The sequence below is a fragment of the Paraburkholderia sp. genome (genome assembly GCF_028283785.1).
GTDB lineage: Bacteria > Pseudomonadota > Gammaproteobacteria > Burkholderiales > Burkholderiaceae > Paraburkholderia.
Genome location: NZ_JAPWKB010000018.1, coordinates 57,504 through 288,189, shown reverse-complemented (window position 1 = coordinate 288,189; position 230,686 = coordinate 57,504). Strand labels below are relative to the sequence as shown.

Annotated in this window: 189 protein-coding genes, 1 tRNA gene, 1 other RNA gene, 9 pseudogenes and 1 riboswitch (2 of these 201 only partly in view); of the genes and pseudogenes, 99 read left to right on the top strand and 101 right to left on the bottom strand. The window is 63.9% G+C overall.

The window, feature by feature from the left end:
- The 5 genes and pseudogenes from PW947_RS21125 to cobA form a co-directional block, all read left to right on the top strand.
- Positions 1 to 174 carry the end of a DUF934 domain-containing protein gene (locus tag PW947_RS21125; protein WP_299634330.1) on the top strand. The gene continues 369 nt to the left of window position 1, outside the view, so 174 of the gene's 543 nt are visible here — the last part of the coding sequence; its start codon lies beyond the left edge, outside the window; its stop codon occupies positions 172 to 174.
- Positions 171 to 914, top strand: a complete 744-nt coding sequence (locus tag PW947_RS21120; RefSeq protein WP_299634329.1) for a phosphoadenylyl-sulfate reductase — start codon at positions 171 to 173, stop codon at positions 912 to 914. Before PW947_RS21125 ends, PW947_RS21120 begins: the two co-directional genes overlap by 4 nt.
- A gap of 158 nt (positions 915 to 1,072) precedes the next feature.
- Positions 1,073 to 2,035 carry a sulfate adenylyltransferase subunit CysD gene (gene cysD / locus PW947_RS21115; protein ID WP_299634328.1) on the top strand — a complete coding sequence of 321 codons (963 nt, stop codon included), beginning with the start codon at positions 1,073 to 1,075 and terminating at the stop codon, positions 2,033 to 2,035.
- A gap of 55 nt (positions 2,036 to 2,090) precedes the next feature.
- A pseudogene (locus PW947_RS21110) lies at positions 2,091 to 3,408 on the top strand (GTP-binding protein).
- Positions 3,409 to 3,482: 74 nt separating this feature from the next.
- Entirely contained in the window at positions 3,483 to 4,226 is a 744-nt protein-coding gene (gene cobA, locus PW947_RS21105; RefSeq protein WP_299634595.1) for a uroporphyrinogen-III C-methyltransferase, read from the top strand.
- Between the two features lie 919 nt (positions 4,227 to 5,145).
- On the opposite strand, the gene PW947_RS21100 is transcribed toward cobA, so the two are convergent.
- The 4 genes from PW947_RS21100 to lptF form a co-directional block, all read right to left on the bottom strand.
- The gene (locus PW947_RS21100) at positions 5,146 to 6,285 is read right to left on the bottom strand and encodes an IS481 family transposase (protein WP_299634326.1); all 1,140 of its coding nucleotides are present in this window, start codon (positions 6,283 to 6,285) and stop codon (positions 5,146 to 5,148) included.
- 234 nt (positions 6,286 to 6,519) lie between these two features.
- A complete protein-coding gene (locus PW947_RS21095; protein ID WP_299634325.1) occupies positions 6,520 to 6,894 on the bottom strand; it encodes a CbiX/SirB N-terminal domain-containing protein in 375 nt (124 codons plus the stop codon).
- Positions 6,895 to 6,963: 69 nt separating this feature from the next.
- Positions 6,964 to 8,109: an LPS export ABC transporter permease LptG gene (gene lptG, locus PW947_RS21090; RefSeq protein ID WP_299634324.1), complete on the bottom strand. Its 1,146-nt coding sequence runs from the start codon at positions 8,107 to 8,109 to the stop codon at positions 6,964 to 6,966.
- 3 nt (positions 8,110 to 8,112) lie between these two features.
- Positions 8,113 to 9,213 carry an LPS export ABC transporter permease LptF gene (gene lptF / locus PW947_RS21085; protein WP_299634323.1) on the bottom strand — a complete coding sequence of 367 codons (1,101 nt, stop codon included), beginning with the start codon at positions 9,211 to 9,213 and terminating at the stop codon, positions 8,113 to 8,115.
- A gap of 136 nt (positions 9,214 to 9,349) precedes the next feature.
- On the opposite strand from lptF, the gene PW947_RS21080 reads away from it, so the two are divergent.
- From PW947_RS21080 to PW947_RS21070, 3 genes are read left to right on the top strand one after another with little or no spacing between them, the layout of a single operon-like run.
- Positions 9,350 to 10,861, top strand: a complete 1,512-nt coding sequence (locus tag PW947_RS21080; protein ID WP_299634322.1) for a leucyl aminopeptidase — start codon at positions 9,350 to 9,352, stop codon at positions 10,859 to 10,861.
- A 55-nt stretch (positions 10,862 to 10,916) separates the two neighbouring features.
- Positions 10,917 to 11,333: a DNA polymerase III subunit chi gene (locus tag PW947_RS21075; RefSeq protein WP_299634321.1), complete on the top strand. Its 417-nt coding sequence runs from the start codon at positions 10,917 to 10,919 to the stop codon at positions 11,331 to 11,333.
- Positions 11,334 to 11,383: 50 nt separating this feature from the next.
- Positions 11,384 to 13,477 carry a DUF2486 family protein gene (locus PW947_RS21070; RefSeq protein WP_299634320.1) on the top strand — a complete coding sequence of 698 codons (2,094 nt, stop codon included), beginning with the start codon at positions 11,384 to 11,386 and terminating at the stop codon, positions 13,475 to 13,477.
- Positions 13,478 to 13,606: 129 nt separating this feature from the next.
- Here the strand turns inward: PW947_RS21070 and PW947_RS21065 are convergent, their stop codons facing one another.
- Complete coding sequence (locus tag PW947_RS21065) at positions 13,607 to 13,942, bottom strand: c-type cytochrome (RefSeq protein ID WP_299634319.1); 336 nt, start codon at positions 13,940 to 13,942, stop codon at positions 13,607 to 13,609.
- 171 nt (positions 13,943 to 14,113) lie between these two features.
- Complete coding sequence (gene ilvD / locus PW947_RS21060) at positions 14,114 to 15,787, bottom strand: dihydroxy-acid dehydratase (protein WP_299634318.1); 1,674 nt, start codon at positions 15,785 to 15,787, stop codon at positions 14,114 to 14,116.
- 196 nt (positions 15,788 to 15,983) lie between these two features.
- Here ilvD and PW947_RS21055 point away from each other — a divergent pair, with 196 nt between their 5' ends.
- On the top strand, positions 15,984 to 16,973 hold the full coding sequence (locus PW947_RS21055) for a LysR family transcriptional regulator (RefSeq protein WP_299634317.1): 990 nt from the start codon (positions 15,984 to 15,986) through the stop codon (positions 16,971 to 16,973).
- A 35-nt stretch (positions 16,974 to 17,008) separates the two neighbouring features.
- Positions 17,009 to 17,914 carry a prolipoprotein diacylglyceryl transferase gene (gene lgt, locus PW947_RS21050; RefSeq protein ID WP_299634316.1) on the top strand — a complete coding sequence of 302 codons (906 nt, stop codon included), beginning with the start codon at positions 17,009 to 17,011 and terminating at the stop codon, positions 17,912 to 17,914.
- Between the two features lie 143 nt (positions 17,915 to 18,057).
- Here lgt and PW947_RS21045 read toward each other — a convergent pair whose 3' ends face one another.
- From PW947_RS21045 to PW947_RS21025, 5 genes are all read right to left on the bottom strand, one after another.
- On the bottom strand, positions 18,058 to 18,786 hold the full coding sequence (locus PW947_RS21045) for an SIMPL domain-containing protein (RefSeq protein WP_299634315.1): 729 nt from the start codon (positions 18,784 to 18,786) through the stop codon (positions 18,058 to 18,060).
- 239 nt (positions 18,787 to 19,025) lie between these two features.
- Entirely contained in the window at positions 19,026 to 19,484 is a 459-nt protein-coding gene (locus PW947_RS21040) for an EVE domain-containing protein (RefSeq protein WP_299634314.1), read from the bottom strand.
- Positions 19,485 to 19,627: 143 nt separating this feature from the next.
- A non-coding RNA gene (ssrS, locus tag PW947_RS21035) (6S RNA) lies at positions 19,628 to 19,810 on the bottom strand.
- 91 nt (positions 19,811 to 19,901) lie between these two features.
- Entirely contained in the window at positions 19,902 to 20,216 is a 315-nt protein-coding gene (locus PW947_RS21030; protein ID WP_299634313.1) for a cell division protein ZapA, read from the bottom strand.
- Positions 20,213 to 20,566, bottom strand: coding sequence for an ATPase (locus PW947_RS21025; protein ID WP_299634312.1), 354 nt, complete (start codon positions 20,564 to 20,566; stop codon positions 20,213 to 20,215). The genes PW947_RS21030 and PW947_RS21025 overlap by 4 nt, the downstream gene beginning before the upstream one ends.
- A 217-nt stretch (positions 20,567 to 20,783) precedes the next feature.
- Positions 20,784 to 21,037: riboswitch (cobalamin riboswitch) on the top strand.
- A gap of 98 nt (positions 21,038 to 21,135) precedes the next feature.
- On the opposite strand from PW947_RS21025, the gene PW947_RS21020 reads away from it, so the two are divergent.
- The 6 genes from PW947_RS21020 (at position 21,136) to cobC (ending at position 27,528) form a co-directional block, all read left to right on the top strand.
- Positions 21,136 to 23,016 (top strand): TonB-dependent receptor, encoded by a 1,881-nt coding sequence (locus tag PW947_RS21020; RefSeq protein ID WP_299634311.1) that lies wholly within the window; start codon positions 21,136 to 21,138, stop codon positions 23,014 to 23,016.
- Between the two features lie 57 nt (positions 23,017 to 23,073).
- Entirely contained in the window at positions 23,074 to 24,126 is a 1,053-nt protein-coding gene (locus tag PW947_RS21015; protein WP_299634310.1) for an iron ABC transporter permease, read from the top strand.
- Positions 24,127 to 24,128: 2 nt separating this feature from the next.
- Positions 24,129 to 24,944 carry an ABC transporter ATP-binding protein gene (locus tag PW947_RS21010; RefSeq protein ID WP_299634309.1) on the top strand — a complete coding sequence of 272 codons (816 nt, stop codon included), beginning with the start codon at positions 24,129 to 24,131 and terminating at the stop codon, positions 24,942 to 24,944.
- A gap of 47 nt (positions 24,945 to 24,991) precedes the next feature.
- The gene (cobT, locus tag PW947_RS21005; RefSeq protein ID WP_299634308.1) at positions 24,992 to 26,050 is read left to right on the top strand and encodes a nicotinate-nucleotide--dimethylbenzimidazole phosphoribosyltransferase; all 1,059 of its coding nucleotides are present in this window, start codon (positions 24,992 to 24,994) and stop codon (positions 26,048 to 26,050) included.
- 87 nt (positions 26,051 to 26,137) lie between these two features.
- A complete protein-coding gene (locus PW947_RS21000) occupies positions 26,138 to 26,953 on the top strand; it encodes an adenosylcobinamide-GDP ribazoletransferase (protein WP_299634307.1) in 816 nt (271 codons plus the stop codon).
- Entirely contained in the window at positions 26,938 to 27,528 is a 591-nt protein-coding gene (gene cobC / locus PW947_RS20995; protein WP_299634306.1) for an alpha-ribazole phosphatase, read from the top strand. Before PW947_RS21000 ends, cobC begins: the two co-directional genes overlap by 16 nt.
- Before the next feature lie 1,163 nt (positions 27,529 to 28,691).
- Here cobC and PW947_RS20990 read toward each other — a convergent pair.
- From PW947_RS20990 to cobU, 4 genes and pseudogenes are all read right to left on the bottom strand, one after another.
- Positions 28,692 to 29,582 (bottom strand): cobalamin-binding protein, encoded by an 891-nt coding sequence (locus tag PW947_RS20990; RefSeq protein WP_299634594.1) that lies wholly within the window; start codon positions 29,580 to 29,582, stop codon positions 28,692 to 28,694.
- Between the two features lie 14 nt (positions 29,583 to 29,596).
- The gene (locus tag PW947_RS20985) at positions 29,597 to 30,703 is read right to left on the bottom strand and encodes a threonine-phosphate decarboxylase (protein ID WP_299634305.1); all 1,107 of its coding nucleotides are present in this window, start codon (positions 30,701 to 30,703) and stop codon (positions 29,597 to 29,599) included.
- Positions 30,704 to 30,712: 9 nt separating this feature from the next.
- Positions 30,713 to 31,646 (bottom strand): annotated as a pseudogene (gene cbiB, locus PW947_RS20980) (adenosylcobinamide-phosphate synthase CbiB).
- The gene (gene cobU / locus PW947_RS20975; RefSeq protein WP_299634304.1) at positions 31,646 to 32,218 is read right to left on the bottom strand and encodes a bifunctional adenosylcobinamide kinase/adenosylcobinamide-phosphate guanylyltransferase; all 573 of its coding nucleotides are present in this window, start codon (positions 32,216 to 32,218) and stop codon (positions 31,646 to 31,648) included. Before cobU ends, cbiB begins: the two are co-directional and overlap by 1 nt.
- A gap of 204 nt (positions 32,219 to 32,422) precedes the next feature.
- Between cobU and PW947_RS20970 the strand changes: the two genes are divergently transcribed.
- Positions 32,423 to 33,961 carry a cobyric acid synthase gene (locus tag PW947_RS20970; protein ID WP_299634593.1) on the top strand — a complete coding sequence of 513 codons (1,539 nt, stop codon included), beginning with the start codon at positions 32,423 to 32,425 and terminating at the stop codon, positions 33,959 to 33,961.
- 43 nt (positions 33,962 to 34,004) lie between these two features.
- Here PW947_RS20970 and PW947_RS20965 read toward each other — a convergent pair whose 3' ends face one another.
- Positions 34,005 to 34,424 (bottom strand): PaaI family thioesterase, encoded by a 420-nt coding sequence (locus PW947_RS20965; RefSeq protein ID WP_299634303.1) that lies wholly within the window; start codon positions 34,422 to 34,424, stop codon positions 34,005 to 34,007.
- A gap of 222 nt (positions 34,425 to 34,646) precedes the next feature.
- Here PW947_RS20965 and PW947_RS20960 point away from each other — a divergent pair, with 222 nt between their 5' ends.
- Positions 34,647 to 35,276, top strand: coding sequence for a ParA family protein (locus PW947_RS20960; RefSeq protein WP_299634302.1), 630 nt, complete (start codon positions 34,647 to 34,649; stop codon positions 35,274 to 35,276).
- Positions 35,277 to 35,339: 63 nt separating this feature from the next.
- On the opposite strand, the gene panD is transcribed toward PW947_RS20960, so the two are convergent.
- The 4 genes from panD to PW947_RS20940 form a co-directional block, all read right to left on the bottom strand.
- On the bottom strand, positions 35,340 to 35,726 hold the full coding sequence (panD, locus tag PW947_RS20955; RefSeq protein WP_299634301.1) for an aspartate 1-decarboxylase: 387 nt from the start codon (positions 35,724 to 35,726) through the stop codon (positions 35,340 to 35,342).
- A 60-nt stretch (positions 35,727 to 35,786) separates the two neighbouring features.
- Positions 35,787 to 36,620 carry a pantoate--beta-alanine ligase gene (gene panC / locus PW947_RS20950; protein ID WP_299634300.1) on the bottom strand — a complete coding sequence of 278 codons (834 nt, stop codon included), beginning with the start codon at positions 36,618 to 36,620 and terminating at the stop codon, positions 35,787 to 35,789.
- Positions 36,621 to 36,815: 195 nt separating this feature from the next.
- On the bottom strand, positions 36,816 to 37,703 hold the full coding sequence (locus PW947_RS20945; protein ID WP_299634299.1) for a ScpA family protein: 888 nt from the start codon (positions 37,701 to 37,703) through the stop codon (positions 36,816 to 36,818).
- A 2-nt stretch (positions 37,704 to 37,705) separates the two neighbouring features.
- Complete coding sequence (locus PW947_RS20940) at positions 37,706 to 37,891, bottom strand: DUF3460 family protein (protein ID WP_299634298.1); 186 nt, start codon at positions 37,889 to 37,891, stop codon at positions 37,706 to 37,708.
- 685 nt (positions 37,892 to 38,576) lie between these two features.
- Here PW947_RS20940 and PW947_RS20935 point away from each other — a divergent pair.
- Positions 38,577 to 40,316, top strand: coding sequence for an autotransporter assembly complex family protein (locus PW947_RS20935; RefSeq protein WP_299634591.1), 1,740 nt, complete (start codon positions 38,577 to 38,579; stop codon positions 40,314 to 40,316).
- Between the two features lie 88 nt (positions 40,317 to 40,404).
- Positions 40,405 to 44,910, top strand: coding sequence for a translocation/assembly module TamB domain-containing protein (locus PW947_RS20930; protein WP_299634297.1), 4,506 nt, complete (start codon positions 40,405 to 40,407; stop codon positions 44,908 to 44,910).
- A gap of 104 nt (positions 44,911 to 45,014) precedes the next feature.
- Here PW947_RS20930 and metG read toward each other — a convergent pair whose 3' ends face one another.
- Both metG and PW947_RS20920 read right to left on the bottom strand, forming a co-directional pair.
- The gene (gene metG / locus PW947_RS20925; protein WP_299634296.1) at positions 45,015 to 47,168 is read right to left on the bottom strand and encodes a methionine--tRNA ligase; all 2,154 of its coding nucleotides are present in this window, start codon (positions 47,166 to 47,168) and stop codon (positions 45,015 to 45,017) included.
- Positions 47,169 to 47,669: 501 nt separating this feature from the next.
- Entirely contained in the window at positions 47,670 to 48,320 is a 651-nt protein-coding gene (locus PW947_RS20920; RefSeq protein ID WP_299634295.1) for an OmpA family protein, read from the bottom strand.
- A gap of 288 nt (positions 48,321 to 48,608) precedes the next feature.
- Between PW947_RS20920 and apbC the strand changes: the two genes are divergently transcribed.
- The 7 genes and pseudogenes from apbC to PW947_RS20885 all read left to right on the top strand — a co-directional run bounded on the left by apbC (position 48,609) and on the right by PW947_RS20885 (position 57,109).
- On the top strand, positions 48,609 to 49,697 hold the full coding sequence (gene apbC / locus PW947_RS20915; protein WP_299634294.1) for an iron-sulfur cluster carrier protein ApbC: 1,089 nt from the start codon (positions 48,609 to 48,611) through the stop codon (positions 49,695 to 49,697).
- A 204-nt stretch (positions 49,698 to 49,901) separates the two neighbouring features.
- Positions 49,902 to 50,435: a superoxide dismutase family protein gene (locus PW947_RS20910; protein ID WP_299634293.1), complete on the top strand. Its 534-nt coding sequence runs from the start codon at positions 49,902 to 49,904 to the stop codon at positions 50,433 to 50,435.
- A gap of 207 nt (positions 50,436 to 50,642) precedes the next feature.
- The gene (dcd, locus tag PW947_RS20905) at positions 50,643 to 51,212 is read left to right on the top strand and encodes a dCTP deaminase (protein WP_299634292.1); all 570 of its coding nucleotides are present in this window, start codon (positions 50,643 to 50,645) and stop codon (positions 51,210 to 51,212) included.
- Between the two features lie 76 nt (positions 51,213 to 51,288).
- Positions 51,289 to 53,576, top strand: a pseudogene (locus tag PW947_RS20900) (arginine/lysine/ornithine decarboxylase).
- A gap of 83 nt (positions 53,577 to 53,659) precedes the next feature.
- The gene (locus PW947_RS20895; protein ID WP_299634590.1) at positions 53,660 to 54,322 is read left to right on the top strand and encodes a lysozyme inhibitor LprI family protein; all 663 of its coding nucleotides are present in this window, start codon (positions 53,660 to 53,662) and stop codon (positions 54,320 to 54,322) included.
- Between the two features lie 196 nt (positions 54,323 to 54,518).
- Positions 54,519 to 55,677, top strand: a pseudogene (locus tag PW947_RS20890) (IS30 family transposase).
- A 205-nt stretch (positions 55,678 to 55,882) separates the two neighbouring features.
- The gene (locus PW947_RS20885; protein WP_299634291.1) at positions 55,883 to 57,109 is read left to right on the top strand and encodes an IS256 family transposase; all 1,227 of its coding nucleotides are present in this window, start codon (positions 55,883 to 55,885) and stop codon (positions 57,107 to 57,109) included.
- Between the two features lie 918 nt (positions 57,110 to 58,027).
- On the opposite strand, the gene PW947_RS20880 is transcribed toward PW947_RS20885, so the two are convergent.
- From PW947_RS20880 to ppc, 4 genes are all read right to left on the bottom strand, one after another.
- Entirely contained in the window at positions 58,028 to 58,954 is a 927-nt protein-coding gene (locus PW947_RS20880) for a bestrophin family ion channel (protein ID WP_299634290.1), read from the bottom strand.
- A 185-nt stretch (positions 58,955 to 59,139) separates the two neighbouring features.
- Complete coding sequence (gene argH, locus PW947_RS20875) at positions 59,140 to 60,546, bottom strand: argininosuccinate lyase (protein WP_299634289.1); 1,407 nt, start codon at positions 60,544 to 60,546, stop codon at positions 59,140 to 59,142.
- 155 nt (positions 60,547 to 60,701) lie between these two features.
- Complete coding sequence (locus PW947_RS20870; RefSeq protein ID WP_299634288.1) at positions 60,702 to 61,514, bottom strand: helix-turn-helix transcriptional regulator; 813 nt, start codon at positions 61,512 to 61,514, stop codon at positions 60,702 to 60,704.
- Positions 61,515 to 61,724: 210 nt separating this feature from the next.
- Positions 61,725 to 64,919, bottom strand: coding sequence for a phosphoenolpyruvate carboxylase (ppc, locus tag PW947_RS20865; protein WP_299634287.1), 3,195 nt, complete (start codon positions 64,917 to 64,919; stop codon positions 61,725 to 61,727).
- A 311-nt stretch (positions 64,920 to 65,230) separates the two neighbouring features.
- Between ppc and hemC the strand changes: the two genes are divergently transcribed.
- From hemC to PW947_RS20850, 3 genes are read left to right on the top strand one after another with little or no spacing between them, the layout of a single operon-like run.
- Positions 65,231 to 66,211: a hydroxymethylbilane synthase gene (gene hemC, locus PW947_RS20860; RefSeq protein ID WP_299634286.1), complete on the top strand. Its 981-nt coding sequence runs from the start codon at positions 65,231 to 65,233 to the stop codon at positions 66,209 to 66,211.
- Positions 66,211 to 68,292, top strand: coding sequence for a fused uroporphyrinogen-III synthase HemD/membrane protein HemX (hemDX, locus tag PW947_RS20855; RefSeq protein ID WP_299634285.1), 2,082 nt, complete (start codon positions 66,211 to 66,213; stop codon positions 68,290 to 68,292). Before hemC ends, hemDX begins: the two co-directional genes overlap by 1 nt.
- A 2-nt stretch (positions 68,293 to 68,294) precedes the next feature.
- On the top strand, positions 68,295 to 69,485 hold the full coding sequence (locus tag PW947_RS20850; protein WP_299634284.1) for a heme biosynthesis protein HemY: 1,191 nt from the start codon (positions 68,295 to 68,297) through the stop codon (positions 69,483 to 69,485).
- Between the two features lie 118 nt (positions 69,486 to 69,603).
- On the opposite strand, the gene PW947_RS20845 is transcribed toward PW947_RS20850, so the two are convergent.
- From PW947_RS20845 to PW947_RS20835, 3 genes are all read right to left on the bottom strand, one after another.
- Positions 69,604 to 70,923 carry an MFS transporter gene (locus PW947_RS20845; protein ID WP_299634283.1) on the bottom strand — a complete coding sequence of 440 codons (1,320 nt, stop codon included), beginning with the start codon at positions 70,921 to 70,923 and terminating at the stop codon, positions 69,604 to 69,606.
- A gap of 180 nt (positions 70,924 to 71,103) precedes the next feature.
- A complete protein-coding gene (locus PW947_RS20840) occupies positions 71,104 to 71,862 on the bottom strand; it encodes an SDR family oxidoreductase (protein ID WP_299634282.1) in 759 nt (252 codons plus the stop codon).
- A 67-nt stretch (positions 71,863 to 71,929) separates the two neighbouring features.
- Complete coding sequence (locus tag PW947_RS20835) at positions 71,930 to 73,369, bottom strand: aldehyde dehydrogenase family protein (protein ID WP_299634281.1); 1,440 nt, start codon at positions 73,367 to 73,369, stop codon at positions 71,930 to 71,932.
- Between the two features lie 375 nt (positions 73,370 to 73,744).
- On the opposite strand from PW947_RS20835, the gene ppa reads away from it, so the two are divergent.
- Complete coding sequence (gene ppa, locus PW947_RS20830; protein WP_299634279.1) at positions 73,745 to 74,272, top strand: inorganic diphosphatase; 528 nt, start codon at positions 73,745 to 73,747, stop codon at positions 74,270 to 74,272.
- Between the two features lie 210 nt (positions 74,273 to 74,482).
- Here ppa and PW947_RS20825 read toward each other — a convergent pair.
- Both PW947_RS20825 and PW947_RS20820 read right to left on the bottom strand, forming a co-directional pair.
- Positions 74,483 to 74,749 (bottom strand): annotated as a pseudogene (locus tag PW947_RS20825) (GIY-YIG nuclease family protein); the annotation flags it as partial.
- Between the two features lie 6 nt (positions 74,750 to 74,755).
- On the bottom strand, positions 74,756 to 75,925 hold the full coding sequence (locus tag PW947_RS20820) for a GNAT family N-acetyltransferase (protein WP_299634277.1): 1,170 nt from the start codon (positions 75,923 to 75,925) through the stop codon (positions 74,756 to 74,758).
- 299 nt (positions 75,926 to 76,224) lie between these two features.
- Here PW947_RS20820 and glnK point away from each other — a divergent pair, with 299 nt between their 5' ends.
- Positions 76,225 to 76,563, top strand: a complete 339-nt coding sequence (glnK, locus tag PW947_RS20815; protein WP_299634276.1) for a P-II family nitrogen regulator — start codon at positions 76,225 to 76,227, stop codon at positions 76,561 to 76,563.
- A gap of 340 nt (positions 76,564 to 76,903) precedes the next feature.
- Here glnK and PW947_RS20810 read toward each other — a convergent pair whose 3' ends face one another.
- The 4 genes from PW947_RS20810 to hisQ all read right to left on the bottom strand — a co-directional run bounded on the left by PW947_RS20810 (position 76,904) and on the right by hisQ (position 80,853).
- Entirely contained in the window at positions 76,904 to 78,007 is a 1,104-nt protein-coding gene (locus tag PW947_RS20810) for a porin (RefSeq protein ID WP_299634275.1), read from the bottom strand.
- 622 nt (positions 78,008 to 78,629) lie between these two features.
- Positions 78,630 to 79,409 carry an ABC transporter ATP-binding protein gene (locus PW947_RS20805; RefSeq protein ID WP_299634274.1) on the bottom strand — a complete coding sequence of 260 codons (780 nt, stop codon included), beginning with the start codon at positions 79,407 to 79,409 and terminating at the stop codon, positions 78,630 to 78,632.
- Between the two features lie 44 nt (positions 79,410 to 79,453).
- Positions 79,454 to 80,167 carry an ABC transporter permease gene (locus tag PW947_RS20800; RefSeq protein WP_299634273.1) on the bottom strand — a complete coding sequence of 238 codons (714 nt, stop codon included), beginning with the start codon at positions 80,165 to 80,167 and terminating at the stop codon, positions 79,454 to 79,456.
- Positions 80,164 to 80,853, bottom strand: a complete 690-nt coding sequence (gene hisQ / locus PW947_RS20795) for a histidine ABC transporter permease HisQ (RefSeq protein ID WP_299634272.1) — start codon at positions 80,851 to 80,853, stop codon at positions 80,164 to 80,166. Before hisQ ends, PW947_RS20800 begins: the two co-directional genes overlap by 4 nt.
- A 684-nt stretch (positions 80,854 to 81,537) precedes the next feature.
- Here hisQ and PW947_RS20790 point away from each other — a divergent pair.
- Positions 81,538 to 82,245, top strand: a complete 708-nt coding sequence (locus PW947_RS20790) for a pirin family protein (RefSeq protein ID WP_299634271.1) — start codon at positions 81,538 to 81,540, stop codon at positions 82,243 to 82,245.
- 93 nt (positions 82,246 to 82,338) lie between these two features.
- Here the strand turns inward: PW947_RS20790 and PW947_RS20785 are convergent, their stop codons facing one another.
- Complete coding sequence (locus tag PW947_RS20785; protein WP_299634588.1) at positions 82,339 to 82,884, bottom strand: periplasmic heavy metal sensor; 546 nt, start codon at positions 82,882 to 82,884, stop codon at positions 82,339 to 82,341.
- 220 nt (positions 82,885 to 83,104) lie between these two features.
- Here PW947_RS20785 and PW947_RS20780 point away from each other — a divergent pair, with 220 nt between their 5' ends.
- Together PW947_RS20780 and PW947_RS20775 are read left to right on the top strand one after the other, a co-directional pair.
- Positions 83,105 to 83,830: a response regulator gene (locus tag PW947_RS20780; protein WP_299634270.1), complete on the top strand. Its 726-nt coding sequence runs from the start codon at positions 83,105 to 83,107 to the stop codon at positions 83,828 to 83,830.
- Positions 83,814 to 85,133, top strand: coding sequence for an ATP-binding protein (locus PW947_RS20775; protein ID WP_299634269.1), 1,320 nt, complete (start codon positions 83,814 to 83,816; stop codon positions 85,131 to 85,133). Before PW947_RS20780 ends, PW947_RS20775 begins: the two co-directional genes overlap by 17 nt.
- 258 nt (positions 85,134 to 85,391) lie before the next feature.
- Here the strand turns inward: PW947_RS20775 and PW947_RS20770 are convergent, their stop codons facing one another.
- Positions 85,392 to 85,658 (bottom strand): hypothetical protein, encoded by a 267-nt coding sequence (locus tag PW947_RS20770; RefSeq protein WP_299634268.1) that lies wholly within the window; start codon positions 85,656 to 85,658, stop codon positions 85,392 to 85,394.
- 209 nt (positions 85,659 to 85,867) lie between these two features.
- Positions 85,868 to 87,547, bottom strand: coding sequence for a sensor domain-containing diguanylate cyclase (locus tag PW947_RS20765; RefSeq protein WP_299634267.1), 1,680 nt, complete (start codon positions 87,545 to 87,547; stop codon positions 85,868 to 85,870).
- A 664-nt stretch (positions 87,548 to 88,211) separates the two neighbouring features.
- On the opposite strand from PW947_RS20765, the gene PW947_RS20760 reads away from it, so the two are divergent.
- Together PW947_RS20760 and PW947_RS20755 are read left to right on the top strand one after the other, a co-directional pair.
- Positions 88,212 to 89,963: an ABC transporter permease subunit gene (locus PW947_RS20760; RefSeq protein WP_299634266.1), complete on the top strand. Its 1,752-nt coding sequence runs from the start codon at positions 88,212 to 88,214 to the stop codon at positions 89,961 to 89,963.
- Positions 89,964 to 89,984: 21 nt separating this feature from the next.
- Complete coding sequence (locus PW947_RS20755; protein WP_299634265.1) at positions 89,985 to 91,331, top strand: nitrate/sulfonate/bicarbonate ABC transporter ATP-binding protein; 1,347 nt, start codon at positions 89,985 to 89,987, stop codon at positions 91,329 to 91,331.
- A gap of 98 nt (positions 91,332 to 91,429) precedes the next feature.
- Here PW947_RS20755 and PW947_RS20750 read toward each other — a convergent pair whose 3' ends face one another.
- The 3 genes from PW947_RS20750 to PW947_RS20740 form a co-directional block, all read right to left on the bottom strand.
- Positions 91,430 to 91,894: a hypothetical protein gene (locus PW947_RS20750; RefSeq protein WP_299634587.1), complete on the bottom strand. Its 465-nt coding sequence runs from the start codon at positions 91,892 to 91,894 to the stop codon at positions 91,430 to 91,432.
- A gap of 143 nt (positions 91,895 to 92,037) precedes the next feature.
- Positions 92,038 to 92,676 (bottom strand): hypothetical protein, encoded by a 639-nt coding sequence (locus PW947_RS20745; RefSeq protein WP_299634264.1) that lies wholly within the window; start codon positions 92,674 to 92,676, stop codon positions 92,038 to 92,040.
- 365 nt (positions 92,677 to 93,041) lie between these two features.
- Positions 93,042 to 94,112, bottom strand: coding sequence for a sigma-54 dependent transcriptional regulator (locus PW947_RS20740; RefSeq protein ID WP_299634263.1), 1,071 nt, complete (start codon positions 94,110 to 94,112; stop codon positions 93,042 to 93,044).
- Between the two features lie 463 nt (positions 94,113 to 94,575).
- Here PW947_RS20740 and PW947_RS20735 point away from each other — a divergent pair, with 463 nt between their 5' ends.
- The 6 genes from PW947_RS20735 (at position 94,576) to otsA (ending at position 99,721) form a co-directional block, all read left to right on the top strand.
- Complete coding sequence (locus tag PW947_RS20735; RefSeq protein WP_299634262.1) at positions 94,576 to 94,893, top strand: DUF883 family protein; 318 nt, start codon at positions 94,576 to 94,578, stop codon at positions 94,891 to 94,893.
- Between the two features lie 80 nt (positions 94,894 to 94,973).
- A complete protein-coding gene (locus PW947_RS20730; protein ID WP_299634260.1) occupies positions 94,974 to 95,225 on the top strand; it encodes a hypothetical protein in 252 nt (83 codons plus the stop codon).
- A 408-nt stretch (positions 95,226 to 95,633) separates the two neighbouring features.
- A complete protein-coding gene (locus tag PW947_RS20725; RefSeq protein ID WP_299634258.1) occupies positions 95,634 to 97,034 on the top strand; it encodes a sigma-54 dependent transcriptional regulator in 1,401 nt (466 codons plus the stop codon).
- A 129-nt stretch (positions 97,035 to 97,163) separates the two neighbouring features.
- Positions 97,164 to 97,478, top strand: a complete 315-nt coding sequence (locus PW947_RS20720; RefSeq protein WP_366146136.1) for a hypothetical protein — start codon at positions 97,164 to 97,166, stop codon at positions 97,476 to 97,478.
- Positions 97,479 to 97,685: 207 nt separating this feature from the next.
- A complete protein-coding gene (locus tag PW947_RS20715) occupies positions 97,686 to 97,898 on the top strand; it encodes a hypothetical protein (protein WP_299634256.1) in 213 nt (70 codons plus the stop codon).
- Positions 97,899 to 98,299: 401 nt separating this feature from the next.
- Positions 98,300 to 99,721: an alpha,alpha-trehalose-phosphate synthase (UDP-forming) gene (otsA, locus tag PW947_RS20710; protein WP_299634254.1), complete on the top strand. Its 1,422-nt coding sequence runs from the start codon at positions 98,300 to 98,302 to the stop codon at positions 99,719 to 99,721.
- A gap of 894 nt (positions 99,722 to 100,615) precedes the next feature.
- Here otsA and PW947_RS20705 read toward each other — a convergent pair.
- The 5 genes and pseudogenes from PW947_RS20705 to PW947_RS20685 form a co-directional block, all read right to left on the bottom strand.
- Positions 100,616 to 102,131 (bottom strand): annotated as a pseudogene (locus PW947_RS20705) (MFS transporter).
- Positions 102,132 to 102,288: 157 nt separating this feature from the next.
- Positions 102,289 to 102,792, bottom strand: a complete 504-nt coding sequence (locus tag PW947_RS20700) for a YbhB/YbcL family Raf kinase inhibitor-like protein (RefSeq protein WP_299634252.1) — start codon at positions 102,790 to 102,792, stop codon at positions 102,289 to 102,291.
- 153 nt (positions 102,793 to 102,945) lie between these two features.
- Entirely contained in the window at positions 102,946 to 103,464 is a 519-nt protein-coding gene (locus PW947_RS20695) for a very short patch repair endonuclease (RefSeq protein ID WP_299634251.1), read from the bottom strand.
- Positions 103,465 to 103,473: 9 nt separating this feature from the next.
- On the bottom strand, positions 103,474 to 104,811 hold the full coding sequence (gene dcm, locus PW947_RS20690; RefSeq protein ID WP_299634249.1) for a DNA (cytosine-5-)-methyltransferase: 1,338 nt from the start codon (positions 104,809 to 104,811) through the stop codon (positions 103,474 to 103,476).
- A gap of 223 nt (positions 104,812 to 105,034) precedes the next feature.
- Positions 105,035 to 105,364 (bottom strand): hypothetical protein, encoded by a 330-nt coding sequence (locus tag PW947_RS20685; protein WP_299634247.1) that lies wholly within the window; start codon positions 105,362 to 105,364, stop codon positions 105,035 to 105,037.
- 159 nt (positions 105,365 to 105,523) lie between these two features.
- On the opposite strand from PW947_RS20685, the gene PW947_RS20680 reads away from it, so the two are divergent.
- The 3 genes from PW947_RS20680 to PW947_RS20670 all read left to right on the top strand — a co-directional run bounded on the left by PW947_RS20680 (position 105,524) and on the right by PW947_RS20670 (position 107,100).
- Positions 105,524 to 105,712 (top strand): CsbD family protein, encoded by a 189-nt coding sequence (locus PW947_RS20680; protein ID WP_299634246.1) that lies wholly within the window; start codon positions 105,524 to 105,526, stop codon positions 105,710 to 105,712.
- A gap of 297 nt (positions 105,713 to 106,009) precedes the next feature.
- Positions 106,010 to 106,231 carry a hypothetical protein gene (locus PW947_RS20675; RefSeq protein WP_299634244.1) on the top strand — a complete coding sequence of 74 codons (222 nt, stop codon included), beginning with the start codon at positions 106,010 to 106,012 and terminating at the stop codon, positions 106,229 to 106,231.
- A gap of 164 nt (positions 106,232 to 106,395) precedes the next feature.
- Positions 106,396 to 107,100, top strand: coding sequence for a glutathione S-transferase N-terminal domain-containing protein (locus tag PW947_RS20670; protein ID WP_299634242.1), 705 nt, complete (start codon positions 106,396 to 106,398; stop codon positions 107,098 to 107,100).
- Positions 107,101 to 107,174: 74 nt separating this feature from the next.
- On the opposite strand, the gene PW947_RS20665 is transcribed toward PW947_RS20670, so the two are convergent.
- Positions 107,175 to 107,564, bottom strand: a complete 390-nt coding sequence (locus tag PW947_RS20665; protein ID WP_299634241.1) for a hypothetical protein — start codon at positions 107,562 to 107,564, stop codon at positions 107,175 to 107,177.
- A gap of 131 nt (positions 107,565 to 107,695) precedes the next feature.
- Here PW947_RS20665 and PW947_RS20660 point away from each other — a divergent pair, with 131 nt between their 5' ends.
- Positions 107,696 to 108,034, top strand: a complete 339-nt coding sequence (locus PW947_RS20660; protein ID WP_299634239.1) for an ecotin precursor — start codon at positions 107,696 to 107,698, stop codon at positions 108,032 to 108,034.
- A gap of 146 nt (positions 108,035 to 108,180) precedes the next feature.
- Here PW947_RS20660 and PW947_RS20655 read toward each other — a convergent pair.
- Both PW947_RS20655 and PW947_RS20650 read right to left on the bottom strand, forming a co-directional pair.
- Positions 108,181 to 108,255: transfer RNA gene (locus PW947_RS20655), tRNA-Arg, on the bottom strand.
- 327 nt (positions 108,256 to 108,582) lie between these two features.
- Positions 108,583 to 108,768: a rubredoxin gene (locus tag PW947_RS20650; RefSeq protein WP_299634238.1), complete on the bottom strand. Its 186-nt coding sequence runs from the start codon at positions 108,766 to 108,768 to the stop codon at positions 108,583 to 108,585.
- Positions 108,769 to 109,047: 279 nt separating this feature from the next.
- Between PW947_RS20650 and PW947_RS20645 the strand changes: the two genes are divergently transcribed.
- The 5 genes from PW947_RS20645 (at position 109,048) to PW947_RS20625 (ending at position 117,319) form a co-directional block, all read left to right on the top strand.
- Positions 109,048 to 109,461 carry a DUF4399 domain-containing protein gene (locus PW947_RS20645; protein ID WP_299634237.1) on the top strand — a complete coding sequence of 138 codons (414 nt, stop codon included), beginning with the start codon at positions 109,048 to 109,050 and terminating at the stop codon, positions 109,459 to 109,461.
- A gap of 210 nt (positions 109,462 to 109,671) precedes the next feature.
- Positions 109,672 to 111,606 carry an ATP-binding cassette domain-containing protein gene (locus PW947_RS20640; RefSeq protein WP_299634236.1) on the top strand — a complete coding sequence of 645 codons (1,935 nt, stop codon included), beginning with the start codon at positions 109,672 to 109,674 and terminating at the stop codon, positions 111,604 to 111,606.
- Positions 111,607 to 112,189: 583 nt separating this feature from the next.
- On the top strand, positions 112,190 to 114,175 hold the full coding sequence (locus tag PW947_RS20635) for a DNA topoisomerase IV subunit B (protein ID WP_299634234.1): 1,986 nt from the start codon (positions 112,190 to 112,192) through the stop codon (positions 114,173 to 114,175).
- Between the two features lie 67 nt (positions 114,176 to 114,242).
- Positions 114,243 to 116,564, top strand: coding sequence for a DNA topoisomerase IV subunit A (parC, locus tag PW947_RS20630; RefSeq protein WP_299634233.1), 2,322 nt, complete (start codon positions 114,243 to 114,245; stop codon positions 116,562 to 116,564).
- Positions 116,565 to 116,860: 296 nt separating this feature from the next.
- Positions 116,861 to 117,319: a CopD family protein gene (locus tag PW947_RS20625; RefSeq protein ID WP_299634232.1), complete on the top strand. Its 459-nt coding sequence runs from the start codon at positions 116,861 to 116,863 to the stop codon at positions 117,317 to 117,319.
- A gap of 106 nt (positions 117,320 to 117,425) precedes the next feature.
- Here PW947_RS20625 and PW947_RS20620 read toward each other — a convergent pair whose 3' ends face one another.
- The 5 genes from PW947_RS20620 to PW947_RS20600 all read right to left on the bottom strand — a co-directional run bounded on the left by PW947_RS20620 (position 117,426) and on the right by PW947_RS20600 (position 124,371).
- Complete coding sequence (locus PW947_RS20620) at positions 117,426 to 118,634, bottom strand: chromate transporter (RefSeq protein ID WP_299634231.1); 1,209 nt, start codon at positions 118,632 to 118,634, stop codon at positions 117,426 to 117,428.
- A gap of 317 nt (positions 118,635 to 118,951) precedes the next feature.
- Positions 118,952 to 121,312 (bottom strand): EAL domain-containing protein, encoded by a 2,361-nt coding sequence (locus PW947_RS20615; RefSeq protein ID WP_299634230.1) that lies wholly within the window; start codon positions 121,310 to 121,312, stop codon positions 118,952 to 118,954.
- 531 nt (positions 121,313 to 121,843) lie between these two features.
- On the bottom strand, positions 121,844 to 122,308 hold the full coding sequence (locus tag PW947_RS20610; RefSeq protein WP_299634229.1) for a RidA family protein: 465 nt from the start codon (positions 122,306 to 122,308) through the stop codon (positions 121,844 to 121,846).
- A 58-nt stretch (positions 122,309 to 122,366) separates the two neighbouring features.
- Positions 122,367 to 123,548 carry a PLP-dependent aminotransferase family protein gene (locus PW947_RS20605; RefSeq protein ID WP_299634228.1) on the bottom strand — a complete coding sequence of 394 codons (1,182 nt, stop codon included), beginning with the start codon at positions 123,546 to 123,548 and terminating at the stop codon, positions 122,367 to 122,369.
- Between the two features lie 133 nt (positions 123,549 to 123,681).
- Positions 123,682 to 124,371 carry a VOC family protein gene (locus tag PW947_RS20600; RefSeq protein ID WP_299634227.1) on the bottom strand — a complete coding sequence of 230 codons (690 nt, stop codon included), beginning with the start codon at positions 124,369 to 124,371 and terminating at the stop codon, positions 123,682 to 123,684.
- Between the two features lie 249 nt (positions 124,372 to 124,620).
- Here PW947_RS20600 and PW947_RS20595 point away from each other — a divergent pair, with 249 nt between their 5' ends.
- Both PW947_RS20595 and htpG read left to right on the top strand, forming a co-directional pair.
- On the top strand, positions 124,621 to 126,084 hold the full coding sequence (locus tag PW947_RS20595; RefSeq protein ID WP_299634226.1) for a PLP-dependent aminotransferase family protein: 1,464 nt from the start codon (positions 124,621 to 124,623) through the stop codon (positions 126,082 to 126,084).
- A gap of 166 nt (positions 126,085 to 126,250) precedes the next feature.
- Complete coding sequence (htpG, locus tag PW947_RS20590) at positions 126,251 to 128,146, top strand: molecular chaperone HtpG (RefSeq protein ID WP_299634225.1); 1,896 nt, start codon at positions 126,251 to 126,253, stop codon at positions 128,144 to 128,146.
- A 149-nt stretch (positions 128,147 to 128,295) separates the two neighbouring features.
- Here htpG and PW947_RS20585 read toward each other — a convergent pair whose 3' ends face one another.
- Positions 128,296 to 128,550, bottom strand: coding sequence for a hypothetical protein (locus tag PW947_RS20585; RefSeq protein ID WP_299634224.1), 255 nt, complete (start codon positions 128,548 to 128,550; stop codon positions 128,296 to 128,298).
- A 215-nt stretch (positions 128,551 to 128,765) separates the two neighbouring features.
- On the opposite strand from PW947_RS20585, the gene PW947_RS20580 reads away from it, so the two are divergent.
- From PW947_RS20580 to PW947_RS20550, 7 genes are all read left to right on the top strand, one after another.
- Positions 128,766 to 130,607, top strand: coding sequence for a hypothetical protein (locus PW947_RS20580; protein ID WP_299634223.1), 1,842 nt, complete (start codon positions 128,766 to 128,768; stop codon positions 130,605 to 130,607).
- A 7-nt stretch (positions 130,608 to 130,614) separates the two neighbouring features.
- On the top strand, positions 130,615 to 131,337 hold the full coding sequence (locus tag PW947_RS20575; RefSeq protein ID WP_299634222.1) for a chorismate lyase: 723 nt from the start codon (positions 130,615 to 130,617) through the stop codon (positions 131,335 to 131,337).
- Positions 131,337 to 131,810: a DNA-deoxyinosine glycosylase gene (locus PW947_RS20570; protein ID WP_299634221.1), complete on the top strand. Its 474-nt coding sequence runs from the start codon at positions 131,337 to 131,339 to the stop codon at positions 131,808 to 131,810. The genes PW947_RS20575 and PW947_RS20570 overlap by 1 nt, the downstream gene beginning before the upstream one ends.
- Positions 131,807 to 132,751 (top strand): spermidine synthase, encoded by a 945-nt coding sequence (locus PW947_RS20565; RefSeq protein WP_299634220.1) that lies wholly within the window; start codon positions 131,807 to 131,809, stop codon positions 132,749 to 132,751. The genes PW947_RS20570 and PW947_RS20565 overlap by 4 nt, the downstream gene beginning before the upstream one ends.
- Before the next feature lie 333 nt (positions 132,752 to 133,084).
- A complete protein-coding gene (locus PW947_RS20560) occupies positions 133,085 to 133,315 on the top strand; it encodes a DUF3311 domain-containing protein (protein ID WP_299634219.1) in 231 nt (76 codons plus the stop codon).
- The gene (mctP, locus tag PW947_RS20555) at positions 133,312 to 134,862 is read left to right on the top strand and encodes a monocarboxylate uptake permease MctP (RefSeq protein ID WP_299634217.1); all 1,551 of its coding nucleotides are present in this window, start codon (positions 133,312 to 133,314) and stop codon (positions 134,860 to 134,862) included. The genes PW947_RS20560 and mctP overlap by 4 nt, the downstream gene beginning before the upstream one ends.
- A gap of 125 nt (positions 134,863 to 134,987) precedes the next feature.
- Entirely contained in the window at positions 134,988 to 136,124 is a 1,137-nt protein-coding gene (locus tag PW947_RS20550) for an FUSC family protein (protein WP_299634215.1), read from the top strand.
- A gap of 79 nt (positions 136,125 to 136,203) precedes the next feature.
- On the opposite strand, the gene PW947_RS20545 is transcribed toward PW947_RS20550, so the two are convergent.
- The 5 genes from PW947_RS20545 to PW947_RS20525 form a co-directional block, all read right to left on the bottom strand.
- On the bottom strand, positions 136,204 to 136,629 hold the full coding sequence (locus PW947_RS20545; protein ID WP_299634214.1) for a VOC family protein: 426 nt from the start codon (positions 136,627 to 136,629) through the stop codon (positions 136,204 to 136,206).
- Between the two features lie 199 nt (positions 136,630 to 136,828).
- The gene (tal, locus tag PW947_RS20540) at positions 136,829 to 137,782 is read right to left on the bottom strand and encodes a transaldolase (RefSeq protein WP_299634213.1); all 954 of its coding nucleotides are present in this window, start codon (positions 137,780 to 137,782) and stop codon (positions 136,829 to 136,831) included.
- A 227-nt stretch (positions 137,783 to 138,009) separates the two neighbouring features.
- Positions 138,010 to 139,230: a benzoate/H(+) symporter BenE family transporter gene (locus tag PW947_RS20535; protein WP_299634212.1), complete on the bottom strand. Its 1,221-nt coding sequence runs from the start codon at positions 139,228 to 139,230 to the stop codon at positions 138,010 to 138,012.
- 126 nt (positions 139,231 to 139,356) lie between these two features.
- Entirely contained in the window at positions 139,357 to 140,532 is a 1,176-nt protein-coding gene (locus PW947_RS20530) for a VWA domain-containing protein (protein ID WP_299634210.1), read from the bottom strand.
- Between the two features lie 40 nt (positions 140,533 to 140,572).
- Positions 140,573 to 141,415: a MoxR family ATPase gene (locus tag PW947_RS20525; protein WP_299634208.1), complete on the bottom strand. Its 843-nt coding sequence runs from the start codon at positions 141,413 to 141,415 to the stop codon at positions 140,573 to 140,575.
- A gap of 282 nt (positions 141,416 to 141,697) precedes the next feature.
- Between PW947_RS20525 and PW947_RS20520 the strand changes: the two genes are divergently transcribed.
- The gene (locus PW947_RS20520) at positions 141,698 to 142,066 is read left to right on the top strand and encodes a c-type cytochrome (RefSeq protein ID WP_299634207.1); all 369 of its coding nucleotides are present in this window, start codon (positions 141,698 to 141,700) and stop codon (positions 142,064 to 142,066) included.
- A gap of 83 nt (positions 142,067 to 142,149) precedes the next feature.
- Positions 142,150 to 142,533 carry a c-type cytochrome gene (locus PW947_RS20515; protein ID WP_299634206.1) on the top strand — a complete coding sequence of 128 codons (384 nt, stop codon included), beginning with the start codon at positions 142,150 to 142,152 and terminating at the stop codon, positions 142,531 to 142,533.
- Between the two features lie 102 nt (positions 142,534 to 142,635).
- Here the strand turns inward: PW947_RS20515 and PW947_RS20510 are convergent, their stop codons facing one another.
- The 3 genes from PW947_RS20510 to rsxB all read right to left on the bottom strand — a co-directional run bounded on the left by PW947_RS20510 (position 142,636) and on the right by rsxB (position 144,715).
- Entirely contained in the window at positions 142,636 to 143,070 is a 435-nt protein-coding gene (locus PW947_RS20510) for a DUF1841 family protein (protein ID WP_299634205.1), read from the bottom strand.
- Between the two features lie 83 nt (positions 143,071 to 143,153).
- Positions 143,154 to 143,798: an endonuclease III gene (nth, locus tag PW947_RS20505; RefSeq protein WP_299634203.1), complete on the bottom strand. Its 645-nt coding sequence runs from the start codon at positions 143,796 to 143,798 to the stop codon at positions 143,154 to 143,156.
- 8 nt (positions 143,799 to 143,806) lie between these two features.
- The gene (gene rsxB / locus PW947_RS20500; protein ID WP_299634202.1) at positions 143,807 to 144,715 is read right to left on the bottom strand and encodes an electron transport complex subunit RsxB; all 909 of its coding nucleotides are present in this window, start codon (positions 144,713 to 144,715) and stop codon (positions 143,807 to 143,809) included.
- Positions 144,716 to 144,995: 280 nt separating this feature from the next.
- Here rsxB and PW947_RS20495 point away from each other — a divergent pair, with 280 nt between their 5' ends.
- A complete protein-coding gene (locus PW947_RS20495) occupies positions 144,996 to 145,628 on the top strand; it encodes a TetR/AcrR family transcriptional regulator (protein ID WP_299634201.1) in 633 nt (210 codons plus the stop codon).
- A gap of 153 nt (positions 145,629 to 145,781) precedes the next feature.
- Here the strand turns inward: PW947_RS20495 and phaZ are convergent, their stop codons facing one another.
- Together phaZ and PW947_RS20485 are read right to left on the bottom strand one after the other, a co-directional pair.
- Entirely contained in the window at positions 145,782 to 147,059 is a 1,278-nt protein-coding gene (gene phaZ / locus PW947_RS20490; protein WP_299634200.1) for a polyhydroxyalkanoate depolymerase, read from the bottom strand.
- Positions 147,060 to 147,291: 232 nt separating this feature from the next.
- Positions 147,292 to 149,130: a glycoside hydrolase family 15 protein gene (locus PW947_RS20485; RefSeq protein ID WP_299634199.1), complete on the bottom strand. Its 1,839-nt coding sequence runs from the start codon at positions 149,128 to 149,130 to the stop codon at positions 147,292 to 147,294.
- Between the two features lie 314 nt (positions 149,131 to 149,444).
- On the opposite strand from PW947_RS20485, the gene PW947_RS20480 reads away from it, so the two are divergent.
- Positions 149,445 to 149,690, top strand: a complete 246-nt coding sequence (locus tag PW947_RS20480) for a hypothetical protein (protein ID WP_299634198.1) — start codon at positions 149,445 to 149,447, stop codon at positions 149,688 to 149,690.
- Positions 149,691 to 149,805: 115 nt separating this feature from the next.
- Here PW947_RS20480 and PW947_RS20475 read toward each other — a convergent pair whose 3' ends face one another.
- A complete protein-coding gene (locus PW947_RS20475) occupies positions 149,806 to 149,958 on the bottom strand; it encodes a DUF3096 domain-containing protein (RefSeq protein WP_299634197.1) in 153 nt (50 codons plus the stop codon).
- Positions 149,959 to 150,252: 294 nt separating this feature from the next.
- On the opposite strand from PW947_RS20475, the gene PW947_RS20470 reads away from it, so the two are divergent.
- A complete protein-coding gene (locus tag PW947_RS20470) occupies positions 150,253 to 151,491 on the top strand; it encodes a lactonase family protein (protein WP_299634196.1) in 1,239 nt (412 codons plus the stop codon).
- A 137-nt stretch (positions 151,492 to 151,628) separates the two neighbouring features.
- Here the strand turns inward: PW947_RS20470 and PW947_RS20465 are convergent, their stop codons facing one another.
- Together PW947_RS20465 and PW947_RS20460 are read right to left on the bottom strand one after the other, a co-directional pair.
- A complete protein-coding gene (locus PW947_RS20465) occupies positions 151,629 to 156,680 on the bottom strand; it encodes a DNA translocase FtsK (RefSeq protein ID WP_299634195.1) in 5,052 nt (1,683 codons plus the stop codon).
- 290 nt (positions 156,681 to 156,970) lie between these two features.
- On the bottom strand, positions 156,971 to 157,483 hold the full coding sequence (locus tag PW947_RS20460) for an META domain-containing protein (protein WP_299634194.1): 513 nt from the start codon (positions 157,481 to 157,483) through the stop codon (positions 156,971 to 156,973).
- A 245-nt stretch (positions 157,484 to 157,728) separates the two neighbouring features.
- On the opposite strand from PW947_RS20460, the gene purT reads away from it, so the two are divergent.
- The 6 genes from purT to PW947_RS20430 all read left to right on the top strand — a co-directional run bounded on the left by purT (position 157,729) and on the right by PW947_RS20430 (position 165,223).
- The gene (purT, locus tag PW947_RS20455) at positions 157,729 to 158,943 is read left to right on the top strand and encodes a formate-dependent phosphoribosylglycinamide formyltransferase (RefSeq protein WP_299634193.1); all 1,215 of its coding nucleotides are present in this window, start codon (positions 157,729 to 157,731) and stop codon (positions 158,941 to 158,943) included.
- 428 nt (positions 158,944 to 159,371) lie between these two features.
- On the top strand, positions 159,372 to 159,554 hold the full coding sequence (locus PW947_RS20450; RefSeq protein WP_299634585.1) for a DUF6726 family protein: 183 nt from the start codon (positions 159,372 to 159,374) through the stop codon (positions 159,552 to 159,554).
- 85 nt (positions 159,555 to 159,639) lie between these two features.
- Positions 159,640 to 160,020 (top strand): MliC family protein, encoded by a 381-nt coding sequence (locus PW947_RS20445; protein ID WP_299634192.1) that lies wholly within the window; start codon positions 159,640 to 159,642, stop codon positions 160,018 to 160,020.
- A 221-nt stretch (positions 160,021 to 160,241) separates the two neighbouring features.
- Positions 160,242 to 161,894, top strand: coding sequence for an acetolactate synthase large subunit (locus PW947_RS20440; protein ID WP_299634191.1), 1,653 nt, complete (start codon positions 160,242 to 160,244; stop codon positions 161,892 to 161,894).
- 25 nt (positions 161,895 to 161,919) lie between these two features.
- Entirely contained in the window at positions 161,920 to 163,356 is a 1,437-nt protein-coding gene (locus PW947_RS20435; RefSeq protein ID WP_299634190.1) for an aldehyde dehydrogenase family protein, read from the top strand.
- A gap of 376 nt (positions 163,357 to 163,732) precedes the next feature.
- On the top strand, positions 163,733 to 165,223 hold the full coding sequence (locus PW947_RS20430) for a DEAD/DEAH box helicase (RefSeq protein WP_299634189.1): 1,491 nt from the start codon (positions 163,733 to 163,735) through the stop codon (positions 165,221 to 165,223).
- Between the two features lie 93 nt (positions 165,224 to 165,316).
- Here the strand turns inward: PW947_RS20430 and gluQRS are convergent, their stop codons facing one another.
- Both gluQRS and PW947_RS20420 read right to left on the bottom strand, forming a co-directional pair.
- Positions 165,317 to 166,204, bottom strand: coding sequence for a tRNA glutamyl-Q(34) synthetase GluQRS (gene gluQRS, locus PW947_RS20425; protein ID WP_299634188.1), 888 nt, complete (start codon positions 166,202 to 166,204; stop codon positions 165,317 to 165,319).
- A gap of 124 nt (positions 166,205 to 166,328) precedes the next feature.
- The gene (locus tag PW947_RS20420; RefSeq protein ID WP_299634187.1) at positions 166,329 to 167,219 is read right to left on the bottom strand and encodes a sulfurtransferase; all 891 of its coding nucleotides are present in this window, start codon (positions 167,217 to 167,219) and stop codon (positions 166,329 to 166,331) included.
- Between the two features lie 293 nt (positions 167,220 to 167,512).
- Here PW947_RS20420 and dnaE point away from each other — a divergent pair, with 293 nt between their 5' ends.
- Positions 167,513 to 171,085: a DNA polymerase III subunit alpha gene (dnaE, locus tag PW947_RS20415; protein ID WP_299634185.1), complete on the top strand. Its 3,573-nt coding sequence runs from the start codon at positions 167,513 to 167,515 to the stop codon at positions 171,083 to 171,085.
- A gap of 79 nt (positions 171,086 to 171,164) precedes the next feature.
- Here dnaE and PW947_RS20410 read toward each other — a convergent pair whose 3' ends face one another.
- Positions 171,165 to 171,929 carry a glycosyltransferase family 2 protein gene (locus PW947_RS20410; protein WP_299634184.1) on the bottom strand — a complete coding sequence of 255 codons (765 nt, stop codon included), beginning with the start codon at positions 171,927 to 171,929 and terminating at the stop codon, positions 171,165 to 171,167.
- Positions 171,930 to 172,257: 328 nt separating this feature from the next.
- Between PW947_RS20410 and msbA the strand changes: the two genes are divergently transcribed.
- The gene (msbA, locus tag PW947_RS20405) at positions 172,258 to 174,051 is read left to right on the top strand and encodes a lipid A export permease/ATP-binding protein MsbA (protein WP_299634183.1); all 1,794 of its coding nucleotides are present in this window, start codon (positions 172,258 to 172,260) and stop codon (positions 174,049 to 174,051) included.
- A gap of 122 nt (positions 174,052 to 174,173) precedes the next feature.
- Here the strand turns inward: msbA and PW947_RS20400 are convergent, their stop codons facing one another.
- Positions 174,174 to 175,373, bottom strand: a complete 1,200-nt coding sequence (locus tag PW947_RS20400) for a glycosyltransferase family 9 protein (protein ID WP_299634182.1) — start codon at positions 175,371 to 175,373, stop codon at positions 174,174 to 174,176.
- Between the two features lie 205 nt (positions 175,374 to 175,578).
- On the opposite strand from PW947_RS20400, the gene PW947_RS20395 reads away from it, so the two are divergent.
- The 3 genes from PW947_RS20395 (at position 175,579) to PW947_RS20385 (ending at position 178,730) form a co-directional block, all read left to right on the top strand.
- Positions 175,579 to 176,874: an O-antigen ligase gene (locus tag PW947_RS20395; protein ID WP_299634181.1), complete on the top strand. Its 1,296-nt coding sequence runs from the start codon at positions 175,579 to 175,581 to the stop codon at positions 176,872 to 176,874.
- Between the two features lie 16 nt (positions 176,875 to 176,890).
- On the top strand, positions 176,891 to 177,811 hold the full coding sequence (locus PW947_RS20390) for a glycosyltransferase (RefSeq protein WP_299634179.1): 921 nt from the start codon (positions 176,891 to 176,893) through the stop codon (positions 177,809 to 177,811).
- A 73-nt stretch (positions 177,812 to 177,884) separates the two neighbouring features.
- On the top strand, positions 177,885 to 178,730 hold the full coding sequence (locus PW947_RS20385; RefSeq protein ID WP_299634177.1) for a glycosyltransferase: 846 nt from the start codon (positions 177,885 to 177,887) through the stop codon (positions 178,728 to 178,730).
- Between the two features lie 63 nt (positions 178,731 to 178,793).
- On the opposite strand, the gene PW947_RS20380 is transcribed toward PW947_RS20385, so the two are convergent.
- From PW947_RS20380 to PW947_RS20370, 3 genes are all read right to left on the bottom strand, one after another.
- Entirely contained in the window at positions 178,794 to 179,114 is a 321-nt protein-coding gene (locus tag PW947_RS20380) for a hypothetical protein (RefSeq protein ID WP_299634176.1), read from the bottom strand.
- Positions 179,115 to 179,170: 56 nt separating this feature from the next.
- Positions 179,171 to 179,329, bottom strand: a complete 159-nt coding sequence (locus PW947_RS20375) for a hypothetical protein (protein WP_299634174.1) — start codon at positions 179,327 to 179,329, stop codon at positions 179,171 to 179,173.
- A gap of 94 nt (positions 179,330 to 179,423) precedes the next feature.
- Positions 179,424 to 180,020, bottom strand: coding sequence for an ester cyclase (locus PW947_RS20370; protein ID WP_299634173.1), 597 nt, complete (start codon positions 180,018 to 180,020; stop codon positions 179,424 to 179,426).
- A 251-nt stretch (positions 180,021 to 180,271) separates the two neighbouring features.
- Between PW947_RS20370 and PW947_RS20365 the strand changes: the two genes are divergently transcribed.
- The 3 genes from PW947_RS20365 to PW947_RS20355 all read left to right on the top strand — a co-directional run bounded on the left by PW947_RS20365 (position 180,272) and on the right by PW947_RS20355 (position 183,402).
- Complete coding sequence (locus PW947_RS20365) at positions 180,272 to 181,204, top strand: recombination-associated protein RdgC (protein ID WP_299634172.1); 933 nt, start codon at positions 180,272 to 180,274, stop codon at positions 181,202 to 181,204.
- Positions 181,205 to 181,338: 134 nt separating this feature from the next.
- Complete coding sequence (locus PW947_RS20360; RefSeq protein WP_299634171.1) at positions 181,339 to 182,811, top strand: DUF308 domain-containing protein; 1,473 nt, start codon at positions 181,339 to 181,341, stop codon at positions 182,809 to 182,811.
- Between the two features lie 264 nt (positions 182,812 to 183,075).
- Entirely contained in the window at positions 183,076 to 183,402 is a 327-nt protein-coding gene (locus PW947_RS20355) for a hypothetical protein (protein ID WP_299634170.1), read from the top strand.
- A 55-nt stretch (positions 183,403 to 183,457) separates the two neighbouring features.
- Here the strand turns inward: PW947_RS20355 and PW947_RS20350 are convergent, their stop codons facing one another.
- The 6 genes from PW947_RS20350 to PW947_RS20325 all read right to left on the bottom strand — a co-directional run bounded on the left by PW947_RS20350 (position 183,458) and on the right by PW947_RS20325 (position 189,897).
- The gene (locus PW947_RS20350; protein WP_299634169.1) at positions 183,458 to 184,429 is read right to left on the bottom strand and encodes a spore coat U domain-containing protein; all 972 of its coding nucleotides are present in this window, start codon (positions 184,427 to 184,429) and stop codon (positions 183,458 to 183,460) included.
- A gap of 11 nt (positions 184,430 to 184,440) precedes the next feature.
- A complete protein-coding gene (locus PW947_RS20345) occupies positions 184,441 to 186,960 on the bottom strand; it encodes a fimbria/pilus outer membrane usher protein (RefSeq protein ID WP_299634168.1) in 2,520 nt (839 codons plus the stop codon).
- Positions 186,961 to 187,119: 159 nt separating this feature from the next.
- Complete coding sequence (locus PW947_RS20340) at positions 187,120 to 187,842, bottom strand: molecular chaperone (protein WP_299634584.1); 723 nt, start codon at positions 187,840 to 187,842, stop codon at positions 187,120 to 187,122.
- A gap of 16 nt (positions 187,843 to 187,858) precedes the next feature.
- Positions 187,859 to 188,383 carry a spore coat U domain-containing protein gene (locus PW947_RS20335; protein ID WP_299634167.1) on the bottom strand — a complete coding sequence of 175 codons (525 nt, stop codon included), beginning with the start codon at positions 188,381 to 188,383 and terminating at the stop codon, positions 187,859 to 187,861.
- A gap of 505 nt (positions 188,384 to 188,888) precedes the next feature.
- Complete coding sequence (locus tag PW947_RS20330) at positions 188,889 to 189,362, bottom strand: VOC family protein (protein ID WP_299634166.1); 474 nt, start codon at positions 189,360 to 189,362, stop codon at positions 188,889 to 188,891.
- Positions 189,363 to 189,429: 67 nt separating this feature from the next.
- A complete protein-coding gene (locus tag PW947_RS20325) occupies positions 189,430 to 189,897 on the bottom strand; it encodes a VOC family protein (RefSeq protein WP_299634165.1) in 468 nt (155 codons plus the stop codon).
- Here PW947_RS20325 and PW947_RS20320 point away from each other — a divergent pair.
- The 3 genes from PW947_RS20320 (at position 189,896) to PW947_RS20310 (ending at position 193,067) form a co-directional block, all read left to right on the top strand.
- The gene (locus PW947_RS20320; protein WP_299634164.1) at positions 189,896 to 190,033 is read left to right on the top strand and encodes a hypothetical protein; all 138 of its coding nucleotides are present in this window, start codon (positions 189,896 to 189,898) and stop codon (positions 190,031 to 190,033) included. The genes PW947_RS20325 and PW947_RS20320 overlap by 2 nt on opposite strands.
- 151 nt (positions 190,034 to 190,184) lie before the next feature.
- Positions 190,185 to 191,105 carry a LysR family transcriptional regulator gene (locus PW947_RS20315; protein WP_299634163.1) on the top strand — a complete coding sequence of 307 codons (921 nt, stop codon included), beginning with the start codon at positions 190,185 to 190,187 and terminating at the stop codon, positions 191,103 to 191,105.
- 240 nt (positions 191,106 to 191,345) lie between these two features.
- Positions 191,346 to 193,067, top strand: coding sequence for a GGDEF domain-containing phosphodiesterase (locus tag PW947_RS20310; RefSeq protein WP_299634161.1), 1,722 nt, complete (start codon positions 191,346 to 191,348; stop codon positions 193,065 to 193,067).
- A 43-nt stretch (positions 193,068 to 193,110) separates the two neighbouring features.
- On the opposite strand, the gene rng is transcribed toward PW947_RS20310, so the two are convergent.
- The 10 genes and pseudogenes from rng to upp form a co-directional block, all read right to left on the bottom strand.
- Entirely contained in the window at positions 193,111 to 194,580 is a 1,470-nt protein-coding gene (gene rng, locus PW947_RS20305; protein ID WP_299634160.1) for a ribonuclease G, read from the bottom strand.
- Between the two features lie 9 nt (positions 194,581 to 194,589).
- Positions 194,590 to 195,216, bottom strand: a complete 627-nt coding sequence (locus tag PW947_RS20300; RefSeq protein WP_299634159.1) for a Maf family protein — start codon at positions 195,214 to 195,216, stop codon at positions 194,590 to 194,592.
- Between the two features lie 190 nt (positions 195,217 to 195,406).
- A complete protein-coding gene (rlmH, locus tag PW947_RS20295) occupies positions 195,407 to 195,877 on the bottom strand; it encodes a 23S rRNA (pseudouridine(1915)-N(3))-methyltransferase RlmH (protein ID WP_299634158.1) in 471 nt (156 codons plus the stop codon).
- 24 nt (positions 195,878 to 195,901) lie between these two features.
- A complete protein-coding gene (gene rsfS, locus PW947_RS20290) occupies positions 195,902 to 196,357 on the bottom strand; it encodes a ribosome silencing factor (protein WP_299634157.1) in 456 nt (151 codons plus the stop codon).
- Between the two features lie 4 nt (positions 196,358 to 196,361).
- Positions 196,362 to 197,093: a nicotinate-nucleotide adenylyltransferase gene (locus PW947_RS20285; RefSeq protein WP_299634156.1), complete on the bottom strand. Its 732-nt coding sequence runs from the start codon at positions 197,091 to 197,093 to the stop codon at positions 196,362 to 196,364.
- A 1-nt stretch (position 197,094) separates the two neighbouring features.
- A pseudogene (hemF, locus tag PW947_RS20280) lies at positions 197,095 to 198,019 on the bottom strand (oxygen-dependent coproporphyrinogen oxidase).
- Between the two features lie 329 nt (positions 198,020 to 198,348).
- Complete coding sequence (purD, locus tag PW947_RS20275; RefSeq protein WP_299634155.1) at positions 198,349 to 199,626, bottom strand: phosphoribosylamine--glycine ligase; 1,278 nt, start codon at positions 199,624 to 199,626, stop codon at positions 198,349 to 198,351.
- Positions 199,627 to 199,790: 164 nt separating this feature from the next.
- On the bottom strand, positions 199,791 to 200,519 hold the full coding sequence (locus PW947_RS20270; RefSeq protein ID WP_299634154.1) for a YebC/PmpR family DNA-binding transcriptional regulator: 729 nt from the start codon (positions 200,517 to 200,519) through the stop codon (positions 199,791 to 199,793).
- 475 nt (positions 200,520 to 200,994) lie between these two features.
- Positions 200,995 to 202,162 (bottom strand): annotated as a pseudogene (locus tag PW947_RS20265) (IS30 family transposase).
- 709 nt (positions 202,163 to 202,871) lie between these two features.
- Positions 202,872 to 203,522: a uracil phosphoribosyltransferase gene (gene upp / locus PW947_RS20260; protein WP_299634153.1), complete on the bottom strand. Its 651-nt coding sequence runs from the start codon at positions 203,520 to 203,522 to the stop codon at positions 202,872 to 202,874.
- 289 nt (positions 203,523 to 203,811) lie between these two features.
- On the opposite strand from upp, the gene PW947_RS20255 reads away from it, so the two are divergent.
- The 14 genes from PW947_RS20255 (at position 203,812) to PW947_RS20190 (ending at position 220,085) form a co-directional block, all read left to right on the top strand.
- Positions 203,812 to 204,591, top strand: a complete 780-nt coding sequence (locus PW947_RS20255; protein ID WP_299634152.1) for an SDR family oxidoreductase — start codon at positions 203,812 to 203,814, stop codon at positions 204,589 to 204,591.
- A 152-nt stretch (positions 204,592 to 204,743) separates the two neighbouring features.
- Positions 204,744 to 205,130: a methylglyoxal synthase gene (locus PW947_RS20250; protein WP_299634151.1), complete on the top strand. Its 387-nt coding sequence runs from the start codon at positions 204,744 to 204,746 to the stop codon at positions 205,128 to 205,130.
- 32 nt (positions 205,131 to 205,162) lie between these two features.
- A complete protein-coding gene (locus tag PW947_RS20245; RefSeq protein ID WP_299634150.1) occupies positions 205,163 to 206,140 on the top strand; it encodes a quinone oxidoreductase in 978 nt (325 codons plus the stop codon).
- 1,069 nt (positions 206,141 to 207,209) lie between these two features.
- Positions 207,210 to 207,323: a potassium ABC transporter ATPase gene (locus tag PW947_RS20240; RefSeq protein WP_299634149.1), complete on the top strand. Its 114-nt coding sequence runs from the start codon at positions 207,210 to 207,212 to the stop codon at positions 207,321 to 207,323.
- Positions 207,320 to 207,412, top strand: coding sequence for a K(+)-transporting ATPase subunit F (gene kdpF, locus PW947_RS20235; RefSeq protein ID WP_201641446.1), 93 nt, complete (start codon positions 207,320 to 207,322; stop codon positions 207,410 to 207,412). Before PW947_RS20240 ends, kdpF begins: the two co-directional genes overlap by 4 nt.
- Positions 207,409 to 209,214: a potassium-transporting ATPase subunit KdpA gene (gene kdpA / locus PW947_RS20230; RefSeq protein WP_299634148.1), complete on the top strand. Its 1,806-nt coding sequence runs from the start codon at positions 207,409 to 207,411 to the stop codon at positions 209,212 to 209,214. Before kdpF ends, kdpA begins: the two co-directional genes overlap by 4 nt.
- 47 nt (positions 209,215 to 209,261) lie before the next feature.
- Positions 209,262 to 211,385 carry a potassium-transporting ATPase subunit KdpB gene (kdpB, locus tag PW947_RS20225; RefSeq protein WP_299634147.1) on the top strand — a complete coding sequence of 708 codons (2,124 nt, stop codon included), beginning with the start codon at positions 209,262 to 209,264 and terminating at the stop codon, positions 211,383 to 211,385.
- A 42-nt stretch (positions 211,386 to 211,427) separates the two neighbouring features.
- Complete coding sequence (gene kdpC, locus PW947_RS20220) at positions 211,428 to 212,006, top strand: potassium-transporting ATPase subunit KdpC (protein ID WP_299634583.1); 579 nt, start codon at positions 211,428 to 211,430, stop codon at positions 212,004 to 212,006.
- A gap of 10 nt (positions 212,007 to 212,016) precedes the next feature.
- Complete coding sequence (locus PW947_RS20215; protein WP_299634146.1) at positions 212,017 to 214,890, top strand: DUF4118 domain-containing protein; 2,874 nt, start codon at positions 212,017 to 212,019, stop codon at positions 214,888 to 214,890.
- On the top strand, positions 214,883 to 215,581 hold the full coding sequence (kdpE, locus tag PW947_RS20210) for a two-component system response regulator KdpE (protein ID WP_299634145.1): 699 nt from the start codon (positions 214,883 to 214,885) through the stop codon (positions 215,579 to 215,581). Before PW947_RS20215 ends, kdpE begins: the two co-directional genes overlap by 8 nt.
- A gap of 178 nt (positions 215,582 to 215,759) precedes the next feature.
- On the top strand, positions 215,760 to 216,080 hold the full coding sequence (gene sugE / locus PW947_RS20205; protein WP_299634144.1) for a quaternary ammonium compound efflux SMR transporter SugE: 321 nt from the start codon (positions 215,760 to 215,762) through the stop codon (positions 216,078 to 216,080).
- Between the two features lie 363 nt (positions 216,081 to 216,443).
- Positions 216,444 to 217,055, top strand: coding sequence for a DUF4126 domain-containing protein (locus PW947_RS20200; protein ID WP_299634143.1), 612 nt, complete (start codon positions 216,444 to 216,446; stop codon positions 217,053 to 217,055).
- A 77-nt stretch (positions 217,056 to 217,132) separates the two neighbouring features.
- Positions 217,133 to 219,628, top strand: coding sequence for an FtsX-like permease family protein (locus tag PW947_RS20195; protein ID WP_299634582.1), 2,496 nt, complete (start codon positions 217,133 to 217,135; stop codon positions 219,626 to 219,628).
- A gap of 37 nt (positions 219,629 to 219,665) precedes the next feature.
- Positions 219,666 to 220,085 carry a group II truncated hemoglobin gene (locus tag PW947_RS20190; RefSeq protein ID WP_299634142.1) on the top strand — a complete coding sequence of 140 codons (420 nt, stop codon included), beginning with the start codon at positions 219,666 to 219,668 and terminating at the stop codon, positions 220,083 to 220,085.
- A 76-nt stretch (positions 220,086 to 220,161) separates the two neighbouring features.
- Here PW947_RS20190 and PW947_RS20185 read toward each other — a convergent pair whose 3' ends face one another.
- The 10 genes from PW947_RS20185 to PW947_RS20140 all read right to left on the bottom strand — a co-directional run bounded on the left by PW947_RS20185 (position 220,162) and on the right by PW947_RS20140 (position 227,991).
- The gene (locus PW947_RS20185; protein WP_299634141.1) at positions 220,162 to 220,908 is read right to left on the bottom strand and encodes an SDR family oxidoreductase; all 747 of its coding nucleotides are present in this window, start codon (positions 220,906 to 220,908) and stop codon (positions 220,162 to 220,164) included.
- Positions 220,909 to 220,936: 28 nt separating this feature from the next.
- The gene (locus PW947_RS20180) at positions 220,937 to 221,521 is read right to left on the bottom strand and encodes a TIGR00730 family Rossman fold protein (RefSeq protein WP_299634140.1); all 585 of its coding nucleotides are present in this window, start codon (positions 221,519 to 221,521) and stop codon (positions 220,937 to 220,939) included.
- Positions 221,522 to 221,523: 2 nt separating this feature from the next.
- Complete coding sequence (locus tag PW947_RS20175) at positions 221,524 to 222,249, bottom strand: TetR/AcrR family transcriptional regulator (RefSeq protein ID WP_299634139.1); 726 nt, start codon at positions 222,247 to 222,249, stop codon at positions 221,524 to 221,526.
- 251 nt (positions 222,250 to 222,500) lie between these two features.
- The gene (locus PW947_RS20170) at positions 222,501 to 223,160 is read right to left on the bottom strand and encodes a diacylglycerol kinase (RefSeq protein WP_299634138.1); all 660 of its coding nucleotides are present in this window, start codon (positions 223,158 to 223,160) and stop codon (positions 222,501 to 222,503) included.
- Positions 223,160 to 224,191, bottom strand: a complete 1,032-nt coding sequence (locus tag PW947_RS20165) for a glycosyltransferase family 1 protein (RefSeq protein ID WP_299634137.1) — start codon at positions 224,189 to 224,191, stop codon at positions 223,160 to 223,162. Before PW947_RS20165 ends, PW947_RS20170 begins: the two co-directional genes overlap by 1 nt.
- A gap of 58 nt (positions 224,192 to 224,249) precedes the next feature.
- On the bottom strand, positions 224,250 to 225,194 hold the full coding sequence (locus tag PW947_RS20160; protein WP_299634136.1) for a UDP-2,3-diacylglucosamine diphosphatase: 945 nt from the start codon (positions 225,192 to 225,194) through the stop codon (positions 224,250 to 224,252).
- A gap of 282 nt (positions 225,195 to 225,476) precedes the next feature.
- The gene (locus tag PW947_RS20155) at positions 225,477 to 225,974 is read right to left on the bottom strand and encodes an RDD family protein (protein WP_299634581.1); all 498 of its coding nucleotides are present in this window, start codon (positions 225,972 to 225,974) and stop codon (positions 225,477 to 225,479) included.
- A 262-nt stretch (positions 225,975 to 226,236) separates the two neighbouring features.
- The gene (locus PW947_RS20150; RefSeq protein ID WP_299634135.1) at positions 226,237 to 226,983 is read right to left on the bottom strand and encodes a DUF3106 domain-containing protein; all 747 of its coding nucleotides are present in this window, start codon (positions 226,981 to 226,983) and stop codon (positions 226,237 to 226,239) included.
- A 16-nt stretch (positions 226,984 to 226,999) separates the two neighbouring features.
- Entirely contained in the window at positions 227,000 to 227,431 is a 432-nt protein-coding gene (locus PW947_RS20145) for a DUF3619 family protein (RefSeq protein ID WP_299634134.1), read from the bottom strand.
- Positions 227,428 to 227,991 carry an RNA polymerase sigma factor gene (locus PW947_RS20140; RefSeq protein WP_299634133.1) on the bottom strand — a complete coding sequence of 188 codons (564 nt, stop codon included), beginning with the start codon at positions 227,989 to 227,991 and terminating at the stop codon, positions 227,428 to 227,430. Before PW947_RS20140 ends, PW947_RS20145 begins: the two co-directional genes overlap by 4 nt.
- A gap of 351 nt (positions 227,992 to 228,342) precedes the next feature.
- On the opposite strand from PW947_RS20140, the pseudogene PW947_RS20135 reads away from it, so the two are divergent.
- Both PW947_RS20135 and ilvN read left to right on the top strand, forming a co-directional pair.
- Positions 228,343 to 230,107, top strand: a pseudogene (locus PW947_RS20135) (acetolactate synthase 3 catalytic subunit).
- Positions 230,108 to 230,212: 105 nt separating this feature from the next.
- A protein-coding gene (ilvN, locus tag PW947_RS20130; protein WP_299634131.1) for an acetolactate synthase small subunit crosses the window boundary here: on the top strand, positions 230,213 to 230,686 show its 5' portion. It continues 18 nt past the right edge of the window; 474 of the gene's 492 nt are visible here — the first part of the coding sequence; the start codon lies at positions 230,213 to 230,215; its stop codon lies beyond the right edge, outside the window.

The following is a 230,686-nucleotide window of genomic DNA, read 5'->3' as shown; positions in this document are numbered from 1 at the left end:
ACGTTCATGTTCCGTTGCGGCTTCGACGCCTATGCAGTGCGCGCCGACCGCGACATCAACGACGCGCTGAAAGCGTTCGACGACTTCACGGTGCAGTATCAAGGCGCGGTCGATCAGCCGTCGCCGCTGTTCCGCCGTCGTGGCGCGGCCGCGACCGACAAGGCGTCGGCATGAGCACCGCCACCTCCGACATCACGCCGGCACTCGCCGCGAAGATCGAGCGCCTCGATGCGCTGCTCGATTCGATCGCCGCGCGTCACCAGAACGTGAAGCTCGCGAGCAGCCTGGCCGCCGAAGACATGCTGCTCACGCACGCCATTCTGTCGCGCGGCGTGAAGATCGGCATCTTCTCGCTGAACACTGGCCGTCTGCATGCCGAAACGCTGGGCATGCTCGACCGCGTTCAGGAACGCTACGGCTACGCGATCGAACAGCTTCACCCGCAAACCGGCGCGGTCGACGAATACATCGCCCAGCATGGTCTCAACGCGTTTTACGAGAGCGTCGATCTGCGCAAGCGTTGCTGCGAAATCCGCAAGGTCGAGCCGTTGAACCGCGCGCTGTCGGACGTGAGCGCATGGGTCACCGGCCAGCGCCGTGAGCAGTCGGTCACACGTGCCGAGTTGCACGAAGAAGAGCGCGACGCCGCACGCGATATCGCCAAGTTCAATCCGCTGACGGACTGGACCGAAGCCGACGTGTGGGCGTATCTGAAAGCGTTCGACGTGCCGGTCAATCCGCTGCATGCGCGCGGCTATCCGAGTATCGGTTGCGAGCCTTGCACCCGCGCAATCCGTCCCGGCGAAGACAGCCGGGCAGGACGCTGGTGGTGGGAGTCGCGCGATACGAAGGAATGCGGGCTGCACATCACGACGATTCCGGTCGTCGTCAGCAACGAAAGCGCGCGGGCCTGATCGCGGATCGCGGCGCATCGACCTTTCGTGCTCTTGCGAATCGTCGCGATGCCCCGCAGATAGCATCAGGATTGACGCAACCTCGCGACACCCATACCGATTCAAATTCCGGCGTTACGGGCAACCGCCCGCGACGCGAACCAGATGAAGGACCGAACATGAGCACCACGCTCGATTCCGCTGTCAACGCTCCGCTCGCCAACACGGCAAACCGGATGGATCACCTGGACTGGCTCGAAGCCGAGTCGATTCACATCCTGCGCGAACTCGTCGCCGAGTGCAGCAAGCCTGCACTGCTGTTTTCCGGCGGCAAGGATTCGGTCGTGGTGTTGCATCTCGCGCTGAAGGCGTTCGGCCTCGGTGCAAACCGCAAGACCTCGCTGCCGTTCCCGCTGGTTCATATCGACACCGGTCACAACTACGACGAAGTGATCGATTTCCGCGACCGTCGCGCGCAGGAAATCGGCGCGGAACTGGTGGTCGGCCATGTCGAGGATTCGATCCGTAAAGGCACCGTGCGTCTGCGTCGCGAGACGGATTCGCGCAATGCCGCGCAAGCGGTCACGCTGCTCGAAACCATCGAGCAATACGGTTATACGGCGATGATTGGCGGCGCGCGCCGCGACGAAGAAAAGGCCCGTGCGAAAGAGCGCATTTTCTCGTTCCGCGACGAATTCGGTCAGTGGGATCCGAAGGCGCAACGCCCGGAACTGTGGAGCATCTACAACGCGCGTCTGCATAACGGCGAACATCTGCGCGTGTTCCCGATCTCGAACTGGACCGAACTCGACGTGTGGCAATACATCGCTCGCGAAAACCTCGAACTGCCGTCGATCTACTACGCGCACGAACGCGAGATCGTGCGTCGCAACGGCTTGCTGGTGCCGGTGACGCCGCTCACGCCGATGCGTGAAGGCGAAGTCAGCGAGAACGCGCAGGTGCGTTTCCGCACCGTCGGCGACATCAGCTGCACGTGCCCGGTGGAAAGCGACGCGGACAATGTCGAGAAGATCATCGCCGAAACCGCCGTGACCGAAATCACGGAGCGCGGCGCGACGCGGATGGACGACCAGACCTCCGAAGCCGCGATGGAACAGCGCAAGAAGCAAGGTTATTTCTAAGCATGGGATTGGCATCGGCGCTCAGACGTCGGTGCCGGTCGACACAAGGAAGATCATGAGTATTCATCAACCGGAAGACCTCGGCGTGCTGCGCTTCATCACCGCGGGTAGCGTCGACGACGGCAAGAGCACGTTGATCGGCCGCCTGCTGTACGACAGCAAGGCCGTGTTGTCGGATCAGTTGTCGGCGTTGTCGCGCGCGAAGAACAAGCGCACCGTCGGCGACGAAATCGATCTGTCGCTGCTGACCGACGGTCTCGAAGCCGAGCGCGAACAAGGCATCACGATCGACGTCGCGTATCGCTATTTCGCTACTGCGAAGCGCAAGTTCATCATCGCCGACACGCCGGGTCACGAGCAGTACACGCGCAACATGGTGACGGGCGCATCGACGGCGCACGCCGCGATCATTCTGGTCGACGCCACCCGCGTCACTTACGACGCGAACGGCGTGGCGCAATTGCTGCCGCAAACCAAGCGTCACAGCGCGATCGTCAAGCTGCTCGGCTTGCAGCATGCGATCGTCGCGATCAACAAGATGGATCTGGTCGAGTACAGCGAAGCGCGTTTCAATGAAATCCGCGATGCCTACGTCGAACTGGCACGCCAGCTCGGTTTGTCCGATGTGCGTTTCATACCGGTTTCGGCATTGAAGGGCGACAACATCGTCACGTTGAGCGAAAGCATGCCGTGGTATCAGGGCGAACCGCTGCTGACGCTGCTCGAAGCATTGCCGGTCGCTCAGCCGACGGCCGCCGCGCTGCGTTTCCCGGTGCAATGGGTTGCGCGTCAGGACGGCAGCCAGGCGGACGATTTCCGTGGCTACATGGGCCGTGTCGAAGCGGGCGAAGTGAAGCTCGGCGACACGATCGTCGTGTTGCCGGCGAACCGTGAAGCGACCGTCGCGGAAATCATCGCGCCGGTGCCGGGCGGCACCGCGCAGGTCGATCGCGCGTTTGCCGGTCAGACCGTCACGCTGCGTCTCGCGGAAGACGTGGACGTTTCGCGCGGCGACACGTTCGTGCTGCGCGAAGCCGCGCCGCAACCGGCGAAGAAGCTCGAAGCCGATCTGTGCTGGTTCGACGAAACGCCGCTGTCGACGCAGCGCAAGTATCTGCTGAAGCAGTCGACGAATACCGTGTTCGCGCGTATCGGCGGCATCCAGGCAGGTGCTGGACGTGCATACGCTGTCGCACGCCACCGACCGTCACGATCTGACGATGAACGACATCGGCCGGGTTTCGCTGACGTTGCAAAAGCCGCTGGTCTGCGATGCTTACGACGCCAATCAGGCGACGGGCGCGTTCGTGCTGATCGACGAAGCGACGCATCACACGGTTGCGGCCGGCATGATTCGTGCATTTTCTGCGTAAGTGACGGACAGGGCGCGCGCGATTGCGTGGCGCGCCCGGTGTGTCGGTGACGTGGACGAATGGGGTTGAGGCAAATGGGTAAGGTGTATCTGATCGGTGCAGGGCCGGGCGCGGCGGATCTCATCACGGTGCGCGGCGCACGTTTGCTGGGCGACGCCGACGTGGTGTTGCACGACGCGCTGGTCGAACCGGCGATGCTCGATTACGCACCCGACGCGCGCAAGATCGCGGTGGGCAAGCGGTGCGGTCAGCGTTCGACCGCGCAGCAGTTCATCAACAAACAGATCGTCGATGCTGCGCGGGTGCACGATGTCGTGGTGCGTCTGAAGGGTGGCGATCCGATGCTGTTCGGTCGCGCGGACGAGGAAATGCGCGCGCTGGAGGCTGCCGGGATCGAGTATGAGGTCGTACCCGGCATTACGGCCGCGCTGGCGTCTGCAGCGTCTCTGAAGCGTTCCCTGACGCTGCGTGGGGTGTCGCGCAGTGTCGCGTTGGCCACGTATTCGCGGGCGCCGGATTCGGCGGAGATTCGCGAGCAGGTGAATGCGGATTCGTTGGTGTTTTACATGGGGCGTGACAGCGCGCCGGAGATCGCTTCGGGTTTGATCGAAGCGGGGCGGGGTGGGGATACGCCGGTGGCGATTGTCGAGGCTTGCAGTACTGCGCGTGAGCGGATGTTGACGTTGACGTTGCAGGGGTTGGCGGATGGGGAGGCTCAGTTGTGGCTGGATCCGGCGCAGCCTAGTCTGCTGATGATTGGGGAGGGGTTCGCCGAGCGGCGGGTGGGGGTTGTGGAGGGGTTGTTGGTGGCGGCGTGATTTTGGTTTTTGGTTTTGGTTTTGGTTTTGGTTTTGGTTTGGTTTGATTGCTGGTTTGGTTGTCCCGGTTTCACGTCGGTTTGCCTGGATCGTCCCTGTGCGGGACCGCACCTACTTTTCTTTGCTCGCGCAAAGAAAAGTAGGCAAAAGAAAGCGCGTTTACACCGACACTTCGTAGCGAGTGGCGTCTAGTATTTTTCGGGTAGTGGTCCGCGCACGATTTGAGTTGCCGCACCACATTTCTTGGTGACAAGGCAGTCATTCGTTCCGGCTGTTCGCTGCGCGACAGCCGTTGGGCACAGCCCCGTCTTTATCTCTTGGCGCCATTCGCGCGCTGCACTCCGTCCGTCACAAAACCATTTTCCTGGCATGGGCCGGTCTGTTCTCGCGCGCAAAATTCCACGCCACTCAGAACGTCGAAACCGTTGTGACGCCCCGTGATGCCATGGCGCAAACCGGGCCTTGAGCGGGAAGCAGGAACGGTCGTGAGGGCGTGCAAATCGAGAGGCGAAACCGGGTTTCGAGTCGGGGCGGGAATCGTCGTGGGGGTTGGCAATTCGAGAGGCGAAACCGGGTTTTGATCCGACGCCCGAACCGTCTTAAGGACGGGCGGATGCTCTGGAAACCGGGCTTCTTGCCGACGCGGGAACCGTCGAAAAAGCGGGCGAATGACGTGGCGAAAATGGATTTTTGAAGCAGGCTACCGCCGCGAAGCGGGCGGGATGTGCGGGCGCGGACCACCGGGAAAAACGGACCGCCGAGTCAAAACGTGCGCGGTCCACTACCCGAAAGTCAGTAGACGCCACTTGCTACGAAGCGCGAGGTAAACGCGCTTTCTTTTGCCTACTTTTCTTTGCGCGAGTGTACAGACTGGAGACATGGTTGACACATGTACGGGGACATCGTTGACACCTGATGGTTACGGTTTTGTGGTCTTCAGGTCAAGTCTGGCGACGCGGTGATGGGCATACCAGAACTCATACACGCCGTCCGTATCGGGTTTCGGGCGCACTGCCACGCGCAGTCCCTTGAGCGCAACCGACAGGCGCAGCACCCGATCCCGGAAGCGCACCACGCCGCTTGCATTGACCCGTAACACTTCATCGTCGGGGCTGTACTCAGGCTCCAGCAGCTGCTCGGGCATGGCTCGCTCGCTGGGCCTGTAACGCGTGAGCGGGGTGGCCATATCGAGCGCCTCGTGCGGACGCTCGGTGTTGTACACCTGGCGCCAGCGCTCGAGCTCCCGTTGCACATGGGCGTGCGTGGTGAACGCATGACGCTCGAGCACTTCGGCCTTCAGCGTGCGATGAAACCGCTCATCCTTGCCATTGGTCTGCGGGTGATACGGCCGGCTGTAGCTCACGCGGATTCCCAGCCTGATCAGCCATACGGCCAGCTCGGTGAGCTGCCGTGGGGCGCTGGGCGCCCCCCAGGGCGCGCCATTGTCCGTATTGATACGCACGGGCAGACCGTAGCAGCGGAACGCCCGCTCCAGCTCCGTGCGCACGACCTCGGTGGTGGTTCGCGAGCAGGCCGCCAGCACGATGTTGAACCGCGAGTGATCGTCCAGCACCGTGAGCGGGGAGCAGCGCCCCGTCTCCAGCGTCGCGAAATCGCCCTTGAAATCCATCTGCCAGAGCGAATTCGGATACGCATGTTCGAAGCGCTGCCAGTGCTGGCGCTGCGCGGACGCGTGTGGATGGATCATCCCGTGACGGCGAAGGATTTCGGTGATCGTGGCCGCCGCAGGAACGCCGGTCATGCACAGATCAAGCAGGCGTCGCGCGATCTTGCGTCCGCCCCAGCCGTGCTCACGGCGCAATGCCAGCACGGCCTGAACCGCCTGATCGGGCGAAGCGCAGGGACTGTGATGCGGGCGTCGGGAGCGATCGGCAAGACCGTCGGCACCTTCAGCCCGATGGCGCTCCAGCCACTTGTAGCCGGTCTGGCGGCTGATGTTGAAGCGCCGGCATAACTCGCTGAACGGCAACGAATGCTGGATAGCGAGGCAAACGAATTCCTGTCGGAGACTCATGGTGTCTTTTACGTTCCAGGGCATGGTTGGATCCGGGCGTTCGAGTGCCCGAAAGTGTCAACCATGTCCCTGTACACCTGTCAGCTATGTCTCCAGTCTGTACACGCGAGCAAAGAAAAGTAGGTGCGGTCCCGCACAGGGACGATCCAGGCAGACCACCGCGAAACCGGGACAACCAAATACAAACCAGGCGAACCAAGCACAAGCAAACGTACCCAGCCAACCCAAACAAATCCAGAAAAACCAAAAAAACCTTTTTCAAACCTGCCGAAGGCAATACCCCACAACCGCCTCAAGGACACCCTCATCCTCCCCCACCGCGGTAGCGCACAAAATCGACACCCCGGGATTCGCCGCCCGACAAACCTCAATCACATCGGGCAGATCGCGCCGCACATGCCCACCTTGGCCAAAAAACACCGGCACCACCGTCACCTCGGAACACCCCAACGCGACCTGCTCACGCACCGCCGAAGGCAAATCCGGCGACATCAACTCGAGAAACGCGAGCGAAACCGGCCCGGCATCGACGCCACGCGCCCGCCGCAACTTCTCCGCGAGTCGCTGAAAGGGCTCGGCCCAACGCGGATCTCGCGCGCCATGACCGAACAGAACGATGCCATGCGTGCTCATCGACAAACCCCTTGATCCGGAACGATGCCGTCAGCCGATACAGAAAACCGGACGCCGACGGCGACACCGCTAATGACGGTCCACCCACTTCAACCCGACTAAGCCCAGCACCAGATACACGAGACCAGGCGTTGCCGCGGTCAACGGCGCGGGCCACGTGTTCAACGTGCCGATGTGCGAGAACAACGTGTTGAAGAGCTGGAAACTCATCCCCAGCATGATCCCGCCGAACACCTTCATGCCGACCACGCCCGCGCGCGTATGCAGGTACGCGAACGGCAGCGACAGCACCAGCATCACCAGCACCGCGAACGGATACAGAATCTTGCGCCACAACGCGATCTCGTAACGCTGCGTGTCCTGATGGTTTTCGTTCAGATGCTGGATATAGCGGAACAGATTGAACATCGACATCCGGTCCGGCGCGACCAGCAGCACCGACAGAATCTGCGGCGTCAGTTCGGAACGCAACGAATACTCGGGCACGGTCACCTGCTGCGCGCGATACACCGGATTCAACGCGTCCGGCTTGCCGCTGCCCGCCGCCACGTCGATCAATTGCGTGTCCGTCACGCCCGTCAGCAGCCAGTGACCCGGCGGCTGATACGTGCCGCTCTTCGCGATCCGGACGTTCGACAGCCGGAACTGCGAATCGAATTCGTAGATGCGCACGTTGCTGATGGTCGCGTCCGGCTTCAATTCGCCGACGTTGACGAAACGTGTCACCTGCTCGCCGTCCGCGCGCGCCGTCAGCGTGTCTTTAACCCACACGCCCGACTCGAAATTGCCCGATACCGACGAACCCAGCGCTTCCAGCCGCACCCGTTCCGACAGTTGATCCGTGTAAGGACCGACCACTTCGCCGATCAGATACGTCAGGATCACGAGCGGCACACCGATCTTCAGCAGCGAGCGCAACGCCTGATTGGTCGCGAGACCCGACACGCGGAAAATCGTGAATTCGGAGCTGGCCGCCATCTGCGCGAACACGTAGATCGCGCTGATCAGCGCGGCCACAGGAATGATCTCGTAAAAGCGCGACGGGGTTTGCAGCGCTACGCGCAATACCGCGAAGCCGAACCCATAGTTGCCGTGCCCGACCGAGTTCATTTCGTTGATCAGGTCGAAGAAGAAAAACAGACCCGAAAACGCGAACAGGATAAAGATGAAAGTCAGGTAGATCTGACGTGCGAAATAACGTTCGTAGATACGCATCGGTCAGGCTCCCCGCGAAATGCGGCGGAACATCGCGCGCGTGAAGAGCGGCCGGTTACGCACCCGCAGCCAGAAGATAAACACGACGATCGCCGCCACCACGATGTGCAGCGACACCAGCCCCACGACGAACGACATCTTTCCCTGTTCGATCCAGGACTGCACCACGTTCAGCAAATTCGAGTACGTCAGATAAATCAGCACGGCCATCACGAGATTGATCGTGCGGCTGCGCCGCGGATTCTGGTGAGCCAGCGGAATCGCGAGCAGCATCAGGTTGATTGCGATCAGCGGCAAGCCCGCGCGCCATGCAAGCTCGGCGAGATTCTGGCGAGTCGGGTTGCGCAACAGATCGAGGGTGGGCGTGCCGGTCGGCGTGGGCGTGTTGACCACCGGCTGGCTCTGGATCTTCACGCCGTAGCGTTCGAATTCCATGATGCGAAAGTCCGGATGACCCGGCTCGCCGTCGTAGCGACGGCCGTTTTCGAGCACCACGAAACGGTCGCCGTTCTTGTGGGTTTCGGTGTGGCCGTTCTTCGAGACCACCACGTTGACCTTGCCGTTTTCGGTGCTGGTGACGAAGACGTTTTCGACGTGACCCTGATCAGGCGACATCTTCTCGATGAAGAACACCCGATGACTCGTAGTGGATTCGCGGAACTGGCCCGGCGCGAGCAGCGAGACTTCGTCGCGCTGCTGGAAGCGCGCGCGGATCAGCTTGCTCTGCTGGTTGGACCACGGCCAGCCGACGAACACGAAGAACATGATCAGGATGATGATCGGCGTGGCGAAAATGCCGATGGGCTTGATGAAACGCGTAAGACTGACACCCGACGCGAGCCACACCACCATTTCCGAATCTTTGTACCAGCGGGTCAGCACGAAGAGGATCGACACGAACAGCGTGGCGACCAGCATGATCGCGATATAGCCGATGACGGTCAGGCCGATCAGCACCAGTACGTCGCGTGGATCGATTTCGCCCTGTGCGGCGAAGCCGACGATGCGGATCATCATCGTCGTCAGCACGAGCGTGAGAAGAACCATGAACACGGCACCAGCCGTATACGCGAGTTCGCGCTGGAGGGAGCGTTCGAAGATCATTATTGATGAAGAGAGGGGGTACGCCGGACGGCGCCCGGATGACTGCCGTCACGCCTGCCGTGCAGCCGCCATGGGAAAAATAGCGGATAATTGCGGCTTTCATCCTAAGCCCAGATTTTATCCGAGGACAAGCGCGATGGACTTTAGCATAAAAGCCTGTGATTGGAGCAAAGGCTCGTCAAACGGGTTCCTGACCGGAAAATCCGATTGCATCGTGATCGGTGTTTTCGAGTCGCAGACGCTGTCCGGTGCCGGTCTCGAGATCGACGCGGCCACCAAAGGCCTGCTCACCCGCATCATCAAGGCGGGCGATATGGAAGGTAAGGCAGGGACCACGCTGTTCCTGCATGAAGTATCGGGTATCGGTGCATCGCGGGTGCTGCTGGTCGGTCTCGGCAAGCAGGACGCGTTCACGCAAAAAGCTTACGGCGACGCGGTGCGTGCTGCATGGCGCGCGCTCCTCGGCACGAAGATCGCCCAGGTGACGTTCACGCTGGCGCAGTCGCCGGTGATCGAACGCTCGGCAGACTGGGCCGTGCGTGCGGCGATTCTCGCGCTGCGGGAACTGACGTACAAATACACGGAAATGAAGAGCAAGCCGGACACGACGCCGCGCGCATTGAAGCGCATCGTGTTCAGCGTCGACACCGTCGACGAAAAGCTCGCCAAGCTGGCCGCGAAGCAGGGCGCCGCGCTCGCGAACGGCATGGACCTGACGCGCGACCTCGGCAATATGCCGGCCAACTTCTGCACGCCGACCTACCTCGGCACGACGGCCCGAAAGCTCGCGAAAGACTGGGACATGAAGGTCGAGGTGCTGGGCGCCAAACAGGCCGAAGCGCTGAAGATGGGTTCGTTCCTGTCGGTCACGCGCGCGTCGGTCGAGCCGCCCGCGTTCATCGTGCTGCAGTATCGCGGCGGTGCGGCGAAGGCTGCGCCCGTCGTGCTGGTCGGCAAGGGCGTCACGTTCGACACCGGCGGCATCTCGCTGAAGCCGGGCGAGGGCATGGACGAGATGAAGTACGACATGTGCGGCGCGGCGTCGGTGCTCGGCACGTTGCGCGCGGTCGCCGAAATGGGCCTGAAGATCAACGTGGTCGGCATCATCCCGGCCTGTGAAAACATGCCGGCCGGCAACGCCACGAAACCCGGCGACGTCGTCACCAGCATGAAGGGTTTGACGATCGAAATCCTGAACACGGACGCCGAAGGCCGCCTGATCCTGTGCGACGCGCTGACGTATGCGGAGCGTTTCAAGCCGGCTGCCGTGATCGATATCGCGACGCTGACGGGTGCGTGCATCATCGCGCTCGGCCATCACAACAGCGGTCTGTTCTCGAAAGACGACGCGCTCGCGGGCGAATTGCTCGACGCATCGCGCGAGGCATCGGACCCGGCGTGGCGCATGCCGCTCGACGACGAGTATCAGGACCAGCTGAAGTCGAACTTCGCCGACATCGCCAATATCGGCGGCCGTCCGGCGGGTAGCGTGACGGCGGCGTGCTTCCTGTCGCGCTTCACCGAAGCGTATCCGTGGGCGCACCTGGATATCGCCGGCACCGCGTGGAAGAGCGGCGCGGCGAAGGGCGCAACCGGCCGTCCGGTGCCCTTGCTCGCGCAATTCCTGATCGACCGCGCGTCGCAATGATCGAAAGCGGTCTGGAAGGGAAGCACAGCATGCGTACGGCGAAGCGGAGCGGGACGTGACGAGAATCGATTTTCACTCGAACGTCGGCGATTCGCTGCTGTACGCGTGCCGCCTGGTACGCAAGGCGTACCAGGCGAACCAGCCCACCATCGTGCTGGCCGAGCCCGCGCGGCTGCGGGCTTTCGACGAGCAGTTGTGGACCTTCTCGCCGCTCGACTTCGTGCCGCACTGCATGGCCGGCACGGCGCTGGCGGCGCAAACCCCGATCGTGCTGGCCTCGTCGCTCGACGAGGTCCCGCATCATCAGGTCCTGCTCAATCTGGGCGCCACGGTTCCCGCGCAGTTCGCGCGTTTCGAACGCCTGCTCGAAGTGGTCGGCAATGCGCCCGACGAACTGACGGCTGGGCGCGAACGCTATCGCTTTTATCGCGATAGGGGCTATGCTCTGAACAACTATAAGCAAAGCGCGTAGCGCCTGCTTTGAGCCATCGGCTCGTCCGATCCATCGACGGAGTCTATTTCGTGCCCGATTTGTCTCATTCGTCTGAAGTTATTGATGACGCGATCCCGGTTTTGCACGACGTGCTGGTGCCGGGCAATCCGGCCCGTGCGCGCGCGGCGGATGTCGCCGTGCGTTTCGTTCCCGATGAACGCGACGGCTCGACGCCGGTTCGCGGCCGCGAGCCGGTGCGCACGCTCGACTGGTCCGACGAGGCGGCGCTCGCCGCTGGCGCGGGCGGTTTGCAGGGCGCGAGTCTGCCCGAGCCGCAGCTGAAGTTCGGCACGCAGCGAACCGGACCGGCTGCGCCGATGACACCGGCTGCGCCAATGGTGCCGGTCGTGGGCGAGGATCCGGACACGTCCGATACGCTGGTGGCGCCGGTCGCGAGATCGCTGGACGCCGGGCATCCGCAGGAAAGCGACGCGCCGTTTATTCCGGTTGAGCCGTCGGTCGACGAATCGTTTGCCGAACGCTTCGTCGAGCCGTCCATCGGACACACGCACGATCCGTTGGACGAACGCATCGAACCGACGTCGATCGAGCCGAATCTGCCGCGTCCTGACGCGGATCGCGAAGAGGACGCACGAGAGCCGTCGTTCGGGATGACGGAGCCGGTCGAAGATCACGCGCATCAGGTCGCGTTCGAGGCCGAACCGGCACCGGCGTCGGAGCACGTCGCCGAAACGCTGGTGGAGCCGGTCGAAGATCACGCACATCAGGTCGCGTTCGAGGCGGAACTGGCACCGGCGTCGGAGCATGTTGCCGAACCGCTGGTGGAACCGGTCGAAGATCACGCGCATCCGGTTGAGGCCGAGCCGGAACCGGCGTCGGAGCATGTCGGCGAACCGTTCGTCGAACCGGTTGAAGAACACGCGCATCAGGCCGCGTTCGAGCACGCGCCGGAACCGGCAGCGGAGCACGTCGGCGAACCGTTCGTGGAACCGGTCGAGGATCACGCACATCAGGCCGCGTTCGAGCATGCGCCGGAACCGGCAGCGGAGCACGTCGGCGAACCGTTCGTCGAACCGGTTGAAGAACACGCGCATCAAGTTGCGGCTGAACACGCGCCCGAACCGGCGTCGGAACACGTCGGCGAACCGTTTACACAGGCCGCCGAAGAACCCGCGCATCAAGCCGCGTTCGAACACGCGCCGGAACCGGCATCGGAACGCGTCGCCGAACCGTTTGCCCAGGCTGCCCAAGAACACGCGCATCAAGCCGCGTTCGGGCACGCGCCTGAACCGGCTTCGGAACACGTCGCCGAACCGTTTGCCCATCCGGCCGACGATCACACGCATCGAGCCGCATTCGAACACGCGCCGGAACCGGCATCCGGACACACCTTCGAGCCGGTCGCGCATTCGTTCGACGCTCACCCGTACGAAGCGTCGCTGGAGCCGGTCGGGCAACACGCGTTCGAACCCGTCGCGCACCATCAAAACCCGTGGGACAACCGCGCTCACCCAGGTTCCGAGCCCGCGTTCGTCGAACAGCATCTGCAAGCGTTCGGCGAACCTGCGCCGCAGCCGCTCGTCGAAGAACCGCCGTATCAGCCGTTCGGCGAGCCGGTGATCGCACCCGTCAGCGAGCAGTTCGCGGAAGCGGACACCCACGAAGCCGCAACGATGTTCGAGCGGTCCGAACAGGCGATTCCCGCCGAACTCGGTCAGTTCGCCAACTTCGTCGAACCCGCGCCGTTCGCTGATGCCGGGTCACAGCAACACGCATCGCAGCAACACGCATCGCCGCACGCACCGATCGACGACGCCGCGCCGACCATGTTCGAGCGCAACGAGCCGGCCATTCCCGCCGAACTCGCGCATCAGGTCGAAGCATCGCCGGAAGAGATCGCGTTCCATCACGCGCCGTCGCCGGCACCCGTGCCCGTCGATGGCGATCTGCTGGCCGAGCGCTTGCGTGGTCGCGTCGCGGCGTATCTGTCCGGGGAAGGGCGCACGTTGATCGAAGCGCGTTGCCGCGAAGCCTTGCAGGAACACACCACCTGGATGCTCAGCCGCATCACGCTCGAAGTCACGCTCGCGCTGGGATCGGAAATGACGAACTGGGTAAAAGCCGCCGTCGAAGAAGAAGTCGCGCGCCGCACCGGCAGCTAGGCGCGGGCAATACGCGCGCAGGCAACAGCAACAGCGCCTGGCGTCACGAAAAAAGGCCGCACAGTCATCGACTGTGCGGCCTTTTTCATGGCTGGAACCGACCGCGCCGGATCGCGACCCGGCCGGCGTTCACTTCAGCGTCAAGATCCAGTTTGCCAGCGACGCCGCCTGATCCGGCGTCAATTGGGTATTCGCGGGCATCGGCACCGGTCCCCAGGTGCCCACGCTGCCGTCCATGATCTTGTGCGCGAGATACGTGGCCGCGCCGTTATTCGTCGCATATCTGGCGGCGACATCGTGCAGGGCCGGACCCATGAACGGACGACTCACCGAGTGACAGCTCAGACAATTCTGCTGCTGCGCGAGCGCGAGGCCCGCCGGCCCCGTCACGGTTTCTGCGTGAGCCGGGCCGCCCAGCGCGACGGCACCCGCGAGCGCCACTGCTGCAAACGACATTGATTTCATTCTGGTCTCCGCCGGTGCAGACGCCCGACTTTTGGTGTGCGCATTATAAAAGGAAAGGGGCGCACGTTTTCCCGTGCGCCCCTTTCATCTTCCCAGCGTCTTCCCGGCCCCAGCGTGATCTAGCGCACCTGCGTGCGTACCGGCATGCCGCGGACCGTGCGCCAGCGCGCGTTAACCGGTCACCGCGCCCTTGTTGGCCGGCAGTGCGAGTGCTGAGTACTTCGCGAGAATGCCGCGGGTGTAGCGCGGTTTGGGCGCTTGCCATGCCGCCCGGCGACGCGCGATTTCCGCGTCGTCGACGTTCAGTTGCAGCAGCAACGCATGCGCGTCGATGGTGATCGAATCGCCTTCCTCGACGAACGCGATCGTGCCGCCGACGAACGCTTCCGGCGCGACGTGACCGACCACCATGCCCCACGTGCCGCCGGAGAAGCGGCCGTCGGTGATCAGCCCGACGCTCTCGCCCAGACCCTTGCCGATGATCGCCGACGTCGGCGCGAGCATTTCCGGCATGCCGGGGCCGCCCTTCGGGCCGAGATAACGCAGCACGACCACGTCGCCGGCCACGATCCGGTCGTCGAGAATCGCGGTCATCGCGCTTTGCTCGTCGTCGAACACGCGGGCCGGGCCTGTGATCACCGGGTTTTTCAGGCCGGTGATCTTCGCAACCGCGCCATCGACCGCCAGGTTGCCCTTGAGGATCGCGAGGTGGCCTTCGTCGTAGAGCGCCTTGTCGATCGGGTAGATCACCTTTTGATCCGCGCGCGGCACGCCCGGCACATCCTTGAGTTCTTCGGCAATGGTCTTGCCGGTGATCGTCATGCAGTCGCCGTGCAGCATGCCGGCGTCCAGCAGGATCTTCATCACTTGCGGGATGCCGCCCGCCTTATGCAGATCCGTCGCGACGAACTGACCGGACGGCTTCAGGTCGCAGATCACCGGCACTTTCTTGCGCATCCGTTCGAAATCTTCGATGGTCCATTCGACTTCCGCGGCATGAGCGATTGCGAGGTAATGCAGCACCGCGTTGGTCGAGCCGCCCGTCGCCATCAGCACCGCCACCGCGTTTTCGATCGACTGCTTCGTGATGATGTCGCGCGGCTTCAGATCCTTCTTCACGGCTTCGACCAGCACGCGCGCGGATTCCGCGGCCGAATCGACCTTTTCCTGATCCGGATTGGCCATCGTCGACGAGTAGAACAGCGACATGCCCAGCGCTTCGAACGACGAGCTCATCGTATTGGCGGTGTACATGCCGCCGCACGAACCCGTCGACGGACACGCGTTCTTTTCGACGCCCTCGAAATCTTCCTGCGACATGCGCCCGGCCGTGAATTCCCCGACGGCTTCGAACGACGAAACGATCGTCAGATCCTTGCCCTTCCAGTTGCCCGGACGGATCGTGCCGCCGTACACGTAGATGCCCGGCACGTTCATCCGCGCGAGGCCGATCATGCCGCCCGGCATGTTCTTGTCGCAGCCGCCGATCACCACGACGCCGTCCATCCACTGGCCCTGCACGCAGGTCTCGATACAGTCGGCGATCACCTCGCGCGACACCAGCGAGTACTTCATGCCTTCGGTGCCCATCGACATGCCGTCGGAGATGGTCGGCGTACCGAAAATCTGCGGATTCGCATCCGCGCCCTTGACGGCGGCGACTGCGGCGTCGGCGAGCCTTTGCAGGCCGGCGTTGCAGGGCGTGATGGTCGAATGACCGTTGGCGATACCGATCATCGGCTTGTCGAAGTCTTCCTTTTGATAGCCGAGCGCGTAATACATCGAACGGTTCGGCGAGCGCGCGACGCCCTGCGTGATGTTTCTGGAACGACGGTTGTACGGCATGGGGATCTCCGTTTTTTTTGACGAGTGCGCCTGAACGATCGGCGTGGCCGCGTGACGGGCCGATACGCGGCCCAGCGGCTGGCTGACTTCAGTGTAGTTTCTGGCGCGAACTGCAAGAATGCAGTTTCTCGAAGTTCGGGTCCAATATATTATTCAGGCTCTATTGAGTCGTAAAAAGTCTTACAGAACCGTTTCGATGCTACCTGCCGTGCCCGATCTGCGCCTGTTGCGCTACTTCGTCACCGTCGCCGAGGAAAAACATTTCGGTCGGGCAGCGGTGCGTCTGTCGATGACGCAGCCGCCGCTGTCGCAGGCGATCCGCGCGCTCGAAGACACGCTGGGCGTCGAACTGTTTGCGCGGACGCGGCGTTCGGTCGAGCTGACGCGTGTGGGCGCGGATCTGCTGCCGGAAGTACGTCGTCTGCTGGCCAGCGCGGAAGGGCTGCGGCCGCTCGCGCAGTCGCTGGCGCGCGGCGAGGCGGGCGTGCTGTCGCTCGCCTTCGTGTCCACGGCGGATTACGGGCTGTTGCCGCCGCTGCTGCGCGACTTCGGCGCGCGTCATCCGCGGGTGCGGCTGGAATTGACGGAAGCCACCAGCGACGTGCAAGTGGATGAACTGGTGGCGGGCCGGATCGATGCCGGTCTCGTGATCGCGCCGGTGGCGCCGCGTCACGACGCGCAGTTGTCGTGGCTGCCGATCGCCCGCGAGCCGCTGGTGATCGCGATGTCGTCGGAGATGGCGGCGCGCATCGCGGCGGACGCTGCGGCGAACCCTCCGGCGAACCCGGATGCGCAGCCGGAATGGCTGGATGGGCCGGTCAGCCTGCGCGAGTTCGCCGATGCGCCGCTCGTCATCTTCCCGAGACGTTTGGCGCCTGGCTTTTATGACATCATTATGGATTGCTACGGCGTGGCGGGACTCTCGCCGCGCATCGGCCAGCAAGCCATCCAGATGCAAACGATCGTAAGCCTGGTGTCAGCCGGCATGGGCGTCGCACTGGTGCCGCAATCGTTGCGTAACCTGCGTCGCACCGGCGTCGTGTACCGGCCGCTGCGTGAATCGGTGCCCGCAATCGAAACCGGCCTCGTATGGCGCACGGACGAAGTCAGTCCGGTGCTCGCCGGTTTTATCGACATCGTGCGCGCGCATGCGGCAACGGTGCTCGCGCAGCCCTCTGCTTTTTAACGCTTCAGACTCCCCTTAACCCCATTCCATATCCGATGCATATTCACCCGAATTTCGACCCCATCGCCATTCATCTGGGGCCGCTGGCCGTCCGCTGGTACGGCCTGATGTATCTGGTCGCGTTTATCCTCGCGATCGTCGTCGGGCGGCTGCGTCTGCGGCTGCCGTACGTGGCCGCGCAAGGCTGGACCGCCAAGGATATCGACGACATGCTGTTTTACGGCGTGCTCGGCACTATTTTCGGCGGCCGTCTCGGCTATGTGCTGTTCTATAAGGCGAGCTGGTACTTCGCGCATCCGCTCGATATCTTCAAGGTGTGGGAAGGCGGCATGTCGTTCCACGGCGGCTTTCTCGGCGTCACGCTGGCGATGGTGCTGTTCGCGTACCAGCGCAAGCGCTCGTGGCTCCAGGTGACTGATTTCGTCGCGCCGATGGTCCCGACCGGTCTGGCTGCCGGGCGCCTCGGCAACTTTATCAACGGCGAGTTGTGGGGCCGCGTGACCGATCCGGCCGCGCCGTGGGCGATGCTGTTTCCGGGCGCGTCGAACGAAGATGCGCAGTGGCTCAGCACGCATCCGGAGCTTGCCGCGAAGTGGCATCTGGCCGACGTATTCGCGCAATATCACATGCTGCCGCGTCATCCGTCGGAGTTGTACGAGATCGCGCTCGAAGGTGTCGCGCTGTTCCTCGTGCTGTGGTTCTACTCGCGCAAGCAGCGTCCGCTCGGTGCGATCTCGGCGGTGTTTCTGATCGGCTACGGCCTCGCGCGTTTCACGGTGGAGTTCGCGCGTGAGCCGGACGACTTCCTCGGTTTGCTGGCGCTCGGCATGTCGATGGGCCAGTGGCTGTCGCTGCCGATGATCATCGTCGGCATCGCGGTTCTGGTGTGGGCGTACAAGCGCCATGGCCGTCAGGCGACGCAAGCGGTCGGCGCGAACTGATTGCGTGCGACGCGTGACGGTTTCGCTTCGGTTTTAGCGACCGGCTGACGCTGACCGGAACCGCAAACAAAAACGCCACGGCTTGCCGTGGCGTTTTTTTTGCAGCGTAGCGTGACGTGAAGTAACGCGGATGCCGACGCGCGTTACTTCATCTGCACCGAACCCGACACGTTGACCGTGACCGTGGATGTGCCCGCTTCGAGCGGCATCGACGCGACTTTGGCGTCGGCGGCCATGCCGCGCGCGCTCATCATCATCATCGGACGCGGCATCACGGCGCCGTTGTGCCCGACGTTGACTTCGCGAATCGAGTAGCCGCTATAGCCGAAAGCCTGCGCCGACGACGCGGCCTGCTGGCGGAACGATGCGATCGCCTCGCCGGTCAGCTTCTGCTCGGCGGCGCGTTGCGATTCAGGCGACAACGAAAACTGCACGTTACCCACCTGCATGATCGATGCCATCTGACCTGCGAGCTTCGAGGCCGCCGCGAAATCGTGCGATTCGAGCACCACTTCCGTGCGGCCGCGCCATGCGGAGATGCGGCCGTCGCGATCGGTCGAAGGCTGGATCGAGAACGAACCGGTGCGCGCCGTCACACCGCTGACGCCCTTGGCTTTTTGCAGCGCGGATTCCGCGCGTTGGTTCAGCGTGTTCGTCAGCGACGACGGGTCGCTCGCTTCCTGCTCGTAAAACAGCGTGATATTGACGACGTCTTGCGGCACTTCCGCGCTCGCCTGTGCGTTCAGCGACAGCACGCCGGCCGGCTGGTACGGCGCGTTTTGCGCGCGGGCGACAGCCGGTGCGACGGACAGCGCGAGCGGTGTCGCGCAGGCCATCGCGAAGGCGAGCACGCGTGCGGTTTTTCGGGTCATTGCGGAACTCCTTGCTGAAGCGTTGGAACGGTTACGCGCGACGGCGAGCGCGCCGGTGAATGAAATGGCACGACGTTTGCGGGCCATTTTCCGGAGCCAGTTAGGCGCCCGTAAGCTCCGCTTGGTTCCCCAATTCATCGCAACGTTCGACGTAGGCTGCGCACGCTCAAACCGGCACGGAATACAACGCATCCAGCATGCGTTTTAGCGCACGCGCGTGCGCACAATCCGCTGCGATCTCAAACCAGATGGCCGGTGATGAAACGCCATTCGGCGTCGGTGACGGGGGTGATCGAAAGACGGTTGCCTTTGGCCAGCACACGCATTTCCGCGAGTTCCGGATGCGCTCGCAATGTGGCGAGCGCAATCAAAGGCACCTTCTTGTTGAACACGACATCGACCAGCAACCAGCGCGGTTCCTCACGCGACGATTTCGGATCGTAGTACGGGCTCTCTGGATCGAATTGCGTGGGATCGGGATACGCCGTGGACGATACTTCGGCGAGGCCCGCAATACCCGGCTCGGGACAACTGGAGTGATAGAACAGCACGCCGTCGCCGGGTTGCATCGCGTCGCGCATGAAATTGCGCGCCTGATAGTTGCGCACGCCGGTCCACGGCAAGGTGCGATGCGGGGCGCTCGCGAGATGGTCGATGCCTGCTTCGTCCGGTTCGGACTTCATTAGCCAGTAGCGCATGAATCGAAGAGAACGTGACGACGTTGAAGGGCGGCGTACCAGCGTGTGCAGCATCGATGACACGGCGATGACCGTGCGGCAATGCAAAACACGCGCCACCAAAGAAAAACGGCATCGAGCTTTCGTTCGATGCCGTTTTGAATAAGGTCCCCACCTTGGCCGCTAGGCCGGCATCCTGAACCGGAGGATTCAGAATTGGTCGCAGTTAGTAGCTCATCGGGTACATCAGACAGAGTGACGCGCACACCAGAGTTACAAATTTCCACAACCGTGCACATGGCATTGGTTCAAGGAATATATGACCTTGGCGAACCAGGCAGGGAAGCTAAAACGTTTGAATCTGAACGGCAGTATCAGCTACACACTGCACTTCGTTCACACTCGTGGCGGACTATAACACCGGCACAAAAAACTTTTCTACTGCACCGCGTACTGCTGAATCACAGTACCCAGTTGTTCGTTCATTTGACGCATTGTACGCCGGATTTCTTCGGCGGGGAAAGCTTCTCCGTGACGAACGCTCGCTTGCAACTTAAGCAGTTCCGATGCCAGCGACAACGCAGCCATGACCGCAATGCGATCGGTGCCGCGCACGTTGCTGTGCGCACGAATCTTGTTCATTTCGGCGTCGACGCGCGCGACCGCTTCGAGCAGCGCCGCTTCGGTTTCCGGCGAGCAGGCGAGACGATACGGCTGTCCGAGAATAGCGACATCGATCTGCTTGGTGGTCATGCGTTTTCTCCGTGACGGGCGCCGGCGTTCTGTGCCTCACCTTCCTGTTGCGCGGCGAGCAGATCGAGCTGATTGTCGGGCTCGGCATGTCCGCGAGCGCGCGGCAATTTTTCGAGGATGGCGTTCAGGCGCACTTGCGCGTCGTCGATTTTTGCCGACAGCGCGTCGCGTTCCAGTTGCAGCGCATTGCGCTCTTCGCGCATCAGCTCGAGTTCGGCGCGCGAGGCTTCTGCCTCTGCACGCAATTGCGCAAGCTGCTCTTCGAGCGCGTGACGCGCCTCGTTGTGGCGTTGGCTGATCGAGATCAGCTTGCCGATATTCTGTGAGAGTGTTTCGAGTTCGTTGAGCATGTGCTGCGTCCTCTAAAGACACCGCATTTTAGCGCGGAATGTCGCAGTTTCCGATAAATGTCTCGTTTCGAGACGTAACAACATCGCTTTGTGCATCGTTCTTTGGCAAACGGTCGTACGAGATGTCGCGCGATTCGGAAAAATCCCACGCTAACGTTCGATGTCATGCGTGTCGATGCGCTGGATAGCCCTTTCTTGACGACGTTTTTACCCGCTCCTACACTTGCCGCACTTTGGTGCCCGCGCGCGAATTCACATCGTGCGCAGTTAAACGGGAAACAGGGCGCGCGCCTCGCGGCGTGCCAACCTGTGCTGCCCCCGCAACGGTAAGCGACCGCATGACCTGTCATGCAAGTCGATCTGATCGCGCGTTCGAAGCTGAACCCGCGAGTGTGCCACTGCGCGAGATGCGTGGGAAGGTGGATCGATGTGTCGCCAGCCCGGATACCGGCCAGAGCGAGAGGGCGCGTCAGTGCGTCGCGCCGTTCGTGCGCGGTGACGATGACACGTCCGTGACGCGGCGGTCTGCGGGGAAGCAGACTGCGCACGCTATCCACAGGATGTATCCCATGTCGTTTTCATTTGCCCGCGTCGCACGGCTGGCGGCTGCCGGCTTGCCGCTCGCGGGCGGCGCACTATCCGCGCACGCGCAGACCCGCACCGCCGCCGACGATCCACCCACCGCGGCAACCACGCTCACACCCGTCGTCGTGACCGCCGATCGCGCGCCGCAATCGCTCGCGGACACGATTGCGCAAACCACGCTGTTCGACGCACAGGACATCGCCGACACCAGCGCCACCGATCTCCCCGGCCTGCTGCAATTCGCGCCCGGCGCGCAGATCACCCGCACGGGCGGCCCCGGTTCGACCGCGAGCCTGCTGCTGCGCGGCGCATCGTCGACGCAATCGTTGCTGCTGATCGACGGCGTGCGGGTCGATTCGGTGAGTCTGGGCAACGCGCAACTCGCGCAACTGCCGCTCGATCAGATCGATCGTGTCGAAGTGGTCAACGGCAATGTGTCGGCGTTGTACGGATCGGGCGCGATCGGCGGCGTCGTTCAGGTGTTCACGAAAGACGGCGGCGCGCATCCGCCGCGATTCAATTTCTCGGTCAGCGCGGGCAGTTATCACACGCAGACGCAGCAGATGGGCGTCGACGGCGCGCTCGATCGAGACGGCAAGACGACCTTCAGCGTGTCGCTCGCGCGCTCGAAAGACGATGGCTTTTCCGCGCAGAATCCGGCGCAGGCGCCGGGCGCGAATCCGAACGCGAACGGCTATCTGAACGAGAGCGTGTCGGCGTCGTTGCGTCACCGATTCGGTGACGGATGGGACGCGGGCGTGTCGTATCTGCAATCGAACGGCGTTGCGGGTTACGACAACGCGTACGGCGCGCCGACCGATCTGAACGATTTGTATAGCAAGGTGCGTCAGGCGTCGGTGTTCGCGAACGGCAAGCTGACCGACTGGTGGACCACGCACGTGACGCTCGCCGAAGGCGACGACCGCAGCGTCGCGAAAACGAACGGCGCGTACAACAACCGCTTCGACACGGACAACCGTCAATACACGTGGCAAAACGATTTCACGATCGCGCCGCAGCAGCGCATCCAGGCGGGCTACGAACATCTCGACCAGAGCCTCGACTCCGACCAGTTCGCCGCACCGAAGCGTCACGTGGATTCGGTGTTCGCCGGTTATACGGGACGGGTCGGACGCAACCAGTTTCAGGCGAACGTGCGGCGCGACCAGTACTCGGACTTCGGCGGAGCGAACAGTTACTATCTCGGCTACGGCTTCGAGCTGACCGATGCATGGAAGATCACCGCGAGCTATTCCGACGCATTCCGCGCGCCGAGCTTCGACGATCTGTATTACCCCGGCAGTGGTAACACCGCGATCCAACCGGAGCGCAGTCATTCGATCGAAGCCGCATTGCAGCACTCGACGTCCGCGTCCGGCGTGATGCGGGTGAGCGTGTTCCAGACGCGTTATTCGAATCTGATCGACTACGCGGAAACCTCGCCGGGCATCTACGTCGCGCAGAACGTCGGGCGCGCGAAAGTGCAGGGTGTCGAAGGATCGTGGCGCGGTCGTCTGGGGCAGACGGACGTGCGCGCGTCGGTGACCGTGCAAAACCCGGTCGATGAAGACACGCACACCGACCTCGTGCGTCGCGCGCGGCACTTCGCGTCGTTGTCCGCGAATCGCAATATCGCAGCGTGGCGAGTCGGCGGCGAGTGGATCGTCAGCGGCGCGCGCAACGACACCAGCGCGCGGCTCGGCGGCTACGGCATCGTGAATCTGTCCGCGCGCTACGCGATCACGAAAGCGTGGTACGTGGCGGCGCAACTCCAGAATCTCTTCGACAAGGACTATGAAACGGTCTACACGTACAACTCGCCGCGTCGCGCCGCGTATCTCACGCTCGGCTGGCAGCAGCAATGACGATGCACGCGTTGTCGCGCGCGCGACCGGCGCTGCGCCGCGCATGATCTCGCGCCGATGAACCGCGCCGGCCTGCACGCCACGCGCGCGTCGCGCCGCGTCCCCGTGATGAACGCGACACGTGCCGCGACCATCTGGCTCGCGCTCGGCGCGCTGTCGGTCGTCGTGCTGGTCGCGTCGCTGGCGGCGGGCAGCGTGGCGGTCACGCCGTCGGGCGTGCTGGCCGCGCTACTGCCGTCGCATTCCGCGTCGCCCGATCTCAGCGTCGAAATCGTGCGCTCGCTGCGTTTGCCGCGCGCGCTCGCCGGTTTCGCGTGCGGCGCGTTGCTCGGCATCGCGGGCGCGCTGCTTCAGGTGCTGTTGCGCAATCCGCTCGCGGAGCCGTACGTGCTTGGCGTGTCGGGCGGCGCGGCCAGCTTCGCGTTGCTCGCGATGTCGACCGGGTGTGCGTGGTGGCTGGTCGATACCAGCGCCTTCGCGGGCGCGTTCGTGTCGATCCTGCTGGTGCTCGGCCTCGCGCGACGCGAGTTATGGCGCGGCGAACCGCAGGACAGCTCGCCGCGTTTGCTGCTGACGGGCGCGGTGCTCGCCGCCGGTTGGGGCGCGTCGATCACGCTGATGCTGACGATCGCCCCCGACAACCGCTTGCGCGGCATGCTGTTCTGGCTGACCGGCGACCTGAACGGCGGCGGCATGCCGTGGCTCGCGCTGGTGGCGCTGGCCGTCGTACTGATCGCGATCGTGCCGGTCGCGCCGCAACTGAACGTGCTGTTGCGCGGCGACACTGCCGCACAAGCGCTCGGCGTGCCGGTGATGCGCCTGCGTTTGCGCGTGTATCTGGTCGCGTCGCTGGCGGCCGCTGCGGCAGTGACGACCGGCGGCACGATCGGTTTTGTCGGTCTGGTCGTGCCGCATATGGTGCGGCTCGCGTTCGGCAACGATCAACGGATGCTGCTGCCTGCGGCCGCGCTCGCCGGTGGCGCGGCGGTCGCGGGAGCGGATCTGCTGGCGCGCACGATCGTCGCGCCGTCGCAATTGCCGGTCGGCGTGATTACCGCGTTGCTCGGCGTTCCGGTGTTTTTGTGGATGCTGCTACGGCGCGCGCGTTGACGATGACATCCCATCCCAACGCGCTCACGCACGCGCACACCGCGACCTTGAGCGTCCAGCATCTGACGCTGCGAGCGGGCGCGCGCACGTTGCTCGACGACTTCACGCACACGTTTTATGCAGGCGAAATCTGGTGTGTTGCCGGGCCGAACGGCGCCGGCAAAACCACTTTGCTGTCGACGCTCGCCGGCTTGCAGCAACCGGCAAGCGGGCACGTCGAAATCGACGGCGTGCGGCTGCGCGACTGGCCTTCGCTCGCGCTGGCGCAGCGTCGCGCGGTGATGCCGCAGAGCGCGCACGACGCGTTTAGCGCGAGCGTGCTCGATATCGTGATGCTGAACCGCTTCCCGCATCTGACCGGCTGGGGCTGGGGCTGGGAGCGCGATGCCGATCGCGACGCCGCGCTGGCCGCGCTCGATGCGTTGGGCCTGACCGGTCTCGCGTCGCGCGATGTGCTGTCGTTGTCGGGCGGCGAGCGGCAACGCGTCGCGCTGGCGGCGGTGTTGAGTCAGGACGCGCCGCTGTTGCTGCTCGACGAGCCTTTATCGCATCTCGATCTGCATCATCAGATCGACTGTCTCGACGTCTTGCGCGACTGGACGCAGAGCGCCCGGCGATGCGTCGTGCTGTCGTGTCACGATCTGAATCTCGCGCGCCGTTTCGCGACGCATGCGTTGCTGCTCGACGGGCAGGGCCACGCGTATGCCGGTCCGGCGCGCGACGTGTTGAGTCCGGAACTCGCGGGCCGCGCGTTCGGTTATTCATTGATCCTGCTGAAGGACGGCGAGCACGAAGCGTTGATTCCCGCGACGCGTTGATCGATCCCAGCGTTTACCCAGCATTTTTTCGAAGCCAGACTATTTATATGACCTCATCCGCTCCGTTGCCCGTCGTCGAACCGCTCGATCAATCCTTGCGCGCCGAGTTGCAACGCGTCATCGATACCCGGACGAAACCGCCCGGCAGCCTTGGCCGCCTCGAATCGATCGCGTTGCAGATGGGGCTGATCCAGCGCAGCACGCGTCCCACGATCCAGCGTCCGGCGATGATCGTATTCGCCGGCGATCACGGCATCGCGCACGAAGGCGTGAGCCCGTATCCGCAAGCGGTGACGGTGCAGATGGTCGCGAACTTTCTGGCGGGCGGCGCGGCGATCAACGCGTTGAGCGGTGTCGCTGGACTCGAACTGGAGGTCGTCAACGCGGGCGTGGCGACGCCGCTGGACGACGCGCCCGGCCTCGTCAACACGCCGGTCGCTGCCGGCACGCGCAACTTCGCGCACGAACCCGCGATGACCCGCGAAGAAGCGCTGGCCGCGTTGCAGGCGGGCGCGGCGCGGGTGCGGCATCATGCATCGCTGGGGACCAACGTGATCGGTTTCGGCGAAATGGGCATTGCGAATACGTCGTCGGCCGCGTGTCTGATGAGCCGGCTGTGCGGCGTGCCGATCGACGATTGCGTCGGGCGCGGCACGGGTCTCGACAACGCCGGACTCGCGAGAAAGCGCGAGATTCTCGCGGCCGCGCTGGCGTTCCATGCGACCGACGACGCACGCACGCCACTCGACGTGCTCGCGACGTTCGGCGGTTTCGAGATCGCGATGATGACGGGCGCGTATCTGGCCGCCGCCGAAGCACGGATGACCATCGTGGTAGACGGCTTTATCGCGACCTCGGCGTTGCTGGTCGCCGATGCGATGTCGCCTGCGGTGCGCGAGTACTGCGTGTTCGCGCATGCGTCGAACGAAGCGGGGCATCGGCGGATGCTCGCGCATTTTGGCGCGACGCCGCTGCTCGAACTCGATCTGCGTCTGGGTGAAGGCACGGGCGCGGCGCTGGCGGTGCCGCTGCTGCGCGCGGCGGTTGCATTCGTCGAGCGGATGGCGAGTTTCGAATCGGCGGGCGTCGATGATCGCGATGCGTGACCGGAACGCCGATTCCGGGCGCGACCGTGACCTTGCTGAAGCGTTGTTCGTGGTCTGTATGTTCAACCGGCATTTGCCATTGCGCCGATGAATCCACTTGCTGAACTGCGTTATTTTTTCACCGCGCTCGGCTATTTCACGCGGGTGCCGGTGCCGCGCTGGGTCGGTTACGAACCGCACTATCTGAACGCGGCGGCGCGCTATTTTCCGCTGGTCGGCGTGCTGGTGGGCGCACTGGGCGCGTTGATTTATCTGGGCGCGTTGCGGGCGTTGCCACCGGGCGTCGCGGTCTTGCTGTCGATGGCCGCGACCTTGCTCGTCACCGGCGCGTTTCACGAAGACGGTCTCGCCGATTGCGTCGATGCGTTCGGCGGCGCCTATACGCGCGACGATGTGTTGCGAATCATGCACGATTCGCGGATTGGCGCGTTCGGCGCGATTGCGCTGATGATTTCGCTCGCGTTGAAGTGGCAGACGCTCGCGTCGTTGCCGCCGATGCGTGCCGCGAGTCTGATGATTGCCGCGCACGCGGCGAGCCGCGCGTTCGCGATCAGTTATCTCGCGACGCGCGATTATGTTCGCGCGGAAGGCAAGGCAAAGCCGGTTGCGCAGCGGCTGGGCGGGATTGCGCTGATCGTGGCGGGAATATTCGGTTTGCCGTGGCTGTTCGTCGCGAACGGGGCGGCGTGTGGCGACGCGCTGACGTCGTGGTGGTGTGTCTGGTCTGCAAGCGGATGGCGTTTTGGCTGTGTCGTGCTGGCGATTCTGCTTATCATGCGATGGTCGCTCGGACGATATTTCGTCCGGCGCATTGGCGGTTATACGGGCGATTGCCTCGGCTTCGCACAACAGGTTTTTGAACTGACGATCTACCTGACAGGGCTCGCATGGATCTCGTTCTGATGCGTCATCCGGCTGTGGCGGTCGATGCCGGCGTATGTTACGGCCACAGCGACGTGCCGCTGGCCGACGCGCCATCGGCGTCGGCAACGGCGCTGGCACTGCGTCTCGCGGCGTTGCAGGCGCCACCGCCGCGGGTTTTGCTGTCGAGTCCGTTGACGCGATGTTCGACGGTGGCCTCGGCGCTCGCGGCGAACTTTGGTTGTGCGCAGAGTTTCGACGACCGGTTGAAGGAGATGGATTTCGGCGCATGGGAGCAGCAGCGCTGGGACGCGATCGACCGTGCCGCGCTCGATGACTGGGCCGCGAATTTCGATCATGCGCGTTCGCATGGTGGGGAGAGCGTGGCGCAGTTCGTGGAGCGGGTGCAGGCGTGGCTGGATGCGTTTGCGGTGACGCGGGAGTTGTCGCCGGCGTATGTGGTCACGCATGCGGGGGTGATACGGGTGATTGCGTCGTTGTTGCTGGGGGTAGGGGTGAGGCAGTGCTTGCAGTGGGCGCTGGAGGTGGGGGGCGTGGTGTGGTTGAGGCGGGATGAGGGGACGCAGGTGTGGGGGGTGGTTAGGTGGAATGCTTGAAGGTTGGGTTTGGTTGCGGCGGCGCTGGTTGTTGAGGTGGTTGTCCCGGTTTCACGGTGGTTTGCCTGGATTGTTCCTGTGCGGGACCGGTGCGTTTTGCGGTGCGCTCGGTGTTGGTTTGGTTGCTCCTGGCGTGGGGTGCGCGTCCTGTATTCACGCTGGTTTGCCTGGATCGTCCCTGTGCGGGACCGCACCTACTTTTCTTTGCTCGCGCAAAGAAAAGTAGGCAAAAGAAAGCGCGTTTACACTGACACTTCGTAGCGAGTGGCGTCTAGTATTTTTCGGGTAGTGGTCCGCGCACGATTTGAGTTGCCGCACCGCTTTACTTGGTGACAAGGCAGTCATTAGTTCCGGCTGTTCGCTCCGCGACAGCCGACGGGCACAGCCCCGTCTTTATCTCTTAGCGCCATTCGCGCGCTGTACTTCGTCCGTCACAACACCCGTTTTCCTGGCATGCGCCGGTCTGGTCTTGCGCGCAAATCCCAAGCCAATCAGGACGTCGAAACCATCGCGAAGGGCGAATGCCGTGGCGAAAATCGGGCCTTGAGCCGGGACGCTGGAACGGTCGTGAAAGCGTGCAAATCGAGAGGCGCAAACCGGCCTTCGAGCCGACGCGGGAACCGTTATAAGGGCTGGCAATTCGAGAGGCGAAACCGGGCTTTGATCCGACGCCGGAACCGTGTGAGGGCTGGCAATTCGAGAGGCGAAACGGAGCTATGATCCGACGCCGGAACCGACGTGAGGGCGAGCAAATCGAGAGGCGCAAGCCGGGTTTTGAGCCGAGGCCGGAACCGTCGAAAAAGCGGGCGAATGCCGTGGCGCAGATGGGTTTTTGAAGTAGGCTACCGCCGCGAAGCGGGCGGGATGTGCGGGCGCGGACCACCGGGAAAAACGGACCGCCAACTCCAAACGTGCGCGGACCACTACCCGAAAAATACTAGACGCCACTCGCTACGGAGTGGCGGTGTAAACGCGCTTTCTTTTGCCTACTTTTCTTTGCGCGAGCAAAGAAAAGTAGGTGCGGTCCCGCACAGGGACGATCCAGGCAGACCACCGCGAAACCGGGACAACCAAAACCCAAACCACGCAGACCAACGCGAACCCGGGACAACCGAACAACACCAGGCAAAGCCACCCCAACCCCAAACCCCAGCCCGGACGGGCTAAAACCCCCTCCCTCTCACTCCCTCCAGATCCTCACACAAAACCTTAGCCCCTTCGACAATCCGGGGCGAAGCCCGATCAATCAAATCCCCATCGATCGCAAACAGATTCCCCCTGGCCACCGCCGTCAGCGACGGCCACGCCCGCCACCTCTCAAGCCCCGGCAACGGCGCATCCGGCTTCGTCGCGCCCACCGACGCCGTCACGATCGCCTGCGGATTCGCGGCCAGCACCGCCTCCGTCGAAACCGTGGGCGCCAGCGGCGTCAACTGCGCAAACACATTTCGCCCACCGCACAACGCAATCACATCGCTAACAATATGCGCACCGTTCAACGTCATCAACGGCTGATCCCACACCTGATAAAACACGCTGACAGGTGGCCGCGCCGCATAACGCGCGCGTAATCCGGCGATCCGCGCCCGATAGTCCGCCGCCGCGTTGTCGGCAACGCCCGACGTACCCATCAACGCGCCCAGCTTCGTCAACGACACGGCAACATCGTCGAGACGATGCGGTTCGCTGAAAAACAGCGGCACATGCAATTCACGCAGCCGGTCGAGTTGACGCTGCGCATTCCCATGCCGCCACACGACAATCAGATCCGGCTTCAACGCGACGATCCGTTCGAGATCGAGCGCCTTGTTGTCGCCCACTCGCGGAACCTGCTTCGCCTCGGGCGGATAGTCGCTGTACGAGACCGCGCCCACCAGCTTCGATCCGCCACCTGCCGCATACACCAGCTCGGTCACGTGCGGCGCAAGACTGATCACACGCTGCGCAGGCGCGGCTAGCGTGACGGTAGCGCCGGTATCGTCGGTGACGGTGATCGCGGCATGCGCGTGCGATACCGAAACGACCGTCAGCACCGTTAGCGCTCCACGCAACATCCATCCATATCGGCTCACGCGTCGCGCTCCTCGATGCCGCTCGCGGTGCGCAACTCGCGGACGCTCTCGCTGAGACCGGTCTCTAAACGGCGCCACTCGTCGTCATTCGACGGCAAGCCAAACCGCACGCTTGCCGATGCCGCGAACAGCCGTGTCCAGATGCCACGACGGGCGAGCGCTTCGTGCAAGGCCGCCGCGCGCCGGTCCGCTGTCCACGCAAACAACGGCGTGCTGCGCGTGGCAAAACCCAGTACGTTCAGCAATGCGTTCAGCCGTTTCGATTCCGACGCGAGTTGCGCGCGCATCGACGTCTGCCATTCGACATCGGCGAAAGCGGCCTTCACCGCGTGACGCGCCGGACCGCTGACGGTCCACGCGCCGAGGCTTTCGCGCAACCCGGCCAGCAACGCGGGCGCGCCGAGCACGAAGCCCGCGCGCACACCGGCCAGTCCGAAAAATTTGCCCGGCGAGCGCAACACGACGAGTCCGGGACGATCGACCTCCGACGCCACCGACGCCACCGACGCCACCGACGCCACCGACGCCACCGACGCCACCGACGCCATCGACGCCATCGACACATCCGGCATCGCATCCGCGAACGCCTCGTCGACGATCAGCGTGCCGCCGCGTTCGACGAGTTGCGCGTGCCACGCGTGAAGCCGCGCGACGCCGACATGATCGGCGCTCGGGTTGTTCGGATTTACGACGACGACATGCGTGAACGCGGGCGGCAACGTGTCGGACGCGATGTCCAGCGTCGCCACCCGATGCCCCGCGCGCTCGAACGACGGCGCGTATTCGCTATACGTCAGCGGCGCAATGCCGACGGTGCCGCGCGCCAACAGCGTCGGCAACGTGCGGATCGCGGCCTGACTGCCCGCCACCGGCAACACATGACGGGCATCGGGCGCGCCGTAATACGCGGCGGCCACGTCGGCAAAGCCGTCGCCTTCGTCCGGCAGGCGACGCCACGCGTCGGCCGGTACGGGCGGCACCGGATAGCCGTGCGGATTGATGCCCGTGGACAGATCGAGCCACTGTGCATACGGGATGCCGTAACGCGTGGCCGCTTCATGCAGATTGCCGCCGTGAACGATGCCTTCAGCCTTGATTGCCATGGTCGCCTGTCATTGAAACGGAACGCTCGACAGCGCGAGCACGATCAGCACTGCCAGCCACAACGCCAGCGAGCGCTCGACCAGCCGCAACGCGGCGGTGACGTGCGCGGGCGTGGCGTCCTGCCCGACGCCGAGCAACGGACGCGTCTCCACGACGCCGTGATACGTTGCCGCGCCGCCGATCACCACGTTCAGGCTGCCCGCGCCCGAGGCCATCACCGGGCCGGCGTTCGGGCTGTCCCAGCGCGGCGCCTGCTGACGCCAGCAATCCCACGCGGCGCGCGTGTCGCCGAGCAGCGCGTAACTCGCGGCCGTCAGCCGGGCGGGGATCCAGTTCAGCACGTCGTCGATGCGGGCGGCGGCCCAGCCGAAACGCAGATAACGCGTGTTCTTGTAGCCCCACATCGCGTCGAGCGTGTTGGCGAGCCGAAACGCGAGCGCGCCCGGACCGCCCGCAATCACGAACCAGAACAGCGTGCCGAAGATCGCGTCGTTGCCGTTTTTCCAGCGCGGATTCGACGGCGGCGCGCGATAACGCGGGCGCATCGGCATTGATGGTGTCGCGCGACACGATCCGCGAGGTCAGGCGTCGCGCTTCGTCGAGATCGCGATTCATCAACGCACGGCCGATCGGCGCAATATGCTCGCGCAAGCTGCGCGCACCGAGCGCGAACCACAACAGCCCGACGTGCAGCACGCACGCAGCGCCGAACGGCAGCATCACGGCGAGCCACGCGCTCACCAGAACCGGCGGAAACACGGCGAGGCACCATGCCAGCAAGCCTTTCATCCGGCCGCGCCGGCCGGTGTTGTAGTGCAGTTCGAGCTGCATCGCGAGCTTGCCGAATCCGACCAGCGGATGACGGTTGCGCGGCTCGCCGATCAGCCGGTCTACGGCGACGCCGGCCACGGCCAGCGTGGCGATCAACGGCAAACTGAGCATCATGGACGGCCCGCCTGCGAAGTGGATGGCGCGGACGGCTTCAACACCAGCGGCAAGCCCGCAACCATCATCGTCACGTGCGTGCACATGGCGGCCACGCGCTGGTTCAAACGGCCGAGTTCGTCGACATACAGACGAGTGGCCGCGCCGAGCGGCACGACGCCCAGACCGATCTCGTTGCTGACCACGACGATCTTGCCGCGCGCGTCGTTCAGCGCGGCTTCGAACGCGGCGAAATACGTCAGGTGATTGCCCTCGAACGGTGCGTCGTCAGGGGGACACAGCAGGTTCGCGAGCCATAGCGTCAGGCAGTCGATCAGGATGCATTGGCCGGGTGCGTCGGCCGCGCGGACGGCGCCGGCCAGGTCGAGCGGCGCTTCGCTCAGCGCCCAGTGATCCGGACGGCGCGCGCGATGATGCGCGATGCGCGCGGCGAACTCGTCGTCGTTCGAGACGCGAGCGGTCGCGATGTACGTGACAGGGCGCGCGCTGTCGCTCGCAAGCTGTTCGGCATGCGCGCTTTTGCCCGAGCGGGCGCCGCCGAGGACGAAGGTGAGGTCGCGTGAAATCATCGTGCGATTGTACCGGCGCGTCGGCGCGGATTGCGCGAACACGGCCTTGTCCAGAAGTCATAGGCGGACAATTTATCGGGTTCGCGATGGGATAATGCGTGCATCCGAATCCGATACTTTTGCCATCACGTGACCACTTCCTTCGAGTCTCTGTCCGTTTCGCCCGACGTCACGTCGGCAGCGCACCCGCTGCGCGGCACGCTGATGATCCAGGGCACCACGTCCGACGCCGGCAAGAGCACGCTGGTCGCGGGCCTGTGCCGTCTCGTGCGGCGCGCGGGGGTGAAGGTCGCGCCGTTCAAGCCGCAGAACATGGCGCTGAACAGCGCGGTCACGGTCGATGGCGGAGAAATTGGCCGTGCACAGGCGTTGCAGGCGATCGCTGCGGGCATCGCGGCGCATACGGATCTGAACCCGGTGCTGCTTAAGCCGACCAGCGACCGTGGCGCGCAGGTCATCATCCACGGCCGCGCCCGCATGAATCTCGATGCACGCGCGTATCACGACTACAAACCGGTCGCGTTCGAAGCGGTGCTGGCGTCGTATGCGCGCTTGCAGTCGAACTACGACGCGATCTTCGTCGAAGGCGCGGGCAGCCCGGCCGAAATCAATCTGCGCGATCGCGACATCGCCAATATGGGCTTCGCGGAAGCGGTGGACTGCCCGGTCGTGCTGGTCGCGGATATCGACCGTGGCGGCGTGTTCGCGCATCTGACGGGCACGCTCGCCTGTCTGTCGGAAACCGAGCAGGCGCGCGTGGTGGGTTTCATCATCAACCGGTTTCGCGGCGACGTGAGCCTGCTGAAGCCGGGGCTCGACTGGCTGGAAGCGAAGACCGGCAAACCGGTGCTCGGTGTCGTGCCATATCTGCACGGTCTCACGCTCGACGCCGAAGACATGTTGCCGCGCGAGTTACGCGCGGCGGACGCGGGCGGCAAGCCGCGCTTGCGGGTGGTCGTGCCCGCGCTGCCGCACATCAGCAACCATACGGATTTCGATCCGTTGCGCGCGCATCCGCAGGTCGATTTCGAGTACGTGCGCAGTGGCACGACGCCGCCGCCGGCGGATCTGATCATTCTGCCGGGATCGAAGAACGTGCAGGGCGACCTCGCATTTCTGCGCGCACAAGGCTGGGACGCGGTGTTGCAGCGGCATTTGCGATATGGCGGCAAGGTGATCGGAATTTGCGGCGGCATGCAGATGCTGGGCCGCGAAGTGGCCGACCCGCACGGCGTCGAAGGCGCGCCGGGCAGTGTCGCGGGTCTCGGCTGGCTCGACTATGCGACCACGCTCACGCGCGACAAGACGCTGAAAAACGTCAGCGGTACGCTGGCGTTGCCGGGCGCGCCGCAGGTGATCGGCTACGAGATTCATATGGGCGAAACCGGTGGCCCGGCGCTCGATGCGCCCGCGTTGCGATTGGCCGAACAGCTCGGCGACGGCAACGGCAATGCGGAAGGCAAGAACGGCGAGAACGACGACGGCGCGGACCGCGTGAACGCAGCTGCAGCGCAACACACGCGCCCCGACGGCGCGTTGTCCGCCGACGGACAGATTCTCGCCACCTACGTGCACGGCCTGTTCGACACGCCCGCCGCATGTTCGGCGCTGCTCGCGTGGTCCGGTCTCGCGGACGCCGACGCGATCGATTACCCGGCCATGCGCGAAGCCTCGCTCGACCGGCTGGCCGACACGCTCGCCGAACACGTCGATCTAGCCCGGCTTTTCGCGACGATCCGCTGACGCTGGCAGCGGTGGGTCCGGGGCCGGTGGCTTGCGGTCAGTGTCAGTACAACACCATCTGCGTGCAGCGGAATAGCGCGATCGCCTTGCCGTTTTCGTCGCTGACGGTGGCGTCCCACACTTGCGTTGTGCGCCCCAGATGCGCGGCTTTTGCAACGGCGCGGATCACGCCGTCGCGCGCGGTGCCGAGGAAGTTGCTCTTGAGTTCGACCGTCGTGAAATTGCGGGCGGTCTCCGGCAGGTGTGCGAAGCATCCGTAGCCGCATGCGGTATCCGCGAGTCCGATCACGGTCGCGGCATGCAGAAAGCCGTTCGGCGCGAGCAATTCGCTGCGCACCGTCAGCTCCGCCGACAGCATGCCGTGTTCGAGCGCGGTCACGCGAAACCCCAGCAGATCCGGCAGTTTGCCGCTCTGACGTTCGTGCAACGCATCGATCGTGAATTCCGGGCGCAATGTGCTCATGGTGAGTCGTCCTGTGAGAGAAAAAGCGAAAAAGCCGGTACGGGTGCAGTGGCGAATTCCCTTAGGAAACGGTCGCCGGACTTCGGCCCGGTTGCATTTGCCGATATTATCAACGGCTGCAACCGGTGAGCGCCGAGCAACGCAGACGCTCGCCGGCGCAATCGCAGATCGCATCAAGCGGCAAACCGGCTGGCCGGACCAGCCTTCTTTCCGGGAGAATTCATGACGGTGATCGTAGTAGCGAATCCTAAAGGCGGCGTGGGAAAAAGCACGCTGTCGACCAATCTGGCCGGATATTTTGCGGCTGCCGGGGAGTGGGTCGCGCTGGCGGACCTCGACCGGCAGCAGTCGGCTCGGGCGTGGCTCGAATTGCGTCCCGACACCTTGCCGAAGATCGAAGCGTGGGCGGTCGATCCCGACTCGCCCGCGAAGCCGCCCAAAGGCCTGGAGCGCGCGGTCATCGACACGCCCGCGGGCCTGCACGGCAACCGGCTCAATCTCGCGCTGGGTTTGGCCGACAAGGTGATCGTGCCGCTTCAGCCGTCGATGTTCGATATTCTGGCCACGCAGGAATTTCTCGAACGTCTCGCCAAAGAGAAGGCGGTCCGCAAGGGCGCGATTCAGGTCGGGGTGGTGGGGATGCGGGTCGATGCGCGCACGCGCTCGGCGGAACAGTTGCACCGCTTCGTCGAAGGTCTGAACCTGCCGGTGCTCGGCTTTCTGCGCGACACGCAGAACTATGTGCAGCTTGCCGCGCACGGCCTGACGCTGTGGGATGTCGCGAAAAGCCGCGTCGATAAAGATCTGGAACAGTGGCAGCCGATCGTCGATTGGGTTGACGCGAAGGCATGACGGGCGGGCCGGTCGGCCCGCCGCGAGAGGGTTGTCAGGCGGTCGCGCTCACGCCTTGGGCAATCAGGTCCAGCTTTGGGTCGGCACGTGATCGCGGCTGCCCTTGATCCGGTTGTTGTCGTCAACGAACACCAGATCCGGCTTCCAGCCCGCCTTCAGTTCGGCGTCATCGACGGCCGCGAAAGCGGCGATGATCACCAGATCGCCGAGCTGCGCACGCCGTGCCGCAGATCCATTCAGCGAAATCATCCCGCTGCCGCGCTCGCCCTTGATCGCGTAGGTCGTGAAGCGCTCGCCGTTATTGATGTTCCAGATGTCGATCCGCTCGTTTTCGACGATATTCGCTGCTTCGAGCAGGTCTTCGTCGATCGCGCACGAGCCTTCGTAGTGCAGCTCGCAATGCGTAACGGCGACGCGGTGAATCTTCGACTTCAGCATGTGACGTTGCATGGCAATTTCCGTGATGTTGCGTGACTGCTTGGATGACGGCGTTCGGAACTTCCGGCTGCGTCAGATTTCGAGGTTGTCGATCAGTCGCGTCGCGCCGATCTTCGCCGCAGCCAGCACCACCAGCGGCGCTTCGGCGTCCTGCGCGCCCGGCGGCAGCAGGTTCGAGCGCTTGCGCACCGCGATGTAGTCCGGTTGCCAGCCGCGCGCGGCGAGTTCCGCCATTGCCGTGCGTTCGAGCTTCGCGAAGTCCCGCTCGCCCGCCAGCGCCGCGTCGCGCACGCGGTTCAGCGCGGCGGCCAGTTGCGGCGCTTCGGCGCGTTCGGCGGTCTGCAGATAACGGTTGCGCGAACTGAGCGCGAGGCCGTCCGCGTCGCGCACGGTTTCGGCGGCGATGATGTCGGTGGGCAGCGCGAACTGGTTGCACATCTGACGCACGATCATCAGCTGCTGATAATCCTTCTTGCCGAACACCGCGACGCGCGGCTGCACGCACGACATCAGCTTCATCACGACCGTGCAGACGCCCTGGAAGAAGCCGGGACGGAATTCGCCTTCCAGAATGTCGCCCAGGTCGTGCGGCGGATGCACGCGATATTCCTGCGGTTCCGGATACAGATCGCGCTCGGTCGGCGCGAACAGCACGTAGACGCCTTCCTTTTGCAGCTTGTCGATGTCGGCTTCGAGCGTGCGCGGGTATTTGTCGAAATCTTCGTTCGGCCCGAATTGCAGACGGTTGACGAAAATGCTCGCGACCACCGGGTCGCCGTGCTGGCGCGCGAGGCGCATCAACGACAGATGGCCTTCGTGCAGATTGCCCATCGTCGGGACGAAGGCGGTGCGATTCTGGCCGCGCAACTGGTCGCGCAATTCGTGGATCGAGCTGATGACTTTCATAATCGGACGGTGTTTTCCTCGCGCGTCACGCGCCTCTTCCGGCTACCCGGGTTTGAGCGCGGGATTGTAGTGGATTTGCGGCACTGTCGCACCGGAAAGAGGCGTGCGTAGGGGGATGTCCCGACTCTGCACCGAAATGGATCAGCAGATGCCGTGCCGCGGCCGTGGTGACGGCCATGACGCCGGCCGGAAAACTCAGGCCGGCAGGTAGGCGAGGCGCACGTAGATCGGGGCGAACGGTTCGGCCTGGGTAATTTCGACCAGCGATTCACGCGACAACTCCAGCATTGCGATGAAGTTGACCACCACCACCGGCACGCCGCGGGTGACGTCGAACAGTTCGGTGAATTCCATGAAGCGCGACGACTGCAGTCGCCGCAGGATCACGCTCATATGCTCGCGCACCGACAGTTCCTCGCGCGAGATCTTGTGATGCTGGACCAGTTTCGCCCGCTTGATCACGTCGGCCCACGCGGCGCGCAGGTCGTCGCTGTTCACGTCGGGAAAGCGCGGCGTGCTGCTTTGCTCGATATAGACGTCGGCGCGCAGGAAGTCGCGGCCCAGTTGCGGAATCTGGTCGATGCGCTGTGCGGCCAGCTTCATCTGCTCGTATTCGAGCAGACGGCGCACCAGTTCCGCACGCGGATCTTCGGCTTCATCGCCGGTGTCGGCTTTCTTGACCGGCAGCAGCATCCGCGACTTGATTTCGATCAGCATCGCCGCCATCAACAGATATTCGGATGCGAGTTCGAGATTGGTCTCGCGCAACTGCTCGACGTAACCGAGATATTGCACGGTGACATCCGCCATCGGGATGTCGAGCACGTTGAAGTTCTGCTTGCGGATCAGGTACAGCAACAGATCCAGCGGCCCTTCGAAGGTCTCGAGAAACACTTCGAGCGCGTCGGGCGGAATGTAGAGGTCGTGCGGAAGCTTGAAGAGCGGCTCGCCGTACAGGCGCGCGAACGCAATGCCGTCGATGACATTGGGCGTCGAGTCGGTAGCGGGCGCGGCCAGCGCAGCGTCCGGCTGAACCGGACCGTGCTGGTTGGCCTTGTGGCGCGCCTCGTCGGCGGCGGACACGTTTAGAAGTTCTGGTAGTAGACGTAAGGCGTCTGCTGAACGCGCGAAGCCTTCTGCTCGGCACGCTCGTCGAGATCGACCGGCTGCTTGTCCCACAGCAACGAACGGCCGCGACGCTGCTCGGCTTCCAGCGAGGGCTTTTGCTCTTTCAGCTGATTCAGAAACTGGGTGATGTCCGACTGATACATGGCTCGACGTCCAATTGAGAGAGAGGGCTACCGTCTCTTTAAAATCTTTTGAGACAGGAACCGTGGTCGGGCGTAATTTTACCGCAAGCGTCGGCGCGAACCCAATCCGGCCGACAATTCTTCGATAAAAGTGCTGGAACGATGCGGCGCGTGTCGCGTCCAAGCCGGGCTGCCGATGCGCGGCCGGCTCGTCGAAAACGGCCGCGCGCCGCGCCGGATGGGCGTTTGAACGGATTGCGCCGGATTTGCGCCCCATTTTAGTCGCGGTCTGTGGCAAGCTTGCATCGGCGGTTCTCGATCCCGCGCACGCAGCCGCCAATATCCAGATCAATACGCCACAATCCAGTGTTTGCAGGGCTGTCCGGTCTTTTTTCAAGATCGCGTCGGGCCGTGCCCTTGTGTTCAAATAGCGTGCTTCGGTGCGTGGCGGTCACAGCGTCCATGGCGTTGCATGACGGTCTCCGGCGGTCCTTGTCGCGCGCGGTTTCGCTCTACGGCACGACGATTTTTCAACAGATTGACTGACAACGGCTGGAGGTCCTGTTTGACGGGGTGTGCGATCAGAACGCCGCACGGGCGGAGCAGGCAGGCGGCAGCGGCGCGATCCTTCGGGCGCACGCATCTGGCCGCGTTGATCTCGTTCCTGCCGCTGACGCTGCGCGGGTGCGTCGCGTGCGCGGTCGTGATGCTGGGCTTCACCGCGCCGTTTGCGTCGCGCGAGGCGCAGGCCGCGTGGTTCTCGCGCCATCATGCGGCGTACACCGTCGACATCGAGGCCACGCCGCGCGATCTGCGCAAACTGCTCGAAGCGCACCTGGATATTTCCCGCTTCGCAAAGCGCGACGACATCAGCGAAGACCAGTTCGAATTTCTCGTCACCGCGACGCCGCAACAGGTGCGCGATCTCGCTTCCACCAGCGGTTATTTCACGCCGGTCGTGCGCACCGACGTGCGAACCGTCGACGGTCGCAAGCACGTGACGGTCAGCGTCGATCCCGGGCCGCTCACCACCATTTCGTCGATCTCGCTGTCGTTTCGCGGGCCGATCCTGACCGAAGCGCCGGAGCAGGAAAACGCCACGCGCTTTGCGTTTTCGCTGCACGAAGGCGACCCGTTTTCGCAGGCAGGCTGGAACGACGCGAAGAACGACGCGCTGAAGGCCTTGCAGTCGAAGCGTTATCTGGGCGCGAAAATCGCGCGCTCGGTCGCGCGGATCGATCCGCGCACGCACGACGCAAAGCTCACCGTGTCGTTCGACAGCGGTCCGACCTTCACGATGGGGCCGCTGGACGTGTCCGGCACGCGGCGTTATCCGGAGCACATCGTCACGAACGTGAACCCGATTGCGGTTGGCGATGTGTACGACGTGCAGCGCGTGACCGAGCTTCAGCGGCAGTTGCAGAACACGCCGTACTACGCGAGCGTCGCGATCGACGTAGACAACGACACGGCCAAACCCGCCGAAACGCCGGTTCACGTGAAGGTCAGCGAATATCCGTATAACAGCGTGCGCGGCGGTATCGGTTATTCGACCGATAACGGTCCGCAGGTGCAGGGCGCGTATTCGTACCTCGACACCTTCGGCAAAGCGTGGCCTTTCTCGATCGAAGGACGCATCGACGAAGTCCAGCAGTACGGTCAGATCCAGCTGGCAATGCCGCCGGGCGCGCGTGGCTGGACCAACAGTGTGTTGGGTTCCTATACGACCACGGATGTGTCCGACACCCGCATCTACAGTATTCGTGCGGGCGTGCAGCGAACCCGCACCTCGCAGTACATCGATTACTCGTATTCGATCCTCTACTACCAGGACCGGCTGGACCAGAACGCCATCGCGCCGACCACGAGCCGCGCGCTGGTGCCCGCGTGGTCATGGACCCGCCGCAATACCGACGACCCGTTGTTCCCGCGTTCGGGCAACCTGATTCACGTCGAGGCGGGCTTCGCGGTCAAGCATATGCTGACCGACCAGAGCTTCGTGCGCGGTTACGCGCGCGGCCAGCAGTACGTCCCGATCGGCAAGGCCGACATCATCGTGTTTCGTGCGGAAATGGGCGGCGTGTTCACGAGCGGGCCGTCGAGCGGCGTGCCGGCGTCGCTGCTGTTTCGCGCGGGCGGGTCGAATTCGGTGCGCGGCTATGGCTTCCAGAGCATCGGTAACAACGTCGACGGCTCGATTCTGCCCACCAAATATCTGCTGACCGGCAGCGGCGAGTATCAGCACTGGTTCAACCACGATTGGGGCGCGGCCGCGTTTTTCGATATCGGCACCGCGACCGATACCTGGGGCGAAAAAGTGTTCTATCCGGGCGTCGGTGTCGGCGCTCGGTGGCGCAGCCCGGTCGGTCCGGTCAACGTCGATATCGCCTACGGCATTCGCAACAAGAGCGTGCGTCCGTATCTGACATTGGGGATCGCGTTCTGATGCGACATGCGATTTCTCCGACGGAATTTTTCCTGACATCCTATTCAGCCGTGCCGACTGTCTTGCACTTCATTCGCCACTTTTCCGTATGACGACGGACGCTTCCGCCAACCCGCCTCCGCACTCCACCGGCGACGCCACGCCCGGTGGGACCGGCGACGCCGGTACGCCGCCGCAGCCGCCCGCTCCCGCGCCGCGCCGTCGGCGTCGCGGGTGGCGTGTGCTGGTGTGGGTGCTGGCCGTGCTGGTGTTGCTGGTCGCGCTGGGCGTGGGCTTGCTGTACGGCGCGCTGACGACCGAGCGCGGCACCGCGTACGCGTGGCGCGCGGCGGTGAAACTGCTCGATGGACGACTCACTGGCACGCTCGAAGGCGGCGCGCTGTCGCGTGGCGTGCGGCTCGATCACGTGGCCTGGCACAGTCTGGACAGTCGCGGCACCGATATCCGGATCGACCGGATCAGCGGGCGTTGGGCGCTGACGCGCGCGCCGTGGCGTTTCGCGATCGACTACTTACACGTCGGCACGATCGACGCGCGGATCGGTTCGTCGTCGTCGTCGAGCAGCGGTCCGGTCAGCTTGCCGAAAGACCTGCTATTGCCGATGCAGATCGAGATTCGCGATATCAGCGTCGAGCGGCTGCTGCTGCATCAAGGTTCGTCGACCACCGAGTTTTCGCGTTTCCAGTTCCACGGGCGCAGCGACGGCCGGCATCACGAGGCCGCCGTCGATCGGCTCGATACGCCGTTCGGCGCGGTCACGGCTTCGGCGAAACTCGATGGCGTGCAGCCGTTTCCGCTGACCGGCGACCTCGGCTATTCGGGCAAGGTCAACAACGAAGCGGTGCAGGTCGGCGGTCATCTGTCCGGCTCGCTGGAGAACCTGCTCGCCGAACTCGATGCGAGCGGGATGAAGCTGAGCGGTCACGCGCGCGTCGAAGCCACGCCGTTCAGCGACGTGCCGTTGCGCCGCGCCACGCTGACCTTCGATCACGTGAATCCGCAAGCATTCGCGCCGGGCGCGCCCGCGGCCGATCTCGCGGTGCGTGCGGATCTGTCGCCGGTTGGTGCGGGTGCGGGCGGGGGCGTAGGTGCGAGCGCGAGCGCGGGCACAACGCCGAAAGCTGCGGCGAGCGCGGTCGGCGCGTCGGGCTTGCCTCGCGTCGCCAGCATGGCGAGCGCGGTTAGCGCCGCCAGCGCAGCCACGGCCTCTTCGCCACAAACCCGTCCCACGGACGAAAACCCCACCGCCGGCGAACGTGCGGCGGGCTTCGCGGTGGCCGGATCGGTATCGATCGTCAACGCGACACCGGGCGCGATCGATCAACACCTGTTGCCGCTGATCGACGCACACGCCGACATCCGGCTCGACGCGCAGGCGCAGCGCATTTCGAACCTGAACGTGCGCCTCGTCAAAAGCGCCACGCTCAAGGGCGGCGGCGCGCTGACCGGCAAGCGCGGCCAGTTCGATTTCCAGGTCGCCGGTCTCGACCTGAACGCACTGGAAGCCACGGTCCGTCCGACCCAACTCGCCGGACCGGTCGCGATCCGCCTGAACGACGACATCCAGAGCGTCACGCTCGATCTCGCCGACCCGAAGGCCGGTCTGCGCGCGCAAGGCAAGGTCACGCTCGATCCGGCGCGCACCAGCTTCAGCGACGTGCGCGTGACCTCGGGCAAGGGCCGCATCGATCTGTCGGGCGCGATCAAGCACGACACGAATTCGACGTACAACCTGAAGGCGCAACTGACCGATTTCGATCCATTGTCGCTGACCTCGCAAATGCCGTCGCGCACGCCGGTGGACTTGCCGAAACCTTCGACGTCATCGAAAGCGGGCAGCCAGTCCACGTCCGGTTCTACACCGAAGCCCGAAAACCGGGCTGAAACCCGGCCCGCGCCGAAACCCGCCGGGAAGGCTGCGGGTAAAGCCACACAATCCGCGCAAGGCGCGAACGAAGGTCCGGTCGCGGACGCGGCGAAAGCGGTCGCCCAGGCATCGGTCGACGCCACCGCGAATGCGGTCAAAACCGCCGCCGCGAAGCCGCCGCGCAAGGACGCGCCGGTCAGAGGCAAAGCCAAAGGCCGCGCGACCGCCACGCCCGCGCACCGGATCGACGCGCGCGTGAGCGGCACGCTGAGCGCAGCGGGCGTGCTCGGCCCGACCTTCACCACCAAGGCCGATTTCAAGCTCACTCAAAGTGTCTACGACGGTTTGCCGCTGACGGGCGCAGGCACGATCCAGCTTGCCGGTTCGCGCATCCTGCCGAGCCGCGCGGAATTGTCGGTGGCAGGCAATCAGGTCAATCTGCAAGGCAGCTTCGGCGCGCCCGGCGACCGCTTGCGCTTCCGCGTCGACGCGCCTGCGCTCGACCGGCTCGGCTTCGGTCTCGCGGGCGTGGTCGCGGCGGACGGCGATCTGACCGGCTCGTTCGCGCATCCGAACGTCGTGCTGAACTACAAGGCGGACAGCGTCGTGTTCGGCGCCAACCAGGTCGGTCACGCGGAAGGTCATGCCGAGTTGCGGGACGGCGCGAACGGCGCGCTGGTGTTCTCGACCGATGCACGCAACCTGCGCACCGAAGGCGTCGAACTTGCCACGCTGACTGCGCATCTGCGCGGCACGCGCGCGAGCCACACGCTCGACGTCGCGACGACCGGCAAATTGCAGGGGCAGCCGCTCGATCTGACGTTGAACGCGAACGGCCGTCTGACCGACGCGCGCGACGGCACGCATTGGGACGGCACGCTGTCGCATCTGCAAAATCGCGGCACGCCGGCATTGAATCTGGAAATGCCGCTGACGATCGGCGCCAGCGCGAACCGGATCACGCTCGGTTCGACGCGGCTCACGCTCGAAGGCGCGGTGCTCGATCTGAAGGCGTTCGCTTTCGATCGCGGGCGCATCCAGTCGGCGGGATCGTTGACGTCGGTGTCGCTGACGCGGCTGATGGAACTGAAGCAGCAGATCACGGGCACGCCGTCCACGTTGAAATCGGATCTCGTCTTCGACGGCGACTGGGATTTCGCGCTCGGCGACACGGCCACCGGCCATATCCAGATCAAGCGGCGCACCGGCGACGTGACGGTCGAAGTGGGGCGCGGGCTGGCATCGCTGGGTATTACGGATCTGTCGGCGCGCGCCGACTTCAGCGCGGGCAACCGGATGAACGCGACGGTGCACGCGCAGGCCAGCCGCCTCGGCGTGATCGACGCCGACGCCCACACGAATCTGGCGATGCGCGATGGCCGTCTGACGGTCAACGAGGAAGCGCCGCTCAGCGGCAGCGTCAACGCGAACGTGCCGTCGCTGAAAACCACCGGCGGTCTGTTTGGCCCGAGCTATCTGCTCGACGGGCATCTCGCGTTGAAGCTGGCGATCGGCGGCACGGTCGCGAAGCCGAATCTGTCGGGCTCGCTGATCGGCGACGAACTGTCGGCCACGATGGTCGATCAGGGCGTGCAGTTGAAAGACGGCGTGATCCGGATCGCGCTGTCGCAGAACCTCGTCGACTTCCAGCAGGTCGAGTTTCACGGCGCGAGCGGAACGCTGCGCGCCTCCGGCCGCGTGCGCCTGGACGGCGCGGAGCCGGACATGAATGCGAGCATCGTCGCGGACAAGCTGGAACTGTTCGCGTCGCCCGACCGGCAATTGTCGCTGTCGGGCAGCGCGAGCGTTGCGAATGCGGGCGCGCAGGGCGGCATGGCGATCAACGGCAAATTCACCGTCGATCACGCGCTGTTCGATTTGCCGGAGTCGTCGGCGCCGTCGCTGGGCGACGACGTGGTGGTGGTTCGGCCGGACGGCACGGTGATCGGCGAGAAGCAGCCTGAGGTGCCCGGCAGCGAAAAGCCGGTTGGCCGGTTCGCGCCGCGCGCCAATATCGATATCGACCTCGGCAAGGATTTCCGTTTCCGCGGTCAGGGCGCCGATCTCGGGCTGCGCGGCACGATCACCGCGATGAGCGCGCCGAACCTGCCGCTGCGCGCAGTCGGCAATGTCCGCGTGACCGAAGGCTCGACGTACACGGCGTTTGGCCGCAAGCTCGGCATCGAGAACGGCTTCTTCACGTTCAACGGTCCGGTCGCGAATCCGGGCATCAATATTCTGGCGATGCGCCGCAACCAGCAGGTCGAGGCGGGCGTGCAGGTGACGGGGACGGTGCAGTCGCCGAACGCCAAACTGGTGTCCGAGCCCAACGTGCCGGATAACGAGAAGCTGTCGTGGCTGCTGTTCGGCCACGGCACGGATCAGGGTAACAACCTCGGTCAGCAAAGCACGATGACGACCGCGCTCGCGTTGCTCGGCAGCGCGAGCGGCAAACGTATCGCGCAGACCTTCGGTCTCGACGAGTTTTCGGTTGGACGGAGCGAGGTGGGCTTGACGGACCCGCAGGTGGTGATGGTGTCGAAGGCGATCAACGAGTGGCTCGTGATCGGCTACGAACAGGGCTTGCAGTCGGCGAGTAACGCGATCAAGGCGACCGTCAACCTGACGCGTTACTGGTCGGTGGCGGCGTATAGCGGCACCTTCGACGGCGTCGATCTGCTGTACACACGGCGTTTCGACCGCTGGCAATGGGGCGGCGGCCAGTAGCGATGTTCGTGATGGCAAGCCGGGCGACCGGGCATAAAAAAAAGGCACGTCGAAAGACGTGCCTTTTTTGTTTCGCCGCGTATTTTCGCGACGTGAGTATTGCCTTACTTCACGCGCATACCCGGCTTCGCGCCGCTGTGCGGTTCGAGGATGTAGAGACCCGGCTCGGCCTTCTCGTCAGTCGCCGACGCCGCCAGCACCATCCCTTCGGACAGACCGAACTTCATCTTGCGCGGCGCGAGATTCGCGACCATTACCGTCAGCTTGCCGATCAGTTGCTCCGGCTGATAAGCCGACTTGATACCCGAGAACACGTTGCGGGTTTTCTCTTCGCCGACGTCGAGCGTCAGTTGCAGCAGCTTGTCCGATCCTTCGACGGCCTTGCAATCCACGATCTTCGCAATCCGCAGATCGATTTTCGCGAAATCGTCGATCGAGATGATGCCGTCTTCGGCCGGGGCGGCGGCGCCGGTCTTCGCCTTTGCCTTCGCAGCGGCTTTCGCCTTCGCGGCTGCATCGGCGTCGGCGGCGGCAGGCGCGGTGCCCGTCGGCTGCAACGAATCGCGGTTCGCGGCCAGCAACGCCTCGACCTGCTTCGGATCGACCCGCGTCATCAGATGCTTGTACGCGTTGATCGGGCTGGCCGAGCTGAGCGGCACGTTAGCGTGCGCCCACGTCAGCGGCTCGATGCCGAGGAACGCCTCGACCGATTCCACGACCTTCGGCAGCACCGGCTTCAGCGCCAGCGACAGCAGGCGGAATGCCTCGACGCTGACCGAGCAGGTCTCGTGCAGCGCGACCGAGTTGGCCGGATCTTTGGCCTGATCCCACGGTTTCGCGCTGTCCACGTACGCGTTGACGGTGTCGGCGAGGTCCATGGTCTGACGCAGCGCACGGTTGTACTCGCGCGCCTCGTAGCTTGCCGAGATTTGCGGAATCGCCGCGCGCAGGTTGCCGAGCAGCGGGTGTTGCATCGCGCTGTCCTGGATCTTGCCGTCGAAACGCTTGATCAGGAAACCGGCCGTGCGGCTCGCGATATTCACGAACTTGCCGACCAGATCGCTGTTCACGCGCGCCTGGAAGTCGTCGAGGTTCAGGTCGAGGTCTTCCATCGTGCTGTTCAGTTTGGCCGCGAAGTAGTAGCGCAGCCATTCCGGATTCAGGCCGGTGTCGATCACGCTTTTCGCGGTGATGAAGGTGCCGCGCGACTTCGACATCTTCGCGCCGTCAACCGTCAGAAAGCCGTGCGCGAACACGTTGGTCGGCGTGCGATGACCCGAGAATTCGAGCATGGCCGGCCAGAACAGCGTGTGGAAATACAGGATGTCCTTGCCGATGAAGTGATATTGCTCGGTGGTCGAGTCGCGACGAACCCACGCGTCGAAGTCGAGACCGCGCTTTTCCGCGAGGTTCTTGAAGCTCGCGTAATAACCGACCGGCGCGTCGAGCCACACGTAGAAATACTTGCCGGGCGCGCCCGGAATCTCGAAGCCGAAATACGGCGCGTCGCGCGAGATATCCCAGTCGGCCAGCTTCGCTTCGCCGCTGTCGCCGAGCCATTCGCGCATCTTGTTGGTCGCTTCCGGCTGCGCCAGACCGCCCACCCACTTGCGCAGGAAATTCTCACAGCGCGGGTCGGACAGACGGAAGAAGTAATGCGTCGACGTCTTACGAACCGGCGTAGCACCCGATACGACCGAGTAAGGATTGATGAGGTCGGTAGGCAGATACGTGGAACCGCAGACTTCGCAACTGTCGCCGTACTGGTCTTTCGCGCCGCATTTCGGGCACTCGCCCTTGATGAAACGGTCCGGCAGGAACATTTCCTTGACCGGGTCGTACGCCTGTTCGATGTCGCGCGCTTCGATCAGACCGGCTTCCTTCAACGCCAGATAGACGGACTCGCTGAGCACGCGGTTTTCGTCGGAATCGGTCGAGTAGTAGTTGTCGAACGAAATGCCGAAGCTGTCGAAGTCGCGCTTGTGTTCTTGCCAGACGCGGTCGATCAGCTGCTTCGGCGTGATGCCTTCCGACTCGGCGCGCAGCATGATCGGCGTGCCGTGGGTGTCGTCGGCGCCGACGTAATAGACCTCGTGCCCATGCATTCGCAGCGACCGGACCCAGATATCCGTCTGGATATATTCGACCAGATGGCCGATATGGATTTGCCCATTCGCATAGGGAAGGGCGGACGTGACGAGAATCTGGCGGCGGCCCGACGGCGCGCCTGCGGTGAGATCGGTTGCGGGTGCTGACATAGGGTGGTGAGGTCTTGCGAGGGACGAAACTTCGATTCTAGCAGGGGGGCCGCGCCGCGCGGCGGGGAGAGAACGCACGGCTGTCGTGCGGTTGCGCGTGCAAAACGGGCCGCGGCGCGCGGAATTGCAGGCAAAAAAAACCGGGGCGATTGGGCCCCGGAGCAACAACGACAAGAGGAGAATGGTGACGCAGCCGCTTTCAAACAGCCACGTACCGTAAAGACAGACAGCCGGATTTCGACAGAGTTCGAAATTTTTTTCGATCTTTGCACCGCGCGTGGTCCGGCAGTTCTTACATCCGGGAGCGGCGTCTGGGACTTTTTCCGGCGTCGCATGCGCGAGCCGGTTGCGCGGCGTCCTTCAAGATGAAACGGGCCTCGCGGTCGGAGACGGCGAGGCCCGTGTTTTCTCAGGTCAGCGTGTGCCTGAGTGCGGCGCCGGCGAGTGCCGGCCCGCTGTCACGCCAGATTGCGCGTATCGCGGCTATCGCGCCTGTGGCGCTTATTGCGCGTGTTGCGCCGTAGCGCGCAGATACACTTCCACGCGACGGTTTTGCGCGCGGCCGGCTTCGGTGTTGTTGTCGGCGATCGGCTGCGATGCGCCCATGCCTTGTGCCGACAGACGTTGACCGGCAACGCCGTGCGACGCCAGATAGTTGACCACGCTTTGCGCGCGGTTCACCGACAGCGTCTGGTTGTACGCAGCCTGGCCGGTGCTATCCGTATGGCCGACCACTTGTGCGTTCACTTCCGGATTCTGGTTCAGCGTCTGACCGACCTGATCCAGCACCGGTGCGAACGACGGCTTGATCGCGTAGCTGTTGGTGTCGAACGTGACCGAGCTCGGGATGTTCAGCTTCAGCGAGCCGTCCGGCTGCTCGGTGATCTGCGTGCCGGTGCCCTTCGTTGCGCCCGACAGCTTGTTGCGAATGTTCTGCCAGTTGTAGCCGGTGATGCCGCCTGCCGCCGCGCCCACACCCGCACCGATCGCCGCGCCCTTGCCGCCGCCGATCAACGCGCCGAGACCTGCGCCCACGCCCGCACCGACGCCGGTGCCGACCGCGGTATTGGTGCCTTGCTGCGTTGCACAACCCGCCAGCAACGAACCGGCGACTGCGAACACGGCAACACGACTCATCATTTTTGCATTCATATTTGGTTCCTCTTGGGTTAAAGCGGTCCTACCTGAGTGTTCACGCCACGCGCGGCGGGCCCGGATATCGCTGAAGGGTCTTCCGGCAGCGCATGGCGTCAACCACTACAATAATGGTCGATGTCCACAACAGTGTTGCGATTTGATGCGACCCTTACGATTGGCTGCTGCGGAAGGTTGCCCCCCACGGATCGTTTGCGCAATGCTGCATAACAATTTCTTTCAAATTCCAGCCAGCGGTCGAGATTTCGATTCGATCGCGCTGCAAGTGTTCCCCACGGAGTCTCAATGAGTATCGATCGGGCATTGGTCGATGCCGCTCTCGCGGCTGTCGCTGACCCCAACACCGGCCGTTCTTTCGCGGCCGCGAAAAACTTGAAAAACGTTTCCGTCGACGGCGATACGGTCAGCGTCGAGGTGGTGCTCGGCTATCCGGCCCAGCGTCAGTTCGACGCGATCCGCGCGCTGTTCGACGCGGCGTTGCGCGCGGTCCCGGGCGTCGCCGATGCGCGCGTACAGGTGTCGCAGCAGATCGCCGCGCACGCGGTGCAACGCGGCGTCAAACTGCTGCCGGGCGTGAAGAATATCGTCGCGGTCGCGTCGGGCAAGGGCGGCGTCGGCAAGAGCACGACCGCGGTGAATCTGGCGCTGGCGCTAGCGGGCGAAGGCGCATCGGTGGGGATTCTCGACGCCGATATCTACGGTCCGTCGCTGCCGATGATGCTCGGCATCGAAGGCCGTCCGGAATCGCCGGACAACCAGTCGATGAACCCGATGACCGGTCACGGCGTGCAGGCCAATTCGATCGGCTTTCTGGTCGATCAGGACAACCCGATGGTATGGCGCGGCCCGATGGCGACCTCCGCGCTCGAACAGTTGCTGCGCCAGACCAACTGGCACGATCTCGATTACCTGATCGTCGATATGCCGCCGGGCACGGGCGACATCCAGTTGACGCTGTCGCAGCGCGTGCCGGTCACCGGCGCGGTGATCGTCACCACGCCGCAGGACATCGCGCTGCTCGACGCCAAAAAAGGGCTGAAGATGTTCGAGAAGGTCGGCATTCCGATCCTCGGTATCGTCGAAAACATGGCCATGCATATTTGCTCGAATTGCGGCCATGAAGAGCATATTTTCGGCACGGGCGGCGGCGCGCGGATGGCGCAGGAGTACGGCGTCGACGCGCTGGGCAGCTTGCCGCTCGACATCGGCATTCGCGAACAGGCCGACTCCGGCCGCCCGACCGTGATCGCCGATCCCGATGGCCGGATCGCGGAGATCTATCGTTCGATCGCGCGTAAGGTCGCGATTCATATCGCCGAGCGCGCCCGCGACATGACCTCGAAATTCCCGAGCATCGTGCTGCAAAATACCTGACGGCGCGAAGGGCTGGCCGACATCGGTCGGGCTGGCCCTTACAGTCGCCGTCCTGCGACCCTTCAACGCGCTGAACGCCTTATGCCGTGAGGCAAAGCGCACTGCCGACCGGTTAAATCCGGGCGGCTCTCGCTGTATCATGTGGGCTTCATCAGGTTCGGTGCGACGACCGCAGGGGCGGTCGTCAACCGGCAAGAGGATCGCATGGGAAAACGAATCGACGGACAGGCGGTGCATGCGTTCATCGTCCTGGCTGCCAGCAGTCTGCTGCTTTGCGGCTGCACGAGCTTCCTGAGGCCGCAGGAAAAACGCGCCGACACACAACTACTGCCTACGATCGGCAATCAGGCGCATGGCACGGTGACGTTCATCGAACGCTCGGACGGCGTGCAGGTCACGTATAACCTCGCGGGTCTGCCGCCGAATTCCGAACACGCGCTTCAAGTGCATGAGCGCGGCGACTGCAATGCATCGGACGGTTCGAGTGCGGGCGCGGTGTTCTCGCCGGCGGCGGAACGCCTGAAGGCCGGCGCGCGCGTCGAGGGCGACCTCGGCAATATCCGCGCAGACGCGAACGGCGTCGCGAGCGGCTTTATCGTGGCGCCGGACGTATCGCTCGACGGCATTCGCTCGGTGCTGAACCGCTCGGTGCTGCTTCATCACGAAGCCAGCGATCCCTACGCGTCGCCGCAAGACGGCGGCGGCGTCGCGATTGCGTGCGGCGTGATCCGCCAGTGACCGGCCCGGCGCGACCGTCCCGCTGTCTCGCGGCCGCCGGATAGCCCGGCTTGCAGCGGCGCGCGCCCGATCGCGTAAAATAAGCGCCTTTCGTTGAGCCGCGCCGGTCGGCCCGCCCGGATCGCCCGCGCGATCCTTACGCGGCCCGCTTTCGCCCGGCATTCACCCGGTTTTTATTCGTAATCATTCGTCAGGCAGCGCTCATATATGACCATCAAATCCGACAAGTGGATTCGGCGCATGGCCGAAAGTCACAACATGATCGAGCCGTTCGCGCCCGATCAGGTGCGCGTCTCCGAAGACGGTCGGAAGATCGTCAGCTACGGCACGTCGAGCTACGGCTACGACATTCGTTGCGCGGACGAATTCAAGATCTTCACGAACATCAATTCGACCATCGTCGATCCGAAGAACTTCGACGAGAAATCGTTTGTCGACTTCAAGGGCGATGTTTGCATCATCCCGCCTAACTCGTTCGCGCTCGCGCGCACGGTCGAGTATTTCCGCATTCCGCGCAGCGTGCTGACGGTATGTCTGGGCAAATCCACGTATGCGCGTTGCGGGATCATCGTCAACGTGACGCCGTTCGAGCCGGAGTGGGAAGGTCACGTCACGCTCGAATTCTCGAATACGACACCTTTGCCTGCCAAAATCTACGCGAACGAAGGCGTTGCTCAGGTGCTGTTTTTCGAGAGCGACGAAATTTGTGAAACGTCGTACGCGGATCGCGGCGGCAAATATCAAGGCCAGCACGGGGTCACGTTGCCGCGGACCTGACGTTCGCGACGCTGTAACTCACCAGTATTTCGGGTGACCGCTGCGTGCAGCGGTCGTTCTTTTTGGAGAATCGCCCATGAAGTTTCGTTTTCCCGTCGTCATCATCGACGAAGATTTTCGCTCCGAGAACATCTCGGGTTCCGGCATCCGGGCATTGGCCGAAGCCATCGAGAAAGAAGGCGCGGAAGTGCTCGGGCTGACGAGCTACGGCGACCTGACTTCGTTTGCGCAACAATCGAGCCGTGCGTCGTGCTTCATCCTGTCGATCGACGACGATGAACTGCTGCCGTACACCGATAACGTGGTGGTCGAGGGCGAGACGCCGGAACTGGCTGCGGCGATCGTCGCACTGCGCGCGTTCGTGACCGAAGTGCGCCGCCGCAACGCCGACATTCCGATCTTCCTGTACGGCGAAACGCGCACGTCGCGTCACTTGCCGAACGACATCCTGCGCGAACTGCATGGTTTCATCCATATGTTCGAGGACACGCCGGAATTCGTCGCGCGCCACATCATTCGTGAAACCAAGGTGTATCTGGATTCGCTCGCGCCGCCGTTCTTCAAGGAGCTGGTGCAGTACGCGGAAGAAGGATCGTATTCGTGGCATTGCCCCGGCCACTCGGGCGGCGTCGCGTTCCTGAAGAGCCCGCTCGGCCAGATGTTCCACCAGTTCTTCGGCGAGAACATGCTGCGCGCGGACGTCTGCAATGCCGTCGACGAACTCGGCCAGCTGCTCGATCACACCGGCCCGGTGGCGGCATCGGAGCGCAACGCGGCGCGTATTTTCAGCGCGGATCACGTGTTCTTCGTGACCAACGGCACGTCCACGTCGAACAAGATCGTCTGGCACGGCACGGTTGCGCCCGGCGACATCGTGCTGGTGGACCGTAACTGCCACAAGTCGATCCTGCACGCGATCACGATGACCGGCGCGATCCCGGTGTTCCTGACGCCGACGCGCAATAACTTCGGCATCATCGGCCCGATTCCGCGTTCGGAATTCGAGCCGGAAAATATCCGCAAGAAGATCGAGGCGAACCCGTTCGCACGCGAAGCGCTGGCGAAGAATCCGGGCATGAAGCCGCGCATTCTGACGATCACGCAAAGCACGTACGACGGCGTGATCTACAACGTCGAAATGATCAAGGGCATGTTGGGCGAATGGCTCGACACGCTGCATTTCGACGAAGCGTGGTTGCCGCACGCGGAATTCCACGAGTTCTATCAGGACATGCACGCGATCGGCGCGGGTCGTCCGCGCATCGGCGCGCTGGTGTTCGCGACGCACTCGACGCACAAGCTGCTGGCCGGCATTTCGCAGGCATCGCAGATCGTCGTTCAGGACTCGAAGAACAGCCGCTTCGACAAGCACCGTTTCAACGAAGCGTATCTGATGCACACGTCCACCAGCCCGCAGTACGCGATCATCGCGTCGTGCGACGTGGCGGCGGCGATGATGGAAGCGCCGGGCGGCACCGCGCTGGTCGAGGAGTCGCATCGCCGAGGCGCTGGACTTCCGTCGTGCGATGCGCAAGGTCGATGCCGAATACGGCGACGAATGGTTCTTCAAGGTGTGGGGTCCGGACGAATTCGCGGAAGAAGGCATCGGTTCGCGCGAAGACTGGATGCTGCGTCCGAACGACGCGTGGCACGGTTTCGGCCCGCTCGCCGAAGGCTTCAACATGCTCGACCCGATCAAGGCGACCATCGTCACGCCGGGTCTGGATATGGACGGCGGCTTCGGCGAATCGGGCATTCCGGCCGCGATCGTCACGAAGTATCTGGCCGAGCACGGCATCATCGTCGAGAAGACCGGGCTGTATTCGTTCTTCATCATGTTCACGATCGGCATCACGAAGGGTCGCTGGAACTCGATGGTGACCGAGCTGCAACAGTTCAAGGACGACTACGACAACAACCAGCCGTTGTGGCGCGTGTTGCCCGAGTTCGTCGCGCATCATCCGATGTACGAGCGGGTCGGTTTGCGCGATCTGTGTCGAGCAGATTCACAGCGTGTACCGCGCGAACGACATCGCGCGTCTGACGACGGAGATGTATCTGTCGAGCATGGAACCGGCGATGAAGCCGTCGGATGCATTCGCGAAGCTGGCGCATCGCGAGATCGACCGCGTGCCTATCGACGAACTCGAAGGCCGCGTCGCGTCGATCCTGTTGACGCCTTACCCGCCGGGCATTCCGTTGCTGATTCCGGGCGAGCGTTTCAACAAGACGATCGTCAACTATCTGCGGTTCGCACGCGAGTTCAACGAGCGTTTCCCCGGCTTCCACACGGACGTCCACGGTCTGGTGGGCGAGATGATCAACGGGCGCATCGAGTATTTCGTCGATTGCGTGCGCAGCTGAGCATGACGGGAAGCGTGTCCCGGCGAGGGTTTGGGCGCGCCATGACGACGACGGCACGCGTGCGGTTGCACGCGACCGCGGTGATGGCGGCGATGGCGATGTGGTTGACGCCGGGTTTGGCGCACGCCGAAGTCGCCGCCGCCGATCCGATCGACGCGGCGATGCGAGCGTGCCTGGCGCGCAGCGACATGTCGTCGACAGTCGGGCAGATTCAGTGCATGGATACAGCGCGGATCGGCTGGCATGCCGCGCTCGATACCGCGTGGCAGCAGTTGCAGAGCAAGTTGCCGCCGGCGCAGCGCACGAAGTGGCAGAAGAGTCAGACGGCGTGGCTCGCGTGGCGGGACGCGGAGGAGCCGTTGCTTGGCGCGGTGATCGCGACGACGCAGGGCACGATGTACCGGTTAGCGGCTGCGGATATGCAGTTGCAGCCGGTGCGGGATCGGGCGTTGGCGCTGCGGAGTGCGGCTGCGGCCGCACAGAGCGGGGCGACGACGCCGAGATTGCGGGCGTGTTCTGCGGATGCGCAGTGCGAACATGCGATGTTCGATCTGAATCGGTATTACCGGCGGTTGGTGGGGAAAATGCCGGTGAAGTCGCGTGCGTTGTTGACGAAGGCGCAGCGGGCGTGGACGCGGTATCGGGATGCTACTTCGGCTGTTGTGGATGAGAGGGGGCGGATTGATATTATTGGCGGGCGGGTGGCGACGGTTAAGAGGTTGTCGGAGACGGTGGGGAATGATTAGTTGAGGTTGGGGTTGGTTGCTGTTGGGTTGCCTCGGTTGTCCCGTATTCACGCCGGTCTGCCTGGATCGTCCCTGTGCGGGACCGCACCTACTTTTCTTTGCTCGCGCAAAGAAAAGTAGGTAAAAGAAAGCGCGGCGGATTCAACCGGTCGTTGCAACATATCTGTTCCAATGCGGAATTGGAGAGTGGAACACTATGGAACGGCAGAGGAAACACTGGCTAAGCGCACAGCAGAAGACCGACATCTGGAAGATGTGGCGCCAGGGCGAGTCGCTGAGCGAGATCGGGCGCGCACTTGGACGTCATCCAAGTGGGCCTTTCCGGGTGATCTCTAAAGGGGGTGGAATATCCCCGGTCACTCGCACCCGTTCTGGGCGGGCGCTGACACTGGCCGAACGCGAGGATATCTCACGCTCGCTGGCGGCGGGCATATCGATGCGTCAGATTGCCGTGCAACTGGGGCGCCCGACCTCGACCGTTACACGGGAAGTCGCGCGCAATGGCGGCAGCCAAAGGTATCGGGCCCATGAGGCCGACGCCAGCACCTGGGAGCGGGCACTGCGACCCAAGGCGTGTGCACTGTCGAACAATGCCCGGCTGCGTCGCCTGGTGGCCGCCCGGCTCAAACTACAATGGGCGCCTGTACAGATAGCCGGGTGGCTGCGGCGCGAGTTCCCGGGCAACAAGGACATGCAGATATCTCACGAAACCATTTATCGCAGCCTGTTCATCCAGACACGTGGCGTGCTTAAAAAGGAACTGGTCGCCCATCTGCGAACAAACCGGACGATGCGTCAGGCGAAGAGCGCTTCGGAGCGCGGCCAGGGCAGAGGCCGGATATGCGGGGCGGTGTCGATCAGCGAGCGGCCCGCCGAGGCGGACGACCGGGCGGTACCGGGGCACTGGGAAGGGGACCTGCTGGCAGGCGCGGACAATACCTACATTGCCACACTGGTGGAGCGGCACTCGCGCTATGTCATGCTGGTCAAGGTGGCGGGCAAGGACGCGCAAAGCGTGGCGTCCGCACTGATCAGGCAGGTGAACAAACTGCCGAGCGCAACTACGCCGGTCACTGACATGGGACCGCGGCACGGAGATGGCGAGCCACAGGGCCTTCACGGTGGCCACGCAGGTGCAGGTGTATTTTTGCGACCCGCAGAGTCCGTGGCAGCGAGGCAGCAACGAGAACACGAATGGACTTCTGCGCCAGTACTTTCCGAAAGGAACGCGGCTCGATGGCTATACACAGGCTGAGCTGAACAAGGTTGCCGCGCGCCTGAACGGTCGCCCCCGCCTGACCCTTCAGTTTATGAATCCTGCTGAAAAACTGGCGGAAACGTTGGCGTTGCATTGACCGGTTGAATCCGCCGCGTTTACCCCGCCGCTTCGTAGCGAGTGGCGTCTAGTAACTTTCCGGTAGTGGACCGCGCACGATTTGAGTTGCCGCACCGCTTAAGCGAGTGACAAGGCAGTCATTAGTTCCGGCTGTTCGCTGAGCCTGTAAGCGATTTTGTGTCTGCGAGTCATATGATTGCCCGTAACAGGCCAAGGAGAGTCATATGGCAACGCGCAAGACGAGGAGCCGGTTCGATCCGGCGGTGCTGGACGAACTGCTCAAGGGGCAGGATCCGCAGACGGTCCTGCGTTCGCAGGGCCTGCTCGGCGAACTCAAGAAGGCGCTGGCCGAGCGCATGCTCAACGCCGAGATGGACGTGCATCTGGACCAGCCGCTCGAGCACGACGCGGGCAACCACCGCAACGGATCGAGCGCGAAGACCGTGCTCAGCGAGGACGGCCCGCTGGAGCTGGCGATTCCCCGCGATCGCCACGGCCGCTTTGATCCGGCGCTCATCGGCAAATACCAGCGCCGCTTTCCCGGCTTCGACCAGAAGATCATCGCGCTGTACGCGCGCGGCATGAGTACGCGCGATATCCAGGCCCACGTGGCCGAACTCTACGGCCTGGAGATCTCGCCCGAGTTGGTGTCGGCGGTCACCGACGCGGTGCTCGACGAGGTCCGGGCACGGCAGGAGCGCCCGCTCGATCCGGTGTATGCGCTGGTCTATTTCGATGCGCTGCGCGTGAAGATCCGCGATGAGGGGCTGGTGCGCAACAAGGCCGTGTATCTGGCCATCGGCGTGAACTGTGAGGGCTACCGCGACGTGCTGGGCATCTGGATCGAGCACACCGAGGGCGCCCGGTTCTGGCTCAGGGTGATGAGCGAGCTGAAGGCGCGCGGCACGCGCGACATCCTGATCGCGGTGGTCGACGGGCTCAAGGGGTTTCCGGAGGCGATCGTGTCGGTGTTCCCGCAGACGGTGGTCCAGACCTGCATCGTGCACCTGCTGCGCAACTCGATGCAGTTCGCCACCTGGAAGGAGCGCGCCGCGCTGGCCGCCGCGCTCAGGCCGGTCTACACCGCGACGGGCGCCGAGGCGGCCGAACAGGAACTGGCGCGCTTCGAGGCCGGCGAGTGGGGCCAGCGCTACCGGGCGATCGTGCCGATGTGGCGACGGCAGTGGGAAGAGGTCGTGCCGTTCTTTGCGTTCACCGCGCCGGTGCGCACGCTGATCTACACGACCAACGCGATCGAGAGCCTGCACAGCCAGGTGCGCAAATCGATCCGCAACAAGGGCCACTTTCCATCCGACGAAGCCGCGCTCAAACTCATCTGGCTGAGCCTGCGCTACATCGTCGGCAAGTGGACCAACCGGCCCCTGTGCTGGAGCGCGGCGCGAACGGAGTTCGCCATCCAGTTTGAAGACCGCTTTACTGTCGGGCCATGAGTACCATGACTCGCACACAAAATTTCTGACAGGCTCTGTTCGCTCCGCGACAGCCGACGGGCACAACCCCGTCTTTATCTCTTGGCGCCATCCGCGCGCTGCACTTCGTCCGTTACAAAACCCGTTTCTCTGGCATGCGCCGGCCGGTTCGCGCGCGCAAAATTCCAGGCAACCCGGAACTTCGAAACCGTCGAGAAGAGGCGTGAATGCCGTGGCACAAACCGGGCGTTGAGCCGGAGGCTGCAACGGTCGTGGGGGCGTGCAAATCGAGAGGCGCAAACCGGGCTTCGAGCCGACGCCGGAACCGTCGTGGGCTGGCAATTCGAGAGGCGCGAATCGGGCTGTGCGCCGAGGCCAGAACCGTCGTGAAAGCAGGCCAGTGACGAGGCGCAAATGGGTTTTTGAAGTGGGCTACCGCCGCGAAGCGGGCGGGATGTGGGGGCGCGGACCACCGGGAAAAACGGACCGGCAACTCCAAACGTGCGCGGTCCACTACCCGAAAAATACTAGACGCCACTCGCTACGAAGCGCGAGGTAAACGCGCTTTCTTTTGCCTACTTTTCTTTGCGCGAGCAAAGAAAAGTAGGTGCGGTCCCGCACAGGGACGATCCAGGCAGACCAGCGTGAAAACGGGACAACCGAACGAAACCACGCAAAGCCGGCGCGCAACCGGGACAACCGAACGAAACCACGCAAAGCCGGCGCGCAACCGGGACAACCGAACGAAACCACGCAAAGCCGACGCGAACCGGGACGACCGAACGAAACCACGCAAAGCCGGCGCGCAACCGGGACAACCGAACGAAACCACGCAAAGCCGACGCGAACCGGGACGACCGAACGAAACCACGCAAAGCCGACGCGAAAACAGGACAACCGAACAGAACCAAACCAAACAAAACCAAACAAAACCAACTCTCACCTAAACACCACCCCCTCCCGACACCCATCCACCCCCGGCGCCACCGGCAACCCCGCCAGATCCCCCACCGCATCTTCAATCGTCACCGACATCATCTCCAGCGCCAGATCGTTATCTTCGGTGCCGAACGGCTCCTCGATCTGCCCGGCGATCGCCTCATGCGCCATAAACGCATAAGCGACAAACACCGAAAACAACGGCGTAAACAACCCAATGCTATCCACCAACCCAAACGGCAACGACGCACAAAAGAAATACACGGTCCGGTGAATCATCACCGAATACGCAAACGGCAACGGCGTCGACGCAATCCGCTCGCAACCGCCAATCACATCCGACAAGCCATTCAGATTCCGGTCGAACGCCACCACCGCCATCGGATCGATCGCACCGTCGCGAGCATGACGATGGACCCATTCGCCCAGACACATCAACAGCGTCGCCGGTCGATATCGCGATTGCATCACCCGCGTCAACATCGCCGGCGGCAATCGCTCGGCCAGATCCGCCGACGGGTCGGTCTTGCGCAACTGATGCCGCAACGCATGCGGCATCGCGCCCAGCATCACCAGAAACGCACGACGCTCGGCGGCGTCCAGCGTGGCTTGCGGCAAGGTCAGCGCCTGACGCGTCAGCGAGCGCGACTCGTTCAGCAATTGCCCCCACAATTTGCGCGCTTCCCAATACCGGTCGTAACTCGCGTTATTGCGAAAACCGAGAAACACCGCCAGCGCAATCCCGATCAGCGAAAACGGTGCGGTGCTGTTCAGATTCACGGTGACGCGCAACAAATGATCGTGCGACGCCACGGCCACCAGCGATATCAGAAAAATCAGCGTGAGACGCGGCAGCAGTTGCGGCAACACCGAGCCGCGCCATGCGAGCAACATCCGGAACCAGTTGAGATGCGGACGAATAATCATCGGAAATCCTGAATCAAACGCAGCAGACAAACACGAAACAGACGACGCAAACGCGCAGCGAACACGAAGTACACGCGCAACCTCGGCAATGCCCACGCGACGCATCAGCCGAAAACGCCGGCACCAACAAAAAGGGCGAGCCCAAACAGGCTCGCCCACTATAACGTCTGCCCAGTGGGCAAAAATTACTTCAGATTGTCGCGAGCGGCTTTGACGGCGGCCAATACCTGTTCGGGCGCGGTGCCGCCCGGATGGTTCCGGCTATTGACCGAGCCTTCCAGCGTCAGGAACGAGAACACGTCTTCACCGATCAGATGCGCGACGTTCGGCAGGTCGGCCCGCATTTCGTCGAGCGTCAGATCGGCCAGATCGCAGCCGCGATCGACGCACACGCGTACGGCCAACGCAACCGCTTCGTGCGCATCGCGGAACGGCAGGCCGCGCTTCACGAGGTAGTCGGCGAGGTCGGTGGCGGTCGAGAAGCCTTGCAGCGCGGCGGCGCGCATCGCGTCCGGCTTCACGGTGATGCCAGCCACCATTTCCGCGAAAATCCGCAGCGTGTCGGCGACCGTATCGACGGTGTCGAACAACGGTTCCTTGTCTTCCTGATTGTCCTTGTTGTACGCGAGCGGCTGGCCCTTCATCAGCGTCAGCAACGCCATCAGGTGACCGTTCACGCGACCGGTCTTGCCGCGCGCCAGTTCGGGCACGTCCGGGTTTTTCTTCTGCGGCATGATCGACGAACCGGTGCAGAAACGGTCGGCCAGATCGATAAAGCCGACGCGCGGGCTCATCCACAGCACCAGCTCTTCCGAGAAGCGCGACACGTGCGTCATCACCAGCGCGGACGCGGCCGTGAATTCGATCGCGAAATCACGATCCGACACGGCATCGAGCGAATTCGCGCAGATGCCGTCGAAGCCCAACGTTTTCGCAACCGCGTGACGGTCGATCGGGTAGCTCGTGCCGGCGAGTGCGGCGGCGCCCAGCGGCAGACGGTTCACGCGCTTGCGGCAATCGATCATCCGCTCGGCGTCGCGCGTGAACATTTCGACGTACGCCAGCAGGTGATGACCGAAGGTCACCGGTTGCGCGACCTGCAGGTGCGTGAAACCCGGCATGATCGTGCTGGCGTTTTTGTCCGCGAGGTCGAGCAACGCGCTGCGCAGATCCTTCAACAGATCGCCGATCCGGTCGATCTCGCCGCGCAGCCACAAACGGATATCCGTCGCGACCTGATCGTTGCGCGAGCGGCCCGTGTGCAGGCGCTTGCCGGCGTCGCCGATCAACGCGGTCAGGCGCGCTTCGATATTCAGGTGCACGTCTTCGAGATCGAGTTGCCACTCGAATTCGCCACGCTCGATCTCACCCTTGATCTGCGCCATGCCGCGCTGGATGGCGGCGAGGTCGTCGGCGGCGATGATCTTCTGCGCAGCCAGCATCGACGCGTGCGCGAGCGATCCTTCGATGTCGACCAGTCCGAGACGCTTGTCGAAGAAAACCGACGACGTGTAGCGTTTGACGAGCTCCGACATCGGTTCCGAGAAGCGAGCCGACCAGGCTTCGCCTTTTTTGTGCAGTTGGGACGTCATGGTGTTGAGCAGTGAACGAGCGGTGAGTAAAAGCCGGCAGGCGAGGGCGCACGCGTTGCGCACCGTCGCCGGTAAGCCTGTGATTTTAACATCGCGGACGCGCGCGGCCTGCGCGAATCCGGCCGTGGCTCAACGCGGCGCGCGTCGAAAGCCCGTCATTGGCGCACCAGCACGACCAGTTTCAGGTCTTCGCGATGCGCGGGCTTGAAGGTGATCTGGTCGTAGACGATCCGGCCGTCGCGCGGATGATTGAACTCGCGGCGGCCGCCTTCGCGCTCGCCGACGTCTTGCGACGCCCAGAACCGCGCGAACGCTTCGTTGCCGCCGGTCAGCGCGTCGATCAGGCTGCGGGTCGGCGGGTCGCCCAGATGGCGGATCGAATCGGCGCGAAATTCGGCGGCGAGGCGGCGCGCACGCGTCTCCCAGTCGACGATCAACTCGCGCGCGGCGGGTTTGTTGAAGGTGAAACGCAGCAGGTTGCGGTCGTTCGCGCCGTCCAGCCAGCCGACGAACAGGTCGGCCGCGCGGGCGTTCCACGCGAGCGCGTTCCATTGGCGATCGAGCACGTACGCGGGCGCGTCCACCAGCTGAACGGTTTCGAGCAGCGTCGCCGGGGCGTCGGTGGCGGCGGGATCGGGTTCGGCGGGATCGCGCTGCGCGGCGAGTTCGAACAGATAGGCGCGTTCGGCCCGCGACAACTGCAACGCAACCGCAATCCGCGCCAATGCGTCCGCCGATGCCGACACCGGCCGCCCTTGCTCGATCCACGTGTACCAGGTCGGGCTGACGCCGCACAACTGCGCGACTTCCTCGCGACGCAAACCGGGCGTGCGCCGACGCGGACCCGGCGGCAATCCGACGGCTTGCGGCGACAGCCGTTCGCGATGGGCGCGAATGAAATCGCCCAGCGCGTGCGCGGGCGTGGCATCGAGCGGGGGCGGCGAAGCGTCGGCGGGGAACTGCGTCATCGATGTGTGTGGTGAGGGCGATACCAGAATAATCACTGGCTTGTACCAGTGTAAGCGGGCTCTATTGTAGCGGCTGGATGCGGCGGCGCGTGCGGGATGTGGGTGGCCGTTGCGACCGTTTTGCACGCTCCAAAAGAAAAAGCCGGTTTGCAGATCGTTCCGCAAACCGGCCCTGGTCAACGCATGCGCGTGTGGCGCGCAAGCGCGCGCTTAGCCCGTATTACGCAAGCCCGCGGCAATCCCGTTGATCGTCAGATGAATCCCGCGTCGCACGCGCACGTTGTCGTCGCCGGCGCGATGGCGTTTCAGCAATTCGACCTGCAAGTGATTCAGCGGATCGAGATACGGGAATCGGTTCTTGATCGACCGCGCGAGCAGCGGATTCTCGGCGAGGCGCTCCTGCCGGCCGGTGATTTCCGACAGCACCTTCGACGTGCGTTCCCATTCCGCGACGATCCGCTCGAACACATGCTTGCGGATTTTCTTGTCGCTGACGAGCGCGGCATAACGCGACGCCACGGCCAGATCGGTCTTCGCGAGCACCATGTCCATGTTCGACAGCAGGTTGGCGAAGAACGGCCAGGTCTTGTTCATCTTCTTGAGCAGCGTCAGACGGCGTGCGCGTTCCGCTTCGTCCGGCGCGCTGTCCAGATGCGCGGCTACCGCGCTGCCGAAGCCGTACCAGCCCGTCAGCAGCAAGCGGCATTGGCCCCACGAAAAGCCCCACGGAATCGCGCGCAGATCTTCGATTTTCCGCTGCTTCGGGTCTTGCAGTTTGCGCGACGCCGGACGGCTGCCGATGTTCAGTTCCGCGATCTCCGAGATCGGCGTGGACTCGAAGAAATATTCCTTGAAGCCCGGCGTCTCGTAGACGAGCGCGCGATACGACGCCATCGCGGTATCGGACAAGGTTTGCATGGTCGCTTCGAACGCGGGCAGTTGCGCGGGCGCGTTGTCGTGCGGCAGCAGCGACGCTTCGAGCGTGGCCGCGACCACGGTTTCCAGATTGCGCCGGCCGATTTCCGGATTGCCGAACTTGCTGGCGATCACCTCGCCCTGTTCGGTCAAACGGATCTGACCGTCGACGGTGCCCGGCGGCTGCGACAGGATCGCCGAATAGGTCGGGCCGCCGCCACGACCGACCGTGCCGCCCCGGCCGTGGAACAGCCGCAAGGTCACCTTGTGCGCATTGAACAGGCCGACCAGCGCGAGTTCCGCGCGATACAGCTCCCAGTTCGACGTCAGGAAACCGCCGTCCTTGTTGCTGTCCGAGTAGCCGAGCATCACTTCCTGCTCGTTGCCGTTGTGTTCGATCACCTGACCGACGCCCGGCAACGCCATGAATTCGCCCATGATGACCGGCGCGTTGCGCAAGTCGGGGATCGTCTCGAACAGCGGAATCACCATCAGCCCGGCCTTGGCCGGTTGGTCCGCGTCGCCGAGCAGGCCTTGCAGCAGCCCGGTTTCCTTTTGCAGCAGCATCACTTCGACCAGATCGCTGACGGTTTCCGTGTGCGAGATGATGTAGTTGCGCACCGCGCGCGCGCCGAACTTCTCGCGGGTCTTGCGCGCTTCCTCGAGCACGCCGAGCTCGCTTTTGACGAGGTCGGAATACTCGAAATACGGCGAGCGCAACAGCCGCGGTTGCGCGAGTTCGGCGAGCAGCAGCTTGAGCTTGCCGGCCTCCGGCAGCGCGGCGTAATCCGCTTCGACGCCGGCGTGCTTCAGCAGTTCGGCGATCACGGCTTCGTGGATGTCGGAGCTTTGTCGCAAGTCGATGCTGGCCAGATGGAAGCCGAAGACTTCGGCTGCGCGCGCCAGCGGCGACAGACGCGGCGCCGCCAGCGACGCGCCGTGATGCTCCGCCAGCGATGCCATCAGCACATGCAGATCGCGGACGAATTCGGACGCGTCGGCGTAAGGCGTCGCGCGGATCGGCGGCACGCCGCGACCGGCGCTGCGCACGGCGATCGCGCCTTCGCCCAGACGCACGCGCGCGCTCGCCGCGAGTCGCGTGTACATGCCGATCAGCGCGCGCCGGTACGGTTCGTCGGTGCGGTGCGGCGACTGATCCGGCGAAATGCCGGCGAGTTCCTTCAGCGCGTCGCTCGCGCCGGCCAGCAGGTTCGACACCGACAGTTCCGCGCCGAGCTTGTGGACCTGCTCCATGTAGTGCTCGAACAGCACGGCGGCCTGGCGCGTGATCGCGGTTTCGAGCGTTTCGGCGGTGACGTTCGGATTGCCGTCGCGATCGCCGCCGATCCAGCTTCCCATTTGCAGAAACGGCGGCATCCGCGCATCGACGCCGTGTTCGGCGAGCGCGGCTTCGATGTCCGCATAGAGCGCCGGGATTTCTTCGAGGAACGTGGCGCGGTAATACGACAGCGCGTTTTCGATTTCGTCGGCGACGGTCAGGCGCGCGTCGCGCAGCATCCGCGTCTGCCACAGCGACGTGACGCGCGCGCGCAGCATCGATTCGTTGTGCGCGCGCTCGCGATCGGTCAGCGGCTGGTCGCGTTCGGCGAGCAGACGCGCGATGTCGTGCTGCGCGTCGAGAATGCTCTTGCGCTGCACTTCGGTCGGATGCGCGGTCAGCACGGGGACGATCAGCGCGTCGTTGAAGAACTTCTGCAGCACCGGCGTGGCGGCCGCATTCGATGCGATCAGCTTGTCGAGCGAATGCGCGATCGTGCCGATTTGCGAAGTAGACCCGGCCAGCGCGTGAATGCGGTGACGGCGGTTGCGATGGCGGTCTTCGGCGATATTTGCCAGATGCGAGAAGTAGCTGAACGCACGCACCACGCTGACGGTCTGCTCCGGGCTCAGCGCGCGCAATTGCTTGTCGAGCGTTTGCGACGCGACGCTGTCGTCCTCACGACGGAAACGCACCGCCGTCTGACGGATCGTCTCGACCACGTCGAACACGGCGTCGCCTTCCTGCTCGCGCACCACGTCGCCGAGCAGACGTCCGAGATAACGGATGTCCTCGAACAGCGGCTGATCCTTGTCGTCGCGATTTCGCGTGGCGGTTTTCGTGGCGACGGCGGTTTTGGCGTTCGCCTTGGCGTCGGGCTTCGACGCGAGCTTGCCTTGTGCTTTGGTATCGGTCTTGGCCTTGATCTTGGCCTTCGCGTCACCCCTGGCAGCGGCTTTGGCCTCTGCCTTCGATGCGGCCTTGGCCTGCGCCTTGCTATCCGCTTTCGATACGGCCTTCGTCTCTGCCTTGGCTGTGCGCAACGGCGCGGCGGGTTTCGCGCTGCCGTTGGCCTTGAGCCCGGATACTTTGCGCTTCGTGGGTGTGCTGACGGGTTGCGTGGCAGCGCCGGCTTGGGCGTCGGGCTTGGCGGTCACAGCGGCGTCGGCCTTAACGGCGGTTTTCGAAGCCGCTTTGGCGGAAGTCTTCACGATGGGTTTCCTCAGGGAAGCCGGGTCTATTGAATGATGGACGTGCTACTACGTGAACTGCGCATGCAATAAGGATGAAGCAGGCTGAAGCGCGCAGGAACTGCGCATGGACTACCGGAGCGGAGGAGGGGAGAGACGACGACGGGCAGGCGAAGCGCTCGCGACAATGCGCGCGGCACGGCAATGGGCGCCCGGAGGCCCTGTCTCTTCCATCGATTCCGCGTCAGCGTGGGCTCACCGGCCGATAAAAGGTCGGGAAAGCGCGTGCTAACATTGTTTGTTATTACCTCCCGCCATCCAAAGCTTCCGCAATGAATCCCGAGACGTTCGACACATCGCCCCACACGCTTGTAATTGCTTCGCGAGAAAGCCGCCTGGCCATGTGGCAGGCTGAGCATGTGCGGTGTGCGCTGCACAAATTATATCCATCTTGTGACGTAAAAATTCTCGGAATGACGACGCGCGGCGATCAGATTCTCGATCGCACGCTGTCGAAGGTCGGCGGCAAGGGTCTGTTCGTGAAGGAACTCGAGGCTGCGCTGGCCGATGGCCGCGCCGATCTCGCGGTGCATTCGCTGAAAGACGTACCGATGGAACTGCCCGAAGGCTTCGCGCTGTCCACCATCATGGAACGCGAAGATCCGCGCGACGCGTTCGTGTCGAACGACTTCGCTTCGCTGGCGGCGTTGCCGCCGGGCAGCGTGGTCGGCACGTCGAGTCTGCGGCGCGAATCGATGCTGCGCGCGCGTTTTCCGCATCTGGTCGTGCAACCGTTGCGCGGCAATCTCGATACGCGGCTCGCGAAGCTCGACCGCGGCGAATACGCCGGGATCATCCTCGCGGCGGCGGGTTTGAAGCGCCTCGGTCTCGACGCGCGGATTCGCGCGCTGATCGATCCGGAGGACAGCTTGCCGGCCGCAGGGCAGGGCGCGCTAGGCATCGAGATCCGCGCCGACCGCGCCGATCTGGCCAGGTGGCTCGCGCCTTTGCATCACGAACATACGGCCGCAGCCGTCGAAGCGGAGCGGATGGTGTCGCGCGCGCTCGGCGGCAGTTGCGAAGTGCCGCTCGCGGCGCACGCCACGTGGCACGACGGCGCGCTGCATCTGCGCGGTATCGTCGCGACGCCCGACGGCCAGCGCGTGCTGCACGCGCACGGTTCGGCGCCCGCGCCGACGGTCGAGCGTGCGATCGAGTTGGGCCGTGAAGTCGCCACCGCGCTCGAAGCTCAGGGCGCGCTCGAAATCGTCCGTTCGCTGAATACCGCGAGCGGTCCGGCCGCCGGCGCGTGATGACGGCCGGCGCCACGCCTCGCGACACAGTCGGCCGCTCCGGCCCGGCGAGCTTCACCGTCGTCGTCACGCGACCGGCCGGTCAGTCGGACGCGCTGATGGCCGAGCTGGCTGCGGCCGGTGTCGCTTCGCTCGAATTCCCGCTGATCGATATCGCGCCCGCGCTCGACGTCGCGCCGTTGCGCGCCGCGCTGGCCGCGCTGTCGGACTACGCGCTGGTGGTGTTCGTGTCGCCGAACGCGGTCGATTACGCATTCGGCCACTACGACGCGATCTGGCCGCATGCGCTGCCGGTCGGCGTGGTCGGACCGGGCAGCGTTGCGGCGCTCGCGCGGCACGGCGTCGAAGCGCCTGCGTACACGGTGATCAGCCCGTCGTCGGGTGTCGACGACGACGGCGCGCGTTTCGATTCCGAAGCGCTGTTCGCCGCGATCGACGCGCGCTCGGGCGAAGCATCGCTCGACGGCAAGCGCGTGCTGATCGTGCGCGGCGACGGCGGCCGCGAATGGCTCGCCGATCGTCTGCGCGAAGCGGGCGCGGAAGTCGAAACCGTGGCCGCTTACCGGCGTCTCGTGCCGGAACCGGCTGTCGGCGCATGGACGCAGGTTCACGCGCTGCTGACGGGCAAGCCGCACGCATGGCTCATCACCAGTTCCGAAGGCGTGCGCAATCTGAACGAGCTCGCGCACGAGCATCTGAATGTCGCGGAGATCGCGCAACTCAAACGCGCGGCCGTCGTCGCACCGCATCCGCGCATCGCCGAGACCGCGCGGGGATTGGGTTTTGATAGCATTACGGTGTCCGGCGCCGGCGATCAACGCATTGCCCGCGCGCTGCTGTCCGCCGCCGCTTCGGCGTCATCGGCCGCGACAGCGGTTTCAGAAGACCCGGCTGCCTCAGATATATCCGCCGCTTCCGTTGTTAAACCGGTTCCGTCCAACCCGGCTCACTCACGCATGACTGAAACGAACGCATCCACGAACGCTTCCTCCCAGCCGTCCCCGGCCGCTACGTCGCCGTTGCCGCCGAATTCCCCGTTCACGCCTTACGAAGCACAGACGCCGCGCCGCAGCGCCAGCGGTCCGGTGCTGTGGTTCGTGGTGGTGGTGATCGCGTGCGCGGCGGGTGTGGGCGGCTATGCGCTGAACCGCAAGGTCGAGCGCACCGAGCAGCAACTCGCGCAGCGCCAGCAGGCCAACGACGCGCAAACCGCCGAACTGCGGGTCAAGACCGATCAGGCGCTCGCCACGGTCCATCAGATCGATTCGCAGACGTCGCAACTCGAAGGCAAGCTCGCCGACGCGCAGACCGCGCAAAGCGCGCTGCAACAGCAATACGCCGATCTCGCGCGCAATCGCGACGACTGGACGCTCGCCGAAGTCGCGCAGATGCTGTCGAGCGCGAGCCAGCAGTTGCAACTGACCGGCAACACGCAACTCGCGCTGTTCGCGCTGCAAAGCGCCGACACGCGCCTGGCCGCGTCCGACGGTGCGCAGGTGATCGCGGTCCGCAAGGCGATCGCGCAGGACATCGACAAGCTGAAGGCCGCACCGTCCACCGACCTGACCGGACTGGCGATCAAGCTCGACAACGCGATCGCCCAGATCGACTCGCTGCCGCTCGCGGGCGAAGCACCGATCGCGCACGCCACGCCGAAGGCCGACACGCCCGCCGACGTCGCCAAGGTCGCCGCCGCGACCGGCGAGCCGAAGTGGAAAGTGTGGTGGAACACCATCTCGAACGGCATCGGTCAGCAGTTGACGAGCCTCGTGCAGGTGCGTCGCATCGATCACGCCGATGCGATGCTGACGTCGCCGGATCAAGGGTATTTCGTCCGTGAGAATCTGAAGCTGCGGCTGTTGTCCGCGCGGCTTGCGCTGCTGTCGCGTAACCAGAGCACGCTGAAGTCCGACCTGCACGCCGCCGACGATGCGCTCGCAACCTATTTCGATGCGTCGTCGAAGCGCACGGAGACGGTCCGTGATCTGGTCAAGCAGGTGGACGGCGCTTCGGCCGCAGTCGACGTGCCGACGATCGACTCCAGTCTGCAAGCGGTCAATCAATACCGGAGCCGAGGTTAATCATGGCGATCCGGGGTCTTCTTTGGCTGGCGTTCCTGTTTGCCATCGCCGTCGTGCTCGCCACGGTCGGGCGTTTCGATGCCGGGCAGGTGTTGCTGGTGTATCCGCCGTACCGCATCGACGTGTCGCTGAATCTGTTTATCGTCGCGATCGTCGTGCTGTTCATCCTGATCTACGCGCTGTTGCGCATCGTCCGCAATATCTGGCGCATGCCGCAGCGGGTCGCCGCGTATCGCGCCCGTTCGCGGGTCGCGAAGGCGCACGCGGCGTTGCGCGACGCGGTCGGCAATCTGTACGCGGGACGGTTTTCGCGTGCTGAAAAGGCCGCGCGCGACGCGCTCGCCAATGGCGACAACAAGGGCGCGGCCGGTCTGATCGGCGCAAGCGCGGCGCACCGGATGCACGAATACGCGCGTCGCGACGAGTGGCTCGCGCAGATCGACGAGGCCGACTGGCAGGACGCGCGTCTGATGGCGACAGCCGACATGCGCGCCGATGGCCGCGACGCCGACGGTGCGCTGGCCGCGCTGACCGAAATGCAGTCGCAAGGCGCGCGTCGTCTGCATGCGCAACAGATCACGCTGCGTGCGCAGCAGCAGTTGAAGAACTGGGGCGAAGTGCTGAAGCTGGTCAAGACGCTGGAAAAGCGCGAGGCGATTCATCCGGCCGTGGCGGTGCGTTTGCGTCAATTGGCGGCTGAAAATCTGTTGCGCGATCGTCGTCATAACGCGGACGCATTGCTCGAACTGTGGCATTCGCTGTCGGCTGTCGAGCGTCATTCGCCGCGCCTGGCCGATCTCGCCGCCGAATTGCTGGTCGCGCTGAACAAGCCGCAAGAGGCGCGCAGGATCGTCGAAGAGGCGCTGGCGCAGAACTGGGACGCGCGTTTGCTGCGTCGTTATCCCGATACGGCGGGCGGCGATGCATTGCCGCTGATCCAGAAGGCCGAAGGCTGGAAGAAGGATCGTCCGGACGATGCCGACCTGCTGTTCGCGTTGGGCCGCCTGTGCCTGCATCAGCAACTGTGGGGCAAGGCGCAATCGTTCCTCGAAATGGCGCTGAAACTGGCCGACAACGAGACGTTGAAGATTCGCTCGCATCGCGCGCTGGCACGCTTGCATGAGCAGCTCGGCGACTCGACCCGCGCGAGCGAGCATTATCGCGAAAGCGCGCTGGCGATGAATATCGTCTGAGGTCGCATTGAGCGGCAGTAATAAAAAGCCCCGGCGCGGTGAACGCGCCGGGGCTTTTTCGTTGCGGGCGGGATGTCGGTAGCGAACCCGCTGCGCGGGCAGCGCGTCGCGTCCCTGGCTAGCGGTTCACCAGTTTCCCCGGCACGCTGAGCGCCAGCAATCCGCCGAGCACCATGAATGCCGCCAGCATATACATGCCGGAATCGTTCGCGCCCGTCACCTGTTTGAGCCAGCCCATTGCATACGGGCTCAGAAAGCCCGCCAGATTGCCGATCGAGTTGATCATCGCGATGCCTGCGGCCGCGCCGGTTCCGGCGAGGAACGCCGTGGGCAGACTCCAGAACAGCGGTAACGTGGTCAGGATGCCGATGGTCGCGAGCGTCAGCGCGGTCATGGCGAGCAGCGTGTCGTGCGCCCATACGACGGACAGCACCAGCCCGATCGCGCCGGCCAGCGCCGGCAACGCGATATGCCAGCGGCGCTCGCGCGAGTGGTCGGCGCTGCGCGACACCAGCACCATCACGACCACCGCCGCCGCGAACGGAATCGCCGACAGCAATCCGATGATCCAGGGGTCGGTGACACCGGTGGCCTTGATGATGGTCGGCAGCCAGAAGCTCACGCCGTAAAGACCCATCACGAACGACAGATAGATCGCGCTCATCAACCACACGCGGCCGCTCGACAGCACCTGACGGATCGGCATGTCGTGCTTGGTCGCGTCTTCCGCCGCGATATTGCGTTCGAGCAACTGGCGTTCTTCGGGCGTCAGCCATTTGGCCGTCGCGATCCGGTCGTCGAGCACGAAGAACACCAGCACGCCGACGATCACCGACGGGATGCCTTCGAGCAGAAACAGCCATTGCCAGCCGTGCCAGCCGTTCGCGCCGTTGAAGTTCTTCAGGATATAGCCGGACACCGGCCCGCCGATCACGCCGGACAGCGCGATCGCCGTCATGAACCACGTCGTCATCCGCCCGCGCCGATGCGCCGGATACCAGTAGGTCAGATACAGGATGATGCCGGGGAAAAATCCCGCTTCGGCGAGCCCGAGCAGAAAGCGCATCACGTAGAACATGGTCGGCGTCGTGACGAACATCGTCGCCATCGACACGATGCCCCACGACACCATGATCCGCGCAATCCAGACCCGCGCGCCGACCTTGTGCAGAATCACGTTGCTCGGAATCTCGAAGATGAAGTAGCCGATAAAGAAGATGCCCGCGCCGAAGCCGTACACGGCGTCGCTCAGGTTCAGGTCGGCGCTCATCTGCAATTTCGCGAAGCCGACGTTCACGCGATCCAGATACGCGACCACGTAACACAGCATCAGCAGCGGCGTCAGACGCCACGCGACCTTGCGATACGTCGCTTCTTCGAAGGTGGAAGGCGGCGCGCCCGCGCCGGGATGGTGGAGCGGGTTGGCAGGGCTGGCCATCGGGTGTCTCCTTGCTTTTTTGTAAAAAGAAGTACCGCCGTGTCCCGATTCTAGTCGCGCGAACAGGCTTTTGAAGCGCTTGCGAACCGGGGGAAAACACTAGGGCGTGACGGCGGTCTTCGGGCCGCCTTCGAACGTTCTATGGCTACGCAGGATGTCTTTTTTTCATCCGCCGGCACGCTATACGCAGCGGCCGCCGTCCACTTCGAGGCAGGTGCCGGTGATGAACTCCGCTTCGTCCGATGCGAGATACAGGCACGCGTTGGCGATGTCTTGCGGCGTCGAAAAACGGCCGAGCGGAATGGTCGACAGGAAGCGCTGGCGATTCTCCGGCGTATCTTCGACGCCCATGAACTCGGTCATCAACGCGGTTTCGCCCATCACCGGATTTACACAGTTCACGCGAATCCGGTCCGGACCGAGTTCCACCGCGAGCGCCTTGCTGGCGACGATCATCGCGCCCTTGCTGCCGTTGTACCAGACCAGACCCGGGCGCGGCCGGACCCCGGCGGTGGACGCGATATTGATGAATACGCCGCCGCCCTGACTGCGAAAATACGGGACGAATTGCTGGACGCTCCAGTAGAGGCCTTTGACGTTCACCGCATACACGCGATCGAACTCGGCTTCGGTCACTTCCATCACCGGTTTGTTGCGATGCGTGGTGCCCGCATTGTTGACGACGATCTGCACGCTGCCGAAGTCGTCGAGCGCGGCTTCGCGCAGGCGTTGCCAGTCTTCGCTGCGTGTGATGTCGCCGGCGACCGCGATCGCCTTGCCGCCCGACAGCGCGATCTCGCTCGCGACGCGTTCGGCGGCTGCGCCGTTCAGGTCGTTGACGACGACGTTCGCGCCTTCGCGCGCGTAGGTTTTCGCAATGCCTTCACCGAATCCCGAGCCGCCACCCGTGACGATGGCCGTCTTTCCAGTCAAACGCATGTTGTCTCCAATGTTGTGATGTTCGACGCGGCGCGCGCCTGAGGTGCCTGGTCGTGCGTAACCGTGTCTAGCCGTGCCTGATCGCGACCGTCTTCAGTGCGGTGAAGCCGTAAAGCGCTTCGAAGCCTTTCTCGCGGCCGTGTCCCGAGTGGCCGTTGCCGCCGAACGGCAATTCGACGCCGCCGCCCGCACCGTAGTTGTTGATGAACACCTGGCCCGCGCGGACGCGTCGCGCAAGACGCAATTGGCGTGCGCCGTCGCGGGTCCAGATGCCGGCGACGAGTCCGTACAGCGTGCCGTTCGCGAGCGAGACCGCTTCGTCTTCGTCCGCGAACGACATTGCGGCGAGCACCGGTCCGAATACTTCTTCCTGTGCGAGCCGGTGCGTGGGTGGCACGTCGCGCAGCAGCGTCGGCGCCTGGTAAAAACCGGTTTCCGGCGCTTCGGCGATCACCTCGCCGTGCGCGGCCATCGCGATGCCGTCGTGTTGTGCGTCGGACAGAAAATCCCACACGCGACGTTGCTGCTTCGCGTTGATCAGCGGTCCGCAATCGAGATCCGCGTGCGACGGCCCGACCCGCAGACGATTGAACGCATTCGACAGCCGGTCGAGCAGCGGCTCGTAAATGGCGCGCTCGATCAGCACGCGGCTGCCCGCCGAGCAGGTTTGCCCGGCGTTCTGGACGATCGCGGACACGAGCACGGGCAGCGCTGTGTCGAGATCGGCGTCGGCGAAGACGATTTGCGGCGACTTGCCGCCGAGTTCGAGCGTGACCGGCACGTGGTTTTCTGCGGCCATCTGCGCGACCAGCTTGCCGGTTTGCGGCGATCCGGTGAACGAAATATGGTCGATCCCCGGATGCTGCGCGAGTGCCGCGCCGGCTTCGTGTCCGTAGCCGCTGACGATGTTCAGCGCGCCCGGCGGCAAACCGGCTTCGGTCGCGAGTTCCGCGACGCGCAACACCGACAGGCACGCGTCTTCGGCGGGTTTGACGACGCATGCGTTGCCCGCCGCCAGCGCCGCGCCGACACTGCGGCCGAAAATCTGCATCGGGTAATTCCACGGCACGATATGGCCGGTCACGCCGTGCGGCTCGCGCACGGTAAACACCGTGTAGCCGTGTTGATAGGGCAGCGTTTCGCCGTGAAGTTTGTCGGCGGCGCCCGCGTAGAACTCGAAATAGCGCGCGAGCGCGGCGGCGTCGGCGCGCGCCTGGCGCAGCGGTTTGCCGGTGTCGCGCGCTTCGAGTTGGGCCAGTTCTTCGTGGCACTCGGCGACCCGCATCGACAGCCGGAATAGCAGGCGGCCGCGATCGGCGGCGCTGGCCGCGCCCCACGGGCCTTCGAACGCGTGACGCGCCGATTTCACCGCGATGTCGATGTCGGCGGCGTTGCCGCGTGCGAGTTGCGCGAACGGCTGGCCGTCCGACGGATCGAGCACGGCGATCGTTTCGCCGCCGCGTGCGGCGGTCCATTCGCCCCCGATGAAGTGTTTCGCCTCTTCCATGCAGGTTGCTCCTTTGTAAAAAGATGAGCACCACGATGCGTGCGCGCACACGGACGACACACGTATGCCGCACGCACGCCGCACACTGGCTGTCGCATCCCGACGCGAGCTGCGGCGGGATCCGCGGGATTCGCGTCGAACCGCCGGTCCGGCGGCCGCACAGCGTGCGATCCGGAGGCGACCGTGTTCGAACGATTATCGCGCCGATTCCGCGGCGGTCGCCATTGGCCGTTTGGCTATAATGTCGTATTCCGTATGGTGCGATATGCTGCGGTTTTACCGCTGCTTTGGTCACTGAGGTCTTACCCGGACCTCGCGTGAATCATCGCGGCGCAGCCATCCACCGTTTTCCGTTTTTTCGATCAGAGAGCGCTCATGAGCTTCAATAACGTACCCGCAGGCAAAGACCTTCCGCAAGATTTCAACGTCATCATCGAAATCCCCGCGCAAAGCGATCCGGTGAAGTACGAAGCCGACAAGGAAACGGGCTTGCTGTTCGTTGACAGGTTCATCGGTACGGGCATGCGCTATCCGGCGAACTACGGCTACATTCCGCAAACGCTGGCAGGTGACGGCGACCCGGTCGACGTGCTGGTGCTGACGCCGTTCCCGCTGCTGGCCGGTTCGGTCGTGCGCGCGCGCGCACTCGGCATGCTGAAGATGACGGACGAATCGGGCGAAGACGCGAAGCTGGTCGCCGTGCCGCACGACAAGGTCTGCCCGATGACCGCCTCGATGAAGTCGATCGACGACGTGCCGGCGTATCTGAAGGATCAGATCAAGCACTTCTTCGAGCAATACAAGGCGCTGGAGAAGGGCAAGTGGGTGAAGGTCGAAGGTTGGGCCGACATGGACGCCGCCCACAAGGAAATCACCGACGGCATCGCGAACTTCAACAAGTAAGCTGCCGCGTCGATCCCGGATCGAAAAAAAACCGCGCGAACCCGCAAGGGTCGCGCGGTTTTTTTATGCCGCCGCGGTTTGGGCGGCGCGCTTGCGTCGCGTGGCGGGTTTGGTTTTTTTAGCCTGAGGCGAGGGCGCTGCGTTGGCTTCGGCTTCAGTATCCGTTGCAACGTCTTCCGCCTCGCACGCCTGCGTGTCGATTTCGACGGGCGGCATCACCGAGTCCAGCGTACGTTCGCCGGCGACGAGCGCGCGTTTGGCAACCGGCGTCAAACGCTTGACCCAGTACTCGGCGCGCGATGCGCTGGAGCGCCCGTCGAGTTCGAACGATGCGAGCAGGCGCACGGGTTTGCGCGAGCGCGTATAACGTGCGCCCAGGCCGCTCAGATGCTTGTCGAAACGCGCCTGCACGTCGGTCGCGATGCCGGTGTAGATGCTGCCGTCCGCGCATTCGATCAGATACAGAAACCACGGCATCGTGCGTCAGTCCTTGAACGGATTGTGTTCGCGCAGTTCGTCGACGTAGGCATGAATGCCGCTGGTTTCGCTGTCGAGAAAGCGTCCGACCGCATCGGAAAACGCCGGATGCGCGAGCCAGTGCGCGGAACGCGTCACGGTAGGCAGGAAGCCGCGCGCCATCTTGTGTTCGCCTTGCGCGCCGCCTTCGAAAACGCCGAGCTTTTCCTCGATGCAGAATTCGAGCGGCTGATAGTAGGCGGTTTCGAAATGCAGGCACGGCACGTGTTCGAGCGCGCCCCAGTAGCGGCCGTAGAGCGTGCCGCCGGTCGCGGCATCGCGCTGGTAGACGACCAGCGAACTCGCGATGGGTTTGCCTTCGGCTTCGGCGATCACCAGCAACAGGTTGTCCGGCATCGTCGCGCCGATCGTGCGGAAAAAATCGAGGTTCAGATACGGACTCGAAAAGTGCTCGCGGTAGGTCTGCTTATAGCACTTGTTGAAGAAGCGCCAGTCGGCATCGGTGATGTCCGCGCCGCGTACGCGACGGAACGTGACGCCCGCATCGCGCACCTTGCGTCGCTCGGCCTTGATGTTCTTGCGCTTTTTCTGTTCGAGCGTGGACAGGAAGTCGTCGAAGTGGCGATAGCCGTCGTTGATCCAGTGAAACTGCACGCCTTCGCGCTGCATCATGCCCATCTCGGTGAGCACGGCGCTTTCTGTTTCGGTCGGAAACAGCACGTGCAACGACGATACGTCCGCCTGCTCCGCGAACGCCATCAAGGTGGCGGCGAGGTGGCGCAATGCGTGTGGGTTCGCGGCGAGCAGCCGGTTGCCTTGCACCGGCGTGAACGGCACCGCGCACAGCAGCTTCGGATAGTACGGCAGGCCGTTGCGCTTGTAGGCGTCGGCCCATGCCCAGTCGAACACGTATTCGCCGTAAGAGTGGCCCTTCAGGTAAACCGGCGCGGCCGCGGCGAGCTTGCCGGTGACGGGTTCCGTCAGCGTGACGAACTGCGTGGCCCAACCGGTTTCGGCGACGGCGCACTGCGCCGTGTGCAACGCGCTCAGGAATTCGTGCCGCAGAAACGGCGTGGCTTGTCCCTGCTGCGCGAGCAGCGCATTCCATTCGGCGGCATCGACCTCGAGCGGTGAGGCCAGAATGCCCGTGCGATAATCAAAGCGTTCCTGATTCAACTTGTGGACTGTTCCGATCGGAACGGCGAACCGTGATTCCCGTCGGCAGCAATGCATGGAGCGAGGGGCAGGCGCGTCGTCAGGTTGTTCGAAGTGGACGTATCAGCGTCGGTCGTGACGTCCGGTCATGTTAAAGCAAACCCGCTGATCAGGCGCTGCAACGCAACGCGCGATGCAGCGCGCCACGCGCTTGCCCGAATCCCGCAACGCATCGACGCGGCGTAGAATCGGTTTACCCATTCCTGTCGAATGTCCCGCTTATTTCCCGGTATTTCCCGCTTACGAAGAAGAGGCACACCATGAAACGCATCACTGCAATCATCAAACCGTTCAAACTCGACGAAGTGCGCGAAGCGCTGGCCGAAGCCGGTCTCACCGGCCTGACGGTGACCGAGGTCAAGGGTTTCGGGCGTCAGAAAGGTCACACCGAGCTCTATCGTGGTGCAGAGTACGTGGTCGATTTTCTGCCGAAGGTGAAGATCGAAGTGGTGGTGGCGGATAGCCAGTGCGATCAGGTGATCGATGCGATCGTCGGCGCGGCGCGTACGGGCAAGATCGGCGACGGCAAGATTTTCGTCGCGGAAGTCGAGCGCGTGATTCGCATCCGTACCGGCGAAGAAAACGAAGCCGCTGTCTGAGCGGTGTTTGTCGATGGCGTCAGGCCGTCGGCGGAAAGCTGCACGACAAACCGGCGTTGCGTGAGATCGAGGCAACGTCGGTATTGCACTATGCCGGTGCGTTTCGCGCGGTTCACGCAATGTGAATCACCGCAGCACGAAAGCACAAGGTACCCAATCCGGAACGCTCGACGCGATTCCGTCTTCAGCCGGCAAATCCCATCCGATCGCCCATCAAGATAGCGAATCCGCGCGCCCAATAAAAAACGGTGCGATACCCTTTCGGACATCGCACCGATACGCGCCTCTCGCAGCAGCGTGAAAAAGACTCTCTAACTATTCTGACTACAGCATCGTTCGATTAGAACGAGTGCTGGATACCTGCGTACACGCCCGACTGGTTGTGACCCGGCAGCGGGTTGTCGTTGGTCGCACCGCCGTCGCCAGCGCCTGCGCTGTTCGCTTCGAGACCGAAGTTCGCGGCGTTGCTGTTACGCACTTGCGCGATCTGGATGTCGAGCAGCGTGCGCTTGGACAGGTTGTACGAACCACCGATCGTGTAGATCGTTGCGTTGCCGCCGTTCTTGTTCGCATTCACGTGATAGACCGCCGCGATCAGCGCTGCTGCCGGCGTTGCCTGCCACGTCACACCACCCCATTCGTGATCGAGCGAGGTCGGCGATGCGCCGGCGGCGCTTGCTGCGCTCGACGTGCGGATAGCCTGGTATGCGCCCTGAATCTTGAACGGACCGAGGAACACGTTGACCGCGCCCGTGTATTCACGCGATGCCGTGAACGGGTCGGTGAAGTTGCCGTTTGCCGCGCTGCGGATTTCGTCGTACATACCGCGAACCTGGAACAGCGAGTTCGTGTACGTCAGTTGCAGACCGCCTTCGCGACCTTGCGCCGTCGTGCCGTTACCGTTGAAGTTCGTCGCGTTCGACAGCGCGAACTGACCGTAGACGTCAAAGCCTGCGAACTTCGGCGACTGGTACGAAATGTTGTTGCTCGATTGCGGCCAGTTGCGGCCACGAACCAGCGATGCCGACGACCAGTTCGACTGACCGAACGGATCGAAGTCCCACACGCCGTTCGAGATGAACAGTTCGCGACCCAACAGCAGCGTACCGAACTGGTCGTTCGACATACCGACCGTTGCCCAACGATTGAAGAGACCGCCACCGCCCGGGCCTGCACCCGTCATCGTGTTGAACGAGCCTTCCAACTGGAACAGAACCTTGTTGCCGCCACCGATGTCTTCGACACCTTTCATGCCCCACAGGCTCGTGCCCCAGTCGCCGCTTTCTGCGCGGAACCGATGCGAGGAGCTGCCGGTCGCGCCGTTGCCCAGGCCGCTCATATATTCAAGGCCAGCATCCAGGCGGCCGTACAACGTGACGCTGCTCTGTGCGTGGGCTGCCACGCCAAACGCCAGCAGCGAAGCCGCGAGCAAAGCTTTTTTCATCTTCTCCTCCATACCCTGTCAAAAGAAAAACCCAGTACTGCGAATGGTGCCCGGTCGCACGGAGCGCCGAGCAGAAATCCTGTACCAGGGAGACCAACGGATGGGCAGCATGTGTCTGGACGCGCGGCCTTATTGGAGCCGTCGGTGCGTCTTGCCGATCCCTTGCCGACCGGTATCTCCTGTGTGTTTTGAAGTGAAACTACTTTTTAACAACTTTGTTTTGGTACTTTGGTTACTAATTTAGCAAAAATACCTTTTAGGTGGGAGAAGAAAATCGCTCGCTTCAGACCAGTGTCTCCAAATTGCAATACCGTTGTGCTCAACAATCTATGTCCGCTTCACCCAAAGGCGCAAAAAGCCTTGTGCGACAAGGGAATCACGTTTCCACCGACTTAATGTTAAGGATTGCCACTATTGACGTTGCCAGGCGCTAGAGGTAAAGCGCATCACGCATCGTTTTGATGCTAAAACGTGCACTCCAACGTCCCAAATATGCGTGATTCGCGCGTTGGACGCGCGGCAAACGGATTTCGTCGCGTTCTTCGGAAAATAAAAAAGGCGCCCGGAGGCGCCTTTTTTAATCAATACGGCAACTACAAAAACTACATCGTGCCGGTGGCCGTTATTTCAGGCTGCCCGACAGAAACTGCTTGAGTCGCTCGCTTTTCGTATTTTTAAAGACTTCGTCCGGATGGCCTTCTTCTTCGACGCGGCCCTGATGCAGGAACATCACGTGATTCGACACGTTCCGGGCAAACGCCATTTCGTGCGTGACGACGATCATCGTGCGGCCTTCTTCGGCGAGCGTCTGCATGACTTTCAGCACTTCGCCGACCAGTTCCGGGTCGAGCGCCGACGTCGGCTCGTCGAACAGCATCACGTCGGGGTGCATCGCCAGCGCGCGCGCGATCGCGACGCGTTGCTGCTGGCCGCCCGACAGATGCGACGGATACTGCTTTTCGACGCGCGGCGCGAGCCCGACTTTCTCCAGATACGCGCGCCCCCGTTCTTCGGCTTCGCGGCGCGACAATCCCAGCACGTGAACCGGCGCCTCGATGATGTTTTCGAGCACCGTCATGTGCGCCCACAAGTTGAAGTGCTGGAACACCATCGACAGCTTGGTGCGCACGCGCTGCAACTGCTTCGGGTCGGCCACGTGCAACGCGCCGTGTTTGTCCTGCTTGGTGCGGACTTCTTCGCCGTCGACGAAAATCCGCCCGGAGTTCGGCTGTTCGAGGAAGTTGATACAGCGGAGCATCGTGCTCTTGCCCGAACCGGACGATCCGATCACGCTGATCACGTCGCCGGCATTCGCTTTCAGCGACACGCCTTTGAGAACTTCGTTATCGCCGTACTGTTTGTGAAGCTCGTCGACGAAGAGCTTTTGCTTCATTGTGTTCATCAGGGTCCTTGACGCAAGCGGGCCGGATTACGCGGCGTGCGATGTTATTTGCCTTGCGGTCGCAAATACGCGAGCCAGCGACGCTCGGCGCGGCGGAACAGCCACACCAGCGTGAACGATACAAACAGATAGAGCAGGGCGGCGATGCCGAACGCGTTGAACGACTGATAGGTCGCCGAGTTCACGTCGCGCGCGATCTTCAGGATGTCCGGCACGGTCGCGGTGAACGCGACGGTGGTGGCGTGCAGCATCAGGATCACTTCGTTGCTGTAGTACGGCAGTGCGCGGCGCAGCGCCGACGGCAGGATCACGCGCCGGTACAGCGTGAACGGCGACATGCCGTACGCACGCGCCGCTTCGATCTCGCCGTACGGCGTGGCCTTGATCGCGCCCGCGAAAATTTCCGTGGTGTACGCGCAGGTGTTCAGCGTGAACGCGAGCAGCGTGCAGTGCATGCCGTCGCGGAAGAACGCGTTGGTCAGCTCGTTGTTGCGGATGATTTCGAGGCTGTACAAACCGGTGTAGCAAAGCAGCAGCTGCACGTAGAGCGGCGTGCCGCGAAAGATATACGTGTACAGCCACACGAGCCGCGACAGCCATTTCTTCTTCGACACGCGCGCCACCGCGAGCGGCACCGACAGACAGAACCCGAGCCCGATCGACACCACCAGCAGCCACGCGGTGATCGCGAGACCGGTAACGCGGTAGCCGTCGGTGAAAAGGTAGTTGCGCCAGTATTGCTGGATCAGCTCGATCATAGGTCCGCCTTACGCACGCCGGTCGAGTAGCGCTTTTCGAGGTAAATCAACACGAAGTTCGACACCGTGGTGATCGCGAGATAGATCGCGCCCGCCAGCAGCGTGAAGAAGAAGAACCGCAACGTGCCCTTGCCCGCATCCTGCGACGCCTTGACGACGTCGGCGAGGCCGATGATCGACACCAGCGCGGTCGCCTTGACCATCACCTGCCAGTTGTTGCCGATGCCCGGCAGCGCGAAACGCATCATCTGCGGGAACATGATCCGCGTGAACACCTGCCAGCCGGTCATCCCGTAAGCCGCGCCCGCTTCGAGCTGGCCGCGCGGCACCGCGAGGAATGCGCCGCGGAAGGTCTCGGTGAAATACGCGCCGTAGATGAAGCCGAGCACCGCGACGCCGGCCACGAACGGATCGATGTCGATCTGATCCCAGCCGAGCAGGTCGGTCAGGTTGTTCAGCCAGATCTGGATGCTGTAGAACAGCAGCAGCATCAGCACCAGATCGGGCACGCCGCGCACGACGGTCGTGTAGATCGTGCCGAGTCCGTTCGATACCCGGTTTTTCGACAGTTTCGCCGCCGCGCCGATCAGGCCGAGCAGGAAGGCGAACGCCAGCGACAACACCGCCAGCTTGACGGTTTGCCAGGTGCCGCTGAGGATCAGCGGGCCGTAGCCTTGAAGGAGCATAAGGGGTCCCCGACGATACGCGCTGGGCGCACCGCGAAAGACGCGGTGCGCGACGCACCGCTTGTGCAATTCATGATTGCCTGGCCGTTGCCGGCCGGGCAGCGCGTTTTATAACTCTGTGCAACGTCCGACGTTGCGGTTGGCTCTGCGTCCGGCTCCGTCCGACTCTATTACGAAGCCTGGCGTCCGCCCATGCGGGCGAGCCCGGGTGCGAGACGCAGTGCCGCCTGAATCGCACGGATCACATGGGCACGCCGGTATGGGTCAACGGTTCGTTCCGTGGAGGACGGCGCCGCGTTGCGGTCCGGACCTCGCGGTATCTGCGGCCTGCGCCGGGCACAATGCGAACTGCTTCATGGTTCTCCTGGATCGGACTGGTCGTCTTCGGTGACGCGTCGACCGGTACCGGCGGGTAGTCGGTAGCGGGCAACCGGCCGTCGCTATTCTAGGCGGCCAAAATTGTCTCGCCGCGCCCGGCGTAGCCGGGGTCCCGGGCATCGCGGCGTGGCCGCACGCCCGAAAAGCGCGGTATTTTACCCGAACACGCGGCCGACGCCAGTGCGATGGCGGGTTCCGTCGATTGACCGGATTGCTGGAACGGTCCGGTGCATTCGCGCGGATTGTGTACGCGGTCCGCCGCCCCTACATTCCCGTATCGACACTGCATCCGACTGGGAGAATTCCATGATCGACATTCGCCGCTCCGAAGACCGGGGTCACGCCAATCACGGCTGGCTCGATTCGTATCACAGCTTTTCGTTCGCCGATTACCGCGATCCGCAACACGTGCACTTCGGCCCGCTGCGCGTCATCAACGAAGACCGGATCGCGCCGGGGCAGGGCTTCGGCACACACGGCCATCGCGATATGGAGATCGTCACGTACGTGCTCGAAGGCGCGCTGTCGCATCGCGACAGCATGGGCACCGGCTCGACGATCCGTCCCGGCGACGTGCAACGGATGAGCGCGGGCACCGGCGTGCAGCACAGCGAATTCAACGCGTCGCAGGAAGATTCGCTGCATCTGCTGCAGATCTGGGTGATTCCGAAGCGCGCGGGCGACCAGCCCGGCTACGAGGAAAAGCGCTTCGACGCCGCCGACAAACGCGGTCGCCTGCGCGTGGTGGCATCGCCGGACGGACGCGACGGCTCGGTGACGATCCACGCGGACTCGACTCTCTACGCCGGGCTGTTCGACGGTGACGAACGCGCCGAACTCACGCTCGACGCGGGCCGTCAGGCGTATGTGCACGTGGCGCGCGGCACGGTGACGGTCAACGGCGAGGCGCTGGTGGCCGGCGACGCCGCGAAGATCACCGATGCACAACGGGTGACGCTCGAAAAGGGCACCGGCGCCGAAGTGCTGGTGTTCGATCTCGGCGAGCTACGCTAGCCCGCAGGCGGCGCGGATGCGCCGCGCTTCGACGCACTGCAACAAAAAACGCCACGGAAGCGACTTCCGTGGCGTTTTGCCATGCGGCGAGACTTACTGCGCGACAGGTGCCGAAGCCGGACCCTTGCCGTGATGTTCCCAACGGTCGCGCATCTTCATGTGACGCGCTTCCATCTTCGCCCAGTGCTGCTTCAGCGACGTGCTGACGGTGGTTTTCTGCTTGTCGTTCAGGCTGTTGTAGAAATTCAGCCAGGCGGCGGTGGTCTGCTCGCGCAACTGCTGGTCTTGCGCCTCGATCTTCTGATGCGCGGCGTTCATCGCGTTCAGGTCGAGAATGGGTTGTTGTTGCACGGCCTTGAACTGATCCTTCATCTGTTCATGGGTGGCGTGCTCGGCCTGACGGTTCTGCTTCATCGTGTCGAGCGCGGATTGCCACAGCTTTTCCTGATCCGCCGTCAGATTCAGCTGGTTGTGAAGCTGCTGGATATCTTTCATGAAGTGGCCGTGCATGCCGCCGGGGCCACCGTGACCGCCGGGGCCGCCAGGGCCGTCGGTCGGTGCGGCGTGAGCGGCGCCGATGCTGACGGCGAGGGAGGCGACGGCAACGGCGAGAAAGCGCGATATTTTCTTGGACATCAGATTGCTCCTTGGAACGGAATGGCCGAGGATGCAGACACGACAGCAAAGGACGGCGTGCATTCGGTAAGGCACAGCGTAGAGAGCCGCGAGCCGCCTTGTGTTACGTGGAATGGAACGGCTATTACGCGACATTACGTACGCCTTTCGTCGTAACACCCAGTAACCCTTTGCGGAATTGTCGTCACGGAAACCCTTACCAGCGCGCGTTAAACTTCATCTCATGGCTACTCAAATACTTGTCGTCGATGACGACGTCGAACTGCGCGACCTGCTGCGCGACTATCTGGCCCGCCAGGGCATCGAAGTTTCGGTGCTGCATGACGCGGGATCGCTGGAGCGTCGGCTGGAACGCGAACGTCCCGATCTGATCGTGCTCGATCTGATGATGCCGGGCGTCGATGGTCTGACTGCGCTGCGCAAGCTGCGCGCGTCGGGCGACGACATCCCCGTCATCATGCTGACCGCGCGTGCCGATGACGTAGACCGCATCGTCGGTCTCGAACTCGGCGCGGACGATTACCTCGGCAAGCCGTTCAATCCGCGCGAACTGCTGGCGCGCGTGCAGGCGGTGCTGCGGCGGCGTCGCACGTTGCCGTCGGCGGCGGCGCCTGAACAGCGCGAGCCGTTTGGATTCGGCCGCTTCACGCTGGATTTCCAGTCGCGCACGCTGAGCCTCGAAGACAAGCCGCTGACGCTGTCGGGCAGTGAATTCGCGCTGCTGAAAATTTTCGTCAATCACCCGATGCGCACGCTCACGCGTGAGCGTCTGCTCGAATTGCTGCATGGTCCCGAGTACGACGGCACCGACCGCGGCATCGACGTTCAGGTGTGGCGCCTGCGCCGCATTCTGGAAACCGACCCGGCCACACCGCGTTTCATTCAGACGGTGCGTGGGCGCGGTTATGTGTTCGTGCCCGATGGCGAGCAGCATGCGCCGGCCCATTGACTCTCTGTTCGGGCGGCTGGCGGTGCTGGTCGTCGCCGTGCTGCTGTTCTCGCATTTCGCGTGGTACGCGATGATCCGTCTGAACCGCGACCAGTTGCAGACCCGCTACGCGGTCGAGGAAGCCGTGTTCCTCGTCGACGCGGTGCGTCAGCACATCGTCAATTCGCCGGATCAGCCGTTGCCGTCGCGGGTGCAGGTGGTCGATCCCGCCAGCAAGGACGTGCCGCCGGAGAACGCCGGCCTCGACGCGCCGCTGTCGCGTTTCCTCGACGACGTGCGCGACCGGATGCCGTCCGGCAGTCTCGCGCGGATCGGCCCGCCGGGCCGCCCGCCCACGTTGTGGGTGCGTGCGCCGGGCGATCCGAACTGGATCGTGGTGCCGGTGCAGCCGCTGCGTCCGCCGCGTCCGCTCGACCGGCAGGTGTACTGGCTCGTGATGATCTTCGCGTCGGCGGTTGGGGCGGCGCTGTTTGCCGCGTGGCAGTTGCAGCAACCGTTGCGCTCGCTTGCGCATGCGGTCGCGCGGTTCGGGCGGGGCCAGCCGGTGCCGCCGGTGCCGGAGCGCGGTCCGCGTGAATTGCGGCAACTGACGCACGGTTTCAACCAGATGGTGCAGGAAGTCGCGCGTACCGAAAACGATCGCGCGGTGATGCTGGCCGGCGTCGCGCACGACCTGAAAACGCCGCTGGCGCGACTGCGTCTGCGTGCCGAAATGATGGACGACGTGAAGACGCGCGACGGCGTGGTGCGCGACGTCGATTCGATGACGCATATCGTCGAGCAGTTCCTCGTGTTCGCGCACGACGGCGCCGACCGCAGCGAAGGCGTCGATGTCGACGGGCAGTGCGAGCGGGTGGTGCGCAGCTATCGGGCGGTCGCTTCGGGCGTGTCCACGGTGCAAACGGATCTGCGCGCGGGGCCCGGCTTTATATTGCCGGCCGCCACGCTCGACCGCATCCTGTCGAACCTGCTCGACAACGCCCATGCGTACGGCGCGCCGCCCATCGTCGTATCGACCGCGCGCACGTCGGCGGGCTATGTGCTGTCGGTGCAGGACAACGGCAGCGGCATTGCCGCGCAGGACCTGATCAACGCCAGCCGTCCGTTCGTCCGGCTCGATCCGGCGCGCGGCGGCAACGGCCACAGCGGGCTGGGTCTGGCAATCGTCGAACGTCTGGTGCGGCGAACCGGCGGCGAATGGGAAATCGGCAATCACGGCGGCAAGGGTTTGCGCGTGAAGATGACGTTCCCGCTTCAGGTCGTGGCGCGTGTTCCGGCGATGTCGGAAAGTGCGTGGTCGTGAAAGCGCGGACACGACGGCGCTAACGCACACAATGGCGGGTGGTGCTGGACGTGCTGAAGATGCTGGAGAGCCGGGACATGCTGAAGATGGCTGTCTCGGCGAACAGCCGGCGCGCCCGTCGGTGCGCGCCGATTTCGCCGATGCGATCGTTCACTAGTGCAATAGTGCAGTGGCTATAGTGCGATCAGGTGCGGTCTTGATGCCGCTTGCGTGGCAACGTGTGACGTGTGATGCAGCCCGGTTGCGGGCGTGGTGAGACTAGTCGGAGAACAGCGTGTTCAGCGCTGCGGCGGCTTCGCTGTCCACCGTATTCCATGTCACGGTTTCAGCCTCGAAGATGTAATGCGTGGTGTACTTGCCGAGCCGCGCCAGGATCTCTTCCTGAATCACTTCCGGTGCCACTTCCAGTTTCAGATACCACGCGGTCGAAGACAGGCGCGTCTGAAACGCCCCGTATTCGGCCAGCAGATGGTCGAACGCGTCTGCATCGTGATCGCGGCAAACGATGACCAGATTCCCCTTCATGCGAACCTCCCGGTAGAGCAGCGGTAACGTCGAACTTCATAGGAAAGTCGATGATACCTGCTTCGTCGCGTGAATCCCGGCGAGTTCCGATGCGGTAGCCGCCATTGTGCAGTGCGGATGAGCGGCGTCGAACAAAAGTGAAAAAACCTGACGCACGATCGCAAGTCGCGATGCGAGGGCGCGGGTGCGTCCGCTGGCGTCAGCGGATGTCAGTAAATGTCGGCGGTGGCGCGGGTCGGCGGCGCGGTGTCGTCGGGCGGCAGCGCTTCGGTGCGGTCGCGTCCGCCTGTCTTCGCCGCATACAGCGCGAGGTCGGCGCGGCTCATGATCCGCTCGGGCAGGTCGTCGGCCGACAGTTCGGTGATGCCGATGCTCACGCTCAGTTCCACGGCGGCGGGCAGCTTCGGCGAAGGCTGCGTCTTCAGACGGTTGCGCAGACGCTCGACGACATCGAGCCCGGTTTCGAGCGACGTCGCCGGCAACAGGATGCCGAATTCCTCGCCGCCCAGCCGGCCGATCGCATCGCTGCCGCGCAACTCCGCGCGGCAGGTATCCACGAAATGTTCGAGCGCGCGATCGCCGGCCGCATGGCCGAAGCGATCGTTGATCTGCTTGAAGTGGTCGAGGTCGGCGATCGCCATGCACAGCCGTTCGCCTTTCGGCCGCGCCCGTTCGATCTCACGACGCAGCAGGTCGAGGAAGTAGCGGCGCGACAGCGCGCCCGTCAACGCATCGTGCCGTGCTTCCGCCGACAGCAACGTGTTCGCCGATTGCAACTGGTCGGCCAGATCCCGCGCTTCGCGATGCAGCCGCCGTTCGCGCACGTACGACACCGTGATCACCCACGCGAGCGACACGATCCCGGCCATCGTCAGAAACACCAGCAGATGATCGCGCGTGTGATTGCGCAGCAGTTCGGGCCACGCGCTCAGCGGGTCGACCAGATGCGCCGACAGTCCGGAGTTGAGGCCGCCTCGCGTGTCGTACAGCGCCGGGACCGGTTTGGCGGCCATCGTGAACAGGTCGATGGCGATGCTGTGCGGCACCCACGGCGCCTGGCTTTGCAGATGTTTGTTGTCAGCGGCGATCTGCACGTCGGGGAAACTCTGCCGGTGATAGGTATTGAGCCGCTCGGCGTCGCTCATCTGCACGACGCGCGAATTGGGCAGCGCGTTGCCTTCGATCGCGCTGTCGTGCGCCATGATGATCACGCCGTTGTCGTCCGCGACGAACGTGCCCGCGTGCGCCACCCAGTGTCGCAGCCGCGCGATCCCGACCTTCGCGACTACCGCGCCGATCAGGATGCCGTCGTCGTAGACCGGCGCGGCGATGAAGATGCCCGGCTCGCCGCTCTTGCGGCCGACGCCGTAGGCCTCGGTGAACGCGCCGAGCAGCGACTGCGTCAGATACGCCCGCGAGCGCATGTCGATGCCGATAAACGAATGGCCGCCCGGCGCGTTGCCCGCCGCCACGCAAGTGCCGTGAGCGTTGACCAGCCAGATCGAATCGAGCCCGGAGAAACCTTGTGCTTCGTGCAGGAAACTGCTGACGGCCGTGAGCGCGGGGATTTTTAGCAGCGCGTCGCGCTGCGCGGGTTCCGCGACTTCGCTGTTCGCGGCATAATTCTGAGATTGCGCCAGCGCGCGCTGGACGACGTCCATTTTCGCCATGGTCGCGGGAATGGCGCGGGCGAGCGACAGGTCGCTGGCGATCACCTCGGCCATGTTGTCGACGATCGATACCGACATCTGCCGTTGCGCGCGCATCGCGGCATCGAGCTCTTGCTGTACCATCCGGTCCGCGACCATGCCCGCCACGAACCAGCAAACGAGCACGATCAGCGCGAAGCTGATCGGTCCGGTTGCCTGGCGCAAGCTTGTCCTGTTCATCGACTCTGATCCGTCTGACTGTATATGCAACAAGGTCTCACGTTGCCGCGCGCCGCTGCTGCGCCGCGCCCCTGGAAAACGGCAGGCGACCCGCCGTAGTGATCGTTCGAGGCGGCGCCCGTGTTGCGCTTCCCGATTTTAACTGCCGTGGGACGCGCTTCGCGGGTTTTGTGCAAGCGATCAGCCACCGATCCTTAACGGCACGTCGCCGGGTTTCTTGATAGACGTGCGGGTTTTCATCGACGCGCGCGTCGCGTGTAAGCGCTTCGGTAGCGGATCGGAAGCCTTCCGACGGCCTGCCCGCGCGGTTTCGCCCGTTTTACCGCTAAAGATGCCCTTGAGGTTGTGCCTGAAACACAGGTTGTAGTAGTGTCGTGCCGTCCAAAACGAGGAAAGCTCGCCGGCCCTGACGGGACGGCGCTTACGGCGACAGCGGAGGACCGGCAGGATCGTGGCGCGTCGTACCGGAGCGCCGCGATTCCGACTGGCTCACGTATCTCCAACGCTAACGAATTACCGCGCACATGCGTTTTGCCATGCCCGATTTCCGCTTTCCGGACCCTTCGTTCCCGCGCCGCGATGCAGCGCCGGAGTTTGCCGTCGCGATGAATGCCGTGCGCGTTCGCCGCGTTGTCGCCGCCCGTCTAAGCCCGGAGGGCGCCTGATGCAGTTCAACTTCGATCTGAAACGCACCGCTAATGCATCTGCATGGCGCGTGCTGCCGAACCGTTGGGATTTCGTCGCGTTCCCGCTGATCATCTGCCTGATCGCGATGGCGGCGATCGGTTTCCATGAGACCTTGCTGCCGATCTCGACGCTGAAAACCCAGGCGATCTCGCTCGATCCGTCGAATCTGCCCGAATACGCGATGCGCACCACGCTGCGCATGCTGCTCGCGATGGTCGCGTCGCTGCTGTTCACGCTGGTCTACGGCACGCTGGCCGCGAAGAGCCGCCGGGCGGGGCAGGTGCTGGTGCCGATTCTCGATATCCTGCAGTCGGTGCCGGTGCTCGGTTATATCTCGTTTACGGTCACATTCTTCCTCGCGCTGTTCCCGGGCCGCGTGCTCGGCGCCGAACTCGCGGCGATCTTCGCGATCTTCACGAGCCAGGCGTGGAACATGACCTTCAGCTTCTACCAGTCGTTGCGCACGGTGCCGCGCGATCTGGACGAAGTGTCGCGCGGCTTCCATCTGACCGCATGGCAGCGCTTCTGGAAACTCGAAGTGCCGTTCTCGATGCCGGGCCTGATCTGGAACATGATGATGTCGATGTCGGGCGGCTGGTTCTTCGTCGTCGCGTCGGAAGCCATCACGGTCGGCAATAACACGATCACGCTGCCGGGCATCGGCGCTTATCTCGCGCAGGCGATCGCCGACAAGAACCTGCATGCGATCGGCTGGGTGATTCTCGCGATGACCGTCGTGATTCTCGCCTACGACCAGTTGCTGTTCCGTCCGCTCGTGGCATGGGCCGACAAGTTCCGGATGGAAAACACCAGTTCCGGCGACGCGCCCGAATCCTGGCTGCTCGACCTGATCCGCCGCACGCGTCTGATTCACCGTCTGCTGGTGCCGCTGGGCTGGCTGTTCGCGAAGGCCGCGCGGATTCCGTTGCGGATTCCCGCATTCGACGCCGTGCGCTTCCAGATACCGCAGCGCGAGAAGTCGTCGCGGGTGGGCGATATCGTGTGGGCGGTGTTCGTGCTGGTCGCGACGGTGTTCGTGGTGTACCGCGTGTTCATGTATGTGCGCACCGGCGTGTCGCTCGACGAAGTCGGTCACGTGTTCGGTCTCGGTCTGCTGACGCTGCTGCGCGTGGTCGTGCTGATCGCGCTGGCGTCGGTGATCTGGTTGCCGCTCGGCGTGCTGATCGGGCTGCGTCCCGCACTCGCCGAAAAGATCCAGCCGCTCGCGCAGTTCCTCGCCGCGTTCCCGGCGAACCTGCTGTTCCCGGTGTTCGTGATCGCGATCGTGCGCTTCCATCTGAACCCGGACATCTGGCTGTCGCCGCTGATCGTGCTCGGCACCCAGTGGTATATCCTGTTCAACGTCGTCGCGGGCGCAAGTTCCTACCCGAACGACTATCGCGAAGCGGCGAAAAACTTCCGTATTCGCGGCTGGCAATGGTGGCGTCAGGTGATGCTGCCGGGCGTGTTCCCTTACTACGTGACGGGCGCGATCACCGCGTCGGGCGGCGCGTGGAATGCCAGCATCGTCGCGGAATTCGTCCAGTGGGGCGATACGAAAGTCGCCGCGCATGGCCTCGGCGCGTACATCGCGCAAAATACCGCCGCCGGCGATTATCCGAAGATCATCATGGGCATTGCCGTGATGTCCCTGTTCGTGACCCTGTTCAACCGCCTGCTGTGGCGTCCGATGTACGCCTACGCCGAAGCGAAGCTCCGGCTCGATTGAGCTCAAGAAAGGCAAAACGCGATGCAAAATCCAAAAGCTGCCACCACCGCCGCGCCGATCCAGACGCCGCCCAAGCCGCCGCGTCTGGGTGAGGAAATCTTGCGCGTCAAGGACGTGTGCCGCGGTTTCAACAAGACGCAGGGCGAATTGCTGGTGCTCGACGATGCGAACCTGTCGCTGCGCGAAGGGGAGATCGTCGGCCTGCTGGGCCGTTCGGGCTCGGGCAAATCCACGTTGCTGCGGATCATCGCCGGTCTGATCGAACCGACCGACGGCGAAGTCACGTACATGGGCAAACCGCTCGACGGTCCCGCCGAAGGCGTCGCGATGGTGTTCCAGACCTTCGCGCTGTTCCCGTGGCTGACCGTGCTGCAAAACGTCGAAGCCGGTCTCGAAGCGCAAGGCGTCGCCGCGCGCCAGCGGCGCGAACGCGCGCTGGCCGCAATCGATCTGATCGGTCTCGACGGTTTCGAGAATGCGTATCCGCGCGAACTGTCGGGCGGGATGCGTCAGCGCGTGGGCTTTGCGCGCGCGCTGGTCGTCGATCCGACGCTGCTGCTGATGGACGAGCCGTTCTCCGCGCTCGACGTGCTGACCGCCGAAACGCTGCGCACCGACTTGCTCGACTTGTGGACGCAAGGCCGGATGCCGATCAAATCGGTGCTGATCGTCACGCACAACATCGAGGAAGCGGTGTTTATGTGCGACCGGATTCTGGTGCTGTCGTCGAATCCGGGTCGGGTGATCGCCGAGATCAAGGTGCCGTTCAAGCATCCGCGTAACCGTCTCGATCCGGCGTTCCGTCGTCTGGTCGACGAGATCTACGCGAAGATGACCGCGCGTCAGACCGACGAAAAGACCAAGAAGGGCCTGGAGCTGCATAGCTGGTTGCCGCATGTGTCGACCAACCTGATGGCCGGTCTGATCGAGACGCTGGCCGCCGCGCCGTATCACGGCCGCGCGGACATGCCGGAGATCGCGCGTTCGCTGCATCTCGAAGTGGACGATCTGTTCCCGGTCGCGGAAGTGCTGCAACATCTGGGTTTCGCCGATGTCCGCGAAGGCGATATTTTCCTGACGCCGCCCGCGCGCGTGTTCGCCGAGTTCGGCACGCAGGAGCGCAAGATGATGTTCGCCGAACATCTGTTGCGTCACGTGCCGCTCGCCGCCCGAATCAAGAAAGTGCTGAACGAACGGCCGGGGCACCGCGCGCCGCGCGTGCGCTTCGAGCAGGAGCTGGAAGATTTTCTGTCCGATAGCGCCGCCGAAGAGACGCTGGACGCAGTGATCAACTGGGGCCGTTATGGCGAGATTTTTTCGTACAACGACCAGACCGAAATCTTCAGTCTCGAAGACGTCGAGTCCTAAGCGGCGTTAGCGTCGACGCGATAAAAAACGGCTGGAATACGTGAGTATTCCAGCCGTTTTTTCATCTGCTGCGTGTGCTTCGCGATGTGCGCCGCGACTTATTGCAGGTTGCCCCAGCGATCCACCGCCGGTTCCGCCGACGCCCATTTCCAGCCCTTGTCCTGCAGACAGGCCGACGCGGTGTACCAGTCTTCGTGCGCGCCGGGCTTGTCGCCGTCCTGGATCGAGAACGCGAATTCCTTGCAGATTGCGATGGCCGACGCGAATGCGCGCGTCACGCGCACCTGGCCGTGACCGTTTTCGACCGGCAGCGTGTGCTTGACCTGCCACGGCTTCGGCGCGTCGCCGACCGCCATGCCCCCCGCGAGGCGCGCGATCGCGTCCTGCTGGTCGGTGTGCATCACGCGCATATAGTGGGCGACGGCTTCGTCGGTGGCGGCTTGCACCGCGATCCCGACGCCGATCCCGATCGCCGGATTCGACGTCACGAGGCCGGTCGCGACACCGGCTGCCGCGCCGCTCGCCGCGCCGACCGACGAGCAGCCGCTCATCGTGATGCTCATGCTCGCGCACAGTGCGGCTGCGGTGAGCACGCGCAACAGCGCACGCGATGGCGTGCGGCCGGGTTCGCGTCGATCGTCGCGCCGGACCCGGCCGGGCGACGCCGGGCGATGCTCGCCGCGTCCTGAAGCCAGATGCACGGCGCTCATTGCAGCGCGCCCCAACGTTCGGTGGCGGGTTCCGCCGACGCCCATTTCCACGCGGCGCCGTCACGGCAGATCGACGCGACATAGAACGCGCTGGACGCGGGCTTGTCCTTCTTCGCGGCGTAATCGACCGAGAAGACGATTTCCTTGCAGTCGAGTTCGCCGGTGCTGATGGTCCGGCTGACTGTCACGCGACCGTGTTCGTCCTCTTCGAGCGGCACCGAATGCGTGACGCTCCACGGCGCCACGCCGCCGACGTCGAGCGGGCCGGCGATCTTCGCGATGCCGTCCTGCGTATTGCGGTGAACCACACGTTCGGAATACTGGACGCCGGCTTTCGCCGCCGCGAGCGCGCCGAGCCCGATACCGGTCGCGACCGCTGCGTTGTTGGTCACTTTCGCCGCCAGCGCCGCGCCGGCCACGCCCGCGCCGGCGGTCGCCGTCTCCGAGTACAGCGAGCCGCAACCGCTCAGGCTGGTGGCGACCAGCACTGCGGCCGCAAGTGATGAAACCGTCGCGAGTGAAACGATCGACGTGCGTTTGGCGCGCGGTGCGGCGATGCTGGAAAGCGTTGGAATCGTCGAGCTTGCCGACGCTCGCGCTGCGGCCCGTGCGGCCGTGTGAATCGTGTTGTGCATTTTCCCTGTCCCTGCTGCTGCGCCCGATGCCGCGATCCGCTCAATGAGCAAGCGGCTGGCCCGGGACGCCTTTTCGATGCAGCCGCATTGTGCAGGATAGGATTTGAAACGGGCAGTGGGAAAGTGCAAGCAAATGCAAAAGTTCGTGCGGTGAACAAACGATTGCGCTTGGCAAATCCCCGCAACACGACGGCTAAAGCGCGTGTGAATGGACGTTGAAAGCGGCGCTGAAAGCTGTGTGTCGGAAGGTGAACTGACGGTTCGGTGTGCGGCAGGCGCGGCACATTGAAAAAAGCGGCATCGGCTCTGCAAAAGATCCGATGCCGCCCGGTGATGGCGCTTTGAAAGGAACCGCGACGCTAACGTTACGCGTCGTCCGCTTCGGCGGGTTCGCTGCCGCCGTCTTCGGTGCCGTATGTGCTGAGCCGGTTGTACAGCGTCTTCAGGCTGACGCCGAGCGCCTTCGCGGCGCGACGCTTATCGCCGCCGCAATGCTTCAGCGTGCCGAGGATGATCTGCTTTTGCGCGTCGGCGAGCGGCGTGCCGATCCATACGCTCATCGAATCACCTTGCGTGACCGGCTTCTTCACGCGCGAGGCCAGATGCGGATGCGGGAGCTCGACGGTTTTTTCAGCGAGGATAAACGCGCGATACACCGCGTTCTTCAGCTCGCGCACATTGCCCGGCCACGACCACGTCCGCAGCGTTTCCATCGACCGCTTGCTGAAGCTCTTGCTGGCGCTTTCCTGCACGTTCAGCGACGCGAGGAAATGCTGGGCGAGCAGTTCGCGATCGCCTTCGCGTTCGCGCAGCGGCGGCGCGCGCAGCGGAAACACCGCCAGCCGGTACATCAGGTCTTCGCGCAGGCCGTTTTCCTTGACCGCGACTGCAGGGTCGCGATTGGTCGCGGCGATCACGCGTACATCGCTGGAGATCAGGTCGTTGCCGCCGACCCGATAGAACGTGCCGGTTTCCAGCGCGCGCAGCAGCTTGACCTGACGGACGGGCGCCATTTCGGTGATTTCGTCGAGGAACAGCGTGCCGCCGTTCGCGTGTTCGAAGTAACCGATGCGGCCCTGGACCGCGCCCGTGAAGCTGCCTTTTTCGTGGCCGAACAGTTCGGCTTCGATCAGTTCGTCGGGAATCGCGCCGCAATTCACGGCGATGAACGGCGCGTCCTTACGGGCGCTTTGATCGTGGATCGTGCGGGCGACCAGTTCCTTACCCGTGCCCGATTCGCCGATGATCAGCGCCGTGGCGTCGGTGGCGGCGACCCGTTCGATCTGCTCGTACAGATCCAGCATCACCGGTGACGAGCCGTACAGCAAGCCGTACGACTTCAGTCCCGCGACGCCTTCCGCGACACGGTGCTTCGCCTGTGCGGCGGCGTGGCTGCCGCCGGCAACGGGGGGCGAATCCAGATCGGTTGACGCCATAAACAGGGTGTCCTGTGCAGTGTGGTTCGATGAAGCGGCGCATGCGCCATTGCAAACGCGCGCTTCGTGAGCGCGGACGCGGCAGGCTGCCGTTCACTATCTCGCAAAGGTCGATTTAACCATCTGAAAGCGGTTGGCTGCAATGCGCGTCGGTAGCGGACGTGCGGGTCGTCACGCGGTCCGGCAAGTGTGACCGGAAGACCCGCACGGAACGTGCCTGATCGGCATAATTTTCTGCGCCTGTTGAACGCGACACGCCGGTCCGTGGCGCGGAATGAACGCTTTATCGCCGATCGGATCGATGCTAATCGGGACTGCGGCGCGGGCATCGGCGGCGGCCAGGAACGGCGCTTGCGACTTCACTCCGACACGTGCGCTTTGCCGCACCAGCTAAACGAAGGCGATCGGACCGCACCGTCCGGGTCGCCAACCGAATGACGCTGCATGAACACAGGAGCGGGTAATGACCGAAACCACGCAACAGCTTGCACTGGGCAAGCAGAAGATCGTCGAAGACCTGCGGGTGCTGCTGACCGACTCGGAAGAAATGCTGCGACTTGCGGCCAATGTGCCGGGCGAAGGCGTCAACGCGTTGCGCGACCGGCTCGGCACGCATGTCGAAACCCTGCAAGCCGCGCTGGGCGACGCGCAGGACGCCGCCCATCATCGCTATCGGGTCGCGGCCGTCAGCGCGGAACGCTATATCCGCCGCAATCCGTGGCAGTCGATCGGCATTGCGGCCGGCACGGCGTTTCTGCTCGGCGTGCTGGCCGCGCGCTGACACGGGCGCGCACGGTTTTCACGTATCGGGCGATGCGCGTCGCGCAGCCTGAACCGTTTGACGAGAATGAGGAGATCGACATGGCACGTCCGAGAATCGGTGTTTTTGGCATTCTGATGGTGGTCGGCGGCATGCTCGCGTTGCGCTGGGCGCAGAAGCACGGCGGCGCGCAGTTGCCGCTCGGCCGCGAGCTGAACCGCTGGGAGAACGAAGGCGGCAACGTCGTCACGCCGAGCGCGGTGGTGCCGAAAACCGGCGTGGCGCCGCGGGGTGTCGCCAATGGCGCCGATCACGCGAACGGCGCTGGGCCGTGGCCGTTTCCGCATAGTTGACACTAGCTGCAAGATTGAATATCGAGCGGAGCGGACGCGCGGCAAACCCGCGTGTCCGTTTCTGCGCTTGCCTCACGTGCGCTTTGTGGTTGCACTGCGGTTGCACGGCGCGCAGCAGGTGCGCGCGGACCCGCACATCGGCCGGTCGAGTTTATTGCGATATGTCCGTATAATCAGCGAATACACAACAATCGGTGCCGTTAGCGGTGTTTTCGCCGCGCGTTGACTGGCGATTGTTGCGAGATCGCGTCGAGTTGCTGGTTTGGCCGGTCGTCGAACGTAGCGGTTTCGCGCGTTCGGGACCGCCTTCCGGGCGCTCCGACCTCGGTGGCATACTGTGGTCCGGTTGTATCTTCATGCATTCACGCATGCCGTCCACCATCAACACTTTCAGGCTCTCGAGACACGATGCCACACGTATTGATCGTCGATGACGATGCCGAAACCCGCGAGGCGCTGGCCGCCATCATCGGGGAAGACGGGCTCACGACCGCCACGGCGGGCGACCTGCGCGAAGCGCGTATCCAGTTGGTCCGGCAGATGCCGGATGTCGTGTTCACCGACCTCAAGCTGCCCGATGGCAGCGGCGTCGATCTGTTCGAAGATCTCGACCCGCGTTCGGGCGTCGAGGTGATTGTGATTACCGGTCACGCGACCGTGGAATCGGCGGTGAACGCGCTGAAAATGGGCGCCACCGACTACCTGGTCAAGCCGATCAACATGCAGCGCGTGAAGGCGATCCTGTCGCGGCTGCCGCGCGCGGGCGACCTGAAGGCGGAAATCGGCACATTGCGCGGCGAGTTGCGCCGGATGGGCCGCTTCGGCCTGATGCTCGGCAATTCCCCGGCAATGCAGGAGGTCTACGACCAGATCGGCCGGGTTGCGCCGACGGCGGCCTCGGTGATGCTGGTCGGCGAGTCGGGCACCGGCAAGGAAGTCGCCGCGCAGACGCTCCACCAGTTGAGCTTGCGGCGCAAACACGCGTTTCTCGCGGTGAACTGCGGCGCCATTTCGCCGAACCTGATCGAGTCGGAAATGTTCGGTCACGAGCGCGGCTCTTTCACGGGCGCGGATCGTCAGCACAAGGGCTATTTCGAGCGCGCGAACGGCGGCACGCTGTTCCTCGACGAAATCACCGAAATGCCGATCGAGCTTCAGGTGAAGCTGCTGCGCGTGCTGGAAACCGGCATGTTCATGCGCGTGGGTACGACCAAGGAAATCGAAACCGACGTTCGGCTGATCGCCGCGACCAACCGCGATCCTGAACAGGCGGTGCTCGAAGGCAAGATGCGGCTCGATCTGTATCACCGGCTCAACGTCTTCCCGATCAGCCTGCCGCCGCTGCGTGAGCGCGGCAAGGACGTCGAGCTGCTCGCGCAGGCGTTCCTCGACGACCTGAACGAGCGGCACAGCACGCGCAAGCATTTCCCGCAGGCCATGAAGGACATGCTGATGTCGTATCCGTGGCCGGGTAACGTGCGCGAACTGAAGAACTACGTACAGCGCGCGCACATCATGTCGGGCACGGATTCCGACGTGACGGCCACCGTGCCGTTGCAGATCACGCTGTCGAAGCCGGCCGCCGGCACGGCCATCACGATCCCGTTCGGCACGTCGCTCGCGGAAGCCGACCGTCAGCTGATTCTGGCCACCCTCGAGCAATGCGGCGGCGTGAAGACGCGCGCGGCGGAAATCCTCGGGATCAGCCTGAAGACGCTGTACAACCGTCTGGTCGAATACGGCAACGACGCGCGTGACGACGGCGACGCCGCCGACGAATCGCGCGCGCTGGGCGGCGCCGACGCCTGACGCGCGACGCCTTGGCATGCCGGGGCGAGATGGTTTTGCCTGCTGACACAGTCTGCATGCCATCGTGACGGCACACCCCTTGCTGCGTTTATCCGTCAAACGGATAAACGCAGAGAACAGGGAGCCGATATGACTCACGACACCGCTTCGCCTACACCTGCTTCGCCGCACACGACGTCGGCGACATCAGCGACTTTTGCGCTCGGTACGTGCGCAGTGGTTGCGCTGCACGCGCATGCTCCCGAACCCGTCGATCCGCCGACGCCGACGCCAACGCCCGGACCCGCTCCGCAACCTGCGCCGCAGCCGGACACGATTCCCGACCCGACTCGCGAGCCGACCGATCCCGACACGCCGTCCATTGGCGATCCGCCGGTCCAGCCGGGCGAGACCCCGCATTCCGCGACACTTTCCGCGTTGATCCGTCCACGTTATTTGCACTGAGCGTGGCCGCGCGCGATCGCGCCCACCATTGCCACGGTGAACGTGGACAAATTTGCTCACAGTTTGTGCCTGCCCGGCGTCTTCGCGGCGTTTTGCTGTATTTGTTACAAAGCGGACGCATGATTTACCGGCAAAGGGCGGGTCCGCGCCCTAGACTGTGATGATGTCATCCGTCGGGATGATGGCCTTCTTTGGAGGCATACCAAGATGAGACACCCTGCCTTGCGGCGCTCCGCGCGCCACAACAAACGCGATGCGCGCCCCGCAGGATCGACCGGCGGCCCGCCGCTCGCGCCTGACCCTGCCGCACAGAATCGCGTCGCGCCCGATGCGCCGCCCGACGGCGACCACAATCAGGGCGGCGCGCGCAAGGAAGGCATCGACTACCAGCGCGATCTCGGTTCGGAACAGGATTCGTGAGCGCGTGACGGCGCGCGTGAGTCGGCGAGCACGCGCGGTCTGGAGATCGATCGGACGCACCGCGATTCGCTGAAGTTTGTCCGGCGCGCACCAGCGTTCGTCGGTTGAAATGATTCGAGAACGACACGCCGACACGGCGACCGATGCGGTTCTTCGATCGCACCACGGCGGTTTTTTCGACGCTTCAAAAATTCGATTCGCAATCGCAAAACCGTTTCTCGATCGATGCGATGCGCGCAGAAAGCTTTTCTGTTTTCCGCGATACCGAGGGCGGCTTTTACTCGCCTGTCACATTTACACACATTTTCGTTCTCGCAAAGCCGTTAAAACGGCATGGGACTTGCGTGCATTAAGGGCAAGTATTCCCCCATGCACGACAAAACCGAATGAGGAGGAGCCGAATGAGCCGATTGATCGTGGTATCGAACCGGGTTGCGCCGACGCAGGAAGGACGCCCCGCCGCAGGCGGCCTGGCGATTGGCGTACTGGACGCATTGAAAGAGACCGGCGGCGTGTGGTTCGGCTGGAGCGGCGAGACGGTGGCCGAGCCATCGGCGCCGGTGATCGAGAAGCAGGGCAATGTCACGTATGCGACGGTCGGGCTGACCAAGCGCGATTACGACCAGTATTACCGTGGTTTTTCGAACGCGACGCTATGGCCGACCTTCCACTACCGGAATGATCTGTCGCGCTATGACCGTCAGGAATATGCGGGTTATCTGCGCGTCAACCTGACGCTGGCAAAGCAGCTCAAGGAGTTGCTGAAGCCCGACGACATCATCTGGGTTCACGACTATCACCTGCTGCCGTTTGCGCGGTGTTTGCGTGAACTTGGCGTGAAGAATCCTATGGGGTTCTTCCTGCACATTCCGTTTCCGGTTCCGGAAGTCTTACGCACGGTACCGCCGCACGAGGAGTTGGTGAAGGCGATGTGCTCGTATGACGTCGTCGGTTTTCAGACCGAGGCCGACCGGCAATCGTTCGTCGATTACATTGAGCGCGGCGCGCACGGTACGTCGAGCGAGGACGGGATGGTGCACGCGTACAACCGTTTCCTGAAGGTTGCTGCGTATCCGATCGGCATTTATCCGGACGCGATCGCGAAGGCCGCGGCGCAGTTCACGGATCGCAAGCCGGTGAAGAGTTTGCGTGACGGGATGCGTGGGCGGAAGTTGATCATGAGCGTGGACCGGCTCGATTATTCGAAGGGGCTGGTGGAGCGGTTTCAGGCGTTCGAGCGCTTGTTGCTGAATGCGCCGGGGTGGCATGGACGTGTGTCGCTGGTGCAGATCGCGCCACCGACGCGCTCGGACGTGCAGACCTATCAGCGGATTCGTCAGAATCTGGAAGGCGAAGCCGGGCGGATCAATGGACGGTTCGCGCAGCTCGACTGGACGCCGATTCAGTATCTGAACCGGAAGTACGACCGGAATCTGTTGATGGCGCTGTTCCGTCAATCGCAGGTTGGGTATGTGACGCCGTTGCGCGACGGGATGAATCTGGTCGCGAAGGAGTATGTGGCGTCCCAGGACCCGGCCGATCCGGGGGTGCTGGTGCTGTCGCAGTTTGCGGGTGCCGCGGAGCAGTTACCGGGGGCGCTGGTCGTGAATCCGTTCGATCTGTCGCAGATGGCCGAGGCGTTGGAGCGGGCGTTGTCGATGCCGCTGGCGGAGCGGCAGGCGCGGCATTCGGACATGATGGCACCGATGAGGGAGAATAATCTGTCGGTTTGGCGGGATACTTTCCTGGGGGATTTGAGGAGTGTGGCGAGGGCTTCGTCTGTCGCCGAGAAGGTGGTGAAGGTTGCTGACGTGACGATTTGATTTTTTGGTTTTTGGTTTTGTTGTGGTTTTGGTTGTTGTGGTTGTCCCGGTTTCGCGGTGGTTTGCCTGGATCGTCCCTGTGCGGGACCGCACCTACTTTTCTTTGCTCGCGCAAAGAAAAGTAGGCAAAAGAAAGCGCGTTTACACCGCCACTCCGTAGCGAGTGGCGTCTACTGACTAACGGGTAGTGGACCGCGCACGATTTGAGTTGTCGCACCGCTTAACCTGGTGACAAGGCAGTCATTCGTTCCGGCTGTTCGCTCCGCGACAGCCGTTGGGCACAGCCCCGTCTTTTTCTCTCGGCGCTCTTCGCGCGCTGCACTCCGTCGGTCACAAAACCCATTTTCCTGGCATGCGCCGGTCGGGTCGCGCGCGCAAAAGTCCTGGCAACTCGGAACGTCGAAACCATCGTGAAGGCGGGTGAACGCCGTGGCGCAAACCGGGCCTTGAGCGGGAAGCAGGAACGGTCGTGACGGCTGGCAAATCGCGTGGTGAAAACCGGGCTTTGAGCCGACGCCGGAATCGTCCAGACGAAGGCAAAACCGCGCTTCGGGGCGGACGCCGGAGCAGTCGAAAAGACCGAAACATAGCGTGGCGAAAATGGGTTTTTGAAGTGGGCTACCGCCGCGAAGCGGGCGGGATGTGCGGGCGCGGACCACCACGCCAAACGGACCGCCGAGTCAAAACGTGCGCGGTCCACTACCCGAAAAATACTAGACGCCACTCGCTACGAAGCGCGAGGTAAACGCGCTTTCTTTTGCCTACTTTTCTTTGCGCGAGCAAAGAAAAGTAGGTGCGGTCCCGCACAGGGACGAACCAGGCAAACCGACGTGAAAACGGGACACCCGAACCGAGCCAGGCCAAACCAAAAACCAAACCAAATCAAAAACCAAATCAAACCCTTACCCGTATTCTCCCCAAACTAACCCCCATCGCCACCACCGCAAACCCCGCCGCCACATAAAGCACAATCACCGGCCCGCGCGCAGGCGCAACCTCAAACACCAACGCCACTAACGCCGCCCCCACCGTCTGGCCGGTCAACCGCGCTGTCCCCAACATCCCGCTCGCACCGCCACTCCGCGACTTCGGCGCGGCCGACAGCATCGCCCGATTATTCGGCGATTGAAAAATCCCGAACCCAGCGCCACACACCGCCATCCGCCAAGCAATATCGAATGGCGCCGGATGCGCGCCCACCGTCGCCAGCAACAACAAGCCAACTGCGAAAATCGCCAGGCCCACGCCGCCCAGCAAACCCGCCGACACCCGATCCGACAACACCCCCGCGAGCGGTGCCACCACCACGATCACGAGCGGCCACGGCGTCATCAGCAAGCCCGTCTGAACCTGCGACAACCCCAACATGTCCTGCAACATGAACGGCAACGAGACGAACGCCAGCATCTGCGCGGCAAACGAACAGATCGACGTCCCCACCGACAACGCGAATATCGGAATGCGCAGCAGATCGACGGGCAACCAACGGCGCGGGTTGCGATAACTGTCGACGGACAAAGAAGTAGCCGATCGCTACCGCCGCAATCAACTCGCCGATCACGAAAACGGCCCGCTCGCCGTGGCTGATGCCATCGACGGCAAAGATCAGCAGACCGAACACGAACGCGTTCATCACCGCGCTCAGATAGTCGTACGGTGCGTCGTTGCGATTGTTGCGCGGCAGAGCCTTTAGCCCGACGCAAACCGCCGCGACGCCGATCGGTACGTTGATCGCGAACAGCCACGGCCACGATGTCACCGCCAGCACGCCCGACGCCACGGTCGGCCCAACCGCCGACGCCACCGCAACCACCATCGCGTTGATCGCCACGCCGAGTCCGAGCTGCTTGCGCGGATAAATCATCCGCACCAGCGCGGTGTTCACGCTCATGATCCCGGCTGCGCCGAAACCTTGGATCACCCGCGCGGCGGCGAGCGTCGTCAGCGAGTCCGATAATGCGCATCCGAACGATGCGACCGTGAACAACGCCAGCCCCGATAGATAAATCCGTCGATAGCCGATCCGGTCGCCCAGCGATGCAAGCGGCAACAGCGAGATCGTGATCGCCAGCTGATACGCGTTCACCACCCAGATCGATCCGGCCGCGCTCGCCTTGAGATCGCGCGCGATCGTCGGCAACGCGACGTTCGCGATCGCGCCGTCGAGCACGGCCAGCGTAATCCCGAGCGCCACCACCAGAATCGCCCAATAGCGCTGCGGAATGGCCAGGCCGGGTTCGTCCTGATCGGCAGACGTGTTGGGCGTTGAGGTGAGCTCGGCGGTCACGGCGTCGTCGGCGGTGCGGGTGGCCTCGGCGGCGGCTTGGGGTTCAGCGGACTGATCGGCGCGATCCGACGGATCGTCGCGAGAGGAGGGCGAGCGGGCGTCGCCGGAAGATGATGCGTGCATCGTGCGGTGGTGTGGTCGTCGTGGTTGTTGTCGTTGTGAACGGTCACGCGGCGCAATGCCGGCGCGGCATCGGAGGATGTCGTGCGGCATTGCGCCGTCATCGGGCGACGATCGATTCAGCGGTCCGGCGATGCGCGACCGCCGCCGCCGTCGAAGGTCACTTCAACTGGTACATGCCGGTGTAAGCGGTCGAATCGACTTCGTTCAGATGCGTCATGAAACGCGCGATTGCATTCGTGACGTCGGCGTTGAGCGGCAGATGCGGCACCTTCAGCGCATGCAAGCGGAAGATATAGCGATGCGCCTTGTCGCCACGCGGCGGCGCGGCGCCACCGAAGCCGACGGTGCCGTAATCGTTGCGCAGTTGCAGCGCGCCCGGCGGCAGCAGCGTGCCGTCGGCCTTGCCTGCGTTGCGCGGCAGCGAGCGCACGTCGGGCGGAATGTTGACGAGTACCCAGTGCCAGAAGCCGCTGCCCGTGGGCGCGTCGGGATCGTAGACGGTCAGCGCGAAACTTTGCGCGTCGGACGGTGCGCCTTCCCATTGCAAGGCCGGCGAAATGTTCTCGCCATCGACGCCGAACGATTTGTCGTCGAATTCCTGCGCTTTCGGCATGAAGCCGTTCAGCGGAAACTCGTCGGACCAAAGACGGAAGTCAGCCATCGGATGCCTCCTTCAAGAATATTGTGTGATCGGGAGCAGGCGTCTGAAAACGCCCGGCATAGTCAATCGAGTGTAGCACCCGTGCGTTGCACGATCCGTACCGCGAAGACCGCGCGCGAACCGTTTGACGCGCCTCGACGGGCACGTCGCCGTTCAGACGTCGTCGGTCTTTGAGGTCTGCGCGGCGTTTGCGGCGTCCGGCGGATCCGCGCTATGCGCGACCACGTCGCCGCGTTCCTCGAACTGCGGCGCATCGCCGTGCAACCATTCGACCAGGCGTTGCAGCACGCCGTCGAGGTCGCGTCCCGCGCCGCGCAGCGCGCATTCCCACACCGTGCCGACCCGCCAGCCGCTCGCGAGCAACGCGTCGCGCGCCTTGACGTCGTTACAGCGATTGCGGCCGATCTTGTCGCGCCAGAATTCGGGGCGTGTTTGCGGCCATTTGAACAGACGGCAATCGTGACCGTGCCAGAAACAGCCATGCACGAAGATCACCGCCTTATAGCGCGGCAGCACGATATCGGGCCGTCCGGCGAGATCGCGCGCGTCGAGCCGGAAACGAAAGCCGCGTCGATGCAGCAGGCTTCGAATCAGAAGCTCCGGCTTGGTATTGCGGCCGCGGATGCCGGACATCATCCGGCTGCGCGTCGCCTGATCGACGATGTCTACCATCGCGCCAGTCTAGGCGAACAGCGCCGGACCCTGTCTGCTTTTGCGGCGCGTGGCCGGCTTCGCCGCGGCATTCTCGACGGCGGCCGCGTCGTCTTTACCGTTTCCGTCACCGAGCAGCGCATGGACATGCGGCATCATGATTCGCCCGACTTCGCGCATCACCGGCATCACCACGCTATTGCCGAACTGGCGATACGCCTGCGTGTCGCTGACGGGAATCCGGAACGTATCGGGGAAGCCCATCAGGCGCGCGCATTCACGCGGCGTCAGCCGCCGCGGTCGCATGCTGTCGCCCTGATAGACCAGGATTTCGGAGCCGTCCTTGTGGTAACGCGCCGACAGCGTACGCGTCACGCTGTCCGGATAGGCCATCCCGAAGCCGAAACCGTTGCCGGCTTCGCGATGCTTTTGCGCATACGCCTGCAAATAAGCCCATAGCTTCGGCGTCAACGTGTAGCGCGGCTGCACGCTGCGCGTCGCGTGATCGAAGAAACGGTCGTTGTCCCACGGCAGCTTGGGCTCGGTGCCGTCGGTCTTGTGCAGGATCGACTTGAGACGCGGACTATGCGTCGGCAGTCTGAGGTCGTCCCATGAGAAAGCGGTCTTGCCGCGAAATCCGACGATGATGATCCGCTCGCGATGCTGCGGCGTGAAATGCTGTCCGTCGATCACGCGGTAATGCACTTCGTAGCCGAGTTCGTCGCGCAAGGTTTGCAGGATCACGTCGAAGGTGCGGCCTTTGTCATGCGACAGCAGGTTCTTCACGTTCTCCAGCAGGAACGCGGCAGGGCGCTTCGCGGCGATGATCCGCGCGACGTCGAAAAAGAGCGTGCCTTGGGTCGTGCATTCGAAGCCGTGCGGACGGCCGAGCGCGTTTTTCTTGCTGACGCCCGCAATCGAAAACGGCTGACACGGAAAGCCGCCGAGCAGCACGTCGTGCGACGGCACGTCCTCGGCGGGAAACGACACGATATCGCCGACGAACGCGTGATCCGCGCCGTAGTTGTCGAGATAGGTTTTCTTCGAGAAGTCGTTCCACTCGCTGGTGAATACGCACTGGCCGCCGTTCGCCTCGAATCCCATGCGGATGCCGCCGATTCCCGCGAAGAGGTCGATAAAGCGCACCTGCGCGGCGTCCGGCGCGCTGGCTTCTGCAGAGTGGCTCGCGCCGGCGGCGCCTTTCAGCATTGCATGGAGCGCCGGGCCGAGCATCGCCGGGCAGGGCGTGTCGCCCTTTTCCCATCGACGCACCGTCTTGATGTTCTTGCCGACGTGATCGGCGATTTCGCGCTGGGTGAAGCGCGTGCGCGCCTGTTTCAGCAGTTCAAGCAGCGGGGCTTGGGTCACTCGCAGTCCTTGCTGGGGATTTTTGCGGACATTATGACCTATAGCTGTCCCTTTTCAGAGCGTCCGTGCGCGGAAAATCACGCGCAATCGACGGCGGGCGCACCTTTCCTCGCTAAAGCCGATTGAAATTTCGCCACGCGACAGTCGGAAAAGCACAGTGAAACGCGTAAAACTGACAATGCGCGATGCAAATTGACACGCTTCGACGCGAAGCGCCAATGGCTCAGCGTGAGATTCGGCGGGGCGAAGGTGACGTGCGCCGGCGCGGTGGTGGTGCGCTGAACGGCGGCGGCGCGTGCCATTCGGCGGAGCTGTCGGTGTCGAATCGGTCGAGCTGGAGCAGCAGGCTGTCGACCGTGCAAAGCTGCGCTTTCGACAGGTGCCGTGCGTCGAGCAATCCGTGCAGGCGCCTTCGCCAGTACGCGGTGGGCAGGATCGCGCCGCCAAGATCGCCGACGAGCGCGGCGCGCATCACACGGGCGATATGCGTGAGGTCCTGATCGATGAGCGTGGCCTGAAAGGAGCACGCCAAAACGGGGTGTTGTCGGTCCATGCCCCGATATCGGCGGTATTCGTCTGAACTTTAGGGTGCGTTCTGAAATATTTTTCGTCGCTGTTTTGGGGTGCGGTTTTGGGTCGTGGGCACACCCGTTGCTGAACAAAGGCACTGGCGTAAATTCGCGCCGGCATTCCTGAAAGATTGGAGCCGAACATGAACAAGGACCAGGTGAAGGGTGTAGGCGAACAGATCAAGGGTAAGGTCAACGAAGCCGTAGGTAAGGCGACCGACAACCCGGCCCGCGAACTGAAGGGCGATCTGCAACAGGGCGCCGGCAAGGTTCAGAAGGCATACGGCGATGCGAAGGAAGACGCCAAGGACAACGCAAAGCGCTCGCACTAAGGGCGGCGTGATGGGTTGACGATGCACGGCGTGTCGGCCTGCGGATCATGCAGGGCGGTACGCGGTCATCGACGTGTCGGCCGCATGCGTTGCGGGGTTTCGCGCGGTAAGTTTGCGCAATGAAATCCGGGACAATGCGGGTCGGCAGGAGAAAGGCGCTTCGGCGCCTTTCTTTTTGTCTGCGACGCGTCGGCGGGGAAGATCGCGCAGGCGCGGTTCGATCCGTCACCACGTAAACGAGAATCGCCGGGTCGTAATGCTTGCGTAAAACTCACTGCATCGCAAAGGAGGTGCGGCATGACACCGGAGAAGATGCTGGCGTTGTTCGAACGGCAATATCTGGCGGGCAAGACGCCCGTGGAGCTGGAGACGACCTGTGCGGCTTACGCGGTCTGGCTGGCGTCGGCGTGGGAGATGCTCAATGCGGACGAGCGCGTGTTGCTGACGTCGATCGGCGCGGCGCTGTGGCGTGACGGTTACGACCTCACGGCAGGAAGCGAGACCAACGATCCGTGGTGAGCGCGGCCGTGGCCGATGCCGCATGAGATGGCGTCGAAATCGTCCCGGCCGGGACCCGAAGCATCGCCGACAGAGTTTTACCGCATGCGCTAGCATGGCGGCGGTTCTCAATTGCACGCGAAGTTGTCGCCGTGTCGTCTCTGTCCCGCCAGGAAGGATTTTCAATGGCCGATCTATCCGCTTTCCCGATTACCCAGAAATGGCCCGCGCAGCATCCGGACCGCATCCAGCTCTATTCGTTGCCGACGCCGAATGGCGTGAAGGTGTCGATCATGCTGGAAGAAACCGGATTGCCGTACGAGGCGCACAAGGTCGGTTTCGATACCAACGACCAGATGTCGCCGGCGTTTCTGTCGTTGAATCCGAATAACAAGATTCCCGCGATCCTCGATCCGGACGGTCCGGACGGCAAGCCGTTGCCGCTGTTCGAATCGGGCGCGATCCTGATTTATCTGGCCGAGAAAAGCGGCATGTTCATGCCGAAGGATGCCGCGGGTCGTTACGAAGCGATCCAGTGGGTGATGTTCCAGATGGGCGGCGTCGGACCGATGTTCGGTCAGGTCGGGTTCTTCCACAAATTCGCGGGCAAGGATTTCGAGGACAAGCGTCCGCGCGACCGTTATGTTGCCGAGTCGAAGCGTTTGTTGGGCGTGTTGAACGAACGTCTGGCAGGGCGCGTGTGGATTCTCGGCGACGAGTATTCGATCGCGGATATCGCGACGTTTCCGTGGATCCGGAATCTGGTCGGGTTTTACGAAGCGGGCGACCTGGTCGGCATCGCCGATTTTCCGCATGTGCAGCGGGCGCTCGATGCATTCGTGCGTCGGCCGGCGGTCGAGAAAGGTTTGAATATTCCGCCGCGAGGCTAGAACGGGCGCGGCTGGCGTGCTGAGCGTGCTGGATGTGGCTGATGGCGTGTTCCGCAACGCCTGGCCGCGCGGAATTACGTTTTGACCGGCACGACCTTCAACGCCAGTCCGAGGTGCGCCAGCGCTTCGATGAACTGCGCCAACCCCTGCGTACCGAAGGGCGCGAGATCCGGATACGGCACGGTCGAATCCGCATGCGGATCGAGGGCCGTTTTCGGCGCGCCGGTATCGCGCACCTGATCGAACACGATGCCCGCCGCGATCCGTGCATCGCCGGCGGCGAGCGCGTAGTTGATCTGCGTCGCCCGGCCTTCGACGGTGTCCGGCGTGTGGCCGAAGGCGTTCATCAGCGCGGTCAGGAGTTCGACGTCGGTGGGATCGGTGTGCATTCTTCCGTTATCGGCCCGCGCGGGCACCAGCTTTAGCGCCGGACCGCAATCCGCGAAGCGATCTTCCTTACCCATCTTCGATCTGTTGCAGAAACACTCGCCGCGTGCGGGTTTCGTAATGGGCCGTTACCACTTGCAGCATCTATTTCAGACGGCGCAATGGACAATGGCATCAGATCACTAAACCACGTCAGTGGGAGAACAAAATGCGAAAGTTTGCGATTGGTTTGTTGGCGGCGGGTAGCCTGGCAGTTGCTGCCGCGCCTGCTTCGGCACATGGCAACGGCGGCGATGTCGTCGGTGCGTTGATCGGCGGGGCGGTGCTCGGCGCGGTCGTCAGCTCGGCGCTGGCCCCGGCTCCGGTGGTGGCGTACCAGCAGCCGGTCTATGCGCAGCCCGTGTACGCGCAGCCGGTGTATCAGTCGTCGGCGCCGCCGGGATACTGTTTCGATCAGTATCACCGCACGTATGTTCCGTGTGCGCCGGCGCCCGGCCCGGCCGGTTATGGCTACGGCTACGCGCCGCCCCCGCCGCCCGGATATTGATCCGCGCAGATGAAAAAAGCCCCGCATGGCTGGCCATGCGGGGCTTTTTGTTTGATGCGTGCGGTTCGATCCGGCGAGCTTCGCGGCGACACATAACCGCGACAGCGTGACTGCGTGACAATTGCGACGATCGCGTCGCGCCCAACTGGTCCCCCCGACAGGAATCGAACCTGTATCTAGCGCTTAGGAGGCACTTGTTCTATCCATTGAACTACGGGGAGGATAGGCTGAACTGGACCGGCGACACGGTGAAATCCGCGGCCGCTCCGCTCTGTCAGACATCTGCGGCGATTCTGCTTCGTCCTACACGAAGCGCCGTTTCCGGCGACGAATCCAGTCTTCAACCCAACTGAATTCGCTGACGAGGCAGAAGTATATCAAAGAGCTTTGACTATTCAGCCTGCGCCGGATGCCAAAACAAAACGGCCCGGCAGATCGTCTCTGGCGGACCGTTGCCGGTTGCGCGTCGGGGACACTGCACCTGACGCGAAACCGTTTCGCGCACACCGTCCGGGTTGGCCGGAACGTGCGCCGACGTCTGACGCCGCTTAAAACTCGACGACGACGAATTCCGCCTTGGCGACGTCGCACAGCGGGCAGCGCCAGTCTTCGGGGATATCGCCGAAGCACGTGCCCGGTGCAATGCCTTCTTCCGGCACGCCTTCTTCCTCGTTATAAATCCAGCCGCAAATCAGGCAGACCCAGCTCTTGTATTCAATGACAACTTCACTCACGACGCACTCTTTATTCGGTTTATTGCAACAATCCGCGAAATCTGCCCCTTTTTGAGGCGGTTTGCGGCCACCCGTAATGGTACCGGAATTCAGCAAACGCCCCACGGGCGACAAAGTCGCAGGGTTGTCGGCCGTGCCTGGCGGCGTTTGCGCGGTCCGGTTCCGGTATGTCTCGTGGATTGCTTCGCACGGCGAGACTGTCACGGTCGCGGTGTATCCTTTCAACGCGGCTACGTCCTGCCGCTCGCCGCGTGGCTGCTCAACTCAAGGAGAACAACGATGCTCACGAGACAACGGTTGGTTGGCGGATTTGCCGGCGCGCTGTGCGCGGGATTGATCGCGGTGTCGGGCGTGGCGCACGCGGAAGGCGTGTCGTTCGTGCAGCCGAAAGACGGCGCGACGGTCAGCAATCCGGTTCACGTCGTGTTCGGCCTCGACGGCATGAAAATCGCGCCCGTCGGCACGATGACGGCGGGCACGGGGCACCATCATCTGCTGATCGACGGCGCGCCGTTGAAGCAGGGCGAAGTGATTCCGGTCAGCGACACATCCTTGCATTTCGGCAAAGGTCAAACCGAAACCGATCTGACCTTGCCGCCCGGCGACCACACGTTGACGCTGCAATTCGGCGACGGCGCGCATCGATCGTACGGGCCGAAAATGAGCAAAACCATCACCGTTCACGTGAAGTAACCGCGCGCGGCGAGCGGCTCGCGCCAGTGCCGGGCGAGCGGGCCCGCGCGAAAAACGGCCCGGATCGGCGCAAAACCGTGTGCACCGGACTGCGCGGCCACATCACGAAATACGTTGGGAATCGTCCTATCCCATCCGGCCGAAGGGCGCGCATCGATGCGCCCGGTACAATGGCCGCTTCCGGCTCATCGCTGTCTCTTATATTCCTCCATGTCGCTCTATACCATTACCGGAGCGCAACTGGCGTTCGGCCACGTTGCCTTGCTCGATCACGCGGATTTCTCCCTCGAAGCGGGCGAGCGCGTAGGCCTGATCGGCCGCAACGGCGCAGGCAAGTCGTCGCTGCTGACCATCGTTGCCGATCTCAGCAAGCCTGACGACGGTCTCGTCACGCGTCAGCAAAACCTGACTACGGTCTACGTGCCGCAGGAACCCGAGTTCGATGTGGATCACACGGTATTCGAAGCCGTCGCCGCCGGTCTGACGCAGGCGCGCGCCGCGCTCGACGAATTCGATCAGGTCGCGCACGAACTCGCCGACGCGCCCGAAGGTCCGGCGCACGATGCGTTGATGTCGCGGCTGACCGCGTTGCAGTCGTCGCTCGACACGACCGACGCGTGGAACTGGCGCAATCGCGTCGAGACCACGCTCGCGCAGATCGGGCTCGACGGCAGCTTGCGGGTCGGCGCGTTGTCGGGCGGGATGCAGAAGCGCGTCGCGCTGGCGCGTGCGCTGGTCGTGCAGCCGGACGTGTTGCTGCTCGACGAACCGACCAACCACCTCGATTTCGACGGTATCCGCTGGCTCGAAGAACTGCTGATCTCGCAGCGCTCGGGCCTGCTGTTCATCACCCACGACCGCGCGTTTCTCGATCGCGTCGCAACCCGCATCGTCGAACTCGATCGTGGCCGTCTGCTGTCGTATCCGGGCAATTTCTCCGAATACCAGACGCGCAAGGCGCAGCAACTCGAAGTCGAGCGTATCGAGAACGACAAGTTCGACAAACTGCTCGCGCAGGAAGAAGTGTGGATTCGCAAGGGCGTCGAAGCGCGGCGCACGCGCAGCGTCGGGCGGATTGCGCGGCTCGTGGAAATGCGCGGTGAGCGCGCGGACCGCCGGAACGTGCAGGGCAATGTGAAGCTCGACGTCGGACAAGGCGAGAAGTCCGGCAAGATCGTCGCGGAACTGACGGACGTGTCGAAGCACTACGGCGGCCGCACGATCGTCGATACGTTCTCGGCCACGGTGATGCGCGGCGACAAGATCGGTTTCGTCGGTCCGAACGGCGCAGGCAAGACCACGCTGCTGAAGATCATTCTCGGCGAGTTGAAGCCGGACGAAGGCACGGTGCGCGTCGGCACGAACCTGCAAGTCGCGTACTTCGATCAGATGCGCGCGCAGCTCGACCTCGAAAAGAGCCTCGCCGACACGATCAGTCCCGGTAGCGACTGGGTCGAAGTGAACGGCACGAAGAAGCACGTGATGAGCTATCTCGGCGACTTCCTGTTCGCACCGGAACGCGCGCGTTCGCCGGTGAAGTCGCTGTCGGGCGGCGAGCGTAACCGTCTGCTGCTGGCGCGTCTGTTCGCGCGCCCGGCGAACGTGCTGGTGCTCGACGAACCCACCAACGACCTCGATATTCCCACGCTCGAACTGCTCGAAGAACTGCTGACGGATTACGACGGCACGGTGCTGCTGGTCAGCCACGACCGCGCGTTCCTCGACAACGTCGCGACGTCGGTGATTGCGTCGGAAGGCGAAGGCAAGTGGCGCGAATACGTCGGTGGCTTTACCGACTGGACCATCCAGCGCGAGCGGTCGGCGCAGATGGCGCTGGAAGCGTCGAAAGAAGTATCGAAAGAAGCGGCCAAAGACACTGCGGCGAAAGACGGCGGTGCCGGCCGCAACGCGCAACGCGCGGCGAAGATGTCGTTCAAGGAACAGCGCGAGCTCGAAGCGCTGCCGGTGACGATCGCCGCGCTGGAAGCGGAGCAGAAAGAGATCAACGGCAAGCTCGCAGATGGCTCGATCTTCGCGAAGGACGCGGCCGAAGGCGCGCGCCTGACCGCGCGATACGGCGTGATCGACGAGGAATTGCTGGTCGCGATGGAACGTTGGGACGAACTGGAAAGCAAGCGCAAGTGATGACCGGCGCCGGCGAGCCCTGGGTTCAGGTTTCGTCGGTGCCGAGACGGGGGGGGTGGCGTGGCGACGGCGGCGAGGGGTGTGAGTGGTGTGGGCCGGGCGCGCAGCGCGGGAAGATCGGACGGCCTTGCTGAACGCATCGTCGTCCTGGCGGGTAAGCGACGAGTTAAGCACGCACACGCCCGCAAGGTGTGCCGTAACCAATCCCGCGTCCGACGCGGCGGGCGTAAAGCATGTCGGGTGGTTGCATACTGATAGTCCGTATTCGAGAGCACCGGGCGCCGGCCAGCCAGCCCAATCCCCACCAGACCGGCCGCGCCGCCTGCGGCCCAACCCGCCCAAATCGTCCACCGCGCCCACGCGCAAATTGCCCCTTGTATCGAAATCAGTAAAATACCCCGCGAACAGGCCCCCTCAAGCGGTATGCGCTCAGGAGGCCGGCGACAGAACAACTTGCCCGCGCGGCGGGCATCACAATCAAGCCCGTTGTTTCGTTTCGCTTTTTTTGAAAACTCAACGCATTGTCCACGCAGATGTCCACAGGATCTGTGGACATCGATGAACCGACGGACCCCAGTAAGCCATGTCTACGAAAAAGCCAAGCGCCGCGTATAGCGAAGCGTCGATCAAGGTGTTGAAGGGCCTCGAGCCGGTCAAGCAACGGCCCGGCATGTATACGCGCACCGAAAATCCGCTGCACATCATCCAGGAAGTGATCGACAACGCGTCGGACGAGGCGCTCGGCGGCCACGGCCGTCAGATCACGGTCACGCTGCATGCCGACCAGTCCGTGTCGGTCGAAGACGACGGGCGCGGCATCCCGTTCGGCATGCATCCCGAAGAGGGCGTGCCGGTCGTCGAAATCGTCTTCACGCGTCTGCATGCAGGCGGCAAATTCGATAAAGCCGCCGGCGGCGCCTACACGTTCTCGGGCGGCCTGCACGGCGTCGGCGTGTCGGTCACCAACGCACTGTCCACCCGCCTCGACGTCACCGTGTGGCGCGACGGCAAAGTCGCGGAACTCGGTTTCGCACACGGCGACGTCGCGAGGACGCTGCAGGTGCGTGCGGCCGCGCGCGGTGAAAAGAAGTCGGGCACGCGCGTCACCGCATGGGCCGATCCGAAATACTTCGATTCCCCCAATCTGCCGCTCGGCGAACTGCAACGCCTGCTGCGCTCGAAAGCCGTGCTGCTGCCGGGCGTCGAAGTCACGCTGATCAACGAGAAGAGCGGCGAGCGCCAAACCTGGAAATACGACGACGGTCTGCGCGGCTATCTGCTCGAAGGGATGAACGGCAGCGATCTGCTGATTCCGCTGTTCGAAGGCGAGCGTTACGCGGAAAACTCGCGCTCCAACGAAGAAACCTTCGCCGAAGGCGAGGGCGCGGCGTGGGTCGTCGCGTGGAGCGAAGAAGGCACGCTGATGCGCGAGTCGTACGTGAACCTGATTCCCACGCCGGCCGGCGGCACGCACGAATCCGGCTTGCGCGAAGGGCTGTTCCAGGCGGTCAAGAGCTTCGTCGAACTGCATAACCTGCAACCGAAGGGCGTCAAGCTGCTCGCGGAAGACGTGTTCGCGCGCGTGTCGTTCGTGCTGTCCGCGAAAGTGCTCGACCCGCAGTTCCAAGGCCAGATCAAGGAACGCCTGAACAGCCGCGATGCGGTCAAGCTGGTGTCGTCGTTCGCGCGTCCGGCGCTGGAGTTGTGGCTGAACCAGCACGTCGAGCACGGCAAGAAGCTCGCCGATCTCGTCATCAAGCAGGCGCAGGCGCGCACCCGCGCCGGTCAGAAGGTCGAGAAGCGCAAGAGCTCGGGCGTCGCGGTGTTGCCGGGCAAGCTGACCGATTGCGAATCGACGGATATCAAGCGCAACGAACTGTTCCTTGTCGAGGGCGATTCGGCCGGCGGCTCCGCGAAGATGGGCCGCGACAAGGAATATCAGGCCATCCTGCCGTTGCGCGGCAAGGTGCTCAACACATGGGAAACCGAACGCGACCGGCTGTTTGCGAACAACGAAGTGCACGACATTTCGGTGGCGATCGGCGTCGATCCGCATAGCCCGGACGACAAGGTCGATCTGTCCAATCTGCGCTACGGCAAGATCTGCATTCTCTCCGACGCGGACGTGGACGGCTCGCACATTCAGGTGCTGTTGCTGACGCTGTTCTTCAAGCATTTCCCGCAACTGATCGAACGCGGCCATGTGTGCGTGGCGCGTCCGCCGCTGTTTCGCGTCGATGCGCCCGCGCGCGGCAAGAAGCCGGCGCAGAAGCTGTACGCGCTCGACGAAGGCGAACTCGAAGCAATCACCGACAAGCTCCGCAAGGACGGCGTGCGCGACACCCAATGGTCGATCAGCCGCTTCAAGGGTCTGGGCGAAATGAGCGCGGAACAGTTGTGGGATACCACGATGAATCCCGATACGCGTCGGCTGTCGCCGGTTGCGCTGGGCGAACTCGATTACGACATGACCGTCGCCCGGATGACGATGCTGATGGGCAAGGGCGAAGCGGCGTCGCGCCGCAGCTGGCTCGAAGAAAAGGGCAACGAAGTCGAAGCGGACATCTGAGCGACGCGCGTTCAGCGCGCCGCCTCGACGCTTCGCCACTTGATGCCAAACACGGATACGAATCTAGATGGACGACAACACTGTTGATCTTTTCAATGCGCCGGCAGCGCCCGACGGCGACTTCCTGACGCTCGGCAACTACGCCGAACGCGCGTACCTCGACTACGCGGTCAGCGTCGTCAAGGGCCGCGCGTTGCCGGACGTTTGCGACGGCCAGAAGCCGGTGCAGCGCCGCATCCTGTTCGCGATGAACGAGATGGGCCTCGGCGACAACGCGAAACCCGTGAAGTCGGCGCGCGTGGTCGGCGATGTGCTGGGTAAATATCACCCGCACGGCGACCAGTCCGCGTACGACGCGCTGGTGCGTCTCGCGCAAGACTTTTCGATGCGCTATCCGCTGATCGACGGTCAAGGCAATTTCGGTTCGCGCGACGGCGACGGCGCCGCCGCGATGCGATACACCGAAGCGCGCCTGACGCCGATCGCGAAACTGCTGCTCGACGAAATCAACCAGGGCACGGTCGATTTCATGTCGAACTACGACGGCTCGTTCCAGGAACCGAGGCTGTTGCCCGCACGCTTGCCGTTCGTGCTGCTGAACGGCGCCTCGGGCATCGCAGTCGGTCTCGCGACGGAAATTCCGTCGCACAACCTGCGCGAAGTGGCGGCAGCGGCCGTCGCGATGATCCGCAATCCGAAGATCGAGCACGCCGAACTGATGCAACTGATCCCGGGACCGGACTTCCCCGGCGGCGGCCAGATCATTTCGAGCGAAGCCGAAATCGCCGCAGCTTACGAGAACGGACGCGGCAGCCTGAAGGTACGCGCGCGCTGGAAAATCGAAGAACTCGCGCGCGGTCAGTGGCAACTCGTGATCACCGAATTGCCGCCGAACACGGCCGCGCAAAAGGTGCTCGAAGAGATCGAAGAGCAGACCAATCCGAAGATCAAGCTCGGCAAGAAGACGCTCACGCCAGACCAGCTTCAGACCAAACAGACCATGCTCGGACTGCTCGACGCAGTACGCGACGAGTCCGGCAAGGACGCGCCGGTGCGACTCGTGTTCGAGCCGAAGTCGAGCCGCATCGATCAGACCGAGTTCGTCACGACGCTGCTCGCGCATACCAGCCTCGAATCGAACGCGTCGCTGAATCTGGTGATGGTCGGCGCCGACGGCCGGCCGCGTCAGAAGGGCATCGGCGAGATGCTGCGCGAGTGGATCGGCTTCCGTTTCGCGACGGTCACGCGCCGCACGCGTCATCGTCTGGGCAAGGTGGACGACCGTATCCATATTCTCGAAGGCCGGATGATCGTCTTCCTGAATATCGACGAAGTGATCCGCATCATCCGCGAATCCGACGAGCCGAAGCAGGCGCTGATCACGGCGTTCGGCTTGTCCGACCGTCAGGCGGAAGACATTCTCGAAATCCGCTTGCGTCAGTTGGCGCGTCTGGAAAAGATCAAGATCGAGAAAGAGCTGTCCGAGCTGTGGGACGAAAAAGCCAAGCTCGAAGAACTGCTCGGCAGCGACACGTCGATGAAGCGTCTGATCATCAAGGAAATCGAAGGCGATGCGAAACAGTACGGCGACGATCGGCGCACGCTGATCCAGCAGGAAAAGCGCGCAACGTTCGAAGTGCGCGTGGTCGACGAACCGGTGACGGTCGTGGTGTCGCAAAAGGGCTGGGTGCGGGCGCTGAAGGGCCACGGTCTCGATGCCGCCGGCTTCACGTTCAAGGCCGGCGACGGCCTGTACGCGGCGTTCCAGTCCCGCACGCCGGACACGCTGATCGCGTGGGGCAGCAACGGTCGCGTCTATTCGGTCGCGGTGGCGCTGTTGCCGGGCGGTCGTGGCGACGGCGTGCCGGTCACGTCGCTGATCGAACTGGAGTCGGGCAGTCACCTGATGCATTACTACGCCGCGCCCGCGGATCAGGCGCTGCTGCTCGCGTCGAGCAACGGTTTCGGCTTTATCGCGAAGGTCGGCGACATGGTCAGCCGCGTGAAGGCGGGCAAGTCGTTTATGACGATCGACGCGGGCGCTGCACCGCTCGCTCCGATGCCGATGCTGCCCGACGCGACGCAGATCGCCTGTCTATCGAGCGGCGCGCGTCTGCTGGTGTTCGGCCTCGACGAAATGAAGACGTTGTCGGGCGGCGGACGCGGCGTCACGCTGATGGCGCTCGACGAAAACGAGACGCTGGTTCAGGCGCTCGCGATCAACAAGGCGGGTCTGGTGCTGCTCGGCACCGGTCGCGGCGGCAAGCAGGTCGAGGAATCGATGAACGCGTCGGCGCTTGCGCCGCACGTCGGCAAACGCGCACGCAAGGGCCGTCTGCCGGATACGCGCGTCAAGGTCGCAGCGTTGCGGCCGGTACTGGCGGGTTGATCCGTGGTTCGCTGATTCGCTGATCTGTCGATCGGCAGCATGGTCGTTCAAGGGTGGTTCGCGATGCCGTGAGGTGTCGCAAACCGCCCGGCCCGCCGGGGAATCCAGGCAATACATGCGGGCGTTTTGGCTTTACCCACAATACCGGGGCGTGGCGCTCAAACGGCGCTACATATAAAAAACAACACGATGGCGGATACTGTGTCGCGGAACTGCACGTTCCACGGGCAGTCGAACGCGCTCATACGCCGTGCCCCGCACGCAGCGGCGCGTCATCATCGGGAGAGGAAAACTACATGAATAAAGCCATCGAACTCGCGCTGTTTCTGCATCTGCTGGGTGTCGCCGTCTGGGTCGGCGGCATGATCTTCGCGCATTTCTGTCTGCGTCCGGCGCTCGCCGACCTGTCGCCGCAACTCCGGTTGCCGCTGTGGGAATCGGTATTTGGACGCTTCTTCAACTGGGTCGCGGCGTCGGTGCTGGTGATCCTGCTGTCCGGCGGTTTCCTGCTGATGCAATACGGCGGCGGTCACGCGTCGTGGCCGCTTCACGCGATGGCAGGGCTGGGCATCGTGATGATGCTGATCTTCGGCCATATCCGGTTTGCCGTGTTCCCGCGCATCCGTCGCGCGGTGCAGGCGCAACGCTGGCCGGACGGCGCGAACGCGGTCGGGACGGTGCGTCGTCTGGTGCTCGTCAATATCGTGCTGGGCATCGTGACGATCGGCGTCGCGGTGTTGTCGCGCGGGTTTTAAGGTTTAGACGTTTTAGACGTTTTAGACGTGTCGCGATTTCACGGGTCTGCGAGACCGCGATTTCGCGATTTCGCCAGTCCGCGCCCCCACGCCGGCGCCGACGCCGCTAGTGCATCGCCACGTACGCGAGCCACGCGCCACATGCCACCGCGACGGTCCCGTACACCGCATATACGGGCACTTTCAGCTTCGCGAAACATATCGCCGAGAACGCCGCCGTCAACAGGTACGGCGCTTCCAGCGGCACGCGCCCCGCAATTTTCAAGACCGCTACGGCGAGAAACGCGGTGGTGACCGCGCGCAGAATGCGCATCCCGTGCTCGAAGCGGGCGTCGGCTTTCAGTTGATGCAGATGACGCTGCGCGAGCACTACCAGACACCCCGACGGTACGAACAACGCCAGCGTCGCGATCAGCGCGCCTGGCCAGCCGTCGATCAGATAGCCGAAGAACGGCACCACGTTCAGCAACGGCCCCGGCGACAGCGGCGATAGCGAAAACGCCAGCGTGAAGTCGTTATCCGACACACCGATCGACGGCGACACGAACAGGGTTTTCAGAACCGGCAACGCTGAGAAACCGCCGCCGAACAGCGTCATGCCCGCGCCCGCGAGCCGCGGCCACAGCAGCATCAGATCGTAGCGATGCGGCAGCGGAATCGCGAACAGCGCGAGCAGCACGCCGAGCGCGCCGATCAACTGCCAGTCTCCACGCGCGATCGCCACCGTCACCCGTCCGCTGCGCACAGGGCTCACGAACCAGCCCGTCGCGAAGGCCGTGCCGAGCATCAGCACATAGGCCGCCGGACTGTGCGCGAACACCAGTGCCACGCAACCGAGCGCCGCCGCGATCCACTCCAGGCGGCCGCGCACCAGCGCGCGCGTCTGCTTGTACCAGGTAATGCCGATCAAGGTCGCGAGCACGACGCTGAAGTGATTGAGCAGGGTTTGCGACGCCAGCGAGCGGATCAGCGGCGTGCGGTAGAAGATCGCGAACACGGTCATCAGGATCGCGAAGGGCAGCACGCTGGCCGCGCCCGCGACCCAGGCGCCGGCCCGTCCGCGCAATGCATGGCCGAGCTGCACGGCGACGTTGCACCCGACCGGCCCCGGCACCATCCACGCGAGCGCGATCAGATCGGAGAATTCGACCCGCGACAGCCGGTCTTCCCGCTCGACGTAGTGGTTCTCCAGCTGCGCCATCAGCGCGAGTCCGCCCCACGACAGCGCCGACAGGCCGAATACCACACGGAACAGCGTCCACAGCGGTTCCCGCTCGGTGCTACGGGCGACATCCTGGCTCGTCATCATGTGCATGGCGTCCGCGCGCCGGATGGACGGCGCGCGCTTCTCAGGTCTAGCGTTCTATTCATCGCGCGCCTGAACCGGTCAGAGCGGCGCGCAGCGTTGTGAGCCTTGGTGTTCCTGATATTGCGGTGAGCCTGTGCGCGGATTGTCACCGCGTTGCATCGGTGGCGCGCACCACAGGAATGTAGCCGGTTTCGTCCGTGCTTAACAGATGCGTAAGTGCGCTGGAAAGCGATCGTAATGGAGCGATGCGCAAGCGCGCGACGCGACGCGCGATGGGTGACGCGCCGCGCTGGCCGCCGTCCGGTGCGGGACGGCGCCCAGCCTTACTGGCCGCTCGGGGTTGCGCTGACGCGTTCGATGTCCGGCTCGTCGACGCTCTGTTGCTGGTCTTGCAGACCGCATACGCCGAACCGGTCGAGCAGCGCGCCGATCGCCTCGGCGGGAACCGGACGCGAAAACAGGAAGCCTTGCGCCTCGATATGGCCGAGCGCCGCGAGCCACGCAATCTGTTCTTCGGTTTCGGTGCCTTCTACCACGACCGTCAGCCCCAGCGAGCGCGCCAGATTGACGATGGCCGTCACCATCACGCAGACGCTGCGGTCGGCGGGAATGGCTTGCACGAACGAGCGATCGACCTTCAGCGTATCGACCGAAAACCGGTTCAGGTACGACAGCGACGAATAGCCGGTGCCGAAATCGTCGAGTGCGATACGGATGCCGAGCCGCTTCAGCGCGAAAATCTTCTCCGACACCAGATCCGGATATTCCATCATCGCGGTCTCGGTGATTTCCAGTTCCAGGCGGCGCGCGGAAATGCCGGTTTCCTCGATTGCGCGCGACACCGTTTCGTAAAGGTCGCCGCGCCAGAACTGCACTGCCGAGATATTCACGGCGAGCGACAACGTGTCGTAACCCTGCTGTTGCCACGCGGCAAGCTGACGGCACGCGGTTTCGATCACGAAATCGCCGATCGGCACGATCAATCCGGTCGATTCCGCGACCGGAATGAATTCGTTGGCTGGAATCAGCCCGTGCTGCGGATGGTTCCAGCGCACGAGCGCCTCGAAACCGGTGATGCAACGCCGCGTCAGGTCGATCTTGGGCTGATAGGCGAGAAAGAGCTGGCCGTCGGCGAGCGCGACGCGCAGTTGCTGTTCCCACTTCATCAGGTGATCGGCACGGTGCGACAGTTGCGGCGAGTAGAACTGATAGCAGTTCTTGCCCGCATCTTTCGCGCTGTACATCGCCAGATCCGCCTTCTTCAGCAGGTCGATCTCGTTTTCGTGCGCGATCGAATACAACGCAATGCCGATGCTCGCGTGCAGCACGAACGCGCTGCCGCGCACTTCGAACGGTTTCGCGAAGACGTCGGCGGCGGCTTCGGCCAGCGCCACCGCGCGCTTCTCGACGTCGTCGCCTTTGACGACCACCACGAACTCGTCCCCGCCGATCCGGCTCAGCGTGCCGCCGTCGCCGATCGCATCGGCGAGGCGCGATGCGGTCATTTGCAGCACGATGTCGCCCGCGTTGTGGCCGAGCGTGTCATTGACGGTCTTGAAGTTGTCGAGGTCGATAAAGAGGATCGCGAGGTGACCGAGATTGGCGGCTTGCGCCACGTCGTGCCGCAGGCCTTGCAGCGTCGCGTAGCGGTTGCGCAGACCGGTCAGCAGATCGTATTCGACCAGATGCGTCATCTCGCGCTCGCGGCCGAGCAGCTTGCCGATCAGGCCGGTCGCGACCGCGAAGAAACTGAGCATCGCGAGCGAGATAAAGCCTGCCATCAGCAGGTAGACGTCGCGCGTGTGGTTGTAGTCGGCGAATTCTTCGGCCTGCGACAGACCGACCAGCACGCCGAGCGGATAACCGTCGATATGCCGGTACGAGACGATCCGCGTGACGTTGTCGATCGAATCGACATAGGTGCCGGACACGTGCTCCGAGGTCGGATACATGCCGCTCGCGGTGAACGTGCTCGCGGAATCCGGCGCGTTGCCGGTGCGGCGGGCGAGCACCGTGCCGTTGTCGGAAATGACCGCGATCACGCCGTCGCGACCGATCGCCGCGTTGTTGTAGAAGTCGCTCGTGAAGTAGCTCGGGTCTTCCGACACCACCACGACGCCCGCGAACGAGCCGTCCGGATGATTCAGGCGGCGCGTCATCTGCAAGGTCCAGTGACCGGACACGCGGCCGAGCACCGGCTTGCTGATAAACAGCTGGTCGTCGTTTTCGTGTTCGTGGACGCGGAAATGCTCGCGGTCGGACAGATCGATGTGTTTCGGATTGAGTTCGGCGGTATTGGCGATCAGCTTGCCGTGTTCGTCGATCAGCGAGACCTGAACCAGCGTTTCGCTTTGCACCACGCCTTTCTCGACCGTGCTCGTGAGGTCGAAATGATTGGGTGTCTTCTCGAATTCATATTTGACGAAACGGGTGATCTGGTCGACCTGATGGATCGCCTTCACCGTGTGCTGCTGCAGCGCCGCCGAAAGAATCGCCGAGGACGCCATCGCCTCGCGATACGTCGCGTCTTTTTCCACCGACAGCCGCGCGAAAATCACGGTCCACAGCAGGATCAGCACCAGCACGCCGAGCGCGGGGATGGCGAGTAGCGCGCGTCGCCGCGTCACGATGGGGTCGCGCCGACGCGGCGCGTCGTGCGAGGGAGTGCCTCGAAAAGGATTCATCGGGCTGGAAACGCCCGGTTGCAGCCGGCGAACGGTACGGATTGCGTGGTCTGCCACGACTGCTGCATCGATTGCGCAAGTTTCAGAATGGGCTGCATGATGAACGGAATGCCAGGGCTGCTGCGCAGTGGGAAGGGCGGCGGCCACGGCCGAGCCCTCGATAGGCGATCGAATGCGCTTTGATATTACTGAATGCCTCTGGTTTCGGGAAGAGTGGCAACACCGGGTATACGCTCGACCCGACCTTGCGGCGGCTATCGAACCTTACCGGCAGCCGCGCCGGGCGGGGGTTCCAGGGGCGGCGAACGCAGGCGGCATGAAAGCCGTTTCGTGAACCCGAAGCGCGTCGATTCTACGTTCGACGCGTTCGTTTCGCCAAAACAAACCGCGCCGCAGACAGCGGAACTGTCTGCGGCGCGGATGGGTTGCCCGTTTGAGACGGGCGCGCGTGTCGCGGCGTTATGTCATGACGTCATGACGTCATTGCGTGATTACGCGATTACGCGATTACGCGATTACGCGATTACGCGATTACGCGACTTCGGCGATCAGTTCGATCTCGACGCAAGCGCCCATCGGAATCTGCGCGACGCCGAACGCCGAGCGGGCATGCTTGCCCGCATCGCCGAACACTTCCGCGATCAGTTCCGACGCGCCGTTCGTCACCAGATGCTGCTCGGTGAACTCCGGCGTCGAATTGACGAGGCTCATTACCTTGACGATGCGCGTCACGCGGTTCAGATCGCCGACATGCGCGTGCAGCGTCGCCATCAGGTCGATCGCGATCGAACGCGCGGCGGCCTTGCCTTCTTCGGTGGCCAACGTCGCGCCGAGCTTGCCGACCCACACCTTGCCGTCTTTCTTCGCGATGTGCCCGGACAGGTACACCGTGTTGCCGCTTTGCGCGCTCATCACGTACGCGGCGGCCGGTGCGCCCGCGATGGGCAGTTCGATGCCCAGTTCCTTCAGCTTGTCATATACATTGGCTTGCGACATTGCAGATCCTGACGATGAGTAGATGATGATTGCGATGCCGGACGCCCGGCATCACGGCTTAGAGCTTCGAGCGGATCAGCGCGCCGAGCTTCGACACGCCTTCGTCGATCTTCGCGTCGGGCACCGTCACGAACGACAGACGCAGCGTGTTGTGCTGCGCTTCGTTCGCGAAGAACGGCGCACCCGGCACGAACGCGACGTTCTGCGCGATCGATTCCTCGAGCAGCTTCATCGTGTCGATATGCGCGGGCAGATTCAGCCACAGGAACATGCCGCCTTCCGGACGGTTCCACGTGACGCCTTCCGGCATATAACGTTCGAGCGCGGCGAGCATCGCGTCGCATTGCTTGCGATAAACCTCGCGGATGGTCGGGATATGCGTGTCGAGGAAGCCATCCTTGACGACTTCGTGGACGATGCGCTGCGTGAAGCTCGGCGTGTGCAGATCGCTGGCCTGCTTGGCTTGCACCAGTTTGAAATGCAGATCTTCGGGCGCGATGATGTAGCCGATCCGCAGACCCGGCGCGAGCACTTTCGAGAACGAGCCGAGATACACGATGTGGTCCGGCGCCATCGACAGCAGCGTAGGCAGCGGCTCGCCCGCGTAATCGAGCGCGCCGTACGGATCGTCCTCGATCACCGGGAACGACGCGGTCTTCGCCAGTTCGGCGAGCGCGCGACGGCGTTCCAGCGGCAGACGGCGGCCGGTCGGGTTCTGGAAGTTCGGTTGCGCGTACAGCAGGCGCGCGCCGGCGGTCAGTTCGGGCGTCAGCGACGCCGGGATCAGCCCGGCTTCGTCGGCGGCGACCTGGACGAAGTCCGGTGCATACAGCGAGAACGATTGCAGTGCGCCGAGATACGTCGGCGTTTCGACCAGCGCGCGGCTGCCTTCGTCGATCAGCACTTTGCCGAGCAGGTCGAGCGCCTGCTGCGAGCCGGTCGTGATCAGCACTTGCGACACGCGCACGGAAAAGCGCGCGGCGATCCATTCACGCAGCGGCAGATAGCCTTCGGTGGCGCTGTATTGCAGCGCCGCGCCCGGCGTGTCGCGCAGGATGCGGTCGGACGCTTCGCGCATGCGCTCGGCCGGGAACGTCACGGGCGACGGCAGGCCGCCTGCGAAAGAAATGACCTCGGGCCGTTCGGTGACCTTCAGGATTTCGCGAATCGCCGAGCTGGTGAGCTTGAGGGCGCGTTCGGACAATTGCCACGTCGGGGCGTTAAGGTCGCTTTGATCCATGGTCTCCTCTACTGGGTTGCGCTGGAATCGGGTTGGTTGATGATTCGGAGGTTGGGTATTATCGCCCGAGTTGGCCGCCGGGTCAGGCGAGCCCCGCAGCGGGCGGGTGTTTCGTTGCACGAGCCTGGGTGTGTCAGCTCAGCGTGCGCGGTCCGGTGGGTGTGTCGAACGTTGCAGTCAGCGTCGCGGTTCGCGACCGGCCTTCCGGCCTGGATACGTTGATCAGATGCGCGGCGCCGAGCCATTCGAGCTGCGCCGCGATCGTCGATGCCTGTGGGTGCACGGCGCTCAACGAGGTCAGCGCAAGCGGGCTTTCGTCCAGCGCCGCCGACGGATGCGCGGTCGTGTCCCACTGGATCAGCGACGGCAGGATGCCGTCACCGGCACCGTCGAACGACGGAAACTCGCCGTCGTCCGCGACCGTCAAACTCCACGTGAACGCGCCGCGCGTCATCGGCACGACGGCCGGAATGCGCGCCGGATACTGCGCTTGCCAGCGTGCAAGGCTTTTCGGCCGGTCCACACGCGCCACCCAGTGCGACAGATACGGGCCTTTCTTCAGCCGCGTCGCCGTGGATGCCGCGTCGAGCGCGAACAGACGCGGACGGGCGTCGGCGTGGTCCGGCGCATCGGGATCGATCGCGATGACTTCCAGGTACACGCCGCCCCACAGATTGAGCAGCCGGTTATGCGTGCGCATCAGCGGATGCGAACCGCCGCCCGACGGCGCGACGCCGAGCGTGTCGGCGACGTATTGCGTGCCCTCGTCGAGCGTGCGGGCGGAAATCACGAGGTGATCGAGGCGAAGCGATTGGGCGGTCATGGCAAATCGGTCAGGCGTGTTCTGCGGGCGTCGGCGGGTCGGGCGTCGTGTCCGGCACTGGATCAGTACCCTATTGCGACGCCGAACCGGCCAGGCGCGGGGCCGTAAGCATAACCCGCCAAAAGCGCGCGGGCGAGGCGGACAGCCGCTTCGCCCGCCGCGCCGGGCGTTCGGACGAATGTATCGCCCTCGACCAGCACAGTAACGGTACAATCGACTCGATAGTTTTCGGTACAGTTGGAGTTCGTCATGTCCGTTCCGCTCGATCAGATTCCCGTTCCGCACGATTCGTCGGCGACCACGCTCGTCGATCAGCTCGTCCAATGGGCGCGCCGCCGCATCGAGGAGCGCGTGTTCCGTCCCGGTATGCGGATGCCGTCGATCCGCAAGCTCGCGCTGGACAAAGGCGTGTCGCGTTTTACCGCGGTCGAGGCGTACGAACGGCTGGTCGCGCAGGGTTATCTCGATTCGCGGCGCGGCTCGGGCTTCTACGTCCGCGAGCGGCTTGCGATGCCGCTGCCCGGCGAGCGCCGCGCGGCGAACGTGGCGGCGGAGGCCGCGCCGGTCGCACCGACCATCGACGTGGTCTGGTTGCTGCGCAATATGCTGACGACCTCGCATCATCCGGAACGCGGTCCCGGTCTCGGTTATCTGCCGGGTTCGTGGCTCGACGGCGAGTTGATCACCGGCGCGTTGCGCACGCTCGGCCGTCAAAGCGGCGCGCAACTGCTCGGTTTCGGCTCGCCGCAAGGCTTTTTGCCGCTGCGCCAGCAATTGCAGACGCGTCTGGAAGAACTCGAAATCGGTGCGACGCCGGATCAGTTCGTGATGACTTCGGGCATCACGCAGTCCATCGACCTGATCGCGCGCCTGTTCGTGAAGCCCGGCGACGCGGTGATCGTCGGCGATCCGGCGTGGTTTCAGATGTTCGGGCGCTTCGCGTCTCAGGGTGCGCGGCTGATCGGCATGCCGTACACGCCCGCCGGGCCGGATCTCGACGCGTTCGAGGCGCTGGTCAAGACGTGGCGTCCGAAGATGCTGGTGATCAATTCCGTGCTGCAAAACCCGACCGGCACGTCGCTGACGGCGGCGCAGGCTTTCCGCATCTTGCGGCTTGCGGAAGAATACGATTTCATCGTCGTCGAGGACGACGTCTACGGCGATCTGTGCCCGCCCGGCTATCCGGCGACGCGGCTCGCCAGCCTCGACCAGCTCAAGCGCGTGATTTTTCTCGGCAGCTATTCGAAAACGCTCGCGCCGAATCTGCGGGTCGGCTTTATCGCCAGTTCGCCCGATGTCACGCAGGGGCTGACCGATCAGAAAATGCTGGTCGGCATGACCAGCCCCGAACTCAACGAACGCGTGCTGTACAAGGTGCTGACGGAGGGTCACTATCGGAGACACGTCGAGCGGCTGCGCGCGCGGCTGGACAGCGTGCGCGACCGCGCCACGCGCATGCTCGAAGCGACCGGTCTGACGTTGTTCAGCACGCCCGACGCCGGAATGTTCCTGTGGGCGGATACCGGCGTCGATTCGAACGCACTGGCGGTGGCCGGTCACGAGGAAGGGTTTCTACTGACGCCCGGCAGCCTGTTTTCACCGCAGCAGTCGCCGACCACGTGGACGCGCTTCAACGTCGCGAACTGCGGCGATCCGGCGTTGCCGGCGTTCCTCGGCGGCTATCTCGAAGCCGTCGCGCGGCGCGGCGGCTGACGCCCGGCTGCGCGTTTGCAGCTCGTCGGCCTGCGTATCAGTACAATGCAACGCTCTTGAAAACGCGCAGCGCGTCCCCAGTTACGCGCACGATCCGCGAGACGCAAACCCGTCCGCACGCGCCATCCAGCACATCAAGCACCCGTAAAAGAGAGGACACCCGACCGTGGCACAAGAGACGATGAGCTTCCAGGCAGAAGTCAAACAGCTTCTGCATCTGATGATTCATTCGCTGTACAGCAACAAGGAAATTTTCCTGCGCGAGCTGATTTCGAACGCATCCGACGCCGCCGACAAGCTGCGCTTCGAGGCGATCGAAAACAGCGCGCTGTATGAAAACGAACCGAATCTGCGGATTCGCGTGTCGTACGACAAGGCTGCCCGCACCATCACGCTGGACGACAACGGCATCGGCATGAGCCGCGACGAAGCGATCGCGAACCTCGGCACGATCGCGCGTTCGGGCACCAAAGAATTTTTCGGCAAGCTGTCCGGCGACCAGCAGAAAGATGCGGCGCTGATCGGTCAGTTCGGCGTGGGCTTCTACTCGGGTTTCATCGTCGCGGACAAGATCACCGTCGAGACGCGTCGCGCGGGCTTGCCGGCGTCGGAAGGCGTGCGCTGGGAAAGCGGCGGCGAGGGCGATTTCGAGGTGGATTCGATCGAGCGCGCGCAACGCGGCACGACCATCACGCTGCATCTGCGCGCTGAAGAAGACGAACTGCTGTCGTCGTACAGGCTGAAATCGATCATCCAGAAGTATTCGGATCACGTCGCGTTGCCCATCCTGATGCAGAAGGAAGAGTGGGACGGCGAAAAGAGCGAGATGGTCACGCTCGACGAAGACGAAACGGTCAATCAGGCCAGCGCGTTGTGGACCCGCTCGAAGAACGAGATCACGGACGAGCAATACAAGCAGTTCTACCAGCATCTGTCGCACGATCATCAAGATCCGCTGACGTGGACGCATAACCGCGTCGAAGGCCGCAGCGAGTACACGCAGTTGCTGTACATCCCCACTCACGCACCGTTCGATATGTGGAATCGCGATCATCGCGGCGGCCTGAAGCTGTACGTGAAGCGCGTCTATATCATGGACGACGCCGAGCAGCTGTTGCCCGCGTATCTGCGTTTCGTGAAGGGCGTGGTCGATTCGGCGGATCTGCCGCTGAACGTGTCGCGCGAAATCCTGCAGGAAAGCCGCGATGTCAAGGCGATCCGCGAAGGCGTGACCAAGCGTTCGCTGTCGATGCTCGAAGAACTGGCCAATTCCGACGACGCCGCGCAAAAGGCGCAATACGCATCGTTCTGGAAGGAATTCGGTCAGGCGCTGAAGGAAGGCATCGGCGAAGACTTCGCGAACAAGGAGCGCATCGCCCATTTGCTGCGCTTCGCGTCGACGCATAACGACACGCCGGAGCAGACCGTCGCGCTGGCCGAGTACGTCGCGCGGATGAAGCCCGAGCAAACGAAGATCTACTACGTCACCGCCGACGCATGGCAGGCCGCGACGCACAGCCCGCACCTCGAAGTGTTCCGCAAGAAGGGTGTCGAAGTGTTGCTTCTGACGGATCGCGTCGACGAATGGATGCTGTCGTTCCTGTCGGAATTCGACGGCAAGCCGCTGCAAAGCGTCGCGCGCGGCGATCTCGATCTGGGCGCGCTGAACGACGAAGAGAAAGAAGCGCAAGAGAAGGTCGGCGAAGAACTGAAGCCGCTCGTCGACAAGATGAAGGAAGCGCTGAAGGACAAGGCGAAGGACGTGCGTCTGACGTTCCGCCTGACCGACTCGCCGTCATGCCTCGTTGCCGACGACGGCGAAATGAGCGGTTATCTGCAACGGATGCTGAAGGCGGCCGGCCAGTCTGCGCCGTCGTTCCAGCCGATTCTGGAAGTGAATCCGGAACACGCGCTGGTCAAGCATTTGCACGCGGAAAGCGCCAACTTCGACGACTGGTGCCATCTGCTGTTCGATCAGGCGCTGCTCGCGGAAGGCGGGGCGCTGGAAGATCCGGCCAGCTTCGTCAAGCGGACCAACGCGTTGCTGTTGTCGCGCGGTTGATCTAAAGAGCGGCCTGGCCGCTCGTCGCGTAGCGACCGGTGTTCCCCGTTGTTCGTGGTTGAAAAATGCGCTGCCTTGGCAGCGCATTTTTTTTGCGCGTGCGATGCGCTAGCCGCTGAACTCAGAACGGCAACGCCGGCACGCTAGCGCTACGCGGCCAGATGTTGACGCGCTTGCGCCAACACCGACCCCGCGAGTTCTTTCGACTCCGCGCACGAATGGTGATCGGCCAGGACCCTGGCCGCGAGACTCGCAATTTTTGCGCTGGTTTGCTTCGCGCTGTGATGTTGCGCGAGCGCGGATCCGGCGAGTTCTTTTGCCAGCAGTGTCGAACTGTGACGGGCAAGAATCACTGCGGCAAGATGGGCGATTCGATCGGACGTTTCTTTGGCGTTCTTAGTCAAGCGATACTCCTTTAGGATTTTTATAGAGTGCTCTGAATAGCGCGACAGATAAGGCTTTCGCGCGATTCAGTATGGGTGACTAACTAAATTGATTCAACGGGAATAAATCGAGACGGCGTTGCAGAAACGTGTATCGCGGGATCCCGATTGTGAGATGGAGAACGGCTGATTCAGCCTATTCTTTGAGACTGACTTTCACTCTATTCAGTCTCTTCATGTCCGAATCAAATTCGTCTTTCGATGCCGCTTTCGAGCCCGTTTATCGCGTGTGGTGTGCGCTGCGCGAGCGAGGTTTCGATGATGCCGTGCGTGTCGCGAATGAGCTTGCCGGCGGCGGTCATACGTCGCAGCTTCATGCCGATCTGCTCGCCAGTGCAGGTGTGTTCGAGCGCGCGTATCACGTCGCGTCGTCGGCTGCGCATGTGACCGACGACGCGATGCGTGACTACCGTTTCGCGCGGCTCGCACTGTTCTCCGACGCGCTCGGCGATGCGCGCAACGCGCGGCGCTACAGCGAGCAATTCGTTGCATCGGCGACGTCCGCGCACGTGGTCGACTGGATCAACGCATTGATCCACCGATGCGATGCGCGAGCGGCAGCAGCGCATCTGCTTCGCGCATTCGAAGCGTGCGCGCCGCGCGATCCGCAGGTGCCGTGGGCGCTCGCGCAAATGCTCGACGGATTGCCCGACGAAGCACCCGACGAAGCACCCGACGAAGCGCACGCGACCGCGCAAGACGAACGCCGCGCCGCGCTGTTGCGCGCATACACGCTCGATCGCGCGACGCATCCCGACTTGCCGCTCAAGCTGGTCCTCGCGCATCGCGCGATCCGCGACTGGCCGACCGTCGAAGCCGTTTGTATCGCGGAATTGGAGCGCAATCCCGCCGACGCGGAAATGGCGTGGCAACTGAGTCACGCGCAATGGCAGCGCGACGACGCGGCAAGCGCCGAAGCCACCATGCGCGCGGTCGATGCGATCGCGCCCGGCAACGCGGCGGTCGTCTCGGCGATCGCGCTGTATCTCGCGGAGCAGTCGCGCTTTGCGGACAGCGAAGCGATGTTGCACGCGTCGCTGGCGCTCGATCCGTCGGGCGCATTGGCCGCGGTCGATCTCGCTGAACTGGCGCTGCGTCGTGGCGACTGGACGTCTGCGTGGCCGCGCTATGAAGCGCGCTTGACGCGTGACGACCGCGAACCGAACAACGTGGTCCGCGTGATGGCGCGCTGTGCGCCGCGCTGGCGAGGCGAATCGATGGTGGGCAAAACCTTGCTGGTGCACAGCGAGCAGGGCAGCGGCGACGATATCCAGATGCTGCGGTTCATCCCACACCTGGCCGCGCGCATCGCTCGCGATGGCGGTCGGTTGCGGCTTGCGGTGCGTCGTCCGTTGCAGCGTCTGTTCGCGCGTTTTTATCCCGACTGCGTGTCGATCGAAGATGGGCCGCTGGGCGCGCCGGACGGTCTGCTGCCGATGATGAGCGTGCCGTTCGCGCTCGATCTTCAACCCGGCGACGTAAGCGGCGCCGCGTATCTGCGCGCGGATCCGGCGCGCTGCGCAACGTGGCGCGCGCGGCTCGACGAAACGCCCGCGGCGCTGCACGTGGGGATCGTGTGGTCGGGTAGCCGGTCGCATCGGCGGGACGGCAAGCGGTCGATTCCATTGCATGCGCTGGCGCCGCTGCTGACATTGCCCGATACGGTGTTTTATCCGTTGACGCCGGGTCTGTCCGCCGATGTGGCGGCGTTGCGTGCACGAGGGTATCGCGTGCGCGATCTGACCGCGCTATACACCGATGGCTTCGACGATCTCGCGGCGCACATGAGCGTGCTCGACGTCACCGTGACGATCGACAGCGCGCCATTGCATCTGGGTGGCGCGCTCGGCCGGCCGGTGCTGGCGATGCTGGACCACGTGTCGCACTGGTGCTGGCAGGACGCGGAGACGCAGCCGTGGTACGCGTCGGTCGAACTGTTCAGACAGCCGGAGCCGGGCGCGTGGGCGATGGTCGTCGAACGGGTGGCGGCGCGCTTGCGGGCCATTGCGCTTTTATAATGCCGTCATGCCCAAGCGCCCCAATGCCGCCGACGCCTCCGATACCCACTGGCGCGTCGCGACCCGAGCCACGTTCACGCCCGATCAGAAAGACTGGCTGACACGCGGCGGTTCCCTGACCGCGCATCTGCGCACACTCGGCGCGGTCGCGGTGCGCGTGACCCGCGAAGCGATCGCGTTGCCGTGGCGCGACGAGTGCGCGGCGCTGAACCTCGGGCCGCGCGCGGCGGTGTGGGTCCGCGAAGTCGTGTTGTCGGTCGATGGCGTGCCGTTCGTCGCGGCGCACAGCGTGACGCCGCTCGCCGCGAGCGTCGGCCCGTGGCAGGCGATCCGCACCTTGCGTACGCGACCGCTCGCCGAATTGCTGTACAGCGACAGCGGCGTCGCACGATCGGCGCTGGCGAGCCGGCGCGTTACGGCGCGGCATCGGTTGTTCGGTTTGTCTGCTGGCTATGCGCACGAGTTGCCGCATGAGTTACCCCACGCACTGCTCGCGCGCCGGTCGGTGTTCACGCGCGGCGGTGCGCCGCTGATGGTGACCGAATGCATGTTGCCCGCGTTATGGGCACGGCTCGCGCGCGACGCCTGCACGCCAACTCCGACGTTAGCGTCGTCTCATCCGTCGACGCATCATCACGACCACGGCCGCGCGCTCGATCACACCGCGTCGCTGTCGCCGTCGCGCACGACGCGTGGCGACCCCCCCGACCATCCAGGAGGCAAGCGCTAATGCTTCGCGGTTTTCCGCCCGTCATGTCGAAAGACACGCATACGCTGATTCTCGGCAGCTTTCCCGGCGAGGCCTCGCTGGCCGCGACGCAGTATTACGCGCATCCGCGCAACCAGTTCTGGCGTCTGCTCGGGACCGTGCTCGACGAGCCGCTCGTCGAACTCGCCTACGAAGACCGTCTGTTGCGCCTGTTGCATCACCGGATCGGCGTGTGGGACGTGCTCGCCGCGTGCGAGCGCGAAGGCAGCCTCGACGCCGCGATCCGTCACGCGACACCCAACGATTTCGCCGCGTTCCGCCAGCATGCGCCCGACCTGTCGAAAGTCTGCTTCAACGGCAAGACCGCCGGCCGCTTTGCGCCGGTGATCGGCGAGGCGGGTTACACGACCTTGGTGTTGCCGTCGTCGAGTCCCGCGAATGCTATGCTCTCGTTCGACCAAAAATTGCGTCTCTGGCGCGACATCCTCACATGACGAAACTGATCAAACGCGCTTCGGCCGAGGCGCGTGCCTTCCGCAATACGCAGTCCGACACGGCCGCGACCAAACAGAAGACGCCGCGCGCGGCCAGGCGCGCGCAGCAGGACGACGATTTCGACGACATCCAGTCGAAGGCGCCGCAAATCGAAGCGCCGCGCCGGCCGCGTTTTGCACCGGTCACGTTCTCCGAACAGGGCGGCGTGCGCTATCTGCATTTCGGCACTGAATGGGTGCAAGGCGCGATGCGTCTGCGCAAGCCGGACGCGATCGAACTCGAATACGCGCAGCAGATGATGGCCTGGCTGCTGTTTCTCGAAACGCCGAAGCGCATCGTTCAGCTCGGCCTCGGCGCGGCTGCGCTGACCAAGTTCGCGTATCGCTTCCTGAGCCGCGCGAAGGTCGAAGCGGTCGAACTGAATCCCGCCGTGGTCGTGGCCGCGCGCACGATGTTCGAACTGCCGCAGGACGACGCGCGTCTGACCGTCCACGAAACCGACGCGTGGGACTTCGTCAACGATCGCGAGAATCACGGCACGACCGGCGCGATGCAGATCGACGTGTACGACGCGACCGCGCGCGGTCCGGTGCTCGACAGCGTCGCGTTCTATCGCGCGGTGCGGGCTTGCCTGACCGAAGCCGGCGTCGTCACGATCAACCTGTTCGGCGATCATCCGAGCTTCGTGCGCAACATGAAGCGTCTGAACGAAGCGTTCGACGGCCGCGTGATCGCGCTGCCGGAAGTTCACGACGGCAATCGTGTGGCGATCGCGTTTTCGGGTCCGGCGCTCGACGTGCCGTATGCAACCCTGCAAACGCGCGCGACGCTGATCGAAGCCGAACTCGGCCTGCCGGCGCGCAAGTGGATCAAGGGCCTGCAGGCGTCTTCGGTCACCGACAAGGGTGCGGACGCGAAGGCGGCGTCGTTCGTCATCTGATGCACCCGACAGGGGCGTCGTCCTGACGCCTCATCCGCACCGGCGCCCGCCGGTGCGGCGCCAGCCTCGCGCGCCGTTGCAAGCGCGCATCTGAACGCCACCGGCGCGATGCCGGAAGCCTGCATTTTCCGCTGCCGCGATCCCCGCGCCGCAGCCATCGTCCCCGACCGTTCCCCTATTGACAGTGGCTTTCTGCTTGGGGTCCACCCTGCTTGACCGCTGACGAAGCACTCCTATACTCTTTCGAAGCTTTCGGGGCGCCCGTTGCTATCCGCACGGGATGCACGATCCGTTAAACACGGGCCAATTCAATAAAATCAAAGAGGAGACGTCATGGCTCACGACGCCGACACGACACCGTCCAGCAAAGGCAGCAAGCACTGGCTGTGGCTGCTGCTGCTTCCCTGGATCGCGATGGTCTGGGTGCCGTCTTACAACAAGATCGAACCCACGCTGTTCGACTTCCCGTTTTTCTACTGGTATCAACTGGCCTGGGTGTTGATCAGCGCCGTGATTACCGCCATCGTGTATTTCAAGACCAAGACCCGCGGGGGCGCACGATGAACGCCACAGCAACTTTCGTTTTCGTGCTGTTCTTTATCGGCGTGACGATTCTCGGTTTCGTCGCCGCTCACTGGCGGCGCGGCGATCTCGCGCATCTGGAAGAGTGGGGCCTCGGCGGCCGCCGTTTCGGCACGGTCGTCACGTGGTTCCTGCTGGGCGGCGATCTGTACACCGCGTACACCTTCGTCGCGGTTCCGGCGCTGGTATTCGGTGCGGGCGCCACCGGCTTTTTCGCGCTGCCCTATACGATCCTGATCTACCCGTTCGCGTTCGTCGTGTTTCCGAAACTGTGGAGCATTGCGAAGCGTCAGGGCTACGTCACGTCCGCCGACTTCGTCAGCGCGCGTTACGGCAGCCGGATGCTCGCGCTGGCGATCGCCGTGACCGGCATCCTCGCGACGATGCCGTATATCGCGCTGCAACTGGTCGGTATCGAAGTGGTGATCGGCGCATTGGGTTTCGACACGTCGGGCTTTGTCGGCGATCTGCCGCTGATCATCGCCTTCGCGATTCTCGCGGCGTACACGTACACGTCGGGATTGCGCGCGCCGGCCATGATCGCGGTCGTCAAGGACGTACTGATCTACATCACGATCGCTGCCGCGATCATCGTGATTCCGCCGCAACTGGGCGGCTTCGGTCATATCTTCTCGGTGGTGCCGCCGGCCAAGCTGCTGCTGAAAGCGCCGGACGTCTCCAGCCTGAACGGCTATAGCGCGTACGCGACGCTCGCGGTGGGATCGGCGCTCGCGCTGTTCCTGTACCCGCACTCGATCACGGCGGTGCTGTCGTCTAAATCGGGCAACACGATCCGCCGCAATATGGCGATGCTGCCCGCGTACTCGCTGGTGCTCGGTCTGCTCGCGCTGCTCGGTTTCATGGCGCTTGCGGCCGGCGTAAAGGACATGCCGGAATTCGCGCCGTACTTCAAGGCCTTCGGTCCGAACTTCGCCGTGCCTGCGCTGTTCCTGCACTTCTTCCCGTCGTGGTTCGTCGGCGTGGCGTTCGCGGCGATCGGTATCGGCGCGCTGGTGCCTGCCGCGATCATGTCGATCGCCGCCGCGAACCTGTACACGCGCAACATCCACAAGGAGTTCGTGAACCGCAACATGACCCCAGAGCAGGAGACGAACATCGCGAAGCTGGTGTCGTTGATCGTCAAGGTCGGCGCGGTCGCGTTCATTCTCGGGCTGCCGCTCACGTACGCGATCCAGCTGCAACTGCTGGGCGGCATCTGGATCATCCAGACATTGCCGTCGATCGTGCTCGGGTTGTACACGCGCATGCTCGACTATCGCGGTTTGCTGATCGGTTGGGCCGCGGGTATTGCAACCGGCACGTATATGGCGATTTCGCTGAAGCTGGCCGGCTCGATCTACGCGATCCACATCTTCGGCGTCGCGGTGCCGGGTTATGCGGCGGTGTGGGGCTTGATCGTCAATCTGGTGGTGTCGGTGGTGGTCAGCGTGCTGGTTCGCGCGCTGGGTATGAAGCATGCCGAAGACCGCACGCGTCCGGAAGATTATCTGGACGTGGTCGAAAGCTGATCCCACGACCCGCGCGCGGCAACGCGCGCCGGTCCGTGATTCACACGAACGCCCGCGACGAGAGTTGCGGGCGTTCGTTTTTATAGTGCACGATACGGGTTGATTTCACGCTCGCCGGGCGACTCATGGCTTCCGCCGATCCTTACCGTCCGATTCCGCACCGCTCGACCTTCAGCCGCGCGCTGCGCTCGATCGTCTCGCCGTACTACCGTTACCGTCACGCGAAGCTGTTCCACAGCATTCGCGTCGGCCTCGCGATGCTGGTGTCGATCCTCGCCACCACGGGCATCAATATTCCGCATGGCATCTGGTCGTCGGTGACGCTGCTGGTGGTGATCGGCGGCTTGCAGCATCACGGCAATATCCGCAAGAAAGCCGCCGAACGCGCGGCCGGCACGCTGCTCGGCGCAACCATCGGGCTCGCGCTGATCGTCCAGCAAAACGTGATCGGTTCGTTGCCGCTGACCTATCTGCTGATGTGCGTCGTGGCGGGAATCTGCGCGTGGTTCGCGATCGGCAAGGCCGGGTATATCGGCCTGCTGACGGCCATCACGATGTGCATCGTCGCGGGGCACGGCGACAACGTGATCGATACCGGCCTGTGGCGCACGCTGAACGTGCTGATCGGGATCGTGATCGCGCTGGCGTTTTCGTTCGCGTTTCCGTTGCACGCGACGTATTCATGGCGCTATCTGCTGGCCGACAATCTGCGTGACGTTGCGCGGGTGTATACGCGGCTGATCGGCGGCAAACGCTACGACGACGCCGAACTGATCAAGGTGTTTCTGAGGCTGAACGCCCGGCTCGTGCAGTTGCGCTCGCTGATGCCTTCGGTGGCGAAAGAAATCGAAGTGCCGCAATCGAAGCTCGAAGAAATCCAGCGCATGCACCGCTCGTTGCTGAGTTCGCTGGAGCTGCTGGGAACCGGCACGTTCGCGCACGCGGACCCACGCACGCGCGACACGCTGGAGCGTTTCTGCGGCACCGACGTGCGGGCGGTTCGCGCGACCTTGCTCGCGACGGCGCGCGCGCTGCGCTTTGGCGGGACCACGCATTTCAGTATTCCATCGACAGGCCCGACCTGCGTGCCGGACCCGGACGAGCTGCATCGCCTCGATGCGGATCTGCAAGGGCCGTACTGGCTGATGCAGCGCCTCGCCGAGCAGACCGGCCGGCTGCGCGCGCAATTGTTCGTGACCGAGCTGAACTGGAATATCGAACGTCAGCAGCGCGGCTGGCACCGGTTGCACGGCGAAAGCTGAGCGCGAGGTTTTGGATGTGCTTCGCGGCTGTTCGCCCGCGCCCGTGAATGCCGGACGGCGTTTCCGGCGACGTGCGGCCTCAGGCCGGCGGTTCGGCGCGCACCATCACCATCCACGGAATGCCGAAGCGGTCGCTCAGCATGCCGAAACCCGTGGTCCAGAACGTGGCTTGCCACGGCATCATCACCTGGCCGCCGTCAGCGAGCGCCTGGAACATCCGTTCGCCGGATGGCGCGTCGTCCGCGGTCAGCGCGAGGCTGAAACCGCTGTGGGTGTCGTTGGACGGATCGCAATTGCCGTCGGACGCCATGACCTCCGTCGAACCGATCCGGAACTGTACGTGCATCACCTTGTCTTCGGTGCCGGGCCGCACCGGGCGTTCGGCGTCGGGCGGCGCGTCCTTGAAGTGCATCTTGAAGACGACTTCCGCGCCGAGCGATTCGGTGTAGTACTGCAACGCCTCTTCGCAACGGCCTGAGAAAAACACGTAGGGCTGAACAATCATGGTCGTCTCCCGATAGTGGTGATGTGCCGGACGCGCGCGCCCGTAGAGACGATTGTAGGCAAGCCGCACGCGCTTGCCGTGGAAATCGGTTGTCAAATTTCGTGAAGGATCGGGCGCGCATTCGTGTATAAAAAAACGGCGTGTAGCCGCGATGCCACACGCCGTTTTCGTCCGATGCATGCCGCATCGGCGCCGCGAATCAACGCAGGCTTTCGATCAGCTTTTCCAGCTTGACCGCGTCGGCCGCGAACGCACGGATGCCTTCGGCGAGCTTTTCGGTGGCCATGGCTTCGTCGTTGACGAGGAAGCGGAACGTCGATTCATCGACCGGCACGCGTTCGATCGTTTCGTCCTTGCCCGCGTTCGGATCGAGTTTGCGCTCGACCTTTTCCGTCGAATCCTGCAACTTTTGCAGCAGGTCGGGGCTGATCGTCAGCAGATCGCAACCCGCCAGTTCGAGCACCTGACCGGGCGTGCGGAAGCTCGCGCCCATCACTTCGGTCTTGTAGCCGAAACGTTTGTAGTAACCATAAATGCGACGGACCGATTTCACGCCCGGATCGTTCGCGCCGCCGTCTTTCGCTTCGTCCCACGCGCTACCGGCATTTTTCTTGTACCAGTCGTAGATACGTCCGACGAACGGCGAGATCAGTTGCGCACCCGCTTCCGCGCACGCAGCCGCCTGCGCCAGCGAGAACAGCAGCGTCATGTTGCATTTGATGCCGTCTTTTTGCAGCGATTCGGCCGCGCGGATGCCTTCCCACGTGGACGCCAGCTTGATCAGCACGCGTTCGCGGTCGATGCCCGCAGCCTTGTAGAAGCCGATCAGTTCATGCGCTTTTTCGATCGACGCCTTGGTGTCGAACGACAGGCGCGCATCGACTTCCGTTGACACGCGGCCCGGGATGATCTTCAGGATTTCGGTGCCGAACGCGATCAGCAACTGATCGATGATCGCGCCGACCGGCTTCGACTTGTTGTCCTTCACGGTCTTTTCGAGCAGCGGACGGTAATCGTCTTTCTGCACGGCCTTCAGGATCAGCGACGGATTGGTGGTCGCGTCCTGCGGCTTGTATTGCGCGAGTTGCTGGAAGTCACCGGTGTCGGCGACGACGGTGGTGTACTGCTTCAGTTGGTCGAGTGCGGTTGTCATGTCGTAGCCTTCAGGGCGCACGCGCGCCGTGGTCCGGAAAAAGGAAATTGCCACCGGAAACGCCGATGCTCCGGGTCCGGCAACAGCAGGTCACGCTGCGGCATTCCCCGTACTGCAAGGAACGCCGCCCGATACTTCTATTCTATGGCGGATCGGCCACTAGGGTTTTCGACGTGCGCGGCGCGCGGTCGTTCCCCGGAATTTGCGCAACCGGCGCGGCGCCCGAATCAGGCGCGCCGCGCGTTCAGCACGAGTTGGGTCAGCACGCCCGCGACCAGCCCCCAGAACGCCGAGCCGATCGACAGCAGCGTCAGGCCGGACGCCGTCACCATGAACGTGACCAGCGCCGCTTCGCGCTGACGGATATCGGCCATCGCGTTGGCCAGTCCGCTCATGATCGAGCCGAACAGCGCCAGCGCGGCCACCGACACCACCAGCGCCTTCGGCAGCGACGCGAACAGCGCAGCAATCGTCGCGCCGAAGATGCCGGCGATCAGATAGAAAATTCCGCACCAGACCGCCGCCATATAGCGTTTCGCGCGATTTTCGTGGGCTTCCGGGCCGGTGCAGATCGCCGCGGTGATGGCCGCCAGATTGACGCCGTGCGAACCGAACGGCGCGAGCAGCAGCGACGCGAGGCCGGTCGTCGCGATCAGCGGCGCCGACGGCGTGGTGTAGCCGTCCGCGCGCAGGACGGCGATGCCCGGCACGTTTTGCGAGGCCATCGCGACGACGAACAGCGGAATCCCGATGCTGACGATCGCCGCGACCGAAAACGACGGCATCGTGAACACGGGTTGCGCGAGCGCGACGTGAAAGTGGCTGAAATCGAGCAGTCCGAGCGCGCCGGCGACCGCCGTGCCGACAAACAGCGTCGTCACGATCGCGTAACGCGGCGCAAGACGTTTGATCACCAGATACGTGAAGAACATCGTGAGCACCAGCGCGGTCTGGAACTGCGCGGCGTGAAAGATCTCGATGCCGATCTCGAACAGGATGCCCGCCAGCAGCGCCGACGCGATGCCTGCCGGAATTTTCTTCATCAGCGTGTCGAACCAGCCGGTCAAACCGACTACCGTCAGCAGCACCGCGCACACCACGAATGCGCCGATCGCCTGCGGATACGGCACGTGCGGCAACGACGAGACCAGCAGCGCCGCGCCGGGCGTCGACCACGCGACCACCACCGGCGCGCGAAAGCGCAGCGACAGCCCGATCGTGCACAAGGCCATGCCGATCGACAGCGCCCAGATCCACGATGAAATCTGCGCGTCGGTCAGGTGCGCGGCCTGGCCCGCCTGGAACATCAGCACCAGCGAACTGGTGTAGCCCGTCATCATCGCGACGAAGCCCGCGACGATCGCCGATAGCGACGTGTCCGCCAGCGGGCGTAGCGGGGCGGGGCGCGTCGGCGCGGGGGACAGGTCGGGCGAGGAGGACGGGTTCATACGGATATCGGGCGGCATGGAGGCGAAAAGGTCTGCGATAGCGCGTCGCAGTATGCCCGCTGACGGCGCATACCGTCTAGCAGGCCCGGCAGCCTTTTGTGCCGCGCCGGGCTGCGCGGGGACGGCTTATTTGCTGAGGATGCGCATGGCCGTTTCGAGACCGCCGAGCGTCAACGGATACATCCGGTGACGCAGTACGTCGCGGATCGCCGCCACCGATTGCCGGTATTCCCACAAGCCCTCGGGCTCGGGGTTCAGCCACGCGTGGTGCGGGAAGTGGTCGGCGAGGCGGCGCAGCCACACCGCGCCCGCCTCCGCGTTGTTGTACTCGACCGAGCCGCCCGGTTGCAGCACTTCGTACGGGCTCATCGTCGCGTCGCCGACGAAGATCAGTTTGTAGTCGGACGTGAACTTGTGCATCACGTCCCACGTCGGCGTGCGCTCGGCGTGACGTCGCCGGTTGTGCTTCCACAGGAAGTCGTACACGCAGTTGTGGAAGTAGTAGAACTCGAGGTGCTTGAACTCGGCTTTCGTGGCGGAAAACAGTTCTTCGGTGCGCTTGATGTGGTCGTCCATCGAGCCGCCCACGTCGAGCAGCATCAGCACTTTCACGTTGTTGTGCCGTTCCGGGACCATCTTCAGGTCGAGCCAGCCGGCGTTGGCGGCGGTGCTGCGGATCGTGTCGGGAAGGTCCAGTTCTTCGGCGGCGCCTTCGCGCGCGAAGCGGCGCAGACGACGCAGCGCGACCTTGATGTTGCGCGTGCCGATCTCGACCTGATCGTCGTAATCGCGATACGCGCGCGCTTCCCACACCTTGACGGCCGTGCGGTTGCCCGCCGACTCGCCGCCGATGCGAATCCCTTCCGGGTTGTATCCGCCATTGCCGAACGGCGACGTGCCGCCCGAGCCGATCCATTTGCTGCCGCCTTCGTGGCGCTCTTTCTGTTCGTCGAACAGTTCCTTGAGCCGGTCCATCAACGCGTCGATGCCGCCCATCGCTTCGATCTGCGCCTTTTCTTCCGGCGACAGATCGCGTTGCAGCTTTTTCTTCAGCCAGTCGAGCGGGATGTCGAACGCCAGTTCCGACTTCATCGCGACGCCGTTGAAATACGCGCCGAACGCCTGATCGAACTTGTCGAAATGCTGTTCGTCCTTGACCAGCGTGAGCCGCGCGAGATAGTAGAACTCGTCGAGCGACGGCGCGATGACCTGCGCCTTCAGCGCTTCGAGCAGCGTCAGGTATTCCTTCACCGACACCGGCAGCTTCGCGGCTCGCAGCGAATAGAAGAAGTCGATCAGCATGGTGGATTCTCCGCGCGCACGGACCGGCGGCTCGCCGCGATCAACGGTTGTTGCGGTTCATGAAGATCAGCCGCTCGAACAGGCTGACGTCCTGCTCGTTTTTCAGCAGCGCGCCGTGCAGCGGCGGAATGATCTGCTTGTGGTCCTGCGAGCGCAGCGCTTCGGGCGGGATGTCTTCGGCGAGCAGCAGCTTCAGCCAGTCGAGCAGTTCCGACGTGGACGGTTTCTTCTTCAGGCCCGAAACGTTGCGCAGTTCGAAGAAACTTTCCATCGCGGCGCGCAGCAGGTCCTGCTTGATGCCCGGATAGTGGACCTCGACGATCTGCTGCATCGTCACCGGGTCCGGAAACCGGATGTAGTGGAAAAAACAGCGGCGCAGAAACGCGTCGGGCAACTCTTTCTCGTTGTTCGACGTGATGATGACGAGCGGCCGATGCTTCGCGCGGACCAGTTCGTGCGTCTCGTAGACGTAGAACTCCATACGGTCGAGTTCGCGCAGCAGGTCGTTCGGGAATTCGATGTCGGCCTTGTCGATCTCGTCGATCAGCAACACGCTTTGCTGGTCGGCGTCGAACGCCTGCCACAACACACCCTTGACGATGTAGTTGCGGATGTCCTTCACGCGCTCGTCGCCGAGTTGCGAATCGCGCAGACGCGACACGGCGTCGTATTCGTAGAGACCCTGCTGGGCTTTCGTGGTGGACTTGATGTGCCACTGCAGCAGCGGCATGCCGAGCGCGGCCGCGACTTCTTCGGCGAGCATCGTCTTGCCGGTGCCGGGTTCGCCCTTGATCAGCAACGGACGTTGCAGCGTCATCGCGGCGTTGACCGCGAGCTTGAGGTCGTCGGTGGCGACGTACTGCGATGAGCCTTCGAATCGCATGGCGAAACGCTCTCTCGAAAAAAGGCCAGTATAAGTCAGAAGGCCTGTTTGGCTGCAACGGGCTCGCGTATGGTGTGACCCGGTCCGGTCCACGACTGCGGGATTTCCCTCGGGTCGGAAGCCGCGTCGGGCGGCCGTCTGGGCGGTTTCGCCCGGTGGACGTTGCGCGAGGCGTCGCGGTAGAATGATCCCGCTTTTTTGCCTGCGCGGCCCCCCACAAGAACTATGGCGCAGGCGCTGCGGTCCCGGACGCCCGTTCCCCCTCATGCCAGGTTACAAGCTATGAAAAAATTCGTAGGCAAACATGTCGTGATCGCAGCGCTGTCGGCGCTCGCGGGCTTCGCGGCCAGTGCGCAGGCAGCCGACGTCACCGGCAATGCCAAAACGGGCGCCGGCAAGGTCGCGATGTGTATTGGCTGCCACGGCATTCCCGACTACCGCACCGCGTACCCCGAGGTCTATCACGTGCCGATGCTGGGCGGCCAGAACCAGGCGTACCTCGAAAACGCGATGCACGGCTACAAGAAGGGCGACCGCCATTTCGACACGATGCACGCGATCACCGCGTCGCTGTCGGATCAGGATATCGCCGACATCGCCGCCTACTACGCGGCACAAAATTCCGCTTCGAAAAACAATCCCGACAAGTGACCCGCTGCGGCCGCTGCGCCACGTTTCGAGCCAGTCGTCCAGCCAGTCAATCTGGCGATCCAATTCGCGGGATAGGAGAAAGCATGAAGAAGCCCCAACAGGCAGTCCACACGGCGTTCAAGACCGTATGCGCAGCGGCCGCACTGGTCGCGCTGGTTGCAGCGAATCCGGCTGCCGCCGCCGACGCCGGCAACGGCAAGGTGCTGTCCGACAGCCACAACTGCGCCGCGTGTCACGGCGTGAACCTGAACAAGCCGGTCAGCCCGGAATATCCGAAACTCGCGGGCCAGCACGCCGATTACGTCTATATGGCGCTGCGGCAATACCAGATGGGCACCGGCAATCCGCATCTGGGACGCAACAACGCGATCATGCAGGCGCAGGTGCAGAGTCTGTCGCAAAGCGATATGAAAGACCTCGCCGCCTATATCGAGTCGCTCAACGGCGATCTGGTGCAGAAGAAGTAAGCGTTGCGGATACTCCCCGCGCACCGGTAAAAACAAAACACCCCGCCAGTTCGCTGGCGGGGTGTTTTGTTTTGGATGGACGCGCGATGCGCGCGGTCCCGATCAGTTTCGCGTAGCGCGACGTTCGATGCGTTGCAGATAGGCGTCGGTGTCGGGCGGGGTGCCGCTGCGCTGCGCTTCCCAGATGGTTTCGCCGAGGCATTCCATGATCGCGTGCTGCGCGTCGTGGGTCGAACCCATTCGCGCGGCGAGCCGCTCGTGCGCCGCGCGGATGCCGGGCGGCTGATCGATCGACAACTGCTCGCTGATCGCCAGATGCATCGACAGATGCAGGAACGGATTGGTCTGTCCGCGCTCCGGCGAGTAGTCCTGCGCGGTTGCGGAGTCGCCGTCGGACAGGTCGGGATGATATTCGGGATGCTCGACGATCCAGTCGGCCGCGATGGCTTCGAGCGGCGTCAGGATTTCGCCCGCGCGCTGTTTGCGCCAGGTCTCGGTGAAGAAGCGTCGGACTTCGTCGCGGCTGGGATTGAACATCGTGTTATCGAGTGGGGAATGCGGGTTTCATTTTACGTCGGTGTGGCCGGGGGTGCTGACGCCGATGCCGATGCCGATACCGGTCATTCGATCGGCGCGGGTGTCTTCTGTCGGAATTCGCATAGCGGTTCGATCACGCAATGCCAGCACTCCGGCTTGCGCGCCTTGCAGACGTAACGCCCGTGCAGGATCAGCCAGTGATGCGCGTCCTGTTTGAATTCGGCTGGCGTGAATTTTTCCAGCGCGACTTCGACCGCGCGCACGTCCTTGCCCGGCGCGAGCCCGGTGCGGTTCGCAACCCGGAAGATGTGGGTATCGACGGCGATGGTCGGATGACCGAACGCGGTATTCAGAATCACGTTGGCCGTTTTCCGACCGACGCCCGGCAGACTTTCGAGCGCCTCGCGATCGTCCGGCACGACACCGCCGTACTGGTCGAGCAGAATCCGGCAGGTCGCGATCACGTTCTTCGCCTTGTTGCGATACAGGCCGATCGTCTTGATGTGATTCTCGACCCCCGCTTCGCCGAGATCGAATACCGCTTGCGGCGTATTTGCCACCGGAAACATCTTGCGCATCGCCTTGTTCACCGACACATCCGTGGCTTGCGCGGACAGCAGCACGGCGATCAGCAGTTCGAACGGCGTGGTGTATTCGAGTTCGGTGGTCGGATGCGGGTTGATGCTCTGCCAGGTTTCGAAGATGGCACGGCGTTTGGTCGCGTTCATTCGGGCGCTCAGCGCTTCGGAGTAGGGGTGTTGGATGGCGTATCGGACGCGGCGCCTGCCGCGCTGTCCGGCGCGATACCAAGCCGGCGACGACGTGCCTCGGCGGCGTCGATCTGCGCCTGAACCGCGGGGCTCACGCCTTGCATGTTCTGCGGACCCTGGCCCGATGCCGCCAGTTCTTCTTTCTTCTTGCGCGCGCGTTCGAGTGCGGCCTGGATGATCGCGCGTTTCTTCGCTTCGGCGTCGTCGGGCGCGTGGGCGGCGGTGTCGCCGGTTGATGCGGTTTCAGACGTCGTCGTGGCCGTGGTTGTCGCGGGCGTAGCTGCAGCGGTTGCGGCCGTGGCCGCCGTCGCGAGCGCGTCCTGCGTGACCGCGCGACGCGCTGCCGCGCGCGCTTCGGCGGCTTCACGCTCGCGCGTGAGGCGCGCGGTATGGCGGTCGTGACGTTCGCGTGCAGCGTCGGCTTGCGCTTGCGACCACGCGTCCCAGCCGCTGGCGTCGCCGGTGACGGGCACCATCGCGATACAGTCGACCGGACACGGCGCGACACACAGATCGCAGCCGGTGCACAACGCATCGACGATCGTATGCATCTGCTTCGGCGCGCCAACTATCGCATCGACCGGACAAGCTTGCAGACACAGCGTACAACCGATGCACAATTGCTCATCGATCACCGCGAGCGGTCTCGGTCGTTCGATGCCGTTGTCGGGATTCAGAGGGATCACCGGCTTGCCGAGTAGCGCGGCGAGTCGCGCAACGCCTTCGGCGCCGCCGGGCGGACACTGGTTATAGCTTGCGGTGCCTTCGGCGACGGCCTCGGCATAAGGGCGGCAGGCGTCGTAGCCGCACTTGGTGCATTGCGTCTGGGGCAGCAGATCTTCGATGCGATCTGCGAGTGTTATGGAGTGGGTCACGATCACGGCGTGGGGGCTTGCCGGTGGGGCGCCGCAGCTAACGACGGCGCGTGACAGCGACGCGCAGCGGCGTGCTGCTTTAGGCGTAGTGTAAATAGCGCATTATCGCCGATTTCCCCGATTGCCATTGTCAAACCATGTGCCATAATCGAAGGGCTTTCGAAAGACCGCAGAAGGGTGTCCCACAACCAAGGCGCGCCCGTTCAACGCTGTCGGTGCAGAGCACGAGGAGAACCGGCGGCGTGATCCGGATAACGCGGCTCACGAAGATGATGCCACTATGAATCAGCCGAAAATCAAAAGAGATCCTGAAGGCACGCGTCGCCGCATTTTGCTCGCGGCGGCCGAGGAATTTGCCGCTGGCGGGTTGTTCGGCGCCCGCGTCGATCAAATAGCTCGTCGAGCCGAAACCAATGAGCGAATGCTCTATTACTATTTCGGGAGCAAGGAGCAGCTTTTTACCGCGGTACTGGAATATGCGTTCACCGCGTTAACCGACGCCGAGCGCACGCTCGACCTGAACGGTATTGCACCGGTCGAGGCCGTAACCCGGCTTGCACATTTTGTTTGGGATTACTATCGCGATCATCCCGAGTTGCTGCGACTCGTGAATAACGAAAATCTGCATGAAGCCCGTTATATGCAGAAGTCGACGCGAATCCGGGAAATGATTTCGCCTATGGTCGCGACCGTGGGGAATATCCTCGAACGCGGCCAGCGGGCAGGTCTATTCCGGACCAATGTCGATCCGTTACGGTTTTATGTCATTTTGTCGGGCATGGGTTACTACATCGTGTCCAACCGCTTCACGCTCGAAGCCACGCTCGGCCGCGACTTCAGTACGCCGTCCGAACGCAGCGAGATCGTGCAGATGAATACCGAGTTGCTACTTGCGTATCTGATGCGCAAGTGAGGTATTCGCATTAGCGGTTTGCCGGTTTAGCGGTTTCAACAGTTCATTACCCGCGACAACGAAAAACGGCCTCTCTGGAGGCCGTTTTCGATGCTGCACGTCAGCGCCATTTCAGGTAATCGTTCGGCTTTTGAAAGCCGGTTTATCCGTGGATCACGCTTCGACTTTTTCCTTCGCGGTTTTCGGCGCCTTGTTGTGCGTGAGAATGAAATCGCGCAACTGCGGGTAAATGATCGTGCGCCAGCGGCGTCCCGAGAAAATCCCGTAATGGCCGCATTTTTCAGCGGTGAAATGCTGTTTGTTTTTTGCCGGAATGCCGCTGCACAGGTCTTGAGCAGCGCGCGTCTGACCGTCGCCGGAAATATCGTCGAGTTCGCCTTCGATCGTGAACAGCGCGGTGTTCTTGATGTCTTGCGGACGGACCGGTTCGCCGTCGATCACCCACGTGCCTTCGGCAAGCTGGAATTCCTGGAACACCACGCGAATCGTTTCGAGGTAGTACTCGGCGGCCATGTCGAGCACCGCGTTGTATTCGTCGTAGAAGCGGCGGTGCGCTTCGGCGTCGTCTTCGTCGCCGCGCAGCAGGCTCTGGTAGAAATCCCAGTGCGCCGCCGTGTGACGCTCCGGATTCATCGCGACAAAACCGGTGTGCTGCAGGAAGCCGGGATACACCTTGCGGCCCACGCCCGGATAGTTGGGCGGCACCGTGTAGATCACGTTGTTTTCGAACCATTCAAACGAGTGCTGGGTGGCCAGCGAATTCACCGAGGTCGGGCTCTTGCGGGCGTCGATCGGGCCACCCATCATCGTCATCGTGCGCGGGGTGTCTTCACCGCGGCTCGCCATCAGAGAAATAGCCGCGAGCACCGGCACCGTAGGCTGACACACCGAGATCACATGCAGGTTCTTCGCGCCGATATGACGGATAAAGTCCTGGATATACGCCACGTAGTCGTCCAGATGGAACGCGCCGTCTTCGAGCGGCACCATGCGCGCGTCGAGCCAGTCGGTGATGTACACCTTATGATCCTGCAACAGCGTGCGCACGGTGTCGCGCAGCAGCGTCGCATGGTGTCCCGATAACGGCGCGCACACCAGCACCGTGGGTTCGTCTTTCAGTTGCGCGACGGCTTCGCTGTCGTCGGCGAAACGCTTGAAGCGCAACAGACGGCAAAACGGCTTTTCCAGGATCGTCTGTTCGACGATCGGAATGTTGTGGCCGTCCTTGACGATCTGATGAAGATTGAACTCGGGCTTCTCGTAATCCTTGCCAAGACGGTAAAGGAGTTCGTAAGCAGCGGAGAGGCGGGTGGCGCCCGGCACATAAGCAAACGGGCTGGCGGGGTTCGCGAACGATTTCGATGCTGCCTGTGCCCAGGCGGTCAGCGGGCTCAACAGCGCACGCTGGAATTCATGCATTTGATAGAGCATGGGTGCTCCGGTGTTGGGCGGTTTGCAGAGGAAATTGCAAACTCGCGTGTGCGTTGCGGCGGTCGGGCAGGTCTCGACAGACTTGCCCGGCCGTCAGTCGTTTTCGATCATATCGAACAACACGGATTTGTGCAACGCAGCAAATTGGCGCTTCCGCAGGCGCAAAACGGTCATGGAATCATGCTAGCGACGATGCTGCCGTGCCGCTATCAGGGCATCCATCAGGCTTAAGTCAAGCAGCTTTCATGCCGTTATGCGCAGGTTGACCGGTGGCTTTCGCCATCTCCTGTTCGTGTTTCATCAGGTTGAGTCCGGTATGGACCAGCGCCACGTGCGAGAAAGCCTGCGGGAAGTTGCCCACGAGGCGTTTGGCGGCCGGGTCGTACTCTTCCGCGAGCAGCCCGACATCGTTGGCGAGCGCGAGCAGGCGCTCGAACATCGCATGCGCTTCGTCGACGCGACCTTGTAATGCGAGGTTGTCGACCATCCAGAAACTACACGCGAGGAAAGTGCCTTCGCCAGGCGGCAAACCGTCGTCGAATTCGCTCGTGCGGTACCGCAGCACGAAACCATCGTGCATCAGGTCGCGCTCGACGGCCGCCACGGTGCTGACGATGCGCGGATCGGTGGGCGGCAGGAAACCCATCATGGGCAGCAGCAACACGCTCGCGTCGAGCCGGTCCGCGCCGTAATGCTGGACGAACGCGCCGAGCGTCGGGTTCCAGCCTTGCTCGCAGACTTCCGCGTGTATCCGGTCGCGCAGCGTATGCCAGTGCGCGAGCGGGGCGGGCAGTTCGAACAGTTCCGCCGACTTGATCGCGCGGTCGAACGCCACCCACGCCATCACTTTCGAAAACACGAAATGCTGGCGGCCGCCGCGCGTTTCCCAGATGCCTTCGTCGGGTTGCTGCCAGATCGTTTCCAGATGTTCGAGCATCGCGCACTGCACGTTCCACGCGGTTTCGTCGGCCTGCAGGCCGCCCACCCGCGCGAGGTGCAGCGCGTTCATCACTTCGCCGTACACGTCGAGTTGCAACTGGCCGACAGCGTTGTTACCGACGCGGATCGGCTTCGCGCCTTGATAACCGGCCAGCCAGTCGATTTCGAATTCGGGCAGGCGACGCTCGCCGGCAATCCCGTACATGATCTGCAACTGCTCGGGCGCGCCGGCCATCACGCGGCCCAGCCACGAACGCCACGCGCGCGCTTCGTCGTAGTAGCCGCCGCGCATCATCGCGAGCAGCGTGATCGTCGCGTCGCGCAGCCAGCAGTAGCGGTAGTCCCAGTTACGCGTGCCGCCCAGCTGCTCGGGCAGCGAGGTGGTCGGCGCGGCGACGATGCCGCCCGTCGGTTCGTAGGCGAGCGCTTTCAGCGTGATCAGCGAACGGCGGATCGGCGCGGCCCATTTGCCGTCGATCGTGTTGCGCGCCGACCATTCGCGCCAGTGATTGTCGGCGCGCGCGAGCGACGTATGCGGATCGCGCGCGGGCGGAATCCGTAGATGCGACGCCGAATACGCGAGCGCAAACGGCACGCGTTCGTTCGCCGACACCGTGAACGTCGCGACCGTGCGCATGTTTTCGCCGTGGAGATCGACAGGCGTGCGCAGCACGGCCGTATCCGGACCGACGATCGCCTTGATGCCGCTTTCGTGGTCGAGGCGGCTGACCCACGGAATCGACGCGCCGTAATCGAAGCGCAGCACCAGTTCCATTGTCATCCGCACGGTGCCGCGCCGTCCGACGACGATGCGGACCATCTCCGACCAGCCGTTGCCCGGCGGCATGAAGTCGATCACCGTGACCGCGCCTTCCGGCGTGTCGTAATCGGTTTCGAGGATCAGCGTTTCGCCGCGATAGCGGCGCGTGATCGTGACGGATTCGGGGGCTTCGACCGACGCGGCCGGCGCGAGCAGCCAGCGGCCGTTGTCGTTGGTGCCGAGCAACGCGGCGAAACAGGCGCCGGAGTCGAAACGTGGCCAGCAGAGCCAGTCGACCGAGCCGTTGCGGGAAACCAGCGCGGCCGTGTGGCCGTCGCCGACGAGTGCATAGTCTTCGATGTTTGCGGGCATAGAGAACCGGAAAGCGACCTGATCGGACAATGGTTAACCGGACTCCGACGTCCGGCAATGGTTCAGTGCGCTTTGCGCGTCAAGCCATTGTGCGATATGCGGGCAGTGCCCGACGCGCGACATGCCGGGCCTGCGATTGCGCGCCAGGCCGGTTGCGGCGCCGCGCACAGTTTTCGTCGCACGAATGTTGGCAAACGTGTCGCGCTCTGCATAAAATCGATTCGTGGTGCTGCATGGTGTTTGTAATTTTGCGGCGCCGACGTCGTCCCATCCTTCGCCGTTCCCCGCCGCAACGTTTTCTTCCGAGGATCACTATGCTGAACCCGTCGAAATCCGATTGCATCACGATACTCTCCGCCGCCAGTCAACTGTCCGACGACGCGATGTTGCCGCTCGATCACCGACGCCTCGGTCTGTCGCGCAACGGCATGCAGACCGCGCTCGCGTTTCTGACCGAGCGCGCGTGTTTCCGGCATTACCGCGGTGGCGACGGCCAGTATGCGGTCGGCGGCTTGTCGTTGCAGGGGCGCTTGCGGCTCGAACAGCTGTCGAACGGCTGAGGGTTTCCGGATCGGTGGCAGGATCGTCGAGCTCACGTAAAAACGGGCGCGAACCGTCGAGGTTCGCGCCCGTTTGCGTTGATGCGCGCCTGCGCGGCGCGGACGGCTTGCGCGATCAGAAGTGCGAGCCGCCCATCCCGAAGATTCCGATGATGCCGATGATGATCAGATAGAGCGCGACGATGTAGTTCAACAGACGCGGCATCACGAGAATCAGGACGCCGGCGATCAACGATACGAGCGGGCCCAGACTGAGTGTGACGTTCATGGAAACTCCGTGGTTGGACTGCGTTAGGAAAATTTCAGGCGCACATCGGATGTACGACAGACGCGCATGGGTCGTGGCATCGGCCCGGTTGGAATGCGTGCGCGGCACAACGCTTCTATACTTGCCGACGTACCGGTCGCGCGCCAGCTATGATCGCGCGGCCTGTACGCTCTACCGGACACGACACGATAACAATGCACCAGCCAGACCAGCAGCAACCCGATCGCTCCGGCGACGCGCGGCAGACCAGCGACATCACTACAACTCTGAAAACCCGTTGCCCAAGGAGGTCGTATGTATCGCAGTGACCGTGCCGCCGGTTGTGCCGCCGCCGCTTCCACGCCTGCCAGTTCGATAATAAAAGGTTTCCTCGTGATGGCCTCGATTGTCGCTTCCCATGCATTCGCGCAAGACACCGGCCCGGTTCCCGCCGACGGCGTCTATGACATGCTCGTCGGCACCTACACCGGTGCCAAAAGCGAAGGTATCTACGTCTACCGCTTCGATACGAAAACCGGCGACGCCACGCGCGTGTCGGTGGCGAAGACGGTCAATCCGTCGTATCTCGTCGTGAGCCGCGACCGGCGCCACGTGTTCGCCGTCAACGAACTGCCCGGCGACAACGGCCCGGCATCGCAACGCGGCGGCATCAGCGCGTTCGGTTTCGATCCGGCCAGCGGCCAGCTGACGTTTCTGAACAAGGTCTCGTCGGAAGGCAACGACCCGTGTTATCTGAGCCTGTCACCGGACGGCAAATATCTGCTGACCGCGAACTACTCGGTCGCCGCCGATCCGGGCGGCAGCTTTGCCGCGTTCCCGGTTCAGGCCGACGGCCAGATCGGCAATGCGGTGCTGACCGTGCATCATGAAGCGAAAGGCCCGGTCAAGGGACGTCAGGACAACGCGCACGTTCACTCCACCGTGTTCTCGCCGGACGGCCAGTATCTGTTCGCGCAGGATCTCGGCGCGGACAAGCTGTATTCGTACCGCTACACGCCCGACGGCAGCCGCGGCCTGTTCGGCCCGACCGAATGGCGTTACACCGACGTGAAGCCGGGCAGCGGCCCGCGTCACCTGGTGTTCGGCGGCGATGGAAAATTCGCGTATCTGACCAGCGAAATGGGCGGCACCGTCACCACGTTCGCGTATCACGACGGTCATCTGAAGCCGCTGCAATCGCTGTCGCTGACCGCGCCGGGCTTCAAGGGCGCGGTGGGCGCGTCCGCGATCCATCTGTCGCCGGACGGACGTTTCCTGTACGTCAGCAATCGCGGCGACGCCAACGAGATCGTGATCTTCTCGGTCGACCCTTCGAACGGTCATCTGACGCTGATCGGCCGTCAATCGAGTCTGGGCAAGTCGCCGCGCGAGTTCGCGATCGATCCGACCGGCCAGTGGCTGATCGTCGGCAACCAGAACAGCGACACCGCGTACGTGTTCCGGCGCGACGTGCAAACCGGCATGCTCGAAGCCAACCCGAAGCGGCTGGAGATCGGCTCGCCGGTGGACTTCAAGCTGGTCTCGCCGATGTAATCGCGCTCGCGCCGCGTCGGGCTTCGATAACGCGCGCGAGATAAAAAAACGGGCGACGCCTTGCGAGGCGTCGCCCGTTTTTCGTTGGGATGCGGTGCTTCGAACCGCGCCGTTCCATGCCGGACCGTGTTCCGGGCTTATTCGGCCTGGCCGCCCGGCGCAAGCACTTCACGGCTGCCGCTGATGCTCATCGCGGACACGAGGCCCGCCGCTTCCATCTGCTCGACGAGGCGCGCGGCGCGGTTGTAGCCGATCCGCAACTGACGTTGCACCGACGAGATCGACGCCCGCCGCGAGCGCACCACGAACGCCACCGCTTCGTCGTAGAGCGGATCGGCTTCGGCGTCGGGCGTTTCGCCGAACAGATCTTGCGACGCGCCGTCGGTGGCGGGACCCTCGAGAATGCCTTCCTCGTATTGCGGCTCGCCGAACTGCTTCAGATGCTCGACGATCCGGTGCACTTCCTCGTCGGCGACGAATGCGCCGTGAACGCGCTGCGGATAGCCGGTTCCCGGCGGCAGGAACAGCATGTCGCCCTGACCGAGCAGCGATTCCGCGCCCATCTGGTCGAGGATCGTGCGCGAGTCGATTTTCGACGACACCTGGAACGCGACGCGCGTCGGAATATTGGCCTTGATCAGACCGGTGATCACATCGACCGACGGCCGCTGGGTCGCGAGGATCAGGTGAATGCCGGCCGCACGCGCCTTCTGCGCGAGACGCGCGATCAGCTCTTCGATCTTCTTGCCCGCGACCATCATCAGGTCGGCCAGTTCGTCGATCACGACGACGATCAGCGGCAACGGCGCCAACGGCTCGGGCGCTTCGGGCGTCAGCGAAAACGGATTGCCGAGCTTCTTGCCCGCAGCTTCGGTGTCGCGGATTTTCTGGTTGAAGCCGGGCAGATTCCGCACGCCGACCGCCGACATCAGCCGGTAGCGCTTTTCCATTTCGCCGACGCACCAGTTGAGCGCGTTGGCGGCGAGTTTCATGTCGGTGACGACCGGCGCGAGCAGGTGCGGAATGCCTTCATAGACCGACAGTTCCAGCATCTTCGGGTCGATCATGATGAGCCGGACGTCTTCGGGCGTGGCCTTGTACAGCAACGACACGATCATCGCGTTGATCGCCACCGACTTGCCCGAACCGGTCGTGCCCGCCACCAGCATGTGCGGCGCCTTGGCGAGATCGGTGACGACGGGCTTGCCGGTGATGTCCTTGCCCATCGCGAGCGTCAGGTTCGAATGCGAGTGCTGGTAGACCTTGTCTTCGAGAATTTCCGACAGCCGGATGGTCTGCCGTTTGGCGTTTGGCAATTCGAGGCCCATGCAGGTCTTGCCGGGAATTGTTTCGACGACGCGGATCGACGTGAGGCCGAGTCCGCGCGACAGGTCTTTCATCAGCCCGACGATCTGGCTGCCGCGCACACCGAGCGCGGGTTCGACTTCGAAGCGCGTGATCACCGGCCCCGCCGACGCGCCGACGACGGTGACGGGCACCTTGAATTCCTGCAGGCGTTGCTCGATCAGTTGACCGGTATCGGCGAGCTTCTGCTCGGAGACCGGTTCGACATCGGAGTCGGCGGGGGCGAGCAGGTCGAGCCCGGGCAGTTCCACCATCGATGCCGACGGCGCACGGAATTCGAACGCGTTCGGGCGCGGGGCGATGGTGCGTGCGGGTTCGGGTTGGGGCTGCGGTTGCGGTTGCGGTTGTGCTTGCGCCTGGTGGGGCGGTAGCGGTTGTTCCGGTTCCTGCTCGGGTTCGGCGTTGTATTCGGCTTCGGCTTCTGGTGCGGGTTCGTGCGCGTTTCCGGTTGCGGTGTTGGTTGCGGCGACGAAGCGGTCGGGTTCCGGTCGAATGGGCGCGAGTGCGTCGTCGTCGATCGTGTGACTGGACGGCTGCGTCGCGGCCGGTGCGGCGACCTGAGACACGCCGCTGAAATGCGGGAATCGTACGACGTTCGACGGCGCGGTTGCGGCGGTCGAGAGGGATTGTGGTGCGGGTTCTGGCTCGGGTGCCGGAGCCGGAGCGGGAGCGGTAGTCGGTGCTGCGGGTACATCAGGCGCGCTGGCCGGTGCGATGCGCGCATCCGGAGCCGGAGTCGGAGCAGTAGCCGATGCGGCGGCTGTGGTCGATGTGTTCATCGCGGACGCTGCTGACTGGGCTATCCGCAGGTCGTTGGTGGTTTCCCACGGCGCGAGCGGTTTGACGGATTCCGTCGTCGCAACGACGACTGGCGAAACGGTCGTCGTTGTTGCGGGTGTTGGTGCTGACGTCACAGGCGTGGCCGATGGTGCGGCTGTCACGGGCGGAAGCGAAGGAGCAAACACAGGCGCGGGCGGGGCGGATGCAGCAGGTGCAGGTGCGGGTGCAGGTGCAGGTGCCGCGGGCGCAACAACCACAGGTTCCGGTGCTGGCGTGGTGACAACCGCTGGTGTCGCAAGCGCTGGCGTTTTCGGCACGTACGTCACAGGCGTGGCCGTACCTTGTCCGACGCTGACGAAGTTGTACGCAGCGGATGCCAGCATGCCAGGCGCGTACGCGGCAGAGGCGGCCGTCACAGACGCGGCCGCAGCCGCAGCCGACAGTGCCGGCGATGCTGCAACCGATACCGGCAATGCCTCACTCGCAGCCACAACAGGCGCGGCGTTTTCGGTTTCTGTTTCCGACGTCGGAAACGCGGCGCGTGCAGCTTGAACGTCAACCGCATCGTCAGCATCAACCGCGCGCGCCGACGACACAGCCTGCGAGGACACCGGATCGACCGGACGCGATTCCGCCACATTCGACTGCGGCGTGACGGCGAGATCCACGTCGGTGCCGAGCCACGACTCGATCATCCCGATGTCGATGGCGGGCGGTGTATGCGGCGTCGAGAACGGCGTAGGCGCGTCATGACGGGCGTTGTCCTGCGACTCGACCGCCGCCGATTCGCCAGTGACGAATGCGTGCGCGTGCAAGGTCGTCGGATCGATGAACGACATGTCGATGATGTCGTCGGCGTATCCGTTATCGGACGGCGCATCGGCGGTCTGAGATGCGGCGTCGTCAGGTGCGGCGTGGTTCGACGCCGACGTCGGCATCTGCTCGGCATGCGCTGCGACGCCCAACGTCGAAGCCACCGCGCCGAACGGCGACGCGCCGGTCGATAGCGGCGTGTTGGCGTCGATCGTCGGGTTGTCGTTTGACGGCACGTTGACGGCGTTGATCGCGGTTTCCACCGGGACGTGTCCGTTCGATGCTTGCGTCGTGTGATTCGTGAGACTCGATACATCGATCGCGTCATGCTCGACGCCCGTTGCCGACGCAGACACAGACGGCGTTGCCGGAGTCGGCCAACTCGCCACATCCGCCGACAGACCCGAACCACCGGACGCCGCGACCGGCGGCTCGACCGTTCTCGTCAATTTCAACGCGTCCGTGCCGTTGCGTCGTGCAAGGCTTGCACCGGCCATCGTTGTCCAGCGCGCGGCGTTTTCCTCGATGCTGCGCAACGTTGCCTGGACGCTCGGCGGCGGCGTGATGTTCGGTGTTCCGCCGACAGGACGCGAGAACGTCGGTACGCGAGTCGTCGGCGCGGCGGGTGCAGGTTGAGCGGTCGTGCGTTGAACGCCGGGCTGCTCACCGGCAGGGCGGGGCGACGAAAACGTAGCGCCCTGCACGGGACGCGACGCGCCATTGGCCGTGCGAGTCGCGTCGATCGAACCCGGCGCAGCCGTTGCCGCCGACCGTCCGAATCCTGCCGCCGAAGCCGCAGCGGCACTTGCCGCTGCGCCGGCCGCGAGCGGGGTCGCGTGCGCGTTGAGCGCCGCGCCCGCAGCGCCGATACCCGCGACCACGCCAGCGGTCTTCGTGGCCGCACCGCCCGTCGTCGCGCCAACGGCGCTGTCCATACCAACCGCACCAGCCAAACCAGCCGCACTCAGCGGACGCGAGCCGGTCGCGCCAGCCGCACCAGCCAAACCAGTCACACCCGCCGCGTTCAGCGGACGCGAGCCGGTCGCGCCGAGCTCGGTGCGCACGCCACGATCGAGCGGCGAATCCGGGCGGGTGGGCACATCGCGCGGAGGCAGTTCGCTGCCGTTCGACGGACGCGTTGCGCGCACCGGTTCGTGCAGCCAACCAGCGGGCGCGACGGGTTCCGTCGGTGTCCAGGGCGTGGGTTTGCGGATATCGCTACGCATCTTCAGCAAACCCGTGTCGCGCGCGGGCTGTCCGTTCGTTACGGAACCGGTGGCCGGGAAGGGCGCCGAAGCCGACGCAGCCCCCGACGCAAACGCAGCACCCGCAGACGCGTTGACAGGCGCAGCCGCGCCCGACGATGCAACATGTGCAGCGAACCCGCCAGGCGACGGCGCGTTGCGCGCGCCGTTCAACCCACCGCCGACACCCGCATTCGACGACGGTGCGCTGCCATGACCGGCACGCCACGCATCGCGCGCCGCGCCGGTAGCCGACTCCTTACCTGCATGGGCCGAAGCCGCCGCAGAAACGCCCGCAGAACCGCCAGCCGACGAAGCCGACGAAGCAGAACCGCCATAGCCCGCAGAACCCGCCGTCGCGCCCGACGCGATTCCCGCCGCGCCGACACCGGCCGCACCCGCCACACCGCGCGCCGTCGTCGCACCCGCGGCGCCCGCTGCGCCCTTCGCGCGCTTCGGCGACACGGGCGGACGCCACACGGTTGGCCGGGCGTAGCGCCCGTTGGACTTCGGCGCCATCGTGTTGGTCGGGGTGATCGAATGCGCGGGCAGCGCGTCCTCGTAGTCGCGCCGGCCGGTATCGCGATGACGGCGGGCATCGTCGTCGCGCCGCGCGAGTCCGCGCGACAGGCCGAGCCCGAACGCGGCATCGGCCCACACGGCGACGTTGCCCCAATGGAAACCGAGCAGCCACGGCAGGCTGACGACGAACAGCGCGGCCATCGCGAGCGGCGTGCCGATGTGACCGAGCAGATGACCGAAGCCCGTCGCGAGCGCGTGGCCGAGGCCGTCCATCCCGGCAATCCCGAGCGACGCTTCGAGTGTGCAACTCGCGATCAGCACGCAAATGAAACCGAGCCACAGACGGATCGTGCCAGGCCCGCGCAGACCGACGCCGCCGGGCAGAGCCGACAGCGCGAGACGCACCAGAAGGGGAAGAAACCAGACGGCCGACACGCCGAACCAGCCGAAAACTACCGTGTGCATGCTAGACATCAACGAATGACGGACCTGCGAAAACGCAAACCCGTCGAGTTTAAACCGGCGAAGCGCGATGCTTCGAGGACAGACGTAACGCGTCGGCGCATCGGGCGTTCGATCGGGGCTTCGATTCGCGTCCGGCCGGACAGCGGACCGGCGCGCGACCCGCTGTCAAAGGCGAACCCGAACCCGCCGCGCCCGCGCCGGATCCATCAGGAACCTACCAGATCGGAAAACGATTGCGAACAGAAAAAAGCGCGCATGAGCGATGCGCGGCGCAAATCGCGCGCCGCGTTTTACTTCGCGCGACGCGTGAACGTCAGCGTGTCGCCGTTATCGAGGATCAACTGCAACTGCTGCGGCGCCTTCATCTGCACGCCGCTGCGGTCGATATGCGCGAGCGCTTTCAGATATTCGCCTTCGATGTCGGCGCCCGGCGTCATGCATGCCTTGCGCGTGCCGGCGAGCGGCCCGAATCCGAGCTTGCCGTCGTTCAGCGTGTAGACGCCGGTGTAACGGTTGCAGCCTGAGAAACCGCTGACATGACGCTGGCCGGTCGCGGTGGACAGATCGAGCGTCAACGGGCCGCCGTTGTCCTGGCCCGGCACGGCGCGTGCGCTGCCGTCGCCGTGTTGCCAGCCGCTCAGCGCCCATTGCGTGTCGTCGAGCAATTGCGTCGCCGCGGGGTTGAACGGGTCGGGCGGCGCGGCTTGCGTGTCGGAATGCTTCGGCATCGCGCACGCGCCCAGCAGCGCGGCGAGCGTCAGCGCGCCGAGCGCGGTGCGCAACGAGCTTGCGGCAGGACGCATGACGGCACGCGTAACGGAACGGACAGCGCGGTGAGCGCGTTGCGCGGAATACGTTGGAAGCATGGCGTCGTGTCTCTTCAAACTGGCGAAGGCGTAAGGGTAACGCACTACACTCGCCGCACGCGAGCGCCAAGTGGCGCCTATGTCTTCTGGACGAGGGGTGCGCGGTGCCTTCGCGGGAGGCCCGCATGTTAACATCGGTGATCCAATTCACACGTTTCATCCGACATTTTTCTGGAGTCCCCATGCAGATCGGTCAACGGATCGGCACCCCGCTTTCCAAATCGGCTACGCGCGTGATGCTGCTTGGCGCCGGCGAGCTCGGCAAGGAAGTGATCATCGCGCTTCAGCGCCTCGGCGTCGAAGTGATTGCGGTGGACCGTTATCCGGATGCGCCGGGCCATCAGGTCGCGCATCGTTCGCACGTGATCGACATGACGGATCACGCGGCGCTGCGCGCGCTGGTCGAGCAGGAACGCCCGCACCTGATCGTGCCGGAGATCGAAGCCATCGCGACCGACGCGCTCGCCGCGATCGAATCCGAAGGCATCGCCGAAGTGATCCCCACGGCGCGCGCCACGCAACTGACGATGAACCGCGAAGGCATCCGCCGTCTCGCCGCCGAAGAACTCGGCCTCGCGACGTCGCCGTACGCATTCGCCGATTCACTGGAAGAACTGCAAGCGGGCATCGCCCGGGTCGGCTATCCGTGCGTCGTCAAGCCGGTGATATCGTCGTCGGGCAAGGGCCAGTCGGTGCTGAAGAGCGACGCCGACGTCGAACCGGCCTGGCAATACGCGCAGGCCGGCGGCCGCGTGAAGGGCGGTCGCGTGATCGTCGAAGGATTTATCGATTTCGAATACGAAATCACGCAACTGACCGTGCGCGCAATCGACCCGGCGACGGGCAACACGGCCACCTATTTCTGCGATCCGATCGGGCACGTGCAGGTCGCGGGCGACTACGTCGAATCGTGGCAGCCGCAACCCATGAGCCCGCTCGCGCTCGAACGTTCGCGCGAGATTGCACACAAGGTCACCGAGGCGCTCGGCGGTCGTGGCCTGTTCGGTGTGGAACTGTTCGTGCGCGGCGACGACGTGTGGTTCTCGGAAGTCAGCCCGCGTCCGCACGATACCGGCCTCGTCACGCTCGCAACGCAGCGCTTCTCGGAGTTCGAGTTGCACGCGCGCGCAATTCTCGGTTTGCCGGTCGACACGAGCATGCGTGCGCCGGGCGCGTCGGCCGTGATTTACGGCGGACTCGACGAAGCGGGCATTGCCTTCGAAGGCGTCGCGGCGGCGCTGACGGTGCCGAATTCGGATCTGCGTCTGTTCGGCAAGCCGGAGAGTTTCGCGAAGCGCCGGATGGGTGTTGCGCTCGCCACTGCGGATTCCGTCGAGGAAGCCCGGTCGCGTGCGAAGCAATCGGCGGCGGCGGTGCGTCCCGTGTCGGCGAAGTAAGCCTCAAGCCGCGTTTGAACTGACGCGGCGAAGGCGATGACGATGGCGGCGGTGGCAGGGTTCGGCGCGTTCGACACCTTCTTGCCTCCGCGCAAATTCACGGGTGAACTACGCCCGATTCACGCGCGATCGTTGAACGCAACGGCATGCGCGCGGTCTGTCTGTAGAGATTGGCCAGTCGGGCGTCCGGCGGGTCTCGCGGCGCGAAGTGGCGCCGCAGCTCGCAAACGCGATTGAAATCGCGAAAGAAATCGCGCAAGAAGTCGCAAACGCAATCGAAGTCGGAAGTCGAAGTCCGGAGTCAGCGCATGAAAGCCGAACGTTTCACCGCAGTCCCCGGCGCGGTTTGCCGGTCCGATGTGCCGGGCGTGCCCGGCGATGACATTCAGCGTGCGGTGTTCCCCGCGTCCGGTTCGGGCAGGTCGCGTATTGCCGCACTGTCCCGCGTCGGTGCGCTGGCCGCGCTGGTCGCGTTTACGGCCGGTCTGACCGGCTGCGGACTGGCTGCCGCGCCGTGTCGGGTCGCATCGGCGGGGCTGAAGATCGTGCCGCTGGTCGGCCACGTTGCGGCCGCACCCACCGACGCGTGCGCCGCCGTGATCGACCCGTGATCGGGCGGCCCGGACCGTCAGTCATCCCGATCCGATCCGTCCTCAACGTGCCATTCGTCCCACCCGTCCCATCCCCGAGGAACCGATGATCCGACGCGCCGTGACACTCGCTGCCGCAGTCGTGTTGACGTCGATAACGTCGATCACGGCAAGTACATCGTGGGCCGCGCCGTTGCGGCTCGCGGAAATCCAGACCAAAAACCGGCTGATGCAGAAGTACACCTGCGCCACCGGCCGCATCTTGCAGGTCACTTACTGGAACACCGCGAACGGCCAGAGTTTTGCGCTGGTGCCGGTGAAGGGCAAACAGCTGCTGTTCGTCGACACCGTGGCCGCATCGGGCGTGCGTTACCAGGCGGGCAGCTACGTATGGTGGACCAAGGGTCCGCGCGCCGATCTCTACGACACCATGCAAGGCGAAAACGCGCCGCCGATTCTCTCCGACTGCGTGACCATCGTTCGCTGATCTGCCGGTCTACTGATCTCACTTCTCGCGCGCCCGTCGTCCCTGGCGGGCTCCGCGCAGCATTTCTCCCCCGGTAGTAAGCTGTCCCCCTCGTTATCGCACGCATCCACGATCCGACTCCGGACGCCGCGTGTGACAACCACGCTTCATCGCAAAGCGCTTCCCGTTCGACCCGTTGATCCGTCGTCACCAGACTCTATCTTCGTCAAGCGAGACTCTTCATGAAAGCATCGGATCTGTTCGTCAAATCGCTGGAAGCCGAGGGTGTCGAGTATGTATTCGGCATCCCCGGCGAAGAAAATCTCGATCTCCTCGAATCGTTGCGCCGCTCGAAAGTCAAGCTGGTGCTAACGCGTCACGAACAGGCGGCCGGTTTTATGGCCGCGACTTACGGCCGGCTGACCGGTCGCACCGGCGTATGTCTCGCGACGCTCGGGCCGGGCGCGACCAATTTCGTGACGGCCGCCGCCTACGCGCAACTCGGCGGCATGCCGATGCTGATGGTCACGGGCCAGAAGCCGATCAAGACCAGCAAGCAAGGCCATTTTCAGATCGTGGACGTGGTCCGGATGATGGAGCCGCTGACCAAGTACACGCGGCAGATCGTATCGATTGGGAATATTCCTGCGCTCGTGCGCGAAGCATTCCGACAGGCTGAAGAAGAGCGTCCTGGCGCGACGCATCTGGAATTGCCGGAAGACGTCGCCCACGAAGAGGGCGACGGCAAGCCGATCCCGAAAAGCTACAGCCGGCGGCCGATTGCCGAGCAGAAGGCGGTCGCGCGCGCGGTCGAGGCAATCATGGCCGCGAAGCATCCGTTGCTGATGATCGGCGCAGGCGGAAATCGCAAAACCACCACGCGGATGCTGCGCGAATTTGTCGATCAGATTGGTATTCCGTTCTTTACGACGCAAATGGGTAAAGGCGTGATCGATGAATCGCATCCGCTCTGGCTGGGCAACGCCACGTTGTCGGATGGCGACTTCGTTCATCGCGCGATCGATCTCGCCGACTGCATCATCAATGTCGGCCACGATGTGATCGAGAAGCCGCCGTTCTTTATGCGCAGCGGCGACGCCGGCGAAAAAACCGTGATTCACGTGAATTTTCTCGGCGCGGAAGTCGATACGGTCTATTTCCCGCAGATCGAAGTGGTAGGCGATATCGCCAACGCGGTGTGGCAACTGAAGGAAAGTCTGACGGCGCGTCAGGAACATTGGGATTTCACGCGCTTCAAGGAAATCAAACAGCATTTCGAAGCGCATCTTGTTAAAGGTCAACTGGACGACCGCTTTCCGATGTACCCGGTGCGCATCGTCAACGATGTGTACGAGGCGATGCCGGTAGACGGCATTCTGTGTCTCGATAACGGCATGTACAAGATCTGGTTCGCCCGCTATTACCGTGCGCACGAACCGAATTCGCTGCTGCTCGACAACGCGCTGGCGTCGATGGGCGCGGGTTTGCCGTCCGCGATCGCGACCAGAATCGTCCATCCGGACCGCAAGGTGATGGCGGTCTGCGGCGACGGCGGTTTCATGATGAATTCGCAGGAACTCGAAACGGCGGTGCGGCTCAAGCTGGATATCGTCGTGCTGATCTTGCGTGACGACGCGTTCGGCATGATCCGCTGGAAACAGGAAAACATGAATTTCCCCGATTACGGGATGACGCTGAAGAATCCGGATTTCGTCGCGTACGCGCAAAGCTACGGCGCGATCGGGCATCGGATCGAATCGGCGGAGCAGTTCGCACCGGTGCTGCGCGAGTGCTTCGCGACGCCGGGCGTGCACGTGATCGATCTGCCGATCGACTATTCGGACAACGAGCGCGTGCTGAATCGCGAGATCAAGCGGCTTAGCGCGCAGTTGTAAAAATTCGCATCAAGGAGGACGTGTCATGTTGCAAAAGACTTACCCGTACTACCTCGCGAACCAGGCCGTCGCGGCGAACACCGATCTCGAGGTCACCGACAAATTCAGCGGCGAAGTCGCGACGCGCGTGGCGATGGCCGACGCCGCCGCGATCGACAAGGCGATCGGCGCGGCGGTCGCGGCGCAACCCGAACTGCGCGCGTTCGCGCCGTTCAAACGGCAGGCCGTGCTCGAACATTGCGTGAAGCGCTTTCGCGAGCGCTACGACGAACTGGCGATGGCGCTGTGCATCGAAGCCGGCAAGCCGATCAACGATTCGCGCGGCGAAGTGACGCGGCTGATCGACACGTTCAAGGTGGCCGCCGAGGAAGCCGTGCGGATCGACGGTGAGATCGTGAATCTGCAGATTTCGCCGCGCGCGAAGGGTTATCACGGCTACGTGAAGCGCGTGCCGATCGGGCCGTGCTCGTTTATCTCGCCGTTCAATTTCCCGTTGAATCTCACCGCGCACAAGGTCGCCCCGGCGATTGCCGCGGGCGTGCCGTTCGTGCTGAAGCCCGCGAGCCGCACGCCGGTCGGCGCGCTGATCATGGGCGAGATTCTCGCGGAAACGGATTTGCCCAAAGGCGCGTTTTCGATCCTGCCCGCGCATCGCGACGGCGCCGATCTGTTCACGACCGACGAGCGTTTCAAGCTGCTGTCGTTCACCGGTTCGCCGGCGGTCGGTTGGGATCTGAAGAAGAAAGCGGGCAAGAAGAAGGTGATTCTGGAGCTGGGCGGCAACGCGGCGGCGATCGTCGATGCCGATCAGGGCGGCAAGCTCGACTACGTGGTCGAGCGGCTCGCGTTCGGCGCGTTTTATCAATCCGGCCAGAGTTGTATCGGCGTGCAGCGGATCCTGATTCACGCGAGCCTTTACGACGCGTTGCGCGAAAAACTGATCGCGAAAACGAAATCGCTGGTGATGGGCGATCCGAAAGACGAGAAAACCTTCGTCGGGCCGATGATTTCCGAATCGGAATCGAAGCGGCTGGCGGGCTGGATGGAGAGCGCCGTTGCGGCGGGCGCAACAATCGTCGCGGGCGGCAAGGTCGAAGGCGCGATGTTCGAAGCGACGCTGCTCGAAGGCGTGAAGCGCGATACCGATCTCTATCGCAAGGAGGCGTTCGGTCCGGTCGCGCTGCTCGAGCGTTTCGACGATTTCGACGCCGCGCTCGCCACCGTCAACGACAGCGATTTCGGCCTGCAAGCGGGCATTTTTACTGATTCACTCGCGCACGCGCACCGCGCATGGGATACGCTGGAGGTCGGCGGCGTCGTAATCAACGATGTGCCGTCGTTTCGCGTGGACAACATGCCGTATGGCGGCGTCAAGGATTCGGGGCTGGGGCGCGAAGGGGTGCGCTACGCAATCGAAGATATGACCGAACTGCGGCTGATGGTGATGCGCGAGACGTGGTGAGCGGGCGGCGGGCGTCGAGCCGTATCGAACTGGCGCTCATTTGTCACAGCGCTGTCGTCAGCGTGTTCTAGCCTGCGGATTGACGGTGTGTTCGGGTTCTGGTTGGGTCGCGGCGGCGGCGCGCGCCGGGTGCGGCATCACCCGGTGCAGCAGAAAGCCGACGGTCGCGCCATGAGTATTTGTGCTGAAGTGCTACAATACCGGCCTTTCCGGCGGGTGTTTCCGTCGGCCGGAGCCGGCCGCATCCTTTTCCCAGTGATCTGGGTCGTGCGGCATGCCGTGGCTCCGCCCTCATCCTGATGCCCTCCGCGGCCCCGGCCGTATGCTGCCGTAAGCCGCGCGCGCCGCGCCAGGCGCATTTTTAGCGAAAGCCACCATGTCCGACACAGCCGTCACGCCCAGCACTGCGACCTTCGATCAATTCGGCCTCGCGCCCGATATTCTCAAAGCCATCGTGGAGCAGGGCTATACGACGCCCACCCCGATCCAGGCTGAAGCCATTCCCGTCGTGCTGTCCGGGCGCGACGTGATGGGCGCGGCGCAAACGGGCACCGGCAAGACGGCCAGCTTCTCGCTGCCGATCATCCAGCGCCTGCTGCCGCACGCGAGCACGAGCGCGTCGCCGGCGCGCCATCCGGTGCGCGCGCTGATCCTCACGCCGACCCGCGAACTCGCCGACCAGGTTGCCGCCAACGTTCACGCATACGGCAAGCACACGTCGTTGCGTAGCGCGGTGGTGTTCGGCGGCGTGGATATGAATCCGCAATCCGAACAACTGCGCCGTGGCGTCGAAATCCTGATCGCGACGCCGGGCCGTCTGCTCGACCACGTTCAGCAAAAGAACGTGAATCTGGGTCAGGTGCAGATGCTGGTGCTCGACGAAGCCGACCGGATGCTCGATATGGGTTTCCTGCCCGATCTGCAACGCATCCTGAACCTGCTGCCGAAAGAACGTCAGACGCTGCTGTTTTCGGCCACGTTCTCCGGCGAAATCAAGAAGCTCGCGGCGACCTATCTGCGTAACCCGCAGACCATCGAAGTCGCGCGCAGCAACTCGACGGCCACCAACGTGACGCAGATCGTCTACGAAGTGGCCGAGGGCGACAAGACCGGCGCGGTCGTGAAACTGATCCGCGATCGCAGCCTGAAGCAGGTGATCGTGTTCTGTAACAGCAAGATCGGCGCGAGCCGTCTTGCCCGCGCGCTGGAGCGCGACGGCGTGGTCGCCACGGCGATTCACGGCGACCGCACGCAGAACGAACGGATGCAGGCACTGGACTCGTTCAAGCGCGGCGAAATCGAGGCGCTGGTCGCCACCGACGTCGCGGCACGCGGTCTGGACATCGCCGAACTGCCGGCCGTGATCAACTTCGATCTGCCGTTCAACGCGGAAGATTACGTGCACCGGATCGGCCGTACGGGTCGCGCGGGTGCGTCGGGCGACGCGCTGTCGCTGTGCAGCCCGAACGAGCGCAAGCAGCTCGCCGATATCGAGAAGCTGATCAAGCGTCCGCTCGACGTCCAGCATCTGACGGTCGATACGCCGGTTCGCCATCATCACGAAGAGCGTCCGCGTCGCGAGCGCGAAAGCCGCGAAAGCCGCGAGGGCCGCGAAGGTCGTGACGAGCGCGCCAGCGCCGGTCGCCGCCGCACGCCGGGTTCGGCGTCGTCGTTCGAGCGTCCGCATCATCATCGTCAGCAACCGGTCGACGATTTTTTCTCGAAGCCGTATGAGCCGTCCGCGTCCGCACGCAAGGCCGACGAAGTGAAGGAAGCCGCGCCGCAAAAATCGACGTCGAAGCAGCCGCTCGCCGCGCTGCTCGGTGGCTTCGGCATGCCGCGCAAGACGACGACGTCGTCGAATTGATGCGCTGAAGCGCTGATCCGCTGCAAAGCAAAACGCCGTCTTCGTGACGGCGTTTTCTTTTTGCGGATCGTTCAGGCCGACGCCCGCGCGTGATTATTCGCCGAAGCGTTGCGCCCACGCCGCCGTGGCCGCGGCATAAAACCGTTCGAGCGACGCATCTGCGCCGCTGTCCAGCGTCAGTCCCAGATGTCCGGCCGCAACGCAAAGCGCGTCCAGCGGCCGGTTCACATCGAGCGCGGTCGCGCCGGTCTGCTTGCTGAGCTTTTCGCCGTCACCGTTGGTGACGACGGGCACGTGCAGATAGGACGGCGAGGCCACGCCGAGACAGCGTTGCAAATAGATTTGCCGGGCGGTCGAGTCGAGCAGATCGGCGCCGCGCACAATATGCGTGATGTCCGCGTCCGCATCGTCGACGACGACGGCGAGTTGATACGCCCATTGATCGTCCGCGCGACGCAGCACGAAATCGCCTACTTCCGTGGCCAGATTCTGCGTCTGGGCGCCTTGCCAGCGATCGTCGAAACCGATGACGGCGGCGTCGCCGTCGGGCACGCGCAGACGCCACGCGCGCGCGGGTTTGCCGTGCAGACCGTGGCGGCACGTGCCTGGATAGGCGAGCGTGGTGTGGCGCGCGTGCGCGTGCAGCAACGAGTCGGCGATTTCCTTGCGCGTGCAGCCGCAGGGATAAACGTAGGCGGCGGCCTGCAATTGCGCGAGCGCCTGCCGGTACCGGTCGATGCGTGCGCTTTGCCAGACGGGCGGCTGGTCGGCGTGCATGCCGAAACGGGCGAGTGTGGCGAGGATGTCATCGGCGGCGCCGGGCACCGTGCGCGGACCGTCGATATCTTCGATGCGCACGAGCCATATGCCGCGATGCGCGCGCGCGTCGAGCCAGCTGGCCAGCGCGCTGACCAGCGAGCCGATATGCAGCGGGCCGGTTGGGGACGGCGCGAAGCGTCCCCGGTAGGAAGGCTGAGACATTCGCAGCGGGCGGGTGCGTGGAGCGCGGAGTGAACGGAAAGGGCGGGTCAGGACAACTCAGCCAGCCAGGCCGGGCGGCTTGAAACCCGCGCTGCGTGATGTCGCGTAGACGTAATGTGCCGTGTCAGGCCGCTCGCGCCTTGTCTGCGGCTCGGGTTTCGCCCGGATGCTTCGTGTCGGGATGGCATTCGGGACAGGTTTTGCCCGGCACGTACAGCGACGACTTCTGCGCGTCGGTGGACACGACCGCGCGGCAGCCGAAGCATTGCGCGGTTTCGGTCGGCTCGAGTTGCGGGTTGAGCGCGGTGCGGTAATCGAACACGAAGCACTCGCCGTGATAGTGCGCGCCGCCGACTTCCTCGAAGTACTTCAGGATGCCGCCTTCGAGCTGGTACACGTTGTCGATGCCGACTTCCTTCATGTGGATCGCCGCTTTCTCGCAGCGGATGCCGCCCGTGCAGAACGACACGACCGTCTTGCCTTCCAGATCCGAGCGGTTTTGCTCGATGACCGCGGGAAATTCGCTGAATTTCGTAATGCGGTAATCGAGCGCGTTGTCGAACGTGCCGACGTCGATTTCGAATGCGTTACGCGTATCGAGCATCACCACCGGGCGGCCGTGATCGTCGTGACCGCGATCGAGCCACGCTTTCAGCGTGGGCGCATCGACGGACGGCGCGCGGCCGAGTTCCGGGCGGATGGCCGGTTTTTTCATCGTGATGATTTCGCGCTTCAGCTTGACCAGCATCCGGCGAAACGGCTGCTTCTCCGACACGCTTTCCTTGAATTGCAGATCTGCGAATTTGCCCTCGAAAAGCGGGTCGTGGCGGATGTAGTCGATAAACGCATCCGTCGACTCGCGCGGGGCGGCGACGAACAGGTTGATGCCTTCCGGCGCGAGCAGGATGGTGCCGCGCAGACCCAGCGCTTCGCAGCGCGCGGTGACGTGCGGGCGCCACGCGGCGGTGTCTTCGATGGTCGCGAACTGGTACGAGGAGAGATTGACGATGCTCATGATGATCCGGCAAAAAGGTGCTGGCGCGACGCGGGCGGCCGTGTCTGGACTGACCCGGCGCCTGGCCCGTTCCGCCGGGCGGCCACGTTTCTAGGGTGGCGTCGCCGCGATGCGCAGGCAGTGTCGCGCGGCCCCGTCGAACGGGGCGAAACCCGTATTATCCCTCATCTCGACGTTGTGCCGAAGCTGGCCGGACGGCTAACGCAGGTCAAATATCGTCACACCTGGCCGGATGGCTAACGCGGGCTGGCGGCGCGGTCTGCGGTGCGAATCTTCGGGAGCGGCGAGTTACAATGTCGCCCATGTCAGATCCCCGCTTCGTTCATCTCCGCGTTCACTCCGAATTCTCGATTGCCGACGGCATCGTGCGTCTTGACGACATCGTCAAGGCCGCGGCCCAAGACGGTCAGGGCGCACTCGCGCTCACCGATCTCGGCAATGCATTCGGCCTCGTCCGTTTCTACAAGGAAGCCCGTAGCAAAGGGGTCAAACCCATTGCCGGCTGCGACGTCTGGATCACCAATCCGGACGACCGCGACAAGCCTTCGCGGCTGCTGTTGCTGGTCAAGGACCGGCGCGGCTACCTGAATCTGTGCGAGTTGTTGAGCAAGGCGTGGCTGACGAACCAGTATCGCGGTCGCGCGGAAGTCGAAACCGCGTGGCTCGAAGGCGAACTGGGCGAAGGCCTGCTCGCGCTGTCCGGCGCGCAGCAGGGCGACGTCGGGATGGCGCTGGCGGCAGGCAACGAAGAGGCGGCGCGTCGCAATGCCGCGCACTGGGCGAAAGTATTTCCGGGTGGGTTTTACATCGAGTTGCAGCGCTGCGGCCAGCCGGGCGGCGAGCACTACGTTCAGCAGGCGGTCACGCTCGCGGCGTCGATGAAATTGCCGGTGGTTGCCACGCATCCGTTGCAGTTCATGACGCCGGACGACTTCACCGCGCACGAAGCGCGCGTGTGTATTTCCGAAGGCGATATTCTCGCCAACCCGCGTCGCTCGAAGCGCTTCACGAACGACCAGTTTTTCCGCACGCAGGAAGAAATGGCGGCGCAGTTCGCCGATATTCCGTCGGCGCTGGCCAATACCGTTGAAATCGCGAAGCGCTGCAACCTGACGCTCGAACTCGGCAAGCCGAAATTGCCGCTGTTTCCGACACCTGACGGCATGTCGCTCGACGACTACCTCGTGCAACTGTCGAAAGACGGTCTCGAAAAGCGTCTCGAACAACTTTTCCCGACCGAAGCGGAACGCGACGCGCAGCGCGAAACCTATTACAAGCGCCTCGAATTCGAGTGCGGCACGATCATCAAGATGGGCTTTCCGGGCTACTTCCTGATCGTTGCGGACTTTATCAACTGGGCGAAGAACAACGGCGTGCCGGTCGGTCCGGGCCGGGGGTCGGGCGCGGGCTCGCTGGTCGCATACGCGCTCGGCGTGACCGACCTCGATCCGCTGCGCTACAACCTGCTGTTCGAACGGTTCCTGAATCCGGAACGGGTTTCGATGCCCGACTTCGACATCGACTTCTGTCAGGAAGGGCGCGACCGCGTCATCCAGTACGTGAAGCAGAAGTACGGCGCGGACGCCGTGTCGCAGATCGCGACGTTCGGCACGATGGCGGCCAAGGCCGCGGTGCGCGATATCGGCCGCGTGCTGGATCTCGGCTACATGTTCACCGACGGCGTCGCGAAGCTGATCCCGTTCAAGCCGGGCAAGCACGTCACGATCGCCGACGCGATGAAGGAAGAGCCGCTGCTGCAGGAGCGCTTCGACAACGAAGACGAAGTGCATCAGCTGCTCGAACTCGCGCAGCGCGTGGAAGGCCTGACGCGTAACGTCGGCATGCACGCGGGCGGCGTGCTGATCGCGCCCGGCAAGTTGACCGATTTCTGCCCGCTGTACACGCAAGGCGAAGACGGCGGCGTCGTCAGCCAGTACGACAAGGACGACGTGGAAGCGGTCGGCCTCGTCAAGTTCGACTTTTTGGGCCTGACCACGCTGACCATTCTGGATTGGGCCGAGCGCTATATCCGCCGTCTCGATCCGTCGAAGCAGGACTGGTCGCTGGGGCAGGTGCCGCTGGACGATCCCGCGTCGTTCTCGATCCTGAAAAAAGCGAACACGGTCGCGGTGTTCCAGCTGGAAAGCCGCGGCATGCAGGGCATGCTGAAAGACGCGCAGCCCGACCGCTTCGAAGACATCATCGCGCTCGTCGCGTTGTATCGTCCGGGCCCGATGGACCTGATTCCGAGCTTCTGCGCGCGTAAGCACGGCCGCGAAGTCGTCGAGTATCCGGATCCGCGCGTCGAGCCCATCCTGAAAGAGACCTACGGGATCATGGTCTATCAGGAGCAGGTGATGCAGATGGCGCAGATCATCGGCGGTTACTCGCTCGGTGGCGCCGACTTGCTGCGTCGCGCGATGGGTAAGAAGAAAGCCGAGGAAATGGCCGAGCATCGCGAGCTGTTCCGCGAAGGCGCGGCGAAGAACGGTCTGACCGCCGAAAAGGCCGACGAAATCTTCGACTTGATGGAGAAGTTCGCGGGCTACGGCTTCAACAAGTCGCACGCGGCCGCGTACGCGTTGCTCGCGTATTTCACCGCATGGCTGAAGGCGCACCATCCGTCGGAATTCATGGCCGCGAATATGTCGCTGGCGATGGACGACACGGACAAGGTCAAGATCCTGTTCGAAGACTGCATCACGAACGGCATGTCGGTGCTGCCGCCGGACATCAACGCGTCCGCGTATCGCTTCGAGCCGGTCGCCGAGGCCGACGGCAAGCGCTCGAAGACGATCCGCTACGGTCTCGGCGCGATCAAGGGCAGCGGCCAGAACGCGATCGAAGAAATCCTGCGCGCGCGCAGCGAAGGTCCGTTTATCGACATCTTCGATTTCTGCAACCGGATCGACCGTCGGATGGTGAATCGCCGCACGGTCGAGGCGCTGATCCGCGCGGGCGCGTTCGATCTGCTGCACGAGAATCGCGCGCAACTGATCGCGTCGGTGTCGCTCGCGATGGAAGCGGCCGAACAGGCCAGCGCCAACGCGATGCAAGCCGGTCTGTTCGACATGGGCGACGCGCCGTCGCAAGGTCACGAACTGGTCGACGAACCGGCATGGCCGGAAAAGAAGAAGCTCCAGGAAGAGAAGAGTGCGCTCGGCTTCTACCTGTCGGGCCATCTGTTCGACGCATACAAGGGCGAAGTGCGCCGCTTCGTGCGCCAGAAGCTCGGTGAGCTGAAGGAAGGCCGCGACAAGCTGGTCGCGGGCATCATCGTGTCGCTGCGTACGCAGATGACCCAGCGCGGCAAGATGCTGATCGCGTTGCTCGACGACGGCACCGGTCAGTGCGAAGTCACGGTCTTCAATGAAGTCTTCGAGGCGCACAAAGCCGTCTTCAAGGAAGACGAACTGCTGGTCGTCCAAGGTCAGGCGCGTAACGACGCGTTCACGGGCGGCATCCGCTTTACCGTCGAAACGGTGATGGATCTCGGTCGCGCGCGCAGCCGGTATGCGCAGGCGGTGAAAGTGCAGATGAACGGCAACGCCGATCCGCTCGCGTTGCGTCGTGTGCTGGAAGCGCATTCGGCCGGCAGCGACGAACCGCCGGCGGCGGCGCCCGTGCCCGCCTCGCGTGGTGGCGGCCGGAACGGCGGAGGCGGCGGTGGTGGTGGCTATGGCGACCGTCAGCGTCAGCCGGTGCATATTCCGAACGGCCTCGCGGTCCAGGTCGTCTATCGCAGCGAGAACGCCGAAGGCGAAGTGCGGCTGGGCGACGCGTGGCGCGTCAAACCCACCGACGAACTGCTCGCCGACCTGCGCGGCCAGTTTTCAGGCAGCGCGGTCGAGATCGTCTACGGATGATCGTCGCGGCGGTTGCAGCGCACGCCCACCGGCGTGACGCGGCAATCGCCGGACGCCGCCCGCTATCCGCTACCCGTGCTTATCGGCGCGTTTTGGCCTGGCCGAGATGCGCGAGTTTCACGAACCGGTAGTACACCGTCTGCGCGTTGAACAGCGCAATCATCAAGCCCGCGCGGCCGTCGAGAAAGCCGCGCCGCAGCACATACGTCCGCACGAACGCCCACGCGCCGCGCAGCATCGCCTGCGCAAGACTTCCGCGCTTGCCGGCCGCGAAACGCTGCACCGCACCCGCCGTCGAATACGCGTCGAGCTTGCGCAACACGGTTTCGAAATCTTCGTAAGAGTAGTGCAGCAGCGTGCCGTCGAGCCGCACCGCCGGCATGTCGAACACGAGGCGCTCGTGGACGAGATCGTCGGAGAAACGGGCGGCGTTGCGGCGAAACAGACGTGGAATCCAGTCCGGATACCAGCCGCTGTGACGGATCCAGTGACCGCAGAAACTCGACAGCCGGTCGATCGCATAGACGTCGGCGGTGGGCGACGCGATGGCCGAGCGGATCGACGCGGCCAGTTGCGGCGACACGATTTCGTCGGCGTCGATCGACAGTACCCAGTCGGTATTCAGCGCGTCGAGCGCGCGGTTTTTCTGCGCGCCGAAGCCGGGCCAGTCGGGCACGATCATCACCTGCGCGCCGTGACGTCGCGCGATCTCGACCGTGTCGTCGGTGCTGCCGTTATCGATCACGACGATTGTGTCGGCGAACGCAACGGCCGACAGACAATCGGCAAGTCGCGCCGACGCGTTACGGGTGATCAGGGCGACGCCGAGTGTGGTGTGTGTCATGCAGATCGAAGCAAAGAGTCGGGTTCGAAGCGGGGCCCGGACCGGCAGGCGTCGAGGCAGGCGAAAAACGTCGCGCAAGTATACACAGCGGTTTGCACGTCCACAGCCGTCGTTGCGGTTTTGCGAAGCGGCCGCAGATCCGGCAACCGTCCGCGAGATGCGGTACAACTGCGTCGAAACGCGTTGAAACTTCCGGTAAGTGGGTGGTTTGCGCCTGCTGGCCGGCCGTTCGGCCTACGAACCCCGGCGGCCGACCGCAAGCGTTTACAATGCTGTATTTTTAGCGCCGCGAGATGACGCGGGCGCATGTCGTTTTCCAGAGGATTCCTTGAGCTCGAAGCCAACCTTAAGCAAACCCATCGGTTCCGGCGAGGCCTCGTCTCCCGTCGTCGTGATGAAGCGCTTGTGGCCGTACGTGAAGCCGCTGCTGTGGGTGATCGTCGGCGCGATTCTCGCGATGGCGGGAAGCGCCGCCACCGACGCGGCGATTCCCGCGCTGCTCAAGCCGCTGCTCGACAAGGGTTTCGGCGCGCACGCGGCCACCAGCGCGAAATGGTTCGTGCCCACCGCGGTGATCGGCCTCGCGCTGATACGCGGCGTGTCGCAATACGCGTCCGGCTATCTGCTCGCCTACGTGTCCAATCGCATCCTGCTCGACCTGCGCATCAAGATGTTCGACCGGATGATCCATTCGAGCGTGTCGTTCTTCCAGCGCGAAACGGCCAGCACGGTCATCAACGCCATCGTGTTCGAGGTCAACCAGATTCTCAACGTGCTGCTCAGCGTGCTGGTCACGCTGGTGCGCGATTCGTTGACGGTGATCTTCCTGCTCGGCTACCTGTTCTACCTCAACTGGCGCCTGACGCTGATCGTCGCGGTATTGCTGCCGGGAATCGGCTGGCTGGTCGGCAAGATCAACCGTCGCCTGCGCCGTCTGAATCGCGAGCATCAACTGTTGACCAACGAGCTGTCGTACATCGTCGAAGAGACCGTGGGCGGCTACAAGGTCGTCAAGGTGCATAACGGCGAGCAGTACGAAACCGAGCGCTTCAATTCGATGAGCCGTCGTCTGCGCGGCTACGCGATGCGCATGACGGTGTCGGGCGGCCTCGCGCAACCGTTGACGCAGTTCCTCGCGTCCATCGCGCTGGCCGTCGTGATCACGATTGCGGTCGTGCAGTCGTCGTCGGATCAAACCACGGTGGGCGGCTTCGTCGCGTTCGTCACGTCGATGCTGCTGATCATCTCGCCGCTCAAGCATCTGATGGACGTGAACCAGCCGCTGCAACGCGGCATGACGGCGTGCGAGCTGATTTTCGGTCTGATCGACGAACCGTCGGAACCGGCGGGCGGCGGCCGTGCGCTGTCGCGCGCGTCGGGCGAGGTCGAATTCCGCGACGTGTCGTTCACGTACGGCTCGGGCGGCACGAGCGCGAGCCATACGCTCGACGGCGTGTCGTTCAAGGTCGCGCCGGGCGAGATGGTCGCGCTGGCCGGTCCGTCGGGCAGCGGCAAGACCACGCTCGTCAATCTGTTGCCGCGCTTCTTCGATCCGACCGGCGGCGAGATTCTGGTCGATGGCGTGGCGTTGCCGGAATACGGCACGCACGCGTTGCGCAGCCAGATCGCGATGGTCAGCCAGGACGTCGTGCTGTTCAACGATACGATCGCGAACAACGTCGCGTACGGACAGCCGGCGGATCTCGAGCGCGTGCAAGCCGCGTTGCGCGCCGCCAATTTGTGGGACACCGTGCAGGCCATGCCCAAGGGCATCGACACGCTGATCGGCGACAACGGCATGATGCTGTCGGGCGGCCAGCGCCAGCGTCTCGCAATCGCACGCGCCATCTACAAAGACGCACCCATCCTGATTCTCGACGAAGCGACGTCCGCGCTGGATTCGGAGTCGGAGCGCCACGTTCAGGCCGCGCTCGAAACCCTGATGAAGGGCCGCACGACGCTCGTGATCGCGCACCGGCTGTCCACCATCGAGCGTGCCGACCGGATTCTGGTGATGGAAGCGGGGCATATCGTCGAACGCGGCAGCCATCGCGAACTGCTCGCGCAAAATGGCCTGTACGCGCATCTGCACCGGATTCAGTTCCAGCAGAACGCGGCCTGAGCGTCGATACGCGTGGATTTGCCCGCACGTAAAAAAACCGGCTGTGTTCGATCCGAACACAGCCGGTTTTGTTTTTGCGTGAGCGTTAGACCCGGCGCCGCGTCACGCGTCCGGCCGGTCTTTTACGCCACGACTTCTTCGTGCAACGTGCCCGCTTCACCGATCTCGCCGATCAACTCGACGATATCGCCCGCGCCGACCAGCGGTTGCCGCAAGCGCTTGCCGATCGCGTCGAACACGGCGTTCGGCGCGATATCGTCGACATCGCCGGTGCTTTGAATACCGATCGAATTGCAGCGCTCGGTCAGCCGCAGCGCAGGCGGTTCCTTGTTCGAGAACAGCGACACGCTCGGTGCCGGCGTCGAATGCGCGACGTGCATCAGGCCGCCGTCCGCGCCGACGAACAGGCTCGCATGCGCGATCACTTCACGCGATTGCAGCAGGCTCAGCGTGCCGACGCACGAGCTGACCTTCAGGCGTTTGAACGTGCGGCCGAGCAGCGCATCGGCCATCGACTGGCCATTGTCCGAGCCGAGCAGCACGATCCGGTCGGGCAAGGTCGCGTCGTTCGAGCGGTCGATCATATCGAGCAGTTCCGGCCAATGCCGGTACGTCCGATTCGCGTCGAGGCCGCCGACCGCCAGCGCGATAAAGCGCTGCTCCGGCAACATTGCTTGAACCGAATGCGTGGTGGCGGCGCGCGACGCCAGATACGGCTTGCTCAGCGCGGCGATTTCCTGCTCCGAGTAACCGAGCGAGAACACGTCGCTGATTGCCGCATAGCTGAAGCTGGTCTGGTTGCGGTCGGGACCGTAGAAAAAGCGGAACAGCGACGCGAACGGTAAATTCTTGAAATACTTCGACTTCAGCTTGATCGACGGCAGGTTGTATTCCGACATCAGCACTGCGTCGTACTGTCGCGATTCCACCTCGCGCAGATCATGGAAGACGTTGCGAAACACGTCGTCTTCGTGGAACAGCTTGTGCAGTGTCGGCAGCGTGAACAGGTCGATCTCGATATCGCGGCCCTTCAGCAGCGCGCGCCCGGACAGATCCATCGTGGCGTCGCCGAAATTGCGCTTGCCGGTGTAGATCCAGAGAATCCGGCGGAAGGTATGCGCCTTCCGGTGTTCGAGACGCGTCTGCCCGCGCACTTTCAGCAGCAGCGACTTGTGCAGATACTTCTTGATGATTTTCGAGCGCGCGGTTTTGCGCAGAAACACGTCCGGTTCGTGCGGCACGCCCGCATACGGGATGCGAGTCGAGCGATGGACGGCGGAATCGAGCTTACGCTTCAGGGCGGCGGGGACAAGTCGGAGCAAGGCACACATCGTTCGCTTCAATCTCAGTTCTTGATCACAATGCAGCGCACATCTTAACAGCACGCCCCGCGCTTCGACGGCAACCGCCAGAGGCCTTCCGCCGACGGGAGATTACCTGGAAAAGAACGGGAACCAGGTACAATGGTGCCCCATGTATCCGGTCTGATGACCATGACGTTGTGCCGGCCGGCCAAAGCCAAAAGACATGTCGACGCCCACTACAAAATCTTTCCTGCGCGTCAGCCCACGCAGCCTGTTACCGGCGCTTTTCCTGCTCACGTATCCCGCGGTCACGTTGCTGATCCACGGTGGCGCGAGCGCGGTGTCCATCGGCGCTGCGATGATTTCGCTGGCGTTGCTGGCGATGCCCCGAACCCGTCACGCGATCTTCGCGTTTCCATGGGATCGCACCGACACGGTGTTGTGCATTGCAATGACAAGCCCGATCCTCGCGGTCGCGCTGGCGGGCGCATGGCACGGCCATATCGTGCCCGCCACGCTGGATTCGCCCGCTCGCCTGTTCGGTGCCGCGCCGCTGTTTCTGGTGTTGCGCCGAAGCGCGCCCCGGCTGCTCGCCTGGGCGGATCTTTCCTTTGCTTTCGGCGCATGGGCGTCGGTGGGCATTCTGCTTGTCGTCCCGCGCGACTGGGGTTTGGGACGGCTCGGCAGCAGCTTCCTGAATCCGATCCACTTCGGCGATATCGCACTCGCGCTCGGCGCATTGTCGGTGCTGTCGCTGAACTGGTGGCGCAAGGACCGGTTCGTGGTTCGCGGCTTCAAGATTCTAGGGTTGGGCGCGGGCATCGCCGCGTCGCTGATGACGGGCTCGCGCGGCGGCTGGGTCGCTGTGCCGGTGCTGGCGGCGGTGTATCTGTATGCGCGGAGTCGCGGCAAGTCGCGCCGCTGGAAGGTCCTGTTGCCGCTCGCGGTGGTGGCCGTGATGATCGGCGCGTATGTCGCGTCGCCGACGGTGCGCGACCGCGCCGACGATGTATCGCTCGATCTCACGCAATACGCGCATGGCCAGAAGGACACGCCGCTCGGCATCCGTCTTCAGCTGTACGAGGCGGCCGCGCGGATCGTCGAGAATCATCCGTTTCTCGGCCTTGGCGGCGCGGGTTTTCGCAACAGCATGGATGCGTTCGCGCAGGCCGGTTTGCTGACGCCGGCCGCCGCGCAACTCGGCAAGGGCGAAACGCATAACCAGTTGCTCGCCTATATGACCGACTACGGAGTGGTAGGCGGGCTCGCGCTGATGGCCATTTACATCGTGCCGGGCGTGATCTTCTGGAAACGCCTGAGTGCGCCGCTCGGCGCGGCGCGGCGCGCGGCGTTGCTCGGTCTGAGCTTCGTGGTCGCGTTCTGGATTTTCGGCCTGACGGTCGAAACCTTCGATCTCAAACTGACCGTGGCGTTCTACGCAACGGTACTCGCGGTGCTGCTCGCCACGGCGACCTTCGCGGACACACGCGGTCGCGGCACGCGCGTCACCCAACAATGAAAGCTGTCATCACGCCATGTTCAGTATCCTGATTCCCACCTGGAACAACCTGCCGTACCTGAAGCTCTGCATCGACAGCATCCGTCGGCATTCGGCGTTCGAGCACGAGATTCTCGTGCACGTCAACGACGGCAGCGACGGCACGCTCGACTGGGTTCGCGAGCAGGGCATCCGGCATACCCGCAGCCGCGGCAACGTCGGCGTGTGCGTGGCGATGAACGATGTCGCGCGCCTCGCCACGCGCGACTGGATCCTGTTCATGAACGATGACATGTTCTGCACGCCGGGCTGGGATACCGCGTTCGTCGAGACCGTGCGCGGGCTCGGCCATTCGGCCGCGTATCTGGCCGGCACGCTTATCGAGCCGACCGACACCGGCAATGCGAACGTGATCGCCGCGAACTTCGGCACCGGTCCCGACAACTTCGACGAAGCGGGCCTGCTTGCGTACGCATCGGGCATGACCACGGTAGACCGCGACGGCGTCGCGCTGCAGCCGATGCTGGTCAGCCGTCAGTTGTGGCATATGGCGGGCGGATACAGCATCGAGTTCGGTCCCGGCATGAGCAGCGACGACGACTTCCTGATGAAACTGTGGCTGGTGGGCTGCCGCGTGTATCGTTCGGTTGGCGCGAGCCGCATCTATCATTTCGGATGCCGCACCACCGGACGGATCCGGCGCAATCGCGGCGGTCGCGAGTTTGTGATGAAGTGGGGCATTTCGCAGAAAGACTTCAACCGCGAGTACATCCGGAAATCGGCGACCGGCGCGGTCGCGTCGTTGCCGAACGTGCCGCGCGCGCCGTTCAAGAGCCGCGTGAAGCGTGTGATCTACGCGCTTGGACGGTATCCGTTCGAAGATCTGGAAGGCTGGGAGCCGGATCTCCCGGCGCAACTGACGTTGATGAAGCCGTTTCACGACGACAGCGCGTCCTGATCGACGCGTCACCGGCATCGCACCGACAGCTTTTTCACGCACCACCTGGCAATCACCGCGGAAACCGTACCCGATGTTCTCAATCATCATCCCGACCTGGAACAACCTGCCTTACCTGAAGCTCGTGATCGACAGCTTGCGGCGTCATTCGACGCACACGCATCAGATCATCGTCCACGTCAACGACGGTTCGGACGGCACGCTGGCATGGGTGCGGGAGCAGGGTATCGAGCACACCGCGTCGCCCGGCAATATCGGCATCTGCCACGCGGTGAATATCGCGGCGGCGCGCGCCACGCAGGACTACATCGTCTACATGAACGACGACATGTTCTGCTGTCCCGGCTGGGACGACGCGCTGGCGGGCCGTCTGCCGGAGATGCCTGCGGACAATCTGTTCATGTTGTCGGGCACGATGATCGAGCCGGTCGAAAGCCGCAATCCGTGCGTGGTGGTTCGCGATTTCGGCCGCGACGTCGAAAATTTCCGTGCCGACGAACTGGTCGCGGCATCGGCGGGCCTGAAACGCGCCGACTGGCGCGGTGCAACCTGGCCGCCGACGCTGGTGCATCGCGACTGGTGGCACAAGGTAGGCGGCTACAGCAGCGAACTGAGCCCCGGCATGAGCAGCGACAACGACTTCTCGATGAAGCTGTGGGCAGCCGGATGCCGCGTGTTTCTCGGTGTCGGCGACAGTCTCGTCTATCACTTCCAGCAGAAGAGCACGGGCAAGATCGTCAAGAACGACGGCCGCCGTCAGTTCCTGCACAAGTGGGGGATGACGCAAGCTACCTTCGACCGTTTCTATCTGCGACGCGGCCAGCCGGCCAACGCCACGCTCGCCGTCACCGATCCCGAGCAGACCGGCCCGCTGCGCCGCGCGCTGCTGAAATCGCGGATCAAGCGCGCGTTCAGCTGAGATCGGGTTCGCACCCGGGCTTGCTCGCCACCGCCAGCGCGTCCGCCCGGACGCGCCGCAGCCTTACACGCCGCCCGTGACCAGCGGCAGCACCGTCAGATCCGGATGCGTGCCATCGACGATCGCGCGGCCCACCTGAATCGCTTCGTAGCGCGCATCGGCGGCGGTGGTGAAGCTCTCTTCGCCGTCCGCGTGAAACGGCACGACGTGGCCCGGCAAGCTCGGGTCCGCGCCCGGATGACACACATAGCCGAGATAGCTGGATCGCATCGCGTGCCCGGAAGGACGCTCGTTTTCGGCCAACGTGGAGAACGGACGCGTCGTCACGTGAATCTCGAAGCCTTCGTATTCGACCATCGGCCAGGATGTTGTTTCGTCTGACATGCTTGCCTCCTGAGCTGCTCGACCGCCTTCCTGCGTTGTTCCATTCGCGCGCGCGTTCAGTGACGATGCCGCATGCGCCGCCACGAGCGGTGGCCCGGATCGTGTCCAGTCAGCCGTTCCTTCCAGAGATCGCGCCGGGTCTTCGATCCGAGCAGCACTGCCGCAATCGCGATGAGCATCAGCACCACCACGATACCGACCATCGATTCCGCCATGGTCGCCTCCGTTTGTCCGCCTGCATCCAAAAAGTCTAGGCGATCTGGCGAAAAACGCGGCAATCGCGGACGTCCGCAATCGTGATGCGCGCGCTCACGATTTGATCACGCCGAGCTGTTTCAGCAGCGTCAGGTTGTCTTCCAGATGCCAGTTTTCGACGATCTTGCCGCCTTCGACGCGGTACAGGTCGAACGCCTGGAAATCGACGATCTGGCCGTTGCCCTTGACGCCCTGAAATTCACCCGTGAAATGGCCCCGGAAATGCAGATGCACGGAAGCGCGATCGCCCGCGACGACCAGATCGTCGACTTCGGCGCTCAGATCGGGCACGGCCGCGCGGAATCCCTTCGATGCCGCGCGCGGACCGTCCGGGCCTTGCGGACGGCCGTCCGGCAACGTGCGATCGACGAAAGCCGGTGACAGCGCGAGATCGGCATAGGCGGTGTCGCCGGTATTCCAGAACGCCGCATAGCGGCGCGCAGCGAGGATCACCGTGGCGCTCTGCTTCGAGTGGCTGTCCACGGCGACGTGATGCGGGCTCGGCAACGCGGCGTCGGCCTGCGCGTGCGTCGGCGTGGCCGGAACCGTGGCGGCAAACGCGACGGGCAGCGCCGCGAGCGAGGACAAACCGAGCGCGATGCCGGCCAGCAGGCGGCGAGCGGTAGAAAAGCGGCGATGAGTGTAGTTCATGACATGACTTCTTGAGATCGGATGAGATCGGGTGAAATCGCGCGAGTCGCGGGAAAAACTCGCTGCAACATGGAAGTCATTGTCACTGGGCGGGTGTGGGTTGAGAATTGGCCTTTAGGTTGAATGATTTTTCGGTTTTATTTGAAAATTCGGGGTCGAACCGCGCAATGTAACGATGAGAAAAACTCGCGGCGTCGATCGCGGCCGGTCAGATAGAATTGCGCGCTTTCTTTGCTCTCCGGAAAAACGCCATGTGGTTCAAGAACCTTCAGATTCATCGTCTCCCGGCTCCGTGGTCGGTCACTCCCGAGCAACTCGAACAATCGCTCGCGGCGCACGCGTTCCAGCCCGGCAGCCGGCTGGAGATGCAAACCCAGGGTTGGGCGTCGCCGCGTGACAACGATTCGCTGGTGGTGGGCATCAACCGTCAGATGCTGCTGCTGTTCCGCACCGAAAAGAAGCTGCTGCCGGCGTCGGTCGTCAATCAGGTGACGAAGGCCCGCGCGGTCGAACTCGAAGAGCAGCAAGGCTACAAGGTTGGCCGCAAGCAGATGAAAGAGCTGAAAGAGCAGATCACCGACGAACTGCTGCCGCGCGCGTTCAGCATTCGCCGCGACACGCGCGTGTGGATCGATACCGTGAACGGCTGGCTGGTGATCGACGCGGCATCGCAAACCCTCGGCGACGAAGTGCTCGGCCTGCTGGTCAAATCGATCGACCGTCTGCCGTTGCGCACGCTGCGCGTCGCGCAGTCGCCGGTGGCGGCGATGACCAACTGGCTGCTGTCGGGCGACGCGCCGGGCGGCTTCACGCTCGACCAGGACACTGAATTGCGCTCGCCGACGCAAGGCAACGCCACCGTGCGCTACGTCGGCCATTCGCTCGATGTCGACGATATGCGCCGTCATATCGAAGCGGGCAAGCAGTGCATGAAGCTCGCGATGACGTGGAGCGACCGCGTGTCGTTCGTGCTGACGCCCACCTTGTCGCTCAAGCGCATTGCCGCGCTCGACGTGCTGAAGGAAGCGTCCGACCCGACCGCGCAAAACGACGACGAAATCTTCGAATCCGACTTCACGCTGATGTCCGGCGAACTGGCCAAACTGATCGCCGACGTGGTCGATGCGCTCGGCGGCGAACTGGACGAGCAGGGCGCGGTAGTCGGCGAAGCGGTCGCGGCTTGAGCGAACCGGTGCGGCGGCGCGCTTGCCCGCCGCATCGCCGGTGGGCTATAAACAGTCGATACGGCCACTCATCCCGGCGCTGACGCGGCTTCCGGCACGACGCGCCGAATGAGTCCGTCCACCGGAGAACGACGATGGTGCGTCTCGTGATGATCCTGCTCGGCGTCGATTACCTGCGCAGCCGCTGGCGCACGTTGAGCGTGCTGGGCTGGATCAGCCTGATTCTCGGCGTCGTCATCTTTATCGACGCGCTCGACAACGCGCTGTATTTCCCGATCGCGCCGTTTGCGTGGCTGCTGCTGCTCGAAGGCGGCGCGACGCTCGCGGTGGCGTGGACGGGAATGGGCGGCCAGCGCACGCTGCGCTACGTGAAGGGCTTCGCGTTTTGCGTCGCCGCGGCGCTGATTCTCGCCGGTCATCATCACGGCAATTTCATTCTCTCGATGCTGTTCGGCACGCTGTTCCTCGCCGACGGCCTGTTGCAGATCGTGTCCGCGCGCGTGGTCCGTTACCGGACCTGGCGGCTGGCGACGATCGGCGGCGCGCTCGAAATCGCGCTCGCGATTTTCTTTTTCCAGCCCTTTCCGACGCACTACGTCGGGACCGTGCCGTATTGCCTCGGTCTGGGGCTGATCTTCGGTGGATGGAACCTGATTTTGCTCGGCACCCGCGTGCGGCGGCTCGCGGTCAATCCGGCCGTCGGCTTGGCCGGCGAGGGTTCGACGTCGACGAATCCGCACGCAGATGCGCATGCAGACGCGCACCCCGACGCCGCTCCCGCGCCGGCTGCCGCGTCGTCGCGGCGCGCGCCGTTGCGCTGGGACGGCCCGCCCGCCGCCGACGAACCTGCATTGACCGTTCACGTGTGGACGCCGGTCGGGTCGTCCAAATCGCCGGCGCGGCGTCAGCCGATCGTCGATCGCTACATTGCGGCGGTCGATCGCAATGGCGTGATTTCGACCGGCCATGCCGCGCTCGAAGCGCCGGGCGGCGTGTATATCAGCCTGTATCCCGGCGTCGAGATCGACCGCGCGCCCGACGAGTTCACGAGGCTGCTGCGCGCCACGCACGAAAACGACGTCCCGGGCGTGTTTCAGCCGGATTACGTGACGGAGTCGCACGCGTGGTGTCCGTCCACGGTGCAGGTGCGAATCCGCAATTTCGATCCGGCGCGGCTGACGACGTTCTGGGACGTCTATCGTCGCGATACGACCTACAACCTCACGCACCGGAACTGTTCGAGCAGCGTGTCGCGGGCGTTGGAGGCGGCGCTCGAAGGTGCGGCCGCGCGCGCGTGGGGGGCTGGGGGCGCCGAAGGTGCCGAACCTGTGGACAACGCCGAAGCAGCAACGCGGCGCGTCGGCTGGGGGCCGTTCTGGCGGGTGCTGACGACGCCCGAGTTGTGGGTCGCGGCGCAAGTCCGCAAACGCGCGGCGACGATGGCCTGGACCCCCGGACTCACGCTCGATTACGCGCGCGCGTTGAGCATGCTCGCGGACCCGCGCCGCTCCGGCTGGGTCAAGATGGCGCGGCTCGCGGTCGCGGCGATGGTCGAATCGCGCCGGGAATGGCGCGCCGAAGACAGCGATGCCGGAAATGTGCGGTAGCGAACGGTGCAGTTTGCTTTTGCTTTGCCTATCGCACGGCGCGCGTGGCTTAATTTAATCAGATCAATGGGTTGCGGCGGTTGGCAGAGAGTTATTCACAGGCTTGCGAACATTTTCTGTTGATAAGTCCGGCTTTCATTTGCGAGACGGTCTCCTCCAAACGCACGCGCTTTCCTCAAGATCCGGCCGCGGCGTGCCGTCATTAGCGGTACTCCCCGTCATCTTCGCGATCACGGACTTCGCTTTCCCAGGAACTCTCTTTCTATGCTGCGTCGTACCCATTCGATCGCACTGGCTGCCTGCGTCCTGCTCGTGCTGCCGCTGCGCCGCACGTCGTCCGCTGAACTGGCGTCGATGCCGGTCAGCCTCGTGGTTCAGGAAAGCTGTCTGATCCAGTCCGACGATGCCTTGCTCGCGCCGGCGCGTCCACTCGTGTCGTGTCTGCACGGCCAGCCGTTCAATATCGAACAAAGCGCCGTCGAACCCGCGGCGGCGCTCGCCGCGCAGGTTCAGCCGGTCAACGCCGGAGCGCTGATCGCGGCGGCCCCGAACGCCGCCGCGCCGTCCAAAGTCTGGATGGTGATGTTCTAGCGCGCCGCTTCCGCCGGATGTTCCCGTTCCCGTCTCCGCCGACGCTTGCACCGCGTTAGAAATAGATCGTCGCGGTGATCGTGTCGCTGTAGTTGCCGGGCGCGGGCGTGCTTTGCGACGGCACCACCCCGTACACCGTCACCGATGCCGGATTGCCGGTGCCCACGCCGGTGGCGACGGTCGTGCCGCCGGTGCCGTCGCCCCAGACCCCGGCGAGCGCGGCGTCCGTGTACAACTGATACTTCACCGTGCCGCCGCCGCCCGATCGCTGCATCGTGCGGCTGGCCGTCGTGCCGCTCGATCCGGCGCTCAGCGCGATCTTGTACGCATCGCCGGCCGTGCATTGCGCGGTGATCGTGCCGTTTGCGGTCAATGTCTGGTTCAGCAGGCTGGTCGCGGTAAACGCGATGTTGGTTGCGCTGATGTTGCAGTTGTTGATCACGGTCGCGTTGACGGTAAAGCCGAACGTGCCGCCGCTGGTGATCGACGCGCAGCTTGGCGGCCCGAGAATCCCGAGCACGTAGTACGCGTAATTGATCGAGGTCTCGGCGCCGCTGAACACGTGGGTGTAGAGCGTGTTGCTGTTGCTGAGGGTCGGCACCGTCGGCTGGTTGGCGGCAATCTGGCCGTAGACGGTGACCGTCGTGCTCGCGCTGGTGGTCAGCAAGGGTTGCGTCAGCGTGACGGAAATCGGCGTGGTGCCCGCCGACGTCGAACCCCAGGACAACGAACGCGCGCTGTCCTGATACAGGTCGTAACGCAGTTTGTCGCTGCTGGTGTCGGTCAGATAGCGCGGCGTGGCGGGCGTCAGGTTCAGACACACCAGCGCAGTCGGCGCAAGGCTCACCACGCTCCAGTTGCAGGTGACGGTCAAGGTGCCGGTCGCGTTGACCGCCGCCGACGCGATCGGCGACACGCTGCCGAAATCGAGCGTCGACATGCTGGCCGTGCAGGTTTGCGCGCTGGCGCGCTGCGGCGCGAAGGCCAGCACCACGACGAGCGCACAGGCGAGCAGCAGGTTCTTCATGGCAGCGTTCCTCAGAGGGGCCGGCAGGTGAGTGGGCCGTAAGTCGGCAACGAGCCGTTGGTTGGCCGCGTGTACGCGAACGCCACCGTGCAATGCAATGCGCCGGCCTCGATCTCGAGATGATTGTCGGCTTGCAGATTCTCGATAAAGGTCAATCCGTCGTATCCGACGATCGTATTCGATCCGCTTTCCCGATGATGTACGCGTGCGCCGGCCGGCAGCAGTTTGCCGTCGGGCCCCTGCAGAATCACCGACGCCGCGCTATAGCGCGTCACGCGGAAGCTGGCCAGCACGCCCGATTGCGACTTCGGCACGAGGTCTTGCGTGGTCGATGCGATCTGCGCGTCGGCGGGCAGGTTCATGCTGTCGATGCCGACCCGGTTCGACTCGTACGCGTTCAGATCGGGCACCAGCAGATGGCCGTTGCGGTCGGTGGTGCCGATCACGCGGTTTTCGTGCAGCACCGGAATGCCCGCGACGCCGCCCGTCGAGATCAGCGCGAAACCGTCGCCGATGCGCCGCGCGGGCAGCACCGAGCCGTCCATTACCACCAGCGCGCCGCTGACGTCGACGGACGCGCTGGTGTGCCGGTCCAGCGACTGCGCGATCGCCGTCACTTCGCCGTATTTGCCGAGGTATTGCGCCTGCGCCTGACGGTACGGCACGTTCGACGTGCCGCCGACCTGCGCGGCCCAGCCGAAACCGCCGTCGTAATCCGGCGGGCGGTTGGCGTTGATGTTGTAGCTGCTCTGACCGTTCTGGCGGCCCACGCTCGAGCTGACCGACGTGTTGTTGCCGAGGCCGAGACTTGCGCTCAGAAACACGCCCGACGACGCCGAGCCGGAGAAATCCCGAAACGCGGACAGCGTCAGCGACGCCAGATTGCCGAAGCTCACCGTGTACGACACCGAGCCGATATGCGATGCGCTCACTTGCGGATAGCGATAGCCGATGTAGCTCAGCGCCAGCGTCTGACGGCTGAACAGCGGCACGGACAGTGTCACGCGATCGGTTGCGTCGGCGACCGGCGTGCCGTCGGCGGACGCGATGTCGCCGTAATGGCCGAACGCGCGCAAGGTCTGCGCGTCGATCGAAAACGACGGTTCGATGATCTGGTAGCCGAGCCCCGTCTGCACGCCGCCGCGATGCCCCGCACTCGCCGCCAGCGAGCCGCTGACGACGCCCGCCATGCCGAGCCGTACCAGCGCACCCGCGCCGGCGTTGGCGAGGCCGCTGGTCGCTTCCGCGTGGCCTTCGATGGTCAGCGTGTCGCTGAGACCGCGCCGCAGCGAGCCGCTGATCGCCGGATGCGGGTTGTAGTCGAACGATTCGACGCCGTACGAGCGGCGTAGAAATCCGACTTCGAACGAATAGCTCGACAGCCCTTGCGCGAGCATCCGTGTGTCCACGTAGAGCGGCACGGACGTCGCAATCGTGCGCCCGAGCGCATCGCGGGTGATCACGGTGGCCTGTCCGCCGCCGGTGATGCCGGGCACGTTGGTCACGACGAACGGACCGCTCGGCACGTTGCCGCTGTACTGGCGCACGTTGTTGATATACAGATCCACCGACGACGGCACGACCGCCGATCCCGTCAGCGCGGGCACCGGAAACGTGACGAGATCGGGGCGCAGCGTGAAATTGCTGCGCCACTGAAAGCCGCCGATCCGCACCGAGCGGGTCCAGTCGAGCGACGACGAAATCGTGTCGCCGTATTGCTGGGTGGTCAGCGTGGCCGGATCGGAGCGGCTCCACGATGTGTCGTAGCGGATATAGCGGTGCAGGTCGCGATACAGATACGCGATGCCGGTATTGCTGAACACGCCGGACGGATCGAAGTAGCGTTCTTCGCTCCACAACGCGAGCTGCGCGGTCGACTCGCTTTGCGCATACGCGTCGTAGTTCAGCACGAAGCCGCGCGACGAGGTCGCGAGCGGCGTTTGCGTCAGCGCGCGGGTGTCGAACGTGTACGGACGACGCAGATTGTCGGGCGCGTCGAGATCCACCGACTGGGTGGCGGGGTCATACGTGTAGCGCAGGCCGGGCAGCGAATCGAGCGCGATATCCGCGACGTCCGACAGCGCGTTCAGCGCGTCGGTGGCGGCCGGTCCCGCCATGTTGATCGCGTTCGGCGGCGTCAGCGGGCTGGCGGGTGGCGGGGACGCCGGTGGAGTGGGCTGGCCAGGTTGGCCGGGCGCATGCGGCGGACCCGACGAACCGGCCAGCCGGTCGGGCAGCAGGCCGATCTCGCTCAGGTCTTTCGCGCTCGCGAACAGCTTGCCGCCGCGTTCGCGGAAATGCGCGATCAACGCGGTGCGCTGGCCGTTCAGGTTCACTTCGAGATAGAGGTCGCGCGCGGTGTCCGGGGTGTCGTGGGCGTCGTGGCTGTCGTGAGTGGCGGCGGTCCGGTCCGGCACCGGCGATGCGTTTTGCGCGCGCGCAGGCGTGCCGCCGGCGGCAATCAGGGATGCCGCCAGCGCCATCGTCGGCACAGTCCATCGGTGACGTGTCAGCCGTCGGGGTGTCCTCATCGATACGAAGTGCGGCGCATGGTCCGGTTCCGGTCAGGCAGACATGCTGGATGGGCGGGACTGCGGCGGTGTCCTTCTGTGTTGCAAGTGCGTCTCGTGCGACTGCTTCGGTGAACCCCCGGTGAATCTCCCTGTTAGTCGTGTCCGTTGCCGTGTCGGTTATTCGACGCTCACCACCGATTCCGCCGGTGTCGCATTGACGGCGGCGCGAATCTTCACCTGACCGCTCAGATCGGCGTTCGCGGGCAGCGGCAAACGCCAGGTCCGGCCGCGACCCGGCAACGCGTAGCCGAGCAAACCCTTGTTGATCTCGAAGGTGCTGCCCGCACCGTTCACCAGCTGCACGGCCGCGATTTGCGCGCGGCGTTTGCCGGTGTTGTCGGCGCGAAGCTCCCAGCCGTCGCCGGCATGGAACAGATGCCACGCGAGCTTCGGCGTGCCGGTTTGGGCGCCCGGTTCGAGAAACACCGGCACCGAGTAACGCAGACGGATCGTCACGCCGTTGGCGGGCGTCGCATCGGCCTCCGGCAGCTCGTCGATCAGCACCCGATAGCTTTCCTCGGCGCCGTTGGGCGGCGGTGCGGTGCGCACCAGCCGCACCAGTTGCTCGGAACGCGCGGCGATCTGGATCATCGGCGGACTCGCGACCACGTCCTGGGTCGGCGTGAGCGTGTCCTCACCGTTTTCCTGGTCCCATCGATACACGCGGACCTGGCCGTAGAGCGGCTTGTCGCCGGGATTGCGCAGCGTCAGGCCCGACGCGTTGGAGTCAGCCGGCAGATCGACCATCACGGGCGAGATCTGCAAGGTGGCGCCATGTGCGCTGGCCAGCGTCATGGCCAGCGTGCAGACCGCCAGCAACAGCGTGCGCAACCCGGTCATCAGGGCGGCGCTCACGTCAGAAGTACACCGTCGCGGTGACGGTGGTCTGATACGTGTCGGGCTTCGGCGTGGCCTGCGCCGGGACCTGACCGTAGACCGAGATGGACTGCGCCGAACCGGTGCCCGTGCCGCCGACGGTATTGGTGCCTTGGGTGTTGCCCCAAGCCGTGGTGTGGCCGGAGTCCTGGTACAACTGGAACGCCACGGTGGTGGTCGTATTGCCGCTGGTCGTGCCGGCCATCAGCCGGCTTGTCACCGTGGAACCGGTGACCGTGCCCGCGTCGAGACCGACGTTATATGGCGTCGTGTTGGTGCAGGTGACGGCGACCGAGGTCTGCTGGTTCAGCGCGGAAGTCAGCACGCCGTTCGTGCCGAATGCCAGCGCATTGGCGGCAATCGTGCAATTCGCCTGGAGCGTTAGCGACACCGTGAAGGTGGCGATATTCGTGCCATTCGAATACGTGGCGGCCTGCACGATAGGCGCGGTCCAACTCAATATCAACGCACCGATCAATGCGGATGACAGTTTTTTTTGTTTCACGATACAGCCCTCTCTCAGGCGCCGCGCTGGCTTTCTGCCAGTCGCGAGGGTTTAAAACGAATTCGCCTTGCAATCGCTGGAAGCGCGATTGACTGCCGGCTTGGTAAATTCGTTTCAGCGTATCTATCGATTTCTGAAAACGAGTCTACCAGCGTTTTACGGCAGTTCAGACGAATAAGGTGAGTAAGTGAAAACCCTAACTGGATATTAAGGACTTATAGGGTTTTACTAGTTAACTTTATGCGAATCGCGCGGAGATGGGCATAGATAAAGGCTGAGAGCGTGTTACATATAATCAGGTAAAAAATCCCGATGACTGTCGGTTGGTATTTTTTACGGAGATTCGTGGGTCGCTTATTGTCCGTTTGACGATGAATATCCCTACCAGGGTAGAGGTAAGCATTGCATGCGGGCGGAATCGTAAACGCGCGTTTGAAAAAACAAGGCCGACCCATCGGGAATGGGTCGGCCTTGTGTTTTTATACCGCGTGGTATTGCGGGAAATCTATTCGCCGCGATACGCGCGCTCCAGTGTGGCGATATCCAGCTTGACCATTTGCATTAGTGCCTGCATCACACGTGCGGATTTTTCGGCGTCGGGGTCTTTCAGCATCCGGTCGAGCGCGAGCGGCACGATCTGCCATGACACGCCGTATTTGTCGGTCAGCCAGCCGCATTGCTGCGGCGCGCCTTCGACGGAGAGTTTCTCCCAGTAGTCGTCCACTTCCGCTTGCGATTCGCAGGTGACGAACATCGACATGGCCGGTGAAAACTTCAGGCCCGGGCCGCCGTTGAACGCCACCAGTTCCTGGCCGGCGATCTCGATCGTCACCGACATCACGCTGCCCTCGGGAGCGGGTGCGCCCGCGCTGTAGTAACGCGTTTCGCGAATCGACGAGTCCGGAAAAATCCCGGTGTAGTAGCGCGCGGCTTCTTCAGCGGTGTTGTTGAACCACAGGAACGGCGTGATTTTCTTCATGGAAAGTCCTCAAGGTTTCGGCAATATGCCACCGGCCACAGGTAGCGGTCGATACGACGGCGCGGCGTTACATCGCTTCCATCGCGGCTTTCATCTCTTGCGGCGTGACGTCGCGCACATGCGTCGCGACCGACCACCGGTGTCCGAACGGATCTTCGAGCTGACCGTAGCGGTCGCCCCAGAACATGTCGGCAGCAGGCATTGTCAGCGTCGCGCCGACGGCGACCGCGCGCTCGATCGTCGCATCGACGTTCTCGACGTAAAGATGCAGCGTGACCGGCGAGCCTTTCAGCGACTTCGGCCCGAACGCGCCGCATTCTGCCATTTCATCGACCAGCATCAGCGTCGAATCGCCGATCCGCATCGATGCATGCATCAGGCGTCCGTTCTTGCCGGGCAGGCGCACCAGTTCGATCGCGCCGAATGCGGCGGTGTAGAAACCTAGCGCGTCGGCCGCACCGTCGCAGATCAGATGCGGCGTCAGCGTATGCATGTCGTCGGGAATGGGCTTGACCGGTTTGGAAGGCGTGGACATGACGGATGCTCCTTGTCTGAGCGGGTTGAGCGGCACGTTGCCGGATGCAGCATGCGCACATGATGACGACGGCCAGACCTGCCGGCAATCGACATCGTTCGCAAAATTCCGCGTCTGCGGCGCCGGTTTGCGCTGACGTTTCCTTTGATGCTAGCCTCGGTTGACGTTCAGGTCTTGCCGGCGCGGCGACGCATCCGGATACACGAACAGAACACACGCACGGAATGGACGGCGCGCGCCGGACGCGGCAATCCACGATGCAACCGGCGCGGCCACGGAGACAGCTTTTGCGCGACATCGATCTGAAAACGCTGCGTCTGCTCGTTGCGGTCTGCGAGCATCGCAATATGGCGCGTGCGGCGCAGCAGGAGCATATCGAGCCGTCGGCGATCAGCAAGCGGATCGCGCAACTCGAAAGCGACCTCGGCGTGCCGCTGCTGATGCGCTCGCGACGCGGCGTGCAACCGACGCCCGCCGGTCTTGCGTTGCTCGAACACGCGCGCAGCGTGCTGTTCACGATGGAGCGGATCGCCAGCGATGTCGCCGCGTTCGGCAGCGGGCTGCGCGGTCGGGTGCGGATCTGCGCGTCGGCATCGGCGATTGCCGAGGCGCTGCTCGACGACATCGCGTCGTTCATGCGCGAGCCCGCGAACCAGAATATCGAAGTGGACGTCGAAGAGCGGCTGTCGGCCGATCTGGTGCGGCAGTTGCGTGAAGGCGCCGCATCGGTCGGCGTGTGCTGGGACAACGTCGATCTCGACGGCTTGCAGACCCGTCCGTATCGGCAGGACCGGCTTGCGCTGGCCGTTCACGCTGCGCATCCGCTCGCGCATTGCGCGTCGCTCGGGTTCGAGCAGACGCTCGATCATCAGCATGTCGGCCTGCCGCCCACCACGGCGGTTCACACGATGTTGCGGCGATCGGCGGCACAGATCGGACGCACGGTGTCGTATCGCGTGATCGTGTCGAGCTTCGACGCGGCGTTTCGGGTGGTCGCCGCGAATCTCGGTATCAGCGTGGTGCCGCAAGAGGTGGGCGAGAGCTATGCGCGCACGCTCGGCATCCGGATCGTGCCGTTGACGAACGAATGGGCGCAGCGGCGGTTCGTCGTCTGTTGCCGCGATTTCGACGCGTTGCAGCCGGCCGCGCAACGGATGGTCGAGTATCTGGCGGCGCGTGCGGCAACGGATGCGCTGGCGGTGCAATGAGGTCGCCGCGCGTGAAGCCCGGATAGATTTTCGAGCGTTCGCGCGATCGGCGGCGCAATGCTACGATGTTTGATTGCCGGGCGACGCGAGCTGCGCGCGCCGGTGCGAATAACACACGATGGGACTGTCTGCATGACCCGTACCGAGACTGAAGCGCGCCGATGCGCCGTGCGTCTGCCAGCGGTGTCGCCGGCGGCATGGCACGGCCGGCTGCACGGCCGGTCCGCTGACGGAGCCGCGATGCAATCCGACCGCGCCACGTCCACCGCCGTCTACGATGCCGCGCTGGCAGCCGCACCGTACGGCGTGTTCACCTGCGCCGCCGACGGGACGTTCGAAGAGGTCAATCCTGCCTATGAGCAACTGACGGGCTATCCGGCCGACGAACTGATCGGGCGGATGACGTTTCACGCGCTGCACGATCCCGCCGAACTCACGAAGCGCAGCGGCGAATTGCCGGGCGCGACCACCGAGCCCCTCCACAGCCGCTACGAAGGCGAATGGTTTTACGTGCGGAGCAACCACGTGCGCACGCCGGTAATGCTCGCGCTCGCACCGTTCGGCGAAGGCCGGCTGCGTTATGTCGGCATCGTGATCGACATGTCGCGTTATGCGCAATCGGAGGCGCGGCTCTGGTACGTCTCGCATCACGACAACATCACGCGTCTGCCGAACCAGAATCTGTTCACCGAACGACTCGATCTGACGATTGCGCGCGGACGGCGCAGCGGTAGCGGTTTCAGCGTGCTGGTCGTCGAGCTGAACCAGATGCGCAAGCTGCGCGACGCGCTCGGTTCGAATGCCGCCGAACTCGTATTGCAGATTGCCGGTGAACGGCTGCGCGGTCTGGTGCCGTACGACGGCACGATTGCATCGCTGGGCGGCATGCAGTTCGCGTTGCTGGTCGATGCAACCGGGCCCGCGGTCGATGCGCTGGCCGACGCGGTGCTTGCGCGCATCGGCGAGCCGATCAACTTTCTCGATACGACGCTGAACGTAAAGGCAAGTATCGGCATTGCCGGTTTCCCGTCCGATGGCGACGATGCGCCGACCTTGATGCGTCGCGCGAGCGTCGCGTTGTCGTCGATGAAAGGCGCGGGGATGAACGGCGTGCAACGCTTCTCGCCGTCGCTGGAGCGGCAGGCGGCGCGTCGCTTCGAACTCGAAACGATGCTGCGCGATGCGATCGATCGCGACCAGTTGCATCTCGTCTATCAGCCGCAGGTCACGCTCGCGACCGGCCATATCGCACAGGTCGAAACGCTGCTGCGCTGGCAGCATCCGTCGCGCGGTTTGATCAGTCCCGCCGAATTCGTGCCAGTTGCCGAAGAGACCGGGATGATCGAGCGGATCGGCGAATGGGTGATGCGCAATGCGTGCCGCGACGCGAGCCGTATTCTGCGTCTGACCGGCAAGTTGCCGCGCGTGGCCGTCAATGTCTCGCCGCAACAGTTTCGCCGCCAGAACCTGCTGGCGATGATCGAAAGCGCGCTGCACGACGCGGCGCTCGATCCGTCGTATCTGGAAGTGGAAATCACCGAAGGCGTGCTGCTCGGCGGCACCGACGAAGCACTGAAGACGCTGCATGCGTTGCGCGATCTCGGTGTCGAAGTGGCGGTCGACGATTTCGGCACCGGCTATTCGAGCCTCGCGTATCTGACGCGTTTTCCGCTGAACCGGTTGAAGATCGACCGCTCGTTTATCGTCCGGATGGCCGACGATGCGCAAAGCGCGGCGCTGGTCGGCGCGATCATCGCAATGGCGCATGCGTTGAAATTGCGCGTGACCGCCGAAGGCGTGGAGACGCCGGAACAGGCGCAACGGCTGGCGGAGTTGGGATGCGACGAAGCGCAGGGATTCTGGTTCGCGCGGCCGCTCAATGCAACGGCGCTGCGCAATCTGCTGGAGCCGATGTCGGCGGAGATGGGCGACGGCGACGAAGGCGAGCCGGGGGGCGCGTGAACGGACAACGCGAGCCGCGCAATACGCGAGGCTCGCAGTCGCGTTACATCAGCACGATATCGTACTGTTCCTGACTCAGATTCGACTCCACCTGCAACGACACCGGCTTGCCGATAAAGTCGATCAGCATCGCCAGATGCTGCGATTCCTCTTCGAGAAACAGATCGATCACCTGCTGCGAGGCGACCACCCGGAATTCGCGCGGATTGAACTGGCGCGACTCGCGCAGGATCTCGCGCAACACGTCGTAGCACACGGTGCGCGCGGTTTTGACCTGACCTTTGCCGAGACACACCGGACACGGCTCGCACAGCACGTGCGCGAGCGATTCGCGGGTGCGCTTGCGCGTCATTTCAACCAGACCCAACTGCGAGAAACCGTTCACCGTGACACGCGTGCGGTCGCGCGACAACGCCTTCTTCAGTTCGCCCAACACCTGATCGCGATGCTCGACGTTCTCCATGTCGATGAAGTCGATGATGATCACGCCGCCGAGATTGCGCAGACGCAACTGACGCGCGATGGTGTGCGCCGCTTCGAGGTTGGTCTTGAAGATCGTGTCGTCGAAATTGCGCGCGCCCACATAGCCGCCCGTGTTCACGTCGATCGTGGTCATGGCCTCGGTCTGGTCGATCACGAGATAACCGCCCGACTTCAACTCGACACGCCGCGACAGCGCGCGCTGGATTTCCGCTTCGATGTTGTAGAGGTCGTACAGCGGACGCTCGCCCGTGTAGTGATGCAGCTTCGACGACACCGCGGGCGTGAATTCCTTCGCGAAATCCGAGAGCATCTGGAAGGTCTCGCGCGAGTCGACCTGAATGCGCGAGGTCTCGTCGTTGACGAAGTCGCGCAGCACGCGTTGCGCCAGATTCAGATCCTGATAGAGCAGGCTGGTGGGCGGCATGCGCTGACCTTGCGACAGGATCGTCGCCCACGTCTTGCGCAGATACGCGACGTCGCTGGCGAGTTCTTCGCTGGTGGCGTCTTCGGCAATGGTCCGCACGATGTAGCCGCCTTTTTCGTCAGCGGGCAACACGGCCGTGAGCCGCGCGCGAATCGCTTCGCGCTCGGCTTCGCTTTCGATCTTCTGCGAAATGCCGATATGCGGTTCCTGCGGCAGATACACCAGCGTGCGTCCGGCGATGCTCACTTGCGTGGACAGTCGCGCGCCCTTCGTGCCGATCGGATCCTTGACGACTTGCACCATCAAGGTCTGGCCTTCGAAGACGATCTTCTCGATGGGTTGATGCGGGGCGCTGTGTTGCGGTTCTCCGGCAATCCGCGGATGCCAGATGTCGGCGACGTGCAGGAACGCGGCGCGTTCCAGACCGATATCGATAAACGCCGATTGCATGCCCGGCAGCACGCGCACCACTTTGCCCAGATAGACATTGCCGACGCGTCCGCGCGACAGCGTGCGTTCGACGTGCAGTTCCTGGACGGCGCCTTGCTGGACCAACGCGACGCGTGTTTCCTGGGGCGTCACATTGATCAGGATCTCTTCATTCATGGTGTTGTTCTAGAAGTCGATGCGCGCTGCACGCAGGAGGGCAGCGGTTTCATAAAGCGGCAAACCCATGATACCCGAATAGGATCCGTCGATATGCTCGATAAACTCCGCTGCGCGCCCTTGCACACCGTATGCGCCGGCCTTGCCCAACGGCTCGCCGCTCGCGACGTAAGCGCGCACGGCGGCGTCTGGCAGTGCAGCAAAACGCACCCGCGACGTGGACAGCGCAACCGGCAGCGACAGGCCTTGCGCATCGACGACGGCCACCGCCGTCAACACTTCGTGATCGCGTCCGGCGAGACGCGTGAGCATCGCGACGGCGTCGTCGGCATCGACGGGTTTGCCGAGGATCGCATCGTCGATCGTGACGGTGGTATCGGCGACGAGGATCGGCGCGGCGCGATGGCCGCCGTGCACGAGACGCGCATGCGCAGCCTGTGCCTTGGCGACGGTCACGCGTTGCACGTACGCATGCGCGGATTCGCCGGGCAGTTCGGCTTCGAGCGCCTCGGCGTCTTCATCGGCGCGCGGCAGCAGCAGTTCGAAACTCACGCCGAGCTGGCGCAGCAATTCCTGGCGACGCGGACTTTGCGACGCGAGATAGACGAACGGATGCAGCGCAACGGATGACGACATGGCGGAGTCTCGGTCAGGAATCGGGATTGGAATGGGGATTAGAAACGGAGTCGGAATCGGAGGGGAGCCGGCGGCATGGGACGGACGCGCGCAGGCGTGCCCGTCCCATGCCTGAACCGGGTCGGGCAGGCCGTGCGCGACAGCCGCGCGCGGCGCGACGGCGAGAGCGGCAGTTCGCCCGCGCGCCGGCTCAGACGCGGTGGTAGGGGTGATTTTGCGTGATGGTCCACGCACGGTAAAGCTGTTCGGCAAGTAACACGCGGACCATCGCGTGCGGCAGCGTGAGGCTCGACACGCGCAGCAGCATGTCGGCACGCGCCTTCAGTTCCGGGTCGAGCCCGTCGGCGCCGCCGATCAGAAACGCCACATCGCGGCCGTCCTGTTGCCAGCCGGGCAGCGCGGTGGCGAGCTGCATCGTGGTCCAGTCCTTGCCGCGCTCGTCGAGAGCGACGATGCGCGCGTTCTTCGGCAGCGCGGCCTCGATCTTCACACGCTCGGCGGCCATCACGCTTTCAGCGGGACGCCCGGACGAACGCTGCTCCGGCTTGATTTCGCGAAGCTCGATCCGCAGTTCGGGCGGCATGCGCTTCGCGTATTCGTCGAAGCCGGTGGCGATCCAGTCCGGCATCTTGTGGCCGACCGCGAGGATATGCAGTTTCACGGGAAAACCAGACCCGGACGATGCTTAGCGGCGACGCGCCGGCGCCTTGCGCGCGGGCTTCGCTGCCGGAGCTTCTTCTTCGTCGTCCTCGTCTTCCATCGGCTCGCTGGCGTGCGCGCCGCCGAACGGATTCGGCGTAGTCAGCTTCACGCGAACCGGCTTGTCGCCCCAGATTTCCTCGAGACGGTAGTACTGGCGCAGCGCCGGTTGCAGGATGTGGACGATCGCGTCGCCGCAATCGACCAGCACCCATTCGCCCGTCTCTTCGCCTTCCGTGCTGACGATGTCGCCGCCGGCTTCCTTGACCTTCTCGCGCACGCTCGATGCGAGCGCCTTGGTCTGACGGTTGGAGGTGCCGCTCGCGACGATCACGCGGTCGAACAGCGCGGTCAGGTGGCTGGTGTTGAACACCGAGATGTCTTGCGCCTTGACGTCTTCGAGACCGTCGATGATCGCGCGTTGAAGTTTGCGAATATCCATGAAATTACCGGTGGTACAGATTGTGTTGAAGAATATAGTCCCACACCGCAGTGGGGACATGGTTCGTGGCTGCGTCCTGCAGCTCGCCGGTGGCATGTTGCGCCAGACGTTCGCGCAGATGCGCGCGAATGTCGGTGGCGGACACGTCGAAGGCGAGCGTCGTGTCGATTAGCAGATGGCCGCACGGCGTGGCTTGCAGCACGTCCGCGGCCGCCTGACGCGAGGCGATTTCAGCAGCGACTGCCGGCGGCACCGACCCGAGGTCGAAGCCGGGGCGTGTCGCCACCGCAATATGGGCCAGCTCGAACAGACGGCGCCAGTCGCGCCAGGTGTCGAGCCGTACCAGTTGGTCCGCGCCGATCAGCAGCGTCAGCGAGGCCTGGTTGTCGGGATGTTCGCGGCTTTCACGATCGCGCCAGCGTTGCAGCGTATCGACAGTGTAGGTCGGACCGTCGTGATCTATTTCATCAGTTGCGACCTGAACGGTCGTGCCGGGCACGATCAGCGCGCGCGCAGCCGCCTGCGTCATCGCCAGCCGGTGCTTCGCCGACGACACGTCGGCCTTCTGCCACGGCTGTCCGGCCGGCAACAGCACCAGTTCCGTCAGATTCAGCACCTGCGCGAACCGGCTGGCGAGCGCGAGATGGCCGTCGTGGATCGGATCGAAGGTGCCGCCGAGCAGCGCGACGCGGCGCGGCAACGCAGCGGGGCTCGGCGGGGTCTGGGTGTGGGTCACGTCAGATCCACTCGCGCGGCACGAGGAAGTCGCTGTACAGCCGCGCCTCGGGCGTGCCCGCTTCCGGTTGCCAGTTGTAGCGCCAGTTCACGACGGGCGGCATCGACATCAGGATCGATTCGGTGCGGCCGCCGCTTTGCAGGCCGAACAGCGTGCCACGGTCGAAGACCAGATTGAACTCCACGTAGCGGCCGCGACGATACGCCTGGAAATCGCGCTCGGCCTCGCTGTACGGCGTGTCGCGGCGTTTTTCGATGATCGGCAGATAGGCGTGCAAAAACGCGTCGCCGACGCTTTTCAGCATCGAAAACGACGCATCGAAACCCGGTTCCGACACATCGTCGAAGAAAATCCCGCCGATGCCGCGCGGCTCGTTGCGGTGCTTCAGGAAGAAATACTCGTCGCACCACGTCTTGAAGCGCGGATACAGCGCGTCGCCGTATGGTTGCAGCGCGTCGCGGCAAGTGCGGTGAAAGTGACGGGCGTCGTCTTCGTAGCCGTAATACGGCGTCAGATCCATCCCGCCGCCGAACCAGAACACCGGCGCTTCGCCGGCTTTGGTCGCGACCAGCAGGCGCACGTTCATGTGCACGGTCGGGCAATGACGGATTGCGCGGATGCAGCACCAGCGACACGCCCATCGCCTCGAAGCCGCGGCCGGCCAGTTGCGGGCGCGCGGCGCTCGCCGAGCCCGGCAGCGCGTCGCCCTGAACGTCCGAGAAACCGATACCCGCGCGCTCGAAGAAATTGCCGCCCTCGAGAATCCGCGTGCAGCCGCCGCCGCGCAGCTTCTCGCCCGGCGCGCGCTGCCACGCGTCGGTGGCGAACGGCTTGCCGTCGAACGCGCCGAGCGTGTCCGCGATATGCGTTTGCAAACCTTGCAACCAGCCGCGAACGGCCTGTACGTCGTAGTTCGGATCAGTCATGAAAGCAGATGCTGAAGATGCGGGGGCGGCGTATTCGGATGCCGCGGAGTGCGTCGTGGTACGGACGCCTGGCGTTGCCGGGCGGTTGCCCGAAACCGGCGCGGCGGCGCGTGGTGCGTGGCGCCGCCGATCGTGCGGCAGGACGGACCGCGTCTGTTTGCGCTTGTTGCGTTGCGCGCACTTCGCGGCCTTTCGTACTGCCCATGCTGCAGGTGCAGCATGCGTGGGTTGCGCCGGGCATGCGCCAGGACGCGTTGTCGATGCTACGTTGCGCACCTTCGCGCGGACGTTCGCGGTGCCGCGCGCGTCGGTGGCCGCGCGGCGCCGGCTTAGCCGTGCTTGCGGTTGACCGCGCGATAACCGATATCGCGACGATACTGCATGCCGTCGAACGAGATCTGGTTGATCGCTTCATACGCAACCGACTGCGCGCTGCGCACCGAATCCGCCAGCCCGACGACGCACAGCACGCGGCCGCCCGACGTGGTCAGCGTACCGTCCTTGAGGGTCGTGCCCGCATGGAACGTGACGGAGTCCGTGTTTTCGGCCGGAATGTCGTTGATCCGGTCGCCCTTGCGCGGCGTGTCCGGATAGTTGTGCGCGGCCAGCACGACGCCCAGCGCGGTGCGGCGGTCCCATTCGAGTTCGACCGTGTCGAGCGTGCCGGCAATCGCCTGCTCGACCACTTTCGAATAGTCGCCCTTCAGACGCGCCATGATCGGCTGCGTTTCCGGGTCGCCCATCCGGCAGTTGAATTCGAGCGTTTTCGGGTTGCCTTGCGCGTCGATCATCAGGCCGGCATACAGATAACCGGTGAAGCGGATGCCTTCTTTTTCCATGCCGCGCACGGTGGGCAGGATGATTTCGCGCATCACGCGTGCGTGCAGTTGCGGCGTGACGATCGGTGCGGGCGAGTAGGCGCCCATGCCGCCCGTGTTCGGGCCCTGATCGGCGTCGAGCAGGCGCTTGTGATCCTGGCTCGATGCGAGCGGCAGCACGTGCTTGCCGTCGACCATCACGATAAAGCTGGCTTCTTCGCCCGTCAGGAATTCTTCGATCACGACGCGCGCGCCTGCATCGCCGAGCTTGTTGTCGGACAGCATCATATCGACCGCCTGATGCGCCTCTTCCAGCGACTGCGCGACCACCACGCCCTTGCCAGCCGCGAGGCCGTCGGCCTTGATGACGATCGGCGCGCCCTTCGCGTCGAGGTACGCGTGTGCGGCGGCGACATCGGAGAAGGTCTCGTATTCCGCCGTCGGGATCGCGTGGCGCTTCATGAACGCCTTCGCGAAGTCTTTCGAGCTTTCGAGCTGCGCCGCTTCCTTCGTCGGGCCGAAAATCTTCAGACCGCGGGCGCGGAACAGGTTGACGATGCCGGCTGCGAGCGGGGTTTCCGGGCCGACCAGCGTGAACGCGATCTGTTCTTTCTCGACGAAATCGGCGAGGGCGTCGAGATCGGTGATGTCGAGATTGCGCAGGCGTTCGTCCTGCGCCGTGCCGCCGTTGCCCGGGGCGACATAGACGAGCTGGACCCGCGGCGATTGCGCGAGCTTCCATGCGAGCGCGTGTTCGCGACCGCCGGAACCGACGACGAGTAACTTCATGTAATTCCCCGAAGACTTAAAAACCATAAACGGCCCGCGCGATGACGCGAGCCGTGATCGAAACCGGCTGGCTCGCGGTGCTGCATCTTCGATGCGCAGCCGCCGTGCCAGCTTGCCAAACCTGAAGCACCGCCCGGGCGCGTGGCGCAGGCGGGTTTGCCGGATTACTCTTCGGCGATTGCAGCGTTTGTATAGACTTCCTGCACGTCGTCGAGGTTTTCGAGCGCGTCGAGCAGCTTTTGCATCTTGAGCGCGTCGTCGCCGGTGAACTCGACTTCCGTCTGAGGTTTCATCGTGACGTCGGCGAGTTCGGCCTTGAAGCCGGCTGTTTCGAGCGCCGATTTGACCTGCTGGAAATCGTTGGGTGGGCAGACCACTTCGATGCTGCCGTCGTCGTTCGTGACGACGTCGTCGGCGCCGGCTTCGAGCGCGGCGTCCATCAGTTTGTCTTCCGGCGTGCCGGGAGCGAACAGGAACTGGCCGACGTGATCGAACATGAACGACACCGAGCCGTCCGTGCCCATATTGCCGCCGAACTTCGAGAATGCGTGACGGACTTCGGCGACGGTGCGCACGCGGTTATCGGTCATCGTATCGACGATGATGGCCGCGCCATTGATGCCGTAGCCTTCGTAGCGGATTTCTTCGTAGCTTGCGCCGTCGACGCCGCCGGTGCCACGCTGGATGGCGCGGTTGACGTTGTCTTTGGGCATATTGGCGTCGTAGGCTTTATCGACGGCGAGGCGCAGGCGCGGATTGGAGTCGATATCGCCTCCGCCCATACGGGCCGCCACCTGAATTTCCTTGATGAGGCGCGTCCAGACCTTGCCGCGTTTTGCGTCGGCCGCTGCCTTTTTATGCTTGATGTTGGCCCATTTCGAGTGACCCGCCATACCTTTCTCCGTCGCGCGCGCCAGCGGGCGCACGCATAGTCCTATTGTCGTTGCGATGTCGGGCGCGTGCAGGTTACGTCGTGCGGCGCCGCGATGTCAGACCGGTCTCAGCTGCGTGGTGACGCGTGCGCGGGCGCTGTTGGGCGCGTGGTGCGGCGTGCGCCTCGCGATGCAGCGGGCCGCGCGGGCGTGGGCTTTGGACGCCGAAACCGGCGAAAAGCGCGCTGCGCCGCGTTGTGGTGCAAGCTGAGCCGCTTGTTGAGCGGATGTGAATTTTATCATGGGAGGGGGTGGGGGATTGGGGATTCGGAACTGGGGGTGGGTTGGTTTTGGGTTGGTTTGGGCTTGGTTTGGGGTTGGTTTGGTTTGGTTGTCCCGGTTTCACGTCGGTTTGCCTGGATCGTCCCTGTGCGGGACCGCACCTACTTTTCTTTGCTCGCGCAAAGAAAAGTAGGCAAAAGAAAGCGCGGCGGATTCAACCGGTCAATGCAACCCCCAACGTTTCTGCCAGTTTTTCAGCAGGGTTCATAAATTGCAGGGTCTGGCGAGGCCGACCATTCAGGCGCGCGGCAACCTTGTTTAGCTCAGCCTGCGAATAGCCGTCCACCGGCACCCCCTTGGGGAAGTACTGACGCAGAAGACCGTTCGTGTTCTCGTTGCTGCCTCGCTGCCACGGACTTTGCGGATCGCAGAAATACACCTGTACGTCCGTGGCAATCGTGAATTTCTTGTGGCTCGCCATCTCTGTGCCGCGATCCCATGTCAGCGACCGGCGTAGTTCTGCTTAAGCAGTTTGTTCACCTGCTTTATCAGCGCGGACACCACACTTGCCGTATCTTTGCCTGCGACCTTGACCAGCATCACATAACGCGAGTGCCGCTCCACCAGTGTGGCGATATAGCTGTTACCCGAGCCGGCCAGAAGATCACCTTCCCAGTGACCCGGCACCGCCCGGTCGTCCGCCTCGGCCGGGCGTTCACTGATCGACACCGCCTCGCTTATCCTGCCTCTGCCCTGGCCGCTTGCCGAGGCAAGCTTCGCCTGACGCATCAGACGGTTCGTACGGAGATGGGCAACGAGTTCCTTCTTAAGGACACCTCGCGCCTGGATAAACAGGCTTCGGTAAATCGTTTCGTGAGATATCTGCATGTCCTTGTTGCCCCGGAACTCACGCCGCAGCCACCCTGCTATCTGTACAGGAGCCCATTGTAGTTTGAGCTTGGCTGCTACCAGTGGCGAAGCCGGGCATTCTCCGACAGCACACACGCCTTGGGGCGCCGCGCCCGCTCCCATGCATTGGCATCGGCCTCGTGTGCACGATATCTGTGGCTGCCACCATTGCGCGCGACTTCCCGCGTAATGGTGGATGTCGAGCGCCCCAGTTGCAACGCGATCTGACACATTGACATGCCTGCAACCAAAGCTCGCGAGATCTCCTCGCGTTCGGCAAGTGTCAGCGACCGCGCTGATCGTGTGCGGGCGACCGGAGAAATTCCCCCAGTTTTACAGATGACCCGACAAACCCCGCTTGGGTGACGCCCGAGCATGCGCGCGATGGCACTCAGCGACTCTCCTGCGCGCCACATCTTCCAGATATCGCTCTTCTGCTGCGCGTTTAGCCAATGTTTCCTCTGTCGTTCCATGGTGCTCCACTCTCCGATTCCGTATTGGAACAGATGTGTTGCAACGACCGGTTGAATCCGCCGCGTTTACCTCGCGCTTCGTAGCGAGTGGCGTCTAGTATTTTTCGGGTAGTGGACCGCGCACGTTTGGACTTGGCGGTCCGTTTTTCCCGGTGGTCCGCGCCCGCACATCCCGCCCGCTTCGCGGCGGTAGCCCACTTCAACAACCCGTTTGCGGCACGTCATTTGCCAGCGTTTTCGACGGTTCCGGCGTCGGTGCAAAGGCCGGTTTTCCACGCACTAATAGCCTACCTTCACGATGGTTTCGACGGGCCGCGTAGCGAGGAATTTCGCGCGCGAGACTAGACCGGCGCATGCCAGGAAAAAGGGTGTTGTGACCGACGGAGTGCAGCGCGCGAATGGCGCTGAGAGAAAAAGACGGGGCTGTGCCCAACGGCTGTCGCGGAGCGAACAGCCGGAACGAATGACTGCCTTGTCACCAGGTTAAGTGGTGCGGCAACTCAAATCGTGCGCGGACCACTACCCGATAATGAATAAACGCCACTCGCTACGAAGTGGTGGTGTAAACGCGCTTTCTTTTGCCTACTTTTCTTTGCGCGAGCAAAGAAAAGTAGGTGCGGTCCCGCACAGGGACGAACCAGGCATACCGACGCGAAACCGGGACAACCACAACCAACAAAACCAAAAACCAAAAACCAAACCTAAACCATCAATTCTTGGTCCCGAACAACCGATCCCCAGCATCCCCCAACCCCGGAATGATGTAAGCATGCTCATTCAGATGCGAATCCAGCGAAGCCACATAAAGCTTCACATCCGGATGGGCATCCTGAAACACCTGCACGCCTTCAGGCGCGGCCACCAGCGCCAGAAACATGATGTTCTCGCCCGGCACGTTACGCCGCTTCAACACATCCACCGCGTGCGCCGCCGAATAACCGGTCGCCACCATCGGATCGCACAGGATAAACGTCCGGTCTTCGAGATCCGGCAACTTCACCAGATATTCGACCGGACGATGATCGTCCGCCCGATACACGCCGATATGCCCGACCCGCGCCGACGGAATCAGCTCCAGCAGCCCGTCCGACATCCCGACTCCGGCCCGCAACACCGGCACGATCGCCAGCTTCTTGCCGGCGATCACCGGCGCGTCGATCTCCACCAGCGGCGTCTGCACCCGACGGGTCGTCATCGGCAGATTGCGCGTGATTTCGTAACCCATCAGCAACGTGATCTCGCGCAGCAGTTCGCGAAACGTCCGCGTCGACGTGTCGCGGTCGCGCATGTGCGACAGCTTGTGCTGGATCAGCGGGTGATCGAGGATGAAAAGATTGGGAAAGCGGCTGTCCTGGGTCATGGCGGGCGTGAGGCGTCGGCAAGAGGAATCGGTCGGCGCGGGGACTGCCGGCACATCGCCGGCGCCATCTCGCGCCACGGCTGCAAGTTTACCGAAACTCTCCGCCGAAGATACCGGAGATTTAAAGCCGCATCCGTCCGGCGCGCGGCATTCCGGCACCGATTCTTCTAGAATCGGGGAAACTCGCCGGCACAACCGGTCCGCCGCATCGAACCGCCCGCGCGGATCGATCGCGCGGGCCGCGCCGGTTCCGCGCAGACCGAGACACCGTCATAAAGAGGAATCGCACATGGATATGGGAATCGCCGGACGCAACGCACTGGTTTGCGCTGCCAGCAAAGGGCTCGGACGCGGTTGCGCACAGGCGCTCGCCGCGGAAGGCGTCAACGTGACGATCGTCGCGCGCACCGCCGAAACGCTCGAATCGACCGCCGCCGCCATTCGCGCCACCACCGGCGTCGACGTGATCGCGGTGGCGTGCGACATCACCACGCCCGAAGGCCGCGCGGCCGCGCTCGCCGCGTGCCCGCAGCCCGACATCCTCGTCAACAACGCCGGCGGCCCGCCGCCCGGCGATTTCCGCGATTTCACTCACGACGACTGGCTGCGCGCGCTCGAAGCCAACATGCTGACACCGATCGAACTGATCAAGGCGACGATCGACACCATGAGCGCGCGCGGGTTCGGGCGTATCGTCAACATCACGAGTTCGTCGGTGAAGGCGCCGATCGATGTGCTCGGCCTGTCGAACGGCGCGCGCTCGGGCTTGACCGGCTTCGTCGCGGGCGTTGCGCGCAAGGTGGCCAGCACCGGCGTGACGATCAACAACCTGTTGCCCGGCCTGTTCGATACCGACCGCATCGGCGCGACCTTCGAAGCGCAATCGAAAGGTCAGAATCTTCCGCTCGACGAAGTTCGCCGCAGACGCATGGCGACGATTCCCGCCGGCCGCTTCGGCACGCCCGACGAGTTCGGCCGCGCGTGCGCGTTTCTGTGCAGCGTCCACGCCGGCTATATCACCGGACAAAACTGGCTGCTCGACGGCGGCGCCTATCCGGGCACGTATTGAGCAGGTACCGGGCACATACCCAGCACATATGCAGCACGGATCGGGCAAGTATCGAAATCGAACGGACGCGCGACGCAGCCGGCAGGGCGAGCGTGGCGCGCACCGTGCAGCATCCATAACGACAATCACATCGACATCAGGAGTCTCAGGTCATGACCCGCATTGCATTGATCGCGCACGATCACAAGAAAGACGACATCGTCCGGCTGGCCGGCGAGTACGTGGACACGCTGAAGCGTTGCGAGATCGTCGCGACCGGCACGACGGGTTCGCGAATTGCCGACGCGCACGGTCTGGAGGTGCAGCGGATGCTGTCGGGTCCGCACGGCGGCGATTTGCAGATCGGTGCGCAGCTGGCCGAAGGCAATGTCGACATGGTGATTTTCCTGCGTGACCCGATGACGCCGCAGCCGCACGAGCCGGACATCAATGCGCTGGTTCGTGCATGCGACGTGCACAACGTGCCGTGCGCGACGAATATTTCGACCGCGCGGATGATTCTCGACGCGCTGACGTTGCGCGTGCGCCAGGAAGTTTGACGTAGCTATCTATCGATTGACGAGGAGACGTGATGGTCAAGGCTATTCGATTCGACAAGGTGGGCGGCCCGGACGTGATGAAGTGGGTCGACGTTGAGGTAGGCGAGCCGGGCAACGGCGAGATTCGGGTGAAGCAGCACGCGGTCGGGCTGAACTATATCGACGTGTATTTCCGCACGGGTCTGTATCCGTTGCCGCTGCCGCACGGATTGGGCATGGAGGCCGCGGGCGAAGTCGTGGCGGTCGGCGCGGGCGTGAGCGACCTGAAGGCGGGCGATCGCGTCGCGTATGTGGCGCGGCCGCCGGGCGCGTACACGCAGGAGCGGGTGCTGGCCGCGGCGCAGGTCGTGAAGTTGCCGGAAGCGTTGAGCTACGAGCAGGGTGCGTCGGTGATGCTGCAGGGGTTGACGACGCAGTATCTGTTGCGGCGCACGTATCCGGTGAAAGCGGGCGACACGATCCTGATTCACGCCGCCGCCGGCGGTGTCGGTTTGCTTGCCGTGCAATGGGCGAAGGCATTGGGCGCGACCGTGATCGGGACCGTGGGATCGGACGAGAAGGCCGAGATTGCGAAGGCGCACGGATGCGATTTTCCGGTGGTGTACACCCGTGAGGATTTCACGAAACGCGTTCGCGAGATTACGAACGGAGCGGGGGTGCCGGTCGTGTACGACTCGATCGGGAAGGATACGTTTACGGGTTCGCTCGATTGTCTTGCGCCGCTGGGGATGTTCGTGAGTTTCGGCAATGCGACGGGGCCGTTGCCGCCGATCGAGGCATCTGAATTTGCTGGACGCGGGTCACTGTTTTTTACGCGGCCTACGTTGTTTACGTATATCGCGAAGCGCGCGGATTATGAGGCGATGTCGACGGAGCTGTTCGATGTGCTGGTGAGCGGGAAGGTCAAGGCGAGTGTGAACCAACGGTATCCGTTGGAGGATGTGGCTGATGCACATCGGGATCTGGAGGGGAGGAGGACGACGGGGTCGACGGTGTTGATGCCAGGGTAGGGGTTGGGGTTGGGTTGGGTTGGTTGGTTGGGCTGGTTTGGTTGTCCCGGTTTCACGGTGGTTTGCCTGGATCGTCCCTGTCCGGGACCGGACCTACTTTTCTTTGCTCGCGCAAAGAAAAGTAGGCAAAAGAAAGCGCGTTTACACCGCCACTCCGTAGCGAGTGGCGTTTATTCATTATCGGGTAGTGGTCCGCGCACGATTTGAGTTGCCGCACCACACTACTTGGTGACAAGGCAGTCATTCGTTCCGGCTGTTCGCTCCGCGACAGCCGACGGGCACAGCCCCGTCTTTATCTCTTGGCGCCATTCGCGCGCTGGACTCCGTCGGTCACAAACCCCATTTTCCTGGCATGCGCCGGTCGAGTCTCGTGCGCAAAATTCCAGGCAACTCGGAACGTCGAAACTATCGCGAAGTCGGGTGAATGCCGTGGCGAAAACCGGGCTTTGGGCCGGACGCTAGAACGGTCGTGAAGGCTGGTACGTCGCGTGTTGAAAACCGGGCTTTGAGGCGACGCCGGAATCCTCCTAAGGAGGGCAAATGCAATGGCCCAAACCGCGTTTCGGGCCGAACGCCGGAACAGTCGAGAAGACCGAAAATAGCGTGGCGAAAAAGGGTTTTTGAAGTGGGCTACCGCCGCGAAGCGGGCGGGATGTGCGGGCGCGGGCCACCGGGAAAAACGGACCGCGAACTCAAAACGTGCGCGTTCCACTACCCGAAAGTCAGTAGACGCCACTCGCTACGAAGCGGCGGTGTAAACGCTTTCCTTGCCTACTTTTCTTTGCGCGAGCAAAGAAAAGTAGGTGCGGTCCCGCACAGGGACGATCCAGGCAGACCGGCGCGAAACCGGGACAACCAAACCAAAACCGAGGCAGACCACCGCGAACCCGGGACAACCAACCCAACCGAACCCAACCCAACCGAACCCAACCCAACCCAACCCCAACCCGCCAGCGGCCACCCCCCCGTTTACAACATTTTTACACCCCCCCTTCACCCTTTAACCCCCTCTTTACACCCATCGGAATAACGTTCAACCCATCCAGAATCCGCACATGGAGAAAACAGAATGGATGCGTTGTACATCGGGGGCGTCGCGCTATTCGCGGCGCTGACCTTCGCTTTGATCGCCGGCTGCGAACGACTTCGCCAGTCCGGCCGTGGTCCGGGAGCGCGCTCGTGAACTGGATCCTCTGGCTCTCCGCCGCTGCCACCGCGCTGCTGTTCGCTTACCTCGTCTACGCGCTGCTGCGCGCGGAGGACATCGAATGAATTCCAATAACGTCCTTCAGGTCGCGATCTTCGTCATCGCGCTGATCGGTCTCGCGATTCCGCTGTCCGCCTATCTCACCCGCGTGATGAACGGCTCGTCCCGGATCCTGCGATTCGGCGGTCCGGTCGAACGCGCGTTGTATCGCGTCGCGGGTGTCGATCCGGCCACGGAAATGTCGTGGAAACACTATGCCATCGCAACCATCGCGTTCAATCTGTTCGGCGTGCTGTTCCTCTACGCGCTGCTGCGCGTCCAGGGCCTGCTGCCCGGCAACCCGCAGCAGTTCGGACCGATGACGGTCGATGGTGCATTCAATACCGCGATCAGCTTCGTCACCAACACCAACTGGCAAGACTACACACCCGAGCAAACGGTCAGCTATCTGACCCAGATGCTCGGACTCACGGTCCAGAACTTCCTCTCCGCCGCGACCGGCATCGTCGTCGTGATCGCGCTGGTGCGCGGCTTCGCGCGGCATTCGACCCACACCATCGGCAACTTCTGGGTCGATATCACCCGCGTGACGATGTACGTGCTGCTGCCGATGTCGATCGTGATCGCGGGCCTGCTGATGAGCCAGGGCGTAATCCAGAACTTCAAGTCCTACCAGGACGTGCCGACGCTGCAAGCGACCACCTACGCCGCGCCGAAACTCGACGCGCAAGGCAATCCGGTCAAGGACGCAAAGGGCAATCCGGTCACGGTCGATACGCCCGTCAAGACCCAAACCATCGCGATGGGCCCGGTCGCGTCGCAGGAAGCCATCAAGATGCTCGGCACCAACGGCGGCGGCTTCTTCAACGGCAATTCCGCGCACCCGTTCGAAAACCCGACGCCGTTCTCCAACTTCGTCCAGATGCTGTCCATCCTCGCGATTCCCGCCGCGCTGTGTCTCGTGTTCGGCCGGATGATCGCGGATCGCCGTCAAGGGATCGCCGTGCTCGCGGTGATGACGATCGCGTTCGTGGTCTGCGTCGGCGGCGAAATCGCGGCGGAGCAGGGCGGCAATCCGCTCTATACGTCGCTGCACGTCGATCAGTCCGCGAACCCGCTGCAAAGCGGCGGCAATATGGAAGGCAAGGAAACCCGCTTCGGCATTGCGCAATCCGGCATTTTCACGGTCGCGACCACGGCGGCGTCGTGCGGTGCGGTCGCCAATACGCACGACTCGCTGACGCCGCTCGGCGGCCTGTTTCCGATGCTGCTGATGCAACTCGGCGAAGTGATCTTCGGCGGCGTCGGCTCGGGTCTGTACGGGATGCTGGTGTTCGCGCTGCTCGCCGTATTCGTCGCCGGACTGATGATCGGCCGCACGCCCGAATACGTCGGCAAGAAAGTCGAAGCCTACGAGATGAAGATGGTGTCCATCGTCGTGCTGCTGACGCCGTTGCTGGTGCTGGTCGGCACGTCGATCGCGGTGCTCACCGACGCCGGCCGCGCGGGCATCCTGAATCCGGGCGCGCACGGCTTCTCCGAAATCCTCTACGCGTTCAGCTCGGCGGCCAACAACAACGGCAGCGCGTTCGCGGGTCTCACGGTCGGCACGCCGTTCTACAACTGGATGACGGCGATCGCGATGTGGTTCGGCCGCTTCGGCACGATCGTCCCGGTGCTCGCGATCGCGGGCTCGCTGGCCGCGAAAAAACGCATCGCGGTGACGGGCGGCACGCTGCCCACGCACGGACCGCTGTTCGTCGTGCTGTTGCTGGGCACTGTGCTGCTGGTCGGCGCGCTGACGTATGTGCCCGCGCTCGCGCTCGGCCCCGGCGTCGAACATCTGATGATGATCGGCGGCCATTGAGCCGCCTGCCCGACACCCGAAAGCGCATAGAAGAATTCGAGGAAAAGATGACTGATCATTCCGCTACGTCGTCCATGTTCGATCCGGCGCTGCTGCGCCCGGCCATCGTGGACGCTTTCAAGAAACTCACGCCGCGCACCCAGTTCCGCAATCCGGTGATGTTCTGCGTGTACGTCGGCAGCATCCTGACGACCATCCTGTGGATCGCGGCGCTGGCCGGTCAGGCCGAAGCGCCGGCGGGCTTCATTCTCGCGGTCACGTCGTGGCTGTGGTTCACGGTGCTGTTCGCGAACTTCGCGGAAGCGCTCGCCGAAGGGCGCTCGAAAGCGCAGGCGGCGTCGCTGCGCAGCGCGAAAAAAGACGTGATGGCGAAGAAGCTCAACGAGCCGCATCCGAAGTCGCCGATCCGCATCACGACCGCTTCCGATCTGCGCAAAGGCGACGTCGTGCTGGTCGAAACCGGCGACGTGATCCCCGCCGACGGCGACGTGATCGACGGTGTCGCGTCGGTCGACGAATCCGCGATCACCGGCGAATCCGCGCCGGTGATCCGCGAGTCGGGCGGCGACTTCAGCTCGGTGACGGGCGGCACGCGCGTGCTGTCCGACTGGATCGTCGTCAAGGTGACGGCCAATCCCGGCGAGGCGTTTCTCGACCGGATGATCGCGATGGTCGAAGGTGCGAAGCGCCAGAAGACGCCGAATGAAATCGCGCTGACGATCTTGCTGGTCGCGCTGACGATCGTACTGCTGCTCGCCACGGCCACGCTGTTGCCGTTCTCGATGTTCTCCGTCGACGCCGCGAAAGCGGGCCACGTGGTGACGATCACCGCGCTGGTCGCGCTGCTCGTGTGCCTGATTCCGACCACCATCGGCGGCCTGCTGTCGGCGATCGGCGTGGCCGGGATGAGCCGGATGATGCAGGCGAACGTGATTGCCACGTCGGGCCGCGCGGTCGAAGCGGCGGGCGACGTCGATGTGCTGCTGCTCGACAAGACCGGCACGATCACGCTCGGCAATCGCCAGGCGTCGCAGTTCGTGCCTGCGCCGAACGTCACCGAAGAAGCGCTCGCCGACGCCGCGCAACTGTCGTCGCTGGCGGACGAAACGCCGGAAGGACGCAGCATCGTCGTGCTGGCGAAGCAGCGGTTCAATATCCGTCAGCGCGATATGGCGCAGCTGCACGCGGTGTTTCTCGCGTTCACCGCGCAAACCCGGATGAGCGGCGTCGATCTGAACCCGGACGCGAACGCGTCGGGCGCGCCGGGCCGCGAAATCCGCAAGGGCGCGGCGGACGCGGTCAGGAAATACGTCGAAGCGCACGGCGGACGCTTTCCGGTCGAAGTGACGAACGCGGTCGCGGAAGTCGCGCGGCGCGGCAGCACGCCGCTGGTGGTCGCGGAACGCGTCGCGCAGGACGGCGACAGCGGCGCGCGCGTGCTGGGCGTGATCGAACTGAAGGACGTCGTCAAAGGCGGTATCAAGGAGCGTTTCGCCGAACTCCGCAAGATGGGTATCAAGACTGTGATGGTGACGGGCGACAACCGCCTCACCGCCGCGGCGATCGCAGCGGAAGCGGGCGTCGACGACTTCCTCGCCGAAGCGACGCCCGAAGCGAAACTCGCGACGATCCGCGCGCATCAGGCCGAAGGCCGCCTCGTCGCGATGACCGGCGACGGCACCAACGACGCGCCCGCGCTCGCGCAGGCCGACGTCGCGGTGGCGATGAACACCGGCACGCAGGCCGCGAAAGAGGCGGGCAATATGGTCGATCTCGATTCCAACCCGACCAAGCTGATCGAGATCGTCGAGATCGGCAAGCAGATGCTGATGACGCGCGGTTCGCTGACCACGTTCTCGATCGCGAACGACGTCGCCAAATACTTCGCGATCATCCCGGCCGCGTTCGCGACCACGTATCCGCAACTGAACGCGCTGAACGTGATGCATCTGGCCACGCCGTCGTCCGCGATCATGTCGGCGGTGATTTTCAACGCGCTGATCATCGTGCTGCTGATTCCGCTCGCGCTGAAGGGCGTGCGCTACCGGCCGCTCGGCGCGGCGATCCTGTTGCGCCGCAATCTGCTGGTCTACGGGCTCGGCGGGATTCTGGTGCCGTTCATCGGCATGAAGGCGATCGATATGGTGCTGGCCGCATGCGGCTGGGTCTGACGCGCACGCCAACTTTTCGACACACACAGGACACGGCAACTCATCATGAAACTCATTCGTCCCATTCTGGTTATTTTCGCCGCGCTGAGCGTGGTCACCGGTCTCGGTTATCCGGCCGTGATGACCGCGATCGGTCAGACGGCATTCCGTCACGAGGCCAACGGCAGTCTGCTCGAACAGGACGGCAAGCCGGTCGGCTCGGCGCTGATCGGCCAGCAGTTCGATGCGCCGCAATACTTCTGGGGCCGTCTGTCCGCGACCAGTCCGATGCCGTACAACGCGCAGGCGTCGTCGGGTTCGAATCTGGGACCGGTCAACCCGGCGCTGTCCGATGAAATCAAAGGCCGCCTCGATGCGCTGAAAGCGGCCGGCACCGATATGTCGAAGCCGGTCCCGGTCGATCTCGTCACGTCGTCGGGCAGCGGACTCGATCCGCAGATCAGCCCGGCCGCAGCCGCCTATCAGATCGAACGCGTCGCGAAAGCGCGCAAGCTGGGCGTCAACGACGTTCAGGCGCTGGTCGACCGCTACACGAGCGGTCGCCAGTTCGGCATACTGGGCGAAGCGCGTGTGAACGTGCTGCAATTGAACCTCGCGCTCGACGACGCACACAAGGGTTGACCTTCCCCGCATGAACCGCCCCGATCCCGACGAACTGCTGGACAAGCTGCAACGCGATGAGGAAAAACGTCAGCGCGGCCGGCTGAAGATTTTTTTCGGCGCTTCGGCGGGTGTCGGCAAGACCTATGCAATGTTGCAGGCCGCGCGACGTCGTGCGGACGATGGCGTCGATATGGTGGTCGGGATTGCGGAGACGCACGGTCGCGGCGAGACGGCGGCGCTGCTCGACGGCCTCGATGTGTTGCCGCTCGCGCAGATCGACTATCGCGGCCGCACGCTCGCTGAATTCGATCTCGACGCGGCGCTCGCGCGCAAGCCGCAACTGGTGCTGGTCGATGAGCTCGCGCATTCGAACGTCGAAGGTTCGCGCCATCTGAAGCGCTGGCAAGACGTTTATGAACTGCTCGACGCAGGCATCGACGTCTACACGACCGTGAATGTCCAGCACCTCGAAAGCCTGAACGACGTCGTGGGTCAGATCACCGGTATCCGCGTGTGGGAGACCGTGCCCGACCGCGTGTTCGATCGCGCCGACGAAGTCACGCTGGTCGATCTGCCCGCCGAGGAATTGCTGGACCGGATGCGTGACGGCAAGGTGTATTTGCCGCAGCAGGCCGAACGCGCGGTGCGCAACTTTTTTCGCAAGGGCAATCTGATTGCGCTGCGCGAACTGGCGCTGCGGCGCACGGCGGATCGCGTCGATGCGCAGATGCGCGAGTACCGCGCCGACCGGTCGATCCAACGCGTCTGGCAGGCGCGCGAGCGGATTCTCGTGTGCGTGGGTCCGGGCCCGGAAGCGCCGCAACTGGTGCGTGCGGCCGCGCGGCTCGCGGCGAGTCTGAAAGCGGACTGGCTCGCCGTCTACGTGGAAACGCCGAAGCTGCAGCGTCTGCCCGACGCGCGGCGCGAACGCACGCTGAATGCGCTGCGCCTCGCCGCCGAACTCGGCGCGGAAACCGCCACGCTGGCCAGCGCCGATGCGATCGCCGCGCTGACCGGTTACGCGCGCGCCCGCAACGTGTCGAAGCTGGTCGCCGGGGCGTCGTGGCGCGGCGGCCTGATGCGGCGTGTGCGCCGGCCGTTCGGCGAGCGGCTCGCCGACGGCGCGGGCGATCTCGATCTGACCTTGATCCGCGCATCGTCGGACGGCGGCGGCATCGAGCGCGGCTCGGTGCTCGACACCACCGCCAACGCATGGCGCGACGCGCTGAACGCCGCGCGCGAGCGGCGCTCGCCGCCGCATGCATATGGCTGGGCGCTGGCCATCTGTATCGGCATCACGGCGCTCGCCGCGCAATTGATCGAGCGGCTCGATCTGGCCAATCTCGTGATGCTGTATCTGCTCGGCGTGGTGTTCACGGCGGCGAAGCTCGGCCGTGGACCGGGCGTGCTGCTGTCGTTCGTCAGCGTCGCGGCGTTCGACTTTTTCTTCGTGCCGCCGCGGATGTCGCTGTCGGTATCGGATACGCAATATCTGCTGACCTTTTTCGGGATGTTGCTGACCTCGCTGGTGATCAGCCATCTGACGTCGAGCTTGCGGCGCGAGGCGAGCGTGGCGCGCCGTCGCGAGCGACGCACCGGCGCGATGTACGCGATGGCGCGCGAACTCGCCGCCGCGCTGACCACCGAGCAGATCGTCGCGATCGGCAGCCGCCATGTCAGCGAGGTGTTCGGCGCGCGGGTCGCGATGCTGTTGCCCGATAGCGCCGATCAGGTGAAGCAGAAGATCGAAGACCCGGACGCGTCGATCACGCTCGACGGCGACGCGCTCGACGCCGATGTGGGTCAATGGGTCTACGACCAGCAGAAGCCGGCCGGTCGCGGCACCGACACCTTGCCGGCGGCGGCCGCGTTGTACCTTCCGCTGAAGGCGCCGATGCGCACGCGCGGCGTGCTCGCCGTGTTGTTGCGCGACGCGCGCGAACTCGACGTGCCCGAACAGCAACGGATGCTCGATGCGTTCGCCGCGCAAATCGCGCTTGCGCTCGAACGCGTGCATTACGTCGAGATCGCCCGCGATGCGCTCGTCAACATGGAGTCGGAGCGTTTGCGCAATTCGCTGTTATCGGCGATCTCGCACGATTTGCGCACGCCGCTGACCACCATCGTCGGCTTTTCGTCGATGCTGGCGAAGGCGCGCGGCGACGCGTCGTCGGGCGCGCCGAACGCTGCGAACGCGCCGAACGAAGGCGAACTGGTCGATGCGATCCACGAAGAAGCGTTGCGGATGACCGGCATCGTCACGAATCTGCTCGACATGGCGCGTCTGCAGGCGGGCGGGCTGCAACTGAACCGTCAATGGACGCTGCTCGAAGAAACGGTGGGCGCGGCGTTGCGCGCGTGCCGTCGGGTGCTGGCGCGGCATCCGGTGCGCGTCGCGCTGCCGGTGGATCTGCCGTTGCTGCGACTCGATGCCGTGCTGATGGAGCGGCTGTTTTCAAATCTGTTCGAGAACGCGGCGAAATACACCGCGCCGGATACGCCGCTGACCATCGCCGCGCAGGCGATGCACGAGGACGGCAATCCGTTCGTGCGCGTCACGCTCGACGACAGCGGTCCGGGTTTGCCGTCGGGCATGGAAGCGCGCGTGTTCGACAAGTTCACGCGCGGCGAGAAGGAATCGGCGCTGCCGGGGATCGGGCTCGGACTGGCGATCTGCCGGGCAATCGTCACGGCGCACGGCGGTACAATCGGCGCGGCCAACCGGCTGGCCGCCGATGGACGGATCGAAGGCGCGCGTTTCTGGTTTACGGTGCCGGTCGAGACACCGCCGCCCGTGCCGGAGCTGCTCGACGAGACGCTGCCCGAGATAGCGGATTTTCCCGCGCCCGCAGACACGCCCGCACATCCCAAAACCGACACCGCACCGCACGCCCATGAGTGACCCCGGCATTACCGTCGTTCTGATCGAGGACGAGAAGCAGATCAGGCGGTTTGTCCGCGCGGCGCTGGAAGGCGAGGGCATCACGGTGCACGACGCGGAAACCGGCAAGCAAGGTCTGGTCGAAGCGGCGACCCGCAAGCCGGATCTGGTGATCGTCGATCTCGGTCTGCCCGACACCGACGGCCTCGACGTGATCCGCGAACTGCGCGGCTGGACCGATCTGCCGGTGATCGTGCTGTCGGCGCGGACGCAGGAAAGCGAGAAGGTCGCCGCGCTCGACGCCGGTGCCGACGACTATCTGACCAAGCCGTTCGGCGTATCGGAATTGCTCGCCCGGATGCGCGCGCATTTACGCCGACGCAATCAGGGCGGCGCGAACGACTCGCCGCAAGTGCGCTTCGGCGCGGTGACGGTCGATCTCGCGCAGCGCATCGTCACGCGCGAGGGCGCCGCCGTGCATCTGACGCCGCTCGAATACCGGTTGCTCGCCACGCTGGTCCGTCATGCGGGACGCGTGCTGACGCATCGTCAGTTGCTGCGCGACGTGTGGGGTCCGTCGCATGTCGAAAGCAGTCACTATCTGCGAATTTATATGGCGCATCTGCGGCAAAAACTGGAGCGCGATCCGGCGCAACCGGAACATATCGTCACGGAAACGGGTGTCGGATACCGGTTGATCGGCGCGGCTTGACGGCCTTTTGTCGATTCGGTGTGGCTCTCCGTGGCGCGCGGTGTTCCCGCGCGTTTCATACGGTTTCGCGTATGCGTGCCGGCCCGGTTTCGCGAGTTTCGATATAATTACGTCAGTGTAAGGACGACCTTAAGCATTTCGCCTATCCGGGGACGGCCCCACCTGAATGGAGTCGTCGATGTCCTGGTTTCTTCTGCTGATCGCCGGTTTGCTCGAAGTGGCATGGGCCACCGGTCTCAAATCCTCCGATGGTTTTACCCGGCTGTGGCCGTCGGTGTTCACGGTCGTTACGGCTTTGGGCAGCTTCGCGCTGCTCGCGGTGGCGATGCGCCAGTTGCCGCTCGGCACCGCATATGCCGTGTGGACGGGCATCGGCGCGGTCGGCGCGTTTATTTTCGGCATCGTGATGATGGGCGAAGCGTTGACGGTGGCGCGGGTGGCGAGCGCGTCGCTGATCGTGATCGGCCTGATCGGGCTGAAACTGTCGTCCGGCCATTGATCCTGCCGCGACGCGAGGTCGGCTTGGCCGCCACGCGATCCGCGCTGCAAAAAAATCCCACGAAATTCAAGCAAACCGCCGATTCTGTCGATAGTCAGGGTATGCACGCAGCGTCCGGCCGTCCGTGGTCGCACGTATATCGTGGATGTGTCGCCAACGTGGCACAGGCCGCACGCAGTGCAACAAATTTCGCCTTGTTCAACGGCCTGCGAATCAAGCTGGCTATAATGAGATCGAATCCCATCAGAATTTTGCCCCGCGTCCCGAACGGACAGCGGGTCAGGCAGCTTCGATGCGGCGTCGCAGCCGGATCGCGGCAGCCCGGCGGAGCGCCCGGCACGCTCAGCGCGCCAGGAGGCGGTCATGCTTGAACCCATTTCGCTCGCAGCAGGTTTGTCCTGGGGCAGCGGCTTGCGTCTGTATCTCACGGTGATGATCGCCGGCGTGTTCGGCCGGCTCGGTCTGATCCATCTCCCCGACACCTTGTCCGCGCTGATGTCACCCTGGGTGATCGGTTTTGCGGCGGTGCTCGCGCTCACCGAGTTCCTCGCCGACAAAATCCCCGCGTTCGACTCGCTGTGGGATGCCATCCATACGTTTATCCGCATTCCGGCCGGCGCCGTGCTGGCCGCGGGCGCGTTCGGCCACGCCGATCCGGCGTTGCTGACGGTGGCCGCACTGGCCGGCGGCACGCTGGCGGGCACCGCGCATCTGGCGAAGGCGGGCACGCGCGCGCTGATCAACCTGTCGCCGGAACCGGTGTCGAACGTGGTCACATCGACCGCCGAGGACGGCCTCGTATTCGGCGGACTGCTGCTCGCGCTGTTCGTGCCGGTGCTGTTTCTGGTGCTGATCATCGGTTTTCTGGTGCTCGCGAGCTGGGCGCTGCCCCGTCTGTGGCGCGGCGTGCAGGGCGGCTATCGCGGCATGGCGACGCATATGGTGACGCGCTTCGCGAGGAGCCGTCACGATTGACGGACGCCGCACGCAATCCGAATACTCCGAAGAACCGCCGTTTCGGCGCGGGCGACCTGCTGCGTCAGGCGTTCCGGATGACCGCACGCGACTGGCGCGCGGGCGAACTGACGATGCTGCTGCTCGCGCTGGTGCTGGCGGTCGCGGCGCTGTCGAGCGTCGGCTTTCTGGCCGACCGGCTGCATCAGGGGCTGGAGCGCGACGGTCGCCGGATGATCGGCGCCGATTTCATCGTTCGCGCCGATCATCCCGTCGATCCGCAATTTGCTGCGCAAGCGAAGGCGCTCGGTCTGTCGAGCGCGACCACCGCGATCTTCCCCAGCATGATCAACGCGACCGCGTCGGGCGGCCAGCCGCTGTCGCGGCTGGCGGCGCTGAAGGCGGTGTCGCCCGGTTATCCGTTGCGCGGCGCGGTCAAGATCGCGGGCGCGCCGAATCAGCCCGGCCAGGACACGTCGGAGATTCCGAAGCCGGGCACCGTGTGGGTCGATCAGGCCTTGCTCGACGCGCTGAAGCTGCATATCGGCGATAGCGTGAAGGTCGGCTCGCGCAGTTTCACGGTCGGCGCGATCATCACCCGCGAACTCGATCGCGGTTTCTCGTTCGTCAATTTCTCGCCACGGCTGATGCTGCGCGCCGACGAAGTCGCATCGACCGGGCTGATCGGCTACGGCAGCCGCGTCACGTATCGCTTGCTGGTGGCGGGTCCGGATGCGTCGGTGGCGAAGTTCGCGGCATTCGCGCATACGCGCGTCGATGGCGGCAAGATGCGCGGCGTCGCGCTCGAATCCTTGCAGGACGGTCAGCCGCAAGTGCGTCAGACGCTCGATCGCGCCAGTCACTTTCTGACCTTGGTGTCATTGCTGACCGCGCTGCTCGCGGCGGTCGCGATTGCGATGGCGGCGCACCGGTATATGCGGCGTCATCTGGACGGCTGCGCGTCGATGCGCTGTCTCGGCGTCAGCCAGCGCACGTTGCGCGCGCTGTTCACACTCGAATTCGTCGCGCTGGGCGTGATCGGCGGCGTGTTGGGCGTGCTGCTCGGTTTCGCCGGACATCTGGCGCTGCTTGCGTGGCTGGGCAGCCTGATCGACGTCGCGTTGCCGTATCCGACGGTGTGGCCCGCGCTGCAGGGCATCGCCGCCGCGCTGGTGCTGCTGCTCGGTTTCGCGTTGCCGCCGTTGTTGCCGCTGACGCGCGTGCCGCCGGTTCGCGTGCTGCGCCGTGACTTCGGCGAAGCGGGGCGCACCGCGTGGGCCGCGTATGCGCTCGGCATCGTGCTGTTCGCGGCGCTGCTGATTCTCGCGGCGGGCGAACTGAAGCTCGGCGGGATCGTCGCGGGCGGCTTTGCGGGCGGGTTGCTGCTGTTCGCCGCGATCGCGCGCGGCGTGCTGTTCGGCGCGGCGCGGCTCGTGCGCAACGAGCGCGTCAACGCGGGGATCGGCTGGCGCTATGCGCTGGCGTCGCTGGAACGGCGCAGCGGTGCGAGCGCGTTGCAGATCACCGCACTCGGCATCGGTTTGATGTGCCTGCTGCTGATCGCGATGACGCGCAACGATCTGGTCGCCGGTTGGCGTGCTTCGACGCCGCCCGACGCGCCGAACGAATTCATCATCGATATCCAGCCCGACCAGCGCGCGCCGGTCGCACAGTATCTGGGCTCGCATGGGATCGACGACGTCGAACTGTCGCCGATGGTGCGCGGCCGTCTGATCGCGATCAACGGCAAGCCCGTCAATCCCGACGAATACAAGAGCGACGACGCGAAGCGTCTGGTGGATCGCGAATTCAACCTGTCGTACACGACGCATCTTCCCGACGACAACCGGATCGAAGCGGGCAACTGGTACGGCGACACGACCACGCCGCAAATCTCGATCGAACAGGGGCTCGCGAAGATCCTCAACGTGCGGACCGGCGACACGCTGCGCTTCGACGTGACCGGACTGACCATCGACGCGCCCGTCACGAGCGTGCGCAAGCTCGACTGGGGTTCGTTCAAGGTCAACTTTTTCGTGCTGATGCCGCCCGCCGCGCTGACGGATTTCCCGGCGACCTTCATCACCAGCTTCCACTTGCCGCCCGAGCGGCAACGCACAATCGACGGCCTGATCGCCACGTATCCGAACCTCACCGCGATCGACACCGGCCCGATTCTCGCGCAGATCCAGCGCGTGCTTGCGCAGGTGATCGGCGCGGTGCAGTTTCTGTTCGCGTTCACGCTCGCGGCCGGTGTGCTGGTGCTGTACGCGGCGCTCGCCGGCACGCGCGACGAGCGCATGCGAGAATCCGCGCTGCTGCGCGCGCTCGGCGCGTCGCATCAGCAGGTGCGGGCCGTGCAGGTCGCGGAGTTCGTGTCGGTCGGCGCGCTGGCCGGTCTGATGGCGGCGATCGGTGCGCAGGTGATCGGCTATGTGCTGGCCACGCGCGTGTTCGAATTCCATCTGAGCTTCAACCCGTGGCTGCTGCCGGCGGGAATTGCCGCGGGCGTCGCGTGCGCGGGCGTCGGCGGCTGGCTCAGCTTGCGGCACGTGCTTGCGCGGCCGGCGTTGCAATCGTTGCGGGACGCGTGAACGCGTCCTCCTTTTTCGTTCTACAGTTGTGACAGGTATGACAGATTCAACCGAAGACACCACGCAAACGCCGACCCAGACCACGGCATTCGAACTGGTCGGCGGCGAAGCGCGGGTGCGCGAGCTGGTCGATCGTTTCTACGACCTGATGGACCTGGAGCCGGAATTCGCGGGCATTCGCGCGTTGCATCCGGAGACGCTCGAAAATTCGCGCGACAAGACGTTCTGGTTTTTGTGCGGCTGGATGGGCGGCCCGGATCACTACATCAGCCGCTTCGGTCATCCGCGTTTGCGGGCGCGGCATATGCCGTTCGCGATCGCATCGAGCGAGCGTGACCAGTGGCTGCGTGCGATGGCGTGGGCGATGGAAGACATCGGTCTCGACGACGCGCTGCGCGAGCGTCTGCTGACGTCGTTTTTTGAAACCGCGGACTGGATGCGTAATCGTCCGGGTTGAAGACACGGTGGGGACAGCGCGTTTTAGCCGCTGTTTCAGCGGCTAAAACAGCAAAACCGGTCGAAACGCGTTGCGATCAGCGTCCGCCGCTGACGTCGAGCAGCGTGCCGTTCACATACGAAGCCGCGTCGCTCAACAACCAGACGATCGCTTCGGCGACTTCCTTCGCATGGCCCGGACGCCCGAGCGGCGTTTGCGAACCGAGACGCGCCGCACGGTCCGGCTGACCGCCGCTCGCGTGAATTTCCGTTTCGATCAGACCCGGGCGCACCGCATTCACGCGAATGCCGCGCGGACCGAGTTCTTTGGCGAGGCCGATCGTCATCGTATCGACCGCGCCTTTGGAACCGGCGTAATCGACGTATTCGTTCGGCGAGCCCAACCGCGACGCCGCCGACGACACATTCACGATCGATCCGCCCGCGCCGCCGCGATCCGTCGACATCCGCCGCGCCGCTTCGCGTGCGCACAGATACGCGCCGTACACGTTGATATCGAACATCCGCTTCAGGCGCGCCGCGTCCATCTCCGCGAGCGGCATCGACGCCGCGACGATGCCCGCGTTGTTGACGAACCCGTCGATTTTGCCCAGCGCGTTTTCGACGGTATCGAACATCTTGATCACCGACTTTTCGTCCGCGACATTGCCTTTGATCGCCACGGCCCGTCCGCCGGCGCGCTCGACTTCATCGACCGTTTCGCGTGCAGCGGCCTGGTTGGTTGCATAGTTGACGCCGACAGCCCAGCCTTGCGCGCCGAGCAGACGCGCGGTAGCGCGGCCGATACCACGACTCGCGCCGGTAATCAGAACGACTTTCGACATGCGGGTGTGTCCTTGGAAAATGGGAAGATCAGACTGCGTCGCGGTTCACTGCCCATTTGTCCGCAGCGGGCGCCTGGTAGAGGCGCAGCTTGTCGATCAGTCCGGCCGGTTCGGCGTCGGCTTGCAGCATGTCCAGATACGTCGCGCGCATAAAGCCTTCTTCGACCGTATGCGAGAGCATCTGGATCAGCGGATCGTAGAAGCCTTCGATATTCAGCAACGCGACCGGCTTCTGGTGATAGCCGAGCTGCGCCCACGTGAACACCTCGAACAGTTCTTCGAGCGTGCCTGCGCCGCCGGGCATCGCGACGAACGCGTCGGACAGATCGGCCATCATTTTCTTGCGCTGATGCATGTCGGCGACCACATGCAATTCCGACAGGCCGTCGTGGCCGACTTCCTTGCTCACCAGTAATTCCGGAATCACGCCGACCACACGGCCGCCCGCGGCCATCACGGTATCGGCGATGATGCCCATCAGGCCGACCTTGCCGCCGCCGTACACCAGCGTCAGGTCCGCCGCGACCAGCGCGAGACCGAACGCGCGCGCCGCTTCCGCATACACGGGCCGGGCTCCGCTCGAGGAGCCGCAATACACACACACCGACTTCATCGTCAAACGTCCTTGGATTCGTTGCGGGGCGCGGCGCCTTCCTTCGGCGGCAGATAGTCGTAGAACTCGCGCTTCGGATGCTTGCCCGACACGAGGTCGTCGAACAGTTCGCGCGAACGGCCACGCAGATACGGCGCCATCAACGACACGATCTGCACGCTGACCTGATGCAGTTCCGCGCGGATCGCTTCCTGCTCGTTGTATTTGCGCGGATTCATCACGAACTGATACGACAGCCAGTACGTCGCGATCACGCCGATGTTGGTGGCGATCACGTGAATTTCGTCGGGCGTCGCGACCATTTCGCCGTCGGCGACGAGTTGTTCGCAGAACTGGCTGCCAAAGCGCACCTTGTGGCTGATGATCTGCTTGAAGTGCGTTTCGAGCGTGCGGTTGCGCGCCAGCAGGTCGTTCAGGTCACGATACAAAAAGCGATAGCGCCAGGTGAAATCCACCATGTACTGCAAATACGCCCACATTTCGTCGATGGTCGCGCGATGGTCGTCGGGGAAGCGCAGGCGCTTCTCGATCTCCTGCTCGAACTGACTGAAGATGCTGTTGATGATGTCGTCTTTGTTGCGGAAGTGGTAGTACAGGTTGCCTGGACTGATTTCCATTTCCTCGGCGATGGTCGTCGTGGTGACGTTCGGTTCGCCAATCTCGTTGAAGAGCTTCAACGACAGTTCGAGAATCCGTTCTCGGGTGCGGCGGGGAGGTTTGGCTTCCATTGCGTCGTCCAGCCCTGGTTTCGCCGGGCCGACGCGCTCGGCGATATGCCGTGGTCGCGTCCCTCCCGGACTGTGTTGATTTATGTCGAAGCTATCGTTCGATTATAAACCGAGCGTTCTTATGATCAGACGCTCTGTCAGGGCTGTCGGGATTTTCTTCGTGTAAGCGGATGCAACCCGATCCGGTTGTCGGGTTGTCTGTCGGGTCGGGCGACGCATCCAGCGCGCGACGCCGCGTGTTACGCACCTGTTCAGTGCGCGATCCAGCCGGTAATCCAGTGCCAGAGCATCGGGCCGACCAGCAGCGCCCAAGTCATTACGCACACGCCGAGCGCGACCATCACAGCCGCACTGCCGAGGTCTTTCGCGCGCCGCGACAGTTCGTGGCGTTCGAGCGAAATGCGGTCGATCGCGGCTTCGACGCTCGAATTCAGCAATTCGACGATCAGCACCAGCAGCACCGAGCCGAGCAGCAACACCCGCGCGACCGGTTCGACCGGCACGAACAGGCCGCACGGCAGCAGGATCGCCGCGAGCGTGAGTTCCTGACGGAACGCGCTCTCTTCGCGAATCGCGACGACAAACCCCGCCAGCGAGTTTTTCATCGCGTGCCACGCGCGGGTCAGGCCGCGATTGCCCTTGTACGGATTGAACGGCAACGGCGCGAGCGGGTCGTCGGGGCCGAGCGGTTCGCCGGCGGTGTCGGTCGGGTCGTCGCTGCCGTCCGGTTCGCCGGCTTGCGCCGATCCGGCGGGATGGCGCGCGCCGCGTGCGTGCGCGGGATCGGCGGGATGCGGATCGTTGTCGGCCAGCGCGTCGGCGCTGGCCTCACGATCGGCGTCGGTGGCAGGCGAGGCCGGCACGCGTCGCAACGGGCTCGCTTGACGGCGAAGCTGTTCGGCCGGACGCATCACGCCGCCGCCCTTTCTTCGCTGAACGACGCGCGCGGCAGCGGTTTCAGATGCGCGGCGAACTGCGCCGAAGCGGCCGCCCACGAGAAGCGTTCGGCCCACGCGCGCGCTTCCGCACGATCGATCTTCAGCGCGTTCAGACAGGCTTCGCGCAAGTCTTCGTCCATCGCGCCCGCTGTTCCGCCTTCGAGCACATCGATCGGGCCCGTCACCGGATACGCCGCGACCGGCGTGCCGCACGCGAGCGCTTCGAGCAGCACGAGGCCGAACGTATCGGTGCGGCTCGGGAACACGAACACGTCGGCGGCGGCATAGACTTTCGCCAGTTCAGCCTGCGACAGCACGCCGAGATAATTGACGGCCGGATAGCGCGACTTGAGTTCCGCGAGCGCCGGGCCTTCGCCCGCGACCCACTTCGAGCCGGGCAGATCGAGCTTCAGGAACGCCTCGACGTTCTTTTCGACGGCGACGCGGCCCACGTACAGGAAGATCGGCCGCGCGGTGTTCAGCACCTTCGACTCCATCGGATGGAATATGTCGAGATCGACGCCGCGCGACCACAGCACGACGTTGGTGAAGCCGAACTGTTCGAGATCGTGCTTGACGACCGGCGTGGGCGCCATCACCGCCAGCGAAGCCTTGTGAAACCAGTGCAGGAATTTGTACGTGGCGGCGAGCGGAATGCCGAAGCGCGCCTGCACGTATTCAGGAAAGCGCGTGTGATACGCGGTCGTGAACGGCAGCTTGTGACGGATCGCATAGGCGCGCGCGGCGAGGCCGAGCGGGCCTTCGGTGGCGATATGCAGCGCGTCGGGCGCGAATTCGTCGATACGCCGGTTGAGCTTGCGGCGCGGCAGCAGCGACAGACGGATTTCCGGATAGGTCGGGCACGGAATCGTTTTGAATTCGAGCGGCGTCAGCAACTCGACCTGATGGCCGAGCGCGATCAGCTCGCGCGTGGTGTTCTTCAGCGTGCGAACGACGCCGTTGACCTGCGGTTCCCATGCATCGGTGACGATCATGATCTTCATCGGTATTGGCCCATTGAAGTGGTGGGGACGACGCGGTGGGCGACGTATGAAGAGACGGTCAGGCGGTGGCGCGCGCCTTGTGCTCACTGGCTTCCGGCGAACGCATCACGGTCCAGTAGATGATCTTGAGTTCGCCTTCGTAGGTTTCCACGAGCGCGGACAGGCTTTCGACCCAGTCGCCGTCGTTGCAATACAGCACGCCGTCGATGTCGCGGATTTCGGCCTTGTGGATATGGCCGCAGACGACGCCGTCGCAGCCGCGGCGGCGCGCTTCGTCGGTCATCACGGTTTCGAACTTCGAGATGAAGTTGACCGCGTTCTTCACCTGATGCTTCAGGTATTGCGACAGCGACCAGTACGGAAAACCGAGTTTGTTGCGAATCCGGTTGAACCAGCGGTTGAGCATCAGGATCAGCGTGTACAGCGAGTCGCCCAGATAGGCGAGCCACTTCGCGTGCTGGATCACGCCGTCGAACAGATCGCCGTGGACGATCCACATCCGCTGTCCGGTGAGCGTGGTGTGGAACGCCTCGCCGCGCACGTGGATGTCGCCGAACGCGAGGTCGCAGAACTGCCGCGCGCCTTCGTCGTGATTGCCCGGCACATAGACGACCTGGGTGCCTTTGCGTGCCTTGCGCAGGATTTTCTGCACGACGTCGTTATGCGCCTGCGGCCAGTACCAGCCCTTCTTCAACTGCCATCCGTCGATGATGTCGCCGACCAGATACAGGTATTCGGAATCGTTGTGACGCAGGAAGTCGAGCAGATACGGCGCCTGGCAACCGCTCGATCCCAGATGGATGTCGGATAGCCAGATAGTCCGGTAGCGTTGCGGCGCGTCGTGATCGTCTTGATGATCGTGCGCATCGTCGAGCGGGACGGCGGGGGCGGGCGGCCGAGGCAGACTCGTGCCGCCGAACGTCGTATCGGGCTGGAAGGCCACGGAGTCGACGCTCGGGCCGGTCTGTCGGAACAGGGAAGTCGCTGACGTTTTCGGGGCCATGACTCACGCGTCGGGTTTCGGTGTGCGTATTGCGCCATTCGCGCGTGACTGGGCCGTGACAGTCACAAGGCGTTCTTATTACGCGATCGACGCGTTTCCGGCGCATGCGCGCGGGCGTGGCCCAGGCCGGACAAGGCCAGGCGGGAACGGGCGAGCGGACGGGCCGCGCGGCGTGCCGGAACTGTGGCGGCGCAACGACAGACTTACGGTTTCTTGCGTGGGCGGGGCGGTGTTGCGGGGCGGCGGCGGGTGTGCGCGGTTGGTGTGACGCTGTCGGCTACGTCACTGCGTGACCGTGACGATGCGGGTGCCGGCGATGCGGTCGTGCGGGAACTGGCGGTGACGATCCAGAAACGCGGCTGCGGCCCACGCCGCGAACCACGCGGCTGCGAGCAGCAGCGTGTGCGGCACCGTCAGGCCGAGCAGCGGATGCAGCGCGAGCGGCGGCAGGAACCACAGCCACGCGAGCACGTAGCGCACGGCGGCGCGGCGCGCCGACACCGGTGCGCCATCGGCCGTCACGATCCGCAGACGCCAGGTTTTCATCGGCAAGGTCTGGCCGCTGTGGGTCCAGAACCAGACGAAGTACACGCCGACCACCAGTGCGATCCATCCGGCGAGCAGGTTGTGATGCGTGAGTCCGTTGCGCTGCTGGGTGAGCGTGCTGAAAAGATATCCGGCGATAAACACGACACCGAACAGGATCACGCCTTCGTAGAGCATCGTCGCGAGGCGTCGGCGGACGGTGGGCGTCGGCGCGGCGGCGGGTGTGCCGGACATGCCGGATGCGGCGGCGGTCTCGGGCAGGCCGGAAGTCGTGATCGGACGGGACACGGTCGGGCGCCTCGGCGTGAGCGTTAAGGGACGATTGTGCGACGGGCGATGCGGGAAGATTGCGCGAACGATCTTAGCCGAGCGTCGGCGGATCTGGAACCGGTTGAACCCTTAGGCAACGGCGCTGCGTGCGGTGGGTTGTGCGGCGTGAGAAGGCGCGGCTGGAGGCAGCGCAGGCACGGCCGCTCAACCGCTCCGACCGCGCGGCCTACGAACCGTTGAAAATCGACGGCGCATCCGACGGCGACACCGGCAGCGGCTGGGCCGGCACGATGCTCGCCGCATTCGGAATCGCTGCGGCACCCGACGGCGCGACGGCGAAAGCCGCGTTGCCGGTCGCCGCGACGCTGCTCGCGCCGTGTTCGCGCGCGTCGACGAGACGGTCGATGCCCTTGATTTCGCTTTTGCCGGTGGGCGGCGCGCTGACGACGGTCGGGCGACGTTTGTGTTCGCTCGCGGCCAGTCGCTCCTTCTGTTCCGGCGACAGTTCCTGGTACGCTTTCCACGCGTTCTGACGGGCTTCGCGCGGCAATTCCTTCGAAACCTGGTAATTCTCACGCGCGACGCGGCGTTGATCCGGCGTCATCCGGACCCATTCGGCCATCCGCTCGTGAAGCCGCTTTTGCGCTTCCGGCGACATCTTCGGATAACGGGCGGCGATCTTCATCCACTTGCGCTTGCGTTCGGCGCTGAAGGCGTCCCATTGGGTTTCGAACGGCGCGAGCGCCGCATGTTCGGCCACGGACAGCCGCGCCCACGACAGCGGATCGGTATTGCTGGGAAGGCTGGGCAGCGAGTCGGCGAGCGCGGGCGTCGCGCTCTTGCCGGTCACGAGCGCGTTACGCGCAGCCGGCACCGACGCATCCGGATAGAAGCGCGGATAGGTGGCGGCGAACGACACCAGCGCGGCGATCGCGCATCCGAACACAACGGCGAGGCCGCGCTTGTAACTCACCCGTCGGGTCTCCCGCTCAGTGCGCGCGCGAAAGATACGCGTTGAAGCCGTGGTCAAGGTAGGCATTCAGCGGCAGATCGTCGCTCAGCATCGCGGCGTCGATATCGGCGAGTTCGGCGGTGCGTTGCTGGTCTTCCCAGTAAGCGATCCCGATCAGGCTGATGACCAGCGCGGCGAGCGGCCAGGCGAATGCGAGGCGGCGCAACGGCGAACGGCGGCGCTGCGGCTCGACGGGTTGGGACAGTCCGGCAGCGGCGCCCGCGCCGGCAAAAGCCGGGACGAAAACGGGCACGGCGACCGGCTCGGGTTTCTTGCGCGCGAGTGCAGCGCGGCGCGCGGCTGCGAGCCGGTCGACGGCTGCAGGCGGGACACTGGCGACGGTTTCGTCGAGCGCGCGGCGCACCTGGCGGGCGAACTCGAGTTCTTTTGTTTCGAGGGCGGTGCTCATAGCGTGATTCCTTTGGCCTTGAGCGCGTGCGCCAGCGAATGCGTGGCTCGCGAGCAGTGCGTCTTCACACTGCCTTCGGAGCAGCCCATCGCGGCGGCAGTCTCGGCGACATCCATATCTTCCCAGTAACGCATGAGAAACGCCTCCCGTTGACGTGCCGGCAATTTTTGGATCTCTTCGTCGATCACCATCAGGACCTGTTCGCGTTCGAGCCGCTGTTCGCTGCTCTCGGCGCCAGTCGAGCCCTGCTCGGCCTCGAAGGTCTCGAGCGGGTCGAATTCGTCGTCATCGCCATGATTGAGCGACGAAAACAGCGTGACCCAGGTGTTGCGCACTTTCTGCCTGCGAAAGAAGTCGTGCGTCGCATTCTGGAGAATACGCTGAAACAAAAGTGGTAGCTCGGCTGCTGGACGGTCGCCATATTTTTCGGCGAGTTTAATCATCGCGTCCTGCACGATGTCGAGCGCGGAGTCGTCATCCCGCACGGCGTAGACCGCTTGCTTGAACGCGCGTCTTTCGACGCCCGCCAGAAAATCGGCGAGTTCCTTGTCTGATGCCATCCGTGTGGGGTCGGCGCAGCGAGCGTGCGCGTAATGGGTCGAAAAATGTCGTAAAACCCGCGAATGCTAACAAACTTTTGTCGCAGCGGGGCGAAACCCGGCCGAGGCTTTCATCTCGCTAACAAACGTGCGGACTTTATCGGGACGGGGGGCAGGACGGAGCGCCAATCTCGGCTTGACCGCACAGAATTCTGCGTATATCGTCGCTGGTTCGCAACATAAGTGACTTGTCTCAATTGAGGTGTGGCCCAAGAAGCTCACCTGTCAACTGGACGCGCCGCTTGAACCCGAGCCACAAGCCCGGCAGAGAGCACCCGATCAATTTTTTGCCGAAAATTCGAAAGGTGAATAATGAATATGCCCAGCGCGGAATTCTCCACGTCGGAAACTACGCCTCAACACGAAGCTGACTCTATCGGCGCCACCGTGCTCATGCGCGCTTTGGCCGACGAAGGTGTCGACTTTATCTGGGGTTATCCCGGCGGCTCGGTACTCTACATCTACGACGAGCTCTACAAGCAGGACAAGTTCCAGCACGTGCTCGTTCGCCACGAACAGGCTGCGGTTCACGCCGCCGACGCATACGCACGCTCGACCGGCAAGGTCGGCGTCTGTCTCGTGACCTCCGGCCCCGGCGTCACCAATGCGGTGACGGGCATCGCCACCGCGTACATGGATTCGATCCCGATGGTCGTGATCAGCGGGCAGGTGCCCACTGCCGCGATCGGTCAGGATGCGTTTCAGGAGTGCGATACGGTCGGCATCACGCGTCCTTGCGTGAAGCACAACTTCCTCGTGAAAGATGTGCGCGACCTCGCCGCTACCGTCAAGAAAGCGTTTTACATTGCCCGTACCGGTCGTCCCGGCCCGGTGCTGATCGACATTCCGAAAGACGTGTCGAAGGCGCCTTGCCAATATGAGGCGATCAAGTCGGTCACGCTGCGTTCGTACAATCCGGTGACGAAGGGCCATTCGGGCCAGATCCGCAAGGCCGTGAGCCTGCTGCTCGGCGCGAAGCGTCCGTATATCTATACCGGCGGCGGCATCATCCTCGCCGACGCGGCGCGCGAGCTGAACCAGTTCGCCGACCTGCTCGGTTATCCCGTCACGAACACGCTGATGGGTCTGGGCGGTTATCGCGCGAGCGACAAGAAATTCCTCGGCATGCTCGGCATGCACGGCACGTACGAAGCCAACATGGCCATGCAGCACTGCGATGTGCTGATCGCCATCGGTGCGCGCTTCGACGACCGTGTGATCGGCGACCCAGCGCATTTTTCGTCGGTGCCGCGCAAGATCATCCATATCGACATCGATCCCTCCTCCATTTCCAAGCGCGTCAAGGTCGACATTCCGATCGTCGGCGACGTGAAGGAAGTGCTGAAGGAACTGATCGAACAGCTTGCAGACCGCCGAACACGGTCCGGACACCGCGGCGCTTGCCGACTGGTGGAAAGACATCGAAGCATGGCGCTCGAAAGACTGCCTGAAATTCGACCGCAAGAGCGACATCATTAAGCCGCAATACGTGGTGGAAAAGGCGTGGGAACTGACGGATGGCAATGCCTTCGTGTGTTCCGACGTCGGTCAGCATCAGATGTGGGCCGCGCAGTTCTACCGCTTCAACAAGCCGCGTCGCTGGATCAACTCCGGCGGCCTCGGAACGATGGGCTTCGGCCTGCCGGCCGCGATGGGCGTGAAGATGGCGCACCCGGACGACGACGTGCTGTGCATCACGGGCGAAGGCTCGATCCAGATGTGCATCCAGGAACTGTCGACGTGCAAGCAGTACGACACGCCGGTCAAGATCATTTCGCTGAACAACCGCTATCTGGGCATGGTTCGCCAGTGGCAGCAGATCGAATACAGCAAGCGCTACTCCAGTTCGTATATGGACGCGTTGCCTGACTTCGTGAAGCTCGCCGAGGCTTACGGCCACGTCGGCATGCGCATCGAAAGAACCGCGGACGTCGAGCCGGCGCTGAAGGAAGCGCTGCGCCTGAAGGATCGCACGGTGTTTCTCGACTTTCAGACCGATCCGACCGAAAACGTCTGGCCGATGGTTCAGGCCGGCAAGGGCATCAGCGAGATGCTCCTCGGTTCGGAAGATCTATAACGACTGTGTCTTTGCCGGCTCCGTAGCGCGCGCTTTCACGAAAAGCGCCTGCGCGCGGAGCGGCGCACACGGCTCGCATACATCAACATCTGGAAGAAGCGAAACATGAGACACATCATTTCCGTCCTGCTGGAAAACGAACCGGGCGCGCTGTCGCGCGTGGTCGGTCTTTTCTCGGCACGCGGCTACAACATTGAAACCTTGACGGTGGCGCCGACCGAAGACCATTCGCTGTCGCGCATGACCATCGTTTCCATTGGCTCGGACGACGTGATCGAACAGATCACGAAGCATCTGAACCGCCTGATCGAGGTGGTGAAAGTGGTCGACCTGACAGAGGGCGCCCACATCGAACGTGAGCTGATGTTGATCAAGGTACGAGCGGTCGGCAAGGAACGTGAGGAGATGAAGCGCATGTCGGATATTTTCCGCGGTCGCATCATCGACGTCACCGAAAAGACCTACACGATCGAACTGACGGGCGCGAGCGAGAAGCTCGACGCCTTCATCGAAGGGCTCGACGCCACTGCGATTCTCGAAACGGTCCGCACGGGCGGCTCGGGCATCGGCCGCGGCGAA

What these genes read in the sequence shown, in the direction of transcription:
- PW947_RS20675 (WP_299634244.1), top strand. Translation starts at nt 106,010, where the DNA reads ATGACACCGGAGAAGATGCTGGCGTTGTTCGAACGGCAATATCTGGCG.
- cysD (WP_299634328.1), top strand. Translation starts at nt 1,073, where the DNA reads ATGAGCACCACGCTCGATTCCGCTGTCAACGCTCCGCTCGCCAACACG.
- PW947_RS20640 (WP_299634236.1), top strand. Translation starts at nt 109,672, where the DNA reads ATGTCGCTCTATACCATTACCGGAGCGCAACTGGCGTTCGGCCACGTT.
- PW947_RS20545 (WP_299634214.1), bottom strand. Translation starts at nt 136,629, where the DNA reads ATGATTGTTCAGCCCTACGTGTTTTTCTCAGGCCGTTGCGAAGAGGCG.
- PW947_RS21040 (WP_299634314.1), bottom strand. Translation starts at nt 19,484, where the DNA reads ATGCGCTACTGGCTAATGAAGTCCGAACCGGACGAAGCAGGCATCGAC.
- PW947_RS20535 (WP_299634212.1), bottom strand. Translation starts at nt 139,230, where the DNA reads ATGAACCCGTCCTCCTCGCCCGACCTGTCCCCCGCGCCGACGCGCCCC.
- gluQRS (WP_299634188.1), bottom strand. Translation starts at nt 166,204, where the DNA reads ATGTCTCAGCCTTCCTACCGGGGACGCTTCGCGCCGTCCCCAACCGGC.
- PW947_RS21015 (WP_299634310.1), top strand. Translation starts at nt 23,074, where the DNA reads ATGAACCGCGCCGGCCTGCACGCCACGCGCGCGTCGCGCCGCGTCCCC.
- PW947_RS20520 (WP_299634207.1), top strand. Translation starts at nt 141,698, where the DNA reads ATGAAAAAATTCGTAGGCAAACATGTCGTGATCGCAGCGCTGTCGGCG.
- PW947_RS20930 (WP_299634297.1), top strand. Translation starts at nt 40,405, where the DNA reads ATGACGACGGACGCTTCCGCCAACCCGCCTCCGCACTCCACCGGCGAC.
- PW947_RS20835 (WP_299634281.1), bottom strand. Translation starts at nt 73,369, where the DNA reads ATGGAAGAGGCGAAACACTTCATCGGGGGCGAATGGACCGCCGCACGC.
- PW947_RS20800 (WP_299634273.1), bottom strand. Translation starts at nt 80,167, where the DNA reads ATGATCGAGCTGATCCAGCAATACTGGCGCAACTACCTTTTCACCGAC.
- PW947_RS20740 (WP_299634263.1), bottom strand. Translation starts at nt 94,112, where the DNA reads ATGGCGTCAACCGATCTGGATTCGCCCCCCGTTGCCGGCGGCAGCCAC.
- PW947_RS20320 (WP_299634164.1), top strand. Translation starts at nt 189,896, where the DNA reads ATGACGGATGCTCCTTGTCTGAGCGGGTTGAGCGGCACGTTGCCGGAT.
- PW947_RS20270 (WP_299634154.1), bottom strand. Translation starts at nt 200,519, where the DNA reads ATGGCGGGTCACTCGAAATGGGCCAACATCAAGCATAAAAAGGCAGCG.
- glnK (WP_299634276.1), top strand. Translation starts at nt 76,225, where the DNA reads ATGAAACGCATCACTGCAATCATCAAACCGTTCAAACTCGACGAAGTG.
- PW947_RS20885 (WP_299634291.1), top strand. Translation starts at nt 55,883, where the DNA reads ATGGCAACGCGCAAGACGAGGAGCCGGTTCGATCCGGCGGTGCTGGAC.
- sugE (WP_299634144.1), top strand. Translation starts at nt 215,760, where the DNA reads ATGTCCTGGTTTCTTCTGCTGATCGCCGGTTTGCTCGAAGTGGCATGG.
- PW947_RS20990 (WP_299634594.1), bottom strand. Translation starts at nt 29,582, where the DNA reads ATGTTGCGTGGAGCGCTAACGGTGCTGACGGTCGTTTCGGTATCGCAC.
- PW947_RS20965 (WP_299634303.1), bottom strand. Translation starts at nt 34,424, where the DNA reads ATGAGCACATTGCGCCCGGAATTCACGATCGATGCGTTGCACGAACGT.
- PW947_RS20745 (WP_299634264.1), bottom strand. Translation starts at nt 92,676, where the DNA reads ATGCACAACACGATTCACACGGCCGCACGGGCCGCAGCGCGAGCGTCG.
- PW947_RS20215 (WP_299634146.1), top strand. Translation starts at nt 212,017, where the DNA reads ATGAACCGCCCCGATCCCGACGAACTGCTGGACAAGCTGCAACGCGAT.
- PW947_RS20300 (WP_299634159.1), bottom strand. Translation starts at nt 195,216, where the DNA reads ATGTCGTCATCCGTTGCGCTGCATCCGTTCGTCTATCTCGCGTCGCAA.
- PW947_RS21080 (WP_299634322.1), top strand. Translation starts at nt 9,350, where the DNA reads ATGGACTTTAGCATAAAAGCCTGTGATTGGAGCAAAGGCTCGTCAAAC.
- PW947_RS20840 (WP_299634282.1), bottom strand. Translation starts at nt 71,862, where the DNA reads ATGCGTTTGACTGGAAAGACGGCCATCGTCACGGGTGGCGGCTCGGGA.
- PW947_RS20355 (WP_299634170.1), top strand. Translation starts at nt 183,076, where the DNA reads ATGCTGCGTCGTACCCATTCGATCGCACTGGCTGCCTGCGTCCTGCTC.
- PW947_RS20480 (WP_299634198.1), top strand. Translation starts at nt 149,445, where the DNA reads ATGCTGAACCCGTCGAAATCCGATTGCATCACGATACTCTCCGCCGCC.
- PW947_RS20550 (WP_299634215.1), top strand. Translation starts at nt 134,988, where the DNA reads ATGGCTTCCGCCGATCCTTACCGTCCGATTCCGCACCGCTCGACCTTC.
- PW947_RS20510 (WP_299634205.1), bottom strand. Translation starts at nt 143,070, where the DNA reads ATGTTCAATCCCAGCCGCGACGAAGTCCGACGCTTCTTCACCGAGACC.
- hemC (WP_299634286.1), top strand. Translation starts at nt 65,231, where the DNA reads ATGAATCCCGAGACGTTCGACACATCGCCCCACACGCTTGTAATTGCT.
- PW947_RS20185 (WP_299634141.1), bottom strand. Translation starts at nt 220,908, where the DNA reads ATGTCGAAAGTCGTTCTGATTACCGGCGCGAGTCGTGGTATCGGCCGC.
- PW947_RS20940 (WP_299634298.1), bottom strand. Translation starts at nt 37,891, where the DNA reads ATGTATCAGTCGGACATCACCCAGTTTCTGAATCAGCTGAAAGAGCAA.
- cobA (WP_299634595.1), top strand. Translation starts at nt 3,483, where the DNA reads ATGGGTAAGGTGTATCTGATCGGTGCAGGGCCGGGCGCGGCGGATCTC.
- PW947_RS20395 (WP_299634181.1), top strand. Translation starts at nt 175,579, where the DNA reads ATGTCGACGCCCACTACAAAATCTTTCCTGCGCGTCAGCCCACGCAGC.
- kdpB (WP_299634147.1), top strand. Translation starts at nt 209,262, where the DNA reads ATGACTGATCATTCCGCTACGTCGTCCATGTTCGATCCGGCGCTGCTG.
- PW947_RS20725 (WP_299634258.1), top strand. Translation starts at nt 95,634, where the DNA reads ATGCCACACGTATTGATCGTCGATGACGATGCCGAAACCCGCGAGGCG.
- PW947_RS20700 (WP_299634252.1), bottom strand. Translation starts at nt 102,792, where the DNA reads ATGGCTGACTTCCGTCTTTGGTCCGACGAGTTTCCGCTGAACGGCTTC.
- PW947_RS20470 (WP_299634196.1), top strand. Translation starts at nt 150,253, where the DNA reads ATGTATCGCAGTGACCGTGCCGCCGGTTGTGCCGCCGCCGCTTCCACG.
- PW947_RS20430 (WP_299634189.1), top strand. Translation starts at nt 163,733, where the DNA reads ATGTCCGACACAGCCGTCACGCCCAGCACTGCGACCTTCGATCAATTC.
- purT (WP_299634193.1), top strand. Translation starts at nt 157,729, where the DNA reads ATGCAGATCGGTCAACGGATCGGCACCCCGCTTTCCAAATCGGCTACG.
- PW947_RS20460 (WP_299634194.1), bottom strand. Translation starts at nt 157,483, where the DNA reads ATGCGTCCTGCCGCAAGCTCGTTGCGCACCGCGCTCGGCGCGCTGACG.
- PW947_RS20580 (WP_299634223.1), top strand. Translation starts at nt 128,766, where the DNA reads ATGTCCGAATCAAATTCGTCTTTCGATGCCGCTTTCGAGCCCGTTTAT.
- PW947_RS20635 (WP_299634234.1), top strand. Translation starts at nt 112,190, where the DNA reads ATGTCTACGAAAAAGCCAAGCGCCGCGTATAGCGAAGCGTCGATCAAG.
- argH (WP_299634289.1), bottom strand. Translation starts at nt 60,546, where the DNA reads ATGACGTCCCAACTGCACAAAAAAGGCGAAGCCTGGTCGGCTCGCTTC.
- PW947_RS20365 (WP_299634172.1), top strand. Translation starts at nt 180,272, where the DNA reads ATGTGGTTCAAGAACCTTCAGATTCATCGTCTCCCGGCTCCGTGGTCG.
- PW947_RS20670 (WP_299634242.1), top strand. Translation starts at nt 106,396, where the DNA reads ATGGCCGATCTATCCGCTTTCCCGATTACCCAGAAATGGCCCGCGCAG.
- PW947_RS20665 (WP_299634241.1), bottom strand. Translation starts at nt 107,564, where the DNA reads ATGGGTAAGGAAGATCGCTTCGCGGATTGCGGTCCGGCGCTAAAGCTG.
- PW947_RS20575 (WP_299634222.1), top strand. Translation starts at nt 130,615, where the DNA reads ATGCCCAAGCGCCCCAATGCCGCCGACGCCTCCGATACCCACTGGCGC.
- PW947_RS20595 (WP_299634226.1), top strand. Translation starts at nt 124,621, where the DNA reads ATGTCCGTTCCGCTCGATCAGATTCCCGTTCCGCACGATTCGTCGGCG.
- PW947_RS20970 (WP_299634593.1), top strand. Translation starts at nt 32,423, where the DNA reads ATGATCCAGGGCACCACGTCCGACGCCGGCAAGAGCACGCTGGTCGCG.
- PW947_RS20600 (WP_299634227.1), bottom strand. Translation starts at nt 124,371, where the DNA reads ATGACCGCCCAATCGCTTCGCCTCGATCACCTCGTGATTTCCGCCCGC.
- metG (WP_299634296.1), bottom strand. Translation starts at nt 47,168, where the DNA reads ATGTCAGCACCCGCAACCGATCTCACCGCAGGCGCGCCGTCGGGCCGC.
- PW947_RS20895 (WP_299634590.1), top strand. Translation starts at nt 53,660, where the DNA reads ATGGCGGCGATGGCGATGTGGTTGACGCCGGGTTTGGCGCACGCCGAA.
- PW947_RS20370 (WP_299634173.1), bottom strand. Translation starts at nt 180,020, where the DNA reads ATGAACTACACTCATCGCCGCTTTTCTACCGCTCGCCGCCTGCTGGCC.
- apbC (WP_299634294.1), top strand. Translation starts at nt 48,609, where the DNA reads ATGAGTATCGATCGGGCATTGGTCGATGCCGCTCTCGCGGCTGTCGCT.
- PW947_RS21045 (WP_299634315.1), bottom strand. Translation starts at nt 18,786, where the DNA reads ATGACCCGAAAAACCGCACGCGTGCTCGCCTTCGCGATGGCCTGCGCG.
- phaZ (WP_299634200.1), bottom strand. Translation starts at nt 147,059, where the DNA reads ATGCTCTATCAAATGCATGAATTCCAGCGTGCGCTGTTGAGCCCGCTG.
- PW947_RS20755 (WP_299634265.1), top strand. Translation starts at nt 89,985, where the DNA reads ATGCAAAATCCAAAAGCTGCCACCACCGCCGCGCCGATCCAGACGCCG.
- PW947_RS20380 (WP_299634176.1), bottom strand. Translation starts at nt 179,114, where the DNA reads ATGTCAGACGAAACAACATCCTGGCCGATGGTCGAATACGAAGGCTTC.
- PW947_RS20780 (WP_299634270.1), top strand. Translation starts at nt 83,105, where the DNA reads ATGGCTACTCAAATACTTGTCGTCGATGACGACGTCGAACTGCGCGAC.
- PW947_RS20960 (WP_299634302.1), top strand. Translation starts at nt 34,647, where the DNA reads ATGACGGTGATCGTAGTAGCGAATCCTAAAGGCGGCGTGGGAAAAAGC.
- cobU (WP_299634304.1), bottom strand. Translation starts at nt 32,218, where the DNA reads ATGATTTCACGCGACCTCACCTTCGTCCTCGGCGGCGCCCGCTCGGGC.
- PW947_RS20570 (WP_299634221.1), top strand. Translation starts at nt 131,337, where the DNA reads ATGCTTCGCGGTTTTCCGCCCGTCATGTCGAAAGACACGCATACGCTG.
- PW947_RS21030 (WP_299634313.1), bottom strand. Translation starts at nt 20,216, where the DNA reads ATGACCACCAAGCAGATCGATGTCGCTATTCTCGGACAGCCGTATCGT.
- ilvD (WP_299634318.1), bottom strand. Translation starts at nt 15,787, where the DNA reads ATGCCGTACAACCGTCGTTCCAGAAACATCACGCAGGGCGTCGCGCGC.
- PW947_RS20385 (WP_299634177.1), top strand. Translation starts at nt 177,885, where the DNA reads ATGTTCTCAATCATCATCCCGACCTGGAACAACCTGCCTTACCTGAAG.
- PW947_RS20190 (WP_299634142.1), top strand. Translation starts at nt 219,666, where the DNA reads ATGACAGATTCAACCGAAGACACCACGCAAACGCCGACCCAGACCACG.
- PW947_RS20565 (WP_299634220.1), top strand. Translation starts at nt 131,807, where the DNA reads ATGACGAAACTGATCAAACGCGCTTCGGCCGAGGCGCGTGCCTTCCGC.
- PW947_RS20935 (WP_299634591.1), top strand. Translation starts at nt 38,577, where the DNA reads ATGCTGGGCTTCACCGCGCCGTTTGCGTCGCGCGAGGCGCAGGCCGCG.
- PW947_RS20155 (WP_299634581.1), bottom strand. Translation starts at nt 225,974, where the DNA reads ATGTCCGGCACACCCGCCGCCGCGCCGACGCCCACCGTCCGCCGACGC.
- PW947_RS20250 (WP_299634151.1), top strand. Translation starts at nt 204,744, where the DNA reads ATGACCCGCATTGCATTGATCGCGCACGATCACAAGAAAGACGACATC.
- rng (WP_299634160.1), bottom strand. Translation starts at nt 194,580, where the DNA reads ATGAATGAAGAGATCCTGATCAATGTGACGCCCCAGGAAACACGCGTC.
- PW947_RS20685 (WP_299634247.1), bottom strand. Translation starts at nt 105,364, where the DNA reads ATGGACCGACAACACCCCGTTTTGGCGTGCTCCTTTCAGGCCACGCTC.
- PW947_RS20435 (WP_299634190.1), top strand. Translation starts at nt 161,920, where the DNA reads ATGTTGCAAAAGACTTACCCGTACTACCTCGCGAACCAGGCCGTCGCG.
- tal (WP_299634213.1), bottom strand. Translation starts at nt 137,782, where the DNA reads ATGACAACCGCACTCGACCAACTGAAGCAGTACACCACCGTCGTCGCC.
- PW947_RS20515 (WP_299634206.1), top strand. Translation starts at nt 142,150, where the DNA reads ATGAAGAAGCCCCAACAGGCAGTCCACACGGCGTTCAAGACCGTATGC.
- PW947_RS20620 (WP_299634231.1), bottom strand. Translation starts at nt 118,634, where the DNA reads ATGCACATGATGACGAGCCAGGATGTCGCCCGTAGCACCGAGCGGGAA.
- PW947_RS20310 (WP_299634161.1), top strand. Translation starts at nt 191,346, where the DNA reads ATGCAATCCGACCGCGCCACGTCCACCGCCGTCTACGATGCCGCGCTG.
- PW947_RS21100 (WP_299634326.1), bottom strand. Translation starts at nt 6,285, where the DNA reads ATGCCCTGGAACGTAAAAGACACCATGAGTCTCCGACAGGAATTCGTT.
- lptG (WP_299634324.1), bottom strand. Translation starts at nt 8,109, where the DNA reads ATGCGTATCTACGAACGTTATTTCGCACGTCAGATCTACCTGACTTTC.
- PW947_RS20330 (WP_299634166.1), bottom strand. Translation starts at nt 189,362, where the DNA reads ATGAAGAAAATCACGCCGTTCCTGTGGTTCAACAACACCGCTGAAGAA.
- PW947_RS20770 (WP_299634268.1), bottom strand. Translation starts at nt 85,658, where the DNA reads ATGAAGGGGAATCTGGTCATCGTTTGCCGCGATCACGATGCAGACGCG.
- panC (WP_299634300.1), bottom strand. Translation starts at nt 36,620, where the DNA reads ATGAAAGTCATCAGCTCGATCCACGAATTGCGCGACCAGTTGCGCGGC.
- cobC (WP_299634306.1), top strand. Translation starts at nt 26,938, where the DNA reads ATGGATCTCGTTCTGATGCGTCATCCGGCTGTGGCGGTCGATGCCGGC.
- kdpE (WP_299634145.1), top strand. Translation starts at nt 214,883, where the DNA reads ATGAGTGACCCCGGCATTACCGTCGTTCTGATCGAGGACGAGAAGCAG.
- PW947_RS20390 (WP_299634179.1), top strand. Translation starts at nt 176,891, where the DNA reads ATGTTCAGTATCCTGATTCCCACCTGGAACAACCTGCCGTACCTGAAG.
- PW947_RS20730 (WP_299634260.1), top strand. Translation starts at nt 94,974, where the DNA reads ATGGCACGTCCGAGAATCGGTGTTTTTGGCATTCTGATGGTGGTCGGC.
- PW947_RS20410 (WP_299634184.1), bottom strand. Translation starts at nt 171,929, where the DNA reads ATGACACACACCACACTCGGCGTCGCCCTGATCACCCGTAACGCGTCG.
- PW947_RS21025 (WP_299634312.1), bottom strand. Translation starts at nt 20,566, where the DNA reads ATGCTCAACGAACTCGAAACACTCTCACAGAATATCGGCAAGCTGATC.
- PW947_RS21095 (WP_299634325.1), bottom strand. Translation starts at nt 6,894, where the DNA reads ATGAGCACGCATGGCATCGTTCTGTTCGGTCATGGCGCGCGAGATCCG.
- PW947_RS20735 (WP_299634262.1), top strand. Translation starts at nt 94,576, where the DNA reads ATGACCGAAACCACGCAACAGCTTGCACTGGGCAAGCAGAAGATCGTC.
- PW947_RS20610 (WP_299634229.1), bottom strand. Translation starts at nt 122,308, where the DNA reads ATGTCGCAAGCCAATGTATATGACAAGCTGAAGGAACTGGGCATCGAA.
- PW947_RS20615 (WP_299634230.1), bottom strand. Translation starts at nt 121,312, where the DNA reads ATGAATCCTTTTCGAGGCACTCCCTCGCACGACGCGCCGCGTCGGCGC.
- PW947_RS20645 (WP_299634237.1), top strand. Translation starts at nt 109,048, where the DNA reads ATGCTCACGAGACAACGGTTGGTTGGCGGATTTGCCGGCGCGCTGTGC.
- PW947_RS20625 (WP_299634232.1), top strand. Translation starts at nt 116,861, where the DNA reads ATGAATAAAGCCATCGAACTCGCGCTGTTTCTGCATCTGCTGGGTGTC.
- cobT (WP_299634308.1), top strand. Translation starts at nt 24,992, where the DNA reads ATGACCTCATCCGCTCCGTTGCCCGTCGTCGAACCGCTCGATCAATCC.
- PW947_RS21020 (WP_299634311.1), top strand. Translation starts at nt 21,136, where the DNA reads ATGTCGTTTTCATTTGCCCGCGTCGCACGGCTGGCGGCTGCCGGCTTG.
- purD (WP_299634155.1), bottom strand. Translation starts at nt 199,626, where the DNA reads ATGAAGTTACTCGTCGTCGGTTCCGGCGGTCGCGAACACGCGCTCGCA.
- PW947_RS20760 (WP_299634266.1), top strand. Translation starts at nt 88,212, where the DNA reads ATGCAGTTCAACTTCGATCTGAAACGCACCGCTAATGCATCTGCATGG.
- PW947_RS20525 (WP_299634208.1), bottom strand. Translation starts at nt 141,415, where the DNA reads ATGCGATTCGAAGGCTCATCGCAGTACGTCGCCACCGACGACCTCAAG.
- lgt (WP_299634316.1), top strand. Translation starts at nt 17,009, where the DNA reads ATGCATATTCACCCGAATTTCGACCCCATCGCCATTCATCTGGGGCCG.
- PW947_RS20200 (WP_299634143.1), top strand. Translation starts at nt 216,444, where the DNA reads ATGCTTGAACCCATTTCGCTCGCAGCAGGTTTGTCCTGGGGCAGCGGC.
- lptF (WP_299634323.1), bottom strand. Translation starts at nt 9,213, where the DNA reads ATGATCTTCGAACGCTCCCTCCAGCGCGAACTCGCGTATACGGCTGGT.
- PW947_RS20985 (WP_299634305.1), bottom strand. Translation starts at nt 30,703, where the DNA reads ATGGCAATCAAGGCTGAAGGCATCGTTCACGGCGGCAATCTGCATGAA.
- PW947_RS20420 (WP_299634187.1), bottom strand. Translation starts at nt 167,219, where the DNA reads ATGAGCATCGTCAATCTCTCCTCGTACCAGTTCGCGACCATCGAAGAC.
- PW947_RS20360 (WP_299634171.1), top strand. Translation starts at nt 181,339, where the DNA reads ATGGTGCGTCTCGTGATGATCCTGCTCGGCGTCGATTACCTGCGCAGC.
- PW947_RS20880 (WP_299634290.1), bottom strand. Translation starts at nt 58,954, where the DNA reads ATGATTATTCGTCCGCATCTCAACTGGTTCCGGATGTTGCTCGCATGG.
- PW947_RS20870 (WP_299634288.1), bottom strand. Translation starts at nt 61,514, where the DNA reads ATGACGCAGTTCCCCGCCGACGCTTCGCCGCCCCCGCTCGATGCCACG.
- upp (WP_299634153.1), bottom strand. Translation starts at nt 203,522, where the DNA reads ATGACCCAGGACAGCCGCTTTCCCAATCTTTTCATCCTCGATCACCCG.
- hemDX (WP_299634285.1), top strand. Translation starts at nt 66,211, where the DNA reads ATGACGGCCGGCGCCACGCCTCGCGACACAGTCGGCCGCTCCGGCCCG.
- PW947_RS20560 (WP_299634219.1), top strand. Translation starts at nt 133,085, where the DNA reads ATGGCTCACGACGCCGACACGACACCGTCCAGCAAAGGCAGCAAGCAC.
- hisQ (WP_299634272.1), bottom strand. Translation starts at nt 80,853, where the DNA reads ATGCTCCTTCAAGGCTACGGCCCGCTGATCCTCAGCGGCACCTGGCAA.
- PW947_RS20325 (WP_299634165.1), bottom strand. Translation starts at nt 189,897, where the DNA reads ATGTCCACGCCTTCCAAACCGGTCAAGCCCATTCCCGACGACATGCAT.
- PW947_RS20140 (WP_299634133.1), bottom strand. Translation starts at nt 227,991, where the DNA reads ATGGCATCAGACAAGGAACTCGCCGATTTTCTGGCGGGCGTCGAAAGA.
- PW947_RS20805 (WP_299634274.1), bottom strand. Translation starts at nt 79,409, where the DNA reads ATGAACACAATGAAGCAAAAGCTCTTCGTCGACGAGCTTCACAAACAG.
- PW947_RS20475 (WP_299634197.1), bottom strand. Translation starts at nt 149,958, where the DNA reads ATGAACGTCACACTCAGTCTGGGCCCGCTCGTATCGTTGATCGCCGGC.
- PW947_RS20530 (WP_299634210.1), bottom strand. Translation starts at nt 140,532, where the DNA reads ATGCTGATCGACTTCTTCTATTCGCTGCGAGCCGCGAAGCTGCCGGTG.
- PW947_RS21120 (WP_299634329.1), top strand. Translation starts at nt 171, where the DNA reads ATGAGCACCGCCACCTCCGACATCACGCCGGCACTCGCCGCGAAGATC.
- PW947_RS20195 (WP_299634582.1), top strand. Translation starts at nt 217,133, where the DNA reads ATGACCGCACGCGACTGGCGCGCGGGCGAACTGACGATGCTGCTGCTC.
- PW947_RS20145 (WP_299634134.1), bottom strand. Translation starts at nt 227,431, where the DNA reads ATGAGCACCGCCCTCGAAACAAAAGAACTCGAGTTCGCCCGCCAGGTG.
- mctP (WP_299634217.1), top strand. Translation starts at nt 133,312, where the DNA reads ATGAACGCCACAGCAACTTTCGTTTTCGTGCTGTTCTTTATCGGCGTG.
- PW947_RS20340 (WP_299634584.1), bottom strand. Translation starts at nt 187,842, where the DNA reads ATGACCGGGTTGCGCACGCTGTTGCTGGCGGTCTGCACGCTGGCCATG.
- kdpA (WP_299634148.1), top strand. Translation starts at nt 207,409, where the DNA reads ATGAATTCCAATAACGTCCTTCAGGTCGCGATCTTCGTCATCGCGCTG.
- PW947_RS20750 (WP_299634587.1), bottom strand. Translation starts at nt 91,894, where the DNA reads ATGAGCATCACGATGAGCGGCTGCTCGTCGGTCGGCGCGGCGAGCGGC.
- PW947_RS20765 (WP_299634267.1), bottom strand. Translation starts at nt 87,547, where the DNA reads ATGAACAGGACAAGCTTGCGCCAGGCAACCGGACCGATCAGCTTCGCG.
- PW947_RS20660 (WP_299634239.1), top strand. Translation starts at nt 107,696, where the DNA reads ATGCGAAAGTTTGCGATTGGTTTGTTGGCGGCGGGTAGCCTGGCAGTT.
- rsfS (WP_299634157.1), bottom strand. Translation starts at nt 196,357, where the DNA reads ATGGATATTCGCAAACTTCAACGCGCGATCATCGACGGTCTCGAAGAC.
- PW947_RS21065 (WP_299634319.1), bottom strand. Translation starts at nt 13,942, where the DNA reads ATGAAATCAATGTCGTTTGCAGCAGTGGCGCTCGCGGGTGCCGTCGCG.
- PW947_RS20715 (WP_299634256.1), top strand. Translation starts at nt 97,686, where the DNA reads ATGAGACACCCTGCCTTGCGGCGCTCCGCGCGCCACAACAAACGCGAT.
- PW947_RS20350 (WP_299634169.1), bottom strand. Translation starts at nt 184,429, where the DNA reads ATGAAGAACCTGCTGCTCGCCTGTGCGCTCGTCGTGGTGCTGGCCTTC.
- panD (WP_299634301.1), bottom strand. Translation starts at nt 35,726, where the DNA reads ATGCAACGTCACATGCTGAAGTCGAAGATTCACCGCGTCGCCGTTACG.
- PW947_RS20245 (WP_299634150.1), top strand. Translation starts at nt 205,163, where the DNA reads ATGGTCAAGGCTATTCGATTCGACAAGGTGGGCGGCCCGGACGTGATG.
- PW947_RS20720 (WP_366146136.1), top strand. Translation starts at nt 97,164, where the DNA reads ATGACTCACGACACCGCTTCGCCTACACCTGCTTCGCCGCACACGACG.
- PW947_RS21010 (WP_299634309.1), top strand. Translation starts at nt 24,129, where the DNA reads ATGACATCCCATCCCAACGCGCTCACGCACGCGCACACCGCGACCTTG.
- PW947_RS20465 (WP_299634195.1), bottom strand. Translation starts at nt 156,680, where the DNA reads ATGCACACGGTAGTTTTCGGCTGGTTCGGCGTGTCGGCCGTCTGGTTT.
- PW947_RS20175 (WP_299634139.1), bottom strand. Translation starts at nt 222,249, where the DNA reads ATGGAAGCCAAACCTCCCCGCCGCACCCGAGAACGGATTCTCGAACTG.
- dnaE (WP_299634185.1), top strand. Translation starts at nt 167,513, where the DNA reads ATGTCGCCCATGTCAGATCCCCGCTTCGTTCATCTCCGCGTTCACTCC.
- PW947_RS20810 (WP_299634275.1), bottom strand. Translation starts at nt 78,007, where the DNA reads ATGAAAAAAGCTTTGCTCGCGGCTTCGCTGCTGGCGTTTGGCGTGGCA.
- PW947_RS20440 (WP_299634191.1), top strand. Translation starts at nt 160,242, where the DNA reads ATGAAAGCATCGGATCTGTTCGTCAAATCGCTGGAAGCCGAGGGTGTC.
- PW947_RS20495 (WP_299634201.1), top strand. Translation starts at nt 144,996, where the DNA reads ATGAATCAGCCGAAAATCAAAAGAGATCCTGAAGGCACGCGTCGCCGC.
- PW947_RS20845 (WP_299634283.1), bottom strand. Translation starts at nt 70,923, where the DNA reads ATGGCCAGCCCTGCCAACCCGCTCCACCATCCCGGCGCGGGCGCGCCG.
- PW947_RS21000 (WP_299634307.1), top strand. Translation starts at nt 26,138, where the DNA reads ATGAATCCACTTGCTGAACTGCGTTATTTTTTCACCGCGCTCGGCTAT.
- PW947_RS20920 (WP_299634295.1), bottom strand. Translation starts at nt 48,320, where the DNA reads ATGAATGCAAAAATGATGAGTCGTGTTGCCGTGTTCGCAGTCGCCGGT.
- ppa (WP_299634279.1), top strand. Translation starts at nt 73,745, where the DNA reads ATGAGCTTCAATAACGTACCCGCAGGCAAAGACCTTCCGCAAGATTTC.
- PW947_RS20790 (WP_299634271.1), top strand. Translation starts at nt 81,538, where the DNA reads ATGATCGACATTCGCCGCTCCGAAGACCGGGGTCACGCCAATCACGGC.
- PW947_RS20375 (WP_299634174.1), bottom strand. Translation starts at nt 179,329, where the DNA reads ATGGCGGAATCGATGGTCGGTATCGTGGTGGTGCTGATGCTCATCGCG.
- PW947_RS20850 (WP_299634284.1), top strand. Translation starts at nt 68,295, where the DNA reads ATGGCGATCCGGGGTCTTCTTTGGCTGGCGTTCCTGTTTGCCATCGCC.
- PW947_RS20180 (WP_299634140.1), bottom strand. Translation starts at nt 221,521, where the DNA reads ATGAAGTCGGTGTGTGTGTATTGCGGCTCCTCGAGCGGAGCCCGGCCC.
- PW947_RS20910 (WP_299634293.1), top strand. Translation starts at nt 49,902, where the DNA reads ATGGGAAAACGAATCGACGGACAGGCGGTGCATGCGTTCATCGTCCTG.
- parC (WP_299634233.1), top strand. Translation starts at nt 114,243, where the DNA reads ATGGACGACAACACTGTTGATCTTTTCAATGCGCCGGCAGCGCCCGAC.
- PW947_RS20680 (WP_299634246.1), top strand. Translation starts at nt 105,524, where the DNA reads ATGAACAAGGACCAGGTGAAGGGTGTAGGCGAACAGATCAAGGGTAAG.
- PW947_RS20605 (WP_299634228.1), bottom strand. Translation starts at nt 123,548, where the DNA reads ATGGATCAAAGCGACCTTAACGCCCCGACGTGGCAATTGTCCGAACGC.
- PW947_RS21055 (WP_299634317.1), top strand. Translation starts at nt 15,984, where the DNA reads ATGCTACCTGCCGTGCCCGATCTGCGCCTGTTGCGCTACTTCGTCACC.
- PW947_RS20695 (WP_299634251.1), bottom strand. Translation starts at nt 103,464, where the DNA reads ATGGTAGACATCGTCGATCAGGCGACGCGCAGCCGGATGATGTCCGGC.
- otsA (WP_299634254.1), top strand. Translation starts at nt 98,300, where the DNA reads ATGAGCCGATTGATCGTGGTATCGAACCGGGTTGCGCCGACGCAGGAA.
- PW947_RS20445 (WP_299634192.1), top strand. Translation starts at nt 159,640, where the DNA reads ATGATCCGACGCGCCGTGACACTCGCTGCCGCAGTCGTGTTGACGTCG.
- PW947_RS20160 (WP_299634136.1), bottom strand. Translation starts at nt 225,194, where the DNA reads ATGGCCCCGAAAACGTCAGCGACTTCCCTGTTCCGACAGACCGGCCCG.
- PW947_RS20170 (WP_299634138.1), bottom strand. Translation starts at nt 223,160, where the DNA reads ATGCGTCCGGCCGAACAGCTTCGCCGTCAAGCGAGCCCGTTGCGACGC.
- PW947_RS20255 (WP_299634152.1), top strand. Translation starts at nt 203,812, where the DNA reads ATGGATATGGGAATCGCCGGACGCAACGCACTGGTTTGCGCTGCCAGC.
- PW947_RS20485 (WP_299634199.1), bottom strand. Translation starts at nt 149,130, where the DNA reads ATGCCCGCAAACATCGAAGACTATGCACTCGTCGGCGACGGCCACACG.
- PW947_RS20240 (WP_299634149.1), top strand. Translation starts at nt 207,210, where the DNA reads ATGGATGCGTTGTACATCGGGGGCGTCGCGCTATTCGCGGCGCTGACC.
- dcd (WP_299634292.1), top strand. Translation starts at nt 50,643, where the DNA reads ATGACCATCAAATCCGACAAGTGGATTCGGCGCATGGCCGAAAGTCAC.
- PW947_RS20345 (WP_299634168.1), bottom strand. Translation starts at nt 186,960, where the DNA reads ATGAGGACACCCCGACGGCTGACACGTCACCGATGGACTGTGCCGACG.
- PW947_RS20775 (WP_299634269.1), top strand. Translation starts at nt 83,814, where the DNA reads ATGCGCCGGCCCATTGACTCTCTGTTCGGGCGGCTGGCGGTGCTGGTC.
- nth (WP_299634203.1), bottom strand. Translation starts at nt 143,798, where the DNA reads ATGAACGCGACCAAACGCCGTGCCATCTTCGAAACCTGGCAGAGCATC.
- PW947_RS20165 (WP_299634137.1), bottom strand. Translation starts at nt 224,191, where the DNA reads ATGAAGATCATGATCGTCACCGATGCATGGGAACCGCAGGTCAACGGC.